Genomic DNA, 219,905 nt, shown 5'->3' with positions numbered 1-219,905 from the left:
ATGTCTTCACCCGCCGCCTTCCAGCACCAGGATAATCTCATCAACGGCTTTGGAAATGCCGCCGGAGAAATCGCCGGCACGGAAGGCCTGCACCATGTCGTTTTCGATGATCCGCTTGCTCTGCAGATTGGTGAGCGTGCCTTCCAGCCCATAGCCGACCTCGATGCGCATCTTGCGATCGTTCAGCACCACCAGCAACAGCACGCCGTTGTTCTCCTTGGCCTGGCCGAGTTTCCATAGATTGAACAGCCGGGTGGCGTAGGGTTCGATCTCCTCGCCGTCGAGGCTGGGAATGGTGGCGACGACGATCTGGTCGGAACCCTTTGTCTCGAAGTCGGCAAGCTTTTGCGTCAGCGCCGCCTCGGTCGCGGCGTCGATAATGCCGGCATTATCGACGACCCGGCCGGTGAGCGCCGGAAGATCGGCGGCGAAGGCGGTTAGGGGCAGGAAAAGGATGCAGGCAAGAAGGCCAAGAAGAGTGAGGTAAACGCGAGGCCCCCCTCTCTGTCCTGCCGGACATCTCCCCCTCAAAGGGGGAGATTGGCGGCGTCGCTGCCGGCTCTTATTTTGAGAGGTTGAAAATTGGCGAAAGCTTGGACCACGACCGATCTCCCCCCTTGAGGGGGAGATGTCCGGCAGGACAGAGGGGGGTGTTTGCACGCCAGCGGTCCGTCTTGTGGTAAAGAGACGCTCAGCCGATTTCCCGGTTCAACCGCCCTGCTTCGTACCGAAATCGACCTTCGGCGGCTGCATCTTGTCTTCGTCGACGGTGAAATTGGCGTAGGGCTCGTTGCTGCGGAACCAGAAGGTCGCCCACAGTACCGACGGGAAGGTCTTCAGCGTCAGATTGTAGTCCCTGACCGCCTGGATGTAGTCGCGCCGCGCCACCGCGATGCGGTTCTCGGTGCCCTCGAGCTGCGCCTGCAGCGCCAGGAAATTCTGGTTGGCCTTGAGATCGGGGTAGGCCTCTGACACCGCGATCAGCCGCGACAGCGCGCTGGTCAGCCCGGCCTGGGCGTCCTGGAACTTCTTGAGGGCTTCGGGATCCTTCAGCGTTTCCGGCGTCACCGTGATCTGCGTCGCCTTGGCGCGCGCCTCGACCACCGCGTCGAGCGTGTCCTTTTCATGCGCGGCATAGCCTTTGACCGTCTCGACCAGGTTGGGAATGAGGTCGGCGCGGCGCTGGTACTGGTTCAGCACCTCGCTCCATGCCGCCTTGGCGTTTTCCTCCGCCGTCGGGATCGTGTTGTAGCCGCAGCCGGCAAGCAGCGGCAACACGATTGCCATCATCAGGAAGGCGGGCAGCGTGCGGAATGTCGATGGTCGAGCAAGGCGCTGGGCAAGCATGATGGGGTCCCTCGGCAGAAGTTGCATGCGAAGCATTACCACAATCGGCGCGCAAGAAAACCGCCACGGGCAGCAACGGCCGGCCCGGAACGCCCCGCGCCTCGCAAGGCCCTGTGATTGGCCGCGCGAAAGCGATAAGGTCCGATCAAAACGGGACATCATCATGGCGGAACGCCAGGACAGCGACAGGGAATCGCGCCGTATCCTCGAGCGCGTCGCGCGCGAAACGGATCCGTCCGGTACCTCGTTTGTGGCGCGGACCACGAAAGGCGTGCGCGACCACGTCGCCGCGGCCGATGCCGACCGCGACGATCCGATCGAAATCTGGGGCACCCGCATTGGCCGAACAATCGGCCTGCTTCTGACGCTGGGCCTGATGGTCTGGCTCGTGCTTTACGTCATCCGGGGCAGTTAGGAATCAAAGAACAATGAGCGCCGAGCAAACCGACGCGCCGCGTGCGGTCATCGTCATTTCCAGCCATGTCGTGCGCGGTTCGGTCGGCAACCGTGCCGCCGTGTTTGCGCTGGAAACGCTGGGCTTTCCGGTCTGGGCCGTGCCCACGGTCACGCTGCCATGGCATCCCGGCCACGGGCGGGCGACACGCATCGTGCCGCCGCTCGACCAGTTCAAGGCGCTGATGGCCGATCTGGAGCGTGCGCCATGGCTGGGCGAGGTCGGCGCCGTACTGTCGGGCTATCTCGGCGAGGCCGGCCAGGCCGAGGCCGTCGCCTCGCTGGTTGCCGCCGTCAAGGCGAGGACGCCGGACGCCGTCTATATCTGCGATCCGGTGATGGGTGACTCCGGCGGTCTCTATGTGCCCGAGCCCACCGCCGCCGCCATGCGCGACCGGCTGATGCCGATTGCCGACATCGCCACCCCCAACCGTTTCGAGCTGGAATGGATGGCCGGCGTCCCCTTGCCGGACCTGAAATCGGTGATCTCGGCGGCACTCCATGCCGGACCATCGACCATGCTGGTCACCTCGGCACAGTCGATGATTTCAGGCGGCACCGGCAATCTGCTGCTCGACGGCACCCAGGCGCTGCTCGCCGAACACCGCCTGATCGACAAGCCGCCGAACGGCCTGGGTGATCTCACGGCCGCCGTCTATCTGGCGCGCATCCTCTCCGGCCAGCCGCCGATCAAGGCGCTGCAGTCGACCACGGCGGCGGTCTACGAGATCCTGGCGCGCACTGCAAAACGCGGCGGCGACGAGTTGCAGCTCGAAACTGATGCGCAGAGCCTGTCGCACCCGATGGCCATGGTGCAGCTGCGCCACCTCACGCATCCGGGGCGGGACCGCCGGGCGTGACTTCGGCCGGGGTCGTGCTGGTCGGCGCCGATGGCTGCAAGGCCGGCTGGATTGCTGTGAGGCGCGCGCCTGGCGCTTCGCCGACCATCGAGGTCTTCGCCAGCTTCGCTGCACTGCTCGCGGCAATTCCCGATGATGCAGTCATCGCCGTCGACATGCCGATCGGCCTGCCGGAATTTTCGAGCAAAGGCGGGCGCGGACCGGAGGCACTGGTGCGGCCGCTGCTTGGCGCACGCCAATCCAGCGTCTTTTCGATCCCGTCCCGCGCCGCGCTCTATGCCGATACGCAGGACTTCACCACAATCGAAGCCTGGTACGCGGCGCATCGCAAAGCAAGCGAGGTGGCCAGGAGCACATCCGATCCGCCGCGCGGCGTTTCCATCCAGGCCTTTGGCATCTTTGCGAAAATCCGCGAGATCGACACATTGCTGATCGCGCGGCGTGATCTGCGCGGCCGGGTCTTCGAATCGCATCCGGAGGTCGCCTTCTGCCGCCTGAACGGCGACCAGGCCATGCAATTGCCGAAGAAGATCAAGGGAGGCGTCAATCCGGCCGGCATGGCGGAGCGCAAGGCGCTGCTGTGCCGGCACGGCTATGCCATGGACTTCCTCGACCAGCCGCCGCCGCGCGGTGCGGCCGCCGATGATTTCCTCGATGCGGCCGTCATGATGCTGATCGCCGGCCGCATCGCCAGCGGCAAGGCCAAGCCGTTTCCGGACCCGCCACTCGCTGACGGTTTTGGCATACCGGTCGCCATCTGGGCATGACAGTGTCGGCGGGCGTCATGCGTTCGAGCGTGGCATTTATGGCGAGCCCCCACAATTCTGCATTGCTCGTGACGCGCTTTTGCCGTTAGAGCCTTTCTTGAACCGCAAAGAGCTGCCGCCTCCAACCTGGAAAGCCGCCCATGCCTCATCTTCCCGACCACCTCCTCGCCGGCTACCGCAATTTCATGAATGGCCGCTACCTCACCGAGAGCGGCCGCTATCGCGAGCTCGCCCGGGAGGGGCAGGCCCCGGAAACCATGATCGTTGCCTGTTGCGATTCGCGCTCGGCCCCCGAAGCGATCTTCGACGCCGGGCCGGGCGAACTCTTCGTGTTGCGCAATGTCGGCAATCTGGTGCCGCCCTACGAGCCGGATGGCGAGTTCCATTCGACCTCGGCCGCGCTCGAATTCGCGGTGCAGAGCCTCAAGGTCAAGAACATCGTCGTCATGGGCCACGGCCGCTGCGGCGGCATCCGCGCCGCGCTCGACCCGAATTCCGCGCCGCTGTCCCCCGGCGATTTCATCGGCAAGTGGATGAGCCTGATCGCGCCGGCGGCCGAAACCGTCTCCTCCAGCACCTTCATGACGGCAACGGAGCGCCAGACAGCCCTTGAGCGCATCTCGATCCGCTATTCCATCGCCAACCTCAGGACCTTTCCCTGTGTCTCGATCCTAGAGGGCAAGGGTCGACTGTCGCTGCACGGGGCCTGGTTTGACATTTCGACCGGCGAACTCTGGGCAATGAACAAGGAGACTGGCGATTTCGAGCGGCCGGTGCTGGAATGAACATAGCAGTGCGCCAGGTGATGAACGTCCGCTCGGTCGTTTTCACGGCGGCCGCACTGCTCATAGCGATCATCGCCGCCCGCGCCGATGACGGCGCCATCATCAGCCGCTGGTACTCGGCGCTGCTGGTCGCCGACCGCACCGAACTTGCCGACCTGCTTGCCGATGATGTGCGCATCAAACTCGATGACCTCGGCATCGTCCAGAGCAAGCAGGAGTTCATCACCTCGCTCGACGAATGGAAAGGTGCTGTTGCCGGTGCCGCGATCCGCCACCGGATCGAGAAGAGCGAGGGCGGCGTCACCACGGTGATCGCCTGCTACGACTTCCCCGACAATGACGTGCTGATGCAGGAAACCTTCGCGGTGGCCGACAACCGAATCACCGCCAGCTCGCAAGCGGCTATCGCGGAAAACTGCGAGGGCTTCTGAAGCGGATCGGCCGACTGCCATATTGCGAGCCTGCGAACCGCGTCCTACATCGGTGACACCCCCTCCTCCTTAATGCCAGCGAAAGACCTCCATGCCCTCCACAAAAGCCGTCGACCTCGCCGCCCATCCGCTGACCGCGTGGCAAGGGCCGCTCGGCCTGCCCGATTTTGCCCATATCGGCGACGGCGATTTTTCCGCGGTCTTCGACGCTGCGCTGAACGCGCATGAGGCCGAGATCGACGCGATCGCCACCAACGCGGACGCGCCGACCATCGAGAACACGCTTGAAGCGCTGGAGCTTGGCGGCGAGGCGCTCGATCATGTGTCGTCGATCTTCTGGTGCCGTGCCGGTGCTTACACCAACGACGCGATCCAGGCGCTGGAGCGCGACATCTCGCCAAAAATGTCGAGGCATTTCTCGGCAATCTCGATGAACGAGAGACTGTTTGCCCGCATCGACGACCTCTATCAACGCCGCGAGAGCCTCGGCCTCGACGCCGAGACCCTGCGGGTGCTGGAAAAGACCTGGAAAGGTTTTGTCCGCTCCGGTGCCAAGCTCGATGCCGAGGGCAAGAAGCGGCTGGCCAAGATCAGCGAGGAGCTGTCCTCGCTCGGCACGACATTCGGCCAGAACGTGCTGGCCGACGAGCGCGACTGGGCGCTGTTCCTCGACGTATCAGACCTTGCCGGCCTGCCGGATTTCGTCAGGAGTTCGATGGCCGAGGCCGCCGAGATGCGTGGCCAGAAGGGCCGCTACGCCGTCACCCTGTCGCGCTCGATCTATGAGCCGTTCACGACCTTCTCTGAACGCCGCGACCTGCGCGAGATCGCCTTCCGCGCCTTCACCATGCGCGGCCAGAATGGCGGCGCCACCGACAACACGTCCGTGGTGCGCGACATGCTGAAGCTGCGAGCCGAAAAGGCAAATCTGCTCGGCTACGCCTCCTTTGCCGCGCTGAAGCTCGACGACACCATGGCCAAGACGCCAAAGGCGGTGCATGCGCTGCTCGATCCCGTCTGGGAAAAGGCGCTGGAGAAGGCCGCCGCCGACCAAAAGGAATTGGAGCGCCTGGCGGCGGAAGCCGGCAGCAACGAGAAATTCGCCGCCTGGGACTGGCGCTTCTACCAGGAGAAGTTGCGCGCCGAAAAATTCGCTTTCGATGAGGCCGAGCTGAAACCCTACCTGCAGCTCGACCGCATCATCGACGCCTGCTTCGACGTGGCGACCAGATTGTTCGGCATCACCTTCGAGGAGAAGAAAGGCATTGCCGCCTGGCACCCCGACGCGCGTGTCTTCGTGGTGAAAAACGCCGACGGCAGCGAGCGCGGCCTGTTCCTTGCCGATTACTTCGCGCGGCCCTCGAAGCGTTCCGGCGCCTGGATGAGCGCGCTGAAGTCCGGCTACAAGCTCGGCCATGGCTCGAAGCCGGTGATCTACAACGTCATGAATTTCGCCAAGCCGCCGGCAGGTGAGCCAGCACTGCTGTCGGTCGATGAGGCGAAAACGCTGTTCCATGAATTTGGCCACGCGCTGCATGGCATGCTGACCGATGTCACCTGGCCGTCGGTCGCCGGCACTGCAGTGAGCCGCGATTTCGTCGAACTGCCCTCGCAGCTCTACGAGCATTGGCTGACGGTGCCGGCGGTGCTCGAGAAGCACGCACTGCACGTCAAGACCGGCAAGCCGATGCCGAAGGCGCTGCTCGACAAGATGCTGGCCACGCGCACGTTCGGCGCCGGCTTCGCCACCGTCGAATTCACGTCCTCCGCCTTGATGGACATGGCCTATCACGCTCGGCCCGACGCCCCGGCAGAGCCGCTTCGTTTCGAAGCCGAAACGTTGGCAAAGCTCGACATGCCCGACACCATCGCGATGCGTCACCGCACACCGCATTTCGGCCACGTCTTTTCGGGCGACGGCTACTCGGCCGGCTACTATTCCTACATGTGGTCGGAAGTGCTCGACGCCGACGCCTTCGCCGCCTTCGAGGAGACCGGCGATCCCTTCAATCCGGCGCTGGCCGAGCGGCTGCGGAATAACATCTACGCCGCCGGCGGCTCGAAGGACCCTGAAGATCTCTACACGGCATTCCGCGGCAAGATGCCGTCGCCGGAAGCGATGATGGTGAAGCGGGGGCTGGTCTGATTAGCCGCCCTCGGCACCCTTCCAAGGATCCGCCACCCGCGGCCACACCGGCCGCGTCAGCTTCCTGTAATCGGTCACAGCCGGATTGCTCGGATAGGAACTCGGCGCCGAGACATAGATGATCTCGGCTGCGATCGGCTCGAAGCCGGCGTAGAAATGATTGGTCGACTTGATCAGCAAGATATCCTTGGCCAGCGGATCGACGCCGATGTTGGAAAAAATATCCGGCTCGAAGGTCTGGGTGCGGTTGGTGTTGAGGATGATGTCGACCTCGGTGCCCTCGATGCGGACCAGCGCGGTCGGCCCAAGCGTCACTCGGCTCGGCCCGAAGCTCTGCCATCCCTCAGCGACGGCGTTCAGCACACGCACGCGCGCGTCGATCGGCTCGCCGGCCTGCGGGCCGGCCTTGCCGCCGAAGCGCAGGTCGATGACGGCGCCTTCGCCGGCCGCCAGGCAGAAGGTCACGGCGATCGGATCCCAGATCGTCGCAACACCGAACCTGTCCAGGCCCCGCGCCAGCATCTGGCGCAGCACGAAAGTGCCGTCACCGGGGACGCCGCCGCCGGGATTGTCCCAGATGTCGGCGATGACCACCGGCTTGCCCGGATTGTCAGCGTGAACGGTCAGCGCCCGGTCGATGCCGTCATCGGTGTTCAGCATCGTCATCGCCGCCTTTTCGCGCAGCGCGTAAAGCTCGCGTCCCAGCCGCTCCGCCAGTGCATCGCCCTTGGCCTTGTTGTTGTCGGTGACGACGAGGATGCGCGTGCCCATTTCTGGCACATCGGCCGCCATGAAGCCGTGGATGACCGAGACCGACAACACGCCGTCCTTGCCGTGCAGCGCCTTGATGCGGTCGACGAAGGAGCGCATCGGCTCACGGCTGGTCGGCAGCACCTGGATCATGCGGCAGTCGAAGGTTGAAATCACAGGCTTGATCTCGCCGCGCGCCGCCGCAAGCCCAAGCTCGACGACATGCTCGCCGCGCTCATAGAAATCGGTGTGCGGGAATTCGAGGAAATAGGCCATGATATCGCATGCCGCCACGCGCTTGGGCGTCAGATGGCTGTGCGGATCGAACTCGGAAGCGATCACCACTCCAGGCCCGACGATTGCCCGCACATTTTCCAGCAGATCGCCTTCGCAATCGTCATAGCCCTGCGCCACCATGGCGCCGTGCAGGCCGAGGATGACCGCATCGACCGGGAGTGCTGCCCTCAACTGGTCGAGGATCTCGTCGCGCAGCGCCTCATAGGTCTGCCGCTGCACCAGACCGCCGGGCTCCGCCCATGTCGCGGTGCCTTCGATCACGGTCAACCCCTCCTTCGCCGCGCGCCGGCGCAAGGCGACGATCGGCGAGGAACACAGCGTCGGTGTCTCCGGATGCCTGCCCGGCGCGGCATAGAACGCCATCTCGAACGAGGCCCGGTCGGTCGGCACCGGCGAGAAGGTGTTGGTTTCCGTCGCCAGCGAGGCGGTGAAGATGCGCATGCACAGTTTTCCTGGAATTGCTATTTGACCGCCCCGAGCGCCAGCCCGCGCACGAGGTAGCGCTGCAGCCAGATGAACAGGATCGCCACCGGCAGCGTCGCCAGCAGCGTCGCCGCCATGACGTGGTGCCATTCGATCGTGTAGCGGCCGGCGACGAGAGAAAAGACCTGGATAGGCAGCGTGTAGCTTTCCTGGCTACGCAGCATGGTCAGCGCCACGACGAACTCGTTCCAGGCGTTGATGAAGGTGAAGATCGCGGTCACCGCGATCGCCGGCAGGCAGAGCGGCAGGAACACCTTGCGCAATGTCAGCCAGCGGCCGGCGCCTTCCATCCAGGCAGCTTCCTCGAGATCGCGCGGAATGGTGTCGAAATAGCTCTGCAGCATCCACACGGTGAAGGCGACGTTGAAGGCCATGTAGATGAAGCCCAGCGCCGTGGTCGATTCCACCAGCCCCCAGGCGGCCATCAGCCGGAACAGGCCGAGCACCAGCACGATCGGCGAGATCATCTGCGAGATCAGCAGGAACTGGCGGAAGGCACCGTAGCCGGCAAAGCGAAAGCGCGACATGGCGTAGGCGGCGGGAACGGAGATGAGGATCGCGCCGACAGTGGCGATGACCGAGACATAGAGCGAATTAGCCAGCGCCCGGCCGAAACCGGTCGCCACCCACATGTCGGAAAAGTTTGACCAGCGGAACTCGCTCGGCCACCATGTCGGCGACAGCACTTCCTGCCTTGGCTTGACCGCCGTGAGGAACATCACGGCGAAGGGAAAGATCGTCACCACGATCAGCGGCGCCAGCAGCAGCCAGGCGACAATGGTGCGTTTCAGCTTAGGCGTCATGCGCGCTGCTCCCGCATTGCCAACCGCACATAGATCATGGTGAAGACCAGCAATATGGCGAACATCACCAGCGACACCGCCGAGGCCTCGCCCAGTTTGCCGATGCGGAAGGCGAGCTTGTAGAGGTGGGTGACCAGGATGTCGGTCGAGTTGGCCGGCCCGCCCTGTGTCATCACCCAGATGATCGGGAACGAGTTGAAGACGTAGATGGTGTTGAGCACGATGGCGATGTTGATGAACGGTTTTAAGAGCGGAAAGGTGATCTCGCGGAACTGCTGCAGCGGCGTCGCCCCTTCGAGCGCCGCCGCCTCATAGAGATCGTCCGGGATCGACGACAGGCCGCCGAGGAAGATCGTCGTGGTGAACGGCACCGTCACCAATATGCCGATCAGCACCTGCATCGGGAAGGCGGTGCTGGCCTGCGCCAGCCACTGGATGTTGTGGTCGATGATGCCGAGGCCAAGCAGCGCCGAATTCAGCATGCCGCTTTCGCCGCTCAGCGCCCAGCGCCAGACCACGGCCGTCATGGTCAGCGACACCGCCCAGGGCAGCATGATGATGACACGGGCAATGCCGCGGCCATAGAAATCGGTGTTGAGGATCATCGCCACCGGCACCGACAGCAGCAGCGCGCCGCCGACCACCAGCACGGTCCAAAGGCCGGTGCGCCAGAGTGCCGCCACGAAGTCAGGATCGGCGGCAAGTGCCGCGAAATTGGCAAGGCCGCTGAACTCGCGCAGCTGGCCAAAGCGGTTGACGTCATGCGTCGCGATCTGGATCAGGTCCCAGACCGGCCAGAAGATGACCACTGCCGCCAGGAACAGGCTGGGCAAGGTCAGGAGATAGGGCAAGAAACGATTTTGCATCGGCTGGCCTGCCTCGGCGCGTGGATCAGAAGTTTCCATGCGAATTTCGGATCCGCCGCACCAGGCGGGAAACCAAGGGAGTGGCGCGCCCCGCCTGAGTCTGGGGCGCGCCACGGGCGCAGGGAGATACGCCCTATTTGTTGAGCTACTTCTTCAGCACTGCATTGGCCTTGGCCGCCGCGTCCTTCAGGCCTGCCTCGGGGTCGCCGCCGAGATAGATCTTCTGCATCGCATCCGACGTGATCTGGGCGACTTCTTCCCAGCCCGGAATGACCGGCGCGAAGCGGGCGTCGGGCAGCAGCGCTGTGAAGGCGGCCAGATCCGCATTGTTGACGTAGTAATCCATCTTGGCCTCTTCCTTGTTCACCGGCAGGAAGCCTTCGCCTTGCGTGAACTTGGCGCGCTGCTCCTTGGTGAACAGGAAGTCCATCAGCTTCCAGGCCTCGTCCTTGTTCTTGGAGTTCTTGAACATGATCATGGAATCGGTGACGCCATAGGTGCCGCGCGCGCCTGTCGGACCGGCCGGGATGGCGGCGACGCCGTATTTCAGGGTCGGTGCCTCATCCTTGATCTGGTTGGACAGGAAAGGCGCGGTGATCATCATGCCGACCTTGCCCTGCTTGAACAGATTCTGCACGTCCTCGCGGTTGTTGGAGGTGACGCCAGGTTCGGTCAGCCCTTCGTCGATCATCGACTTATAGAGTTTGGCGGCTTCGAGCGCGCCCGGCGTGCCGAGGCCCGACGTACCATCCTTGTTGAGGATCTCGGTGCCCTGCGACCACATGGCGTAGTAGTAATAGACGTCGGTCTCGATCTCCTTGCCCTGCAGGCCGAACCCGAAGGTGCCGGAACCCAGCGCCTTGATCTTGCGCGCATCGTCCTGCAACTCGGTCCAGGTCGCCGGTGGCTTGGCGATGCCGGCCTTCTCGAACAGGTCCTTGTTGTAATACATGGCGCGCGCCGAAGCCGCGATCGGCAAGCCGTAGGTCTTGCCGCCCATGATCGATGGCGACAGGAAGGTCTCGATGAAGCGGCCTTTGAATTCGGGCGTGATATAGCCGTCGAGCGGCTCGGCGACATCCTGCTGCACGAAGTCGATCAGCCAGCGTGTGCCGATGATCGACAGGTCCGCATTGGTGCCGGCGGTGATGTCGGTGGTCAGCTTCTGCAGCAGCACATCCCACGGCACGACTTCGAACTTGACGGTGATGCCCGGATTGGCGGCCTCGAATTCCTTCTTGACCGCTTCGAAATACGGGCCGGTCTTGGCGCTGTATTCGGCGACGGTGACGCGCACTTCACCCGCTTCCGCCTGCGCCGCGAAGGCCAGCATGCTCATTCCGGCCATCAGGCCGACAGTCCATTTGGCAAGGTTCATCTGATCTCTCCCATTTTTGGTCCGCGCATATGCGCCCCTTGTGTCGGTAACTGACACAAGATTTATGTGACTTTCCTACATTATCGATGAATTGGCCGCATGCAAGCAGATTATCGTGTTGCTTAATTACATTCCGTTCGATACCCTGCCGGCATCCGCCTGACATGCTGGAGGAGCATCCCTGTGGTTTCGAGAGCCGAATTCGAAGGCAGGACTGCCGTTGTCACCGGCGCCGGCGGCGGCCTTGGCTCGGCCATTGTCGCGCTGCTGGCCGAGAGGGGCGCCCGCGTGGTCGGCTGCGACCAGCCGGAGGAGGCGCTGGCAAGCCCGCAGCTTGCTTCGCGCCATGCCTTCAACCTTCTCGACCGGGCGTCCATCGAGGCAGGGATCGCCGCTGTCCTCGACCGGGACGGCGTGCCCGACATCCTGATCAACAATGCCGGCTGGACACGTGCCGAGACGCTTGCCGCGCTCGACGCCGACAGAATAGAGCACGAGCTCGACCTCAATCTGACCGGGGTGATGACTTTCGCCGACCCACTGGTTAAGGCGATGGCCGCACGCGGTTCAGGCAGCGTCGTCTTCATCTCCTCCGTCAACGCCATCGCGCATTTCGGCAATCCCGCCTACGCCGCGGCCAAGGCCGGCATCAACGCCTATGCCAAATCGATCGCCGTCGAACTAGGCCGCAGCGGCGTGCGCGCCAATGTCGTCTGCCCCGGATCGATCCGCACCGCCGCCTGGGACCATCGCCTTGCCAAGGACCCTGAAATCCTTGGCAAGCTGCAGCGGCTCTATCCGCTCGGCCGCATCGTCAATGCCGCGGAAGTGGCGGAAGCGGTGGCTTTCCTTGCATCGGATCGCGCATCGGGCATAACAGGCGTGGTGATGCCCGTGGACGCCGGGCTGACCGCCGGCTGCCTGCCCTTCATCGACGACATTTTGGGAGCGTAACCATGACCGACGTCGAGTTCCGCGACCTGTCGAAATCGTTCGGGCAGCACAAGATCCTGGAAAACATCAGCCTCGACATCAAGAGCGGCGAGTTCGTGGTGCTGGTCGGCCCGTCCGGCTGCGGCAAGTCGACCTTGCTGCGCATGCTGGCGGGCCTGGAGACGATCACCTCTGGCGATCTCCTGATTGGCGGCATGCGCGCCAACGACCTGCCGCCGCAGCAGCGCAACATCGCCATGGTCTTCCAGTCCTATGCGCTGTTTCCGCATTTGAAGGCATCCGACAATATCGGTTTTGGCCCAAAGATCCGTGGCGAGAACCGCGCGGCCATCGACCAGAAGGTCAAGAAGGCATCCGGCGTCCTCAACCTGTTCTCCTATCTCGACCGTTATCCTCGACAGTTGTCGGGCGGCCAGCGCCAGCGCGTCGCCATGGGCCGCGCCATCGTACGCGAGCCGTCGGTGTTCCTGTTCGATGAACCGCTGTCCAATCTCGACGCACAGTTGCGCGTCCAGATGCGCACCGAGATCAAGGCGCTGCACCAGCGGCTGAAATCGACAATCGTCTACGTCACCCACGACCAGATCGAGGCCATGACCATGGCCGACCGCATTGTCGTCATGGATCGCGGCAGGATCCAGCAGGTCGGAGCGCCGCTGGAGCTCTATGACCGGCCGGCCAACAAGTTCGTCGCCGGCTTCCTCGGCTCGCCATCGATGAGTTTTGTGTCCGGAGCCCTCAAGACCACGCCTGACAAGGTCTGGTTCGAGTCGGCCGGCGGCGGGCGGCTTGCGCTTGCCGGCAAGACGGCGTCGGCGGGCAGCGCGGTGGAAGCGGGCATCCGGCCCGAGCACTTCATCATCGGCGAAGCGGCCGATGCCATGGCGCTCAAGGTGGATGTGGTCGAGCCTACGGGTTCCGAGACCCATGTTTATGGCGCCATCGGCGCCGACACGGTGCGCGCCGTGTTTCGCGACCGGGTGCCGGTCAGGCCGGGCGACCTGCTGCCGGTCTCGGTCGATCCCCGCAACATCCATCTGTTCGACAAAGCGACGGGCCTGCCGCTATAAGGCCTACCCCTGCGAAGGCGATGGCATGAAGACGAAGCGAGCAACATGAAGACGAAAACACGGGCATGAAGACGCCGGCCGACATCATCACGCGGCTGCAGCTGATGTCGCAGGACGGCACCAAATCGGACCGCCGGCTGGCCAGCCTCGTTCTGTCCGACCTCGACTTCGCCTCCAAGGCGGCAATCTCCGAGATTGCCGCGCGCGTCGGGGTCAGCGAACCGACGGTCACTCGCTTCTGCCGCAATCTCGGCTGCGAGGGCCTGCGCGATTTCAAGTTCTACCTGGCGCAGGCCATCGCCATCGGCGGCCAGTATCTCTCGCCCGAGCCGCTGAGCCGCGACGCCCGCGAGCAGCGCATCGCCTCGGCCATCACCGAAGCCGCGATCTCAGCCATCCAGCGCGCCAGCGAGAACCTCGACATGACGACGCTGGTCGCTGTCGCCGAGCGGCTGGCGACGTCGGGCAATGTGCTGTGCATCGGCTCCGGCGGCATCTCCTCGATGATGGCGACCGAAATGCAGAACCGGCTTTTCCGGCTCGGCCTGCCGGTGCTGGCGCAGATCGATGGCCAGTTGCAGCGCATGTATGCCGCCGTTGCCACGCCAGACACCACGCTGGTCGCCTTTTCGGTATCCGGCTATGCGCGCTCGGTCATAGAGGCTGTGCAGGTCGCCCAGCAATATGGCGCCACCACGATCGCCGTCACTGCACCCGATTCAGCGCTGGCAAAGGCCGCTGACACGGTCATCCACCTGCAGCCGCTTGAGGACGGCAACATCTACAAGCCTACATCGTCGCGCTATGCGCTGCTGGCGATCGTCGACATGATCGTGACATCGGTTGCCGAGGCGCGTGGCCCCAAGGTGCTGGAGAATTTGCGCCGCATCAAGCAGAGCGTGAACACGCTGAAGGTCGACGATCCCCGCCTGCCGTTAGGCGATTGAACTTCAGCCGGAAGACTGGCCGCTGAGCGCTTCGACGTCCCGCGCCAGCATCTCGGGATCACCCAATATACGCAACGTCTTGAGCCGTGCGGTGCCGCCGGCGACGACCGAGACGGACGATGCCGGCACTCCCAGTGCCTTGGCGACCAGTTTCTGCAACGCTTGATTGGCGGCGCCGTTTTCCGGCACGGCGCGGACCCGCGCCTTCAAATGGCTTCGCCCGTCCGCCGATATTTCGACACCTTCGAACCTGTCCACGGAAGATTTTGTTGTCAGCCGCACAAACAGGTCGATGCCGTTCTCGCGGATGCGAAACGGCGTGCTCATGCGACCGTCGGGCTCACAGCACCAGCGGCGCTACCGTGGTGAGAATGAACTGCCTGATGAAGAACAGGAGCAAGAGCAGGATGATCGGCGAGATGTCGACGCCGCCAAGATCCGGCATGAAGCGGCGGATCGGCCGCAGCGCCGGTTCGGTCAGCCTGTAGAGCATGTTGCCGATGCTGCCGACGAACTGGTTACGCGAGTTCACGACGTTGAAGGCGTAGAGCCAGGAAAAGATCGCCGAGGCGATGATGATCCACCAGTAGAGGTCAAGCGCCATGACGATGGTTTGAATGAGGGCGAGCATGCCGGTCTCCGATTGTTGCCGACATGTAGCCATTGCGCGCCAAACCGGCAAGGGCCGGCAGCCACCGCGCCAGGCAACAAGGATTTCGGCAAAACGCCGCCTTGACAGAAATCCGCCGCGCCCCATAAATGCGCCATCCGTTGGACGGGGCTGTAGCTCAGCTGGGAGAGCGCGTCGTTCGCAATGACGAGGTCAGGAGTTCGATCCTCCTCAGCTCCACCAGCGGGATAATCGGTTTTCCACTTTTTGACTGACCGCCAAGGCTCGGGCACCGTCCGATACAGCCCGATGCGACGCGGCGCCGATACCCCAAAAAAAGGCCATATGTGATTTCGCACGATTCCGATGCACGGCAATTGTCAATTGGACTTATGGCGATGGCCGTTGCCGGATTGACGCTATTTTTTTTGGAAGCTGTCCCATTAGACTGGGGCTCTCAAATCAGTTTTTCTGTGTGTTGTGACAAGGCGTTTCGGCGGGGGCGACCGAAGGCGCTATATGGATTCTTGAGTCGAAATGAAGAATTCGCCTGCGAAAGCAACGCCGTGTCCATTCGCGAGAACCTCGCCGCAAATCTCCGACGGCTCTGCAAGGACCATGCTTCCGTTAGCGCGGTATGCCGTGAGTTGGGTATCAACCGTACGCAGTTCGAACGCTACCTGCAGGGCCAGACCGTTCCGAACAAGGCGACTGCGAAGCTGATTTGCGACTACTTCCGCATCGACGAAGCGGAACTCTACCGGGACCCTGGCGCTCCCGAGCCCAGGGCTCCCGGTCTGCCGCCGATTTCGGAAAGCCTGTTCAACCAGATGATCCGCCCACCCGCCCCTTCGATCGCGGGCGGCACCTATTTCACCTACTTTTCGATCCCGGCTCGTCCCGATCTCTTGATGCGGTCAGTGACGTTCGTGCGTCGCGAGGCTGAACTGGTCACATTCCGCCGGGTCACCGGATGGTCGGAGCGGCGTGGCTCGACATGGGCGCGGGCGCGCGGCAACCACTATGGCGTGGCGATCTCGCGCCTGAACTGGATCTATTTCAGTGGCGTCAACCGCCGCCAGACCGGTGAACCATCGCTGATCTCGGTGCAATGGGCTCCCATCTCCGAACCGGTGCTGATAGGCAAGGCAATGCTTCTGACCGAGGCCGGGCCGGCATTCGTATCGGTCATCATGCGCCAGGATATGTCCAATATCCGGCCCAGGCATGCGATCCGCATGGCGCATGTCGTCAGGCTTGACGACCCGGGCATCGATCAACTCGTCGCCAGCCTTGCCCGGGACTGGCTGGGCTAAAGCGCTCGTCGCGTCGCAACGAATGCGGCGACGCGCTTCAGTCCTCGTTTCCATCCGCTATGTCCCCCAAAGCCGGAGGGTGCCTTTGCGCGTCATCCGGCAGCCGCTCGCTTACGCTAAATAAGAATAAGAATATCCCGAAAAAGCGTATGCTTTCGATTGCCTACTCCATATCTGAGCAAAATCGATTTTTTAGACTTTATGGTCAAGAAAGATATTTTAGATCACGTTGGCTTTACTACAATTTTAACAGACCATTAACTCTTTCGAACTTACCTTTCTTCTCGCGGATCCCGCTGTGGGGATCTTTCAACAGATCCCATTGCGGGGTCGGGAAAGGGACGAAAATGGCCAAGAAAGTAACCAATGCCCCGAAGCTGACGGTCGCCGCGGGTACGCAGACCGTCTTCTTCTCGCAGGGCATGCACTACAACAAGCGCTGAAGCCGCTCCGCGCCGACAGGCTATCGCCTTGTCGGCGCCTCGCTCTTGCAAAACGGCATTCAGCATCATGAAAATGCGCTCTTCAAAAACGCTTGTCTTCTACCCCGGGACCAACAAGGTCACGGCGTGCAATTTCCTGACCAGAAGCGTCTTCGAATGCAGCCCGGAGGTGATTGGTCTTCTGGCATCCTGGGATGACTGGGCCTCCGCCGCACAGATCGCGCGCGCCCATGGATGGTCGAAGGCCGAGCTGGATGCCGTCGTGCCGCAATTGCTGGATTTTTCCGCGCTGGTCACCGCCGGCTCGCCGCTGGCCGAACGGGAGACACAGTTCTCCGGGCAATGGGGTTGGGGCATCCCGACCGCGCTGATGCATTTCTGCGTCCAGGACTCAGAGTTCATGACCATCGAACAGGCGGAGTCACGCCAGATCGAACGCGCCGGTCACGTCGCGCAACCCGACCTCCTGCTCAAGAACGCCACGGGCGCCATCCGGCTGCCGAATGCACTCGACGACAACGAACTCCTGACCTTGATGGCGCGGCGCCGCACCAACCGCACCGCGGCCGCCCCCACCATCACCGCGCAGCAGCTCTCCGACTGTCTGTTCGCGGGCATGGGCATTACCGGTGAGACCAGCAACTGCGTCGGCGCCCTGCCGCTGGGCATGACCCCTTCGGGCGGCGCCCGGAACCCCTATGAAGCCTATGTGGTAGCACTTGGTGTCGAGGGTCTGGAGCCCGGCGTCTACCACTATTCCGCCGTCGATCATGATCTCGGCAGGATCCAGGCCAACCATCTGCCGAAGATCTCCGAACTTGTCGGCGGCCAGGAATGGGCGGATGCCATGCCTTGCCTGATCCTGCTTTGCGCCAGGCTCGACCGCACCATGTGGAAATATGAGGATGCCAACGCCTACCGCGTCGTGCTGATCGAGGCTGGCCATATCGGCCAGAACGTGATGTTGGCCGCGACCAAGCATGGCTTGTCGGCTTGTCCCACGGCGGCGCTCAGCCATTCGGCGATCAACCGCCTTCTCGGCCTCGACCGCCTCACAGACGCGCCGATCTATGCGTTGACCCTCTCGACCTCGGAACCAAGCCCGCATTCGGCGGGTCAGTCGATCAATTAGCCGTCTTATTATGTCTGTTGTATCCAGTACGCTTTCTCTGAGTTCCACCAGATGACAGGAGCAGACCGTGCCAAATCAGACCCTACGTCAGTCAGAGATCGATAGTCTTCAATACATCGCATCGATGAGCAATGAGCTGGTGCAGATGGCCGAAGCAAGCCGTTTTCCCATGATCTCCTATCTCTTGGGCATGGCCTATGCCGAAGCCTTCGATGTCCTGCGCGGCGCACGGCCGGCGAGGCATGCGCAGCTCAGCGGCAACCCGATGCATTCCAAGGCCAATGCAAAGGAAAGCCACGCTCAGCCAAGGAGAGCGTAGCGGATGCAACCGTCAGCCCTATGCGCGCCGGCCGGCTCGCGGCCGAACCGGTGGGAGACAGTCTGTGCGCTGCAAAGCCTGCTCCCCCTCCTGAACAAGGCCGCCGCCGACCTCGGTCATGCCGAAATGGTCTACTGGTTCGAACAGGCCGACGCTGAGGTCGCCAACATCATCCGGGGCCAGCCATCCGATATGACAGCGATTCCGACCTTGATCGCCGCTAGCCCGCAACATCGACATTAATGCACGCAGATTTGAGGGGGACCCGCCGATGAACATGATCGCAACCATCAGCAGCGCCGACGCCAGCGACAGCATTTTCGGCCAGCTCCGAGCCTTGATCGCCCGCCGTCCGGCATCACCGGATAGCGCGCGCATCGAAGCCCGCCAGCTCGTCTCGATGGCAATGGCCGACACCTGGCAGGCCGACAGCCTGTGGGGCGCGGCGGATGCCTTTCACGCGCATTTCGACTTCATGATGCAGACCATCGAGATCAATGGCGCCGAAGACCCGAACCTCAGGACGCTGCGCACCAAATGCCGCTTCTACCTGGAACAGGTCCAAGCGCTGTGCCAGTCGATGAGCCGCTGATCGGTCACTGTCTGCGCGAGGGCCAATGGCACTACCGTTTCGGTGCCCTCAGGACACGCTAATCGCGCAAGTTGAAGACGAACGGCGCCGTGCGGCTTTGGCGCCCACCAAGCTCAGGCGGGGGTGCTGGAACGGAAGCTCCCTGAAGCACGGAAAGTGCCGCGCGATCCAGGTCCGCATTGCCGGAGGAACGGGTCAATCTGGCAGACAGCACCCGGCCGGACGAGTCGACTGTAAACGTTACGTATGCACTGCCTTCGGCGCGTTGGGCTCTCGCCGCACTCGGATAGCGCGTATGTCGATTGATCCATGAGCGCAGTCTTGAATCCCATTTGCTGGAGTCGCCGGATCGCCCCGTCGCTTCCGCCGATTTCGGCGCTGCTGTCTTGGCCGCGGCCTTGGCATCGGCGCTGGCGGCGGCTACCGTTTTGGGCGGCGCCGCTTTTTCCTTCTTGGGTTTAGGCTTGTCGACAGGCTTTTTAGCCTTGGCCTCAACCGGTTTCTTGTCCTTCGGCACCTCGACCGGCTTCGGCTGAGGCAACGGAACGACCACATCGGGGGCGACGGCCTCGACAATGTCCGGGGTCACCTCATCCAGCGGTAGCTGATCGATCGGCTCGGCCATTTCGGTCTGGGTGGGCTCGGTCTCGTCGGGCGCAACCGCTTCCGGCTGTTCGACAATCGGTTCAGCCTTCTCGACCTGCTCAGGTGTCGGTTCCGTCGTCGGTGTTGGCGTTGGCTCGCTCTGGTCAGGCGTCACCGCATCCAGCGCCGCGACCTGTTCCTCCACAGCCGGCATCACCGTCATCGGCGCCATCTCAATCACCTGGGCTGGTGGCGGGCCGCCATCCGCTTCATTCACCATGCTGAAGTTCTGCACGGCATAAGCAACCGCAACATGCGCTCCGAGGACCAAAGCGGCCGCCCCCACCCACAGACCGAGATCGCGCCAGCGAAGGCGCGACAGCTCTACCGTGGGAGAACCGGCCGATTGCGTCATGGCATCACGGTTCCCGTCGTCGCGGGTGCCGCCTCCAGGCCGACCAGCGCGATCTTCAGGTAACCGGCGCCACGCAAAAGGTTCATCGCCTCCATCAGGTCGCCATAGGCGACCGCTTTGTCGGCACGCAGGAAGATACGCGTCTGCTTGTCGCCCTTTGTCCTGCTGTCCAGCGTGGCGGCGAAGGCCGGGCGCGGCACCGTGTCGTTACCGATCGCCAGCGTAAGGTCGTCCTTCAAGGTCAGGAACAGCGGCGTCTCCGGCCGCGGCGCGGGTGTCGCCGTCGAGCCCGGCAAGTCGACATTGACATCCACCGTTGCCAGCGGTGCCGCGACCATGAAGATGATCAGGAGCACCAGGATGACGTCGATGAAGGGCGTGACGTTGATCTCGTGGCTCTCCTCGAGATCGTCGTCCATGGTCTGTCGGATTCTGCTTCCCATGGCGTCGCTCCCGCTACTCCGCCGCCAGCGCCGTCGCCGGCGCTATCGTGCGGAAATCGAGGTCGCGGCTGACCAGCCGTTCGACGCCGGCCGAGGCATCGGCGAGGATCTGCCGGTAGCCGGCTATCGAGCGGGCAAAGACATTGTAGATCACCACCGCCGGAATTGCCGCGACGAGGCCCATGGCGGTGGCCAGCAGCGCTTCGGCGATGCCCGGCGCGACCACGGCGAGATTGGTGGTCTGCGCCTGCGAAATGCCGATGAAGGCGTTCATGATGCCCCAGACTGTGCCGAACAGGCCGACGAAAGGCGCGGTGGAACCGATCGTCGCCAGCACGCCGGTGCCGCGCGACATGCGCCGCGACGCCGCCGCCTCGATGCGCGACAGGCGCGAGCTCACCCGTTCCTTCAACCCGTCGCCGGACACATGGTCAAGCGCGCCGGCCGAAAGCGCGGTCTCGTCTTGCGCTGCCTTGACCAGAAGCGCGCCGGGGCCGCCGCTGCGGTCGAGCGCGCGGCTGGCCTGCTTCAGCGTGGCGGCATCGCCGATCGCCCGGACGGCGCGGCGGATGCGCAGCTTGCCGCCGAAAATCTCCAGCGATTTTGCCAGCCATATCGTCCAGGTGACGAGCGACGCGAAAGCCAGTCCGATCATGACCGCCTTCACGATGATGTCGGCGGCCATGAACATGCCCCATGGCGACAAATCGTGCGGCAGGTTCAGCTCCATTCTTCCGGCGGCCTCGGCCGGCACTGCTGCGCCCGGCTGGCCGGCCGGCGGCGCCGGCGCCATCGTGGCCGGTGCGGCTGCCGCCGGTGTGGCGGGCGCTGATTCGGCTGGAGCAGCGGGTGCGGCTGCAGTGGGCGCGGCCCGGGCCGCGATCGCAGGGGCAGCGCCGGCCGGTTGCTCCTGGGCGGTCGCGCTGCCGCCCGCCAGGATCGCCGATGCGACCAACGCCGCCAACAAACCATGTCTAGACAACAGCTTCTTCCTTGTTCCCACAGCCGCCTCCGCGGCCGCGATCGTCATTGCACATAGCCGACTGGTTGGCCGGTGACCGGGTGCGCGAACACAGCCATCTCCACGCCGAAAATGCCCTTGAGCACGTCGCCCCGCATGATTTCGCCCGGTGTGCCGCGTGTCAGCAGCTTGCCTTCTTTGAGCGCGATCAACTCATCGCAATAGCGCGCCGCCATGTTGGGATCGTGCAGCACGACGACGACGCACAGGTCACGTTTGCGGCTGAGCTCCCTGACCAGCCCCAGCACCTCAACCTGATGGGCGATATCGAGCGCCGAGATCGGTTCGTCGAGCAGCATGACGCCGGCATTCTGCGCCACCAGCATGGCGAGCCAGGCGCGCTGGCGCTCGCCGCCGGACAATTCATCCACCAGACGGTCGGCAAAACCTTCCATGTCGGTCAGCATAAGCGCCTCCTCGACATGCCGTCGGTCTTCGCCGCTGAAACGGCCGAGCGCGCCATGCCAGGGATAGCGCCCGAGCGTTGCCAATTCGCGCACCGTCAGGCCGGTTGCCGCCGGCGTCGTCTGCGGCAGATAGGCGAGCGCGCGGGCAAGCTCGCGTGCGCCCCATTGCGGCAGCGGCCGTTTGGCGAAGGTGATGGCCCCTGAACTTGCCGGCTGCTGGCGGGCCAGAAGCTTGATCAGCGTCGACTTGCCCGAGCCGTTGTGACCGATCAGCCCATAGACGCGCGAACGCTGCAGCTCGAGCGAGACGGGGCCGAGCAGCGTGCGTTCGCCGACGGCAAAGCGCACCGCATCGATATGGAAAGCGGTCTCGGTTTCAATTCCAGCCACGGTCATGGCTTTTCTCCAGTGCGGCCGCCCGCATGCCCAGAGTCTTTCTGGGTTTGGCAAGCCAATGCCCGGTTGACTATGAAACATGACTTTACTAGTCAACATTGAAGATGACTGCAACAGTCAACAAATCATTGCGACGGGCGCATAGCGAATGGCGCGACAACTGCCGGCAGGCGCCACGGCGCTCGGCAACTTCGCGTTTAGGCCATCACCCGGTAGACGACCGCGCCTTCGCCAGTCACGATGGGGCCTCGCAATCGGCGAGGAGAGAACCGCGGATGATCAAGGCAACACCTTTCGACTATCCCTATGACGGCAGGCTGGTGTCGGAAAACACGGCACTCATCGTCATCGACCTGCAGCAGGATTTCCTGTCGACGACAGGCTATTTCGCCAAACAGGGATATGACCCCACGCCGCTGCGCGCGGTCCTGCCCGCCGTGGACCGGCTGATCTCAGCCGCTCGCAAGGCCGGCGTCACCGTCATCCACACGAGGCAAGGCTATCGCGCCGACATGGCCGACATGACGCCTTACGAGAAATGGCGCCGCAAGCGCTCCGGTCTCGACGGCACCGACATCCTGCTGCGCTCAGGCGCGGGATTCCAGATCGTTCCGGAGATCGACGTCGCACCCGACGACATCATTGTCGACAAGACCTGCAACAGCGCCTTCACCTATACGGATTTTGAACTTGTGCTGCGCGCGCGAGGTATCACGCATCTGATGTTTTCCGGATGCACGACCGATGTCTGCGTCCACACCACGCTGCGCGAGGCCTGCGACCGCAATTTTCAGTGCCTGACGATCTCTGATGCCTGTGCCAGCGGCGACCAAAGGGCGCATGAGGCGGCGCTTCATATGGTGACGGTCGAGGACGGTGTTTTTGGCGCGCTGGCGGATTCTACGGCGGTGATAGACGGCCTGTCGCGGCTCGGCGACAGGCGTTAGACGACAGAAGATCGACAGGCTCAGCCCGCGGCGCGCGTCTCCAACCCGCCACGAGGCGCGTAGGCGCCTGGCTGGAATGCATCATGTTCGCGGCGCGACGGCGAGTTGCGCAGCAGGGCGAGCGTTTCCCGGCCGACTGTCGCGATCTCGCGCGGTGCGTCGACGCCGATGATCATGAATTCATCGATGCCGAGCCCGGCATAGGCAAGCAGCGACAGCGCGACCTGGGCCGGCGGCCCGGACAGGTCGACCGCCTTGTGGCCCGCGGCGGAAGCGCCCCGGTGGATCCGGACCGGAAGCGCGAAGCGCAGCTTGCCCGCCCGGCCATGTTCGGCAGCGGCACCGCGCGCACGCTCCATCAACTGCCGGACCTCATCGATCGAGCCAGGCGCCAGTTCGAAAACGTCGGCATGCCGGCCGGCCACTTTCAGCGCCGTTCCAGACTGTCCGCCCATGCGGATGACGAGGTCGGCGCCATGCGGACCCTTGCGCTCGATATAGCCGCCCTTGATGCTGTAGAAAGCGCCTTCATGGTCGAACGGCCGGTCGTTCGACCACAGCCGCTTGAGCAGCACCAGATATTCGTCGATGCGCTGCCAGATGACCGTGTGCCCGACCGGACGTGTTTCGGCGTCGTCGTCGTTCAGCGGCTCGCTGATCATCCTGAGCGCCAGCCGTCCGCCGCTTTTCGTGTCGATCGATGCCAGCTGGCGGGCCGCCACCGTCGGCTCGACCACGCCTGCCCAGTGGGTCAGCACGACCTCCAGCGATGAGGTACGATCCAGCACCTGGGCGGCAAGATCCATGTTGGTTAGCAGTCCGGCCGGATCGTCTACGACGATCTTCTGGAAGCCGCCGTCCTCGATCAGCCCAAGCTTGGTCGCCGTCTCGGCAAAATCGTAGAAGAAGGGAATGGCGGCAGCGGCGGTCTTGCAGGGGACATGCGTGAATTCGATCGGCATTGTCATCTCCTCCATCTCTGGAATCATGGATGCGGTGAAATTCAAACCACGGCCGCGCACAAACGCTCCGGGGTCCGGTTCATTCAACTCCGATTGCCTGATACAGCGGGGAAACTGGCCCCTGTCGATCCGGTGCCTTAGGGAATAAGGCCCAGAACAACGGCCCCGGTGAACACAAACGCAAGGGCAAAGACGAGATAGGCGAACGCTCCGGCATAGGCGGGGCGAAAGGTCTGAGCATTGGCCAGCCTCTGGCCGCTGCTGTCAGTCTGAGCGTTCTGGATATAGGACATATCGACCTCCGTCTCGCCCGTTAATCTATAAAACTTGTAGACTTTGTCGATTGCTATTTTCTGGCATTTATTGGAACGAATTTCTCTCCGTCGGAACAGAAAGGGTATTTCTTACCGGGATTCGACCCGTCCCGGGCTGTTCAGCTGACGCAAAAAGGCTGACAGATCACCGGCTTGCGGTGGTTTCAGGCCCATCGGCAGGGAATCCGCAGTCGCCGGTTGCTCGCTTGGCCATCCGGAGCGCAAGCGATAGCCTTGAAGAGAAAAAACCACTGAAACGGGACGGGAGTAAAAAATGGGCGAAAGACTGGCTGGCAAGATCGCCATCATCTCGGGCGGCGCGACGGGCATGGGCGGGGCTGCCTCGGAACTGTTCGCGTCCGAAGGCGCAAAGGTGGCGATCATCGACCGCAATGGCGAAGCGGCTGCGGCCACGGCTGCAGCGATCCGAGCGCGGGGACACATAGCCGAACACTGGGTGGCTGACGTGTCCGACGAGGCGCAGGTCGAGGCGGCGGTGAAGGGAGCGACGGCCAAGCTCGGCCCGGCCACGGTGCTGTTCAACCATGCCGGCACCATCGTGATAAAGCCGTTCCTGGAGACGACGGTGCAGGAATGGGACTGGCTGCATGCCGTCAATGTGCGCTCGATGTTCCTGATGACGCGCGCCGTGCTGCCCGGCATGATCGCGGCCGGCGGCGGCTCGATCGTCTGCACCTCGTCGATCTCGGCAGTGGCGGCCACCCCGATGGAAGTGCTCTACGACACCACCAAGGGCGCCTGCCACATGTTCGCCCGCGCCATCGCCGTCGAATTCCGCGACCGCAACATCCGCTGCAACGCTGTCTGCCCCGGCTTTATCAGGACGCCGCACGGCCTGCGAGAGGTTGCCGACCTCGGCAGGCTCGGCGTCGACGTCTCCGACGCGGCTCTTGCCGCGCAACAGGGGCGAATTGGCGAGCCGGAGGAGGTGGCGAAGGCGGCACTTTACCTCGCCAGCGACGAGTCCAGCTTCGTCAACGGCACGCATCTGTTCGTGGACAATGGCTTTACCGCGATGTGACGCGTCCCAAGGCCATCTTGGCGTCCTTCCTCTACCCCGTTGATCGGGGGAGAGGAGAGGACGGAAGGTCCACTCGTCTAACGCTCCTCGCGTCGGAATGGCTTCAACAGCGCCGACGGCGCCACCGCATTGCGCGACATCACAGCCATCGCGACGATGGTGAAGATGAAGGGCAGCATCAGGAACGTTTCGTAGGTGATATGCCCGAGCCCACTCGCCTGCATACGGAGCTGCAAGGCATCGACAAACGCGAACAGCAGCGCGGCCCCCGCCGAGCGCCAGGGATCCCAGCGGCCGAACACGACCAGCGCAATCGCCACCCAGCCACGCCCCGACACCACACCGAAGGTGAAGGCGTTGAACTGCGCCATCGACAGAAAGGCGCCGGCAAGCCCCATCAACGCACCGCCGAGAATGACCGCCTGGAAGCGTGTGGCAATGACGCTGACGCCGGCGGAGTCCGCCGCGCGCGGGTTCTCGCCGACCATGCGCACCGACAGGCCCCAGGGCGTGCGATAAAGCACGAAGGCGGCCAGCGGTATGGCGATGATCGCCATGTAGACCAGGGCGAACTGGTTGAACACCGCCGGCCCCAGCACCGGAATGTCGGACAACACCGGGATCGGCAGCGTCTGGAAACCCTTGATGCTGGGCGGCACCGATTGCTGGCCAAAGATCAGCCGGTAGAGGAAATAGGCGAGGCCCGACGAGAACAGGGTGACGCCAATGCCGCAGACATGCTGGCTGAGGCCAAGCGCCACGGTGAACAGCGCGTGCAGCGCGCCCATCAGCATGCCGGTCAGCACCGCCGCCAGCACGCCGAGCCACAGGCTGCCGCTGAGGCTGGTGGCGGTGAAGCCGGTCATGGCCGACAGCAGCATGATGCCTTCGATGCCGAGATTGAGCACGCCGGCCCGCTCGGAGAACATTTCGCCGAGCGTCGCGAAAGCCAGGGGCGTGGCGATGCGGATGATCGCTGCCAAAAAACCGACCTGAAAAATCTGTTCGAAGACCGCGCTCATTGGGAGGCCCCAACCCGGCGGATGCGGTAGGCTGTGAACAGCAGCGCCACCAGCATGGCAAGCAGCGCCGTGCCCTGAATGACATCACTGAGGAAGGCCGGCACACCGGTCGCCCGCGACATCGCCTCGGCGCCGGTCATCACGGCGGCCAGGAAGATCGCCGCCGGCACGACGCCGAGCGGATTGAGCCGCGCCAGCATGGCGACGACGATGCCCGAATAGCCGTAGCCCGGCGAGATGTCGCTCATCACCTGGAAATGCACGCCGCCCACTTCACCGACGCCGGCAAGCCCGGCGAGAGCACCCGACAGCAAGGCGGTCGAGAGCAGCACGCGCTCAACGTTGATGCCGGCGTAGCGTGCGGCTTCGGGATTCTCACCGGTGACCCTGATCCTGAAGCCGAGTGTGGTCCGCACGATCAGGAACCAGATCAAAGGTGCGGCGATCAGCGCTACCACAACGCCGAGATGCAGCCGCGTGCCTTCGATCAGCACCGGGAAGTTCGCCGAATCCTCGATCGGCGGCGAGATCGGATAACCGCTGAAGGAATCCTTCCATGGCCCTTCGATCAGCGCCATCAGCGCGTAGTAGATGACCGAGTTGAGCAGCAGCGAGCTGACGACATCATCGACCTTGAATTTTACCCGCAGTGTCGCTGGCACCAGCGCGACCGCGGCGCCCGCGGCAGCACCGGCGATTGCCATCAACAGCATGGCGAGCGGCCCCGGCATCGGAATGGCGCCGACAAAGCAGCTCGCCACCGCACCCGCAAGCAACTGCCCCTCGGCGCCGATGTTCCAGAACTTTGCCCGGAACGCGACGGCAACCGCCAGCCCGGTGAAGATCATCGGCGCCGCGCGCACCAGCGTTTCGGTGATCGCATAGCTGTCGCCAAGCGAGGCCGTGAACATCACGCCGTAGGATTCGAGCACGCCGGCACCGGCCAGCGCGATCAGCCCGCTGCACAGGATGAGCGTCGCCGCGATCGCCAGCAGCGGCAGCGCCAGGTTGAACCAGGCGGGCGTCGACGTGCGGACTTCCAGGCGAAACATCAGCTGTGGCCCTCCGCCCCGGTCATCAGCAGGCCGAGCCGCGCGATCGTCGCGTCAGTGCTGTCGAGCGTGCCGACGATGCGGCCCTCATACATCACCGCGATGCGGTCGCAGAGCACCAGCAACTCTTCGAGATCCTCACCGATGACGATGATGCCGCAGCCCTTGGCCCGCATGTCGAGGAATTTTTCATGGATGAAGCGGGCGGCACCGATGTCGAGGCCGCGCGTCGGCTGCGAGACGATCAAAACCCTGGGATCGAAGGCGAGTTCGCGCGCCAAAAGCGCCTTTTGCAAATTGCCGCCGGAGAGCGCGCCGGCGCGGGTCATCGGTCCGGGGCATCTGATATCATAGGCCTTGATCTGTGCCTCGGCAAAGGCGCGGATCGCGTCCGGCTTGAGCAGCCCCTTGCTACTGAAGGCGGCGGTGCCGATGCGGGGCAGCACCATGGAGTCGGCGAGCGGCAGATTGGTGACCAGGCCGGTGGTCATGCGGTCTTCCGGGATGCGGCCAAGGCCGAGCGCCTGCACCTCACGCGGCGAGAATCGTGTCACCTTGCTGCCGGCGATCGTCATCTGGCCGGTGTCGGGCGCGCGAACGCCCGAGATGACCTCCGCCAGTGCCCGTTGGCCATTGCCCGACACGCCGGCAATGCCGAGGATTTCGCCGGCACGAACGGCAAGCGACACATCGCGCAGCGTCGTGCCCGAATGCTTTGAGGTGGAAATGCCGTCGAGTGTCAGCACCGCTCCGCCCGGTGTCGATGGCCCCCTTGCCGGCGGCACGATCTCATGGCCGCACATCAATTGCGCCATTTCAGCCGATGTCGTGTTGGCTGGGTCATCGACACGACCGGCAACGCGACCGAGCCGCAGCACGGTGCAGCGATGCGTCAGCGCCCGCACCTCGTTGAGCTTGTGCGAGATGAAGATGATGCCGAGGCCTTGCGCTGCCATCGAGCGCAGCGCCGAGAACAGCCCGTCGACCTCGCTCGGCGCCAGCACCGCCGTCGGCTCGTCGAGGATCAACAGCTTGGCGCCGCGAAACAGCGCCTTGACGATTTCGAGCCGCTGCTGCTCGCCGACCGACAGCGCCGAGACCGGCAAGTCGGGATCCAGCGTCAGCCCATGCTGGCGGCCGATTTCAGCGAGCCGCGCCAGCCCGCCGGCGCGATCGATCCGCCCTGCCTTGCCGGGAATGCCGATGAGCAGATTTTCGAGCACCGTGAGCCTTGGCGCCAGGTGAAAATGCTGATGCACCATGCCGATGCCGGCAGCCAGCGCGTCGGCCGAACTGGTGATCCGCACCTTCTGGCCCTGGATGAGGATTTCGCCGGCATCCGGCGCATAGGCGCCGAACAGAACATTCATCAGCGTCGTCTTGCCGGCGCCGTTCTCGCCGAGGAGCCCGAGGATTTCGCCAGGCGCCACAGATAGGTCGACAGCCTCGTTCGCCTTGACGGCGCCGAAACTCTTGGTGATGCCGCGCATTTCGATGAGTGGGGCGGGCAAGGGTGCTCCCGAAGGGTTTGGCTTTGGGGGTTGGCTTACTGGGAGGGTCAACGCGGGGCCCCCCTCTCTGTCCTGCCGGACATCTCCCCCTCAAGGGGGGAGATCAGATGTCGTGTCGGCCTTCGCCAATTTTCCACGTCGCAGGAGAAGCGCCAAGACCGACGCTGCCAATCTCCCCCCTTGAGGGGGAGATGTCCGGCAGGACAGAGAGGGGGGCCTCGCGCCTCCCTCAACCAGGTCTCAATCCGAAACCGGCGTGTTCTCGTCGACATCCACCCGGAAATTGCCTTCGAGAATCTCGGCCTTCTTCTTCTCGACCAGGTCCTTGACCTCGGCCGGCAGCGTCTTGTCGAACTTGTGGTAGGGCGCGAGCGACGAGCCGCCCTTGGCCATGCGCGAGAAATCGCCATAGTCCTGCGCGGTGAAGACGCCGGCCTTGACCAGTTTGATCGCCTGCTCGACCGTCGGATACATGTCCCAGACCGGGCCGGTGATAACCGTATCGGGGCCGAGGCTCGACTGGTCGGACATGTTGGAGATGGCAAGGATTTTCTTGTCCACCGCCGCCTCGATGACACCGAAACGCTCGGCATAGATGACATCGACACCGGCGTCGATCTGGGCGACCGCCGCTTCCTTGGCCTTTGGCGGATCGAAGAAGGAGCCGATGAAGGAAACCTTCTTCTTGATGTTCGGATTGACCTCCTTGGCACCGGCAAAGAAGGCGTTGACCAGCCGGTTCACTTCCGGAATGCCCATCGCCGCGACGGCGCCGACCGTGCCCGACTTCGACATCTTGCCGGCAATGATGCCGGAGAGATAGGCGGGCTCGTGGATCCAGTTGTCGAAGACGCCGAAATTGGGTTCCGCCGGGCCGGCGCCTGAGCCGAACAGGAAGGCGGTCTTGGGAAACTGCTTGGCCGTGCGGCGCGACTCGCGCTCGGCCGCGAAGGCATCGCCCAGCACCAGCTGGTAGCCGCCTTGCGCATATTCGCGCATGACGCGGCTGAAATCGGCGGTCTGCACTTTTTCAGACCATTTGTATTCGATGCCGAGTTCCTTTTGCGCCTTCAGCAGCGCGACATGGACCTGATTGTCCCACGGCTCTTCGATCGGCGTGGCGAAGATCGCCGCCACCTTCAGCTTCTTGTCCTTGGCGAAGGCGGCGCCAGGCAGCATCGCCGCGGCGAGACCCAGCGCGCCCAGCTCCAGCACATTGCGCCGCGACAGCCCGTCGCGCTTTATCTGGAATTTGTTGTTCCGGTTTTCCATTGCATTCCCCTCTGTTCGACAGCCGTGTCGAGCCGGCTGTTCTAAAAATCAGACGGGGAACTATGGAACGGGTCCGGACTTTTGTCCACATGGTCAAATTTAGCGACGCGCCGAATCCGGTCCAGATTCTGGCCGGCCAAAAAAGCCTTCGGTCACACCCGTTCGAGCGCGATGGCGATGCCCTGGCCGACGCCGATGCACATGGTGGCCAGCGCATAGCGGCCACCGCGTTCGCGCAGTTCCAGCGCTGCAGTGCCGGAGATGCGCGCGCCGGACATGCCCAGGGGATGGCCGAGCGCGATGGCGCCGCCATTCGGGTTGACGTGCTCGGCATCCTCGGCGATGCCAAGCTGGCGCAGCACGGCGATGCCTTGCGAGGCAAAGGCTTCGTTGAGCTCGATGACATCGAACTGTTGTGGTGTCAGGCCAAGCCGCGCGCAGAGCTTCTGCGTCGCCGGCGCCGGGCCGATACCCATGATGCGCGGCGCGACACCGGCGGCGGCTCCGCCGAGAATGCGAGCGATCGGCGTCAGGCCGTATTTTTTCACTGCTGCTTCGGAAGCAACGACCAGCGCCGCCGCCCCGTCATTGACGCCGGACGCATTGCCGGCCGTCACCGTGCCACCCTGGCGGAACGGCGTCGGCAGTTTGGCCAGCGCCTCGACCGTGGTGCCCGCGCGGGGGTGCTCGTCCTTCGAGACAACAATTGCATCGCCCTTGCGCTGCGGGATCGTCACTTCAGTGATTTCCTTGGCCAGCCTGCCATTGGCCTGCGCGGCGACAGCCTTGTCCTGGCTGCGCACGGCAAAGGCGTCCTGGTCGGCGCGGGACACTGAAAAATCCTCGGCGACATTCTCGCCGGTCTCGGGCATCGAATCGACGCCATACTGCTTCTTCATCAGCGGGTTGACGAAGCGCCAGCCAATGGTGGTGTCGTAGATCTCGGCATTGCGCGAAAACGCCGTGTCGGCCTTGGGCATGACGAAGGGCGCCCGGCTCATCGATTCGACGCCGCCCGCGATCATCAATTCCGCTTCGCCAGCCTTGATGGCTCTGGCTGCGATAGTCAGCGCATCCATGCCCGAGCCGCACAGGCGATTGACGGTCGAGCCCGGAATTTCCTTTGGCAGGCCGGCCAGCAGCAGCGCCATGCGCGCGACGTTGCGGTTGTCCTCACCGGCCTGGTTGGCGCAGCCATAGACGACGTCGTCGATCGCCTGCCAGTCGATGCTGGCGTTACGCTCGGCCAGCGCCTTCAGCGGGATGGCGCCAAGGTCGTCGGCACGCACGGAAGACAGGGAACCGCCAAAGCGCCCGATCGGCGTGCGGACGTAGTCGCAGATATAGGCCTCGGCCATGTCAGGCAGCTTTCCCTTTTCCGGTTCCTTCATGCGCCGCCTTGGTGCGGGCCTGCAGGTCGCGCAATGTCTTGAGTTCGAGTTCGCTTGGCGGCGGTGTTTCGTCAAGTGCTGCGGCGAACTTGACCACCCAGCCACAGGTCTCCTGCACCTGCTGGCGAGTCACGCCCGGATGCAGCGACACGACCGTGAATTCCTTGGTCGCCGGGTCCGGCCTCCAGATGGCGAGATCGGTGATCAGCAAGGTCGGCCCTGATGTGTCGATGCCAAGCCGCTTGCGATGATCGCCGCCCTCGCCGTGGCCGAAGGAGGTGAAGAAATCGATCTTTTCGACCATGCCGCGTTTGGTCTGCGCCATGGTGATGTAGACCTCCTTCGACGAGGTCGCGATCTCCGGCGCGCCGCCGCCACCGGGCAATCGGGTCTTCGGGTGGAAATAATCGCCGATGACCGTGGTGTTGATGTTGCCGAACTTGTCGAGCTGCGCAGCGCCCAGGAAGCCTATGGAAATGCGGCCGCCCTGCAGCCAGTAGCGGAACATCTCCGGCACCGCGACAGTGGTGACCGCGGTCTCGCACAATTCGCCATCGCCGATCGAGAGCGGCAGCACGTCGGGCGCGGTCCCGATCGTGCCACTCTCATAGATCAAGGTGATGCCAGGCGCATGCGTCAGCCGCGCCACATTGCAGGCGGCGGACGGCGCGCCGATGCCGACAAAGCAGACATCGTCATTCCCCAGCGCGCGGCTGGCGGCGATCGTCATCATCTCGTTGGGGGTGAAGCCCAGCTCACTCATGCCGCTTTCCTCAGATGCTCGACTCGATCAGCGAAATCGTCGGCGCTGCTCTCGATGACGTTTGCCTGCATCCAGGCTTGGAACTTTTCCCGGTCGGCGGCGATCTCGTCCCATTCCAGATAGGCGGCATTGTCGCGCGCGTAATAGCCGTGCGCATAGGACGGATGCGAGCCGCCGGGCACGACCGATATCGCCGCGATGGTCCAGCGCGGCAGCACGGTCAGGTTGGGATGCAGACCGTCGAAATTGTCGACCACTTCCTCGACCGTCACCACGGCGCGCCTAGCCGCCAGCACCGCTTCCTTCTGGATGCCGATGATGCCCTCGACCAGCACATTGCCTTTTTTATCGGCCTTCTGCGCATGGATGAAGGTGACATCGGGCCGGATGGAGGGAACGGCCGCCAGCACCTCGCCGGTGAACGGACAGGTGACCGACTTGATGTTCGGATTGACCGCCGCCAAACCGGCGCCACGATAGCCGCGAAACACCGCGCAGGGCAGACCGGCAGCGCCCGCCTCATAGGCGTTGGCCATGCCGGCGTGACTGTGTTCCTCGACCTCGATCGAGCGCGGGAAACCGTTCTCGATTGCATCGCGGGCGCGCCGCAGCAGGCCGACGCCCGGATTGCCGACATAAGAGAACACGATCTTTTTAGCCATGCCCATGCCGATCATCTGGTCGTAGATCAGGTCCGGCGTCATGCGGATCAGGGTTAGGTCGCGAAATCCCTGGCGGATTGCCTCATGCGCCGCAGCTGTCGGGATCAGATGGGTGAAGCCTTCGAAGGCGACGGAATCGCCATTGTTCAGATTCTCGGCCACGGCCTGTTTGAGCGGCAGGAACTTGACCATTGCATCGGCTCCGCATTCAAAATGTTCGTATTGCGAACATATGTATTCTATGCGATACTTTCTACATTGACAGAACGCACAGAGTCAACCCGGCGAAACGGCCAGGAGGAGGTGAGATGGACGAAGAAGCCCCTTCCCGTGACCATGTCGGCTCGCTCGAGCGCGGCCTTGCCGTCATGGAGATCCTCGCCCGCCATCCCTCAGGCATGACGTTGACCGAGATGGCCGAGGAAGCCGGCCTGACCCGCGCCGGCGCCCGCCGCTTCCTGCTGACTCTTGTCGCCACCGGCTATGCCACGCAGGACGGCCGCGTGTTCTCGCTGTCGCCGCGCCTGCTGACCGTCTCTCGTACCTGGCTCGGCGGCGGCTCGCTGTGGAGCTTTGCCGCCCCCATCATGCGTGCTGTTGCAACGCAGTTGAACGAGGCGTGCTCGGCGGCGATCCTGTCGGGCCACGATGTCGTCTATGTCGCCCGCATCCCCGGTCGCCGCATCCTCAGCGTGTCGCTCGATGTCGGCACCAGGCTGCCGGCCTATTGCACGTCGATGGGCCGCATCCTGCTTGCCGGCCTGACGTCCGGGGAATTGGAGGCATTTCTCAACCAGGCGACCATAGAGAGGCGGACGCCGAAGACGATCGTCGACATTGGGCTGCTTGCCGGCGCCATCGGTAGGGCGAAGGCCGATGGCTTTGCCATCGTCGACGAAGAGCTCGAACTCGGCCTGCGTTCCATCGCCGTGCCGATCCGCGACCGAGCGGAACACACGGTCGCGGCCATCAACGTCTCGACCCAGTCGGCGCGGTTTTCGGTCGCGGAGATGGAGCAGGAAATCCTGCCGGCGCTGCTTGAGGCCCGGCAGCGCATCGAGGATTTCTTTGTGGTTTAGGTCGACCTCAATGCTTGATGCGATCCCGCATCGCGTACCACAGCATGCCCAGCACATAGAGCGGACCACGCAGCGCCGTTCCACCGGGAAACGGCATTGGCGTCAGCGTCGAGAACAGATCGAGCCGTGAGGCATCGCCCGTGATCGCTTCCGCCAGCAGCTTGCCCGACAGCGTCGACAGGATGACGCCCTTGCCGGAATAGCCATGCGCGAAATAGACCTCGCCATAGTGCCCGACATGCGGCAGCCGCGACGTCGTCACCGACACCAGCCCGCCCCAGGCATGATCGATGCGGCAACCCTTGAGCTGTGGAAAGGTGGCTTCCATGTGGGGCCGCACGAAGCCGGCAATGTCGGCCGGCGGCGATGGCGTGTAGCGCTCGCCACCGCCGAACAGCAGGCGGCCATCCGCCGACATGCGGTAGTAGTTGACGACGAAGCGTGTGTCCGACACCGCGACATTGGCCGGGATGACGTTGCGTTTACCTTCCAACGGCTCGGTGGCGACGATGTAGTTGCCGACCGGCATGATGCGGCTGTTGACACGCGGCTCCAGCCCATTGAGCAGCGCATCGCCCGCCAGCACGACATGCTTGGCCTTGACCGAACCCTTTGCTGTCGAGACCCGGATCGAAGGCTCGCGCTCCAGCTTCACAGCCACCGAATTCTCGTGGATGACGACGCCGGCGGCCACGGCCGCGCGGGCAAGGCCGAGCGTGTAGTTCAGCGGATGCATGTGGCCGCCCAGCGGCTCATACATCGCGCCATGGTAAGGTGTGTCGACCTTGGTCCGGGCTTCCGGTGCTGACAGGATCTCGACATCACGGAATTTCATCACGCTTTCGAGGCATTTCGCCTCTTCTTCCAGATCCCTGAGATCGGAGCCGTTGACTGCGCCGACCAGATGGCCGGTCAGCCTGACATCGCAATCAATGGCATGGCGCTCGATGAGGCCGAGCACCAGGCCACGCGCTTCGAAGGCAAGGTCGAACAGCACCTTCGCCCGCTCGGGCCCGTAGAGCTTGACCAGGCCCTTGGCGCCCTTGCGCAGGCCGGGGATCATCTGGCCGCCATTGCGGCCCGAGGCGCCCCAGCCGATCTTGCCACCTTCGAGCAGCACCACCTTCAGGCCGCGCTCGGCGGCATGAAGGGCGGCCGACAGGCCGGTGCAGCCGCCGCCGACGACAACCAGGTCGGCCTCGACATCGCCGACAAGTGCTGGATGGTCCGGCGCCGGATTGGCGGTGGCGACATAGTAGGATTTGCCGATATCGAGACCGGAATTGAAACCCGTTGAACTGGAGGCCATGATCACACCTTCAGCAGCAAATGGTCGCGTTCCCAGCTCGTCACCACGCTCTGGAACAGGTCGAGCTCGACGCTCTTGACGCGCAGATAGGTCTGGAAGAAATCCTCGCCGAGCAATGCCCGCGCCGGTTCGCAAGCGGTGAAGCGGTCGAGCGCCTCCTCCAGGGTCTTCGGCAGCGTGCTCTTGATCTTGTAGGCGTTGCCCGTGGCTTCCGCCGAGCGTGCCAGTTTCTGCTCGACGCCGAGATAGCCGGCGAGAAGCGAGCCGGCGATCGCCAGATAGGGATTGCAATCAGCACCCGGCAGGCGGTTCTCCACCCGTCGCGCGGCGCGGCCACCGGCCGGCACGCGCAAACCACAAGAACGATTGTCATGCGACCACTCGATATTGGCCGGCGCGCTGTGGTTCGGCCTTATGCGGCGGAACGAGTTCACGTTGGGCGCAAACAGCGGCATGATCTCGGGGACATATTTCTGCAGGCCGCCAATGAAATGGCCGAACATCTCCGTGTCGGCGTCATCAGCGCTGGCAAACAGCGCATTGCCCGCCTCGTCGACAACAGACATGTGCAGATGCATCGAGCTGCCGGCCTGGGCCGCGATCGGCTTGGCCATGAAGGTGGCATGCATGCCGCATTGCTGCGCGGCCTGGCGCGTCAGCCGCTTGAACAGCAGCACCTGATCGGCCAGCGTCAGCGCGTCGCCATGCAGCAGATTGATCTCCAGCTGCGCCGTGCCCGATTCATGGATCAGCGTGTCGAGCGGCAGCCCGGCAACGGCGGCATAGTCATAGACGCGGCGGATCACCGGCTCGAACTCTTCCAGCGCCGCCATGTCATAGGGATGCTGCACAGTTTCCGCGCGGCCATTGCTACCGACCGGGGCGGTCAATGGTCTGTCCGGATCGGGATTGGGCGCGGTGAGATAGAATTCAAGCTCCGGCGCCACCACGGCCCGCCAGCCGCGCTGGCGGTAGAGATCGAGCACGGCCCGCAGCACATGACGCGGCGAGGTCATCCATGGCCTGCCGTCCATGTGGAAGGCGTCGGCGAAGACGTAGGCCTTGCCAGCGCCGGCACCCGGCGCCAGGCAGAGCGTCGAGACGTCAGGCACCATGCGCATGTCCGGGTCCGAATAGGCAAAACCCTCGTCGATCGAGCCGGTATAGCGGCCATCGATGCTGACCAGGAAAGCGCTGCTCGGCAGATAGAGCGCGCGGTCTTCCAGCGCCTTGAGGAACTTGGCCGTCGGCAGCGCCTTGCCGCGCGGCACGCCGTTCATGTCAGGCACCAGGCACTCGACTTCGTTGATGCCGTGCTGGGCCAGCCAGGCCTTGGGATCGTTGGAGGCGGTATTCGTGTTTTTGTCAGGCATTTCGTTCAAGTCCGTATCAGAGAGAGTATGGCTTGCGCGGCCACGTCCGTTCCGGGTTGCAGCGCCATCCTGGCTGCATTGTCCCTCAGGCGGGCGCGCATGGCGTCATCGGCCAGCAGGCCGAGAATCGCTCTCTCCAATACTCCTTCGGTCCAGGCATCCCGGCCGATATGGTCGCCGACGCCTGTCTCTCCGGCGCGGCGCGCATTGTCGTGTCCGTCCCAGCAATAGGGCATGATCAGCGACGGCACGCCGAAGCGCAGCGCCTCGCAAAAGCTGTTGTTGCCGCCGTGATGGATGAACAGGTCGGACTTCGCCACCACCGAAGGCTGCGGAAACCAGGAGTCGAGATAGACATTGTCCGGCACCGCGCGGTAGGCATCGCGCAGGCCGCCGACATTGACGATGAAGCGTGCCGGCAGCCTGTCGAAGACGGCGAGCATGCGTTCGATCAGGCCGACATCCATGGCACCGAGACTGCCGAAGGCGACATAAACCAGCGGCCCGGCATTTCGCGGAAACACCGGCACCTCGAAGGGCCCTTCCGACCGCACGCAGCCTTCGAGATAGATGAAGCGCTGGGGGTCGAGCGGCTCGGCCCGTTCGCGCCGCACGATCGCCGGCGTCAACAGCAGATTGAGGTCGGGCGAGCTTTCCAGGAACAGGCCCTTGGGCAATGGCGCCAGGCCGGCATCCGCGCGAAAGCGGTTGAAGCGGTCGTGCGCTGGGGCCGACGCTGTGAGATAGCGCGCCTCAAATGCCGCCCGTTGCGGGTCGTCGGCACCCATCCCCGAGAGGTAGGGTGGCACTTCGGCATCGGGCAACTCCGTCTCGGCGCAGGAGACGACGCGCACCCACGGACAGCCAGCCGTCGCAATCGCGGGGAACATGATGACATTGTCGAGCACCACCGCGTCCGGCTTCAGCCGCGCCAGCAATTGGCGCAAAGGCGCCTCGGCATTGACCGCGGTGTCGACAATCGCTTGCCAGGTCGGCGCGACATAGGTCTCCAGTTGGTCGATCGGGCTCAGCCTGAAATGCGGCAGGTGCCGGCGCACGAAGGCCTGCCAGTAGCTCTGGCGCTCGCTGTCGCTCAGCGGCTCGTCGGTCGGCAGCTGGTATTCCTGGAACCCATAGTCGGCAAAAACACCGGAGAAGCCGGCATGGCAGATAAAGACCGGCCGGGCGCCCCTGGCGCGTAGTGCCTGCGCGATGCCGACGCAATTCAACGCCGCACCGAAGCTTGCTTCGGGAAACAGCGCGATGGTCGGGCTGGCTTTACGCGTCAATTAATCCTCTTCATTCCGGCCGGCTGATCATGCCAAACAGTGCGGGAGCTCCACGGCTGGCCGCTTGCGGTCGCTGGTTGCGGGAGAGCCGCAGGTGGATGCGAAGCAGGTCGGCCGCCACCTCATACTGCCGGCTTTCAAGATGGTCGAGTATGTTCAGGTGTTCCAGCAAGGATTGCCGCAGCCGGAAGACGTTGACACCGCCGTAGATGCCCGGCAGCCGGCGCAGCCTGAGATGATCGGACAGTGCATCGGTGATGAAGCGGTTGGCGCAGCCCTCTGCGATCATGCCATGGAAATCGATGTCCAGCCGCTGGAACTCGCGCGCGTCAAAGACAGCATCAGGCAGCGCCGACAACGCGTCCATGCCCTGGCGCAACGCCGCCGCCCGCGCGCCATCCGGCCGGAAGCCAGGCGTCAGGATCGCCGCGGGCTCAAGCAGCAGCCGGAACTCATAGCTCTCACCTTGCGCCTCCGGATCGTCGGGCGCACGGCGGAAAAGCCAGGACTGGCCGGGCGCGCGGTCCAGCAGATTCTCTTCAGTCAGTTTATTGAGAGCTTTTAGTACCGTCTTTCGCTCGGCGCTGTACCGTCGCATCAACCCTGCGGCGGTCACTGTCTGGCCCAATCGCCGCGCTGACCGGTCGCGGAGGATCGCCTCGGCGAGTTCGTCCTCCTCCGCAGCGGGCAATTCGGTGGCAATTGCCGACTGCGCGGCAAGGTCGACAGCCAGATGATAGCCGGTATCGGCCTCCCAGCGCACGACACCCCGTTCGGCGAGCAGGCTGAGCGCCGCCCTGACGGGCGTGCGGGAGACATTGCAGAGCGAGGCAATCTGCTGCTCGGGCAGCCGGGCGCCGGGCTCGAAGCCGCGCTGGCGCGCCACATCGAGGATGCGCTGCGCCAGATCGAGATGATTGGTGCGAGGTCGTCGGGCTGCGGCTTGCATGACTGGTCTCGGGTGGCGGACATGACCTTATTGGTTTGACCGATCGCCGGCGCGGACGCAATCAGCCAGATTCCTCGGTCGATTGGCAGATTATGGATTGACGTACTTTTTTCTGCAATAGTACTGTCTGTGCAATCGGCGAGAAAAGACCGAGGGAACAGGATCGAGAGCTGCGGCATGGGCCGCGCCGGATCCAGCACAGAATTCGACGATCAACCGGAATGGGAGTCTGCCATGACCGCTACCAGCCCGCGGCGCCGTGCGCTCAAGGTTTCTTCAATCGCTCTCGGCCTTGCCCTCGCGCTGTCGGCGCCGACTGATGCCGCCGACCTCGTCATCTCCAACTGGGACGGCTACATGGCCCCCGACGCCATGGCTTCCTTCAAGACCGCGACCGGCGTCTCCGGCGAGGTGGTGGTGCACGCCACCAATGAAGAGATCATGGGCAAGCTGATCGCCGCCGGCGGCAAGGGCTATGACGTGGTCTTCGTTTCCTCGCCCTTTGCCGAAGTCCTGAACAAGCTCGGCCTGACCGAGCCGATCGACCACGCCAAAATCCCCAATCTCGCCAACCTCTACACCGAAGCGACCAAGCTGCCGCACGATGTCGGCAATACTTTCTCCGTGCCCTACACCTGGGGCACGACGGGCCTCTGCTACCGCTCGGACCTGATCAAAACGGCGCCGACGAGCTGGAGCGATCTGCTCGCGCCTTCCGACGAGTTGAAGGGCAAGACCACCATGCTGGCAACCGATCGCTGGCTGCTGGCCGCCGGGCAGCTCGACAAGGGCTTTTCCGTCAACGAGACCGATCCGGCCAAGATGGCCGAGGTCAAGGACCTCTTGATCTCCGCCAAGAAGACCCTGCTCGCCTATGACGACACCACCTTCTATTCGAAGCTGGTTTCCGGCGAGGCGCTGATGGTGCAGGCCTGGGACGGCTGGTGCAATTACGGCATCGCCGAGAAGCCGGAGATCAAATACGTCATCCCCAAGGAAGGTTCGGACCTATGGGTCGACACGATGGTGGTGATGAAGGCATCCGAGCACAAGGACGACGCCTTCAAGTTCATCAACTTCATGCTGGACGCCAAGAACCACGCCTGGGCGGCGCAGAACATCGACTACAAGGTGCCGAACAAGCCGGCCATGGAGAGCCTGCCGGCCGATTTTCTGGCAAAGTTCCCCAACATGGCGATGCCGGTCGCCGACCTCGTCAAGTTCGAGCAGCTGCGCGACGTCGGCGACGCCCAGCGCGACTATTCCAAGATCGTCAGCGAGATCAAGGCCGCGCAGTAAGCGGAAGCTCCAACAGCATCCTGGAAGCAAGCTTGCGTTCCGTGTCGCCCCCCTCTGGCCTGCCGGCCATCTCCCCCTCAAGGGGGGAGATTTGCTGGATCGCGGCCTGTCGCCAATCTTCAGCGCAGCGCCCCCTCATCCGGCCGCTTCGCGGCCACCTTCTCCCCGGCGGGGAGAAGAGGAAAGCGTCGGCGCTGGCCACCTCCTCTCCCCTCGGGGAGAGGTCGGATTGCCTCGAATTGCCCTTCGCAATTCGGATGGCAATCCAGGTGAGGGGGCAACTGCCGAGACACCATTTCGATGCAGTTGAGATCGGCAGGGGTGCGGCATGACGCGAACCTCCCGTTCCTCCCTGTTGATGGCCCCGGCGCTGGTCTGGCTGACCGCGCTGATGGTGGTGCCGTGCGCGCTGGTGCTGGCGCTGGCCTTCTTCCGGCGCGGCATCTATGGCGGCATCGACTACACTTTCACGCTGGAGAATTTCGGGCTGGTCTTCGATCCGCTCTATGCCGGCATTTTCCTCAATTCGGCGCGCATTGCCGGCACCGCCACGCTGATCGCGGTGGTGATCGGCTATGCCGCCGCATACGCTATCGCGGCGGCACCGCGCCGGTGGCAGCCGGTGTTCCTGTTCTTTGCCGTGCTGCCGTTCTGGTCCAACTATCTGATCCGCACCTATGCCTGGATCGTGCTGCTCAACCGCGAGGGCCTGATCACCCAGCTCCTGCGCTGGTTCGGCTACACCGGCGAGCCGCCGTCGATGCTCTATACGGAAGGCGCGGTCATCGCCGGCCTCGTCTATAACTACCTGCCCTTCGTCATCCTCGCCTGTTACGCGCCGCTGTCGCGCCTCAACCCCGAACTCGCCGAGGCCTCGCGCGACCTCGGCGCTTCCGCCGCCACGACATTTCGCCGTGTCATCCTGCCGCTGACCGTGCCCGGCATCGCTGCCGGCGCCGTCTTCGTCTTCGTGCTGTCGATCGGCAATTTCGTCACGCCGGCGCTGCTCGGCGGCGGCCGCTTCCAGATGATCGGCAATCTCGTCTACGACCAGTTCCTGACCGCCAATGACTGGCCGTTCGGAGCCGCTCTCGCCATGGCGCTGATCGCCATCATGCTTCTCGTGCTGATGGCGCAGGCCCTGGCCGCCAACCGCGCATCGGGGCGGGCGCAGGCTGCGGGAGACGCCGATGGCTGAGCGCTCCCCTACGACGCGGCGCACGCTCTGGATCGTGCTCATTCTCGTCTTCGCCTTCCTCTACATCCCGATCGCCGTGCTGGTGGCGCTGTCGTTCAATGAAGGCGGACTGCCGACCGCATGGTCAGGCTTTTCGCTGAAATGGTATGTCTCGCTAGCCCACAATTCCGCGATCCTGTCCGCCGCGCTCAACACGCTGATCGTGGCTGTCGTTTCGACGGCCATCGCCACGCTGCTCGGCACGCTGCTGGCCATCGGCGTCGAGATGCGCCGGCAATATGGCAAGGGGCTCGAAGCCCTGATCTTCGCGCCGATGATCATTCCCGACATCGTGCTGGCCATCGCGCTGCTGTCGTTCTTTTCCATGCTCAATTTGACCATGGGCCTGCACACCATCATCCTCGCCCATGTCGTCTTCAACCTCGCCTTCGTCTGCTCGGTGGTGCGGGCTCGGCTGAAGAGTTTCGACTGGTCGATCGTCGAGGCCTCCGCCGATCTAGGCGCCTCCGCGCTCACCACCTTCCGGCGCGTGACATTGCCGGTCATCGCGCCAGCGGTGATCGCCGGCGCGCTGCTTGCCTTCACGCTGTCGGTCGACGAGTTCATCATCGCCTTCTTCACCGCTGGTGCCGGCCGCGCCTCGACCACGCTGCCGATGCAGATCTACGCCATGATCCGCTTCGGCATCACGCCGGAGATCAACGCGCTGGCGACCATCGTCATGGCGGTCTCGATCACCGCGCTGACGCTGTCGCAGCGGCTTAACAGGGGGATGATTGGCCAATGAGCGAACCGCGCACGCTGCTGGCCATCGATCATGTGTCGAAGAAGTTCGGCCGCGTCACCGCCGTCGACGGCATCTCGCTCGACATCCGCGAGAACGAGTTCTTCGCTTTGCTCGGCCCGTCCGGCTGCGGCAAGACCACACTGCTGCGCATGCTGGCCGGCTTCGAGACACCGAATGACGGGCGCATCCTGCTCGATGGCCGCGACATCGCCAAAACCCCGCCCAACAAGCGGCCGGTCAATCTGATGTTCCAGTCCTACGCGCTGTTCCCGCATATGAGCGTCCGCGCCAATGTCTCCTATGGCCTCGAAATGGAGCGACTGCCGGCGGCCGAAATCCGCTCCCGCGTCGACGCCATTCTGGCAACCACCGAACTCGTCCCCTTCGCCGACCGCAAGCCCGAGCAATTGTCCGGCGGCCAGAAGCAACGTGTCGCGCTTGCCCGCGCGCTGGTCAAGCGGCCCCGGCTGCTGCTGCTCGACGAGCCGCTCGGCGCGCTCGACAAGAAACTGCGCGGCGCCATGCAATTGGAGCTGAAGCGCCTGCAGCATGAGGTTGGTATCACCTTCGTCATCGTCACCCATGACCAGGAAGAATCGCTGGTCATGGCCGACCGGATGGCAGTGCTGAAGGACGGCAAGCTGCTGCAATGCGACACGCCGCACGCGATCTACGAACATCCCGCCGATCGTTTTGTCGCCGACTTCATAGGCGTGATGAATTTCGTGCCGGGCAAGGCGTCAGCCGACGGCGTGATCGCCGCGAATGGCGCAGGCATTACTGGCAAGGTCCCCGCCACACTCACATCGGGTGCATCGGCCGTGGCCTCTGTGCGGCCCGAACGCATCCGGCTGTTCCCGTCGCCCGAGACCGCGAACCGCACCGCCGGCACGGTCGAGGCACTGGCGTACCACGGGCTCGACCTGCAGCTGCATGTCCGCACACCGCTGTCGCCAAAGCCGTTCCTGGTGCGCGTCACATCAGACGCCGCTGACCGCCGGCCGGTCTCGTCGGGCGACCCGGTCGAACTCGGCTGGGACGCCGCCGATGTCAGAATTTTCGCAGAATGAGAGGAGAAGCCTGATGGCGCAGAAGACGATCGCCTTTTTCCCGGAAGCCGCCTACGGCCCGGCGCTCAATTCCGTCGGCATCGCGCAAGCCGTCGAGGCCCGTGGCCACAAGGCCGTGTTCCTGTCCGATCCCGGCTTCGTCGAGGTCTACCGCGGCTATGGCTTCGAGGCGCATCCGGTGAACCTGTCCGAACCGATGCCGCCCGAGCAGATGGCCAAGTTCTGGGAAGACTTCATCAACGGCCACATCCCCAACTTCCGCAAATCGCCCTACGACCAGGTCGACAATTATGTGAAGGATTGCTGGACGGCGATCGTCGACAGCGCCAAATGGGCGCAGAAGGACCTGCCGCGCGTCCTGGCCGCCATCAAGCCGGATGTCATCTGCGTCGACAACGTCATCCTGTTTCCGGCGATCAAGCAGTTCGGCAAGCCGTGGGTGCGTGTCATCTCCTGCTCGGAAAACGAGATCGAGGACGAGGACATCCCACCGCATCTCTCAGGCTGCGGCGAGAACGATCATGCCGGCCACCAGCGCTACCGCGACCGCTTCAACGCGGTGATCAAGCCGATCCATGACGACTTCAATGCGTTTCTCACCGCCAACAACGAGGCGCCCTATCCGGTCGGCCAGTTCTTCGAGGCCTCGCCCTATCTGAACCTGCTGCTCTATCCCGAGGCCGCAAAGTTCAAGCGCCGCCATCCGCTCGATCCGGCAAAGTTCCAGTATCTCGAAGGCTGCGTGCGGCAGGAGAAACCTTACGCGGTGCCGACCTTCGCGAAGAACAATGATGGGCCGCTGCTCTATGTCTCCTTCGGCAGCCTCGGTGCCGGCGATGTCGAGCTGTTGAAGCGCATCATCGCCACGCTGGGCAAGACGCGCTACCGCGCGCTGGTCAATGTCGGCGGCTACAAGGACCAGTACACGGATGTGCCCGGTAACGTCATCGTCGAGAGCTGGTTCCCGCAGCCTTCGGTGATCCCGCAGGTCGACGCCGTGATCCACCATGGCGGCAACAACTCGTTCACCGAGTGCCTCTATTTCGGCAAACCGGCCATCATCATGCCCTATGTCTGGGACGGCCACGACAACGCGACCCGCGTCGAGGAAACCGGCCACGGCTTCGGCATGCCGCGCTACGACTGGAACGATGCCGAGCTGGTCGCCAGGATCGAGACCTCCCTGACTGATCCCCGGATGAAGGCCAAGCTGGCGAAGACCTCGGCGCAGATGCACGCGCAGAACGGGCCGGAAAAGGCGGCGGGTTTGTTAGAGGCGCTGCTGTGACCCCCTCCGCCACGCACCTCTACCAAGCATCCACCCGCACCGATCTCGTCGACTGGGGCGCCCAGCCTGACGCACTGGACGGCGCCTCGCATTCCACCGGCAAACTCGTGCACAAGGGCCCGAACAACCAGCCGGAATCCGGCATATGGGTGTGCACACCGGGCCGCTGGCATCTCTCGATCCCGCGCGATGAACTCTGCCATTTCGTTTCCGGCCGTGCGACCTACCGGTCGGATGTCAGCGAAGTGATAGAAGTGTCGGCCGGCACCGTGGTCATGTTCCCCGCCGGCTGGACGGGCGAATGCACTGTTCACGAGACCATGCGCAACGTCTACATGCTGGCGTGACCTAGCAAATCAGGAGCAAGACATGTCGACACCGCATTGGCCTGGCGCCTCGAACGTGGAACTGGAGGATTGGGGCGCGGGCGCCAACACGCTCGCCGGCGCGCCGCGCGCATCGGGCAGGATCCTCTCGAAAAACCCGGACGGATCGAGCGAATGCGGCCTGTGGTCCTGCACGCCAGGGACCCGCAAGGTGACCTTTGCCGTCGATGAATTTTGCCACTTCCTGTCGGGTCACGGCAGCTATGTCCATGAGAATGGCGAACAGATTCCGGTCGAAGCCGGCACGCTCGTGTTCTTCCCCGCCGGCTGGACCGGTATCTCCATCATCACGCAAACGCTGACCAAGGCCTTCATGTGCCGGTGAGCACTATTTCAAGGAAATCCCTATGACCACCCCCATCATGCAATCCCCGCTCGCCATTACCGACCTCGTCGACTGGGGCGTCATCCCGACCATGATCGAGGGTGAGTCCCACACGTCGGGCAAGCTGCTCTACAAGGGGCCTGAAGGCCGCTCGGAATGCGGGCTGTGGGTCTGCACGCCAGGCAAATGGCACTGCCACGTCACCCGCGACGAGTTCTGCCACTTCCTCGAAGGCCGCTGCACCTATGTCCATGAATCCGGCGAAGTCATCGAGATCGAGCCGGACACGGCGGCCTTCTTTCCGCAGGACTGGAAAGGCGTCTGCACCGTCCATGAGACGATCAAGAAGGTCTACATGATCCGCTGAGCCTTCTCGATCAGTCTTCAAGGAGGACGAAAATGCATTTCTCGCCCGACCGGCCGACTTTCTTCGTCAATCCCGATTACCGCTCGATGGCCGGCACGACAAAACCGGTGATCGATCCGGCGACGCTGGAAACCGTCGGTGCGATCGCGTCCGCCAGCGACGGCGAGATCGACGCCGTGCTGACCGCCGCCACAAGGGCGCAGGCGGCCTGGAAAAAGCTCGACGCCAAGAGCCGGGCAAAACACCTGCACGCCGTCGCCAACGCCATCGAGACGGCGGACTTCACCCGCTGCGCCGAGCTGATGGTGCGCGAGATGGGCAAGCCCTACCCGGAAGCAATCGGCGAGATCGCCAATTGCGCGCCGATCTTCCGCTACTATGCCGAGATGGCGCGCGATGATGCCGGCAAGATCGCCGGCACGACGCAGGCCGGTTCGTTCCAGTATGCGCGCTACGAGCCCTATGGCGTCTCCGTGCACATCATGCCCTACAACTTCCCGATCCTGCTGATGTGCTGGACCGTGGCCGCCTCGCTTGCCGCCGGCAACGCCTGCATCATCAAGCCGGCCGAGGCGACGACGCTGTCGACGCTGGACTACATGCCCGTGTTCCGCGCTCTGCCAGAGGGCCTGGTCTCCTGCCTTCCCGGGGACGCTGCAACAGCGCAGGCGCTGATCGCGTCCGACCGCACCCATGCCATCGCCTTTACCGGCTCGGTCGCCGCTGGCAAGGCTGTGGCTGTCGCCTGCGCCGAACGCATGAAACCTTGCGTCATCGAGGCCGGCGGCAGCGATCCGCTGATCATCAGTGAGCACGCCCCGCTCGAAATCGCCGCGGCCGGCAGCGTCACCGCCGCCTTCCACCTCACCGGCCAGGTCTGCACCTCGGCCGAGCGCTTCTTCGTCGTCGATGCGGTTCATGATCGTTTCGTCGAACTGTTCGCCGAAAGGACGCTGGCGCTGCGCATCGGCAACGGCATGGACAAGACCGAGATCGGCCCGCTGGTCAGCGAAAGCGCTCGGGCCAAAGTCATGCGGCTGGTTGACGATGCCATTGCCCATGGCGCCAAGGCAGTGACCGGCGGCCGCATTCCGCCGGCGCACAACACCGGCTGGTTCTACGAACCGACGATCCTGACCAGCGTCACCCCAGACATGGCGATTGTGCGCGAAGAGTGCTTTGGGCCGGTCGCCGCGATCTGCCGGGTGAAGGATTTCGACGAGGCGATCCGGCTTGCCAATGACAGCCCGTTCGGGCTCGGCGCTTCCGTCTTCACATCAGATCTCGCCGAAGCGCATGAGGCGGCGGAGCGGCTCGAGGCCGGCATGGTCTGGGTCAACAATCCCCTCATCGACAATGACGCCTTGCCATTCGGTGGCTGGAAGGCCTCGGGCCTCGGCCGCGAGCTCGGCCGGCAGGGGTTGGACGCCTTCCGCCGCTCGAAGATGGTGATCATCGACCACAGACCGGCAATTCAGGAATGGTGGTATCCCTATCCCGACAGCTGGTTCCGCGAAACCGGCGGCCGCAAGCACGTGTGAGATGTTGCCGGAGCCCCTTTATGTAGGCAGTTCGACCAAGCCTGCCTTGGGACTTGCGGGGTCGACCGCGGCAAACACGGCGCTGGCCTCGCTGACGATGGAGACATGGTCCTTTGCAGCGATACCCGCGGCAGCACCGTCCCCGCGCAGGATCGCGGTGACAATGGCGTCGTGCTCCTGCCAGGACTTGGCCAGACGACCGGAAAGCCTGAATTGCGCGCGGCGGAAGGGCGCCAACCGGCTGCGCGTCATCACCGTCAGTTCGTAGATGTGGGTGCTGTGGGCGCCGCGATAGAGCCGGGTGTGGAACTCGGTGTTGAAATATTCATAGTCTTCCTCCGCGCCGAGCCGCACGAGACGGGCCGAGGCCTGATGTTCGACCTCCAGTGCACGGCGCTCGCCACCTGTCATGCGTTCTGCGCAGAAGCGCGCGCAAATCCCTTCCAGTTCGGCCATGCTTTCGAACATAGAGGCGAGATGCTCCTGCGTCACCACGGCAACGATGGCACCTCGGTTCGGCCGCCTTTCGACAAGGCCCATGGCGCTAAGCTGCCCGAGCGCCTCACGCACCGGCGTGCGTGACACCTCGAAGCGGGCGGCAAGCGACGCTTCATCGAGCTTTTCGCCGGGCCGCAGCACGCCGGTGACGATGCGGTCGCCGATCGCCCGCACCATCTGATCGACGGTCGTGCCCGACCGGATCAAGCTGCGTTTTCCCGACACGACTGCCTCCCTGCCTTTGACATCCTGCGCCATGAAATCAAGCCGCCGCACAAGCACCACGACTCAGTTGGTACCCTCTATGCCTATGTTTTAATCTGTATGTCAAATTGGCTATTTTCGAGGCAAAAAGTGTATGCAATTGCCTTTGGCTTGTGCACTGCAAAAGGCTTGATCCACTGTTTTCACAACATAAAATCAAGTTTTTAAATTGGCACGGTGATTGCATACACTTTCTTATCGAGGCGTTAACCGGCTTCCTGAGGGGCCTTTAAAAAGGAGCATTAACATGACCGACCGTTTCATGCTTAGCCGCCGCCAGTTGCTCAAGACGTCAGCCGTTGGGGCGGCGCTCGGCCTGGCTTCGGCGTCCTTTCCGCTTTCACGGGCCTTTGCCGCCACGGCGACCGTCGGCTTCATCTATGTCGGCCCGAAGGACGATTACGGTTATAACCAGGCGCATGCCGAGGGCGCGGCGACGTTGAAAGGCATCGAAGGCATTACCGTCGTCGAAGAGGAGAATGTACCGGAAACGGTCGATGTCCAGAAGACGATGGAATCGATGATCAATCTGGACGGCGCCTCGCTGATCTTCCCGACCTCGTTCGGCTATTTCGACCCCCACATGCTGGCCATGTGCAAAAAGTTTCCCGACGTCCAGTTCCGCCATTGCGGCGGCATGTGGGACAAGGCCAAGCATCCGATGAATGCCGGCTCCTATTTCGGCTATATCGGCATGGGCCAGTATCTCAACGGCGTCGTCGCCGGCCACACCTCGAAGACCAAGAAGCTCGGCTTCGTCGCCGCCAAACCGATTCCGCAGGTTTTGCTGAACATAAACTCCTTCCTGCTCGGCGCGCGCTCGGTCGATCCGACCATCACTTGCCAGGTCATCTTCACCGGCGAATGGTCGCTGGCGGTCAAGGAAGCAGAAGCCACCAACGCGCTGGTCGACCAGGGCGCCGACGTCATCACCTGCCATGTCGACAGCCCGAAAGTGGTGGTCGAGACGGCCGCCGGGCGCGGCGCTTTCGTCTGCGGCTATCACGCCAACCAGAGCCCGCTGGCGCCGGAAAAATATCTCACCGGCGCCGAGTTTAACTGGGCCAAGGTCTACAAGATGTTCGTCGACGATCTGACGGCTGGCACGCCGCTGCCGAACTTCACGCGTGGCGGCCTTGCCGATGGCTTCGTCAAGATGAGCCCGCTTGGCCCCGCTGTCGGCGAGCCGGCGCGCAAGCAGTTCGACGCAACATTGGTCGAGATGATGAAAGGCGGCTTCGCCGTCATCAAGGGACCGTTGAAGAGCAACAAGGGCGTCGTCGTCGCCACCGCGGGCCAGGCGTTCGTCGAAACCGCCATCGAACTCGAGAGCATGGACTATCTGGTCGAGGGCGTCGTCGGCTCGACCGCGTGATCTGAGGGGAACCGAGCGATGACGGATACGGTGACAGGAGCCGGCATGCCGGCACTATTCGGCGCAAGGTTCTATCCGGCGGCGCTGGAATGGATCGCGCGGCGGGCGGAGGCCTTCGTCATTCCGCTCGCAGCACTTGTCGTCGGCATGGCGCTGTTCAGCCTGTTCATCTTGGCTGTCGGCAAGTCGCCTATCCTGCTTTACGAAACCATGTGGCGGGGTGGCTTCGGCTCATGGTTCTCGGTGCAGAACTCGCTGTCGCGGGCCGCACCGCTGCTACTGGCGGCGCTGTGCGTGGCGCTGCCGGCGCGACTTGGGCTCGTCGTCATCGGCGGCGAGGGCGCCATCGTGCTCGGCGGCGTCGGCGCCGCGGCCATCGGCGTGGCGCTGAGCGGCGCGCCTTCCCCAATCGTCATTCTTGCCATGGGCGTGGCGGGCATGGCCGCCGGCGGCATCTGGATCGGTGCCGTCGGCGCGCTGCGCCACTACCGGGCCGTCAACGAAACCATTTCCAGCCTGCTGATGGCCTACATCGCAATCGCGCTGATGAACCAGCTGGTGGAAGGGCCGCTGCGTGACCCGGCCTCGCTTAACAAGCCGTCGACGCAGCCGCTGGCGGACATCTACCGCATCGGCAACATTCCGGGCATGGACGTGCATTGGGGGCTGGTCGTCGGCGTCGTCGCTTGCATCCTCTCCTGGGTGCTCATCGAAAAGACCCGCTGGGGTTTCGCCGCGCGCATCGCCGGCGGCAATGTGCGGGCGGCACAGGTGCAGGGGCTGGCTGTCGGGCCACTCATCGTCGGCTTCACTGCGCTGGCCGGCGGCTTTGCCGGGCTGGCCGGCATGCTGGAGGTCGCTGCCGTGCAAGGCAGCGCCAATGCCTCGCTCGCCGCCGGCTATGGTTACACCGGCATCCTCGTCGCCTTCCTGGCCCGCCACAACCCGCTGGCCATCATCCCGGTCGCCATCCTGCTTGGCGGCATCGATGCCTCGGGCGGACTGATCCAGCGCCGCCTGGACCTGCCCGACGCCACCGTGCTGGTGCTGCAGGGCATGATCTTCATCGTCATCCTGTTCAGCGAAACCTTTTACGGCCGCTTCAAGGCCTTCAATCCCGATCTGTGGAAGCGGCCCGATCTCGTGCGGGGGACTGCCTGATGGATGCGACAGAGATTGGCCTCTGGGGCGTGCCGCTGGCGATACTGGGCGGCGCCATCCGCGTGTCGACGCCCTTCATCTTCGTCTCGCTGGGTGAAGCGATCACCGAGCGGTCCGGCCGCATCAATCTGGGGCTCGAAGGCACGCTCGTCTTCGGCGCCATGACCGCCTATGGAGTGGCGGTAATGAGCAACTCGCCCTGGCTCGGCCTGCTCGCCGCGGCCTTCGCCGGCCTGTGCTTCGGCCTGTTCCATGGCTGGATCTGCAAATTCCGTGGGGTCAACGACATCGCCATCGGCATCGCGCTGATGCTGTTCGGCTCGGGCCTTGCCTTCTTCTTCGGCAAGCCGTTCATCAAGCCAAAGGCGCCCAATCTGCCGGCCATCCCATTCGGCGGCTGGTCCGATATCCCGCAGGTGCAGGCGGCACTCGATGTCAACGTGCTGTTCCTGATCGGCGCCGTGCTTTCGGTCATCCTGTGGTGGGCCTTCCGCAACACGCGCGCCGGGCTGATCGTGCGCGTCGTCGGCGACAGTTCGGACGCGGCGCGCGCCATGGGCCTCAACCCCGATACGGTGCGGCTGCTCGCCACCGGCGTCGGCGGCGCGCTGGCCGGCATCGGCGGCGCCTATCTGTCGCTCTACTATCCCGGCAGCTGGACCGAGCGCATCTCGTCGGGCCAGGGCCTGATGGCGGTGGCGCTGGTCATTTTCGCGCGCTGGAACCCGCTGGGATGCTTTGCCGCCGCCCTTCTGTTTGGCGGAGCAGGCGCGCTTGGGCCGGCGCTGCAATCGGTCGGCGTCACGCAAGGCTACTATCTGTTCTACGCAGCGCCCTACATCCTCACCCTCATCATCATGATCGCCACCTCGTCGCCGACACGCTCGCTTGCCGGCGCGCCGGGCGAATTGTCGATCACCAAATGACTGGAGTTTTGCCCGTGAACGCCAGAGCCGAATTCACCCAGCACACGATCGACGCCGAGCCTTATCCGTGGCCCTACAATGGCGATTTGCGGCCCGACAATACGGCGCTGATCATCATCGACATGCAGACCGATTTCTGCGGACCGGGCGGTTATGTGGATCATATGGGCTACGACCTCTCGCTGGTGCGGGCGCCGATCGAACCGATCAAATCGGTGCTCACAGCCATGCGGGCCAAGGGCTACACCATCATCCACACGCGCGAGGGGCATCGGCCCGATCTTGCCGACCTGCCGGCCAACAAACGCTGGCGCTCGCGCCGTATCAATGCCGGCATCGGTGATCCCGGTCCGTGCGGGCGCATCCTGGTGCGCGGCGAGCCGGGATGGGACATCATCCCCGACCTCTACCCGATCGAGGGCGAGCCGATTATCGACAAGCCCGGCAAAGGCTCGTTCTGCGCCACCGATCTGGAGCTGATCCTCAACCAGCGCGGCATACAGAATATCGTGCTGACCGGCATCACCACCGATGTCTGCGTCCACACCACCATGCGCGAGGCCAATGACCGCGGCTATGAATGCATGATGCTGGAGGATTGCTGCGGGGCCACCGATTACGGCAACCATCTGGCGGCGATCAAGATGATCAAGATGCAGGGAGGCGTCTTCGGCACGGTGTCGAATTCGAAGGCGCTCGTCGCGCAGCTGCCGTGAGGAGGCCGCGATGAGTGACAGGAAAGCCGTCGGCGTCGAAACCATCGGCATGACCATGCGCTTCGGCGGCTTCACAGCGCTGGACGCCGTGTCGGTCAAAGTGCCGGCGGGCTCGTTCCACGCGCTGCTCGGCGAGAACGGCGCCGGCAAGTCGACGCTGGTCAAATGCATGATGGGTTTTTATCACCCGACCTCAGGCGACATGCTGGTCGATGGCCGCGAGGTGGCGATCGCCAGTCCGCGCGACGCCTCGGCGCTTGGGCTCGGCATGGTCTACCAACACTTTACCCTGGTCCCCTCTCTGACGGGTGCCGAGAACCTCGTCATCTCGCGCGAGAAGGTTCCCGGCATCATCGACTGGCACAAGGAGCGTGGAGATCTCGGCGTGTTCATGGAGCGCATGCCGTTCAAGCTGCCGCTCGATGTCAAGGTCGCGGAACTCGCCGCCGGTGAGAAGCAGAAGCTCGAAATCATCAAGCAACTCTATCTCGGCCGCTCCTTCCTGGTGCTGGATGAACCGACCTCGGTCCTCACGCCCGGCGAGGCGCAGGAGGTGCTGGGGCTGGTGCGCGACATGACCAAGGCCGGCGACCTGACCGTGTTGATGATCTCGCACAAGTTCCATGAGGTCACGGCCTTCGCCGACGATGTCAGCGTTTTGCGCAAGGGCAAGCTCACCGGAACTGGCCGAGTCGCCGATCTCGACCACAAGGCGATGGCGGCGATGATGATCGGCGACCAGCCGATCGCCGCCCTCGACAGCCGTGCGGCGCCCAAGGCCGACGCCGAGATCGTGCTGAAGGTAAAATCCCTGAAGGCGCCGGACCGCACCGGGCTGAAGTCGATCCGCATCGAGGATCTCGGCGTGCGTTCGGGCGAGATCGTCGGTATCGCCGGCATTTCCGGCAACGGCCAGAAGGAATTCCTCGAAGTTCTGGCCGGACAGCGGCCGCGCGACGGCGGCGAAGTGCTGGTGCGTGGTTCCGCCTACGCCGCGACGCGAGCCGAGGCGCGCGCGCTCAATGTGCGGCTCATTCCTGAGGAGCCGCTGAAGAATGCCTGCGCGCCGAAAATGACGGTGGCCGAGAACATCTCTTTCCGCACCTTTGACATCGACGGCAACGGCAGACCGGTGAGCTGGATCAGCACCAGTGCCATCCGGGCGTTCAGCGCCAGGCTGGTCGAGCAATTCAAGGTCAAGACCGCCTCGCTGTCCTCGCCCATCGCCTCGCTGTCGGGCGGCAATGTGCAGCGCGCGGTGCTGGCACGCGAGCTGACCGGCGAGGTCGATCTGCTGATCGTCTCCAATCCCTGCTTCGGCCTCGATTTCTCGGCGGTGGCCGAAATCCGCGCCCGCATCATGAAGGCGCGCAATGCCGGGGCGGCCGTGCTTTTGATGTCGGAAGACCTCGACGAGCTGCTGGAACTGTCGGACCGCATCTTCGTCATGTCGGACGGCGCGCTGGTCTACGAGACGCCGATCGCCGGGGCGAGCGTGCAGACCATAGGCGAGCACATGGCGGGGCATCACTGATGGCCGAAATCGATGCGCAACCATTCGCCTTTGCGTTCAAGCCGGACACGATGGCGCTGGTCGTCATCGACATGCAGCGCGACTTTGCCGAGCCCGGCGGTTTTGGTGCCAGTCTCGGCAATAATGTCAGCCGGATTACGGCCATCGTGCCGACGGTGAAGAAATTGATCGAGGGTTTCCGCGCCGCCGGCCTGCCGGTGATCCACACCATGGAGTGCCACCGCGCTGATCTCTCCGACCTGCCGCCGGCCAAGCGCAATCGCGGCAATCCATCGATCCGCATCGGCGATGTCGGGCCGATGGGCCGGGTACTGATCGTCGGTGAGCCGGGCACGGCGATCCTCGACGAGCTGGCGCCCCTGCCGGGCGAGATCGTCATCGAGAAGCCCGGCAAGGGTGCCTTCTATGCAACGAGCTTTGGTGATGAGCTCAAGCGGCTCGGCGCACAGCAACTGGTCTTTGCCGGCGTCACCACTGAGGTCTGCGTGCAGACGACGATGCGCGAGGCCAATGATCGCGGCTATGAATGTCTGCTCGCCGAAGACGCGACGGAAAGCTATTTCCCGGAGTTCAAGGCAGCGGCCATCGCCATGATCCGCGCGCAGGGCGCCATTGTCGGCTGGACGGCGACGACCGACCAGGTGCTGCAGGGACTTGCCCATGGCTAATCTGAGTTTTGCCGGCCTTATTGGTGGCGGCTGGCGCGATCTGGCGTTCGAGCCTTTTCGCGAGGGCATCACGGTGCACTGGCTGTTGAAGGGCGGACCGGTCGAGCCGTCGGTGGCGATCCTGAATTACCAACCCAGCGCGGCCGTGCCGCGCCATCGCCATGTCGGGCTGGAAACCATCGTCGTGCTCGAGGGCACGCAGAGCGACGAGAATGGCGATTATCCCTCCGGTAGCGTCATCCTGAACCCGGTCGGGACCGAGCATTCGGTGTGGACGAAGGACGGCTGCGTCGTGCTGATCCAATGGGACCTGCCGGTGATCATTCTGGGAGAGGCCACATGAGCGATATCCGCTTCGACATCGGCAGTTTGCACGCGGCCTATGCCAGCGGTGTCACTGTCGCCGCCATGATCGATGCCGTGCATGAGCGCATCGTGGCGGCCGACGATCCCGGCATCTTCATTCATCTCGCCGGCAAGGCGCAGATGCTGGAGCAGGCGCAACAACTGGGACCGTTCGATCCGGTGGCCAAGCCGTTGTGGGGCGTTCCGTTCGCGGTCAAGGACAACATCGACGTCGCCGGCATGCCGACAACGGCGGCCTGTGGCGAATATGCTTATACGCCCGATGCGGACGCCACCGTAGTGGCCCGGCTGAAGTCGGCCGGCGCGCTGGTGGTGGGCAAGACCAATCTCGACCAGTTCGCCACCGGCCTTGTCGGCGTGCGCACGCCGTACCCGATTCCCAGGAACGCTGTCGATGCCAGCCTGGTGCCGGGCGGCTCCTCCTCGGGGTCGGCGGTGGCAACGGCGCGCGGCATCGTCTCCTTCTCGCTGGGCACCGATACTGCGGGCTCCGGCCGCATCCCCGCTGGCCTCAACAACATCGTCGGGCTGAAACCGACCGTCGGCGCGCTGTCGGCCGCCGGCGTCGTGCCGGCCTGCCGCACGCTCGACTGCATCTCGGTGTTCGCGCTGACCGTCGACGACGCCTATGCGGTGTTCGGTGTCGCGGCGGCCAAGGACACGGCCGACGCCTATTCTCGCGCGGTCAAGGTGCCGGCGCTTGCCGCACGTCCGCCGGTGCTGAGCGTCGGCGTGCCGGCCAAGGCAGATCTCAAATTCTTCGGCGACGCCTCGATGCAGGCCGGCTTCGAGGCGGCTCTTGGCTTGCTGGAAAAACTCGGCTGCCGGCTGGTCGAAATCCCGTTCGGCGATTTCTACGCCACCGCCAACCTCCTCTACGAGGGCGCCTGGGTGGCTGAACGCTACGCCGCGATCCGCGACTTCATGGACGCCAACGAGGCGGCCATGCATCCGGTGACGAGCAAAATCATCGGTGGTGCGCGCGGCCTGTCGGCGGCCGACGCTTTCAAGGGCCTCTATGCACTGCAGGCCTACAAGGCAAAGCTCTCGCCGGTCATCGCTTCGGTCGACCTGTTCTGCGTACCGACCGCGCCGACACATTACGCCCTGGAGGCGGTGCTCGCCGACCCGATCACCACCAACAGCCGGCTTGGCACCTACACCAATTTCGTCAATCTGCTCGACATGTGCGGGATCGCCGTGCCGACCGGCAAGCGCGACGACGGCTTGCCGATGAGCGTGACGTTGCTGGCCATGGCGGGCAAGGATTGGCTTACGGCCGCGCTAGCCCGTGACATCCATGCCGCGTGTGGCCTGCCGCTTGGCGCGACCGGCTGGGCGCAGTCGGGTAGCCCGCCGCTCGGCGAATGCGCGGCAGACGATATGATCGATCTGGTGGTTGTCGGCGCGCATCTTTCGGGCATGCCGCTCAATGGCCAATTGCGGGAGCTCGGAGCCCGGTTCTCGAGGAACGCGAAGACAACGCCTGCCTATCGGCTCTATGCACTTGCCGGGCAAACCGTGCCCAAGCCTGGGCTCGTGCGCGTCGCCGGCAACGGCACGCAGATAGATGTCGAGGTCTGGCGGCTTGACCCGGACGCCTTCGGACGCTTCGTCGCCGCCATCCCGGCTCCGCTCGGCATTGGCACGATTGAACTCGACGACGGCACGTCGGCAAAAGGCTTCCTGGCCGAGACAGCCGGCCTGTTGGCGGCAGCGGACATCTCGATCCATGGCGGCTGGCGCAGCTTTATCGCCAATTCCCGCGAACCGGAGCGCCGTCTGGAGAGCGTCCCGAGCGGCTGATCGGGCTCCCCGGGAGCAGTCGCGTCCTCGACGATGACGCGACAAACTCCGCGCCGATACGACTTACGCCTCGATCGCTTCGACCAAAGCCCGTGAGACCGAGGCTATCACCGCATTGCGCTTGGCGAGGCTCTGTTTTGTGCCCGTCAGATAGACCGACATCAGAATCGGATTGCCCGACGCCGGCCAGATGACGGCCGCGTCATTGGTGCTGCCACGGTCACCCGTGCCGGTCTTGTCGCCGCATTTCCAGCCTTTCGGCAGTCCTGCCCGGATACGGTCGTCGCCGGTCTTGTTGGCCACCAGCCATTCGACAAGCTGCGCCCGGCCCTTTTGCGAGAGGCTGTCGCTGAGAGCGAGGCGCTCATAGTCGTCGATCATGGCCAACGGCGAGGTCGTATCGCGGGAATCGCCCGGCACGGATTCGTTCAGGTCAGGCTCGATGCGGTCGAGCCTGGTCACCTTGTCGCCGATCGAGCGCAGATAGGCGGTCAGTTGCGCCGGTCCGCCAAAGGACGCCAGCAGCAGATTGGCGGCCCCATTGTCGCTGACGGTTACCGCAGCCTCGCAAAGCTGCGCCACCGTCATCTCGCCGCCGGCGTGGTTCTTGGTCGTTGGCGAACTCGCAACAACGGCGTTATGCGGAACCTTGATGCTGCGGTCGAGCTGTTCGATGCCGCCTTCGACGCGGTGCAGGATGAGTGCCGCGGCAAGTGTCTTGAAGGTGCTGCACATCGGAAACAGCTCATTCTCGCGATAGCCGAATTGCGCCGTCGTTCCGGCGATCCGGCAGGCAACGCCAAGCCGGCCGCCGCTTTTCGCCTCAAGCCGCCTTATTTTCGGCGTCAGCCCATCAAATTTTGTCGGGCTTGTTGCCGTCCTCGCCATCGCGCTCAACGTGATGGGGGCCGTCAAAACCACCGCGAGACCACCAATGAAACTGCGTCTGCTTGTCATGTCCACACTCTCTCTTGCCCCGCGCCGCAGGACTGGACCCAATCCTATGCCGCCGCAAACGAGTAAACGTCGCCTCCGTCATAAGAAAAACTAGGGCTGGACCCATGAAGCGATCGCACCTCCCGCTGAATGGCTTGCGCGCCTTCGAGGCTTCGGCGCGGCATCTCTCCTTCACCGGCGCCGGCCTCGAGCTGCGCGTCACCCAGGCCGCCGTCAGCCATCAGGTCAAGGGCCTTGAAGAGGTGCTTGGCGTCCGGCTGTTTCGCCGGCTGCCGCACGGGCTGGCCTTGAGCGAAGAGGGCGAGGCACTGCTGCCCGTACTGAGCGATGCCTTCAACAGGATCGGCGTGACGCTCGACCGCTTCGAAGGCGGCCGCTTCCACGACATCGTCACCGTCGGTGTCGTCGGCACCTTCGCCTCGGGTTGGCTGATCCCACGATTGCCGCTGTTCCACCGGGCCTATCCGGACATCGAATTGCGCATCTCGACCAACAACAACCGGGTCAACCTTGCCGCCGATGGACTCGACTTCGCCATCCGCTTCGGCGACGGCTCCTGGCCGGGGACAGACAACACGCCTCTGCTGTCCGGCGCCTTCTCGCCCGCCTGCGCGCCCGACATCGCCGCGCGTCTGCGTGACCCCTTGGATCTCGGGCGCGAAACGCTGCTCTGCTCCTACCGGGAAGACGAATGGCTGCGCTGGTTCGAGGCGGCCGGGCGCCATTGCCCGCCGATCAAGGGCATCGTCTTCGATTCTTCCGTCACCATGGCCAACGCCGCTGTCCAGGGTGCAGGCGTGGCGCTGCTGCCGGTGTCGATGTTCAGCCGCGAGCTTGGTTCCGGCCAGCTGGTGCAGCCCTTCAGCAGCATGGTCGAAGTCGGCCGCTACTGGCTGTCGGCAAGGCGCAGGCGCCAGAACTCGCAGGCGATGACGACTTTCGCCCAGTGGTTGAAGGTAGAGACGGCTGCCTAGACTACGCGCCCCAGACCACGGCTTGCTCGTGCCGCTTGATCAGGTGTTTGAGGTTGTCGAAACCCTGGCGGATGTGCTTGGCGAAGGCGTCGACCGCTGGCGCCCGCGGTGTGTCGGCGAGCCTGAGCAGACCCAATGCCCGCTCGGGATGCGGGATCGCCAGTGGCAGCGCCGTGATCGCCTTGTCCCGGCGAAAGGCAAAGACCACACTGTGTGGCAGCACGGTGAGCGCGTCGGTTTCCTTCATGTAGTTGATGGCGCTGGTCAGCGAGCCGCCGGAATAACGAATTTTTATCTCCGTGGCGCCGAGCGACAGAAGCAGGCTGCGCAAATCCTCCAGCAGCGGGCTGCCAGGCGGCGGCGCGATCCAGGGATAATCGAGCAGGTCGCCGGTTTTTAGCTTGCGCCGCAGCAACAACGGATGTGTCGACCGGCAAGCGACGACATTGCGGCCAGGCAGGATTTCGCGGAACTCCATGCCTGACCCCTCTTCCAGGATATCGATCGGACAGACGGCGAGGTCGATGCGATCGGCATTGATGGCCGCGCGCAGATCCGGCAGATAGCCATAGCTCTGGTCGATACGCACATCCGGATAGGCGTTCTGGAAATCGGCGATCATGCCGGAGATCAGTGCGTCCATGAAGAACGGCGTGCCGCCGACCCGCACCACGCCGGAGCGGCCCTGGCTGAAATTGTCGACGATGTCGGAAGCCTTGCGTGATGCCGCCAGCATCACCTGGCCATGATCGGCGAGCGCCCGGCCGAGCGGTGTCGGCTGCAAAGGCCGGCGGCCCTTCAGAAACAGCGGCTCGCCCAGCCGCTTCTCCAGCATCGACAATGTGCGCGAAACCGCCGGCTGTGACAGGCCGACAAGCGCGGCGCCCTCAGTGACACCGCCTGCCTGCACGACAGCTGCCAGCTGGATCAAATGCCGCTCATCAAGTTTCATACCAATATGGTATATTAAATCGGCTAGAAATCATCATCTTTGTATCCGGCCTCCAGTATTGTCCCTTGGTGAGATGGAACCGGGGAGGAGCATGTCAGATCCAGGCATACCGTCGTTCAACGAGGCCAACTCCGCCGAGCTGGTCGCCCAACGTCTTTTGAAGGCCAAGGTCGGACCGTTGCCGCGCTTCCTGGCGACTGTTGTCGACCATCTCCACCAGATCGTCCGGGAGACACGTCCGACAGCGACGGACTGGCGGCATGCAATCGCTTTCCTCACCGAAATCGGCCATGCCAGCGACGACAAGCGGCAGGAATGGGTTTTGCTGTCCGATCTCCTCGGCGTCACCGCGCTGGTCGAGGACATCAATTCCCGCCGCCCGAACGGCGCCACCCCCAACACCGGGCGCGGCCCATTCTATCGTACCGACGCACCACGGCTGCCGCTCGGCGCCGACATTTCTCTCGATGGCGTTGGCGCGCCGCTGACCGTGACAGGTCGCGTGGTCGACCTCGACGGCATGCCTGTAGCGGGTGCGACGGTCGAGACCTGGCAAGCCAACGCTCAAGGATTCTATGAGAACCAGCAACCCGATCTGCAGCCAGAATTCAACCTGCGTGGCGTCTTCACCACCGACAGCGATGGCCGTTTCCACTACCGCACGGTGAAGCCGGCCGGGTATGGTGTGCCGGATGACGGCCCGGTCGGCCAGATGCTTGGCCGGCTAAACTACCCACTCAGCCGGCCGGCGCATCTGCATTTCCTCATCCGCGCCGACAATTTCGAGACCCTGACGACGCAAGTGTTCGAGCGCGACGATCCGCGTCTCGGCGAGGACGCATTGTTCGGGGTCAAGCCCGAACTGGTCGGCGATTTCAAACGTTCCGGCAACAGCTGGTCGCTCGATTTCAGTTTCGTCATGGCAATGGCGCGCAAGGGGAGCCGGGCGGCATGACGAGGCAGTTCACCTATTCCGGCAGCCCTGCCCACATCGTCTTCGGCAATGGCGCCTCGTCGGAGGTCGGCTCATGGGTCGAGAAACTCGGCTGCAAGCGTGCGCTGGTGCTGTCGACGCCGCATCAGATAGTCGATGGTGAAGCGCTGGCGAAGCGGCTTGGGCCGCTGGCGGCCGGCACCTTTTCGGGCGCCGCCATGCACACGCCGGTCGATGTGACCGAAGCCGCCATGAACACGGCAAAAGAAGTCAGCGCCGACTGCGTCGTCTCGCTCGGCGGCGGGTCCACCACCGGTCTCGGCAAAGCGATCGCGTATCGCACCGACCTGCCGCAGATCGTCATCCCGACCACCTATGCCGGCTCGGAAGTGACACCGATCCTCGGCCAGACCGAGAACGGCGTGAAGACCACCGTGCGCGATGCAAAAATCCTGCCGGAAGTGGTGATTTACGACCCCGAACTGACCATCGGCCTGCCCATCGCGATGAGCGTCACCTCAGGCCTCAACGCCATGGCGCATGCGGCCGAGGCGCTTTATGCGCAGGACCGCAACCCTGTCTCGACGCTGATGGCGATCGAAGGGCTGCGCGCCCTGAAGCAGGCGCTTCCCGTCCTGATCAAGGAGCCAAGGAATCTCGAGGCGCGCGGTGATGCGCTCTACGGCGCTTGGCTGTGCGGCACCGTGCTCGGCACCGTCGGCATGGCGCTGCATCACAAGATCTGCCACACGCTGGGCGGCTCCTTCGACATGCCGCATGCAGAGACCCATGCGGTGATGCTGCCGCACACGATCGGCTTCAACGCCGTCGCCGTGCCCGAACTGCTCAAGCCTGTTGCCGACATCTTTGGCGGCAGCGCCGGCGGCGGTCTCCACGATTTCGCCGGATCCGTCGGCGCGCCACTGACACTCAGGGAACTCGGCCTCAAGCAGGCAGATCTCGACCGCGCCGCCGAGATCGCGACGAAGAATCCATACTGGAATCCGCGGCCTTTCGACCGCGCCGCAATCCGCGCCCTGTTGCAGGACGCGTGGGAGGGAAGACGACCACAGAACTGACGGCAACACAGGGAGGAACAACAATGATTACCAGACGCGAATTCATCCGGAATACGGCAGCCACCGGCTTGCTTGCCGGCACGTCGGGGCTGGCCATGCCGGCAATCGCCCAGAATGCGCCGATCAAGCTCGGCTATGTCAGCCCGCAATCCGGCCCGCTGGCCGCCTTCGCCGAGGCCGACAAATTCATCATCGACGGGTTTCTCGCCGCCACCAAGGCCGCCGGCCTGAACTATGAGGTGGTCGTCAAGGACAGCCAGTCCAATCCGAACCGGGCGGCGGAAGTCGCCAAGGAGCTGATCGTCACCGACAAGGTCAATCTGATGCTTGTCGCCTCGACGCCGGAGACCACCAACCCGGTCGCAACCACCTGCGAGGCGGAAGAGGTGCCCTGCCTGTCGACCGTGGCGCCCTGGCAGCCCTGGTTCATCGGCCAGCAAGGCAATCCCGGCGACCCCTCCTCGTGGAAGCCGTTCAACTATTCCTACCATTTCTTCTGGGGGCTGGAAGACGTCATTGCCGTCTTCACCAACATGTGGGCACAGGTCGAGACCAACAAGAAGGTTGGCGGCCTGTTCCCCAATGACGGCGACGGCAATGCCTGGGGCGACGGCACGGTCGGCTTCCCGCCGGTATTGGCCAAGGGCGGCTACGGGCTGACCGACACCGGCCGCTACCAGAACCTGACCGATGATTTCTCGGCGCAGATCAACGCCTTCAAGGGCGCGTCCTGCGAAATCATCACCGGCGTGATGATCCCGCCCGATTTCACCACCTTCTGGAACCAGGCCAAGCAGCAGGGTTTCACCCCCAAGGTGGCGTCGATCGGCAAGGCGCTGCTGTTCCCGCAATCGGTCGAGGCGCTCGGCAAGTCCGGCCACAATCTGTCGTCGGAAGTCTGGTGGACGCCGAACCACCCGTTCAAATCGTCGCTGACCGGCGAAAGCTCGGCGCAGGTGGCACAAGGATTCACCAAGGCCACCGGACGGCAGTGGACGCAACCGATCGGCTTCGTCCATGCGCTGTTCGAGATCGCCGTCGATGTCATGAAGCGGGCGGGCGAAGCCGGCGACGGCGACAAGGTGGCGGCGGCGATCGCCGCAACCAAGCTCGACACCCTGGTCGGGCCGATTGCCTGGGATGGCGCCAAGCTGCCGCCCTTCGCCGCCAAGAACATCGCCAAGACGCCGCTGGTCGGCGGCCAGTGGCGGCTCAAGGACGGCGGCGGCTACGATCTCGTCATCACCGACAACAAGACCGCGCCCAACATCCCGACCGGCGGCAAGATGGAAGCCATCGGATGAGCGGCGCCTCGCACCTTTCCTGCCTGCACCTTCTTCCCGTGAACTGGGAGAAGAGAGGCTAGCCATGCCCATCCTGGCCCTCGCCAATGTCTCGAAACGCTTCGGCGCCCTGACCGTCGCCGACGCGGTTTCGTTCGAGCTTGGCGAGGGCGAGGCGTTGGGCATCATCGGCCCGAACGGCGCCGGCAAGTCGACGCTGTTCAATCTGATCACCGGCAACATATCGGCCGATGCCGGCGCCATCACCTTCGATGGCCGCGACGTGACAAGACTGCCGCCGATGCAGCGTTGCTTTGCCGGCGTCGGCCGCTCGTTCCAGATCCCGCAGCCCTTCGAAAAACTGACCGTGTTCGAGAACCTGCTGGTCGCCGGCGCCTTCGGGGCAAGAAAGACCGAATCCGAGGTCAGCGAACGTTGCGCCGAAATTCTGGTCGAGACCGGCCTGATCGATCGCGCCAACCATCCGGCCGGCGGCTTGAGCCTCTTGCAACGCAAGCGGCTGGAACTTGCCCGTGCCCTGGCGACCGAACCAAGGCTGCTGCTGCTGGACGAAATCGCCGGCGGCCTGACCGAAGGCGAATGCGGCCTGCTGGTCGACACGATCAGAGGCATCCACAAAGGCGGCATGTCGATCATCTGGATCGAGCATGTGCTGCATGCGCTGAACTCGGTGGTCGAGCGGCTGCTGGTGCTCAATTTCGGCAAGATCATCGGCATGGGCGTGCCCGACATCGTGATGGCATCGCGCGAGGTCCGCGAAATCTATCTTGGGATCGAGGTCTGATGGCGCTGCTCGAGACCAGAGACCTCATTGCGCGCTACGGCGATTTCCAGGCGCTGTTCGGCGTCGACATCGCGCTGGACCAGGGCGAGACGATTGCGATCATCGGCGCCAACGGTGCCGGCAAAACGACGCTGATGCGCTCGATTTCAGGCATATTGGTGAACCAACCGGACGCGGTCCTGTTCGACGGCGAGAAGATCGGTGCCCTGCCCGCGCCCGACATCGTGGCGCGCGGCATCGCCATGGTGCCGGAGGGACGAAAACTGTTTCCCTCGCTCAGCGTCGAAGAGAACCTTCTCATTGGCCGCTACGGCCGCGCGGTCGAAGGACACTGGAGCCTGGACACCGTCTACGAACTGTTCCCGATCCTCAAGGAGAGACGCGCCAATCCCGGCACCGCTCTGTCCGGCGGCCAGCAGCAGATGGTGGCGATCGGCCGCGCGCTGATGTCCAACCCGCGCGTGCTTCTGTGCGACGAGATCAGCCTTGGTCTGGCGCCGGTCGTCATCAAGGATATCTATGCCGCCTTCCCGCGCATCCGCGAAGCCGGCGCTTCGATCGTCGTGGTCGAGCAGGACATCGGCCAGGCGCTGAAGGTTTCGGACCGTGTCTACTGCATGATGGAAGGCCGCATCACTCTGTCCGGCACGCCGGCTGCACTGACGCGTGAGGCCATTCACGCCGCGTATTTTGGGGTGGCCTGACATGGCGTGGCTCGACACCATCATCCAGGGCATCCTGCTCGGCGGGCTCTACGCTTTGTTCGCGGCAGGCTTGAGCCTCGTCTTCGGCATCATGCGGCTGGTCAATCTGGCGCATGGCGACTTGATCGTGCTCGCCGCCTTCCTGATCCTGGTGCTGGTCTCGGCCCTTGGCCTCAATCCGTTCTTGGCGGCGCTGGTGGCGATGCCTGTGATGTTCGCGATCGGCTGGGCGCTGCAGTTCTTCCTGCTCAACCGGACATTGGGCACAGACATATTGCCGCCGCTGCTGGTCACCTTCGGCCTGTCGATTGTCATCCAGAACGGACTGCTCGAAGGCTTTTCCGCCGACAGCCGCCGCATCCCGGTCGGTGGGCTGGACTCCGCATCCGTCGCGCTGGGGCCGATCAATGTCGGCGTCATGCCGCTGCTGACCCTGGCCTCCGCGATCGCCGTGATCATCGGGCTCAACCAGCTTTTCTATCGCACGTCGCTCGGCCGCGCCTTTCGTGCCACCTCGGACGACCCGGTCACCGCCGGGTTGATGGGCATCCAGCCGAAGCGCATCTTCGCAACCGCCACCGGCATTGCCATGGTGGTGGTGACGATCGCCGCCCTCTATCTCGGCACGCGCGCCAATTTCGATCCGACCATCGGACCGGCGCGGCTGATCTATGCCTTCGAGGCGGTCATCATCGGCGGCCTCGGCTCGCTGTGGGGCACGCTCGCCGGCGGCATTGTCATCGGCATCGCCCAGACCTTTGGCGCCGCGATCAACCCGGAATGGCAGATTCTCGCCGGGCATCTGGCTTTCCTCGTCGTGCTGCTGGTCCGGCCGCGTGGCCTGTTCCCGCGTGCGGTGGATTGAGCGCATGACCGACACCACGCTGACACCCTGGAAAGTCGAAACGCAGACCAAAGCGTCAGCGATATCAGCCATCGTCGCCGCGCTGATCATCCTGCTCGCCTTTGCCGCACCGCTGTTCGCCTCGCGCAGCGTGCTGCAGGACCTGTTCTTCATCCTGACCATGCTGGTGCTGGCGCAGAACTGGAACCTGCTCGCCGGCTATGCCGGGCTGGTCTCGGTTGGACAGCAGGCCTTTGTCGGCTTCGGCGCCTACGCCATGTTCGCCCTTGTCATCCTCGCCGGGCTCGACCCACTGGTCGCCATCTTGCTGGCCGGCATCGCCAGCGCCTTGCTCGCCATCCCGACCGCCTTCTTCCTGTTTCGCTTGCAGGGTGCCTACTTCGCCATCGGCAGTTGGGTCATCGCCGAAGTGGTGCGGCTGGCGCTGGCGCAGTGGAAGATGCTGGGTGGCGGCACCGGCACATCGCTGCCGCGCGAAGCGACCCGCGACATGCCGGCGCTGAAGCTGGTCGGCGAAATGTTCGGCGTCAAATCGTCAGGCGCCGGCGACATCCTGACCTATTGGCTGGCGCTGCTGCTCGCCATTGCCACGATCGGCCTCGTCTACCGCCTGCTGCGTTCGAAGCAGGGGTTGGGGCTGGCCGCCGTGCGCGACAACCAGGAAGCGGCGCGCTCTGTCGGCGTCGATGCGCGCCGCATGAAGACGCTGGTCTATCTCTCAGCGGCCTTCGGCACCGGACTGGCCGGCGCGCTGATCTACGTGCAGAAGGCCCGCATCTCGCCCGACGCCGCCTTCTCCGTCGTCGACTGGACCGCCTATGTCATCTTCATCGTCGTCATCGGCGGCATCGGCACGATCGAGGGCCCGATCGTCGGCGTCATCGTCTTCTATCTTCTGCAAAACCTGCTCGCCGACTACGGCTCCTGGTATCTGCTGATCCTCGGACTGATCGGCATTATCATCATGCTGTTTGCGCCGCGCGGCCTGTGGGGCCTGTTCGCCGAGCGCACCGGCATCCAGCTTTTCCCGGTCCGCCGCCGGCTGACCGGTGGACCTGTACCATTGACCAAAAAGGGAGGGCCGCATGGCTGACATCACCACCGACGTGCTGACCATTGGAACCGGGCCGGCCGGGTCGGCGACCGCGGCGCTGCTTTCGACCTATGGCGTCGAGAACATGGTCATCAACCGCTATCGCTGGCTGGCCGCGACGCCGCGCGCCCACATCACCAACCAGCGCACCATGGAGGTGCTGCGCGACCTCGGCAGGGATGTCGAGGCGGAAGCCTACATGCACGCCACCGAGCAGGATTTGATGGGCGAGAACGTGTTCTGCACCTCGCTTGCCGGCGAGGAGATCGGCCGCATGCGCAGCTGGGGCAAGCATCCGCTCAGCCGTGCTGAGCATCTCTTATCCTCGCCATCGCACATGAACGATTTGCCACAGACCTTCATGGAACCGTTGCTGTTCAAGACCGCCTGTTCGCGCGGCACGCAATCGCGCATGTCGATGGAGTACCTTTCCCACGTCCAGGATGCCGATGGCGTCACCACGACCTGCCGCGACCGGCTGACCGGCAAGGACATCACCATCCGCTCAAAGTATCTGGTCGGTGCCGATGGCGGCAATTCGCTGGTCGCCGAACATGCCGGCCTGCCTTTCGAAGGCAAGATGGGCGTCGGCGGCTCGATGAACATCCTGTTCAAGGCCGACCTTTCGAAATACGTCGCCCACCGTCCCTCGGTGCTCTACTGGGTGGTGCAGCCGGGCGCCGATGTCGGCGGCATCGGCATGGGCCTGGTGCGCATGATCAGGCCATGGAACGAATGGCTGATCGTCTGGGGCTATGACATCAACCAGCCGGCGCCCAAGGTCGACGACGCCTTCGCCAGGAAGGTCGCGCGTGACCTGGTCGGCGATCCCGAACTGGAGATCGAGATCCAGTCGGTGTCGACCTGGACCGTCAACAACATGTACGCCACGCAGACCTCCAAGGGCCGCGTCTTCTGCATGGGTGACGCCATCCATCGCCACCCGCCATCGAACGGCTTGGGCTCCAACACCTCGATCCAGGACGGTTTCAATCTCGCCTGGAAGCTCGCTTATGTCATCAAGGGCAAGGCCGGCCCAAAACTGCTCGACAGCTATTCGCAGGAACGCGCGCCGGTGGCCAAGCAGATCGTCTCTCGCGCCAACAAGTCGATCGAGGAGTTCGGCCCGATCTTCAAGGCGCTTGGCCTGCTCGATTCCATCGACCCGGTGAAGATGCAGTCGAACATGGATGCGCGCTGCGACGACACGCCGGCGGCCGAGGCGCAGCGCGCGAAAATCCGCGAGACCATCGCCTCAAAAGTCTATGAATTCGACGCGCACGGCGTCGAGATGAACCAACGCTACAAATCGAATGCCATCGTCACCGACGGCCAGAAGGAACCGGCTTTCGCCAAGGACGCCGAGCTACACTATCAGCCGACATCCTGGCCCGGCGCACGAGTGCCGCATGTCTGGGTACATTCGGATCGGGGCGACAAGGTTTCCACGTTGGACCTGACTGGTCACGGCAAGTTCACCGTACTGACCGGCATTGGCGGCCAGGTTTGGCTGGACGCTGCGAAGGCGGTTGGCAAGGAACTGGGCATCGACATATCAGGCCATCTCATCGGCCCGCGCCAGCCCTGGCAGGATTTTTCCGGCGACTGGGCGCGCGCCCGCGAAATCCGCGACAGCGGCGTTCTGCTGGTGCGGCCCGACCAGCATGTCGGCTGGCGCAAGGACGCGATCAGCGGCAATCCCGCGGCGGATCTGCGCAAAGCCCTGACGTCAATCCTGGACAGGTGAGAGACATGGAAGCGCACGAAAAAGGCTTCTTCACCGAGGCGAACTCTGTCGAGGTCGTCACCGGCCGCAACAAGAATGCCAGGGATGACCGGCTGAAGGCGGTGATGGAGATCATCACCCGCAAACTGCATGAGGCGGTCAAGGAGATCGAGCCAACGCAGGACGAATGGTTCGAGGCCATTCTGTTCCTGACTAGGACCGGCCAACTCTCCACCGAATGGCGGCAGGAATTCATTCTGTTGTCCGATGTGCTCGGCGTTTCGATGCTGGTCGACGCCATCAACAACCGCAAGCCGTCGGGCGCTTCGGAATCGACGGTGCTCGGTCCCTTCCATCTCGCCGACGCGCCGGAACTGCCGATGGGCGCCAACATCTGCCTCGACCAGAAGGGCGAGGACATGTTCATCCATGGCCGCATCCTCGACACCGAGGGACAGCCGATCGCAGGTGCAGTGCTCGACGTCTGGCAGGCCAACGATGAAGGTTTCTACGATGTCCAGCAGAAGGGCATCCAGCCCGATTTCAACCTGCGCGGCGTCTTCCGCACCGGCGCCGACGGCCGCTACTGGTTCCGCGCGGTAAAGCCGAAATTCTATCCGATCCCGGATGACGGCACGGTGGGCAAACTACTTCATGCGCTCGGCCGCCACCCCTACCGCCCGGCGCATCTGCACTACATCCTCAAGGCTGACGGCTTCGAGACGCTGACCACCCACATCTTCGATCCCGACGATCCCTACATCAATTCGGACGCGGTGTTCGGCGTGAAGGAGAGCCTGCTCGCCAAATTCAAGCGGATCGAGGATCCGGCACGCGCCAAGGGCCTCGAATTCGCCGGCCCGTTCTGGGAGGTTGAGCACGATTTCGTGCTGGCGAGGGACTAGGGATAGGCGAATTCTTGCCGCTGGGATAGTGTGGTCAAGCAGTCGCGTCGGTCTCCCACGAGCCGGTCTCTGCCATCCGCTTCAGCAACGGCGCAGGCTTGAAGACATCCTTGCCGGTCTGCTGATGCCAGTGATCGAGCCGGTCGATAATCCTGGCCGCCCCTTCAAGGCCAGCCCAGAACATCGGACCGCCCTTGCCGATCGGGAAACCGTAACCGTTGACCCAGACCACATCGATATCGGACGCGCGGGCCGCGATCTTCTCTTCCAGTATTTTCGCGCCCTCGTTGACCAGTGGATAAAGCGTGCGCTCGATGATTTCCTCGGCCCCGATCTCCCTCGGTTTGATGCCCTTCTCCGCAGCCTTTTCGCGGATCAGCGTCTCGACCTCGGGATCAGGGACACCCGCGCGCGCACCGGCCTCGTAGAGATAGAACCCCCGGCCGGTCTTCTGGCCGAAGCGCCCCTGTTCGCACAAAGTGTCGGCGATGACGGCCGTCAGGCCGCGCGCCTTGCGGTTGCGCCAGCCAATGTCGAGGCCGGCGAGATCACCCATCTGGAACGGCCCCATCGGCCAACCGAAATCGGTGAAGGCCTTGTCGATCTGGCTGGGTGTCGCGCCCTCCAGCAGTAGCGCCTCGGATTCCGAACCCCGTGCGGCCAGCATGCGGTTGCCGACGAAGCCGTGGCAGACACCGACGACGACAGCCACCTTGCCGATCCTGCGCGCCATATCGACCACGGTCGCCAGCGCATCGGGCGCGGTCTTGTCGGCGCGCACGATCTCCAGCAGCTTCATGACATTGGCCGGCGAGAAGAAATGCAGGCCGAGCAAGTCCTGCGGCCGCGAGATCGAAGCAGCGATTTCATTGATGTCGAGATAGGAGGTGTTGGTGGCAAGGATAGCGCCGGGCTTCGCTATCGTGTCGAGCTTGCCAAAGACGTCCTTCTTGACCGCCATGTCCTCGAAGACCGCCTCGACGATCAGGTCGCAATCGGCGAGATCGGCATAGTCGGTAGAACCTTTGAACTGGGCGAGGCGCTGACGCTTGGCGTCTTCGCTCAACGAGCCACGCGAGACCGAAACAGCATAGTTCTTCTCGATCGTTCCCAGCCCGCGATCCAAGGCCTCCTGGCTGGTTTCCAGCAAGGTGACGGGATAGCCGCCATTGGCGAAGGCCATGGCGATGCCGCCGCCCATCGTGCCGGCACCAATGACGCCGACGCGGCCAATCCTGCGCTTTACGATGTCCTTGCCCGCAATCTTAGCCGCCTCACGTTCGGCGAAGAACAGATGGCGCTGTGCCCGTGACTGGTCACTGGCGACCAGTTTCACAAACAGTGCACGCTCCGCCGCAAGCGCTTCGTCGAAGGGCAGCGTGACGGCGTTGCGTACCGCCTGCGCGCAAGCGATCGGCGCTTCGAGACCACGCGCTTTTTTCGCCAGGTCCGCCGCCTCGGCGTCGAAAGCCGCGAGGTCGGTTTCCCCGTCATTGCGATCACGCACCGGCGTGTAAGGACCACCCTTGCGCGCGATTTCCCGGGCGAAGTTCACGGCATGCGTGGCCAGATCGCCTTCAAAGACGGCATCGACGAGACCCGTGGCATGCGCTTCGGTAGCACCGATCGGTGTGCCCGAAACGATCATCTTCAGCGCCTTCACCGCGCCGACCAGGCGTGGCAGCCGCACCGTGCCGCCGCCGCCCGGCAGCAGGCCGAGCCTCACCTCCGGCAGACCGAGCTTGGCGCCGGCATCGGCAACGCGAAAATGGCAACCGAGCGCCAGTTCCAGGCCACCACCAAGCGCTGTGCCGCGAATGGCGGCGACCGTCGGCTTGATGATGGTCTCGAGCGTCACGATCAGGGCGCGCAGATCCGGCTGCTGTACCGGTTTGCCGAATTCCGTAATGTCGGCGCCGGCAACGAAGGTCCGGCCAGCGCAAGCGATGACGATGGCCGCAACCGAAGCATCGTCGCGCAGCGAGACCAGCGCCTGCATCAGCGGCTCGCGGACATGAAAACTCAGCGCATTGACCGGCGGGTTGTCGATGGTGACGAGGGCGATATCGCCGTCGCGGCTGATCTTCACGAAGTTGGACAAGTAAACCTCCGGCATTGGCAAGCGGCAATGGCCGCGCGAACGGGATTTACAGCGCTTGCACGCGGATGGGAACCGGATGCCTACCTGGCACAATGATTAGCTCTGGCGGGCGGCCTCCGCCGCCAGCGTCTCCGGCATCGTTATGCTGGCGCACGCAATTTGGGGCCGGCTCACCGCACCGCCTTCTCGCCGCCCGCTGCCGTAATCACGCCCACGATAATCAGCCCGGTCAGCAGCAGCCGCACGCCGGCACTGACCCCAAACGTGTTGAGCATGGTCAAAAGCAGCACCAGGAACAGTGCCGCGCCCCAGACACCGGGCACATTGGCCTTGCCGCCGGCAACCGACGTGCCGCCGATGACGACGACGGCGATCGAGGCCAGCAGATATTCATTGCCGATATCGACATTGGCGCCGCGGAAATAGCCGGCGAGCAGGGCTCCGTCGATGCCGCCAAGCGCGCCGGACAGCGTGTAGGTGAGGAAGCGGATGCGGCCGACATTGACGCCGGCGAGCCACGCGGCGCGGATGTTCTGGCCGATCGCCAGCACCGAGCGGCCATAGATCATGCGCTGCAGCGCGATGGCCGCACCGATGGTGAACAGCACTGTGAGGATCGCCAGCACCGGAATGCCCAGGATTTGCCAGTTGGCGAAATCGGCGAAGCCCGGCGGCGGCTTGATCTGCAGCCCGCGCCCATAGCTGATGTCGATCGACTGGATGATGAAACTCGCCGACAGAGTGGCGATGATCGGCGGAATGCGCAGCGCCCAGATCAGCAGGTAGTTGACGGCACCGATCGCGGCACCGCAGGAGAGCGCCGCCAGCAGCCCGACGATGATCATGGAATCGCTGCCACCCATCACCTTCATGGCCACAGCGCTGGCAAGCCCGATATTGGCCGGCAGCGACAAATCGACATTGCCTGGCCCGAGCGTGATGACGAACATCTGACCGACGCCGACAATGACGGTGAACACGGCGAGCGACAGCGCTGCCGTGACCATGCCGCCGGCGCCATAGCCGCCGGTGAAGATGATCGTCGCCAGCCACACGACAAGCGCGCCGATGAACGACCAGACCCAGGGTTTGCCAGCCAGCGATTTCACCAGAACCATCGCTCACCTCTCCCTGCGGCTGATCAGCACCCGCGCCGCCAACACGATGATCAGGATGGCGCCGTTGGCGGCCACCTGCCAGTCGGGCGGGATGTGCATGAAGGTGAGCAGCGGCGAGGCTGCCAGCGCCAGTGTCAGCGCGCCGATCACCGCACCGATCGGCGACACCCGGCCGCCGACGAATTCGCCGCCGCCGAGGATGACGCCGGCGATCGCCAGCAGCGTGTAGCCATTGCCGATATTGGCATCGGCCGAGGTGGTGATGCCGATCAGCACCATGCCCGACAGCACACCGAACAGTCCGGCCAGCGCAAACAGCACGATCTTGGTCTTCAGCAGTGACCAGCCGGCACGCTTGAGCGCCGCCGGATTGCCGCCTGAGCCACGCAGGATGACCCCATAAGAGGTGCGCATCAGGCCGAAATGAACGATGAGCCCGATCAGCAGCGCCGCGATGATCGGGAACGGCACGAAGGGCGGCTTGAACGACATGATCGCCAGCAGCCAGTCCGGCGCCTTGCCGCCCGGCTTGGGCAAAACGAGAATGGCCAGCCCCTGCCAGACGAAGCTCATGCCGAGCGTCACCACGATCGACGGCAGATTGCGCAGATGGATCAACGCGCCGAGCACCGCATAGATGCCGATCGACCCGAGCAGGATGGCAACGCCGATCAGCGGCGCATCCCTCAGCCAGGTCGCGGTGACGCAGCCGACGAAACCGACAAAGGTGCCGATCGACAAATCGAGCTCATTGCCTGCGATGACGAACATCTGCGCGATCGTCGCCAGCGCGATCGGGATCGCCAGGTTCAGCATCAGGCTAAAGCCGAAATAGCTGATGGCGCGCGGATTGAGCCAGGCGATGGCGATCAGCACAATCGCCAGCGAAAGCGCCGGCAACAGGCCGCGCAGCAGGCGCGCACGGGACAGCGCGCCACGCTCGGAAGAACTTTTGCTGGTGTCGACGCTTGCCACCGTCATCTCAGGCCGCATCGCCGAAGGACGACTGGATGATCTTCTCTTCGGTCAATTCGTCGCGGCGCAGATTGGCGACGATGCGGCCGTTCTTGAAGACATAGATGTGGTTGCAATTGTCGAGCTCTTCGGTTTCCGTGGTGTACCAGAGGAAGGTGCGGCCATTGCGAGCCTCCTCGCGCACGAGGTCGTAGACTTCGAGCTTGGTGCCGATGTCGACGCCGCGCATCGGATCGTCCATCAGCACGATTTCAGCGTCCGAGCCAAGCGCACGGGCAAACAGCGCCTTCTGCTGGTTGCCGCCCGACAGCGAGAAGATGTTGTTGTTCATGTCAGGCGTGCGGATGCCGATCTTCTTCTGCCAGAACGCAGCGAGTTCTGCCTCGCGTTGCGGCGAGATCAGCAGTCCGTTGCGCAACCGCGCCAGCGAGCGGATGCCGATGTTTTCGGCGATCGACCATTGCGGGAAGATGCCGTCCGACTGGCGGTCGCCGGCGACCAGCGCCACTGGTGCGGTCACCTCGATGCCGGCCTTGGCGCGCGATGCGGCGGTGAAAATGGCCAGCAGCAGGTCCGTCTGGCCATGCCCGGCCAGCCCTGCCAGGCCGATGATCTCGCCGGCATGGGCGACAAGTTCGGAACCATCCTTCTGCACAGCGGGTCGTGCGCGAACGCGCAACGGGCTGGCTGCCGGCTTGGTGGCGGCAATTTCGGCCGCGATCTTCTGGCGTGCTTCCGCTCCGCCCATTGCCGCCACCAGGCGGTCTCGGTCGAAGGCATTTGCGGCGTCCGTGACAACCACCTTGCCGTCGCGCATCACCACGATGCGGTCGGCATTCCTCAGCACCTCGCCCAGCACGTGCGAGATCAGGATGCAGCTTTTGCCGCTGGCCACGAAACGACGCACGAAAGCCAGCAACTGGCCTGATGTATGCGCGTCGAGCGACGATGTCGGCTCGTCGAGGATGACGAGGTCGAGCCGGTCCTGCGTCACCGTGAAGGCGCGCGCCACCTCGACCATCTGGCGCCGCCCGATCGAGAGATCACCGACAATGTCCAAGGCCGAGATGCCGTGATCCGGGAAGATCTCATCGAGCTTGGCCGTGATCAGCGCTGCCGCCTTGCGCCGCCAGCCGTAGCCGGTGAGCGAGGCATGGTTGATACGCGTGTTCTCGGCGATGCTGAGGTTGGGACACAGTGACAGTTCCTGGAACACGCAGCGTATGCCGAGCTTTTGCGCACGCGACACCGAGTAGTTGTCCTCGACGCCGCCATGCACGCCGATCATGCCGCTGTCGGGCGTGAGTGTTCCCGCCACCATATGCATCAGCGTCGATTTGCCGGCGCCATTGTGGCCGACCAGGCCGACGCATTCGCCCGGCCCGACATGGAAATCCACCCCGCCAAGCGCGCGAACGGCGCCGAAATGTTTTTCGGCGCCGTTCAGTCTGATGATGTCAGCGTTCCCTTCAGGCATACTCAACGATATCCGCGCGATGGTACGAAGGACAACGCCGCCGTGTCGCTCACTTGATGTTGGCTTTGATGGCCGCGAGGGCGTCTTCCTGCGTGTATTCGTGGGTGGCGACGCCGCCTTCCTTGATCTTCGGCAGGGCTGCCTCGAAATCATCCTGGGTGAAGGCCAGATACGGCACCAGCAGATCGTGCGGGATGTCCTTGCGGCCATCGAGCACCTGTTGCGCCACCCAGAAAGCGAGCGACGACACGCCGGGCGCGATCGAAGCCGACCACGTCTTGTAGCCGTCCTTGTCCTTCTGCTCCTTCCACCACTTCAGCTCGTCCTGGCGGTTGCCCATGATGATGGTCGGGCGCGGCTTGCCGGCGGCGGCGAAGGCTTGCGCTGCGCCATAACCGTCACCGCCCTGGTCTACGATGCCGACGACATCGGGCAGCGAGGGCAGGATGGTGGCGACAGCCTTCTGCGCCGTCGTCTGGTCCCAGTCGCCGGTCACCGAGCCGACGATCTTGAATTCGGGATGGGCAGCGACGCCCTCCAGAATGCCGGCATGGATGGCATCGTCGATCGAGGTACCGGCGAGGCCACGGATTTCGAGCAGATTGCCGCCCTTCGGTTGGAACTTGGCCATCTGCTCGACTTCCTGCTTGCCCATATCCTTGAAGTCGACGACGACGCGGTAGGCGCAGGGCTCGGTGACGGTGCCGTCGAAGGAGACGACGGTGATGCCGGCATCGCAGGCCTGCTTGATGGCGCCGTTGAGCGCATCGGGCGAAGCGGCGTTGATGACGATGGCGTCATAGCCCTGCAGGATCAGGTTCTGCACCTGGGCTGCCTGCGTCGGCACTTCTTTGTCGGCGGTGGTGAAGATGTCGGCGGCGCCGACGATCTTGTCGTCGACCGCCTTCTTGGTGACGATACCATAGCTGTCGAGCATCGCCTGGCGCCACGAATTGCCGGCGTAATTGTTGGAGAATGCGATCTTCTTGCCGCTGGTGTCGGCAAATGCCGTGCCCGATGCGAGCATCGCGGCAAGGGTACCCAATACGAACAGTTTCTTCATATCATACTCCTCCCAAGAGTTGCTGGTCATGCTGATTGGTGGATGGTGTTGCGGCTCGCGCTCCTGTTTTTTATCTATTGTCAGACAAATGCAGATGGGCCGCAAACTGTCAACTGCAATCAGCGAAGGCATGCCGATCAACTTGCGGTGCAATGATTGAAATGGCTTCGCTGGATGGGTAAGGCATGCACGCAGGAGGCCAAACAAACATGGCAGTGACGCCGATCGTTCCCCCGGGCGCCCCGGGAATTCCGGCGCGCTGGACGTCGAGCGCCAAGAGTGGCGTCGGCACTTCGCTTTCACCAGCTGGCCAGATCTGGTTCACGATCAGCCACGGCATTCTCAACGAAATCTACTATCCGCGCGTCGACAGCGCCTGCACGCGCGACCTCGGCCTGATCGTCACCGGCCCCGACGGCTATTTCTCGGAAGAGAAACGCGATGCCCAGCACGCGATCGAACCGTTCGAGGCCGGCGTACCCGCCTACAGCTTGGTCAACACCGCCGCCGATGGGACCTACCGTATCGAAAAACGCATCCTTGCCGACCCGGCGCGGCCCGCGCTGCTGCAGGAAATCACTTTCACGGCGCTTAAAGGTGCGGCCAAAGACTACCGCGTCTACGCGCTTCTGGCGCCGCATCTGGTCAATGCCGGCATGGGCAACACCGGCTGGGTCGGCGCCCATAGGGGAAAGCCCGTACTGTTTGCCTCGGGGCGTGGCTCTTGCCTGGCGCTGGCTTCGTCGCTGCCCTGGCGGGACTGTTCAGCCGGCTATGCCGGCTTCTCCGATGGCTGGCAGCAACTCAATCATACCGGCAAGCTTGATACAGCCTGCCAGCGCGCCGAGGACGGCAATGTCGCGCTGACCGGCGAGATCGGTTTTTCGGCGACCAAGACAAAAGCGGTGCTGGCGCTGGGTTTTGGCGCAACACCAGAGGAAGCGGCCGAAAATGCCTTCGCCAGCCTGAAGCGGGGTTTTGAGCCGGCAGCGAAAGCCTACGTCAAGAACTGGCGCAAATGGCAGGCCGGCCTGCTGCCTTTGGACCGGCACGCGGCGTCCGGGATCAACGGCTACCGCGTCTCGACGGCGGTTCTGGCGACGCACCGGTCCATCGCCATGCCGGGCGCGGCGGTCGCCAGCCTGTCGATCCCCTGGGGCTTCAACAAGGGCGACGACGACCTTGGCGGTTATCATCTGGTCTGGCCGCGTGATCTGGTCGAAACGGCGGGCGGCTTCCTCGCCGCCGGCGATGCCGCCTCGGCGCTGCAGATTCTCGAATATCTGCGCTCCATCCAGCAGCCGGACGGACACTGGCCGCAGAATGCCTGGCTCGACGGATCGGCCTATTGGCCCGGCATCCAGATGGATGAATGCGCCTTTCCGCTGCTGCTGGCCGATGCCTTGCATCGCGCCGGCCATCTGCCGCGCGCCAAGCTGGCGTCCTTCCTGCAGATGATCAAGACCGCGGCCTCCTATGTCGTGCGCGACGGACCCGTCACCGGCGAGGACCGTTGGGAAGAAGATGCCGGCTTCAGCCCGTTCACGCTAGCCGTCGAGATCGCGGCACTGCTAGCCGCCGCCGATCTGTTGGACGCCTGCGGCAAACCGGACGACGCCATCTATCTGCGCGAGACTGCGGACGGCTGGAACGACCAGGTCGAGCGTTGGACCTATGTCACCGGCACTGCAATCTGCGAGGCGTCAGGCGTCGAGGGCTATTATGTCCGCATCGCGCCGCCCGACAGCGCCGAGGCCGGCTCGCCGAAGGACGGCTTTGTCCCCATCAAGAACCGGCCGCCCGGCGACACCGACCAACCCGCCGGGGAAATCGTCAGCCCGGACGCGCTGGCGCTGGTCCGCTTCGGCCTCAGGGCAGCGGATGATCCGCGCATCGTCAATACCGTCAAGGTCATCGACGGCCGGCTGCGCTGCGAATTGCCGCAGGGAACGCTCTGGTACCGCTACAATGGCGATGGCTATGGCGAGCACCAGGACGGCTCGCCGTTCGACGGCACCGGCCAGGGCCGGCCCTGGCCGCTGATGGCCGGCGAACGCGCCCATTACGAACTGGCGGCGGGGCGCAAGGACAAGGCGGCCACCCTGCTCAAGGCGCTGGAGGGCTCCGCCGAGCCCGGCGGCCTGTTGCCGGAGCAGGTCTGGGACGGCGCCGACTTGCCGGAACGCGAATTGCTGCTTGGTCGCCCCTCGGGCAGCGCCATGCCGCTGGTCTGGGCACACTCGGAGCATATCAAGCTGCTGCGCTCGCTGCGCGACGGCGCTGTCTTCGACATGCCGCCGCAAGGCGTCAAGCGCTACATCGAGAACAAGACCGTGTCGCCGTTCAGGGCATGGCGGTTCAACAACAAGATCCGCTTGCTGCCGGAAGGCAAGACGCTGCGCGTCGAGCTGCTGGCGCCGGCGATTGTTCGCTGGAGCGCGGATAGCTGGGCGACCGCCATCAACGCCCAGACAGAAGAGAACGCTTTCGGCATCCATCTTGCCGATCTGCCGACCGCCAGCCTCCGCAAGGGAAGCACGCTGATCTTCACTTTTTTCTGGCTCGCAACCGGCGATTGGGAGAATGTCGACTTCACCGTCATATCAGGCGATCAGGACAGCCAGTAAATCCTTCCTCGATAAACCAGCAAATCTCCAGGAAACAGGGACGAAACCATGCAGATCGGAATGATGGGACTGGGCCGGATGGGCGCCAACATGGTCCGCCGCCTGATGCGCGACGGCCATGAATGCGTCGTCTACGACATCAACCCCGCCAGCGTCGCCGCCTTGGTGACCGACGGTGCACTGGGGGCGGCATCCCTGACGGAATTCGTCGGCAAGCTCGCCAAGCCGCGCTGTGTCTGGCTGATGCTGCCGGCGGCGATCACCGGCAAGATTGCCGACCAGGTCGCGGCCCTGATGGAACCAGGCGACATCATCATCGATGGCGGCAATTCCTACTATCACGACGCCGTTGATCAGGCCGCGGAGCTCGCGGCCAAGGGCCTGCACTATGTCGATGTCGGCACCAGCGGCGGTGTCTGGGGCCTGGAGCGCGGCTACTGCCTGATGATCGGGGGCCCCGACGAGGCGGTCAAACATCTCGACCCGATTTTCGCGACGCTGGCGCCCGGCGCCGATGCCGGAGCACCCACCCCCGACAAGGCCGCCGGCACGGCGCCCTTCGGCTACCTGCATTGCGGACCAAGCGGCGCCGGCCACTTCGTCAAGATGGTGCATAACGGCATCGAATACGGCGTCATGGCCGCCTATGCCGAAGGCATGAACATCCTGAAATCGGCCAATGCCGGCAAGCGGCAACGCACGGCCGACGCCGAGACCAGCCCGCTGGAAAACCCGCAATATTACCAGTTCGACGTCGACCTTCCCCAGGTGGCCGAGGTCTGGCGGCATGGCAGCGTCATCGGCTCCTGGTTGCTCGATCTCACCGCCGGCGCGCTGAAGAGCGACCCGGGCCTGGCGAATTTCGGCGGCCGGGTCTCGGATTCCGGCGAAGGCCGCTGGACGCTGAAGGCGGCGATCGACACCGGCGTGCCCGCGCCGGTGCTGTCCTCGGCGCTGTTCGACCGCTTCTCCTCGCAAGGCGAATCCGAATTCGCCGACAAGCTCCTGTCCGCCATGCGCTATGCCTTTGGCGGCCATGTCGAGAAGCCGAAGGATGGCAAGTGAAGGCGACAGGGGAGACGCACGCATGAGCCAGGAACGGTCCGACACGCTGGTGCTCTTCGGAGCCACCGGCGACCTCGCCCACAAGAAGATATTTCCGGCCCTCTACCAGATGGTCGCCAAGGGCACGCTCACCGAGCCGGTGATCGGCGTCGCCTTCGAGGCCTGGGAGCTGAAGCAGTTGCAGGATCGCGCCCGCGACGGCATCGTCAACGCGCTGGGCGCTATCGACGAGACGGTCTTCGCCAAGCTGGCCTCGCTGATGCGCTATGTCAGCGGTGACTATCGCGATGGGGCCACCTTCGAGAAACTGAAAACCGCGCTCGGCAGCGCACAGCGGCCGCTGCACTACATGGCGGTGCCGCCGACCATGTTCGAGACGGTCGTGCAAGGGCTGGAGCAATCGGGCACGGCGCATGGCGCGCGGCTGATGGTGGAAAAGCCTTTCGGCCACGATCTGCAGTCGGCACGCTGGCTGAACCGGGTGCTGCATCTGGTGTTCGACGAACAGTCGATCTTCCGCATCGACCACTATCTCGGCAAGGAAGCGATCCAGAACCTGCTCTATTTCCGCTTCGCCAATTCCTTCCTCGAGCCGATCTGGAACCGCAACTACGTCGAGAGTGTGCAGATCACCATGGCCGAGGATTTTGGCGTCGAGGGCCGCGGTAAATTCTATGACGATGTCGGCGCCATCCGGGACGTCATCGAAAACCATCTGCTCAATATCCTGCTGCTTCTGGCCATGGAGCCGCCGGTCGGCCGCTCGGCCGACGACCTGATCGACGAGAAGGTGCAGGTGCTCCGCGCCATCCGCACCTTGACCAAGGATGATGTGGTGCGCGGCCAGTTCACCGGCTATCTCGCGGAACCGGGTGTGAGGCCGAACTCGCCGGTCGAGACATTCGCGGCGGTGCGCTTCTTCGTCGACACCTGGCGCTGGCAGGACGTCCCGTTCTTCATCCGTGCCGGCAAGAACATGCCCGTGCATGTCACAGAGGTGGTGGTGCGGCTGAAGCGGCCGCCGCTCGATGTCTTCGATCCGATCAAGCCCGCCGACCAGAATTACGTGCGCTTCCGCATCGACCCGCAAGTGATGATCGCCATCGGCGCACAGCGCAAGGCGCCCGGCGACGACATGGTCGGCGAGCAGGTCGAACTCACCGCGCTCGACGACTCAAAGAGCGACATGCCGCCTTACGAAAGGCTGATCGGCGACGCCATGAACGGCAATGGCCAGCTCTTCACCCGCCAGGACGCGGCTGAACTTGCGTGGCGCATCGTCGGCCCGGTGCTCGGCGACACCACGCCGCCGCATCTCTACGAGCCAAAAACGTGGGGACCGGCGGACGCCATGGCCGGCTTCGGGCCGCCCAATGGCTGGATCGATCCGGTGGCATGAGCGGAGGGGAAGTGATGGCCAAGGCGGTAAAGCAAACAGAATCGGACGCCGGGAAGATCGTGCTTTCGATCGATATTGGCGGCTCGCATGTCAAGATCCTGACCAGCGCCGGCGGCACCGAGCGCCGGGCCGACTCGGGCCCGGACCTGACGCCGCAGCAGATGATCGATACGGTGAAGAAGCTCGCCGAAGGCCTGCCCTATGACATCATCTCGATGGGCTATCCCGGCCCGGTACGTCACGACAAGCCGGTGCTCGATCCCATGAATCTCGGCAAGGGTTGGGCCGGCTTCGATTTCGCCGCGCAGTTCGGCAAGCCGGTCAAGGTGGTCAACGACGCGCTGATGCAAGCCATCGGCAGCTACGAAGGCGGGCGCATGCTGTTCCTGGGCCTTGGGACGGGTCTGGGTGCAGCGATGATCGCCGACCATGTCTGCCTGCCTATGGAGCTCGCCCACCTTCCCTACAAGAAGACCAGGAGTTTCGAGGACTATGTCGGCGAGCGCGGCCTGGAAAGGCGCGGCAAGAAGAAGTGGCGCGAATCCGTCTTTGACGTCGTCAACCGGCTGCGCGCCGCCCTGCAGCCAGACTATGTCGTCATTGGCGGCGGCAATGTCGACAAGCTCGACGAATTGCCCGTCGACTCCAGGCGCGGTGACAACACACGCGCCTTCGAAGGCGGATTTCGTCTGTGGCGAGACAAGGCGTTGATCGTCTGATAGTATTACAGTTTAGTATAGTTGTTCAAAATAACGTGTGACGATGGCTTAAATCGTTGCGTTATGCAGATTTGCCGACTAGGAATTTTGCCGTACTGCCTGGCGTGCTCCACGCGATACGCTTAGGGACGCTTCAGAATTTTTTGACTTTACGCTTGGTCCTTTCGAAAACGACCCCGATTTTCGAGGCCATGCGCCATAGACGGAGGAAACATTGACCGACGACAGCAACGACGCTCGCATCGATCTTCTCGAGCTGACCGCCCACATCGTATCCGCTTACGTCGAGAAGAACCGCCTGCCCGTCTCCGGTCTGGCCGACCTCATCGCCAGCGTCGCCACCTCGATCGAAGGGCTCGGCAAGCCGACTGTGCCGGTGGCAGCACCCCTGGTTCCCGCGGTCAACCCGAAGAAGTCGGTGACGCCGGATTTCATCATCTGCCTCGAGGACGGCAAGAAGTTCAAATCGCTGAAGCGCCATCTCGGCGTGCATTTCAACCTGACGCCGGACGCCTACCGCGCCAAATGGGGTTTGCCGGCGGACTACCCGATGGTTGCCCCCAACTATGCCGCGTCGCGCTCGCTGCTGGCGAAGTCGATCGGCCTCGGCCGCAAGGCCGTCGAGGTGGTGCCCGTCAAGGCCAAGGGCCGGAAGGCCAAGGTTTCGGCCTGAACAATTCAGTTCTGAGCCACAGTTAGGATAACTGGAACAGAAGCCTGCCGGCGAATTCGCCTTGGCAGGCTTCGTGCTTTTGTGGCTTGGATGAACTGGGCAGGTTCTTTCGAGGGGGAAGCCATGAACTACACCAGGATGGTGATCGAGAAAGAGGCGCCGGAGGAATACGGCTACGACCGCATCCGCTACAATCTCTCCGAAAGCTCGATCGCCGACCAGAAACTCTCCGACATCGGCCTGTCGCTGCCTGATCTGACGCTCTTCTACGGCGAGCATCGCGGCGACAAGGACTTGCGCGCGCTGATCGCGGCTCAGGATGCCGGCGTTTCGCCTGACGATGTGCTGGTCACCGCTGGCGCCGCCGGCGCGCTGTTCATCATCTCGACGTCGCTTCTGTCGGCCAGCGACCATCTCGTCGTCATCAGGCCTAACTACGCCACCAACATCGAAACGCCAAGGGCGATCGGCTGCGCCATCAGCTTTGTCGACCTCGCCTTCGAGGACGGCTTTGCCATCGATGTCGAGGCCGTCAAGGCGGCGATCCGGCCGAACACGAAACTGATCAGCGTCACCTGCCCGCACAACCCGACCGGCACGATGATGGACCGGGCTGATCTCGACGCGCTGGTGACGCTTGCCGAGGCCAGCAACTGCCATTTGCTGGTCGACGAGACCTATCGCGATCTTTCCTATGGCAGGCGCCTGCCGTCGGCGGCCTCGCTCAGCCCTAAGGCAATCAGCGTCTCGTCACTATCAAAAGCCTTCGGCATTCCCGGAATCCGCATCGGCTGGCTGATCACCAGGGATGCCGCCCTGCAGGACACATTCCTGGCCGCCAAGGAGCAGATCGGCATCTGCGGCAGCGTCATCGACGAAGGCATCGCGCGCGGCATGCTCGAGCGCCGGGACGCCTTCCTGGGAACGCTGCTGCCCGAGATGGCCAAGCGCCGCGACATCGTCCAGGCCTGGATTGACCGCGAGCCGCTGGTCGACTGGATCAGGCCGCAAGGCGGTGTCGTTGGCTTCCCGCGCCTCAATGTCGAGCCCGGTTTCGACCTCGACCGCTTCTATGGAAACCTGCTGGAGAATCACGGCACCTATGTCGGGCCCGGCCACTGGTTCGAAATGGAAAAACGCTTCTTCCGCGTCGGTTTTGGCTGGCCGGCGGAAGCCGAATTGAGAGGTGGCCTCGACGCCATTTCCGCGGCGCTGCGGCAGTAACTTCCTTGTGCGATCGACGGAACAGGCTGAAAATCCCTTGATCCAGGCCAGATTTTAACGCACATCCCGCTGCGAACTTTGTTAGACTTTCCATTGGTCGGACCAGCGCCCATTCGGGAAGTGCCCCGCCGATCAATGCCATCGCAGCGGGGCCTCTCTCCATGACACCAGGACAAACCTCACCGGAACAGCGCTATGCTGCCTTCCGGCACAAGGCCTTCCTCAGCTACTGGACGGCGCGCTTCCTCACCACCTTCGCCACCATGATCGTCTCCGTCGCCGTCGGCTGGCAGATCTATGATCTGACGCGCGATCCCTTCGACCTCGGCATTGTCGGCATCGTCCAGTTCCTGCCATCCCTGCTCTTGGTGCTGGTCACCGGCGTCGTGGCCGACCGCTTCGGCCGCCGCCTGATCATGGCGCTGGCAACCGTGGTCGAGGCAGCCTGTGCGCTCGTTCTCCTCTATTTCACGCTGCGCGGCCTCGTCAGTCCGCTGCCGATCTTCGTCGTTCTGGCCCTGTTCGGCATGGCGCGTGCCTTTTACGGACCGGCCTCGTCGTCGCTGTTCGCCAATCTGGTGCCGCCGGAGGATTTCGGCAACGCGATTGCGTGGAACTCGTCGGCCTGGCAGACGGCGACGATCATCGGCCCGGTCGCAGGCGGCCTGCTCTATGGCGTCTCGCCCGAAGCTGCCTACGCCGTCGCCTCCGTGCTGATGCTGGTGGCCGGCCTGCTGATCTTCACCATTCCCAAGCCCGTACAGCAGACCGCTACCGACAAGCCGACGATGGAGACGCTGTTTGCCGGCTTCCGCTACATCTGGAGCGAGAAGATCGTGCTAGGCGCCATCTCGCTCGACCTTTTCGCCGTGCTCCTGTCCGGCGCCTCGGCGCTGCTTCCGGTCTATGCGCGAGACATCCTGCAGCTCGGCCCCTGGGGCCTCGGCCTGCTGCGCTCGGCGCCCGGCATCGGCGCCATCTGCGTCGCGGTGTGGCTCGCCGGGCACCCGCTTCGCGACAATGCCGGCAAGATCATGCTCGGCTTCGTCGCGGCATTCGGCGCCTGCACCGTGCTGTTCGGCCTGTCGACCATCACCTGGCTGTCGATCGTCGCCCTTGCCTTCCTCGGCGCCACCGACATGTTCAGCGTCTACATCAGGGAGACGCTGATCCAGTTGTGGACCCCGGACGAGGTGCGCGGCCGCGTCAACGCCGTCAACCAGGTCTTCGTCGGCGCTTCCAATGAAGTCGGTGAGTTCCGCGCCGGCACTATGGCGGCGCTGATCGGCACCGTGCCAGCCGTGGTGATCGGCGGCGTCGGCGCCATCGCGGTTGCTGGCCTGTGGGCCTATCTGTTCCCGCAATTGCGCAAGGTGCGCCACCTCAACGGGCGCAACTGACGCTCCGCATGATCCATCACACTGTCACAGGGAGCTCCCATGATCACCTGTTATCTGAAATATGTCATTGACCCTTACAAGCTTGCCGAGTTTGAAGAGTATGGCCGCCGCTGGATTGGTCTGGTCAATCGCCTCGGCGGAAACCATCATGGCTATTTCCTTCCGAGCGAAGGAGCCAACAATATCGCCTATGCCATGTTCAGCTTTCCGAGCCTTGCCGACTACGAGGACTATCGCAAGCGGATGGCGGCCGACCCGGAATGCCAGGAAGTGTATGAAACGGAAAAGCGCAATCGCAGCATTCTCAGCTATGAGCGCAGCTTCATGAGGCCGGTGCTCGAACCCTAGAGAGTTGCCGGAAGAGAGGGGGCTACCGCGCCGGTCTGCCAAAGATCATGCGCAGGAACTCGTCGAGCCAGCGCTTGAGGTGCATGTCCCAGATCAGCCGGCCGCCGAGATGATCGCGGCCGGGCTGTGCGCCCGGCAACTCGAAGCGATGCGCGCCGCGCACCACCCAGCGATGCATCATCACCCTTGTCAGTTCGCCATGGAACTGGATGCCCCAGGCATTGTCGCCATAGCGGAAGGCCTGGTTGGGATAGGTATCGGCCGTGGCCAGAAGTGTGGCGTCCTTCGGCAGTGAGAAGCCTTCGCGATGGAACTGGTAGACCATGTCGGGCCAGTGCATCAGTTTCTTGCCGGCTTCGGTCGCCTTCAGCGGATACCAGCCGATCTCGACCAGACCTTCGCCGTGACCCTCGACCTTGCCGCCGAGATGATTGACCAGCATCTGCGCGCCGAGGCAGATGCCAAGGCATGGCCGGTTCTCCCGCAGCGGAATGTCCAGCCAGTTGGTCTCGCGGCGGACGAACTCGTCCTCGTCATTGGCGCTCATCGGGCCGCCGAACACAACCGTACCGGCGTGGCCGTCCAGCGTCTCCGGCAAAGCATCGCCCAGCGGCGGGCGGCGGATGTCGAGTTCAAAGCCCTCTTCGATGAGCATGTGGCCGACGCGTCCGGGGCTCGAATTCTCCTGATGCAGCACGATCAGGATCTTTGGCTTCGAACTCGTTCTGCGTGGCATCGTTGCGCGAGATCCCGCCTATTCGTCGCTCGAAATTCCGCGCGCACCCGGGGCTTGCGCCGCCGCCTTGCGGCGCGCCTCGACCCGGTCGTGGCGCTCGACGCCGATCAGCTCGGCGACGCGCCACACTGTGTTGTCCTCGAGCTCGTGCAGCTCGCCATCGGCATAGACGATCTCCCACATCAGGCCGATGAAGGCCTTGCGCCCGTCCGCGTCGAGGTGCCGCTTGAGCACGCTGGTGAAGGCATAGAGGTCGATCGCCTCATTGTCGGCCCGCTCGCCGGCGGCGGCCAGCGCTTCGAGTTCGGCACCGCTGATCGAATAGCTTTCGGCCAGCACCGCCTTGAACCGCTCCCACTCGACATCCTGGCGCACGCCGTCGGCATTCATCACATGGTAGAGCAGTGCCGACGCCGCGACGCGCGGATCGTCCGTGCTGGCATGCGCGCTGGCGCCAGCTGGCAAATCCCTGAGAAACGACAGAACGCGTTCGAACATCAATCCATTCCTAAACGGCGCAATGGCCAAATCAAAACAGCCGGAACCGGCGCGGCGACTTTTCCGCTTCCTCGTCCGGATCGACGCCCGGATCATCCGGCAGGCGCGTCAGTTCTTCCGCCGGCTCGACCGCCTCGGCATCGGCCGGTATGGCGGCAAAGGCCGCAGCCGTGACCGGCGTGACGTGGTCTTCGTGGCTCTCGGCTCGCTTGCCCTCGCTGCCCGGGGCGGAATGATCAATCACATCGATCGGCTTTTCCGGCCTGGCCGGCGCTTCGATAGCCGCAACGGCCGCTTCCGGCGCGTCCTCGCGGCTGTCGATCAACTGGCCAAGCCGCTCCATCGGCGCCCGCCATTCGAAAGCGTCGAGCCGTCCGGTGACCGGCGATACCGGCGCCCAACGCTCCGACGCGACGCCGTCGGCAACCCAGGCCGGATCGCGCGGCGCCCGCACCGCCTTGGACAGCAGCTGCCGCACCTTGCCCTGGTCGCCGGTCTCGGCTTCCTCGATATCGGCCAGCAGCAGATAGGCACCTTCGCGGCGGTCCATCCGGATCGCCGCCTCGGCCTCACGTCGCGCGGTTGAAAAATCCTGGGCGTCGAGCGCGGCACGCGCCACCGTCATCGACGATTCGGCGTGGTTCTTCTTCATCTCCTGCAGCTTCTTCGCCCGGTTGAGCCGGTCGAGCACGGCGTCACCCGGACGGGCATGCGTATAGAGCTCCGCGATCTCGGGATGCGGCTCGGCCTTCCAGGCGGCTTCGAGGATCTTCGAGCCCTTGCGCACGTCGTTCTGTTTGAACAGTGCGGCAGCCGCGGCAACGGCGGCCGGCGCAAAGTCCGGTTGCAGCTTGTTGGCCTCGATCGCCGCTGTCCTGGCAGCCGTGGGATCGCTGTCGGCCAGCGATTGCGCCTTGGCGGTCAGCAGTACGGCGCGGCGGCGGTTGGCGGCATCGCGTTCGATCTGCCGGGTCGACTTCTGCGCATCGACCAGCTTCAGTGCGCCGTCCCAGTCGCCGCGAGCGGCCAGTTCCTCCAGCGTCGATTCGGCCGCCCAGGCCAGCTGCGGCGCCACGGCGGCGGCGCGGCCGGCATAGTGCCGGGCCGCGTTGCGGTCACCGAGCCGTTCGGCTTCGAGGTACAGACCACGCAGGCCAAGCAGCCGCATTTCGGGATCGTCGAGCATGCTTTCGAACTTCTGGCGCGCACCTTCGTGGTCGCCTTCGAGCAGCGATGCCTGCGCCTCCAGCAGATGGATCAGCGGCTCCTGGTCGGAACGGATCAGCTTGGCTGCTTCCTTGGTCTTCTTGCGCGCCAGCGCGCCATCGCCGGCGCCGGCGGCGATCATGCCCGTCGACAGCGCCTGATAGCCACGGTCGCGGCGCCGTACGCGGAAATAGCGCGAGATGGTGTAGGGGCTGTTCCACAGCGACTTGACCAGCCACCACAGGATCATCACCCCGGCAACCACGGCAACGACGGCCACCGCCGCGACCATCAGGCTGACCTGGTACTGGTAGCCGTTGAAGGTAACGACCATGTCGCCCGGCCGATCAGCCAGCCAAGCAAAGCCCAGCCCGAGCGCGAAGACGACGATGAGGAAGACGAGCAGGCGGATCATCGTGTTGCCCTCATGCCTTCATCGCGCTGGAGATCAGCGCGTCGACTTGGGTTTCGACTTCGATGCGCGCCCTCAGTTTGCCGGCAAAATCAGCCCCTGCGGCCTTCACAGCCTCGGGCAGCGAATTATACTCGCTGAGCGCCTTGGCATAGTCGCCCTGAGTGACCGCCACTTCCATGCGTGCCACGGTTTCCGGGGCACCAGCGCCTTCGACGGCGCCGATCGGCCGGACCTTGACCAGCGATTCGGCACTCGACATCAGATTCTGCAGGAAGCCGGCATTCTGATCGACCGGCGTAGCGGCCGCGACCATGGCATTTGCGGCGGCATCCATCTGCGCGGCGATCTCGGTACGGGTGGGCACACCCTTTTCGGCGTAGGGGCGCAAGGTCGCAAGCTGCGGCGCGTTGGGTGAAATCGCGGCCAGCGTATCGAGTTCGGCCGAGAATGGCGCGCCGCGTTCGAGCGCCGACTTCAAGGCCGAAGCGGCGATGGCGAGCGCGATCTTCGGCTGTCCCGCCGCCGCCTCGACCTTGCCGGAGAGCTGCGACACCGACTGTTCGAGCGCGGTGAGCCGGCCATCTTGGGCCTTCGCCGCCTCACCGGTCGATTTCACCAGTGCATCGAGACCCCCCAGCTTTTCGTTGAGCGGGCCGAGATCAACCGGGGTTGCACTACCGCTCTTGCCAAGGGCGGCGACCGCGGTTTCGATCTGCTTGACCTTGTCACCCAGCGCGGCAAGCCCGGCATTGTCGCCCGCGCCGCCGGATTCGACCGCCGATTTCAGCGCCGCGACATCGGCCTTTACCTGCTCCAGGCCCGAGGAAAGCCCGACTAGCTTGGCCGTTGCATCGCTGCTGCCGCCGGTTTCCTTCAGCCCGGCGATTTTGCTCTTCAGCGAAGCGATCTCGCCGTTGACGCCGTCGAGCGAGACACCAGTGCCGGAACCCGGTGCGCCGAGCAGGCCGGCAAACTGCAGGCCGCCGGCGCCGACCAGCGCGATGACACCGCCGATGATGCCGGCGGCGATCCCGTTGACGCCGCCACGCTTTGCCGAAGGAGGTGTCGGCGCCATCTTGTCCTCCCGTGTCTCGGTTCTTGCCTTGCTGTCGTCGACGCGCTTGGCCGACGCATCCTCGAAATTGTAGTCGGAAGTAGCCTTGGTGCGGCTGGGCGCCGCATCCGAACCGGGATAGGGCAGCTCCGCCTCGGCGGCTTTGGCCTCAGCCTCTGCCGGCGTTTCCGCCTCGGCCGGCCCAGCCGTCGCGGCATCGGAATGCTCCCAGGGTTCAAGGTCGACCTGGTCTGCATGCACCGGCTCTTCGGGAACCTCGGCTTGGGAAGCTTCCGCCACCGCGTCCACCGGGGCTTCTTCGGTTGCCGCCGGCGACGTCACGGCATTCTCGTCGACGACGCGGGAGACAGCGCCCGGCTCGAGGTCGATGGTCACCGGCTCGCGGCGGCTTTTCGAGTGTCGCATCTTCGGCGTCTTGACCATGCCGGGGCTCCGCAAATTCGCTTCGTCTCAACGCCTGGCGGCGCATGATGGTTCAGAAAGGGTCTAGCACATCACCAAGCGGTGAAAAGGGGCGGTGTGATGACGCGGGTCAGCGGAGCGGCGGCAAAAGTGCCAGCAGCGCCTCCTCGTCGGGCTGCGCCGCGATGCGGATTGCTTTCCCGGCGCTATCGTCGAAAGCAGCGGCGATGCGTGCGGAAAGAGCGAAAACCAAAGTCTTTTCAAATACCTCTCGCAGAGCCGGCCGTTTGGCCAGGACTTGCAGCGCGGCAGCCGCCTTGGCTGAATAGAGCAGCACCGCATCGACCGGTTGGCCGGACAGACAGGCAATGATGGTCTCGTCCGAATACGGCACCGGAAGCGTGTCATACGTCTCCACGGCGCGGACCCGGACCCCAGCCGCTTCCAGCCTCTGCTCGAACAGCGGAAACCGCACGCGACCGCAGAGATAGGCGATTGTCTTGCCAGGGAACGCCGAAGCAATGCTGTCGGCCAGCGCCTCGGCGTCGCCGGAGCCTTCAATGACGGACGAGAACCCCATCTTGCGCGCTACTTCCGCGGTCCTGGTCCCCACGGCATGGCACGGCAGGGCAGCAAGTGCGGCGATGGCCGCCTTTGGGGCATGGCGCACGGCATTGGCGCTGGTGACAGCGACGGCGACGGCGTCATCTGGAATCAGCCCGGCATCGACAGACAACGCCACAGTTTCGGTCAGCGGCAGAACGACCGGCTGGAATCCCATCTCCTGAAGCCGCCGCGCCGTGCGCGATGCACCTGGTTCCGGTCTGGTCACCAGGACGCGAGGCATGTTCAGAGCCAGCCGTCGAAGAATTTTTCACCGGCCCTGGCCCGCACCGTCCGCGCGGCCTCATCGCCGATGCGCGCGGCATCCTGCGCCGCCCCCTGCAGTTCGATCGTGTGCGACTGCGTGCCGTCGGGCGAGATGATCAGGCCGGCGAAGGAGAGCTTTCCCGCCTCGATCGTCGCATAGCCGGCGATCGGCGTGCGGCAGGAACCGTCGAGCGCCGCCAGGAAGGCCCTTTCGCAGGCCAAGGCTTGCCCGGTCGGCACATCGTGGATTTCCACCAGCATCTTTTCGACAGCGCGATCGCCGATACGGGTCTCTATGCCGATCGCACCCTGGCCGGGCGCGGGCGGAAAGATGTCCAGCGGTATCAGGTCGGTAACGACATGCTCCAGGCCCAGCCGCTTCAGCCCGGCATAGGCGAGGATCGTGCCAGCGGCGACCCCTTCGTCGAGCTTGCGCAGCCGCGTCTGCACATTGCCACGGAACATCACCACGTCGAGATCCGGCCGCATGCGGCGGATCAGCGCCTGCCGCCTGAGCGACGACGAGCCGACCTTGGCCCCGCGCGGCAGTTCGGCGATGGTCTTCGCCGCCTTGCCGACAAAGGCGTCACGCGCATCCTCACGCGGCAGGAAAGCGCTGAGTTCAAGACCGTCGGGCAATCGCGTCGGCATGTCCTTTGAGGAATGCACGGCGATGTCGATCGCGCCGGCGAGCAGCGCTTCCTCGATTTCCTTGGTGAACAGGCCCTTGCCGCCGGCTTCCGACAGCGGCCGGTCCTGGATGCGGTCGCCGCTGGTCGAGATGACGACGACCTCGAAGGCTTCCGCCGGCAGGCCATGCGCGGCCATCAGCCGCGCCTGCGTTTCATGCGCCTGTGCCAGCGCCAGCGGGCTGCCGCGTGTTCCGATTTTCAAGGTTGTTTGCATGACGCGCGGTCCGTGATAACCCCCCGGCCGTAGCATTTTGCAGCCAAGTGGAGCCACTTGGCGTCGCAGAAATGCGACTAAGATAAGCCAGACCTTTCGGGCTTTCTCCTAAAGGGGAAAGCTTCACGATACAATCTTCGGGAATAGCGACGAATTGATCCGCGTTCTGGGCATTGAGACGAGTTGTGACGAAACCGCCGCCAGCGTCGTGGCGCTGGAGGGCGACGCCGCGCCGAAAATCCTGTCCAACGTCGTGCTTTCCCAGATCGAGGAGCATGCCGCCTTCGGTGGTGTCGTGCCGGAGATCGCCGCGCGCGCGCATGTCGAGGCGTTGGACGGTATCATCGAGGCCGCACTTGCCGATTCGGGCACAGACCTTGACGATATCGATGCGATCGCCGCCACCGCCGGCCCCGGCCTGGTCGGCGGCCTGATCGTCGGGCTGATGACGGCCAAGGCGATCGCCGCGGCATCGAACAAGCCGCTTATCGCCATCAACCACCTCGAAGGCCATGCCTTGACGGCGCGGCTGACCGACGGGCTCGAGTTCCCCTATCTGCTGCTGCTGGTCTCCGGCGGCCACACGCAGATCCTGGCGGTGCGCGGCGTCGGTGACTATCAGCGTTGGGCGACCACCATCGACGACGCGCTCGGCGAAGCCTTCGACAAGACCGCCAAGATGCTCGGCCTGCCCTATCCCGGCGGACCGAATGTCGAGAAGGCGGCACAGACGGGCAATGCCTCACGCTTTGCCTTTCCCCGCCCCATGAAGGGCTCGGCGCAGCCTGACTTCTCCTTCTCCGGTTTGAAGACCGCCGTGCGTCAGGCGGCGACGGCGATCGCGCCCTTGAGCGACCAGGACGTCGCCGACATCTGCGCATCGTTCCAGGCGACGGTCGCCGATGCGCTGGCCGACCGCGTTTCCCGCGCCCTGGCACGATTCAGCCAAACATTTCCTGGCACGAAGAAGCCCGCGCTGGTGGTTGCCGGCGGCGTCGCCGCCAACCGCACCATCAAGGCAACGCTGGAACGGCTCTGCACTGACGCCGGTTTCACCTTCGTCGCGCCGCCATTGAAGCTTTGCACCGACAATGCGGCGATGATCGCCTGGGCCGGCATCGAACGCCTGCGTGAAGGCCTGGCGCAGGAGAACGGCTTCGATTTCGTGCCGCGCTCGCGCTGGCCGCTGGACAGCATCTCGGCACCAATGGTCGGCTCCGGCCGGCGTGGAGCCAAGGCATGACGGCTGAAGCCACGAACCGTCCAATCAAGAGCAGCTGGCGCGTCACCGTGCTTGGCGGCGGCGCCTGGGGTACGGCGCTGGCGCTGGCCATGCTGCGCGCCGGCCACTCGGTGCGGCTGTTCGCGCGCGACCCGGAAACCGTTGCCGCGATCGGCCAAGGCCAGAATCCGCGCTACCTGCCCGGCATTGCGATTGCGCCCGGCATCGAGGCGACATCGGACATCAAGGCGGCACTCACAGGCGCCGATTGCGTGCTCGCGGTGACGCCGGCGCAATCGCTGCGAGCGACGCTGGCGGCCGCGAAGGACCATATGCCTTCAGGCATCCCGCTTGTCCTTTGCGCCAAGGGCATCGAGCGCGACACCGGCGCCTTGCTGTCGGCAATCGCGGGGGAAATCCTGCCGGGAAATCCGGTCGCCGCACTGTCAGGCCCGAGCTTCGCCACGGACGTTGCCCGCGGCTTGCCGACGGCGGTAGTGGTCGCCGCCGGCGACGAGGCCCTGGCGGCCGATCTTGCCGCCCGCTTTTCGGCCGAAAACCTGCGCTGCTATTCCAGCGACGACCTGATCGGCGTCGAGATCGGCGGCGCCTTGAAGAATGTCTTTGCCATCGCCGCGGGCGCCGTCACTGGCGCCGGGCTCGGCGCAAGCGCCCAGGCCGCCATGGTCACGCGCGGCTTCGTCGAACTGCGCCGCATCGGCGCTGCCTTCGGCGCCAGGCCCGAAACACTGATGGGGCTTTCCGGTCTCGGCGATCTGCTGCTGACCTGTTCGTCGGCGCAATCACGCAACTTTGCTTATGGGCTGGCACTCGGTCAGGGTAGACCGCTCGCCGGCCTGCCGCTGGCAGAGGGTGTGCCGACGGCGGCCATCGCCGCTCGCATCGCCGCCGAGCGCGGCATCGACGCGCCGATCATCGCCGCTGTCGCGGCCATACTGGACGGCACCATCACCATCCGCCAGGCCGTGACCGCCTTGATGACCCGGCCGCTGAAAACCGAAACCGACGATTGATCCCCCAACCCAAATCCCAAGACCAGGAGAAAGACCATGCTGTTTGCTTTTGTTTGCAAGGATAAGCCCGGAAGCCTGCAGGTACGCATTGATACGCGGCCGGTGCATGTTGCTTTTCTCGAAGGGCTGAATGCGGAAAAGAAACTGGCCTTTGCCGGTCCATTCCTCGATGCTGACGGCAAGCCCAATGGCAGCCTGGTGGTCGTCGAGGCGCCCGATCTGGCCGCAGCACAGGCCTTGTCGGCGGCCGACCCTTATGCCAAGGCCGGCCTGTTCGAAAGCGTCGAGATCCGCCAGTGGAACTGGACGTTCAACAAGCCGGCCGCTAGTTAATTCCAGCCGCAGGCAAAGGTGCGTCGCAAGGAGGAGCACAGGCATGAACTACTGGTTGTTCAAATCGGAGCCGTTCAAGTTCTCCTTCGAGATGTTGAAGGCCAAGGGCAAGGCCGGCACGCAGTGGGACGGCGTGCGCAACTACGCCGCCCGCAACAACATGAAGGCCATGCAGATCGGCGATCTCGGCTTCTTTTACCATTCCAACGAAGGGCTGAACGTGGTCGGCATCGCCGAGGTCTGCGCTTTGGCGCACCCCGACACGACTTCGGACGATCCGCGCTGGGAATGCGTCGATATCCGCGCCGTCAAGGACATGCCGAACCCGCCGACGCTGGAACAGGTCAAGGCCAATCCCAAGCTTGCCGAAATGGCACTGGTGCGGCTTGGCCGGCTTTCCGTGCAGCCGGTCACCCCGGCCGAATGGAAGGAAGTCTGCCGCATGGGCGGCCTGATACCTGCTCCGTGACGGCCCTGACGCCAAACAGCGCGCAAAAATTCATTCTCGACAACACGGCGCTGATCGCGCCGCCGCATGTACCTGAGATTGTTCTGCGCCTCGCCGATGAAGCGCACGATCTTTGGCAACGGACCGAGGACGAACTGGTCGAGATCGGCCTGCCACCACCCTTCTGGGCGTTTGCCTGGGCCGGCGGCCAGGGCCTCGCCCGCTATGTCCTCGACAATCCCGACAAGGTGCGGGGCAAGCGCGTGCTCGACTTCGCCTCCGGTTCCGGCCTCGTCGCCATCGCCGCCGCCAAGGCGGGCGCTGTTGAGGTCACCGCCACCGACATCGACCCGTTCTGCGCCACCGCGATCCGGCTCAACGGCGAGGCCAATGATGTCCAGGTCAAATTCCTCGGCACCGACTGCATCGGCGCCGATGCGGGCTGGGACGTGATCCTGGCCGGTGACGTTTTCTACGACAAATCCTTCGCCGATCTGTTGATGCCGTGGTTCGCGACGCTCAAGACGCGCGGCGCCGAAATCTTCGTCGGCGATCCCGGCCGGTCATACATGCCTAAGGCCGGGCTGGAACCGCTTGCCGTCTATGAAGTCGCCGTCACCCGGGCATTGGAGGACGCGCTGGTCAAGCGCACCACCGTCTGGCGCTTTGCTTGACGCCATCGCCGAAGCGCTTGATACAAAGAAAACAGGCATACGCACGGCCTGCGTCTGGAGGGGGAAGCTCATGGATTTTTCAGCAGTGAACTGGCTGGCGGTAATCGCCGCCGCGATCGTTGCCTGGCTGTTCGGCGCCGCCTGGTACATGGCGTTGAGCAAGCCTTGGCTGAAGGCCGCCAGGCTCGATGCCACGACCATGAAGAAATCGCCGCTGCCTTTCATCATCAGCTTCATCGCCGAACTGATCATGGCCACCATCATGGCCCTGGTCGTCGGCGCCATGACCGGTGGCGAGCCGACATGGCTCGCAGGCTTGATTTTTGGCTTCGTGCTTTGGCTGGGTTTCGTCGCCACGACGCTCTCGGTCAACCATCGCTATGAGAATTTCGGCTGGGACCTCACCCTCATCGACGGCGGCCACTGGTTGGGTGTCTTGCTGATCATCGGCGCGGTGATCGGCTGGTTCGGCGCAGCGGCAAGCTAAACGGTGCGTTGACGATGGCAGAAAAATCCGGATTTCCACGCGACCTGGTGTTCACCCGGATCTGTCACGTCAAGCAAGGTTACGACGACCGGCGCCGCCACATTGTCCGCGAGTTCGAGCGGCGCGGCGTGCCGGTCTATTTTTACACGGACTGGGATCGGCCGGATATCACCCCGGAGATCCGCAACGAGCTCGTCGCCCCTGCCTTTACCCACCCACCGGCCGTTTCGCTGGCGCTGAAGCATGTCGGCATCTGGCGCGATTTCCTCGAGACCGACCTGCCCTATTGCCTGGTGTTCGAGGACGACGTCTTCCTCGCCCGCGACTTCGTCGCCAAGTTCCGGCAGGCGCTGGCCGAACTCGGCAGCCCCGCACGCAAGGCCGTCATCTATCTCGGCAATGGCAGCAACTACTACACGCCGAGCTGGAAATTGCGCAGGGGTCAAAGGCTCTACCCGGCACTGCACGCCAGATGCACCGATTCCTACCTCATCACCCGACCCGTCGCCGAAGCCCGCTGCGCCTGGATCGATCAGAACAAGATATACACCTCGATCGACCACCAGGTCGAACAGATGGATGAGAAGCTCGGCATTGAAATGCTGTGGTTCGAACGGCCGATTGTCGAGCAGGGAAGCGAAAACGGAGCGTTTGAGACCTCCATCTCGGCGAAAAGATACCCGCGTTTGTACAAGAGCCTGAAATGGAAGTGGAAGAAGTACACAAGGATGGTCTTCGGTCACAACGCTCGGTCGTGAACCAAGGGCCGAGCGCGGCGGAACCGACTATGCCTTGTCCGTGCTGGGCGTCTTTGCCGCTTCCTCAAGAAGCCATTCGCGAAACGCGACGATGCGCGCATCGTCCTTCACGGTTTGCGGATAGACCAGGAAATAGGCGAACTCCGGCGCGACCTTGATGCCGAGCTGGAAGGGGCGGACAAGACGCCCTTGCGACAGGTCGTTGGCCACCATGGCGAAGTCGGCCAGCGCCACCGCATTGCCGTCGAGTGCCGCCTGCGTGGCATCGGTCGAGGAGCCGAAGACGAGGGTGCGGCTGTCGTCGAAATCGTCGACGCCGGCCGCCTGCATCCACATGCTCCAGTTCGGCCAGGTGACGCCTTGCCGCGACCATTCGATATGCGCGAGCGTGTGCTGGAACAGATCGCGCGGCTCATTGAGCGGCGGGCCTGAAGCAAGCAGCGCCGGGCTGCACACCGGGATGATGATGTTTTCGAACAGCCGGTGCGCGCAAAGCCCAGGATATTTGCCGGTGCCGAAGCGGATGCCGATATCGACGTCGTCCCGCTCGAAGTCCCTGACGTCGTAGGTGATGTCGAAGCGCAACTCGATGCCCGGCCTTTGGCGGCGGAAATCATCGACACGCCGCATCAGCCATTTTGTCGCGAACTGCGCGTCGAGCGTCACCTTCAGCAACGCCGTGCCGCGCGTCATCTTGCGGGCCCGGGACACCGCCCGGTTGAGCAGGTCGAGCGCGTCGATCGACGCCTCGAACAGCACGTTTCCCGCTTCCGTCAGCCGCATGGTGCGGCTGGTGCGCGTGAACAGCACCAGGTCGAGTTGGTCCTCGATTTCCTTAACTTGGTGGCTGACCGCGGCCGGCGTCAGCCCAAGCTCGTCGGCGGCGCGGGTGAAATTGAGGTGCCGTGCCGCCGCCTCGAAGGTCCTCAGCGCGCGCGTCCCGGGCAGCAGGCGGGCCATCAGCGCTTGACCTCGAAAGAGCGGAGCATGGCGTCTCGATCCTCAAATTAAACTTGATGATTGAGCAAAAACTACTCGTTTCCTCCCAAGATTTCAATCAGGCATGATGTGAGCATCGAAGTACCATTAAACCGGATTTGAAGTCCGGAGAGAACGGATCAGACCATGTCTCACATCGCTCTACACCCCGCATACACCGCCCGCCAGGCCTGGCTGTCGGCAGTCCGTGACTGGCTGCGTCAGGCCAGGGTCGCGGTCAATCTTCCGCACCAGAACGTCGAGGATCTGTCGGATCGCCAACTGCGCGATATCGGCGCCGGCCGCAAGGACATCGCCCGGGCCATGGACCGCGAGGTCGGCCGCCTGGGCCTGCTCGACATCGGCTGGCAGCAGCCAAGACGGAAGTTAGGGGAATAAGGCAGTAGCGGAAAAGCAAGGCAGCACCGGAAGACACACCTACTGCCCTACTGCCCTACTGCCCTACTGCCCTACTGCCCTACTGCCCTACTGCCCTACTTGCCCTACCTCACCACCCTCACCACCGTCCGATCCGACAGCAATGGCAGCAGCCGCGCCATGGTCCGCGCGGTCACCGCGACGCAGCCTTGCGTCGGCGTGAAACCGGGGCGCGCCAGGTGGAAGAAGATGGCGCTGCCACGCCCACGGCGGCGCGGCGAAATGTTCCAGTCGAGCACCAGGCATGCATCATAGAGCCGGTCGTCGCGCCGCATGCGTTCGTGGCTGGCGCCATAGGGGATCTTGACCGGCCGGTTGTAGTTGCGGTCGTCCGGCACCTCGCACCAGCCGAGATCGGGTCCGATCGGCGTCATCGCCAGCCGCGTCCGGCGGCCACCGGCAAACTGATCTCCCCGGAAATAACCCGACAGGATCCGCATCGAGCCGAGCGGCGTGGCGCCATCGCCCTCGCGCTTGTCGGCGGAGATGCCACCCCGCCCCAGCGCGCAGGCAAACACTGTTTTCCCGGCCTGCAGCAGGCCCTGGGTTGGATGGCCGGGCCTTGCCCGCACGGTCAGCAAACGCAGCCCTTTTACCAAAATTGCGCCGGCTGCATTGCGATCGCGTTTTTTCTTGTATGATCGTGCCACTGAACAAATCACTGTGATCGGCTATTGTGTACGCCAGCTTCCGCATAAATACGCAGCGGTCAAATGAATTTCATTTTCAAAACAACGGATTGATCCATGACTTCACGCACCATTCTGATCGTCGACGACGATGACGACCTGCGCGGCACACTGGTCGAGCAACTTGCCCTCTACGAGGAATTCGACGTGCTGCAGGAAGCGACCGCGGCAAAAGGCGTCACCGCGGCGCGCGGCGGCCTCATCGACCTGCTCATCATGGATGTCGGCCTGCCCGACATGGATGGCCGCGAGGCGGTGAAGATCCTGCGCAAGGGCGGCTACAAGGCGCCCATCATCATGCTGACCGGCCACGACACCGATTCGGACACGATTCTGGGTCTCGAGGCCGGCGCCAACGACTATGTGACGAAACCGTTCCGCTTCGCGGTGCTGCTTGCACGCATCCGTGCGCAGCTGCGCCAGCACGAGCAGAGCGAGGATGCCACCTTCTCGGTCGGTCCGTACACCTTCAAGCCCAGCCAGAAGCTGCTCATCGACCCGCGTGGCGGCAAGGTGCGGCTGACGGAGAAGGAAGCCTCGATCATCAAATATCTCTACCGCGCCGACCAGAAAGTGGTGACCCGCGACGTGCTGCTCGAGGAGGTCTGGGGCTACAATTCAGGCGTCACCACGCACACGCTGGAAACCCATGTCTACCGGCTGCGCCAGAAGATCGAGCGCGATCCTTCCAATGCGGAAATTCTTGTGACAGAAAGCGGCGGCTACAAGCTGGTTCCTTAAACATTTCATTATCCAATGAGCAATTCTAGGAAAAGTGTGGGCGGTTTTCCGTCCGGAATTGCGAAAAACTAGAGGGATAGAGCGGTCTGGGCGGGACCGCTTTCGGGTGTGGTCCTGTGGAGAGGGATTCGGGATCTACTCGTGAAGGAGGGATTGGACTGACCGTTCGGGGACGCAGCTAGAGATGGCGCTGGATGACGATATCCGCATCCTGTCCGCCGTGAGGCTCTTCCAGGGTTTCACGCAGGAACAACTGCGCCTGCTCGCCTTCGGTGCCGAGACCACCTTCCTGCAAACCGACCGCAAGCTCTACCGCGAGGACGACGAGGCCGATTCGGCCTATGTCGTGGTCAGTGGCAAGATCGCGCTCTATCGCGAGCAGGACGGTGAGCGCATCCCGATCGGCACCGCCGGACCCGGCACCATGCTGAGCGAACTGGCGCTGATTGCCGACACGAAGCGGCTGACGAGCGCCTCCGCCGCCACCGATGCGGAAGTGATCCGGCTGAGCCGCAAGATGTTTCGCCGAATCCTGGAGGAATATCCTGAGTTGGCGATGAAGCTGCACCAGCGCATTTCCGAGGAATTCCAGGCCATGATCCGCCGCATCGAGGAACTGGCGCCACGGTTTTCGGGGTGAGGTCAGGCCCATCTCACCAGAGACGCTGGGTATGTCGAGATTCGGGTCAGGCCGAGTCGAAAATGGCTGATACCGAGAACCGGAGCGGAGCGTACTTTGGGTACGTGAGATCAGTTCTACTGCGACGCAGTAGAACGGGGAAGCGGAGGTATCGGCCATTTGCAGGCCGGCCTCACCTGAATATCGGCATACCTAATCCAGGTCGAAGCGCGCGATGACCGGCACATGGTCCGACGGCCGTTCCCAGCCGCGCGCCGCCCTCAGGATCTCGTAGCCGGCGAAATCGGGCACCAGGTTGGGCGATGACCAGACATGGTCGAGCCGCCGGCCGCGATTGGAGGCTTCCCAATCCTGCGCGCGATAACTCCACCAGGTGTAGAGCTTCTGCTCCAGGGGCACGTTAAGCCGCATCAGGTCGACCCAGTCGCCGCCGAGCCGCATCGCCTCGAAGTTTTCGGTCTCGACCGGCGTGTGGCTGACCACGTTGAGCAATTGCTTGTGCGACCAGACATCATGTTCGAGCGGCGCGATGTTGAGATCGCCGACCAGCACCGAGGCCGACACTTCGCTGTGGTCGGCGCGGATGGCGTTCATCTCGGCAACGAAATCGAGCTTGTGCCTGAACTTCTTGTTGATCTCGGGATTCGGCTCGTCACCGCCCGCCGGAACGTAGAAATTGTGGACGAGGATCGTCTTGCCGCCGGCCTGCACCGTCACCGACAGATGCCGGCTGTCCTCGATCTCGCAGAAGCGGCGCTTTTCGACCAGCTCGATCGGCCGCCGCGCAACCGTCGCCACGCCGTGATAGCCCTTCTGGCCATGAAAGGCGAAGTGCTGGTAGCCGAGCCTGCGGAACGCCTTTTCGGGAAACAGCTCGTCAGGAACTTTCGTTTCCTGCAGGCAGAGCACATCGGGAGCGTACTCATCGAGCAGGCGCTCGACGATCGGCATGCGCAGGCGGACGGAGTTGATGTTCCAGGTGGCGATGGAGAAAGGCATGCGGCGGTCCGGGACAGCGTGCTTCCAGCCAGGATCGATGGACCCTGACGGAGAAGACGCCTTTTGAGGGAGTCAGTCCGGAAAGTGCCAGCCGGGCGCCGCAAAGACAAGCCGGGCTATGTTCGCAAACCTGTTCAGGCGCGACCTAAGGTGCGGTGAGATTCAGGTCAGGCCTAGTCGAAAATGGTGGCTTCCGAGAACCGCAGCGGAGCGTGCTTAAGGTACGTGAGCTCAGTTCTACTGCGACGCAGTAGAACGGGGAAGCGCAGGAAACCGCCATTTGCAGGCCGGCCTCACCTGAATCTAGCGCGTCTTGGTGTTCAGCTCGCGGTTGGCCGTATAGTCGATGGCAAAAGTGTCGGCGGCGAAGCTGACGCCTTCCTTGGTGTTGAAGATCATCACCGTGGTGTCCTTGCCCTGGGCGTCGGTGATCGTCCACTGGCGCAGGTCATAGGTTTTCGGGTCGAACATCATGGTGATCATGGCATTGCCGAACACCGACTTGTCGGAGAGCTTGATGGTGGTGAGGTCGTCCTCTTCCTTGACGCTCTTGACGCGGTCGCCGGAGAGGTCGATGCGGTCGTCGAGCAGCAGCTTCAGCGGCGTCTTCGACAGCGGATAGAGATCCGACGTTTTCATTTTCTTGTTGAGGATGACCACCGACTTGCCGTCGGAAATCACCTTGAAATTCGAGGCGCCATCGTAGTTGAAGCGGATCTTGCCCGGCCGCTCGAGGAAGAACTTGCCGCCGGTCTGCTCGCCCTTGGGGCCGAACTGCACGAATTCGCCACTCATCGATTTGACCGACGAAAAATGGTCGGCGATTTTCTGCGCGGCGGCAGGCACGGCCGCCTGCGCCGAGGCCAGCAATTCGAAGCCGGGCACCACATTGAGTGCCGCGGCACCCACCGCGACAAGGCCGAGGCCAAGCAGCTGGCGGCGGGTTGGGGAAAAATTGCCGAGTGCGGAAAGATCGTTTTTCATGGCGGTCACTCTCGTGATGATTCCTGTATCTGTCGTTGTTCTGAGCCCCCAGTTGGGCTGAAGTTTGGCGGATACCCGCTTCAACGCGCCGCAAGGTTCAAGGTTGCGGCCGGCTCCCCATCAGAATTTATCGTCTTCGGTCGGCACCAGGATCTCGCGTTTGCCGGCATGGTTGGCGGCGCCGACAATGCCCTCCTTCTCCATCTTCTCGATGATTGAGGCGGCCCTGTTATAGCCGATGCCGAGCCGGCGCTGGATGTAGCTGGTGGAGGCCTTGCCGTCACGCAAAACCACGGCCACCGCCTGGTCATACGGGTCGTCGGAATCGTCCAGATTGCTGTTGCCGCCACCGCCACTGGTCCCGCCCTTGCCGGACGGCTCGTCATCGTCCTCGTCGTCATCCTCGGTGATGGCATCGAGATATTCCGGCACGCCCTGCAGCTTCAGGTGCGCGACGATCTTTTCGACCTCCTCGTCGGCGACGAAGGGGCCGTGCACGCGCTGGATACGGCCGCCGCCGGCCATGTAGAGCATGTCGCCCATGCCGAGCAGCTGCTCGGCGCCCTGCTCGCCCAGGATGGTGCGGCTGTCGATCTTCGACGTCACCTGGAAGGAGATACGGGTCGGGAAGTTGGCCTTGATGGTGCCGGTGATGACGTCGACCGATGGACGTTGCGTGGCCATGATGACATGGATGCCGGCGGCACGCGCCATCTGCGCCAGGCGCTGCACCGCGCCTTCAATGTCCTTGCCAGCGACCATCATCAGGTCGGCCATTTCGTCGATGATGACGACGATGTAGGGCATCGGCTCAAGATCGAGATCCTCGGTCTCGTAAATCGCCTCGCCGGTCTGGCGGTCGAAGCCGGTCTGTACGGTGCGTGAGATTTTTTCGCCTTTTTTCTCGGCTTGCTGAACCCGGGCGTTGAAGCCGTCGATGTTGCGCACGCCGACCTTGGACATCTTGCGGTAGCGGTCCTCCATCTCGCGCACGGTCCATTTCAGCGCCACCACCGCCTTCTTGGGATCGGTGACGACGGGCGTCAGAAGATGCGGGATGCCGTCATAGACGGAAAGTTCCAGCATCTTCGGGTCGATCATGATCAGCCGGCATTCCTGTGGCGTCAGCTTGTAGAGCAGCGACAGGATCATGGTGTTGATGGCGACCGACTTGCCCGAGCCGGTGGTGCCGGCGACCAGCACATGCGGCATCTTGGCGATGTCGACGATAACGGCCTCGCCATTGATGGTCTTGCCCAGCGCCAGCGCCAGCTTGGCCTTGGTGGTTTCGAAGTCGCGGCTGGCCAGGATCTCCCTGAGATAGACGGTTTCGCGCTTGGCGTTCGGCAGTTCGATGCCGATGGCGTTGCGGCCGGGCACCACGGCGACGCGGCAGGCGATCGCGCTCATCGAGCGCGCAATGTCGTCGGACAGGCCGATGACGCGCGACGATTTGATGCCGGGCGCCGGCTCAAGCTCATAGAGCGTGACGACAGGGCCGGGACGCACGGCAATGATTTCGCCCTTGACGCCGAAATCCTCCAGCACGCCTTCGAGCAGCCGCGCGTTCTGCTCCAGTGCGTCCTTCGACAGGCTGGCATCGCGCACCACATTCTTGGGCTCCGACAGGAAATGCAGTGACGGCATCTCGAACGTTTCCGAGCCGATCAGCGAGGTCTGCGCCTCGCGCTGGACACGCGCGCCCGGAGCCGGGCGCGGTGCCGGCGCCGCGACGCGGGTCGCGGCATCGGAACGGAACTGCTGCACCTTGGCCGTCGGGGCCGTACGGCGCTGGGTGACGGGCTCGTCGTCGAGATCGATATCCTCGTCGTCGCGGTCGAAGACATCGTCATCGTCCGGATCGACGGAAACACTGCGGTCACTGACCATGGCGGCGAAGAATTCCGGTTCGACGCGGGCGCGACCGTCCGGGCTCATCCGCGATTCAGCGTACTCGGCGGATTCGACCCGTTCAGCGGCGCGCCGCCAGGCGGTGGAGCGCTGCTCCATCTCCGGTTCATACTCGTCCCGCTCCTGCCTGCGGCGCACGGCACGGCGATGCATCCATGCGCGCAACGAGAGCCACCAATGCGTGATGGCACCAAGCGCCAATATGCCCTCGTCGCCCTCATCCTCGTCATTGTCGAACAGAAGATCATCCTCGCGCGGTTCCGCCGCAGCCGGCTCTTCCATCACGGCAAAGCCGTTCTTGCGCCCGATCAGCGCCGCGCCATAGGCGAACAGCCACAGCGTCGGCGCGGCCAGCAGCACGGCGAGCACACTGGCAATCAACCCGGTCGGGTAGCCGCCGACAAGGACGCCGGGGATCTTGAGCACCATGTCGCCAAACACGCCGCCAAGGCCGGTGGGCAACGGCCAGGTCTTGGGCGGAACGATGCAGCCGGCGATGGCGGCGGCGAGCAGCGCGAAGCCGAACCAGAACAGCCCGCGCTTGGGCAGCCTGTCGACGCCGCGCGCCGAAAACAGGAGATAGCCCCAGATCACGGCCGGAACCAGCGCGGCGACCGCGGCAAGCCCGAAGAACTGCATGGCAAGGTCGGAGAACACCGCGCCGGCATAGCCCATGGCATTGGTAACGGTGTTGTTGGTGGCGTGCGAGAAGCTTGGATCCGCAACGTTCCAGGTAGCGAGGCTGGCAACCCCGAAGGCAACCGACAGGAACAGGCCGGCGCCGACCAGCCGGCCGACCTGCCGCCGCGCAAAAGCCTGGATGCCGTGCCCCGTATCGGCCAGCGCGAGCGGTGCTGAAGCCCCTGAACGCATGCTCTTCCCCGTCAGTGATTGCCTGGCCGCAGCGCATGACGCACTCCGGCAGATTCGAGGGCCAGACTAGCTGTGGGAAGGTTAAGGCTGCATTAACTATAAGGCCGCCGGTGACGATCCCTTTGGTATGGAGATCTCCAGGCCACCGTGCACCGCATGAAAACGGCGGGCCCCTGGCCCGCCATCCGTTTGTCCTGGTCAGGCGGCGTGTTACTTGTTGGCGCCGCCGAGCATCTTCACATTGGCGCAGAACTCGGCATGAGGCTTGCTCATCGCCGCGTCCTGGCACTCCTTCATCATGGCGTCCTGCTTGTCCTTCGGCATTGCCATGAAGGCCGCGTTGAACTCTTCCATCGGCTTCATGGTTTTCATGCCCGAATCGGTGAAGAACGGAGACATGTCGTTCGGATCATCGAGGGCGCCCGCCAATGCAATGCCGCTGACCATGGAAAGCGCGAGTGCTCCGAGGCAGATATTCTTGAAGTTCATGAGAAAATTCCTTCCCTGTGTTGTGCACACGAGCGCCTGAACGACGATCGCCTTCACAGTTCGGGGCGAGGACAGTCAATGTTTCCTCGAAAATCTTCTTCACAAGAACGTGATTGCGCACAGTCAGGCATAGTCAGAATGAATTGCCAAAAAAGAGGCCCGGATGCGACCCGGGCCTCAATGCGTGAACTCCTTGCGGGAGTGTCACGACGGGATTCTTTTCGACGCCAGGAAATCGTGCAGCGTTTCGGTCTGGCATCGGGAAGGCAAGCAAGGGGCCGGCGGGAGGAGGGTTCCGCCGGCCCTGTAGGCTAAGCTGGCCTTACGGCACCACTTCGCCATGCTGGGAGATGTCGAGGCCCTCGACCTCTTCCTGGGTCGTCGGACGCAGGCCGACCAGCGCCTTGACGATGTAGAGGATCACGAAGGTGGCAACCGCGGTCCACAGGATGGTGAAGGTGATGCCATAGAGCTGCTTGCCAATCGAAGCGTCTTTGCCGAGCGCATTGATCGCCGGATCGGCGAGCACGCCGGTCAGCAACGCACCGACCACACCGCCGACGCCGTGGACGCCAAAGGCGTCGAGCGAGTCGTCATAGCCGAACATATGCTTCACTTTGACCGCCGAGAGGTAGCAGACCACGCCGGCGACGATGCCGACAATGAAGGCGCCGGTCGGGTTGACGAAGCCGGAAGCCGGGGTCACCGCCACCAGGCCAGCGACAGCACCCGAGATGATGCCGAGCACGGAAGGCTTCTTGGCGACGATCCATTCGGCGAACATCCATGCCAGTGCCGCAGCGGCAGTGGCGACCTGAGTGTTGAGCATGGCAGCGCCGGCGAGGCCGTCAGCCGCCAGTTCCGAACCGGCGTTGAAGCCGAACCAGCCGACCCACAGCAGCGAAGCGCCGATGACCGAATAGACCAGGTTGTGCGGCGCCATGTTGGTGGTGCCGTAGCCTTCGCGCTTGCCGAGAACGAGCGCGCAGACGAGACCGGCCACACCGGCGTTGATATGGACGACCGTGCCGCCGGCAAAGTCGAGCACGCCAGCCGCGCCAAGGAAGCCGCCGCCCCAGACCCAATGCGCGATCGGCGCGTAGACGATGAGCAGCCACAGCGCCATGAAGATCAGCAGAGCCGAGAATTTCATGCGCTCGGCAAAGGCGCCGGCAATCAGCGCCGGAGTGATGATGGCGAAGGTCATCTGGAACATCGAGAAGACGAATTCAGGAATGTTCGCCACGCCCGGCAGCCACAGGGTCGAGACGGTGATGCCGTGATGGAAGAACCTTGAAGCGCCGCCGATGTAGTTGTTCAGGCTGGCGGAGTCATTGGTGGAAAAGGCGAGTGAATAGCCGAACATGAACCACAGCACCGTCACCAGGCAGGTGATGGCAAAGCTCTGCATGATGGTGGCGAGCACGTTCTTCTTGCGCACCATGCCGCCGTAGAACAGCGCCAGGCCGGGGATGGTCATCATCAGCACGAGTGCCGTCGAGGTCAGCATCCAGGCGGTATTGCCGGTATCGAGCACCGGAGTGGGGGCAGCAGCCGGCGTTGCCGCGGCTGCGGCGGGAGCTACGGTCTGCGCGAATGCAGAGACCGTGCCCAATGCAGCGAGAGCGAGCGAGCTCAGCGCCGCCACGCGTCCCGTCGTCTTCATGGTGGAAGGTATGTTCATTGAACTCTCCATTGGAATACGTGTTCGCCGCTTACAATGCGTCGGAGTTTGTTTCGCCGGTGCGGATGCGCACCGCCTGCTCGATACCGAAAACAAAGATCTTGCCGTCGCCGATCTGGCCGGTTTTGGCCGCCGCGGTGATGGCTTCGACGGCCTTGTCGACAACGTCTGCAGCGACCGCGACCTCGATCTTGATCTTCGGCAGGAAACTGACCGCGTATTCCGCCCCGCGATAGATTTCCGTATGCCCCTTCTGACGCCCGTAGCCTTTGACTTCGGTGACGGTCAGGCCCTGGATGCCGACGGCGGTAAGCGCTTCGCGTACCTCGTCCAGCTTGAACGGCTTGATGATTGCCATCACGATTTTCATAAGGTTTCACCCTTTGCTGTTGCGGTCCCCCGCGTTTGCACGACTTCACCGATCCCAAAGAGCCGGAGAGTGCTCATCAGGATTCAAGCTCCGTGCCAAGTGCCGAAGCAGGGTGTTAACCGGTTGTAAACAAAGGGATTGAGAGCTACGCCGGCGCAGTCCGCCCGCAGTTGCGGCAAGGCATCTGATTAAATATTAGGCAATTTTCTCAAAATGCCTATTCTGCGGGCGAACGCTTAAGCCGGATCAGACCTTCCTGGGCAACCGAGGCGATCAGCGTGCCGTCGCGGGCAAACAGCGAGCCGCGTGTAAAGCCGCGCGACCCTTGCGTCGACGGGCTGTCTTGCGTGTAGAGCATCCAGTCGTCGAGCGGGTGGCTGCGGTGGAACCACATGGCATGGTCCAGGCTCGCCGCCTGGATATCGCGGTCGAAGATGGCGCGGCCATGCGCGAAGGTCGAGGTGTCGAGCAGCGTCATGTCGGAGAGATAGGCGAGCACCGCCGCCTGGGTGGCGCGATCGGCCGGCACAGGACCGGTGGTGCGGATCCAGATGTTCTGCTTCGGCTCCAGCTTTTCCCGGCTGGTGTAATGCTTCAGCATCACCGGCTTCATCTCGATCGGCCGGTCGCGCTCCCAATAGCGTTTGATGCCGTCAGGCACAGCCTCGCCGAACTTGCCCAGCAGTTCGCGCTGCGACAGCAATGTTTCCGGTCCAGGCACGTCATGGGGCATCGGCACCTGGTGTTCGAGCCCGACCTCATCCTGCTGGAACGAGGCCTCCAGCGAAAAGATCGCCTGGCCATGCTGGATCGCCACCACGCGCCGCGTGGTGAAGGACCCGCCGTCGCGAATGCGGTCGACCTCGTAGACGATCGGCACCTTGGTGTCGCCCGGTCGCATGAAATAGCCATGCAGCGAATGGACATGGCGATCGGGGTCGACGGTTCGCTGCGCCGCGACCAGCGCCTGAGCGATGGTCTGGCCGCCGAAGACGCGCTGCCAGTCGAGCAAGGGGCTGCGACCACGATACAGATTGTGTTCCAGCTTCTCGAGGTCGAGAATGCCGAGAAGCTCGTCCATGGCTGCCGTCATCTTTCGCGCCCTCGCCGCAGAAGTGTTATGGCGGTTTCCGACAGGACGGACAGGCAGTCAAGGCCGCAATGGCTTGAGATGGCCAGGCGAAAGGAATTCGGAATGATGGAACGCAAGGCGGAAGCGAAGGCAAGGCTCGATGTCCTCGTCGCCGGCGCCGGCTATGTCGGACTGGCCACCGCCGTCTCGCTGAAGCAGGCGCGGCCGGGCCTTGCCGTGGCGCTGGTCGATGCCGCGCCCGCCGGCGCCTGGCAAAGGGATGGCCGTGCCTCTGCCATTGCCGCCGCCGCCTGCCGCATGCTCGACCAGCTCGGCGTCTGGGCCGAGATCGCGCCGCAGGCGCAGGCGATCACCGAGATGATCATCACCGATTCGCGCAGCGCCGATCCGGTGCGCCCGGTCTTCCTGACTTTCGGCGGCGAAGTGGCACCGGGCGAGCCCTTCGCGCATATGGTCGCCAACAGGGCGTTGAACGGCGCTTTGCGCGCCAGGGCCGAAAAGCTCGGCATCGACATCATCGAAGGTGTCGCGGTGCAAGGTTTTGAGACCAATGGCGCCGGCATATCGGTGCATCTGGCCGACGGTGACATGCTGACGGCGCGGCTGCTGGTCGCCGCCGACGGCGTCAATTCGAAGCTGCGCGACATGGCTGGCATCAAGACGGTGAAGTGGGACTATGGCCAATCCGGCATCGTCTGCACCGTGGCGCATGAACGCCCGCACAATGGCCGCGCCGAAGAGCATTTTTTGCCGGCCGGCCCCTTTGCCACGCTGCCGCTCAAACCGGACGCGGACGGCACCAACCGCTCGTCGATCGTCTGGGTCGAACGCGCGGAAGATGCCAAGGCGCTCGTGGAAGGCGACGATCTCGCCTTCGAGCAGGAACTCGAGCAGCGTTTCAGCCTGAAGCTCGGCGAAATTCATGTTGCCGACAAGCCGCGTGCCTGGCCGCTTGGCCTGACCATCGCGCGCGCCTTCGTCGCACAGCGGATCGCGCTCGCCGGCGACGCCGCGCACGGTATCCACCCGATCGCCGGCCAGGGCCTCAATCTCGGCTTCAAGGATGTCGCGGCGCTTGCCGAGGTGATTGTCGAGGCGGACCGGCTCGGCCAGGACATCGGCGCGCTCGACGTGCTCGAGCGCTACCAGCAATGGCGCCGTTTCGACACGGTGCAGATGGGCATCACCACGGATGTCTTGAACCGGCTGTTTTCCAACGACATCACCCCGCTGCGCGCTGTCCGCGACATCGGCCTGGGCCTGGTCGAACGGATGCCGCGCCTGAAGGAATTTTTCATCCGCCAGGCATCGGGGCTGTCCGCTGGTACGCCGCGTCTATTGAAGGGTGAGGCGATCTAGGCGCCCAGGCGATTTCAGTTGACCTCAAAACCGAGCTTCTGCCGCAGCCGCAGCATGCGCTGATCGGCGATCTCAAGGCGCTTCTCGCCGCCCTGGGCAGCGCGGTTGACCATCTGCAGCAGATCGTTTCGCTCGGCCACATCGAGACGCTGGCGCAGGAACGGCGCCAGCTTGTCGATGACGACGGTGGTGTCGTCGACCTGCGCCGCCGCCCATTTGGCGTAGATCACCGCCTCGTCGGTCTTCTTCTTGTCGGCGATCTCGGAAATGACAGCGCGGATGACGGCCTCGCGCTGCGGCAGGACAGGCCCATTCTCGGAGACGATCGATGTAATCAGCGTCGCGGCGGCCACCACCGGATCGTCGATCGCCGTCAGCGGCGACAGGGCCGCCTGGTTGCGCAGCTTCTTGCGGCGCACGGAGCCCTGGACCCGGCCTATGACGTCGGCAACGTCCCGCGCGGCCTCGTTCATGGCCTTCATCCGGTACCACCAGAAACCTGCCGCTCCCAGCACGCCAAGGATCGCAATCAGGAAAGGCATGTCGAGAATCCCCCGGGAAATCCGCCTGACGATAGAAGAACACTTGCGTTGCTTCAACACGCAAGAGTTGCGCCTGGTGAACAAAACCCGGGCCGCTCGTGCAATCCGAGCGTCCCGGGACCCGTCACCCCTGGCCGATCATGACGCGGTCTTCATGACCCCGGCCCGCCTATGACCCTGGTATGTCGTAGATCGCCCGAACCTCGATGGTGCCGATTTCGGCCAGCGGAATGCCGGCGGCGATGTCCAGCGCTTCGTCGAGAGTTTCGGCCTCGACCATAATGAAGCCGAGCAGCTGCTCCTTGGTTTCGGCGAAGGGACCATCGATGATCAGCCGCTTGCCCTGGCGCCGGCGCACGGTCTTGGCTGTCTTCACCGACTGCAGCGCCTCGGCGACGATCAGCTTGCCCTGCTGATCCAACACCCTGTCATAGGCCAGCGAATCGGCGTCGAGCTTGGCCCCCCTCTCGGCGGTGAGCGCGTAAAGGTCTTTTTCCTCCCCATAGACCAGGCACATATATTTCATTTCCAGCTCCCTTGCTGTGACAAACCATAGGATGCGGTGACGAGCGTGTCAGCCTGGCCCGCGACCACCGCCGCATGGTCGAGAAGGCATGCCGCCAAGCCGATGATGGCAGCCGCCGCCAACAGCCTGCCGAAGCCGAGCGGCGGCGGGTCCAGCCAGAAGTCTTGCCGTCGCTCAGGCCCTCGGCCCGGGCTTTTCCACAGCGCGAAAAACAGATTGTCCATATGAACCTCCATCCAGCCACAAATCCCATGGCCGCCCGCAGGACGGCCGGGCCGGATGGAAGTCGACATTTTTGCCCGAACATTTTTCCGGAAAGCCCGATTATTTTTCTGGAACGCCCAAACGTTCTTCCGGAACGAATGAGCCGTCATCGTGCCGTGGTCCAAACAGCGCAGTGGTCTTCGCACACGCCCGCGCTATAGTTGACCTGACGCCACGCTTACCCACAACCAAGGAGGACTTCATGGACCGCACCGCAACCGCCGTCTGGAAAGGCAATCTTACGGAAGGCAAGGGCACGCTCGACACCCAGAGCGGCGCTCTGAAGGCCGCTCCCTATTCGTTCAAGGCGCGCTTCCAGGATGAAAGCGGCAAATCCGGCACCAATCCCGAAGAGCTGATCGCCGCCGCCCACGCCGGCTGCTACGCCATGCAGCTGTCGCATTTCCTGGCCGAGAATGGCACGCCCGCGACCGAACTCGACGCCAAGGCCGTGGTGACGCTGGTTCCCGGCACCGGCATCACCGGCAGCGCGATCACGCTGGTCGGCAAGGTGCCCGGCATCGATGCGGCGAAGTTCAAGGAATTGGCCGAGAAGGCCAAGGCTGAATGCCCGGTCTCGAAGGCGCTAGGCGCCATCAAGGTATCGCTCGACGTCAAGCTCGGCTGAGACCGCCGCATTTCCTGTGGAAATCCGGCGCGCTTGGTCGCGCCGGGTATCATGGAAAGAGAACTAGGCGCCCAGCGCGTCAAGCCGGGAGCGAAGTGCGGCGACTTCCTGCTCCAGAGCCTCGAACCTTGCTTCCAGGTCTGAATGAGGCAGGGCCGGCGCACTGCGCTGCGCCGATAGCGCCGCGACATCCACCGGGCCGGCGAGGAGATGCACGTAGCGGTCCTCGCGCTGGCCAGGCCCGCGCGGGATTTCCTGGATCAGCGGCGGCCGGCGGCCGATCAGCATGTCGAGTTCAGCGCGCAGGTCGTCGATCGACGCAAACCGCGCCATGCGCTCGGCGCGCGCCAGGAGCTCATGCGCCGTCTGCGGTCCGCGCAACAGGAGCAGGCCGAGCAAGGCGGTCTGCGGCGTGGTCAGCGAGAAGCGCTGCGCCATCTGGTGTTCATAGCGCTCGACGCGTGAGCCGAACATCTGCCGCACCAGCCCCTTCTGCTCTAGCAGCTTCAGCCCCCGGTGCACTTCTGTCTGCTCCAGCGCCATGACAGGCTCGCGCGCCGTCTTCTGGTTGGCGGCGGCAAGTGCTGCATTCAGCGTCAGCGGATAGACGTCCGGCGTCAGCTCCTTCTTCTCGATCAGGCAGCCGAGCACACGCGCTTCGATAGGGGAAAGAATGGGGAGGTCTTCGCTCATGGCTCTCTCATAGCCGAAGCCCCCATCCCGATTCAACCGGGATGGAACAGTCTGCTAGAGCGCGTTAGTCCCAGGCGCCCCGGCCTTCCGCGCCGGCTTCGGCTGCCAGAATGTCCTGACGAGCACATCCTCCGCATGAATCGCGTCGTCGAACCTGACCTGTCCAAGTTGCTGGGCCAGAGTCGGTCGATCCCCGAGCAGCGAGACGCCAAAGGCAGCCTGGTTATTGGGGAGCGGCACATCCAGCGCGTCGAGGATGGTGGGAAATATGTCAATCGTGCCCGCAAGTCCGGTATGCATTTTGGACGGAATGCCATCCCCCGACAGCGAGAAAAAGTTGCGTCGTTCATGTCTGTTCAGGCGATCCGTCACCGTGCTCGGCGCACTGAGATGATCGCTTTGCAACGCCAGAACGGTGTTTGCCATCAGACCCTCAGCCTCGGCTTTGTGGACGAAGTCGGCAATGAGCATGTTGGTGCATTTCACGGCGTGGAGAATATTGGGAGCTTGCGGCGAAAGCCCTGTCTTGCCGATGCATTTGTCCGAGAGATAGCCATCCATCGCATGCCCGCCGCTGACGGCGATCGTCAACGAGAACGGTTTGCCGTCGCGCTGCGCGCGCCGCAAAATGTCCAGACTCAGATCCAGGACCTCGGCGTCGTCGGCACCAAAAGAGTTGCCGCGCCCATTGACGGCGGTCACCACTTCTGGCCCTCCGAAAAGCGATGAGTAGCCATGGGTGGAATAGAATGTCCCCTGGCCGGTGAAGCTGAGCGGCCAACCGGTAACGAAGTTCTGCTGATAACCCCGCGCCTTCAAGACATCGCCCAGGCAGGTCAGGCCTGGCAGGAATTGCGAATTCTCCTCCAGATACTGGCGCGTTGTGAAGAACGTTATCAGCAGCGGCGTTCCACAGTTCGCGGCGACCATCCCTGAGATGGAATTGTTGGTGTAGGCAAGCTGCACCATGTTGGTCGCCGAAACGCCACGCCTGTAGAATTCGAGCAGCGGATCCATGACGTCGCCAAACTCGGCCCTGTCCATGTAAGTGCGCTCGGCGCTCTCGATGAAGACGTGGACAAGGTTCTTTGGCGTGTCGGTCACGGACATGGTTCCAGCCTCCGGCTCTGTCAACGGAGTGATATCGACGAACTGCGTGGACAGGAAATCATGCAGCGGGTTGGGATGGATCGCCGCCGAGATCGGGCGCGTCAGCATCGGGTTTGCCACCAGGAAGAACGCCATCAGGGCGACATCCAATCCTCTGGTCAACGTGCCGCGCGCCTTCAGGGCGCCAAGGCCGAAAAGAACGACCACAATGACCAGTATCGTACTGCCGGTGTGCAGCAGATATCCAAAGACGACACCGGGCGTAACCATCCCAGCGTCGGCATGCATGCGCATCGCACCCCAGTCAAAATAGCCGAAGACACTTTCGAGATAGACATAGACAAGGAATAAAAGGCAGGGGAAGAGCGAGAAATAGAGCCTGAACCACCCGCCTTTTTGCTGACCCGCCTTCTTGTCTTGGAAGCCCTCAAGCAAGAGAAGCGCGATCAAAACCCCCAGGCCGAGAGCCGCAAGCAGCCCCTTTTCCTGAAGATAGATCAGCGACAAAAGCCAGGTGAGCGATCCCACTGTTGTGGCGCTGATCAATAGCCCGGATACTGAATACCCATTCCCGATGAAGCCGCGCATCACTTCGCACTCGAACGACGATTACGAAAGTGAATAGCGAAGATCACTTAAGACTATACTAAGACAATACTGGTCGCTTCGTAAATCCGGCAATCGTCTACTTGCGCTATCGCTAATATAGTCACACGGTTGGAAAATGACTGGGCGTGGCCGGCGGCCCAACTGGAGCGTTTCACCGCTTCATGGAAACGGCGATCCGCTCTGGCAAGAGAAGATCTTCGCTCATGAAAGCCGTTCAGCTTCCCGGCGGTAGAACGCGGTTGCAAGGGCATGTTTGCGCGCCTGCCGGGCGTCATCCCTGACGGTGACGGCAAGGTTCATTTCGTGGTGCCCATAGCGGGCCTCAGGATAGCGCGCGATTGCGCTCGGGATGAGACCGGATCCCATCTCCCGCGTCTGGCTTTTCCGCTCGATCAGGCGGCGGATTTCCTCTGCTGCAGGCGCCGGCACGTCCGTCTGGTCGAGGCATTCGCCAAGGTTCATCGGCGGCAGGCTGGCAAATGCGCGCTGTTCCATCCAGTCCAGCGCGACCAGCGGGCGGATCAGATAAAACAGCTTCTTCAGCCTCACCTCACCGGAAAAACTGCCGATCTTGGCGACATGTGAACGCGCCAGGCCGAGATAGTGGTGCGAGACCTTTGCCGGATCGACGATCTCGGCCAGCAGGTCGAGAAGGCGCGGGCGAAATCCCGCGACTTGCTCATAGACGATGGGCGATTTTGCCCATTCGACGATGACCGCATTGCCGCCGAGCGCCAGCAGCCAGGCCTTGCGCAGATCCCAGCCGCCGGCATCGATCTCACCTTCGATCGGGAACTCGATCACGTCGCGCGGCCGCTGCAGGACGAGGTGATCCGACACCGGCCTGATATAGACAAAGCGGCAGTCATAATCGCTGTCGGGCGACGGAAACCCCCATGCGCGACTGCCGCTTCGATCGCGAACAGGATTTTTACACCCTGTGTTCGCACCAGATCGAGTCGTTCCCGAAGTGCCGCGACGGCGTCCGGCGAAAAATCAGCGGGTAACGGCCCCACGAAAGGCCTAAACCCGTCTCTCCACCATCATCTTCTTGATTTCCGCGATCGCCTTGGCCGGGTTGAGGCCTTTGGGACAGGTCTGCGCACAGTTCATGATGGTGTGGCAGCGGTAGAGCCGGAACGGGTCTTCGAGATTGTCGAGCCGCTCGCCCTTGGCCTCGTCGCGGCTGTCGATCAGCCAGCGATAGGCCTGCAAGAGGGTTGCCGGGCCGAGATAGCGGTCGCCGTTCCACCAGTAGCTCGGGCAAGAGGTCGAGCAGCAGGCGCACAGGATGCACTCGTAGAGCCCGTCGAGCTTCTCGCGGTCCTCGTGGCTCTGCAGCCATTCCTTGGCCGGCTCCGGCGACACCGTCTTCAGCCATGGCTGGATCGAGGCGTGCTGGGCGTAGAAATTGGTGAGGTCGGGCACCAGGTCCTTGACCACCTGCATATGCGGCAGCGGATAGACTTTCACCGCGCCGGAAATGTCGTCGCAGCCCTTGGTGCAGGCCAGCGTGTTGGAGCCGTCGATGTTCATGGCGCAGGAGCCGCAAATGCCTTCGCGGCAGGAGCGGCGCAAGGTCAGCGTCGCGTCGATCTTGTTCTTGATCCACAGCAGCGCGTCGAGCACCATCGGCCCGCAATCGTCCATGTCGACGAAATAGGTGTCGATGCGCGGGTTCTCGTCATCGTCCGGCGACCAGCGGTAGATGCGGTATTCCCGCAGATTGGTGGCGCCTTCCGGCTTCGGCCAGGTCTTGCCTTGCTGGATCTTCGAGTTCTTGGGAAGCGTCAGTTCGACCATTACCTCAGGTCCTTTCGGATGACGAGCTTCAGCCCGGACCAGATTTCATTGACGGCGGCGACCTTGACGTCGACAAGGTCGAGCTTCAGCGCTTCAGTGCGGACAACGCCCTCGGTGACATCTGTCGGCACTTTCGATGCCTTTTTCGGCCACGACACCCAGACCATGCCGTCGCGCTTGATCGCCGACTGGACATCGCCGAGGCGATCCTCGATCTCAGCACGCTGCATCGCGAAAGCATGGACGGCATCGTATTTGAGCGTCGTCCCCGAAATATCGGACCAGTCGCCCAACCGATCGACTTGAGCAAAGTCGACAGCTTCCGCGAGATCACTGAGATCATCAGGCAGCGCAATGAACGCCGCTACCATGCCGGCCTTCAGGCCAAGCTTGGCCGGAAGCGGCGTGCCGGAATATCCCGAGGCCGCCAGCGCCGTCATCAATACACCCTGGCCTTGGGCGCGATCTTGGCGAGGCTGATGCCCCCGTCTTTTTCCGCCAGCAGCGGCTCGGTGTGCACCGGCCGGTAGCTCAGTGTTACCTTGCCGTCCTCGCTCAGCTTAGCCAGCGTATGCTTGCGCCAGACCTTGTCGTCGCGCGACGCAAAATCTTCGCGCGCATGCGCGCCACGGCTCTCCTTGCGGGCCTCGGCGCTGTAGACGGTGGTGATGGCGTTGGCCATCAGGTTTTCCAGCTCCAGCGTTTCGACCAGGTCGGAATTCCAGATCATCGAGCGGTCGGAAACCTTGATGTCCTTGAGCTCGCTCCAGATTTCCGAAATGCGCTTGCAGCCGTTTTCCAACGATTCCTGGGTGCGGAACACGGCCGCGTCTTCCTGCATCGCCTTCTGCATCTTCTCGCGCAGCACCGCGGTCGGCGTCGAGCCATTGGCGTGGCGCAGTCCGTCGAAACGATCCATGATCTTTTCGACCGAGGGCTCGTTGGGCGACGGGATGGCCGACTTGCGGTCGATGACCTGGCCGGCGCGGATCGCCGCGGCGCGGCCGAACACGACCAGATCGATCAGTGAGTTCGAGCCCAGCCGGTTGGCGCCGTGCACCGAGGCGCAGCCGGCCTCGCCGACCGCCATCAGCCCGGGCGATACCTTGTCCGGGTTCTCCGACGTCGGGCTCAGCACTTCACCCCAGTAATTGGTCGGCACGCCGCCCATATTGTAGTGCACCGTCGGCAGCACCGGGATCGGCTCCTTGGTCAGGTCGACGCCGGCGAAGATTTTTGCTGATTCCGAAATGCCCGGGAGCCTTTCGTGCAAGACCGCTGGGTCAAGATGGTCGAGATGCAGGAAGATGTGGTCCTTCTTCTTGCCGACGCCGCGGCCTTCGCGGATCTCCAGCGTCATGCAGCGCGACACGACGTCGCGCGAGGCAAGGTCCTTGGCCGACGGCGCATAGCGCTCCATGAAGCGCTCGCCCTCGGAATTGACGAGATAGCCGCCCTCGCCGCGCGCGCCCTCGGTGATCAGGCAGCCGGCGCCATAGATGCCGGTCGGGTGGAACTGCACGAATTCCATGTCCTGGAGCGGGAAACCGGCTCTGGCGGCCATGCCGCCACCGTCGCCGGTGCAGGTGTGCGCGGATGTCGCCGAGAAATAGGCGCGGCCATAGCCGCCGGTCGCCAGCACCACCATCTTGGCCGAGAAGCGGTGGATGGTGCCGTCATCGAGATTCCAGGCGACGACGCCGGTGCAGGTGCCGTCCGGCTCCATGATCAGGTCGAGCGCGAAATACTCGATGAAGAACTGCGCGTTGTTCTTCAGCGACTGGCCGTAGAGCGTATGAAGGATGGCGTGGCCGGTGCGGTCGGCGGCGGCACAGGTGCGCTGCACCGGCGGGCCTTCGCCGTAATTCATCATGTGGCCGCCGAACGGCCGCTGGTAGATCTTGCCCTCTTCGGTGCGCGAGAACGGCACGCCGTAATGCTCGAGCTCATAGACGGCGGCCGGCGCTTCGCGCACCAGATATTCCATGGCGTCGACATCGCCCAGCCAATCCGATCCCTTGACGGTGTCGTACATGTGCCACTGCCACGAATCCGGGCCCATATTGGACAGCGACGCGGCGATGCCGCCTTGCGCGGCCACGGTATGCGAGCGGGTCGGGAACACCTTGGTGATGCAGGCGGTGCGCAGGCCCTGCTCGGCCATGCCGAGCGTGGCGCGCAGGCCGGCACCACCGGCGCCGACGACGACCACGTCGAATTTGTGGTCGACAAACGAGTAGCCTGCCGTGTTGGCTGATTTCGCGTCCTTGGCCAAATCAGCCTCCGAATGCAAGTTTGAGCAGGGCGAAGATCGAGGCAACGCCAACCGCTATGGTGAAAAATGTGTTGAGGGCGATCAGCGCCAGCTTCATGCCTTCGCCATGGATGTAATCCTCGATGATGACCTGCATTCCGAGCCGCATATGGATAAGCCCGGAGATGAGCACCAGGGCCATCACCAGCGCCACGAACGGATTGGCGAGTGCTGCCCGCACCTCCGCATAGCCGGCGCCGTTGAGCGCGATCAGGAACCCGACGAAGAACAGCGTCAGTGGGATGTTGGCGATAGCGGTGAGGCGCTGGCGCCAGAAATGCCCGGTGCCTTCGCGGGCCGAACCCAGGCCGCGGACCTTGGCCAGAGGCGTACGCATGTCGCTCTTTCCAGTGCTCATGATCAGGCTCCCCGCGCCATATAGCCGGCAACCCAGATCAGCAGCGTGAGCAGGATCGAGCCCGCCAGCGTCGCCCAGGCGATCTTCGAAGCCGTGTGCTTCTCCAGCCCCGCGCCCGTATCCCAGACCAGATGGCGCACCCCGCCCAGCATGTGATGCATCAGCGCCCAGGTGTAACCGAACAGGATGAGCCGGCCGAGCCAGGTGCCGAAAGCCCAGTTGACCCAGTCGAAGGTCGCCTGCGAGCTTGCCGCTGCCATCAGCCAGACGGCGACCAGCAGCGTGCCGAAATAGAGCGCTCCGCCGGTGATGCGATGGATGATCGACATCGTCATGGTGATCGGCGGCCGGTAGATCGACAGATGCGGCGAGAGCGGCCGTTCACGTCTGGCGAATTCGCGGGTGGCTGGTGATTTGCTCATGGCTCCCCCAGTTCGATGTTCGGAGCCGCTATGGGGAAGCGGCATTTGCCGCCTTCATGTATGACTTCGGACAGCCGGTTTCTAATGCTCTTTTTGCACCGCGTCAAAGCCGGAAAATCGTTTTGGAAACGTCATTTAGTCTGACAAAAGGCAGGCTCCGGCTTCAATCGATTAGGGGCCGATGGGCCGAAGCCGGCTCGATATCGCTGCAGTGCAGCATGTCTGGTGCAGAGCCCGGCTGCGTTGAGATTCGCACTATCGCTTGCAGGTCTGCGGCGTCGAGCCCCTCTTCATCACCAGCGCCTCACGCCCGTCGATCACGATTGCGTTATGCGTAGCGGTCTCCTGGTAGCGGCTGGACTGGTTGGCGGGAGACGCCACAAACTCCTCGGTCGCGCCATTCGGCTCGATCACACGCAACGACGAGCCGAGATTCTGAATGGTGATCGCGCTGCCATTGCCGCATCCATAGGTTGCTGTACCCACGGTGGAGCGCGGCGCGGTGAGATCGGTGGTGATCTTGGTTGCTGGTGCTGGAGGCGCGGATGGCGGTGCCGTCACGGTCGCGCCGGACTGCTGGGCGGGTGCATGCGGGACGGTATTGGCCGCCTTCGGCGCGCCATCTTGCGGCACACAGGCAGCAACGACAATCATCAACGGGAAAACGGACACCCAAACCGTCCGGCCTAACGCCATGTGCTGTCCTCCCGTGGCGGCAAACTAGCCGCGATACCGCGCCAAGATCAAGGTTGCTCCGACGTCACCTTTGGATCCACTCGGCGCCGGCTGCGATGGAGCGGGCAAGCATGGCCGAATGATGGCGATCGGGTTTTCCCTCCAGTCGGAAATTAACCATGTTTGACGAGACGTCGCCGCGCATCGCGTCAGCCCCTTAACAAAGGTTAATAAAAGGTTAATTTCTGATTCGCGGTGACTTTCATGGAGGACGCCATGCGTTCGAATTCTGGCAGATCGCGCCTTTCGGCGCTCATCCTGGCGGCTGCGATCGCCGGCATGGCGGCACCCGCACTCGCCGGTGCCCGTCATCAGGATCGCGTCTACGCCGATTCCTTCGGCAATCTCGTCATCGACAGCGCCGCCGGCTACAAGCGCATCATCGTCGGCGAAGGCAAGCTGGCCAAGCAACTGTCCGACTACACCAGTGCCGGCCAGCCCAAGGTGATCTACGAGAACGAAGCCGACGAGATATCAGGCTACAGCGATTGCTACCGGCCACCGGTGTTCGTGAAGGGCCGCAGCTACATGTACGGGCTTTCCGACGGCGAGATGCCCGAACTCAGCCCCTGCCGCTGAAGTTAATGGCGATCGCGTTGGACGGCCACTCGCCTTCCGGCCCGGCTGAGGCGCGCACGCAGTCGCGCCCGGCATTCTTCGCCAGATAAAGCGCCTCGTCCGCGCGCCGCATGAGATCGGCAATGGTTTCACCGGGATGAAGTTCGGCGACGCCGAAGCTCGCCGTGCAGCTGATATCCGCCGGCAGTCCGTCGATGGGCAGGGCGCCGAATGCGCCGCGCGTGCCTTCGGCGAACAGCCGGGCTGCCGCCAGGTTGGTTCGCGGCAGGATAATGGCGAATTCCTCGCCACCAATGCGGCCGGCGACATGGTGCCCGGCGGCCGCCTCGCGCAGGAACCCGGCAAAGGTCTCGATCACGCGGTCGCCGGAGGCATGGCCGAAACTGTCGTTGATGCGCTTGAAATGATCGAGATCGGCGATGACCAGCGCGACCGGCACGCCTTGCCGCATGGCGCCAAGCAATGCAAGCTCGGCCTGCCGCGTGAAAGCACCGCGATTGAGCAGTCCCGAGAGCGTGTCCGTCTCCGACTTCGACGTCACTTCGGCAAGCACCTCACGAACCAGGATGGCGAGCATCAGCAGCGCGAGCGCCAGCGCAAAGACAGTGCCGAGCGATTGCGAGACCAGCGCGTAGCTGCTTTGCAGATAGGCCTGCGGATTGGCACCCCAACCGCCAAGCGCATGCGCAATGAACGGTTTTGAGGCGAATTGCACAGCGCTGGCGGCCAGCACGGCCATCAGGATGCGATCGAGCCGGCCACGCCTTTGCCTCGACGACCAGACGATGGCCAGGCCGACGAATTGCATGACGGCATAGGGAAGCTGGTAGGCCATTATGCGGGTCAGCGACTGGCGCGGCAGGTCCTGCACGAAATAGACGGCGATGGTGGCTGCGACCAGGAAGAACAGCATCGGCGGCCATGGCGGCGCGACGCCGTATTTGCGGGCCAGTCCGGCGTTGAAGGCCATGGTGGCGCCAAGGAAGACCGCGAAGGCAGTGACCACCGGGATCCGGGCATCGGTGAAGGCGGGAATGCTGAATTCGATCGCTGAATACGCCATGCCCAGGAAATAACCGAAGGCGAACCAGCGCGCCGGGGCGCGGCCGACATCATGGAACGCGACCGCCATGAAGGATGCCGCCAGCAGGCCAGCAACCGACAGGTTGATCAACAGGATGAAGTTGGCGCCGCTCATCTCTCTTTCGCACCCGGTGGCTCACCTAAACACCGACGGGCGAAAAAGACGTTAACGCTGGCTTGGGAGACGGATCAGCCGGTCTTTGGAATCTCCGGGACCAAACTCGCTTCTGGCCGTTCGTAGGAGAGGCGCACGCTGTCGCGGCCGTTCTTCTTGGCCTTGTAGAGCGCCTCGTCGGCACGGCGCATCAAGGGCTCCAGCGCTTCGTCGCCGCTGCGGGCCGCCACGCCAAAGCTGGCGGTGACCCTTGTGCCGGCGGGAAGCCCGTCGACGCGGCCGGCCGAATAGAGCGTGCGCACCGCCTCTGCGAACAATCGCGCTGCTCCGAGATCGCTCAACGGCAGGAGCACCGCGAACTCCTCGCCGCCGATGCGCCCTGCAGCACCCCGCGCACCGGTCGCAGACCGAAGCTTGGCGGCGAAGTCGGCGATCACGCGATCGCCGGCGGCGTGCCCGTGCACATCGTTGAGCGCCTTGAAATGATCGAGGTCGGCCAGCACCAGCGCCACCGGGAACTTGGCCGCCGCACAGTGTTGCAGGAGCAGGGCCGCGCGCTCCTCGAAACCACGGCGGTTGAGAAGACCCGAAAGCGGATCCGTGTGCGTCTCGGCCTTCAGCGCCTTCATCACATCGAGCGCCGCGGCGCTGAACAGGCAAAGCGCGATCAGCAGCGAAAGCAGCGCATGCGACAGCAGTGCTGTCGTCCAGTAGGACGAACCGTAGAACCCGTCATAGCTGGTGAACGGCCCATGCGCGATAACGACGACAAGGGTGCGCACGAAGAAGTTCACGCCCGACAGCAGCGACAGCACGAACAGGATTTTCTCGGTCGGGCCGTTGTTGCGCACCGGCCGCAATTCGGCGGCGACAAGAAGGCTGATGCCTCCGAAGGCGAAATTCATCGCCAGGATACGCCAGGTGAGATCCGGCGCGACGAACAGGAACCAGCACAGCGACGCCAACCCGCCACCACCCAGTATGGCGATCGCCACATAGGGCACCTTGCGGCCGTAGCGAGCGACAATGGCGGCGGACAGGCTGCAGCCGGCGATGGTGAAGCAGATGTTGGACACCAGCTTGGTCAGCGCCATGCCGACCGGCAAGGTGAAATACTGGAACAGAAAGCCGGGTGCCGAAATGCCGTAGCTGAGCGCCAGCACGGCGAGATAGGGGCGGTGGCGCTGATAGGTCCATAGCACGAGGAAGGCCGCGCCGAGTGCCAGCGCGATCGTTGGATTGAGCAGTGCTATGAACAGACCTGTGTCCAAAGGACGGTGACTTCCCCCTCACTGACGTCGGGGAAGAGCTTAGCGCTCAAGCCCAAACAAGGGGTTAAGCGCAAGCGAATATGTGAGAACGCGCGAATGAAAAAGACCCCGGAACCGCAATGCGATCCGGGGTCTGGCAACCATCAAACGTGTGGACCGGAAGCTATTTCCAGTCGCGGATGTCGACGAAGTGGCCGGCGATCGCCGCCGCCGCCGCCATCGCCGGCGACACCAGATGGGTGCGGCCCTTGAAGCCTTGCCGGCCCTCGAAATTGCGGTTCGAAGTCGAGGCGCAGCGTTCATGCGGCTTCAGCCGGTCGTCGTTCATGGCCAGGCACATCGAACAGCCCGGCTCACGCCAATCGAAACCGGCGGCAATGAAGATCTTGTCGAGACCCTCGGCCTCCGCCTGTTCCTTGACCAGGCCGGAGCCCGGCACGATCATCGCATCGACATGCGCACTCACCGTCTTGCCTTCGACCACCTTGGCCACGGCGCGCAGATCCTCGATGCGGCCATTGGTGCAGGAGCCGATGAAGACGCGGTCGAGCGAGATGTCGGTTATCTTGGTTCCCGGCGTCAGGCCCATATAGTCGAGCGCGCGGATCTTTGAGGTGCGCTTGTTTTCATCTGTGATCTCTTCCGGATTGGGCACGACACCCTGCACCGAAACGACGTCCTCGGGCGAGGAGCCCCAGGAGACGATCGGCGGCAGCTTGGCCGCGTCGAGCACGATCACCTTGTCGAAATGCGCGCCCTCGTCGGACTGCAGCGTCTTCCAGTATTCGAGCGCCGCATCCCAGGCAGCGCCCTTCGGCGCGCGCGGCTTGTCCTTGACATAGGCGAAGGTGGTCTCGTCGGCGGCGATCAGGCCGGCGCGCGCGCCACCCTCGATCGACATGTTGCAGATCGTCATGCGGCCTTCCATCGACAGCGCGCGGATCGCCTCGCCGGCATATTCGATGACATAGCCGGTGCCACCGGCGGTGCCGATCTCACCGATGATGGCCAGGATGATGTCCTTGGCGGTGACACCTTCCGGCAACTGGCCGTCGACACGCACCAGCATGTTCTTGGCCTTGCGCTGGATCAGCGTCTGCGTGGCCAGCACATGCTCGACTTCCGAAGTGCCGATACCATGCGCCAATGCTCCAAAAGCACCGTGCGTGGAGGTGTGGCTGTCGCCGCAGACGATGGTCATGCCGGGCAAGGTAAAGCCCTGCTCCGGGCCGATGATGTGGACGATGCCCTGGCGGATATCGTTCTCGGAATAATATTCGACGCCGAAATCCTTGGCGTTCTTGGCCAGCGCCTCGACCTGGATGCGGCTTTCCTCGTTCTTGATGCCGAACTTGCGCTCGGGCGAGGTCGAGACATTGTGATCGACCACGGCCAGCGTCTTTTCAGGATGCCGGACTTTTCGGCCGCTCATGCGCAGGCCTTCAAAGGCCTGCGGGCTGGTCACTTCATGGACCAGGTGGCGGTCGATGTAGAGCAGGCAGGTGCCATCGTCCTGGCGGTCGACGATATGGTCGTCGAATATCTTGTCGTAGAGGGTGCGCGGTGCGCTCATGTGCGTAAATCCGTCGATATGAGAATGGGAAAGAGCAGACGCCGGTAGGCTCGGTCCGGCGCAACGACCTGGACAGGTCGGCCTAGCTAAGTCGGCTGGTCAAAGCACCGCTGACGCGCGCGGAAAAGCGCGACGGCAGGCGTTTTCTGTCCTGCAGCACGAACCCCTTGTAAGCCGGATCGCCAAAAAGCTCTTCCATGGCGTGGCTCATACCAATGTTTTGGCTTTTCGGCAATTGCCGCGTGTTTTGGCAGAACGTGGATCTCGCCTTCACTTCCACACCGGGGGAGGAAGGGCGCCAATGTCGGGAACGCGCCGCTCAAATCACCTCAAACACAAAAGTCTTCACCAGCGCATCCGGCTCTGCGATGGCATAGCAGCGGAACCAAGGACTTTGTTCGATCAGCCGCCATTTCCTTGTCTGCGTGAGTTCGTCGAACACGGCCTGGAAGCCGCCGCTTTCAAACACCTGGTCGCGTACGGTGAAGATGGCATGGCCGCCCTTTTTGGTGATGCGCACGAGATCGTGCAGGCCTGACGCCGGCGCATGGCTGATGGTGAACACGCCGGTTGAGAAGAAGGCGCGAAAATGGCCGTCCGGCCACGGGAGCGGCCCGCCCAGCATCGCCTGCTTCAGCTCGCTGTAGGCGTTCCGGCTGCCGGCGATCTTGAGCATGTCGTCCGAGAGGTCCAGCCCTGCGATGTCGCCATAGCCGAGCGCCTTGAGCGACGGCCCCGACAGGCCGGTGCCGCAGCCGGCATCGAGCAATGGGCCTTCACCCGCCGGCACATGGCGTGCCACCCAGGCCGTGATCAGGAACGGCAGGAGATAGCCGAGCGAGGCGGTCTCGCTGTCATAGGTCGCGGCCCATGCGGCATAGGCCTCTTCAAGCGCTTCCGGCGAGCCAGCGGTATAGACGGAATCCAGCGCCGCATTGGCTTTGTCGACGATCATGAGGCCTCCTCAGCGAAATATGTCGGTGATGGTAACCTTGTCTTCGCTCAAAAACTATTCCTCGTGCTGGCGGCGCAGGCGCCGTTCCAGCGCCCTGAGCGCCAGCGACAGGCTGACGGTCAGGATGAGATAGATATAGGCCGTTATCGAATAGGTCTCGAAGAAGCGAAACGAGCCGGCGGCATAGACTTTGCCCATCTGGGTAATGTCGGCGACGCCGAGCACGGAGACCAGCGAGGAATCCTTGACTAGGGCGACGAAATCATTGCCGAGCGGCGGCAGGATGGTGCGGATAGCCTGCGGAAACACGACCAGCCGGAAGCGTTGCGTCCGGCTCAGCCCAAGCGCCTTGGCCGCCTCGATCTGGCCCTTCTCGACAGACTGGATGCCGGCGCGAAAGACCTCGGATATGAAGGCTGAGTAGCCGATGGTCAGCGCCATGACGGCGCGCCACAAAAGCGACACGTCGCGCACCAGCAGCTCACCAAAAAGGCCCGCGCTTTGCAGCGGCGCGGTCAGCGCGTTCCAGGCGGCGACGAAGGCCGGCGCGCCGGCAAAAGCGATCCAGAACAACAGCACCAGTATCGGCACGCCGCGAATGATCTCGACATAGAAACGGGCGACCTGCCGCAGCCAGGGGGAACCCGACAGGCCCATCAACGCGATGCCGAGACCGATAGCGGACGCCAGCGCGAAGGCGATCACGGTGACGAAGATGGTGGTCCAGATGCCCTTGGCGACGGTGGCGAAGACCTGGGCGTAGAGATTGCTGGTGGCGATAAACAGCGCCGCCGCCAATGCGAGAAGGATGGCGACGGCAAGCCACCAGGGGAAGTCGGGTTTGGTGGAGGAGGCAGGCGGTGCCATCAGGCGAGCACGGCAGCGCAGGGATTGTCGGAGGATAGCGCCAAGCCACCCCCCTCTGCCCTGCCGGGCATCTCCCCCTCAAAGGGGGAGATTGGATATTGTCTCGGCTTTCGCCAATCCCCGACGTCGCAGAACTGGCGGTGCCACTGAAGCCGCTGATCTCCCCCCTTGAGGGGGAGATGTCCGGCAGGACAGAGAGGGGTGCCCTGGCGCAGGGTCAGCACGATTTGCGGCGCACCATCGTCATCAAGCACGCGCGCCAATGAAACTACTGCCCCATCTTGTAATCAAGAAACCACTTCTTGTTCAGCGCATCGAGCGTACCGTCCGCCTTCAGCGCCGCGATCGCGGCGTTGACCGGCTTCACCAGGTCCGACCCCTTCGGGAAGATGAATCCAAAATCCTCGCTACCGAGCGGTCCGCCGATCAGCTTCAGCTTGCCCGCGGAAGCGTCGACATAGCCCTTGCCGGCGGTGCCGTCGGTGAGCACGACATCCACGTCACCCGACTTCAATGCCTGCACCGTGGCGCCGAAGGTCTCGAACAGCTTGATGCGCGGATTCTGCTCATTGCCGTCGAGCACGCTGTAGACCGCGGTGTAGAACGGCGTCGTACCGGCCTGCGCGCCGATCAGCCCGTCCTTGAAGGCGCCGAAGGTCTTGGCGTCGGTGAAGCGGCTTTCGTCGCCGCGCACCAGCATGAACTGCTCCGAGCGCATATAGGGGTCGGAGAAATCCACCTTCTGCTTGCGGTCGTCCTTTATGGTGATGCCGGTCATGCCGATGTTGTACTGGTTGTCGGAAACCGCCTGGATCATCGCGTCCCAGGAGGTGTTCTGGTACTCGACCTTGAAATTCAGCCGCTTGGCGATCTCGTTCATCGCATCATATTCCCAGCCGATCTGTTTGCCCGACTTGGCATCGATGAACTGCAACGGCGGATAGGCGTTCTCCGTCACCACCACCACCTTCTTGCCGCCGAGATCGGGCAGCGCATCGGCCGCCCAGGCGGCGACGGGCGCCAGGACAAGCGCAAGCAGGCCGGCCAGCAGCAGTTTCGTTTTGGTCATGATACACTCCCGAAAATTGAAAGCGCCCAGATGGGATTACAGGAAAATCCGGCGCCGACTTTAGCCGTCCGCAGACGCCTTGCAAGCCGGTCCGATGCTCTACGTCAGGCGAAAGCGGATTCCAATGCCTTCAGCCGGCGAGGTTTTAGAAACCGTCGCGGCCGGCATTCATTCCGTGATCCCGCTAAGGCCAAATAGGCCTCTCCCCGACACCGGGGAAACCGTCAAACAACGGGTCAGGATGTTGACGCAGCGCTACGCAACTTCGCGACGAACCCGGTCAAGGTGCGGTGCAGCGACTTCAGCTCTTCAGCTTCGAGCGGCATGGCGCAGGCAAGGCCCGCGGATACGTCCTTGATATGGGCGCGCAGGGCCTGCCCTTTGGCCGTCGGCTCGACCAGCACCCGGCGCTCATCGGCGGCGTCGCGCCGGCGGCTGACGAGGCCGCCCGCCTCCATCCGCTTGAGCAGCGGCGTCAGTGTCGCGGAATCCAGGCCCAGCGCCTCGCCAAGCGCACCGATCGTGCTCGGCGCGCGCTCCCACAGCGCCAGCATCACCAGATATTGCGGATAGGTCAGGCCAAGCGGCTCGAGCAGCGGGCGGTAAACCTTGGTCATCAGCCCGCTCGCCGAATAAAGCGCGAAGCACAGCTGCTGATCGAGCCGCGGCATGGGGAAAGTCCCGGCGGCCTCCGCCGGGACATCCTTGGCTTTCGTTTCGACTTTTGTCGTCATGCCGCCTTTACCGAAAGCGCCACGTCGATATTGCCCTTGATCGCGTTGGAATAGGGGCAAACCTGATGCGCCGCCGATACAAGCGCGTCGGCAGCTGCCTGATCAAGGCCTTTTGTTTCCACCGCGAGCGCAACACCGAGCTTGAAGCCCTCGCCATTGGGGAGCAGGCTGACGGTAGAGGTCACCCCGGCGTCCGTGAGCGGCAGTTTCTGTTTGCGCGCGATGAAGCGGACAGCGCTTTCAAAGCAAGCGGCATAGCCGATGGCGAAAAGCTGCTCGGGATTGGTGGCGCCACCCGGCCCGCCGAGTTCCTTGGGCATAGCCAGGTCGACCTTGAGCAGGCCGTCGCTGGTCTCGCCATGGCCGGCGCGGCCGCCGGTGACGTGAGCCTGTGTCGTGTAGAGTGCCATATCAAATCTCCAATTATCTTGTGCACGATTATTTAGTACACAAGATAATATGCCGTCAACACCCGGATTCTGTTTCCGGGGCTGAAAGCGTTCACAGTCCGGTGAACCGAAAAAAGGCGGCCGAAGCCGCCTTTTTGAATGGAATTTCCGAAATCTTATTCGGCGGGAGTTGCTTCGGCAGCAGCCTTGGCAGCTGCTTCGGCCTCGGCGGCGGCCTTCTTCTCGGCGGCTTCCTTGGCGGCCGTCTCGGCGGCCAGCGCCTGGACAGCAGCGACCTTCTCAGCCTCGATGCGGGCCTTCTCGGCGTTCAGCGCATCGCGCTCCTCATCGTTTAGCTTGCGGGCGCGCACGCCGGTGTTTTCCGAAATGCGGGCCGACTTGCCGCGACGATCGCGCAGATAATAGAGCTTGGCGCGACGCACCTTGCCGCGACGCACGATCTCGACGCCCTCGACCATCGGCGAGTAGACCGGGAACACGCGCTCGACGCCTTCGCCGTAGGAGATCTTGCGGACGGTGAAATTTTCCTGGAAGCCGGAACCGGCGCGGGCGATGACGACGCCCTCATAGGCCTGGACGCGGGTGCGGGTGCCTTCGGTCACGCGGACCTGGACGCGCACGGTGTCGCCGGGCTGGAATTCGGGAAGCTTGCGCTTGGCTTCGATCTTGGCGGCCTGTTCGGCCTCGAGCTGACGGATGATATCCATCTGATAGTCCACTTCTTGTTCTTCGACAGTCAGAGCGCCCTACGCTCGCCTTGCAGTTCCAATGACCGCTCGGTTATGCCGTTAGTCGAGAAGACATCGGGCAGGGGCGACTACACCGTCATTGTTGACGGGTCCGGGCAGATTCTTCTGGCCGGTACGGGCGGGCACATACAGCTATTTCACCGCTTTGTCACGCCCGAGCCGGAGTCTTTTTTGCCGGCATGGCATCATCGCAACCTTCCGGTGCCGGGTTGCGCGCGTGGTCAGGGCTCCCTAAGCCTGACATAGCACAGTTTTCCGCGGCGGCATTCCATGTCTGTCTTCGACGCCATCCTGCTTTTCCTGGCAGGCTTCCTGTCAGGCGCCGCCAATGCGGTCGCCGGCGGCGGCACCTTCATCACCTTCGGCGCCATGACATTGGTCGGCGTACCGCCGATCGTCGCCAACGCCACCTCCTCGGTCACGCAATTTCCAGGTTACATCACCTCGACGCTCGCCTATTGGGGGGACATCCGCCATTTCTGGCGCGGCGCCGTACTGCTCTGCCTGATCTCGGCGATAGGCGCATTGGCAGGCGCGCTCATCCTGCTGGCGCTCGACAATCCGTCCTTCCGCGTCCTGGTGCCATGGCTGTTGCTGGCCGCAACCGCCCTGTTTGCCGCCGGGCCGTGGCTGAAACCGGTGCCAAGGCCCGGACAGGACGTGGCTGTCGGCTCGTTGGCCGGTTCGCTGGCGCAGTTCGTCACCGCCATCTATGGCGGTTTCTTCGGCGCCGGCATGGGCGTAATGATGCTGGCGACGCTCGGCCTCACCCAAGCCGGCGACTACCACCGGCTGAATGCGCTGAAGAACATGCTGGCCGTGGTCATCGCGGCTGTCGCCATCATCGTCTTCGTCTCGGGCGGCGTCGTCGCCTGGCCGCAAGCGATCATCATGATCCCGGGCGGAGCGCTGGGCGGCTATGCCGGTGTGTGGATCGCCAAGCGCGTGCCGCAGAACGTGGTGCGCGGCTTCGTCATTGCGGTCGGCCTGTTTCTGGCTTTTTATTATTTCGGCAAGGGCTGAACCCCGAGCAGATCCGGCCGTCGCTCTCTCGTCAGCGCTTCCGACTCTGCTCGCCGCCATGCCGCGATCTTCTTGTGATTGCCCGAGATCAGCACTTCGGGAATCTCCCGGCCCTCGAATTCCTGCGGACGAGTGTAGTGCGGATGTTCGAGCAGGCCGTTCTCGAAGCTCTCTTCCTCACCGGACACGGCATTGCCCATCACGCCGGGCAGCAGCCGCACCACCGCGTCGAGCAACACCAGCGCCGCCGGCTCGCCACCCGAGAGGATGTAATCGCCGATCGAGACTTCCTCTAATCCTCGCGCGTCGATCACCCGCTGGTCGACGCCCTCGAAGCGTCCGCAAAGGATAACGGCGCCCGGCCCGGCCGCCAGTTCGCGCACGCGGGCCTGCGTCAGCGGGTTGCCACGCGGGCTCATCAGCAAGCGCGGCCGCACGTCGCCTTCAGGCGAAGCGTGGTCGATCGCCTTGGCCAGCACATCGGCGCGCATCACCATGCCGGCGCCGCCGCCGGCCGGCGTGTCGTCGACGGTGCGGTGCTTGTCGGTGGCGAAGTCGCGGATCTGGATTGCTTCCAGCGACCATGTGCCGGCCTCAAGCGCGCGGCCCGCCAGCGACACACCGAGCGCACCCGGAAACATCTCGGGATAGAGCGTCAGCACCGAAGCCTTGAACGTCACCGGTTGCCCCCGGCGTCGCGTGGTCCGCGCGGCCTGCCCTTCGGGTCGAAATCTTCGTCGCGCGGTGCGTCGCCATCCTCGTCCTCGACAAGTCCGGCCGCCGCCGGGTCGACGCAGACGAAACCCTCGGCGATGGACACCTGCGGCACGGCGGCCTGGGTGAACGGGATCAGCACGCCCTTGCGGCCGGCAAGCGTCACATCGAGAATATCGCCGCCGCCGAAATTGTGCACCGCCACCACCTTGCCGATGGCAGTGCCCGTCTCGTCGCGGATTTCCAGTCCGATCAGATCGGCATGGTAGAATTCATCTTCCTCGCCATCGTCGGGCAGCATCGACCGGTCGACGAACAGCTCGGTGCCGGCGAGCGCTTCGGCGGCATTGCGGTCAGCAACACCCTTGAAGCGCACCACAACGACCGTGTTGGCGGGCCTGATGTCTGTTATCTGGAAGGCGCGGCCATCCCTGGCATAAAGCGGCCCATAGTCGGCCAGCGCCATCGGCTCGCCGGTGAAGGTTTTCACCCTGAGCTCGCCCTTGATGCCATGGGCTGCGCCGATCACGGCCATCTGGACGGGGTTTTGCGGCTTGCTCATGGGGCTCGATATCCTTTGGCCCTGCTCTAACCCCAGCCCGGCGTCATTTCAATGATTGCTCGTTGTCATTTCAATGACGGGCTCTTCACCGCTTCCTAACCCGAATACAAGAAAATGCCGCCATGCAGGAATTCCTCATCCCGGCAAAGCCCGATCTCCAGGCGGCGCGCGAAAGCTGGCTGAAGATGCTCGCGCGCGAGCGCCGGCTGTCGCCCGCAACCGTCGAGGCCTATGAGCGCGACACGCGTCAGTTCCTGCATTTCCTCACCGGCCATTGCGGCGGCTCGCCCGGCATTTCGGATATCGCCAATCTGCGCCCGGCCGATCTGCGCGGCTTTCTGGCCGCGCGCCGCAACGGTGGTGCCGGTGCGCGCACGCTTGGCAGGGGTCTCGCCGGCATCCGCTCGTTACTGCGCTTCCTTGAACGGCGCGGTCTCGCCAATGCGGCGGGTGCCGCAGCACTTCGCGCGCCGCGCCAGCCCAAATCCCTGCCCAAACCGCTGACGGCAAGTGATGCCAAACATGTTGTGTCAGTGGAAGGCCAACTGGCGGAAGAACCCTGGATCGCCGCCCGCAACGCCGCCGTGCTGACGCTGCTCTATGGCTCCGGCCTGCGCATTTCGGAAGCGCTTGGCCTCGCCGGCGCCGACCTGGCATCGGAGGCCGATACGGTGCTGCGCGTCACCGGCAAGGGCGGCAAGACGCGGCTGGTGCCGGTGCTGCCGGTGGCGCTGAGGGCCATCGCCGAATACCGCCGGCTCTGTCCCTATCATCTCGATCCGAAAGGCCTGTTGTTTCGCGGCGCCCGCGGCGGCCCACTCAACCCGGCCATCATCCAGCGCGACATGGCAAAACTGCGCTCGGCCCTCAACCTGCCCGACACCGCGACGCCGCACGCGCTGCGCCACTCCTTCGCCACGCATCTGCTCGGACGTGGCGGCGATCTGCGCACCATCCAGGAACTCTTGGGTCACGCCAGCCTGTCGACGACGCAGATCTATACCGGCGTCGACACCGCAAGGCTGCTCGAAATCTATGAATCGGCCCATCCAAGGGCGTAAATCCTTCAATTTCGTGGTGCCAATTAACCGTTTTGCCGCTTTTCACCGTTAGAAAACGCCTATGAAACGCGTCATTGCCATCGCCGACCGTGCAGCTTCCCTGTCGCTGAAGCTGCTTATCGCGCTCAACGTGCTGTTTTTCCTGTCCTTCCTCGCCGTGCTGCTGTTCGCGGCCGGCAAGGCGCATGCGGAAATCCCGAGCTGCACCGGTGCCGACATGCTGTCGGCCCTGCAGAAGAGCGACCCTGCCACCTACAGCAAGATCGAAGCCGAAGCCGCCGCCACGCTCAACGGCAAGGGCCTGCTCTGGAAGCTGGAAAAGTCCGGTGAAAAACCATCCTACCTGTTCGGCACCATGCATATGACCGACCCGCGCGTCACCACGCTGCCGCCGGTCGCGCAGAAGGCTTTTGACGCCGCCGGCACCATCATCATCGAAACCACCGACGTGCTCGACAAGCAGAAGATGATGGCGGCGATGCTGAAGGAGCCGGATCTGATGATGTTCACCGACTCCACCACGCTGTCGTCCTTGCTGACGCCGGACGAGGCGGCGGCCATGAATGCAGCGCTCGATGCGCGCGGCATCCCGCCGGCAACCGTTGCCAAGATGAAGCCCTGGATGCTGTCGGCGATGATGGCGCTGCCGGCCTGCGAACTCGCCCGCCAGTCGGGCGGCGCGCCGGTGCTCGACGTCAAGCTGGCTGAGGGCGCCAAGGCCGCCGGCAAGCCGGTGGAGGGTTTGGAAACCGCCGAGAGCCAGTTGCGCGCCATGGCCTCGCTGCCGCTTGCCTTCCACATGAAGGGCCTGGTCGACACGCTGAAGCTGGGCGACAAGGTCAACGACATCAACGAGACCATGATCCTGCTCTACCAGCGCGGCGACACCGGCATGTTCTGGCCATTGTTTCGCGCCGCCATGCCGGAAGAGCAGAACGATCCCGCGGGCTACGCGGCCTTCGAGGAAACCATGATCACCAGCCGCAACAAGGTGATGGTCGATCATGCCGAGCCGATCCTGGCGAAGGGCAATGCCTTCATGGCGGTCGGCGCGCTGCACCTTCCCGGTCCGCAGGGACTGGTCGAGGATTTTCGCAAAGCCGGCTATACTGTCACCGCCGTCAATTGAGTCGGCGACGGCGGAAGGGGTCAACGCCGCGTTTTCGGCGTTTTCCTTCCCTAGCGTGAAACCCATTCAATGCTTGCGCGTTGATGGCTGTTGATTGATCATTTTTATCCACGGAGGGAACTTTTATGGCAAATCCATCGAACGACAGGCCAACAAGCGGCGGCGGCGGTAGCCCCTGGCTGATTGCCCTGGTCGTCGTGATCCTGGCAATTGTCGCGTACTATGTTTTCGGAAGAAGCGGCGAGCATCCGGCACCTGCCGAACCGCCGGCGGCCAGCACACCGGCCCCAGCGCCAGCACCGGCTGAACCGATGAAGCCCGCTACGCCGGCCCCAGCTCCGGCACCCGCTCCGGCGCCTGCACCAGCCCCGGCTCCTGCCCCGGCACCGGCGCCAGCTCCGGCACCCGCGCCTGCACCGGCCAACTGATCGGCTCGACATCAAATACAAACGGCCCGCTGAAAGGCGGGCCGTTTTGTTTTCGGGGCAACCAGGCGAAAGGCCCTTTAGAAACTCGCTCCGGTGAGTCAGCTGTCGTGGCTTTCGAGAACCGGAGCGGAGCGGACATTCAAGTCCGTGAGCAGCGCATGACCCCAAAAATCGATCCTGATTTTCGGAAAGGGATCATGCGCAATCAAAGAAGTGCCACAGCGTCCTTTGCGCGTCCAAAAGGACGCGCGGCGCTGTGGGAAGCGCAGAAAACCGCGCCAGATGGCCTCCGGAGTAGAGTTTATAATGGGCCTTTCAGATGTGGATCGGCTTGAAGAATGTGGCCAGCGCCGCTTCCTTGACCGCTTCCGACATCGTCGGATGCGCGTGGGTGGTGCGGGCGAGGTCTTCCGACGAGCCGCCGAACTCCATCAGCACCGCCGCCTCGTGGATCATCTCGCCGGCGCCGAAGCCGACAATGTGGACGCCGAGCACGCGATCGCTCGCCTTGTCGGCGAGGATCTTGACGAAGCCGTCGGTGTGCAGCATGGCGCGCGCGCGGCCATTGGCGCTGAACGGGAATTTGCCGACCTTGTAGTCGATGCCGGCTTTCTTCAGCTCTTCCTCGGTCTTGCCGACAGAGGCGATTTCCGGGCTGGTGTAGACGACGCTCGGAATGACATCGTAATTCACATGGCCGGCCTGGCCGGCAATGGTTTCGGCGACAGCCACGCCCTCGTCCTCGGCCTTGTGCGCCAGCATCGGTCCGGCGATGACATCGCCGATGGCGTAGATGCCGGGCACGTTGGTCCGCAGATGGGCGTCGGTCTTGACCCGGCCGCGCTCGTCGACCTCGACGCCCGCTTCCTTCAAGCCGAGACCGTCGGAGAAAGCGCGACGGCCGGTCGAAATCAACACGACGTCGGCATCGATGGTCTCGGCCGCGCCGCCCTTGACCGGCTCGAAGGTGACAGTCGCGCCCTTCTTGGCCTTGGCGACGCCGGTGACCTTGGCGCCGAGCTTGAACTCAAAACCCTGCTTGGAGAGCAGGCGCTGGAACTGTTTGGAGACCTCGCCGTCCATGCCGCCCAAAATGGTGTCGAGGAACTCGACCACGGTGACCTTGGCGCCGAGCCGCGCCCACACCGAGCCGAGCTCCAGACCGATGACGCCGCCGCCGACCACCACCAGATGACCGGGCACCTTCTCCAGCGACAGCGCGCCGGTTGACGAGACAATCACCTTCTCATCGATGTCGACCTTGACGCCGGGAATGCCGGCGACATCGGACCCGGTGGCAATGACGATGTTCTTGGTTTCGATCTCCTCGACCTTGCCGTCTTCTGAGGTGACCGAGACCTTGCCCGCCGCCACCACCTTGCCGGTGCCGCGGAAGGGGTCGATCTTGTTCTTCTTGAACAGGAAGGCGACGCCGTTGACATTGGACGACACCGTCGCGTCCTTGTGCGCCATCATCTTCTTGAGGTTGAGCTTGGGTGCCGCGATCTCGACGCCGAGCGTATCGAAGGAATGGCCGGCCTCGGCGAACATTTCGGAGGCGTAAAGCAGTGCCTTGGACGGGATGCAGCCGATGTTGAGGCAGGTGCCGCCGAAGGTCGCGTTCTTCTCGACCACCGCGACCTTCAAACCAAGCTGTGCCGCCTTGATGGCACAGACATAGCCGCCGGGTCCCGATCCGATGATAACGACGTCATAAGCCATGTTTGTTTCCCTTTGCTTGGCGCTCAGCGGCCGCCGCTGACATTCAGGATCGCGCCTGTCGTATAGGATGCGGCGTCGGATAGAAGATAGAGAATCGCGCCAGCGACTTCATCAGCGGTGCCGGCTCTTTTCATCGGCAGCGAGTCCTGGATCAGCGCCACCCGGTCCGGCTGCCCGCCGGAAGCATGGATGTCGGTGTCGATGATGCCCGGCCGCACCGCGTTGACGCGGATGCCTTCGGCGGCGACCTCGCGGGCAAGCCCGATGGTGAACGTGTCGATGGCACCCTTGGAGGCGGCATAGTCGACATAATTGTCCGGCGCGCCCAGCACCGCTGCTGCCGAAGAGAGGTTGACGATCGATCCGCCCGAACCCCCGTGACGCGTCGACATGCGCTTGACCGCTTCGCGGGCGCTCAGGATGGAGCCTACGACATTGATGCGCATCATGCGTTCGAGCCGTGCCGCGCTCATCTCGTCGACCCGCGCCTTGGCGTCGACGATGCCGGCATTGTTGACGAAGGCGTCGAGCCGGCCCCAGGTGCGGTCCACCGCCTCGAAAATGGCCAGGATGTCGGCCTCGCTGCCGACATCGCCCTTGACCGCGAAAGCGTCGCCGCCGTCAGCCTTGATCTCGGCGACCAGCGCGTCGGCGGCTGCCTGGTTCGAGGCAAAATTGATTGCCAGGCGATAGCCCGCCTTGGACCCCTGCCGGCAGACAGCGGCGCCGATGCCGCGGCTGCCGCCAGTGACCAGCAGCACCTTTTGCGCTTCGCTCATTCCTGGCATCCCTTCAGCGTAAACACATCCGACGGCACCTTCGAGAATCCGCTGCCGCCATAGGCCAGCGAATGCCGCAATGACGGCCCAAGGTCGGGAAGGATCAGTGTCTTCGGCGCATCGACGCCCTGCGCCGGCAAGAGCCCGATCGCGCCCTTGTCATTCGATGTATAGATTACACCGTTCCATAGGGTGCAGGCGGCAAGCTCGCCGCCGGTGACGTCGCCCTCCGGGCATTTGTACATCAAGGAACCGTTCGGCCGCGCTTCACCCGAGCTCCACATCACAATGCCGTTCAGCACCACATTGTTGTCGAGGATCATGCGGAAACTGTTGGTGACAACAGCCGACGTGCCGGTCGGCGTAAAATCGATCTCGCTGCCGCTTTGCGCGTCGCCATAGACGGCGAGTTCGATCGGGCAGGCGGCATGGGCATTTGCGGTGGCCAACACCATTGCGGCCACCAGCACAACCGGTTTGGCCCCAAGCAAACGGGCCATCATTGGCCGACCCTGCCGCGAGCAGCCATTCGACCAGCCTCAGAGATCAAGCACCAGCCGTTCCGGATCCTCCAGGCTTTCCTTGACGCGCACCAGGAAGGTCACGGCTTCCTTGCCGTCGACGATGCGGTGGTCATAGCTGAGCGCCAGATACATCATCGGCCGGATCACGATCTGGCCGCCGACCACGACAGGCCGGTCCTGGATCTTGTGCATGCCCAGAATGCCCGACTGCGGCGCGTTGAGGATCGGCGTCGACATTAGCGAGCCATAGACGCCGCCATTGGATATCGTGAACGTGCCGCCCTGCATGTCCGCCACCGACAGTTTGCCGTCACGCGCGGCGATGCCCAGCCGGCCGATGTCCTTCTCGATCTCGGCGATCGACATCTGGTCGGCATCGCGCACGACCGGCACGACGAGGCCCTTCTCGGTGCCGACGGCGACGCCGATATGGGCGTAGTTCTTGAAGATGATGTCGGTGCCGTCGATCTCGGCATTGACCGAGGGTATTTCCTTCAAGGCGTGGGTGACAGCCTTGGTGAAGAAGCCCATGAAGCCCAGCTTCACGCCGTGCTTCTTCTCGAACACGTCCTTGTATTTGGACCTCAGCGCCATCACCGCTGACATGTCGACCTCGTTGAAGGTGGTCAGCATGGCGGCGGTCGACTGCGCTTCCTTGAGACGGCGCGCGATGGTCTGGCGCAGCTTGGTCATGCGCACCCGCTCTTCGCGCGAGGCGTCGTCGCCCGAGGACGGCGCCCGCACAGAAACCGGTGCGGGTGCCGGAGCGGCCCTCGGCGTTTCGGCCGGCTGCGACGGCGCGCCCTTGGAGATGGCGTCGAGCACGTCGCCCTTCAGCACTTGGCCGCGCTTGCCCGAGCCGGAGACCTGGTCGACCGACAGATTGTTCTCGGCGATCAGTTTGGCGGCGGCGGGTGCCGGCGGCATGCCGCGCGGCTCGACCGCGCCGGCATCACCGGCGATCTTGGCGGTCTCGGCCGCGGCCTGCTTGGTCGTGTGCGCCGCGTCGGGGCTCGATGCCTGCGACACCGCCTGTGGCTTGGTTGCCGGAGCAGCGGCGCCACCGGCCGAGATCGACCCGAGAAGCGCGCCGACACCGACCGTCTCGCCTTCCTTGACGGTGATTTCGCCCAGCGTGCCGGCGGCGGCGGCGGGCACCTCCACCGTCACCTTGTCGGTTTCGAGTTCGACCAAAGGCTCGTCGACTGCAATGGCGTCGCCAACCTTCTTGAACCATTTGCCGACGGTCGCCTCGGTGACGGATTCGCCGAGAGTGGGGACGCGGATTTCGGTAGCCATTGTGCCTGTCCGTTTTTGGTCGGGTTCTGTTATTCGCCGAGCGCGTCTTCGAGCAAGGCGGCGAGCTGGGCAAGGTGCTTGGACATCAACCCCGTCGCCGGCGACGCGGCCGCCGGCCGGCCGGTGTAGCGAACGCGCTGATGCTTGGCGTCGATATGCGCAAGCACCCATTCGAGATAGGGGTCGATGAACGACCAGGCGCCCATGTTCTTGGGCTCCTCCTGGCACCACACCATCTCGGCGTTGCGGAAACGCGACAATTCGGTGATCAGCGCCTTGGCCGGGAACGGATAGAGCTGTTCGACGCGCAGCAGATAGATGTCGTTGATGCCACGCTTCTCGCGCTCCTCGTAGAGGTCGTAATAGACCTTGCCCGAGCACAGCACGACGCGGCGGATCTTGCTGTCCTTGACCAGCTTGATCGCCTGTCCGGAAAGCAGTTGCGCGTCATCCCACAGCAGCCGGTGGAAAGAGCTTTCGCCCGACATTTCCGGCAGCGTCGACACCGCCCGCTTGTGGCGCAGCAGCGACTTCGGCGTCATCAGGATTAGCGGCTTGCGGAAGTCACGCTTCAGCTGCCGGCGCAATATATGGAAGTAGTTGGCCGGCGTGGTGCAGTTGGCCACTTGCATGTTGTCTTCGGCGCAAAGCTGCAGGAAGCGCTCCAGCCGGGCCGAGGAATGTTCGGGACCCTGACCCTCATAGCCATGCGGCAACAGGCAGACGAGGCCCGACATTCTGAGCCACTTGCGCTCACCGCTAGAGATGAACTGGTCGAACACCACCTGGGCGCCGTTGGCGAAGTCACCGAACTGCGCTTCCCACAAGGTCAGCGCCTTCGGTTCGGCGAGGCTGTAGCCATATTCGAAGCCCAGCACCGCCTCTTCCGACAGCATCGAGTTGATGACTTCGTAGCCTGCCTGCGCCGCCGACAGATTGTTGAGCGGGATGTAGCGGGTTTCGTCGCGCTGGTCGTAGAGCACGGAATGGCGTTGCGAGAAGGTGCCGCGCTCGGAATCCTGCCCTGACAGGCGGATCGGATTGCCGTCGAGCAGGATGGCGCCGAAGGCCAGCGCCTCGGCTGTCGACCAGTCGATGCCCTCGCCGGAGTCGATGGCCTCGCGGCGGTTCTCGAGGAAGCGGATGATCGTCTTGTGCGCCTCGAAGCCCTTCGGCACCTCGGTCAGCTTCTTGCCGATTTCCTTCAGCACCTTGACCGGCACGGCGGTCTTGCCGCGCCGTTGTTCGTCCTGGTTGTCGGCCGTGCGCAGGCCCGACCAGGCGCCGTCCAGCCAGTCGGCCTTGTTGGGCTTGTAATGCTGGCCGACTTCCCATTCGGATTCCAGATGCGCGCGCCAGTCGGCCTTGAGCTTGTCGAGCTCGGCCTGGGTGATGTGACCCTCGGCGATCAGCCGCTCACCATAGATCTGCACCGTCGTCTTGTGGGTGCGGATGTTGCGATACATGAGCGGCTGGGTGAAGGCCGGTTCGTCACCCTCATTGTGGCCGAAGCGGCGGTAGCAGAACATGTCCACGACCACCGGCTTGTGGAACTTCATGCGGAACTCGATCGCCACCTTGGTGGCGTGGACCACGGCTTCCGGATCGTCGCCATTGACGTGGAAGATCGGTGCCTCGATCATCTTGGCGACGTCGGACGGATAGGGCGACGAGCGCGAGAAGCGCGGATTGGTGGTGAAGCCGATCTGATTGTTGATGATGAAGTGCAGCGTGCCGGCGACACGGTGGCCGCGCAGCCCGGACAGGCCGAGGATTTCGGCAATCACGCCCTGGCCGGCGAAGGCGGCGTCACCGTGCAGCAGCAGCGGCAGCACCTTGGCGCGTTCCTCCAGCGGTACGATCTCCTCGCGGCCGCGGCCGAACAGATAGTCCTGCTTGGCCCGCGCCTTGCCCATCACCACCGGATCGACGATTTCCAGATGCGAAGGATTGGCGGTCAGCGACAAATGCACCTTGTTGCCGTCGAACTCGCGGTCCGACGAGGCGCCGAGATGGTACTTGACGTCGCCTGAGCCTTCGACCTCGTCGGGGGCGGCCGAGCCACCCTTGAACTCGTGGAAGATGGCGCGGTGCGGCTTGGCCATCACCTGGGAAAGCACGTTCAGCCGGCCACGATGCGCCATGCCGAGCACGATTTCCTTCATGCCGAGCTGGCCGCCGCGCTTGACGATCTGCTCCAGCGCCGGGATCAGCGCTTCACTGCCGTCGAGGCCGAAACGCTTGGTGCCCTTGTACTTGACGTCGATGAACTGCTCGAAGCCTTCGGCCTCGATCAGCTTCTGCAGGATCGCCTTCTTGCCGGTGGCGGTGAAAGAGATTTCCTTGTCGGCGCCCTCGATGCGCGCCTGGATCCAAGCCTTCTCCTCAGGATCGGAGATGTGCATGAACTCGACGCCCAGCGTCGAGCAATAGGTGCGGGTCAGGATCTCCAGCATCTGCCGGATGGAGCCGAATTCGAGCCCGAGCACATTGTCGAGGAAGATCGGTCGGTCGTAGTCGGCTTCGGTGAAGCCGTAATTCTCGGGCGACAGTTCATTGTAGTCCTCGAGCGGCTTGGCGATGCCCAGCGGATCGAGATTGGCGTGCAGATGGCCGCGCATGCGGTAGGCGCGGATCATCATGATAGCGCGAACCGAATCGCGCGTCGCCTGGTGCACGTCGGCATCGGACAGGACGACGCCGTTGGTGACCGCCTTGTCCTTGACCTTCTTTTCAACCGTCTTCTCGACCAGGCCCCAATTGCCGTCGAGCGCCGACACCAACTCGCCATTGGCCTGCAGCGGCCAGGAGGGCTTCGCCCACGAGGCGCCCTTGGCGTTCTTTCGCACATCACCGGCATCGTCCTTCAGCCCGGCGAAGAACTCCTGCCAGTCCGGATTGACCGAGGCGGGATCGTCCTCATAGGCGGCATAGAGCGCGTCGATGTAATCGGCGTTGCCGCCATAGAGGAACGAGGTGAGCGAAAATTGGTCGTTGGCCTGATCTTGTCTTGCCATGTCGTTTCAGCGGAGCCTGGCTCCGTCTCCTTGCGTTTGCGGCAGGGCCGCGATAGCGGGCGGTTCACCCGCCCTTCTTGTCCCCTCAAAGCCAACGAACCGCCGTTGGCTCTCATTCCAACAATCAGCGCGCGGTTCAGCCCTTGATGGCTTCAACCAGCGTCGTGCCGAGCCGTGCAGGTGACGGCGAGACCTTGATCCCGGCCGATTCCATGGCCGCGATCTTGTCTTCCGCGCCGCCCTTGCCGCCCGAGATGACCGCGCCCGCATGGCCCATCGTGCGGCCCGCCGGCGCGGTGCGCCCGGCGATGAAGCCGGCCATCGGCTTCTTGCGGCCACGCTTGGCTTCGTCCTTGAGGAACTGCGCGGCGTCTTCCTCGGCCGAGCCGCCGATCTCGCCGATCATGATGATCGACTTGGTCTCGTCGTCGGCGAGGAACATCTCTAGCACGTCGATGAACTCGGTGCCTTTGACGGGGTCGCCGCCGATGCCGACCGCGGTGGTCTGGCCGAGGCCGACATTGGTGGTCTGGAACACTGCCTCATAGGTAAGTGTTCCCGAGCGCGAAACAACGCCGACCGAGCCCTTGCGGAAGATGTTTCCGGGCATGATGCCGATCTTGCATTCATTGGGGGTGAGCACGCCCGGGCAGTTCGGCCCGATCAGCCGCGAGGTCGAGCGGTCGAGCCGCCCCTTGACCTTGATCATGTCCATCACCGGAATGCCTTCGGTGATGCAGATGATCAGCGGAATTTCCGCCTCGATCGCTTCCAGGATGGCTTCGGCGGCACCCGCCGGCGGCACATAGACCACGGACGCATTGGCGCCGGTCTTTTCCTTGCCCTCGGCGACGGTGGCGAAGATCGGCAGGCTCTCGCCCTTCGACCCGGTCCAGGTCTCGCCGCCCTTCTTGGGATGGATGCCACCCACCATCTTGGTGCCGTGATAGGCCAGCGCCTGTTCGGTGTGGAACGTGCCGGTCTTGCCGGTCAGGCCCTGCACCAGCACCTTGGTGTTCTTGTCGACGAGAATAGACATGGGTGATTACGCCTCTGAATTCAGCGATTACAAGAAAGGATTAACGGCTCGGACCGAGCCATAAACCTGGTTGTGGTTGAGATCTTCAGTGTAGAAAATCGGCGCGCCGAGATACCCGGCCGCGGCGAGAAGCGCGGCGTCGTAGTAGTGAATTCCGTAGCGGCGCGCGAGGTCCAGTCCCGCGCGAACGTAGCTTTCATCGACAGGTACCAACGGGCAAGTCCCGAGGAGGACCAGCCACTGGTCGAGCAGATCATCGCCAAGTAGGGATTTCCCCCGCGCCACCGCGATGAATTCGGCCAAAGTCTGCCCCGACACGCCAAAGACAGTGCTCGATACCAGGTCTTCGGCGATTGGCGCGCGGCGCGGATCACGATTCTTCTCCGAAGCCGCGTAGATCAGGACGTTCGTGTCGAGAAAGCAATCGATCTTCCCGGTCGGCATAGGCGTCCCTTCGATCCCACTTGTAAGGGGTGTCTGCGCTGTCACTCCGTTTCGCGGCCTCGTCCATGAGCCGCTTCATTCCCGCCTTGGCCCAGGCAATCCGGTCTTCCTGTTCGACTTCATGCGCAAGCAGGGAACGAATGAGGGCGTTGAGCGTCGTCTTGCGACGTTCGGCCAGGCCTCGCGCTTGTTCAAGCAGAGCCTCGTCCATGGCCAGGGTGACGTTCTTCATCGTGTGTCTCCACATAAATACACAGTAGTAATATGTGTGATTATGTGTAATTCTGCAACCGTCCTGACCACGATCTCCATTGCTCAGCCTTCCCTCAACTCGGAAGGCAGAACGCGCCGGTAAAGGCCGCTCACCATCTCTTGCCAGGTACCGCTGCCGGGTGGCTGGAATTCCAGCCGCATGCGATAGCTGTCGTCTGTGGCGAAGTCGTAGGTGACGCGTGCGGCTCCGCGCGGCGATGAGCGCAACAGCATCAGTGTGTTGCCGTCCCACGTGCCCGTGGCCGGCGACATCGGCACGAAACCCATCGAATCGAACTGGTGCATGGTGACGACGCTGTTTTGCTGGTCGAAGCCGAACACGCTGTGCGCGCCGAACGAGATCGTGCCGTCGCGGCGCTGGCGATAGCGCTGCACCACGAACAGGCCGCCGAACTGTGCCTCTGCCAGCACGTCCGACGTCGCCGTGCCGCCATCGGCCCATTGCGTGTCCGCTACCTCTTCCTCGCCGCGCCACGCGCCGACCAGGGCCTGCAGGCGCTGGTGATCGGCCGAGAGCGAGGAGAAGGATGCAGCGTTCATCGGTCAGAGCCGCTTCAAATCGGAGACGGTGAGATTGCTCTTGGCGTTGCCGGTGTTGAGCGTCGTCGCCGGCTCGAACATCAGTACCACGGGCTCGGCGGTCAGCGAGCGCGGCCGGTGCTCGACGCCGCGCGGCACGACGATGAAATCGCCCTCGCTAAGCTCGACCGGACCATCGCGGAAATCGATGGCGATGCGGCCGCGCAGCACGAGGAAGGCCTCGTCCTCATGCTCATGCGCGTGCCAATCGAAAGCCGCGCCGAACTTGGCGACCTTCGCTTGGGCATCGTTGACATCGCCGGCGATATGCGGATCGAACACCTTGGTGATCTTCGCGTCCGCCGCCTCGACGAGGTTTATCTTGCGCGGAGGCATCCGCTCAGCCCTTCACCGCCGCCACGATCTTCTTGGCCGCGTCGTCGAGATCATCGGCCGACACCACGTTGAGGCCGCTGTCGTTGATGATCGTCTTGCCGAGCTCGGCATTGGTGCCTTCCAGGCGCACGACCAGCGGAACCTTGAGGCCGACTTCCTTGACCGCGGCGATGACGCCCTCGGCGATGATGTCGCACTTCATGATGCCGCCGAAGATGTTGATCAGGATGCCTTTGACCGCCGGATCCTTGGTGATGATCTTGAACGCCGCCGTCACCTTCTCCTTGGACGCGCCGCCGCCGACGTCGAGGAAGTTGGCGGGCTCGGCGCCATAGAGCTTGATGATGTCCATCGTCGCCATGGCAAGGCCGGCGCCGTTGACCATGCAGCCGATATTGCCGTCGAGCGCGACATAGGCGAGGTCGTATTTCGACGCCTCGATCTCCTTCTCGTCCTCTTCGGTGGTGTCGCGCAGTTCGAGCACGTCCGGGTGACGGAACAGCGCGTTGTTGTCGAACGACACCTTCGCGTCGAGCACGCGCAGCCGGCCGCTCTTCATGACGATCAGCGGGTTGACCTCGAGCAGGCTCATGTCCTTCTCGACGAAGGCCTTGTAGAGGATCGGGAACAGCGTATCGCCGTCCTTGGCCGCATCGCCGTCGAGCTTCAGCGCGCCATTGAGCGCCTTCAGATCGGCAGATGTGACGCCCTTTTCCGGGTCGATGGCGACGGTGATGATCTTTTCGGGCGTATCATGCGCGACCGCCTCGATGTCCATGCCGCCTTCGGTCGAAACGACGAAGGCAACGCGGCCGACCGTGCGGTCGACCAGGATCGAGAGATAGAGTTCGCGGTCAATGTCGGCGCCGTCCTCGATGTAGAGGCGGTTGACCTGCTTGCCGGCCGGGCCTGTCTGCTTGGTCACCAGCGTGTGGCCGAGCATCTCGTTGGCGTTGGCAACGACCTCGGCGACCGACTTCGCCAGCCGCACACCGCCCTTGGCGTCGGGGCCCAGCTCCTTGAATTTGCCCTTGCCGCGGCCGCCAGCATGGATCTGGCTCTTCACCACGTAGAGCGGACCGGGAAGTGCCTTGGCGGCGGCTTCCGCCTCGCTTGCCTTGAACACCGGCACGCCTTCGGCCACCGGCGCGCCAAAGCTCTTCAGCAGCGCCTTGCCCTGATATTCATGGATGTTCATGGGATTGTCTCCAGATCAACGGCCGGGGTTTACTTCGAGGCGAGCTGCGGCGCGATCTTGACGCAGGCCTCGGTCAGGCCCTGCACCGTCGCCACCGAACTGTCGAACATTTTCTGCTCGCTCTTGTTGAGGTCGATCTCGATGATGCGCTCGACGCCGCCGGCGCCGATCACCACGGGAACGCCGACATAGGTGTTCTTGACCCCATACTGGCCCGAGAGGAACGCCGCGCAAGGCAGCACGCGCTTCTTGTCCTTGAGGTAGGCTTCGGCCATCTGGATCGCCGAAGCCGCCGGCGCGTAATAGGCCGAGCCGGTCTTGAGCAGGCCGACGATCTCGGCGCCGCCGTCACGGGTGCGCTGCACGATCTGGTCGAGCTTCTCCTTCGAGGTCCAGCCCATCTTGATCAGGTCGGGCAGCGGAATGCCCGAGACCGTCGAATAGCGGATCATCGGCACCATGGAATCGCCGTGGCCGCCGAGCACGAAAGCGGTGACGTCCTCAACCGAGACCTTGAACTCCTCGGCCAGGAAATAGCGGAAACGCGCGCTGTCGAGCACGCCGGCCATGCCGACGACATGGCTCTTGGGCAGGCCGGAAAACTTCTGCAGCGCCCACACCATCGCATCGAGCGGGTTGGTGATGCAGATGACGAAAGCTTTTGGCGCGTACTTCTTCAGCCCGGCGCCGACCTGTTCCATGACCTTGAGGTTGATACCCAGCAGGTCGTCGCGGCTCATGCCCGGCTTGCGCGGCACGCCGGCGGTGACGATGCAGACGTCGGCACCCTCGATCCCGGCATAGTCATTGACGCCGGTCAGCCGGGAATCGAAACCATCGACCGGCGAAGACTGCGCGATATCGAGCCCCTTGCCCTGCGGCGTGCCCTCGGCAATATCGAACAGCACCACGTCGCCGAGGTCCTTGAGGCCGATCATGTGGGCGAGCGTGCCGCCGATCATGCCCGAGCCGATGAGCGCTATCTTGTTGCGTGCCATGAGAGGATGTTTTCCCTTTGTGTTTGACGGTGTCTCAAGTCTTTAGCGGCTTGATGACGGTGTCGAGCAAGAGGCCGGAATGCTGCGGGGAAACCGCGAGATTTCGCCGCACCCAATAGCCCCGGTGAGCGATAAATTCAAACGATTATTTTGGGGTGAGCATTTTCAATCGGTTAGATGGTTTGGGATTTACGTAAACGTCAAAGTTTGTAAGCCGACTTGGCTGACAATACACATTTAGGGTGGCGATCAGAAGGCTTGAAGAGCCGATGACGCCCTTGTGATGCGAGTGGCCGAGGATGTGTTCGACGAGCCGGTCAGGCCACACCGACTGGGAGCCTATCTCAGTCAGGCAAGCTATTTCATGATCGCGGCTCGCGCGCTTTATGAGTCGCGCGATTCGGTGGCCGAGCCGTTCGTGATGTATGTTTAATGCCCTGGATCATTGCTGTTGGTTTTGCGGCCACGACAACAAGGAGTTAGCCATGGCCGAAACGGAACCGCTCATTCTGCGTCGCTGGTCGTCCGTCATCCGCACGGCAGGATCGCGCTGCCTATGCCGCCTATGTCGGAAGGACAGGGGGGCTTGATTACGCGGCCACGGCAGGCAATCGCGGCTTCCAGATGCTTATGCGTGATCGCGACAACGGCACGACGGAGATCGTCACATTGAGCTGGTGGTCATCAATGGACGCGGTGCGAGGCTTTGCCGGCGATGCACCGGAACTGGCCCGCTACTACCCGGAAGATGATCGCTATCTCCTGGAGAAATCCGAATTTGTCGATCACTACACAGTCGTTGCCGGCAGTTTGCCAGCCGCCTGAAAGGCTCAAGCCGTAGCGACAGGAGGCTCATCCTGCTGGCTTTCGAGCCTGTTCGCCGAATCCTTCGCCTTCCGCCGCTCGGCCCAGTCCTCCAGCCAATCGCGGCTCTGCATCTCGATCAGGCGTGACGCCGTGCGCTCGAACTCGAACACCTCGACGCCGCGCTTGGCGACGTAAAGCTGCGGCGGCGGCGCCTCGGCGCTCACCACCAGCCGGACGTGATGGTCGTAGAGCGTGTCGATCAACAGGATGAAGCGCTTGGCCTCGTTGCGCTTGCCTTCGCCCAGCACCGGGATGTGATCGATGAAGACAGTCGAAAAGCGCCCGGCGATGGCCAGGAAATCACGCGCGCCGAGCGGTTTTTCGCAAAGGTCGGCGAAAGCGAACCGCGCCGCGTCGCCGGCGGCAGCCGGCACCACCACTTGCCGGCCCTTGAGCGCCAGCGACGTCGCCGCCGTCGGCGCGCCGCGCGTCATCGTTCGCCAGGCCTCGTCGAGCATCCGGTCGGCCGCCGCATCGGCCGGCGTGACATAGACCGGCGTACGGGCGAGCTTTTCCAGCCGGTAATCCTTGTCGCTGTCGAGCGACAGCACCTGCGCGTGCCGTTCCAGAATGGCGATGAATGGCAGGAACAACTGGCGGTTCAGCCCGTCACTGTAGAGATTTTCCGGTGCCACGTTCGAGGTGGCGACCAGCACGACGCCGCTGGCAAACAGCGCCGAAAACAGCCTGGACAGGATCATCGCGTCGGCAATGTCGGTGACCGAGAACTCGTCGAAGCACAGCACCCAGGCCTGTTCGGCCAGCGCCTTGGCCACCGGCGGGATCGGATCGTCCTCCTTGACCGTACCGTCCTTGCGCGCCTGCCGGTGCTTCTGGATGCGGTCCTGCACATCGGCCATGAAGTCGTTGAAATGGACGCGGCGCTTGCGCCGCACCGGCAGCAGCTCGAAGAACATGTCCATCAGCATGGTCTTGCCGCGGCCGACGCCGCCATGGATGTAGAGGCCCTTGACGACCTCGCGCGTCTCGCGCTTGCGGGCAAACAGCCAGCCCAGCGCACTCGATTTGTGCGCCAGCCGTTTTGCCGAGATTTCCGCTGTCAGCCGGTCGAGTGCAGCGGCGATGCGTTCCTGCGCGGGGTCGCGCTCGATCGCGCCGGTTGCCACCAGATGGTCGTAGCGCTGCCTGACGGTCGCATGGGTCTGGAGGCCGTCACGCAGATGCATCGGTCACGTCGTCGTGGAGCAATTCCAGGAAAAGTGTGTAGCGGTTTTCCGTCCGGAATTGCGTAAAAACAAAAATTATCGACTATCTTGTAAGCGAGATCGGCTGGCCGTTGGAAGTCTGGCCATCGAATTTCGAGCCGCCCGAGGAATAGAGCCGCGCCAGCGAGCCGCCATTCTCGTCGTAAAGCGTCAGCTGCTTGCCGGCGACATTCCACGACTTGATGCCGTCGATCGGTGCTGGGCAATGCAGCGGCCCGGCACGGAAGCCGGCGCCGAACTTGGTCTGCGGCGTCGCGATCTTGCAGCTCTGGCCGGAAACGCTGGCGTTCCAGACGCCGGCGACGCTTGCCGCGCTGAGATCCGAGGCACCGGCGGGTGCCGTGCCATCCGGCGGCAAGGAAGCCACCTGCGTGTTTGCCGGTGCGGTCGGGAATTTTGACGGATCGGTAGTGCCCGGTGAGGCCGGCGGCGGCAGCTGATTCGAACTCACCTGGCCGGCGGGTGCCGGCTGCAAGGGCGCCGGCTGTTGGTCGTCCATTGACGAAAACCGCGAGGTCGAGCAGCCGCTCGCAACGAGCGCAGCCAGCGATACGGCCACCAGGCCGCTTTTCGAAAAATTCATTCCAACCTCCGTCGGATCCGGCTGGGGGGACGCCGTCCGCGCAATCTCACCTCCACCAAGATGGAGAAGGTGGCGAAATTTCAACCTGATATGGTTAAAATAGGGTTTGCGGCAAGAATTGTTGCAAATTTATCGCAATCAGGGTGAGCCGGCGCCCTCATCGCCCGGTCCCCGCCATCCGTAACTGGGAAAGGCCGGTTCCCACGTCGTTCGCCCGCAAAAGCTTGCGCCGGCCTGCGCAGGACTTATGTCTAGGGGCCGAAACCCGCTGGAGCGCAGAGCTTGGCCGCAGGAAAGAAAGCCGCCAACCGCTATTACAGCGGTCCGCCCAGCGACCATTTCGATGGCAGCCTGTTCTTCAATCCCGGCGGCCAGCTGCCAGGTCGCTTCACCGATCTGCTGAAATGGCAGTTTAGCGGCCAACGTTCGAAATGGCCGGCCACCAACCCAAGCCCTTTTCCGCAGGCCAAGCCGACGGCGAGAGTCGAAGGTTCCGGGCTGACCGTGACCATGGTTGGCCACTCGACGCTGCTGATCCAGACGGCGGGCCTGAACATCCTCACCGATCCGGTCTGGTCGCAGCGCACCTCGCCATTTTCCTTTGCCGGACCCAAACGCATCAATCCGCCGGGCATCGCTTTTGCCGACCTGCCGCCGATCGACCTCGTGCTGGTCAGCCACAATCATTACGACCATCTCGACCTTGCGACGCTGACGCAGCTCAAGGCCAGCCACGAACCGACCGTGATCACGCCGCTCGGCAACGATGTCCTCATTGGTGGCGCGGTTCCCGGCATGCGGCTGGCCGCGCATGATTGGGGTGACCGGGTCGATATCGGCAACGGCGTTTTCGTCCATGTCGAGCCGGCGCATCATTGGTCGGCGCGGGGCGCCCGCGACCGGCGCATGGCACTGTGGGCTGGCTTCGTCGTCGAGACGCCTGGGGGAAAAATCTATTTCGCCGGCGACACCGGCTTCCACGACGGCATCAACTACCGGCTGATGGCGCACAAGCATGGCGGCTTCCGCTTCGCCATCCTGCCGATCGGCGCCTATGAGCCGCGCTGGTTCATGGCGCCGCAGCACCAGAACCCGGAGGAGGCCGTGCAAGGCATGAAGCTGTGCAATGCCGCCTTCGCCGCCGGTTGTCACTGGGGCACGTTTCAACTCACCGACGAGCCGATCGACGAGCCGGTCCGGAAACTGGCCGAGGCGCTTGACGCCGAGGGCCTGCCGCAGGAGCGCTTTCGCGCCATGCGCCCGGGAGAGGTGTGGGACGTTGCCGAACATCACATCGCGATAAACGAGCAGTTTACCCGGCGGTCTTTTTAGAAGACGATGCTAATGGATCGTCCTTGGGAGGAAGCCTATGAAGTTCCTTGCGGCAGCCTTGGCTGCGCTGGTCATCTCGACATCGACCGCCGCTTTTGCCGGCGAGATCGCCGACAAAGCCGCCGAAGCGGAGAAGGCGCTCCAGTCAAATGACGGCGTGGGGGCGCTGACGAAGTTCCGCGACGCCGAGGAGGCGCTGTGGAAAGCAATGCCGCTCGAAGTGATGAACGTGAAGCACATTACCGGGGCCACCGGCTTCGGCATCTACAACGAGCGCGCCAATCACATTTACAAGTCGGGCGAAGAGATTGTGCTTTACATGGAGCCGGTCGGCTATGGCTATGGCTCGGACGGGCTCGGCAACAACCAGATCGCGCTCTATGTCGACCTCACCGTGCTCAGCGCGGCCGGCGAGAAGCTGGGCACTTTCGAGAAGCTCGGCCGCATCCAGCTTGCCTCGCGCTCGCATAACCGCGAAATGTTCTTCAAGCTCAACGTCTCCCTGGATGGCGTGCCGCCCGGCAAATACCGTGCGGATTTCCTCATGCATGACGAGAACTCGCAAAAGACCGCACCCTTCACCACCGATTTCGAGATCGCCGGATAGGCACTTCGAGCACCAGCCTCGCAACGACGGAACCAGAGTGCGCGGACGGCGTTCCTAAGCCGCTGCAAACAAAGTCGATTTGCGAGGTTTTTCATGATCAAATGGATCATCATTCTTCTCATTGTCGCCGCCGCCGCCAGCCTGCTCGGCATGCCGGCTCTGGCCGGTGCCGCCGCCACGGGCGCGCGCGTCCTCATCGGTATCGTGCTGGTCATCTTCCTGCTGGTCGTGCTGGGCATCTTCGCGGTGACGTGAGCGCAGCGTCTTCGCTGTCGCAAAGCCGCGTCTAGATTGTCGCCTTGGGGCCGCGTTGCACTGGTAATTCCTGTCCGTTTCCGCCATATAGCGGCAAAACGGACAGGAATTTGCGAGAGCCATGGCAGGCACCGCCCCCTTCGCCAAGATGAACGGCATCGGCAACGAGATCATCGTTGCCGACATGCGCGGCCGTGCCGATCAGGTGACGGCGGCTGCCGCCGTTGCGCTGAACGCCGATGCCGCGACACGTTTCGACCAGATCATGGCGATCCATGATGCGCGCACAGCGGGTACCGCTTACTATGTCGACATCCTGAATTCGGACGGCTCCAGTGCGCAGGCCTGCGGCAACGGCATGCGCTGCGTCGTGCAGGCGCTCGCCGCCGAGAGCGGCCAGAAGACTTTCACCTTCGAGACCCGCGCCGGCATCCTCAACGCCAGGGAACATGCCGATGGCTCGATCTCGGTCGACATGGGCACACCGCGTTTCGGTTGGCAGGACATTCCGCTCGCCGAAGAATTCCACGACACAAGCAGGATCGAGCTGCAGATCGGCCCGATCGACGCGCCTGTGCTGCATTCGCCCTCCGCCGTCTCGATGGGCAATCCGCACGCCATCTTCTGGGTCGACCGCGACGTCTGGTCCTATGAGCTCGAACGCTTCGGCCCGCTGCTCGAAAACCACCCGATCTTCCCCGAGCGCGCCAACATCACCATCGCCCAGGTGACTTCACCCGAGAGCATGATCATCCGCACCTGGGAACGCGGTGCCGGCCTGACCAAGGCCTGCGGCTCCGCCGCTTGTGCCTCCGTTGTGGCAGCGGCCCGCACCAGGCGGACCGGCCGCAGCGTCAACCTGCTGACGCCGGGCGGCGGCACATTGCATGTCGAATGGCGCGACGACGATCATGTCATCCTGACAGGCGCCGCCGAATGGGAATTTTCCGGCAGTTTTGATCCCTCGGCTGGCACGTGGGCGCGCGACACCGAAAGCGCGGCCTGATGTCGGCTCTGTCGAAGAGCCCCGAGTTCGAGGGCTCCCTCTCCGAGGCTCCCAGCCGCATTGACGTGGTGACGTTCGGCTGTCGGCTGAACACCTATGAATCCGAAGTCATGCGGCGCGAGGCCGAAAGCGCCGGTCTCGGCGCGCTGGACGGCGGCGCCGTCATCTTCAACACCTGCGCCGTCACCAGCGAGGCGGTGCGCCAGGCCAGGCAGGCGATCCGCAAGGCGCGCCGCGACAACCCGCAGGCGCGCATCATCGTCACCGGCTGCGCTGCCCAGACCGAGCCTGAGAGATTCGCCGCCATGGACGAGGTCGATCTCGTGCTCGGTAATGAGGAGAAGCTGAAGGCGCATTCTTACCGCGCAATGCCGGATTTCGGCGTCAACGACACCGAGAAGGCCCGCGTCAACGACATCTTTTCGGTGCGCGAGACCGCCGGCCATATGGTCGACGCCATCGAGGGCCGCGCGCGTGCCTTCGTCCAGGTGCAGAATGGCTGCGACCATCGCTGCACCTTCTGCATCATTCCCTATGGCCGCGGCAATTCGCGCTCGGTGCCGATGGGCGCCGTGGTTGAACAGGTCAAGCGGCTGGCCGGCCACGGCTATGCCGAGATCGTGCTGACCGGCGTCGACATGACTTCTTTCGGCGCCGATCTGCCCGGCGCGCCCAAGCTCGGCAAACTGGTCAAGACGATCCTGCGCCAAGTGCCCGACGTCAAACGCCTGCGGCTGTCCTCGATCGATTCGATCGAGGCCGACGATGATCTGCTCGACGCCATCGCCACCGAACCCAGGCTGATGCCGCATCTGCATCTGTCGCTGCAGTCCGGCGACGACATGATCCTGAAGCGCATGAAACGCCGCCATCTGCGCGACCAGTCGATCCGCTTCTGCGAAGATGTGCGCAAATTGCGCAGAGATATCGTCTTCGGCGCCGACATCATCGCCGGCTTCCCGACCGAGACCGACGCCATGTTCGAAAACTCGGAAAAGATCGTTGGGGAATGTGGGCTGACCCATCTCCACGTCTTCCCGTTCAGCCCACGCGAGGGCACGCCCGCCGCGCGCATGCCACAGCTGCGCCGCGAAGTGGTCAAGCAGCGCGCAGCGCGCTTGCGTGCCGCCGGCGAAGCCGCGTATCGGCGTCATCTCACCTCGCTGCCTGGAACGCGCCAGTCGATCCTGATCGAGCGCGACGGCGTTGGCCGCACCGAAGGGTTCACGCTGGCAGCGCTCGGCACTGGCATGCCGGGCGAGATCGTCGAAGCGACAATTACTGGCCACGATGGCATCCGGCTGATCGCGGCCCCGCTTGCCGCACGCGCCGCCTGAGAAACGCAAAGCATGGCTGGTTTTTTCAAGAAGATATTTTCGTTCGGCAAGAAAGAGGTTGTCGAGGAGCGGATCGACGAGACCGCGCCGCTGCCGCCGATCAAATGGGACCAGCTGGATGCGCTGAAGCCGGCGGCCGAGCAGGTCGTTCCGGAGTTTTTGAAACGCGACGAGCCGGAGCCCGAAGCGAAGGTCGCGCTTGCACCCGCCGAGCCGAAGATAGCTCGCCCACCGGAACCGGCTCCCGAGCCGGCTCCGTCCATCCCGCCAGCGCCGGAGCCGACTGTTCCGTCCGAGCCGGAAATCCAGCCTGAGCCAGCGCCGGTCGAGGCACCGCAGCCGGCCGCGCCGGAAGCGCCTATCGAGCCGCCGGAGGAAATCCCGGCACCCCCGACCGCTCCGGAGCCTGCTCCCGAACCGCTGCCGCAAGAGGTGCCCGCACCCGCCCAGCCGGAGGTTGCGCCGCCGCTTCCGGAGAAGTTGCCGGAGCCAGCGCCGGTCGAAGTGCCGGCTCCGCCTGCCGAAGTTCCGGCGGAGACGCCGGCACCGGTCGAGGTACCGCCACCGGACGCACCTTCCGCGCAGCCAACTTCTGCGGCCAGCGCCACCCCTTATCCGCCTGCCGGCACCTTCTCCCCGTATAGGGACGGGGAGAAGGAAGAAGCTCCAACGCCGCCCTCGCCCCACTTACGAGAAGAGGGACACCGCGAAGTTGCGAAATATCCCGCGCCAACCGCAGAGGCTGTGCCCGAAGCCCCAGTGGCGGAAATCGCCGCCCCAATTCGTCAATCGACGCCGGTGGAGACGCAGCCCGTCATTGCCGAGATCGCGCCAGAGCCGCTGTCCGTCCCTCAACCACTGCCAGAGCCGAAACCCGCTGCTGGCAAGGTGACCGTCACCAAGAAAGTCGAGCAGAAGGCCGAGCCAGTAAAAACACCCGAACCGGCGCCAAGGCGCTCCTGGTTCCAGCGCATGCGGGACGGGCTAGCCCGCTCGTCGCGCGAACTCACCGGCAACATCGCCGGCGTCTTCACCAAGCGCAAGCTGGACGAGGAGACGCTGCAGGACCTGGAGGATGTGCTGATCCGCGCCGATCTCGGCATGGAGACAGCACTTCGCATCACCGACGCGCTGGCCGCCAGCCGCTACGGCAAGGACGTCTCCGACACAGACGTGCGCACTGTCATGGCGGCCGAGGTGGAGAAGGTGCTGACCCCCGTCGCCCGGCCGCTGGAGCTCGATCTCTCGCACAAGCCGCATGTCATCCTGGTGGTCGGCGTCAACGGTACCGGCAAGACCACCACCATCGGCAAGCTGGCGGCAAAACTGACCGATGGCGGCCTTTCGGTGATGCTCGCCGCCGGCGACACCTTTCGCGCCGCCGCGATCGAGCAATTGAAGATCTGGGGCGAGCGGACGAAATCGCCTGTCATCGCCTCCAAGATCGGCGCCGATGCCGCCGGCCTCGCCTATGACGCCTTCGAAAAGGCCAAGGAGGCAGGCTCCGACGTGCTGATCATCGACACCGCTGGCCGCCTGCAGAACAAGACCGAGCTGATGGCGGAGCTGGAAAAGATCGTCCGCGTGCTGGGCAAGCTCGATCCGGAAGCGCCGCACACCGTGCTGCAGACGGTCGACGCCACCACCGGCCAGAACGCGCTCAACCAGGTCGAGATCTTCCGCAACATCGCCGGCGTCAGCGGCCTGGTGATGACCAAGCTGGACGGCACGGCGCGCGGCGGTATTCTTGTAGCCATCGCGGCAAAGCACAAATTGCCGGTCTATTTCATCGGCGTCGGCGAACAGGTCGACGACCTCGAACCTTTCTCGGCCAGCGAATTCGCCAGGGCGATCGCTGGCGTGGCGTAACGGCATGATCCCTTGAAACGGGATCGTGTGTAAGAAGGAAGATCATGAACCCACCCATTCTCGAACGCGATCCGTCCGACCCGCAGAAAGAGAAGAAGGAAGGCGTCAATCCCGTGCTCAAGCTGGTGCTGGAGCTCGGACCGCTGCTCGTCTTCTTCTTCGCTAATGCGCGTGGCGAATGGCTGGTGCAGAAATTCCCTGTTCTCGGTGAGTTCGGCGGTCCGATCTTTGTTGCCACCGGCCTGTTCATGGCGGCGACGGCAATAGCGCTGATCGCCTCCTGGCTGCTGACGCGCACCTTGCCGATCATGCCGATGGTCTCGGGCGTCGTCGTCTTCATCTTCGGCGCGCTGACGCTCTATCTCCAGGACGACGTCTTCATCAAGATGAAGCCGACCATCGTCAACACGCTGTTCGGCGGCGTGCTGCTCGGCGGCCTGTTCTTCGGCAGATCGCTGCTCGGCTATGTCTTCGAGTCCGCCTTCAAGCTCGATGCCGAAGGCTGGAGAAAACTCACCTTCCGCTGGGGCCTGTTCTTTATCTTCCTGGCCGTCGTCAACGAAGTGGTGTGGCGCAATTTTTCCACCGACGCCTGGGTTACCTTCAAGGTCTGGGGCATCATGCCGATCACGCTTCTGTTCACCTTCAGCCAGATGCCGCTGATCCTGCATCATTCGCTGGACGACAAGGCAAGCGGGGAAGAAAAGTCCGGGAAGTAGGGCGTGCAAGTAGAGCAATTCCAGGAAAAGTGTGAAGCGGTTTTCCGTCCGGAATTGCGTCAAACAAGAGGGGGAGAGCCATGGATTTCGTCACCACGCGCGAAGAGTTGCGGACGATCTACAAAACGCCGCGCCCGACCGACGGCTCGATCCGCAAGGAATTGAAGGCGCTCGACGGCCATTGCCGCTCCTTCATCGGCAAGAGCCCGTTCGTGCTGATCGGTTCCTCCGACGGCGAAGGCAATGCCGATGTGACGCCCAAGGGTGACAAGCCCGGCTTCGCCGCCATTCTCGACGACCGGACCATCGCCATCCCCGACCGGCCCGGCAACAACCGGTTGGACACGCTGGAAAACATCCTGCGCAATCCCTCGGTCGGGCTGCTCTTCCTCATCCCCGGCATGAACGAGACGTTGCGCGTCAATGGCGATGCCCGCATCACGGTCGACGCCACCTTACGCGAGCGCCTGGCCGTCGACGGGAAGGAGCCGCAAAGCGTCATCCTCGTCGCCGTCAAGGCTGCCTACATGCACTGCGCCAAGGCCTTCATGCGCTCCGATCTGTGGAAGCCTGACACCTGGTACGACCGCGCCACGTTGCCGACGCTCGGCCAGATCCTGCGCGACCAGCTGGTGGTTGCCGATTCGGCCGAGGCGACCGATCGCTGGCTCGACGACGAATACAAGCAGACCATGTGGTAGGCTTTTGCGGACGCGATTCGTCCTGATTGGCCTTACCCATTGTGCTGAACATCCTCGCCATCTCCGGCAGCCTGCGGGCGGCCTCCACCAATTCAGCCCTGGTCGCGGCACTGGCGCGCAACGTGCCGCCCGCCTGCCGCGTCACCGTCTATGACGGGCTCGGCCGCTTGCCGATCTTCAATCCCGATGACGAGGGCGAGCGGACACCGCGCGAAGCGGCCCATCTGATCGACGCCGTCACCAGTGCCGATGGCATCATCGTTTCCTGTCCAGAATATGCCCATGGCGTGCCCGGCGGGCTGAAGAACGCGCTCGACTGGCTGGTGTCGCGCGACGCCGCCGTCGGCAAGCCGGCCATGCTGGCCCACGCCTCGCCGCGCTCACTCTATGCCCGCGCCGCTTTGGCCGAGATCATGCGGACGATGTCGTTCGCGCTTTGTGAGGGCGAGCTGGAGATTGCGCTGCTGGGGAAGAAGCCGCCGGAGGTGGAGGGCATCCTGGCGGAGTCGGGAAATATGAAGGCGATGCACGATGCGCTCACAGCCTTCGCCGATTTCATCCGCTCGCGTTGAGGGGCGCCCTACCCCTTCCTTAGCGTCTCGACATCGGTCTTGCCGACATACCAGTCGCGGGCGTTGACCTCTTCGAAAACCACCCAGACATCGTCATTGCCGAGCCCGGTGGCGTCCATGATGGCCGCTGTGACTTTCTTGGCGATGTCAGCCTTCTTGCCTGCCGGATCGGCGGCGATCACTTCCTTGACGATGCGGATGTTGACGAATGGCATGATTTTCTCCCCTTCAAATACCTACGCCGCTGAGAGACCGTTTCGAAATTCACTCTGGCGAGTCATATGATGGTGGTTTCGAGAACCGGAGCGCAGCGGACATTTGGGTCCGTGAGCACCGGAAGCGCAGAAAACGCCTTCAGATGGCCGCCAGAGTAGAATTTCGAAACGGTCTCACTCAAAAAGTCTTGGCCCCATTCACCATCAGCCGCACCATGTAAAGCGAGGTGGTGCCGGCGATGTAGAGGCAGTTCAGCTTGTTGCCGCCAAACACACAGTTCGCCGTCACCTCCGGCACCTTGACCTTGCCGATCAGCGTTCCGTCCGGATCGTAGCAATGGATACCGTCGGCGGCACTGGTCCAGATCCGCCCGGCCGCATCGAGCCGGAAGCCGTCGAACAGGCCGGCCGTGCAGTCGGCGAACACCTTGTCGCCGGAAACCTTCTTGCCATGCTTGCCGACATTGAACACCCGCATATGCGCCGGATTCTGCGCGCCATGCGTGCGGCCGGTGTCGACGACATAGAGCAGGCTCTCGTCGAGCGAGAAGGCAAGCCCGTTGGGTCTCACCATGTCGGTGATGACGGCCTCGACATCCCCGCTGTCGGGATCGACCCGGTAGACGTTGCAGGCGCCGATCTCGCTTTCGGCCTTGTCGCCCTCATAGTCGGTGTCGATGCCGTAGCTGGGGTCGGTGAACCAGATCGAGCCGTCGGATTTCACCACCGCGTCGTTGGGCGAGTTCAGCCGCTTGCCCTTCCATTTGGCGGCGATGGTGGTGACCGAACCGTCATGCTCGGTGCGGCTGACGCGGCGGCCCGAATGCTCGCAAGTGACCAGCCGGCCCTGCCGGTCGACGGTGTTGCCGTTGGAATTGCCCGATGGCTGCCGGAAAACGCTGACGCTGCCGTCGGTTTCATCGAAGCGCAGCATGCGGTTGTTGGGGATGTCGGACCAGACGACGTAGCGGCCGGCGGCGAACCAGGCCGGCCCTTCCGCCCAGCGGCACCCGGTGAACAGCTTCTCCACCTGCGCGCTGCCGTTGAACAGGCGCGCGAAGCGCGGATCGAGAACTTCGTAATAATCTGCGGCCGCCATGCATTTCCTCCCGGCATCAGGTGACGCCGGATCAAGCCAGCCCGCGATCGATCTGGCAAGACGGGGCCGTCGCAATTTGTATGACAAAACGGCGAGGAAACAGCCGTCCGACCAGAGCTGGATCGCGACCGGCCAACCAAGGCGCAGCTTAGGACTCGATTAACCGGCTATGCGCTGCGCGCAATGGTGCATTGCAACATCTTCTTTTTGCAATGCACCATTCCTATGTCATGTTCCGTATTGACCAAGGGAGGAAGAACCGGCCGCGAGAATGCGGCACAAAAGGAACCCTTGCTATGATCTTCGATCTCATGAACCGCGCTCGCAGCAGCATCGCCAAGCGCAAGCACTACAACCGCCTCGTCGCCGAAATCGACAGCTTCTCCAGCCGCGATCTGGCCGACATGCGCGCCGACCGCAGCGAGATGCTGTACCAGGTCCACAAGCAGATCTACGGCTGAGTCTGGCTGAGGGGAACCCCCTCACCCGGATTGCCAAAACCGAATTGCAAGGCGATTCGGGGCAATCCGACCTCTCCCCGAGGGGAGGGGAGCTAGTCAGCGCCGGCGTCATCTCTTCTCCCCTCGGGGAGAAGGTGGCCGCGTAGCGGCCGGATGAGGCGGCGTGGCGCTACCGCCTAACCAGGCACCGCCAGCGCCTTTTCTATCTGTGGCAGCAAGAGACCCCTGGCCGTCTCCGACGTCAGCGGCCCAACAAACTTGTAGGCGATCTTGCCGTCCTTGCCGATGACGAAGGTTTCCGGCACGCCGTAGACGCCCCAGTCGATCGCCGTGCGGCCGGCTTCGTCGACGCCGATCGCCTGGAACGGATTGCCGAGGTCGCCAAGGAACCGGCGGGCGTTTTCCGGCTGGTCCTTGTAGTTCAGCGCCGTCATCACGAACCGCTTGTCCTGCGACAGCGCCAGCAACACCGGGTGCTCTTCCCGGCACGGCGCGCACCATGACGCAAACACGTTGACCAGCGTGACCTTGCCGGCGAAGGCTCTGGAATCAAGCCCCGGCAGGTTTGACCCCTCCAGTGCCGGCAGATTGGTCCGTGGGGCCGGCAGGCCGATCAGCGCCGACGGCACTTCCGAGACATCGCGGCCGGAAAGCAGCTGCGACAGGAACAGGCCGGCAAGGCCGAGGAAAATCAACAGCGGCAACAGCACGAACAGGCGGCGGCCCCGCGTCGGGGTTTCGGTTTCGCTGCTCACGGCTTCTCAGCCTCCGCCTTGTCGGAACGTCGCCGCACGCCTGCTGCTTCCAGTTCGGCAAGATCCCGCTTGCGCCCCCTTTGGTCGAGCAGGATCCAGCCGATCAGCCCGGCCAGAACGACCGCCGTGATGCCATAGGCGGCAGTGACATAGAGTGCATGCATGCTCATGCCTGCCGCTCCATCGACGCGCCTCTTTCCAACCTTCCGCCTCGTTCGATCATTCTTTCCCTTAACGGCCTGCCTACGGCTGCGCAACGCACCTTGGTCTCAAACATACGTGGCCCCCGTGCCGCGGCCCTTGATGTCGCGCAAACCATGGCCAACCTCGCTCAGTCGGTTCCGTGGCGCAGCGCCAGCGCGGCCGACACCGGCCCCAGCACCGCAAGAAACAGCGTCAGCGCGGCAAGAATGAGGAAGGGCTGCAGGAACGGATCGGGATTGGCCGTCGCGCCATAGCTCGCCGAAACGCCGAAGATCAGCACCGGAATGGTCAGCGGCAGCACCAGCACCGAGATCAACAGCCCGCCGCGCGGCAGTGCCACCGCCACCGCAGCGCCGGCGGCGCCGATGAAGGTGATGGCCGGTGTGCCGACCAAAAGGGTGAGCGCCGTGGCGCCGGTTGCCAGCGGCTCCATGTTCATGAACAGGCCGAGCAGGGGCGCGGCGACCACCAGCGGCAGCACGCTGCCCGCCCAATGCGCCAGGCATTTCACCAGCACGGTCAAGGCCAGCATGTGCCGGTCATTGCCGAGCACCAGGAGATCGAGCGAGCCGTCCTCGCGGTCGGCCTGGAACAGCCGGTCGAGCCCGAGCAGGCAGGACAGCAGCGCGCCGATCCACAGGATCGCCGGACCGATGCGGGCCAGCAGGTTCAGGTCGGGTCCGACGCCGAACGGGATGGTGGCGATAACCGCGAGGAAGAAGATGACGCCGGTCAGCGCCCCGCCACCGGCGCGGATGTTGAGGCGGATGTCGCGCAGGAAGAGGGACCACATTACGATTTGCGTCCTGTCGCGCCGTAGAGAACCGACATCAACCGGCTTCCCCCATTGCCAACGTCTTCGCCCCATCCAACCCCAGCGGCAGATGCGTCGCCGCGACAATCATCCCGCCCCCAGCGCAATGCTTCCCCATCAACCCCGCAAACCGCGCCTCCGAAGCCTGGTCCAGCCCCGCAGTCGGCTCATCCAGCAGCCACAACGGCCGGTGGCTGACCAAAAGCTTGGCGATCGCCGCACGCCGCCTTTGCCCGGTCGAGAGATAGCCGAACGGCAGATGACCGATGCCATCAAGCCCGACCGTTTCCAGCGCCTCCTTGACGCCGACATCTCCATCGCCATTGAAATCACGCCAGAAGCGCAGATTTTCCGCCACGCTCAGCGCCGGCTTCATCGCATTCTGGTGACCAAGGTAATGACACGCCGAGGCAACAGACGGAAACGTCTCGCCGTCGCCTTCGATTCTTACACTTCCTTCCGCCACCGGCAGCAGCCCGGCGATGATCCTCAGCAAGGTTGATTTGCCCGATCCATTCGGTCCAGTGACGACCAGCGCCTGGCCTTCCCCTAGGTCAAAGCCAACCCCGGAAAACACGCTTTCGCCGCCACGTTCGCCGCCCAGATTTTCGGCGATAAGCCGCATCCGTCGCCTGCCCTGAAATCAATGTTTCGCGAGCGCTGCCGCATCGCACAAATTTGCTCCGCAACTGTCTAGAACTATTCCAGAAAATTCTCTATATGCGGTGCATCCGTGCCAGCGGTCGGCGCGGGAACAGAATTAGCGCCGAACCAGCGCACGCGCCGCCTTGAACGGCTCGGGTTGGCTGGGAACGGACAGCGGAAATGGCCGTACCCGCACCTTTGCGCGTGATTGCATGCCATCGGCGTCCGTTCCCTTTCAGGCTGAACAGACAAGGACGGATCGCACGTGTCAAAATCCCTCGATAGTTTCAATTGCCGCCGCACGCTGACCGCTGGTGGCACCGAATATGCCTATTTCGACCTCATCGAGGCCGAGAAGAACGGCCTGACCGGTATTTCCCAGCTGCCCTATTCGATGAAGGTGCTGCTGGAGAACCTGCTTCGCAACGAAGACGGCCGCTCCGTCACCAAGGAATCGATCCAGGCGGTTGCCGGCTGGCTGACCGACAAGGGCACCGCCGGCGTCGAGATCGCCTATCGCCCTGCCCGCGTGCTGATGCAGGATTTCACTGGCGTTCCGGCCGTGGTCGACCTTGCCGCCATGCGCGACGCCATGGCTTCGCTCGGCGGCGATCCGCAGAAGATCAACCCGCTGGTGCCGGTCGACCTTGTCATCGACCACTCCGTCATCGTCGACGAGTTCGGCACGCCGATGGCCTTTGCTCGCAATGTCGAGCTCGAATATGAGCGCAACGAAGAGCGCTACAAGTTCCTGAAATGGGGCCAGCAGGCGTTCCGCAATTTCCGCGTCGTGCCGCCCGGCACCGGCATCTGCCACCAGGTCAACCTCGAATATCTCGGCCAGGTCGTCTGGACCAACACCGAGGATGGTGAAACCACCGCCTACCCCGACACCTGCGTCGGCACCGATTCGCACACCACCATGATCAACGGTCTCGGCGTGCTCGGCTGGGGCGTCGGCGGCATCGAGGCCGAAGCGGCCATGCTCGGCCAGCCGGTTTCCATGCTGCTGCCGGAAGTCATCGGCTTCCGCCTCACCGGCAGGCTGAAGGAAGGCATCACCGCCACCGACCTCGTGCTCACCGTCACCCAGATGCTGCGCAAGAAGGGCGTCGTCGGCAAATTCGTCGAGTTCTTCGGCCCGGGCCTTTCCAACATGACGTTGGCCGACCGCGCAACCATCGGCAACATGGCGCCCGAATATGGTGCCACCTGCGGCTTCTTCCCGGTCGATTCCGAAACCATCCGCTACCTGACGATGTCGGGCCGCGAGGAAAGCCGCATCGCACTGGTCGAGGCCTATTCCAAGGCGCAAGGCATGTGGCGCGAGGCGGGCTCCGCCGACCCGGTCTTCACCGACCTGCTCGAACTGGAACTCGGCAGCGTCGTGCCGTCGATGGCCGGCCCCAAGCGTCCCGAAGGCCGCGTTCCGCTCGAAGGCATTCCGGCCGGCTTCGCCAAGGCAATGGAGACCGAGTACAAGAAGGCGGCTGAAATCCACAAGCGCTACGCCGTCGAAGGCACCGATCATGATCTCGGCCATGGCGATGTCGTCATCGCCGCCATCACGTCCTGCACCAACACCTCGAACCCGAGCGTGCTGATCGGCGCCGGCCTGCTGGCGCGCAACGCCAACCGCCTTGGCCTGAAGCAGAAGCCGTGGGTGAAAACCTCTTTGGCCCCCGGCAGCCAGGTGGTCGCCGAATATCTGGAAAAGTCCGGCCTGCAGAAGGAGCTCGACCAGATCGGCTTCAATCTGGTCGGCTTCGGCTGCACCACTTGCATCGGCAATTCCGGCCCGCTGCCGGCGCCGATCTCCAAGACCATCAACGACAAGGGCCTGATTGCCGCTGCCGTGCTTTCCGGCAACCGCAATTTCGAAGGCCGCGTCTCGCCCGACGTGCAGGCGAACTACCTGGCCTCACCGCCGCTGGTGGTGGCGCATGCGCTGGCCGGCACCGTCACCAAGGACCTCACGACCGAGCCGCTCGGCGAGGACAAGAACGGCAATCCGGTCTACCTCAGGGATATCTGGCCGAGCTCGGCGGAGATCCAGGAGTTCATCGAGAAGAACGTCACCCGCGAGCTGTTCGCCCGCAAATATGCCGACGTCTTCAAGGGCGACGAGCACTGGCAGAAGGTGCAGGCGCCGGAAGGCCAGACCTATGCCTGGGACGACAACTCGACCTATGTGCAGAACCCGCCCTATTTCGCTGGCATGACTGCTGGTTTCGGCAAGATCGGCGATATCAAGGGCGCCCGCGTGCTCGGCCTGTTCGGCGACAAGATCACCACCGACCACATCTCACCGGCGGGTTCGATCAAGGCGGCTTCCCCGGCTGGCAAGTATCTCACCGACCACGGCGTCGGCGTTGCCGACTTCAACCAGTACGGCACGCGGCGCGGCAACCATGAGGTGATGATGCGCGGCACCTTCGCCAACATCCGCATCCGCAACCACATGCTGGGCGAGAACGGCCGCGAGGGCGGCTACACCATCCATTATCCGTCGAAGGAAGAGGAATCGATCTACGACGCGGCGATGGAGTACAAGAAGGAAGGCGTGCCGCTGGTCATCTTCGCCGGCGTCGAATACGGCAACGGCTCGTCGCGCGACTGGGCGGCCAAGGGCACCAATCTGCTCGGCGTCCGCGCCGTCATCGCCCAGTCCTTCGAGCGCATCCATCGCTCGAACCTGGTCGGCATGGGCGTCATCCCCTTCGTCTTCGAGGAAGGCACCTCCTGGGCCTCGCTCAACCTCAAGGGCGATGAGCTGGTCGAGATCGACGGCCTGAGCGCCATCAAGCCGCGCCAGACGATGACCGCCAAGATCACCTATGGCGACGGCACGGTGAAGAACGTGCCGATCATCTGCCGGATCGATACGCTGGACGAGCTCGACTACTTCAAGAACGGCGGCATCCTGCAGTACGTGCTGCGCGATCTGGCTGCATAACTTAAGGGAATAAGGCAGTAGGGCAGTAAGGCAATAAGGGGTAGGGAACGAAGAGCCCTACTGCCCTACTGCCCTACTGCCCTACTGCCCTACTGCCCTACTGCCCTACTGCCCTACTGCCCTACTGCCCTACTGCCCTAACCTTCGGCGCCCCAAACCGCGCCGTCGCCGCCAGCAGCACACCCAGCATCAGCCCGTTGAAGATGTGCCACAGGAAATGCGTGCCGAGCGGAAAGCTGGCGCAGACCCGCGGGTCGATCATGCGGCAGATGACGGAGACGACGAAGATCGCCGACCCTGCCAGATTGTACCAGCCGGCCCGGTTGCCGCTGACTGTTATCCAGGCCCCGAAGAAAGCGAGCGCCAGGAACGGAGGCAGATAGCCTGTCGTGCCGTTCGACGCCTGCCGCAGCCAGTCCGGCACGGCGAAAGTGATTGCCCCGGCCACCACATAGAAGACAACGAAGATCGCGATCGCCTTGCCCCATTCCATGCCGAGGAGGCGGCGCAGGTTGAACAGCGTATAAGCGAGCGTGAAGCCGGCAATCGGCAGCACGTCGATCCAGACCGTGCCCTTGGTGGCGAAGGTATGGAAGATCGTCGAACCGATGCCGATCGCCACCACCCACCAGGCCAGCACCTCGGCGAAGGTGCCGGTTTTATGCCGCCGTACTTCCCGCACCCCCCACAATCCCGCGGCAATGAAAGCAAGGTTTGTCAAAGCATTAGCCGGCTCGGCCCAAAGTCCAGGGCCGGTCCGCTCGCAATAGAGATCGACAGGGGTCAAGAGAGTTTGCCACATGGTGATGATCCTATCCCGAATCGAACCGCGCCGTGAAATGCAGTACCTCTGCTATTGCGGCCTTACCTGCGACTGCAATGGCAAAAATTTCACCGCAACGTGACTTCCCGTTGACTTCCGCTTCTGCCACATATTTCAGCCAATCAGAACAAAGCCGGCGCCACCGGCGGGAATTGGAATGATCATGGCCTGGCGAAAATCATTGTGGCTGGCAGCCTTAGCGCTGGCCTTTTCGGCCTTTGCCGGGGCTGGCCATGCAGGCGAGGCCGAGCGTATCCAGGCCGACAAGCCGCAGCAGGACAAGCCGCTCGGCGTGGTCGAACTGTTCACCAGCCAGGGCTGCAGTTCCTGCCCGCCGGCCGATGCGTTCTTTGCCGAACTGGCCACCAAGGAAGACATCGTCGCGCTCTCCTATCACGTCGACTATTGGGACTATCTCGGCTGGAAAGACACGCTGAGCCGCAAGGAAAACACCGAGCGGCAATATGACTATATGCGCGCCTTCGGCAGCCGCTCCGTCTATACGCCGCAGGCGGTCCTCAACGGCCGCGTGCATGTCAACGGCGCCAATCGCGGCGAGGTCGACGGCGCGCTTGCCCGCATGGCCAAGGGTGGCGAAGGCATTCGCGTCCCTATCAAGGTCAGCCGCACCAGCGACCGCGTGATCATCGATGCCGGCGATGCCGAAACCGGCCCCAGCGACGCCCATGTCGTCATCGTCTATTTCGAGCAGCCGCAGACGGTCAAGATCGCCCAGGGCGAGAACTCCGGCCGCAAGATGACCTACTGGAATGCCGTCACCGGCATCCAGACCGCCGGCATGTGGCACGGCAAGGCGCAACGCTATGAACTGCCGATGAGCGAGATCAACAAAAAGGGCGGCTGCGCCGTGCTTTTGCAGTCGGTCGGCAAGGACGGCATGCCCGGCCCCATCCTCGGTGCCGCCTTCATCCACAAGCCCTGATTTAGACGGCCTGAAAAGGCTTCAATGCCCGGTCAGCCGGTCGGCGAAAGCGGCCAGCCGGGACGTCCGCCCGAGGCCGTTTGCCTCGCGCTGGTCGGCAATCCGGTAGAGCTGGTACATGGCATGGACGCCGAGCCAGCGCAGCGGTTCCGGTTCCCATTTCTTGACCGTGCGGTTGACCCAGGGTAGCCGGGTCAGCTCGGTATCATGGCCGAGCACGAGGTCACGCAAGGTGCGGCCGGACAGGTTCGAGCTGGAAACGCCGAGCCCGACATAGCCGCCGGCCCAGCCAATGCCGGTCTCGCGATCGAAGCCTGAGGTGGTGCACCAGTCGCGCGGCACGCCGAGCGTACCGCACCAGGCATGGTCGAGACGCAAGCCCTTGGTCTGCGGCAGCAACCTGGTCAGCACTTCGTGCAATTGGTCGATGGTCGCCTGCTGGGTCTGGCCACGCACATCGGTGCGCGAGCCGAAGCGGTAGGGCACGCCACGGCCGCCCATGGCGATCCGGCCTTCCCGCGTGCGCTGGGCATAGCAATAGGTGTGCGCGGCATCGCCCAGCACCTCGTAGCCGCTCCAGCCGATCGTGTCCCAGAGCTTTTGCGGTAGCGGCTCGGTCACCACGATGGCGCTGTTGAGCGGCAGCCAGAGGCGTTTCAGGCCGGGAATGCCGGCTGTGAACCCTTCCGTGGCGCGCACGATCTTTTCGGCCCGCACGATGCCCCTGCTGGTGGTGACCTTGCCTTTCTCGATCGCCAGAACCTGCGTCTGCTCGTAGATCGGAATGCCAAGCCGCACGACCGCGGCCGCCAGCCCCTGCACCAGTTTGGCCGGCTGCACCCGCGCGACATTGCGGACAACGAAGCCACCCAGCACCTTGTCGATGGCGATGCGCTCGCGCGCCTCGCGCGCGTCGAGAAAAGCCAGCCGCTCTTGCGGCATGTCCCAGCGCAGCAGTTCATCATATTCAGCCTTGGCGCGCTGCAGCTGCGCTTCGTTGGTGGCCACGGTGATGTTGTCGACGCGGCGGATATCGGCGTCGAAGCCCTCGGCTTGCGTCACCGAGATCACTTCGTCGACGGTGCCGAACATGGCGCGCTGCATGTCGATGACAGCGCCGCGCGACGACGTCTTTGCGTATTTCTCGCGCGACCAACTGAAGCCGCCCGACAGCCAGCCGCCATTGCGGCCCGAAGCGCCGTAGCCGGCGAATTCCTTTTCGACGATGGCGATACGCAGCGAAGGTTGCGCTTTCTTCAGATAGTAGGCGGTCCACAGACCGGTATAGCCGGCGCCGACAATACAGACATCGGCCTCGATGTCGCCGGGCAAGGCAGGGCGATAGGCTGGAACACCGCCAATATCGGCATACCAGAACGACACGTCGCCATTGTGTTTGGCTTGCATTTTTTACTGCCTTCCAGAGCAATTCCAGGAGAAGTGTGAAGCGGTTTTCCGGGAAAGCGCACAGCGCTTTCCCTTGGGAATTGCATTAATCAAAGAGTTAGAGCGTTCGCCGTTTCCGTGAAAGGGTGAACCGCTCTAACTGGAAGGCAGGCATGAAAAAACCGACGTCAGCTTGCTTCTGACGTCGGTCATTTAGTTTTGGGATCGTCGCACCCGATTCTTCCAAGGAAAAACCGAGGTTGGTTCGATCCGACGCAGACCCGTGGGCGGGGGGCTTGGGGTTTACGAGCCGGTGCCGGACCGAACCGTCTCAGGCAACGCCGGTAAATTCGTCGGACATTGGGGCATGAGCGCGGATAAAAAATGGCGAGAATGTGGCGAAGCATCACCAATTCCAACACGCCGCGTTACAAAAGTGACTGGACGCCACAAAAACGGCGCGGCGCCGCCACCGCTTCGCCGGCTCTTGCAATTGCAGCGCGAAGGGGCCAACTTTGGTTGGCAAAGATTCATTTTGAGGGATCGAGGCATGACTGACGACAGCGGCGGGATGGGGGATGGGGACGCATCCGCAATATTAATCCCGCTGCACGAGGCCCGACGCGAGCGCCTCGACCAGCCGGTGCGCTTCGACCGGCGCGAACTGGACCAGATCCTCAGACTCTACGGGCGCATGGTCGCCGCCAATGAATGGCGCGACTACGCCATCGATCATCTGACCGACAGGGCCGTGTTTTCCGTCTTCCGCCGCGCCAGCGAAGTGCCGCTGTTCCAGATCGTCAAGGATCCGAAGCTGGCGCGCAAGCAGGGCGCCTTCGCCGTCATCGCCGCCGGCGGCCGCATCCTCAAGCGTGGCCAGGAGCTTGGCCGCGTGCTTGGCGTGTTCGACAACAAGCTGAAGCTGGTGTAGTCTCAAGCTATTATTTTTGCTCGAGAAATTTTCTTTCTGGCAATGAGTCTGGATCGGGCGGCAGCAACGCCCCACCGTTCAGCGACAGTTGCATGAACACTGTATCCAGCCAGCGCCCGTGCTTGTAGCCGGAACCTTCGAGCCGGCCCGAATGGCGAAAGCCGAGCTTTTCGTGCAGCTTGACCGAGGCGCTGTCGGGATGGCCATCGCCGATCACCGCGACGATCTGGCGAAAGCCCGCCGCCTCGGCGGCTGCGATCAAGGCCTGCATCAGCTTGAGGCCAACACCCTGGCCCTTGGCCTGAGGCGCGACATAGACCGAATCCTCGACAATGAAGCGATAGGCCGGACGCGGCCGGAACGCACCGGCATAGGCATAGCCGAGCACGGTACTGTCCTTTGCCGCCACCAGATAGGGAAAGTCGCCAGCCGTCAGCGTCTCGAATCGCGTGCCCATCTCCGCGCGGTTTGGCGGCTCCAGTTCGTAGCTCGCCGTGCCGTGTGTCACCGCTTCGGCGTAGATTTCGGTGATGGTGTCGAGGTCGGCCGAACTGGCCGTCCGAATCACGATATTGCTCATTCTTTACGCAAATCCTCTGTCTGCCTGCGATAACAGCAAAGGCCGGCACAAAAGAAAAGGGCGGCCGTTGGGCCGCCCTTCCGGAAGTCGATGGTCCAGTCAGACCATGATGCGAGCCAGGCCTTAGCGGCGGTCGCCCATGAACTGGAGCAGGAACATGAACAGGTTGATAAAGTCGAGGTAGAGCCTCAGCGCGCCCATGATGGCCTTGCGGCCGGCGACATCGGAAGCGTCACCATCGAAATACATCTCCTTGATCTTCTGCGTGTCGTAGGCGGTGAGGCCGGCGAAGACCAGCACGCCGATCGCCGACACGGCAAAGGACAGCGCCGACGACTGCAGGAAGATGTTGATCACCGACGCGATGATGATGCCGAACACGCCCATGATCAGGAACGAGCCCATCGCCGTCAGGTCGCGCTTGGTCGTGTAACCGAACAGCGACAGCGCGCCGAAGGCGGCGGCCGTGGCGAAGAAGGTCTGCGAAATGCTGGCGGTGGTGTAGACCAGGAAGATCGACGACAGCGACAGGCCGACGAGACCGGCATAGACCCAGAACGTGGTCTGCGCGGCAGCGACACTCATCGACTGGATCCTGAACGACAGGAAGAACACGGCGGCCAGCGGCGCCAGCATCACCACCCAGCGCAGCGGCGAGCCGAAGATCGCGTAGCCGAAGGACGTCAGCATCTCGCCGCTGGGCAGCGTTGCGACAGCCGAAGCCGGATCGGTGGTGGTGGCCAGCATGATCGTGCCGACAGCGGCAAGACCGGTGATGAGGAGGCCAAGCCCCATCAGATTGTAGACCTTGATCATATAGGCGCGCAGACCCTGATCGATGTCGGCGCGGACGCCGGGCACCGCCGACGTCTGATAATTGCGAATGGGATCAGCCATTGGAATCCTCTATTGCTTCTGCCCCGTCCGGTGTCGGGCCTCTTGCGGACCCAGGCGCCGCTGGCGGGACTCCAGCATGCCTGTGGCGAAATATGATGGTTATTCGCGTCAAGAACAAGACCGTAACCGGATGTAACGGTTCGTGAGAGGCCTAAATGCCGATTCCCCGGCTTTCCGAGCGGCATTCTTACCAAGATTTAATCCGGGACCGACGCTCCAGGCTGGTGATTACAGCTCGCGCAGCACCGGTGCCGCCTTTTGACCGAGCACCCGCCAGGTACCGGCAAGGCCGATGCCGACAGTGATGACCAGCGAAAACACGATGGTCGCGACCGCCACTTCGGGCATGAAATGCGATGGCAGCGTCATGATGCGGGCGACAATGTACCAGGCCGCGATGCCACCCGCGGCCAGCGCGAAGAGTGCGGTGGCCAATCCGATCAGCATGTACTCCAGGGAGAATGCCGTGATCAGCGTTCGCCTGGTGGCGCCCAGCGTCTTCAGCACCACGGCGTCGTGGATGCGCGCCCGATTTCCCGCGGCGAGCGCGCCGGCCAGCACCAGCACCGAAGCGATCAGCGCCACACCGGCCGCGGCCCGGATCGCCGTGCCGAGCTGACCGACCAGCCGGTTGACGACATCGAGCGCATCCTTGACCCGCACCGTCGTCACCGCCGGGAAGGCGCGGGTAACGGCGTTGAGGATCCGGGCGTCGTCCGCCGTGGTGGCAGTCTTCTCGGTCAGTGTCGCCATCCAGCCATGCGGCGCGCCCGCGAATGTGTTGGGCGAGAACACCATGACGAAATTGATGCCCATCGTCTCCCACTGGACCTCGCGGAAATTGGCGATCCTGGCCGTCACGTTGCGGCCAAGCACGTTGACGGTGACGGTGTCGCCAAGCTTCAGCCCGATCTGCTTGCCTTCTTGGGCCGAGAACGAGACCAGCGGTTCGCCGCTATAATCGGCCGGCCACCAGCTGCCTTCGGTCAGCGTCGCATTTGCCGGTTGCCTGGCATCATAGGTCAGGCCGCGATCGCCTTTCAGCACCCAGGCGCCTTCGGCCGGCACCTTGACCTTGTCGACATCGACGCCGTTCAGCGCCATCACCCGGCCGCGCAGCATCGGCACCTTGGCAAGGGTTCCCTGTGGCGCCTCCTTGCCGACCAGCGCGGTGAAGGCATCGACATCGCTGCTCTGGATGTCGACGAAGAAGAAGTTCGGCGCCCGCTCCGGCAGGCTGCCGGAGATCTGCTGCCTGAGATTCCCGTCGATCAGCGCCAGCGTCACCAGCAGCGTCAGCCCGAGCCCCAACGACAGCACCACCGATGGCGTCAGGGCGCCCGGCCGGTGGATGTTGCCGACGGCGAGCCTGAGCGCCACGAAGCGCACGCGCGGGCTCTTTTTCGCGACCCACTGCACCAGCGCACCGACCAGGCGCAGCACCAGGAAGGCAAAGATGGTGGCGCCGACGAAGATCGAGGCGATGCGCTGGTCTCCGGAAAACAGGATCGCCAGCGCCGCCAGCAGCAGCGCGATGCCGAGCGCCGAAGCGACATAGACGAGGCGCGGCTGGCCACGGCCTTCCAGCCCCATCTCGCGAAACAGCGCGGTGGCCGGCACGTCGCGGGCGCGGCCGAGCGGCAAAAGCGCGAAGGAAAGCGTCACCAGCAGGCCAAACAGTGCCGCCATGCCGAGCGCGCCGGGATAGAAGCCACCTTGCGCCGGCACCGGGATGACGGACTGGAGGGCGGCACTCGCCACGAACGGCATCAGTGCCCCGAGCACGAGGCCAAGCAGGATGCCCAACGCGGCAATGATCAGGATCTGCACGAGATAGACGGTAAAGACGAAGCCGCCGGAAGCCCCTAAGCTCTTGAAGGTGGCGATGACGCCGCGCTTGCCGTCGAGATAGGCGCGCACCGCATTGGCGACGCCGACACCGCCGACCACCAGTGCCGTCAGCCCGACCAGCGTCAGGAATTGCGAGAAGCGTTCGATGTTGGAGGACAGCGCCGGTGCCGCATTGTCACGCGTGCGGATCGACCAGCCGGCCTCCGGAAAATCTTTCGCGGCCTGGTCCTGGATAGCCTTCAACCGCGCCTCGTCCGCATCGGCGGGCAGCCGGACCTTATAGGCATTTTCGACGAGGCTGCCCGGCTGGATCAGCCCGGTCGCGGCCAGGCCCTCGGTCGAGATCATCAGCCTCGGCGCGAAACCGAAACCGTCGGACACGGCATCCGGCTCGGTGACCAGCGTGGCGCGCAGTTCGAATGTGGCGGTGCCGAGTTTCAGCCGGTCGCCGAGCTTGAGATGCAGCCGTTCGAACAGCAGATCGGGCGCCGCCGCGCCGAAAACACCGGATTGCTCGCCAAACAGGTCCTGCTTCGACAGTTTCGGCTCGGTCTCCAGCGCGCCATAAAGCGGATAGGCATCGTCGACCGCCTTGGCCTCGACCAATGCCTGGTCCGACCCGTCGGCAAGACGCGCCATCGAGCGCATGCTGGCGGTGCGCGAAACCTCGCCCAGCCCGTCGAGGAAACCACGCTCGGTCTGGCTGGCGTCGCGCTGGTTGATCTCGAAGCGAAGATCGCCGCCAAGCAGCGTCTGGCCCTGGTCGGCGACACCGGCGCTGATCGAGCGCGCCACCGAATTGACGCCGCCGATCGCCGCGACGCCAAGCGCGATGCAGGCGAGGAAGATCAAGAAGCCGGACAGGCCGCCGCGCATCTCGCGCAGCGAGAAGCGGACGGCAAGCTTCAACGTCTGTGCCAGCGGCATCAGGCCGTGACCTTCAACGGCACTGGTGCCTCGATCTGTCCCGAGCGCATCGAAACCTGGCGCGAGCAGCGGGCCGCGAGCGCGGGATCATGGGTGACCAGCACCAGCGTCATGCCGCGTTCGGTCGCCTTGGCGAACAGGAGGTCGGCGACCTGCCGCCCCGTCGCTTGGTCGAGATTGCCGGTCGGCTCGTCGGCGATCAGAATGCGCGGCGACGGCGCCAGCGCCCGAGCGATCGCCACGCGCTGCTGTTCGCCGCCCGAGAGTTCGCCGGGATAGTGGGTGATGCGGTCGCTCAGGCCGACAGCCGCCAATTCGCGCGCCGCCACCGAAAACGGATCGGCGTGGCCGGCCAGTTCCAGCGGCACCGCGACATTTTCGAGCGCCGTCATGTTGGGGATGAGGTGGAAGGACTGGAACACAATGCCAATGTTTCGGCCACGAAACGAAGCAATCTGGTCCTCGCTTTTGCCATTAAGCAGCTCGCCGGCGATTCGTACCGTACCCGAATCGACCCTTTCCAGGCCTGCCAGCACCATCAGCAGTGTCGACTTGCCAGACCCCGAAGGGCCGACGATGCCGGCCGCCTCGCCGCGCGCCACTTCGAGGCTGACGCCCTTCAGCACATGGACTGAAGACGCGCCTTCGCCGAGCGTCAGGGATACGTCTTTCAGCGCGATGACGGCTTCTGTCAAAATCAAAGTGTCCTATATCAAGGGATGGAGGCTCTGCTTGCCGGAAGCCGAAGAGAATTTTCTGTCATATGGGGCCTGCCGCATGTCTTTCAAACGCCAGATAGCCGCAGGTTTGATCCTTTTCCTCGCCGTTTGCGGCGCCATTTCGTCGGCGCGGGCCGAGCCCTTCAAGATCGTCGGCTTCGGTGACAGCCTGATGGCGGGCTTCGGCCTCGGACCCGGCGATGGGTTTACCGACAAATTGCAAGCCGCACTTCGCGCCAAGGGGCATGATGTGACCGTCGCCAATGCCGGCGTTTCCGGCGACACCACCAGCGGCGGCCTGGCGCGGCTCGAGTGGTCGGTGCCGGACGGAACCCAGCTGGTCATCCTCGAACTCGGCGCCAACGACATGCTGCGCGGCGTCGCACCGGAAATCACCCGCAAGAACCTGGACGAGATGCTGGGCAGGCTGAAACAGCGCAAGATCGCCGTGCTCCTGGCCGGCATGCGCGCCGCGCCCAATCTCGGCGCCGACTACCAGACCGCCTTCGACGCCATCTTTCCGGACCTGGCGAAGAGATACGACATCACGCTCTATCCGTTCTTCCTCGACGGCGTCGCCGGGCAGCCCCGCCTGCAGCTCGAGGATGGTTTGCATCCGAATGCCGGAGGCGTCGATGTGATGGTCGAGCGCATCCTGCCCACCGTCGAGAAGGCCATCGCGGCGGTGCCCGGAGGCAAATAAGGCCGATCTGGGCCTGTTTCCGTTAGGGAAACTTATTTGCGAGACCTGTGACCAACAAACCTCTTGCCCCGTTTGACTATCGATGATTCGCTAGGGATGACATTTCGATTCGAGGAAGGGAGGCTCTTCATGCCGCGTCTTTTCACCGCCCTCGAAATTCCGCGTGACGCCGCCCTTTCGCTGTCCCTGCTCCGGGGCGGCCTACCAGGGGCCCGTTGGATCGACGTCGAAAACTACCATCTGACGCTGCGCTTCATCGGCGATGTGCCCGGTCACGTAGCCGATGAGATTGCCAACGCGCTCGACCGTGTCCACCGCCCCTCCTTCTCGCTGACCCTGTCGGGCGTCGGCGCTTTTGGTCAGAAAAAGCCACACGCGGTATGGGCCGGCGCTTCCCCCTCGCCCGATCTGGCCGCGCTTCAGGGCGAGATCGACCGCATCTGCCAGCGGCTCGGCATTCCCGCCGATCCACGCAAATTCATGCCACATGTCACACTTGCGAGACTGCGCAATTCGAGCCCGCTGGACGTTGCGCAATATCTGTCGGCGCGCGGCAATTTCTCGACGCTGCCGTTCCGTATCGGCCGCTTCGTCTTGATGTCGTCGCGCGATTCGGTCGGCGGCGGGCCTTACATTGTCGAGGAAGCCTGGTCACTGTCGGGCAAGGACGCCCGCGCCACCAGCCTTGTCGCCAGCGCCTCCGACGCCTCACGGATCATGCGGTAGACCTCGGCAAAGGCTTCCGGCCCGTCATAGTAGGGATCGGGCACGTCGCGCGCCTGCCCGTGCGCGAATTCCAGGAAGAGTTGCACCCGGTCCCGCGCAGGCGCCAGCGCCCTGAGATCAGCGACATTCGAGCGATCCATGCCGAGGATCAGGTCGAAGCGGGAGAAATCCTGCGGCGTGACCTTGCGTGCCCGCTGCCCGGAAATGTCGATGCCGTGATGCAAGGCGATCGCGATCGAACGAGGATCGGGAGCCGAGCCGACCTCCCAGCCGCTGGTAGCCGCCGAATCGAGGAGGATGCCCGGCGCCAGTCCACGCTCTGACCAGACAGCGCGAAAGACGCCCTTGGCCAGCGGCGACCGGCAGATGTTGCCGAGGCAGACGAAAAGAATGGAGTTTATGGGCTTTATGCTCATTCGATATGCGCCGTTTGTGCATTTGGAACCCCAAAACCGCAACGCACGTTTGGCCGACATGCACTATGATGAGGGTCATTTCGGGGAAATAGCACGGGAAGCTGACATGACGAGAGAGAAACTGGACAAGCAAGCGGCCGAAGCAGCGCTGGTCGGGCTCGACGGCTGGGTACTGGCAAAGGACGCCAGCTCCATCCACCGCACTTTCACCTTCAAGAATTTCTCAGAAGCCTTCGCCTTCATGACACGCGTCGCCATGGCCGCGGAAAAGATGGACCATCACCCGGAATGGTCGAACGTCTACAAGACCGTCGACGTCACGCTGAACACCCATGATGTCGGTGGCCTGAGCGTGCTTGATATCGAGATGGCCAAGAAGATGAACCGCTATTTCGGCGACTGAATATACGCCTCGCCGTGAGCGGCGAGCCCAAATCGGCACCGGCATCTTGCAGCCGGGTTCACCTTTCACCACATTTTCCCTCGCGGGCGTGCGCCAGGATGCGCATGAGACCCGCAAGGAGAACTTGATGGCGCAACAACCCGGTTTTGATTTCTTCGGCTTTGCTGACAAGCTCGGCGGCGAAGGCGAGGTGCGCGAGAAATTCTGGCGCACGGCCAAGAAGGCCGCGCGGCAGATTCCGTTCATGGAAGAAGTCGTCGCTGCCTACTACTGCGCCATGGACAAGAACACGCCGCTGCGCGCCAAGGCCATATTGGTGGCCGCGCTCGGCTATTTTGTCCTGCCCTTCGACCTCATCCCCGACTTCATCTTCGGGATCGGCTTCACCGACGACATCGCCGTGCTGACCGCCGCGATCACCGCCGTCAGCGCCCATATCACGCCGGCGCATCGCCAGGCCGCCAAGGACGCCATCGCCGACAAGGGCTGAGCGTCTCGATCCGGCACATGCGCTCTGGATACCGGCGTTCTGAGGCGCAACTAAAAAGTCAAACTCTTGCCGCTTTCGTGGCCTCCAAGTCGCCGAAGGGACGTCGCGCCGGCCGCTGACAAGGCGGCGGAGCGGGAATGGTGGCGGTTTCCTGCGGTGAGCGTCCTTTTGTTGAGGGAAATTCACCGTTTGGTAACCCAGATTAAATCAAAATGAAGCGAAGGCAGGACGCCACGCCGGCCGGCCTCCGCACCATTTGGAATACGGGAAAAACGATGCGCGGATTGATAGCACTAGTCTCGAGCCTGGCCTTGGTGACCTTCGCGGCGCCGGCGCTGGCGCAGCAGGCGACCAAGATCGGCCAGCACAATGCCTGGGGCACCTACAGCTACCAGGCATCGGGCGGCAAGGTCTGCTACGTGCTCACCGTGCCGACCGACAAGCAGCCGCCGACGCTCGACCATGGCGACATGTTCTTCTTCGTCAGCCAGCGCCCCGGCCAGCAAGTGTCCTACGAGCCGCAGTTCATTGCCGGCTATAATTTTCAGGAAGGCTCCAAGGCCACCGTCACCATCGACAAGAAGTCCTTCTCGATGTTCACGCGCGGCAAGTCGGCCTGGGTCGAGAACGCCGCCGAGGAACCGGTGCTGATCGCCGCTATGAAGACCGGCACCGACATGAAGGTGTCGGCCAAGTCCGGCCGCGGCAACCCCACGAACTATGTCTTCTCGCTGAAGGGCATTTCCGCGGCGCTGACATCAATCGCCAAGTGCAAATAGGCAGAGCCTCGTTCTGAAACGAAAAGGCCGGGCCGCAAAGCCTGGCCTTTTGCTTTTCAGCCATGGCCTGGTTCTGGCGCGGCTTCCGCCCGCCGCCGCCGGATCGCCTCGGCGATGAACACCCGCGACAGCGCGTGATAGAGCGGCTCGTGCGAGATCATGCGTGCCGTGCCATAGCCCAGCATCGAGGCCAGCATCAGCGCAATGACATTGTCGTGATTGCCGGTCATCTCCAGGATGATGACGAAAGCCGTCATCGGCGCCTGCACGACACCGGCGAAATAGCCGGCCATGCCAAGCAGCGCCGCTGCGCCGGTGCTGGCGCCGAACAACAGGCCGAGCGAACTGCCGATGCCGGCGCCGACCGCCAGCGAGGGCGCGAAGATGCCGCCGGGAATGCCCGAAACCATCGATAGCAGCCCGGCCAGGAATTTTTCCCCGAAGAAGAACCACGGCAGCGGCGTGCCCTCGACGGCACCACGCGCCTGCACGTAGCCGGTGCCGAAGGTCAGCCCGCCCGAGGCGATGCCGATCACCGCCACGCCGAGCCCGCAGACAGCGGCCACCAGCAAGGCACGCCGCAAAGGCTGCTGCGTGTGCCAGCGCCGGATCCGCCGCGTTGTCTTCAGCGCCAGCAGCGAGAACAGCGCACCGAAACCGCCGCCGATGACGCCGCAGGCGATCACCAGTGGCCACTCGGCGGCAAACGAGATCGTGTCCTTCGAGATGCCGAAATAGGTGTAGTTGCCGAGCAGGCCGAGCGAGGCGAGCCCGGCCAGGATCACCGCCGTCAGCACCAGACCGTTGGTGCGCGCCTCATAGGTGCGGCCCATCTCCTCGATGGCGAAGACGATGCCGGCAAGTGGCGTGTTGAAGGCCGCGGCGATGCCGGCCGCCGAGCCGGCCAGGATCAGACCGCGCGCCTGCGCCATGCCGCCCCAGCGCGCCGCCTGCAGCATCAGCGAGGCGCCGACCTGCACCGTCGGGCCTTCGCGGCCAATGGAAGCGCCGCAGAACAGGCCGATGATGGTGAGCGCGATCTTGCCCGCCGCCAGCCGCAGCGACAGAAGGTGATTGCGATCCTCCTCGTCACGCAAATGGCGCGCGGCGATCGCCTGCGGAATACCGCTGCCTTGCGAGCCCGGAAAGAAGGCATGGGCGAGCCAGGCGCACAACACGAAACCGAGCGGGGTGATGCCAAGCGGCAGGTAGACGCGCCAGCCGCTGCCATCGCCTGTCATCATATGGAACAGCGCCTGCGCCTTGTCGGCCAGCACCGCGAACAGCACGCTGATGACGCCGATCGAGACCGCACCGGCCCAGAACACCAGCCGCGGCTGCCACACCCGCCGCGAGCCGAGCATCGCGCGCGAGCGCCGCAGCATGGGATATTTTCGCGATGTGCCGGCCATGACTGTCCTCGCAATGGAGGCCCAGCCCTAGCATAGACATGACCTCGATCAAGCCTGTCGGATCAAGTCGCTGTCACGCCATCATTTGAAAAAGGGCCTCGGCCGCGATAGCGGCTGTTGGCATACGCCGAAGTTTTAGAGGCTAGTCCTGAAACGTCGGCCGAGGCTCGGCGCAGCGTCGGTGTTCGTCGAGAAGGATGCTCCCGCCAGCTCCTGCCGGCGGGGGCGGTTCCTGTGGATCCAGGTCTCACATGGCCATTTTTTCACATTCGGCCTGGGCCTTCTTGGTCGATGTATCGATCATGTAGGCTTTGCCCTTGGCATCGGTGATCATCATCATGCAGTGCTTGATCGGCTTGGCCATCTTCATCATCTCGGCGCCCATCTTTGCATCTGGCATCATGGTGCCCATATGCCCGTCCGGCATGATCGCCGTCACCTCCCCGCCTTTCATCATGGTCATCGTGCCCATTGCGTCTTCGGCAAAAGCCTGCGGGGTGGCAAGGCCGACGAAGGCGGCAATTACGGCGAGCTTGATCGAGTTCATTCAGCATACTCCCATTTTGCAAGGGCATGGTTGCCCCCCTCAGGCTTCGAAGGCAGGACGGGGATCGTTACTGCAACACGACTATGTGATCGGGTCCGGCATGCGGCGGGAATATGGAAAGAAGGCTGCCAGTCATTTGAAGCGGCTGGTCCGTGTGTCGACCAGATTATTCTTGGCTGAAATATTGCCCGCACGCTCGGGTTGCGTCCGCCCCGCATGACTCCGCCCTCAACCTGTGCTATGCGCCGCGCTCTATGTCAGGCACGATGGATGAAATCGGCCGCAAAACGCTTATATCTGTGCAACCATGACCCTTTCCTTCGACCTCACCACCGAGGGTGCCCGTGACGCGTTGCGCGCCCACGCGGCTCCCGAGAAGCCGTCGCTGATCGGCCTGACACGCGCCGAGCTCGGCGAGGCACTCGTCGCGTCCGGCATCGTGCCGGAGCGCCAGGCAAAAATGCGCGCCCAGCAGCTCTGGCACTGGATGTATGTGCGCGGCGTTTCCGACTTCCCCGGCATGCTCAACATCTCGAAGGGCCTGCGCGCCGAACTCGACAAGCATTTTACCGTCGCGCGGCCCGAAATCGTCGAGGAACAGATCTCTTCCGACGGCACCCGCAAATGGCTGTTCCGCTTTCCGCCGCGCGGCGCCGGCCGCCCGGTCGAGATCGAGACCGTCTACATCCCCGAGGAAGGCCGCGGCACGCTTTGCATCTCCTCGCAGGTCGGCTGCACGCTGACCTGCTCCTTCTGCCACACCGGCACGCAGAAGCTGGTGCGCAATCTGACGGCGGAAGAGATCCTGGCGCAACTGCTGACCGCGCGTGATCGGCTCGGCGACTTCCCCGATCGCAACACGCCGGACGGCGCCATCGTGCCGGCCGAAGGCCGCAAAGTGTCCAACATCGTCATGATGGGCATGGGCGAGCCGCTCTACAATTTCGAGGCGGTGAAGAAGGCGCTGCTGATCGCCTCCGACGGCGACGGCTTGTCCTTGTCCAAGCGCCGCATCACGCTTTCGACCTCCGGCGTCGTGCCCGAGATCTTCCGCACCGGCGAGGAGATCGGCGTCATGCTGGCGATCTCGCTGCACGCCACCAATGACGATCTGCGCGACTTGCTGGTGCCGATCAACAAGAAGTATCCGCTGAGCGAGCTGATCGCCGCCTGCCGCGCCTATCCCGGCCTGTCGAATGCCAAGCGCATCACCTTCGAATATGTGATGCTGAAGGACGTCAACGATTCCATCGAGGACGCCAAGGGCTTGATCAAGCTGCTCAAGGGCATTCCGGCCAAGATCAACCTGATCCCGTTCAACCCGTGGCCGGGCACCAACTACCAGTGCTCGGACTGGGAGACGATCGAGAAGTTCGCCGACTACATCAACAATGCCGGCTATGCCTCGCCGATCCGCACCCCGCGCGGCCGCGACATCCTCGCCGCCTGCGGCCAGCTGAAATCGGACTCGGAGCGTATGCGCAAGGTCGACCGGCTGGCGCTGGAAGCCATGATGATCGCGGGGCACGGCGAGGCGTGAGCCGTCTCGTCGTCGGGCTCAAGCGCCTCGCCGCGATAGCAGTCGGTTATGTCGCCGCTGTGGTGACCTCGATCCTGGTACCCGTGCTGCTGATCACCCTTCTGGAAGGGATCGAGTACGGCAACTGGTCCCTGGTTTTCACCTTCGACTGGCTGGGCTCCTTCCCCCTCGCCGTGTTGACCGTGGCGGTCTGCGCCCTGCTGATCGTCGGCCCCGCGATCTTCATCGCCGAACGGTTGTCGCTGCGGGGCTGGTTCTATTTCGCGGTCACCGGTGCGATCACCTCTATCGCCTTTGGCGTTTTCGTCCCGGGCTCGGCCGGAGGGTTTGTGTTCAATCCGGGCTTTCTCGGCTTTCTGGCCACCGCCGGCAGCGCCGCCGGCTCGGTCTACTGGCTTCTGGCTGGGCGCAAGTCCGGCCAGCTCATGAACCGGAATCCGGGATGAACCGTCTCGTCGCCTACATCGTGCGCCTTGCCATCATCCTGTTCGGCTATGCCGTCGCATCGCTGGCGGCGAGCGCTTTCCTCAACATCCTGTTCCTGGCTTCACTCGGCTTTAGACCGCAAGTCGCGCAGCCGGTCGCCACGGCTTCGCTGTATTTTTCAATTCCCTTCGTCGCCCTGTTCGTCGCCTATTTCGCCTTCATGCCGGCGGCGATCGTCATCCTGATTGCCGAAATCCTCGGCCGGCGGGACTGGCTGTTCTATGCGCTGGGGGGTGCCGTGGTCGCCGGCGTTTTCCTCGGCATGGTCGATCATGCCCGCGACTCCACCTTCGCGGTGACCGACACCAGCGCCATCATGGCGGTGATCGGCGGTGGCATGGTCGGCGGCATCTTCTACTGGCTGAGCGCCGGGCGCTGGGCCGGAAGCTGGTGGCAGGACGCGAACGCGCCTACTTCGCCTGGGCCGTCAGGATCTTGAGCGCGAAGGCCGAGAACACGCCGGCGAAGAGATAATCGACCACCCGCGTGACGCGCGGGCTGGCCTTCATCGCCGCCGAGAATTTCTCCGCCGCCAGCACCATCGGCGCGGTCACCGGGATCGACAGCACGATGAACATCGAACCCAGGAAGAACAGCTTTCCCGGTGCGTGCGGATCATGCGCGGAAACGAACTGCGGCAGGAAGGTCATGAAGAACAGGATGATCTTCGGGTTGAGCAAATTGACGCCAAGCCCCGCGGCCCAGCTGCGCAGCAGCGAGATCTGCGGTCCCGTCTTCTTCTCCGGTGAAAAGGCCGAGCCCTTGGTGATCGCCTGCCAGGCCAGGAAGACGAGATAGCCGGCGCCAAATATCTTCAGCGCGAAGAAGGCCATCGGCGAGGCGACGATCAGCGCCGAGACGCCGACCACCACCAGCGTGGTGTGGATCAGCGTGCCGCACAGCGCGCCGGCCATCGAGGCAAAGCCGGCGGCGCGCCCCTGGCTCAGCGTGCGCGAGACGAACAGGGTCATATCAGGCCCAGGCGTGATCGCCAGGATCACGGTGGCGATGGCGAACTGGATCAGCGTGGCGGTGTCGGGAATGAAGGACATGGGCGGCCTCGGAGGATTGCCCGGGCCTATACAGGATGCGCGGAAGCGCCGCCAGATATGGGGATGGTGCAAGCATGCAGGCGAAGGTCAGGCCGCCGACTGATCGAGTTCGGCCAGCACGACAGCCGCCACTCCGGTCAACAAAATCTGGTCGATCGGCTTGGGCCGGCCAAGGAAATAGCCTTGCGCCTCGTTGCAGCCTTCGACCTGCAGGATGGTGAGCTGGACATAGGTCTCGACGCCTTCGGCGAGCACCGGAATATCGAGGCTGCGCCCCAGTGTCAGCACGGCGCGGATGATCGCCTTGGCCTGCGGGCTGCGCTCGACATCGGCCATGAAGGAGCGGTCGAGCTTGATCTTGTCGAACGGAAACGAGCGCAGCGTGTCGAGCGATGAATAGCCGGTGCCGAAGTCATCGATGGCGATTGTTACGCCCAGCGCCTTGATCTGGCGCAGCACATGCAGCGTGCGCACCTTGTCGGCGACGATCGTCGATTCGGTGAGCTCGAGTTCGAGACGCTTCGGCGACAGGCCGGTTTCGATCAGGATCTGGTGGACGAGCTTGGCGAGATCGGCATGGGCAAGTTGCACCGGCGACAGATTGACAGCGATCTTGTGCTCATTGTTCCAGGAAGCGGCCTGGCGGCAGGCGGTGCGCAGCACCCATTCGCCGATCGCCAGGATCGAGCCATTCTCCTCGGCGATCGGAATGAATTCGACGGGCGGCACCATGCCGCGCACGGGATGGGTCCAGCGCAGCAGCGCCTCGTAGCCACAAGTGGCACCGGTCGCAACCGAGGTCTGCACCTGATAGTGCAGCGAGAGCTCGCCGCGCTCGATCGCCAGGCGAAGGTCCGTGGCCAGCGCGCGGCGCGCCCGCGCCGTCTCGTCCATGGCCGATTCGTAGAAGCAGACGGCCCGCGTCACGTCGTTCTTGGCTCGGTACATGGCCAGATCCGCATTGCTGACCAGCCTCTCGCGGTCGGCGCCGTCACGCGGATAGACGGCGACGCCGATGCTGGCGCCGGTGATTGTCTCGAAATCGTCGATCCGCAAGGGCTGGAACAATGATTTTTCCAGGCGCGACACCAGGCCGAGCAGGTCGTTCTGGTCCTTGAAGCGCTTGATGGCGGCAAATTCGTCACCGCCTAGCCGGGCGACGAACTCGCCGTCGCCGGCCAGCTTCGCCAGCCTGCGGGCAACGATCTTGAGCGCCTGGTCGCCGGCGGCGTGTCCCCTGAGGTCGTTGATTTCCTTGAAGCGGTCGAGATCGATGACGATGACCGCGGTCATCGTCTCGTCACCCTCGCGCACTTGCTCGATCTCATGGTCGAGGCGGTCGTTGAAGGCGACGCGGTTGGCAAGCCCGGTGAGCGCGTCATTGAGGGCAAGATGCTGCAGCCGCTCGAAGCTCTCGAGCCGGCCGCGCTCGTCGATCAGGTAACTGGCGAAGCCGGTCGCCGCGACGATCATGCCGACCACGGCGACCGCGACGGCCATCGCTTCGAGGATATCGGGATTGGTTCCCGTGGTGATGAAGGAGAGCGGCGTTACCGCCACCGCCGCCATCGCCGTGAAATGAAGGCCGACGATCGCAAGCACCAAAAGCCCGATGCCGAGATGGTGCGACCAGCGGTGCGGCCGGCGCACCGCCTGGCCGATCGCCACGGCGGAGAACCCCATCGCGATCACCAGCGACGCGACGACATAGACGGCGTCCCACTCGACGATGCCGGCCACATGATAGGCCATCATACCGGTATAGTGCATGGCCGAGATCGCCAGCCCGACAAGGCATCCGCCCCATTCCGGCGCCAGCCCGCGGCCTTTGTCCAGGGCAAGGCCGAAGCCCGCCCCGGTTCCGGCCATGGCGATGACCAGGGATATCATGGTGAGCGCCGGATCGAAGGTGATCGGCGCGCCGGGCTGATAGGCCAGCATGGCGATGAAATGCGTGCACCAGATCGAGGAACCGGCCGCGACCGCGGTCAGGAACAACCATCCGCGCATCTGCACGCCGACGGTTTTCCTGGCGCGGTCCAGGAGACCGATCGTTACCCAGCAGCCTGTGACGCACATCAGCGCCGCCAGCAGGACAAGCCACAGATTATGCTCCGTGACGATGCATGATATAACGCGCATCAAGAATGGCCCAAGCCCGAGGACACCCGCGTTGAGCGGGCAAAAGCCGCTTCGGCACTCGCGTGGCCAACGCAGCTCTGTCTTGCTCGTTTAGCGACAGGGCATGAAAACTTGCTTAAATCCTCCAGTCGAATGCAGCCGTTGATTGCAGCAGGTTGTTCTCCAGCTCGCATCGCCATCTGCCGCCCTGGATCAGCAGTCTGGCGCCGCGCGCGCTTGCTCGCTTTGCCGTTCCTGCTAAAAGGCGCTCCGACAATCCGTGACGCCCGGCTTCAAGCGTCCGCCATCGACGGAGCAGAAATGTCCAAGACCAAAGACGTCAAGAAGGTCGTGCTCGCCTATTCCGGCGGCCTCGACACATCCATCATCCTGAAATGGCTGCAGACCGAACTCGGCGCTGAAGTCGTCACCTTCACCGCCGACCTCGGCCAGGGCGGCGAACTGGAGCCGGCGCGTCAGAAAGCCGAGATGATGGGCATCAAGGACATCCGCATCGTCGATGTGCGCGAGGAATTCGTCTCCGACTTCGTCTTCCCGATGTTTCGCGCCAACACCGTCTATGAAGGCACCTACCTGCTCGGCACCTCGATCGCACGGCCGCTGATTTCCAAGCACCTCGTCGAGATCGCCAAGGAGACCGGCGCCGATGCGATCGCGCACGGCGCCACCGGCAAAGGCAATGACCAGGTGCGTTTCGAGCTTTCGGCTTACGCGCTCAACCCCGACATCAAGGTCATCGCGCCATGGCGCGACTGGTCGTTCAAGTCGCGCACCGACCTGATCAATTTCGCCGAGCAGCACCAGATCCCGGTGGCCAAGGACAAAAGGGGCGAGGCACCGTTCTCGGTCGACGCCAATCTTCTGCATTCCTCCTCGGAGGGCAAGGTGCTGGAAGATCCGTGGGTCGAGCCGCCGGAATTCGTTCACCAACGCACCATTTCGCCGATGGATGCGCCCGACACCGTCACCGAGATCGAGATCAAATTTTTGAAGGGCGATCCGATCGCGCTCAACGGCAAGAAGCTGTCGCCGGCGACCATGCTGGCAGCCCTCAACGATCTCGGCCGCGACAATGGCATCGGCCGGCTCGACCTGGTCGAGAACCGCTTCGTCGGCATGAAATCGCGCGGCGTCTACGAGACGCCCGGCGGCACCATCCTGATCGTTGCCCACCGCGCCATCGAATCGATTACGCTCGACCGGGGTGCCGGCCACCTCAAGGACGAGTTCATGCCGCGCTATGCGGAACTCATCTACAACGGCTTCTGGTTCTCGCCCGAGCGGCTGATGCTGCAGGCGATGATCGACAAGAGCCAAGAAGACGTCGAAGGCACGGTGCGGCTCAAGCTCTACAAGGGCAATGTCATCGTCACCGGCCGCAAGTCGAAGAAGACGCTCTATTCCGACGCACTCGTCACCTTCGAGGACGACCGCGGCGCCTACGACCAGAAGGACGCTTCCGGCTTCATCCGCCTCAACGCGCTCAGGCTGCGCACGCTCGCCGCACGCAACCGCGCGAAGTAGCAAGGATGCATGGCCTTGGCCGCCACCTGGCGTTGCTGGTTTTTCTAGCGACGCCGGCCATGGCCGAGGATTTCGATCCCGCCTCGCTTGACCTTGCCGCGCTGATCGAATGCAGGGCGGATGTGCCGACCTACAATGAATTTGCCATTTGGCTGTCCAGCGCACCTGGTGCCGTCGAGGCGCTTGGCTGGAAGAAGATTAACTCGCTCAATCCGTTTCTCAGCCAATACGAGCTGCCGGCCAAAATTCAGGTCTTCGATCGCGAGACGGAATCAATCGTCTTTACCGCTTCCGGGCCGATGGCCTTGCTCGATGGTGTTGGCGCGCCAGACCTTGCCAAAGAGCTCAATGTCATAGCCGTCATTTCGACGCCGGAAAAATTCCTTGGCGAGAAGGTTGTTGTCAAAAGCACCGAGAAAACAGAGGGATTGACCTTCTCCACGAACATTACGCTCAACGTCTCGACCGTCGGGTCGCACCCCGGCAAGACGCTGGCTGGCTGCTCCTATACCTTCGCAATTGAATGAAGAATCCGGCGTCGAGCCGTTTTCCGGTCAGGCCTTCGACCCTTCCGGGCATCTCAAGTGCCGATCCCAACAAAAAAGCCCGGCGCATGGCCGGGCTTCCTGTCGAACAGAGCTTTCAATCAGTCGCCATCGATCGCCGTGGCGATCTGCACGATAGCCTGCTGGTAGACGTTTGCGTCATTCCAGCCGGCAATGGCGCCGATATTGGACGCGGCGCTCGCACCCCGCCGCCAACCATGGCCCTTGAGGAAGTTGGCCGTCGAAGCCAGGGCAGTTGCCTTGTCGCGCAGGTTTCCGCTGCCCACGCCATACTTCAAGACGTTCCCGGGCAGGAACTGCGTATGGCCGATCTCGCCATGCGCGGCGCCGACCGACGAGGCGCTCAAGGCGCCGCGATCAACCAGCTTCAGGGCCGCGATGGCATGCGGATGAAAGAACTCCGGCCGGCGGCAGTCATAGGCAAGCGTCACAATGGCGGAGACCGTATTCTGGTTGCCCATGGAGGAACCAAAGCCCGTCTCCATGCCCCAGATGGCCAGCAACACACCGGGCGACACGCCGTAGGTGCTTTCGATCTGGCTGAACAGCGCCGCGTTCGACTTCTTCAGCACACGGCCCTTGGAAATGATCGCCGCCCCGCCACGGCGTTTCATGAAGGCGTCCACCGAACCGCTGAAAGCCTTGTGAATGCCGCGGTCGACGGAGATTGTCTTTGTCGCGTAAGTGGCGCCAGCCAAAGCGGCCAGGCCCCTGGCACCCACACCCTCAGACTTGGCCTGTGCGGCGAAGCCCGGCTTCCAGGCCTCGAAGCCTGCACCGGTGCTGCCGCAACTGGCCGCCGCCTGTGCACCCGTCGCCAGCCCAAGCACAGCCACCACCGCTGCCGCTAAAATCCTACCCTTGGCAAGAAATGCCATGTTGTTCTCCTGGTTGCCTGATTCACGTCCCATCTGCGAATTTGCCAGCGAAACGCACGTTTGTCACCGTCCGCAGTACAATGCTGGCGAATGCCGGGGAATTTGCCTACGATCAAGTGATTATTGTGGCGGGGTCGAAATAGCCATGGAAGACGTTGACGTCGTCGGCGCCGGCGAGGGACACGCCGGTCCACGGCTACCGACCTGTGGCGGTGCGTGCCTCTCGGGCGAAGCGGTGGCCAGCCAGGTCGCCGCCCAACTTGCGGCGAAATAGTCTCGATGCGATGCGGAACGCTGGCCGGCGGCTCGCGTTTGGGCACGGGCCGCATGCACGCTGTGCCTCTTCTGGTGAATTGAGACCGACATGAAACTCTTCGACTGCCCGCATTGCGGCCATCGTCTCTACTTCGAGAACGCCCAGTGCCTGAGCTGCTCCAGCCTTGTGCTCTACGATCCCGAGCGTGCCCGCTTTACCTTGTCTGGCGTTGACGGGGCTATCCAATGTACCAATGCCGATGAATGCGCCTGCAACTGGATGGCCGAGCCCGGACACGCCTTTTGCCGCGCCTGCGTGCTGAACCAGCTGATCCCCGATCTCTCCGTCGACGGCAACCGCCGCCGCTGGATCCGTGTCGAGGCGGCGAAGAAGCGCGCCATCTATTCGCTGCTTGCTTTCGGCCTGCCGGTGGCGCCCAAGCAGAACCCGACGGACGAGGTCGGCCTCGCCTTCGACTTCCTCGCCGATCCGATCGGCGGCGGGCCTGGCGGCGAGCGCATCCTCACCGGCCATGACAATGGCCTGATCACGCTCAACGTTGCCGAAGCTGACTCGGCCGAGCGCGAGAAGCGCCGCGTCGAGATGGGCGAGAACTATCGCACGCTGCTCGGCCATTTCCGCCACGAGCTTGGCCATTATTACTGGGACCGCCTGATCCGTGACAATCCGGACAGGCTTGCAGCCTTCCGCGCCCTGTTCGGCGACGATCGCGCCGATTACGAACAGGCGCTGAAAGACTATTACGCCAACGGCGCGCCGCCGGACTGGCAGCAAGGCCATATCTCGGCCTACGCCACCTCGCACCCATGGGAGGACTGGGCCGAAACCTGGGCCCACCACCTGCACATCACCGACACGCTGGAGATGGTTTATGCCTTGAACTTCCCGCTCGGCCGGCTGGAGACGGTGGACGCGAAGGATTTGCCGCAAGGCGACACCGGCGGCGGGCTGCAGGCGGCCCCTTCGGAGCCGGCGAACACGCCTGAGCCCTTCGACAAGATCCTTGCCCGCTGGCTGGTGCTGTCGGAAGCTTCCAATTCGATCAACCGCTGCATGGGTCTGCCCGACCTCTACCCTTTCGTCATTTCGGATATCACCGCGGGCAAGCTCGCCTTCGTGCACGATCTGTTGACCAGACCGGGATAAGCCTGCCGGCAGCGCCGATCCCAGGCGCGCTGATGGAGAGCAATTCCAGGAAAAGTGCGAGCGGTTTTCCGTCCGGAATTGCGTCAGAACAGAGGGCAAAGGGAACCAGCGTGACGATCGACGACACTGCCTTCGAGCGCTACCGGCGGTCGCCGAACGCCAAAACGACCTTGCTGCGCCTGTTCCTGGGAACGCTGATCGTCGTCGTGTTGTGGGGCGCCACCACCGCGGCCGTGCTGTTCGGCGGCACATATGTTTACTTCGCCTGGCAAGCAGCGGCGGTTCCTCCGGCCGATGGCGTGGCACAGGGTTTCCTCGCCTCGCCGATCGGCGTCCTCAGCGCGCTCGCCTCCTTCGCCGGCATCTGGATCGGCCTGTGGATGGCCATGCGCTGGGTGCATGGCGAACCGCTATCGGTACTGGTCGGCGCCGGCCGCCGTGTGTCGTGGCCAGACTTCCTCAAGGGCCTGGTCGCGGTGCTGATCACCTCCGCTCTGTCCGAAATCCTGCTCTATCTGCTGCAGCCCGGGATTTCGCGTGGCACGATCAGCCTGTCGTCCTGGGTGCTGTTCGCGGTCCCGATCGTAGCGCTCACTCTGCTGCAGACGTCGTCGGAAGAGGTGCTGTTTCGCGGGTACCTGTTGCGCGGTCTGGCCAACCGGTTCAGGAGCCCGCTGATCTGGGCGCTGCTGCCCGGCCTGCTGTTCACCTCGCTGCACTGGAGCAGCGCATCGTCGTCAGCCATCAACGCCTGCGTGCTGGTCTCGATCGCCGCTTTCGCGCTGCTGCTGACGCTCGTGATCTATGCCACCGGCAATCTCGGTGCCGCACTTGGCGCCCATCTCGGCAACAATCTGACCGGCTTCCTGCTGATCTCGCACCAGGAGAGCTATAATTCCTTCGCCCTGTTCACCGCGAGGCCGCTCGAAGGGCCGGGGTGGATGATGTCGGATGCCATTCTCATAGCCCTGATCGGCATCGCCTGCAGCTTGCTGACGGTCGTGCTGCTGCTGCATCCCCGCTCGCCGCTGAAGGTCTCGGCCGAGCTCCCGTAAGCGTGCCGGGCAGATAGATAGAGGATGGCTGTCTGTGAACTATTTTTCACACATAGCTTGACATATCGCCCATGTGAACTATAGTTCACAAGTGATCGAGGTTCGCCAAACAACCGCCTTTCGCGACTGGCTGAACAGCCTCAAGGACAAGCGGGCCGTCGAAAAGATCGCGATCCGCATTGCCCGTATCCAGTCCGGCCTCATGGGCGACGTGAAGTACTTCGACGGCATCGGCGAACTTCGGCTGGATTTTGGGCCCGGATACCGGCTCTATTTCGTCAAGCGCGGCAACGAAGTCATCATCCTGCTTTGCGGCGGCGACAAGTCCGGCCAGGGTCGCGAGATCAAGAAGGCCCTCCAGATGGCCAAGGAGCTGTGATCATGGCAATCGAAACCGTTCCCTTTGATCCCGCCGAACATCTTGGCAGCGCCGAGGGGCAGGCCGAGCTGCTGGCCGACGCTTTTGCGACCGGCGACCCCAGCTATATCGCCAACGCGCTTGGCATTGTTGCCCGGGCGCGCGGCATGACCGCAGTTGCAAAGGAAGCGGGCGTCACGCGTGAAGCTCTCTACAAAGCACTGAGGCCCGACGGCGACCCACGCCTTTCGACATTACTGGGGGTCACCAAGGCGCTCGGGGTGAAGATCACAGCCGAGCCGGCCAGCTGATATCGGGAGCCGGAGACGACCTTCCAGGGGAAATTTGTCTGATAGACGTCAAACCACTGCTAAAAGGCCGTGCGCCTTGTCGCCCGGCCTTGTCTTGACTCCGCGGCCGATTTCCTGTCTACACGCCCCGAATTCCGCGACGAGTATCCCTCCGAGCAAGCCGACCAGGACGCCGAAGCCTCTTTGAGGCCAAGTGCTGTAAATCGATCCTGGAGGCCAACACCCGGCAGCGCTGAGCGCCCCCGGGTGCTTTTTGGTTTTGGCTTTTGCTTGGACACTTGGCGCGAACGCATTACCTCTCGGGCACCATCCGGCGCCAGGGAAAAGGAAACAGAATGTTTGAATCGCTACAGGAACGTCTTGGTTCGATCCTGAACGGCCTCACCGGTCGCGGCGCGCTGTCGGAGGCTGATGTCTCGGCGGCGTTGCGCGAGGTGCGCCGTGCGCTGCTCGAGGCCGACGTGGCGCTCGAAGTGGTGCGTTCCTTCACTGACAAGGTGCGCGAAAAGGCCGTCGGCGCCGCGGTGCTGAAGTCGATCAAGCCCGGACAGATGGTCGTCAAGATCGTCCATGACGAGCTGGTCGACATGCTGGGCGCCGAGGGCGTCGCCATCGACCTCAATGCGCCGGCGCCGGTCGTCATCATGATGGTCGGCCTGCAGGGCTCCGGCAAGACGACGACCTCGGCCAAGATCGCCAAGCGGCTGACCGAGCGTCAGAACAAGAAAGTCCTGATGGCCTCGCTCGACACGCGGCGTCCCGCCGCGCAGGAGCAGCTGCGCCAGCTCGGCGAGCAGGTCAAGGTCGCCACTCTGCCGATCATTGCTGGGCAGAATCCGGTCGATATCGCCAAACGCGCCGTGCAGGCGGCCAAGCTCGGCGGCCATGACGTCGTCATCCTCGACACCGCCGGCCGCACCCATATCGACGAGCCGCTGATGGTCGAGATGGCCGACATCAAGAAGGTGTCGTCGCCGCACGAGATTCTGCTGGTCGCGGATTCGCTGACCGGCCAGGATGCCGTCAACCTGGCCAAAAGCTTCGACGAACGCGTCGGCATCACCGGCCTGGTGCTGACCCGCATGGACGGCGACGGTCGTGGCGGTGCGGCGCTTTCGATGCGTGCCGTCACCGGCAAGCCGATCAAGCTGATCGGCACCGGCGAAAAGATGGACGGGCTGGAGGAATTCCACCCCAAGCGCATCGCCGACCGCATTCTTGGCATGGGCGACATCGTCAGCCTCGTCGAAAAGGCCGCCGAAAACATCGACGCCGAGCAAGCGGCGGCGATGGCCAAGAAGATGCAGTCGGGCAAGTTCGACCTGAACGACCTCGCCCAGCAGCTTCAGCAGATGTCGAAAATGGGCGGCATGGGCGGCATCATGGGCATGATGCCCGGCATGGGCAAGATGAAGGACCAGATGGCCGCCGCCGGTCTCGACGACAAGATGTTCGGCCGCCAGCTCGCCATCATCTCGTCGATGACCAAGGCCGAGCGCGCCAATCCAGACGTGCTCAAGCATTCGCGCAAGAAGCGCATCGCCGCCGGCTCCGGCACCGATGCCGCCGAGATCAACAAGCTGTTGAAGATGCATCGCGGCATGGCCGACATGATGAAGGCGATGGGCGGCAAGGGCAAAGGCGGCGGCCTCATGCGCGGCATGATGGGCGGCCTTGCCTCCAAGATGGGCCTCGGAGGCATGATGCCTGGCGGCATGGGTGGCGGGATGCCTGACCTCTCCAAGATGGATCCCAAGCAACTCGAAGCCTTGCAGAAGCAGGCGCAGGCCGCCGGCCTCGGCGGCATGAAGGGCCTGCCCGGTGGACTTCCTGGTGGTGGCGGTTTGCCCGGCCTGCCTGGCGGCATGAAACTTCCGGGGCTTCCCGGTCTCGGTGGTGGCGGACTGCCAGGCCTTGGCAAGAAGAAGTGAGGACGCGATGAACGAAGAAAAAGACATGGCCGACGCACGCACCATCCTGGCCGGTTACCGCGCCTCGATCGACAACATCGACGCCGCCCTCATCCATATGCTGGCCGAGCGCTTCCGCTGCACCAAGGCGGTCGGCGTCCTGAAGGCCGAGCATGGCTTGCCGCCGGCCGACCCGGCGCGCGAGCAGCAGCAGATCACCCGTCTTCGCCAGCTGGCGAATGACGCCCATCTCGACCCGGATTTCGCGGAGAAATTCCTCAACTTCGTCGTCCGCGAAGTGATCCGGCACCACGAACAGATCGCCGCTGCCAACGGCGTGACGAAAATCGGCTGAGAAATCTCAGCTACAATCAAACGAAATCAGAGTTTTTAGGAGAAAAGAAATGGCACTGAAGATCAGACTGGCCCGCGCGGGCTCGAAGAAGCGTCCTTACTATCACGTCGTCGTTGCCGACGCCCGTTCGCCCCGCGACGGCCGTTTCATCGAGTCGCTCGGCTCGTGGAACCCGCTGCTGCCCAAGGACGGCGAGCGCGTCAAGGTTGACGCCGACCGCGTCAAGCATTGGCTGTCGCACGGCGCCCAGCCGACCGACCGCGTGCTGCGCTTCCTCGACGAGGCCGGCATTGCCAAGCGCGACGCCCGTTCCAACCCGAAGAAGGCCGAGCCGGGCAAGAAGGCGCAGGAACGCGCCTCGCTTCTGAAGAAGGCGCAGGAAGATGCCGCCGCCGCCGTTGCGGCCGCTACTGCCGCCCCGGCCGAGGCGGAAGCCGCCACCGCCGAATAAAGGGTGCTTCATCGCATCGACGAAACGGCGGGCCTGTGCCCGCCGTTTTGCTATTGTGCGGCATGGTGGCATTCGAGCGGATGAGGATGGCCGAGCGGGCAATCACACAAGAAATCCTGTCCGGCAGCGTTGCCGGAACGCTTCTGCGATGCCCTGGCGCCACGACGGGTGTCGTGGTGCTGAGCGGATCCAGCGGCCGCATCGACGTCGCCCGCGCCAGACTGTTTGCCGGGGAAGGGGCGTCCGCGCTCGCGCTCCAGTGGTTCGGCGGCGACGGCCAAATCCCCGGCATATGCGAAATCCCTATCGAGACGTTTTTCGCCGCAACCGACTACCTTGTCGGACTGGGCTGCCGGCGCATCGTCTATGTCGGGACATCGAAAGGCGCCGAGGCGTCACTGCTCGCGGCGGCTCACGACCCGCGCATCGATGCCGTGGTCGCGATCAGCCCGACATCGGTGGTTTGGGGCAATATCGGGCCAGGACGCGATGGCATAAGCTGGCCCGAGCGATCGTCATGGACGCTGAAGGGGGTTCCGCTCCCGTTCGTTCCGACCGACCCGAATTGGCAGGCAAGCCGTGTCGATGGCCTTGTATCCTACAGGGGACTTTTCGAGCACTGCCTGGCAAGCTTCAAGCAGGAAGCGTACCGAGCCGCCATTCCCGTCGAGGCAATCTCGGCGGAGATTGTACTGGTCGCGGGTGGCGGTGACGCGCTGTGGCCATCCCTCGATTTTGCGCAATCGATCGTTCGGCGTCGAAAAGATGCCGGAAAGGCAACGCACCTCGTTTCAACTCCCGACGCGGGCCACCGCATTCTCCTGCCGGGGGAAACCACGCCACGGTCGGTATCGCACGCCCATGGCGGCGACGACCGCGCCGATGCAGATCTCGGCCAGGAAGCTTGGGGATGCATCCGCAAGTTGCTGTAGCCTATTCATCATGTTCATCCCTATATTCGGGCCTCGCCTGCGCCCCACTTGACGGGAGACTCCGACGTTGATCTCCTGCCGATACAGTTTGGGGAGTGTGCGTCTTGAAATCAGTTCTGGCTTTAGCTATCGCGGCCTTTTTGGCCTTCGCCCTTGGCATGCCGGCCCAGGCGGCCAGTTTCGCCAATATCGTCCTTTCCGCGACGAAGGGCGGCGAATCCCAGAACGCATTCCCCGCGGACACGCCGGTCATCTATTTGTCGGCCGACCTGGTGGACATTCCGGCCACGTCGACGATCACATTCTCGTGGGTTTCGATCGATTCTCATGGCGTTGCGCCAGCCAACTATACGATCGACAAGGTTGACCTCCATGTCGGAGAGAACACCCAGGCGGATTCGCAGCTCAGCAAACCCACGGCCGGGTGGCCGGTTGGCACCTATCGTGTCGATCTGATCATCGACGGAACGGTTTCGGACTCGGCGCCCTTCACCATCCCATGATTTGACGGGCCATTAAGGCGCTCGGCGGACAGGTCCTGGCCGGTCATGCTTCGGTGCTGCGCTTGAGATTGGCGAGGCCGACCTCGAAATCCCGACCGATCAGCGTGTCGAAATTCATGAACAGGCCCATCAGCTTGGCGATGAAGGGCCGGCTGCCGCGCATCGCCCAGGAGACGGCAGTTGTGCCGCCTGAGGGCGTCAAGGTGAAGTCGACGCTGTTGTTGGCTCGAAACGGCCTCTCGAAATCGAGCTTGAGCGACACCAGCGAAGATGGCACCGAATTGACGATCTCCATGCGTCCCTTGCCGGCCTTGCCGTTGCCTTCCCAGGCATAGGCGGCGCCCTTGCCGCTTGCCGCGCCGGAGAGGGTGCGCTTCATATCAGGGTCGAGTTTTTCGTAAGGCGACCACTCGGGCCAGCGGCTGAAATCGTTGATCAGCGGGAAGATCGCTTCCGGCGGCGCCTTGATGCTGGCCGTGCGGGTGGTGACGAAGTCATTCGGTCGTGTCGCCGCATAGATGAGCACGGCGGCGATGATGACGACGAGGATAATAAGGATGGTGCTGAACATTTTTCTCTCTTTCGTGCTTATCGGCCGAACGGGATCAATGCGCGCACCCTGGGATCGCGCAGATACAGGCCGGCCCACAGGATGACACCGAGATAGACACCGAACAGCGTGTGCGACAATAGCGGGCTGTCGAGGCGCACCTTGGTCGCGATGGCGCCGCCCATATAGGCGGTGAGCAGGATGGCGCCGAGCACCGAGGTGCGTGGCCATGCGTAGAGTGCCGTCGAGATCAGGCCGATGATGCCGAGCATGCGCGCGACATTCGGATCGGCCGGCCAGCCGAGCTGCACCATGGTTTGCGTGACGATGTCGAGCGGCGGCAGCTTGATGGCGCCGTCGAAGATCATGAACAGGATGATGACGCCGCTGAGCACGCGGCCGGTCCACAGAGCGCCGGACGAGACGGTCGTGGTTTCAGAAATGGTCATTGCTCTTCCCTCAGTGTTTCAGTGGGCGCCGACCTTCTTCGTGAAGGTCGATCCAAGGACGCGCGGCGAGGCAATGATCCGACACGCCGCGGATACTTTTTTGATATCTGGACGGCTTGGCTCGCCAGGACGACGCTCAAGCCGCTAGCCGAGACCGGGCATAGCGTTCAGGTCGAACTTGGGATGCGCCGAAGCTTCGGACTGACCCTCAGCACTTCGGCCAGCCAGACAACAGATTTCTCCGCCGCGGTATAAGCGAGCTCCACCGTATCGTAACGCGCACCGGAATAGTATTCCGTTGGCGTCCAGGCGCCGCCATCCTCGACGTCCCTGCGGAATTCCTCGTAGCCGAACGATCTGTCGGGCCTGGAGAAGATATCGACACAGCGGTCGTGTTCGTCGTTCTCGACGCTGGCAAACACGACCCATGATCTGTCAATTCGTTTCGACATCCAGCTTCTTATAGACTCGCGGCTGTCCTCTATTGACCAGAGCGCCTGCAAATTTCCGACGATCATCGTCAGGAGAAATAAAACTTCTCGGCTGGAATCATCTTGGGCGGTGTTTCGCCCAGCGCCTCGAACACCGAGATTTCGCAGACGCGGCAGAGACCGTCGAGCGCCAGGTCGTTGGCCTCGGTGCCGAACGGATCCTCGAGCTCTTCCGAAAGCGCGTCGAGGCCGAAGAAGGTGTAGGCGATCAGCGCCGTGAACAGTGGCGTCGCCCAGCCGGTTGTCGAGATCAGCCCGATCGGCAGCAGCAGGCAAACGATGTAGGCCGTGCGATGCACCAGCAGCGTGTAGGCGAAAGGCAGCGGCGTGCCGGCGATCCGCTCGCAGCCGGCCTGGATGGCGGTGATCGATGCCAGCCTCTCATCCAGGATGCGAAAGCCGATCGAATCGACCTCGCCGACGCGGCGCTGCGCATTGGCGCGCCGGCCCATGCGCCTGACCATCTCGTCGGCCGGATTGGCGAAACCTGCCGCCGTGTCCGCCTCGGCCTCGATGAAGGCGCGGGCGTCGTTGATGCTGTCGGTCTTGCGCAATTGGCCGCGCAGGAAATGGCAGAAGGCAAGCGCATCCATGAGCAAAGCGCGCTGTTCGGTCCGCTCTGGGATCAGGCTGGTCGTGGCCCGCGCCAGATTGCGGATCTCAAAAACCAGCGTGCCCCACAATTTGCGCGCCTCCCACCAGCGGTCGTAGGCGGCGTTGTTGCGGAAGGAGAGGTAGATGGACAGGGTCACGCCTACCAGCCCGAACGGCGTGATGTTGAAGACGCCAAGATCCAGCTGAAACCTGCGTGCGAGGGCGACGATGATCGCCGAATAGAGCGCAAAACCAAAAATCTGCGGCAGGATACGTGGCACCACGGAACCGCGCATGATGAAGAACAGCTGCAGGAACCCCGGACGCGGGCGAACGATCATCGAAGAGCCTTTCACGGACCGGCGCGGGTCCTCAGCTTCTCTATTGTGCGATGCGATAGCTTCGCAAGCCCATCGGCAAGCGACATCGCCATGTCGTGCGTGCAGCGTGCGGACTATCGGCTTCGTTCAGTCACGGATATTGAAAGGCGTGCAGACCGGCCAGTCCCCACATCAGGCATGAGAAAACAAATGACCGGCGAGACCGATCTGAAGACTTTGTTGGCATCGATGACACCGGAATTGCTTCCTGGCGTCCATGTCTTCGTCACCCTTGCACATGGGGTTGCCCAACCGGAAGGCCTGGAGCCGGTGTTGGTGTTTCGCGAGCGTGAAGGCCAGACGCTGATCGTGACCGAGGAGACGGCAAAGGCAGCCGGACTCACTGCCTCATTCCGCTGCCGGATGATCACGCTGAACATCCACTCATCGCTGGAAGCAGTCGGCTTCCTCGCCGCCATCACCACGCGGCTGGCAAGCGCCCGCATGGGCGTCAATCCGGTCTCGGCCTTTTATCACGATCATCTGTTCGTGCCAGCGGAGCGAGCGGAGGAGGCTTTGGCACTCTTGCATGATGCGATCTTGGAAAACCAAAGCTGAGGCCGGCGCTGCCCCTCATCCGCCTGCCGGCATGCCGGCCCTTCGCTATCGCTCCGGGCGTTCGTCGTTCGGAAGGCCAAGCAATTGGCTTTCCGTCCGCTTCGCGGACCACTTCTCACCCCCGTAAACGGGGAGAAGGGAGCTAACGGCCAAAGGCCGAGCCCGCGACTGCGGGCCGCCGGTCGTCCGGCGCGCCCGCGCAGGGCCAGCCGCGCAAGCGGCGATACGGCCCGTGAGCGAAAACAAACAGCCGTCAGGCCGCCTTCTTCTTCGGCTGGATCAGGCCGCGCTCGACCAGAAGCTCGGCGATCTGCACCGCATTGAGGGCCGCGCCCTTGCGCAGATTGTCGGAGACGATCCACATCGACAGGCCGTTGTCGATGGTCGAATCCTCGCGGATGCGCGAGATGAAGGTGGCGTCCTCGCCAGCCGATTCCAGCGGCGTGATGTAGCCGCCGTCCTCGCGCTTGTCCAAGACCTGGCAGCCTGGAGCCTCGCGCAGGATATCGCGCGCTTCGTCGGCGGTGATCGGCTTCTCGAATTCGATGTTGACCGCTTCAGAATGGCCGATGAACACCGGCACGCGCACGCAGGTCGCCGTCAGCTTGATCTTGGGATCGAGCATCTTCTTGGTCTCGGCGACCATCTTCCACTCTTCCTTGGTCGAGCCGTCGTCGAGGAAGACGTCAATATGCGGGATGACGTTGAAGGCAATGCGCTTGGTGAACTTCTTGACCTCGACGCCGTCGGCAACGAAGACCGCGCGGGTCTGGGTGAAGAGCTCGTCCATGCCTTCCTTGCCGGCGCCTGACACCGACTGGTAGGTGGCAACGACGACGCGCTTGATGGTGGCGAAATCATGCAGCGGCTTCAGCGCCACGACCAGCTGCGCCGTCGAGCAGTTCGGGTTGGCGATGATGTTCTTGCGCGTGAACAGCGAGATCGCGTCCGGGTTCACTTCCGGCACGATCAGCGGCACGTCCTGGTCATAGCGGAAGGCCGACGAATTATCGATGACGACGCAGCCCTGCTTGCCGATCTTGGGCGACCATTCCTTGGAGACGTTGCCACCGGCCGACATGATGCAGATGTCGGTGTCGGAAAAATCATATTGATCGAGCGTCCTGACCTTCAGCGTGCGGTCGCCGAACGACACTTCCGTGCCCTGGCTGCGCCGCGAGGCGAGCGCCACGACTTCGCTTACCGGAAAGCCGCGCTCTTCCAGTATGTTAAGCATTTCCCGGCCCACATTGCCCGTGGCGCCGACGACTGCAACCTTGAAACTCATCGAAAAATCTCCTGTCCCTCTCCGCTTGGTTTTTGGAGAAAACCCGCTGGCCGATGCGGGTTCCGTCCCCCGGGCCGGACCCGGGAGAGGGTGGTTAGGCCAAGGGAATCACACCGTTTTGGTGGTGGTTTTTTTGGCCATGGTTTTGCTGGAACGAGGGGACGCGCCAAAACGCCCGGCCCAATGATGTGCATTGAGGCTGGGGGCGTCGAATGCAAGAAGAGCCATCAAAAGGCCGCGCATCGAAAACGATCCCGTTCGAAGCGGGCTTTTACGCGGTTTGCGGCAGGAGTCAATTGGCGACGCACCGCCTGGCTTTCAAGGCGCGCCCTGTACAAGAGCGGCGCCAGGAAGTACGAACGGCCAAGATTGTTTGGCTGGCGTGACGCCGGTCCCGGCTCGTGCTCCATGATGAGCGCAGAACCCTGAATTCCGAAAGAGCGAGATGTCCAACTTCGAAGCTATTGTCCCAGCGCTTGCACAGGCGCTGGAAAAACGCGGTTATTCCGAACTGACGCCCGTGCAGAAGGCGGTTCTGGAGCTCGGCCAGGCCGATGCGCTGGTGTCGGCGCAGACCGGCTCCGGCAAGACCGTCGCTTTCGGCCTGGCGCTGGCGCCGACCCTTCTGGGCGACGCCGAGCGCTTTGGCCATGCAGCAGCCCCGCTGGCACTGGCCGTCGCGCCGACGCGCGAACTGGCGCTGCAGGTGACACGCGAACTGGAATGGCTCTATGAACTGACCGGCGCGACGGTGGCGTCCTGCGTCGGCGGCATGGACATGCGCACCGAGCGGCGCGTGCTGGACCGCGGCGCCCATATCGTCGTCGGCACCCCCGGTCGCCTGCGCGACCACATCACCCGCAACTCGCTCGACATGTCGGCGCTGAAGGCGGTGGTGCTGGACGAGGCCGACGAGATGCTCGATCTCGGGTTTCGCGAGGATCTCGAATTCATCCTCGACGCCGCCCCGGCCGACCGCCGCACGCTGATGTTCTCGGCCACCGTGCCGCGCTCCATCGCAACGCTCGCCCAAGGTTATCAACGCGATGCCGTGCGCATCTCGGCGGCCGGCGAGGAAAAGCAGCATCTCGACATCGAATACCGGGCGCTGAGCGTCGCCCAGGCCGACCGCGAGAACGCCATCATCAACGTGCTGCGGTTCTATGAGGCCAAGAACGCGCTGGTGTTCTGCAACACCCGCGCCGCCGTCAACCACCTGACCGCACGCTTCAACAACCGCAACTTTTCCGTTGTCGCGCTGTCGGGCGAGCTCAGCCAGAACGAGCGCAGCCACGCGCTGCAGGCGATGCGCGATGGTCGCGCCAAAGTCTGCATCGCCACGGATGTCGCGGCGCGCGGCATCGACTTGCCCAATCTCGAACTGGTGATCCACGCCGACCTGCCGACCAACCCGGAAACGCTGCTGCATCGCAGCGGCCGCACCGGGCGCGCCGGGCGCAAGGGTGTCAGCGCGCTGATCGTGCCGGGCAGCGCCCGCAAGCGCACCGAGCGGCTGCTGCAGAACGCCGGCCTCAAGGCGACCTGGGCAAGCCCACCCTCGGCCGACGACGTGATGCGGCGTGATGACGAGCGCATCCTGGCCGACCCGGTTTTCGACGAGCCGGTGAAGGAGGATGAGCGCGAGTTTATCGACGCACTGCTCGCCAAGCATGGCGCCGAACAGGTGGCCGCCGCCTTCGTGCGCCAGTGCCGCGCCAGCCGCTCCGCCCCCGAAGACCTGATGGACGTAGCACCCTTCACGCCATCGCGTGAAAGACCGGCGGGCGAAAACTTTGCGCGCCGCGACGAGGCGCCCAGCCGCCGCGACGATTTCGGCGCCAGCGTCTGGTTCTCGCTGTCGATCGGACGCCGGCAGAATGCCGAGCCACGCTGGCTGATCCCGATGCTGTGCCGCACCGGCAGCATCTCGAAGCGCGAGATCGGCGCCATCAAGATGCAGCCGGAAGAGACCTTCGTGCAGATCGCGGCGGACTGGGCCGACCGTTTTCTGGCCGCGATCGGACCTGACCGCAAATTACAGGGCAACATCCTGGTGAAGCGGCTGGAGGGCACGCCGGACCTGTCACGCGCCGGCTACCAGCCGCCAAGCCCGGACAAGAAACCGCATCGCGGCAAGGCGCCGTTCGACCCCAACGCGCCGAAGCGCAAATTCGAGAAGCGTGCCCCGGCCTCATCCGACCAACGCCCGGCAGCCGCGCATGAGGCGAAGCCATGGGCGAAAAAGCCAGGCAAGCCGAAATTCGACAATGCCGGCCCGCCGAAGCACAAGAAGCCGAAGCGGCCGTCCTAACGCAATTCCAGGAAAAGTGTGTAGCGGTTTTCCGTTCGGAATTGCGTCCGACAAAGAGCTAAAATCTAAAAACGGCGAGATGCGCTCTCTTTCAGGCCGGCCTTGATGGCGGCCCAGCTGGCCGATGCCGGTGTCGGCCGATGCTGCTCGGCGATGCGCTGGGCAAGCGACGATCGCCAGGCGTGATCGTCCGCCATCTTGCGGATGGCGGCATACCAGCCGGCCTGATCGTTGGAATCGATCGCCGGCATCAGCCCGCCGGTCGCCTCGATCAACGACGGCGTCGTCGAGACGATGACCGGAACACCGAAATCGAGGCATTCCGAGGCGCCGTAGCCCCAGCCTTCAATATGCGAGGGAAAGACGCCAAACGTGGCGCTGCGATAATATTGGATGAGCTGCTCGTCGCTGACCAGCCCGGTGAACGTCACCGACGCGGCAAGCTCGGGATGGGCTTTGAGAAAAGCCTTCAACTCGTCGATCATCCAGCCCCAGCGCCCGGCGCAGACAAGCCGCGGCAGCTTGACGCCGTCTTCCAGCGCCTGCTGCCAGATCCGCGCCAAGAGGATGTGGTTCTTGCGCACTTCGATGGTCGAGCAGTAGAGCACGAACGGCTCGCCGCCTTCGATGCGCGAGGTCGTGCCGGCGCGCGATGCGTTTGCGTGCAGGATGGAGGGCATAGGGAACCGGTACACCACCGGCGCGGCGATGCCGGCCTTGCGCATGTGCTCGGTCAGTGTCGCGCCGACCTCATCGGAGGCGCAGAATGCCGGAGCGCCGGAGCGCACGAGGTGTTCGAGATAGGGTCCGAAGCGGCGCTCGCCGGTGCCCGCGCCCAGCAGGTCGGGGCGCAAGGCCGGGATGATGTCATGGCACAGGAAAGCCAGCTTGCCGGCGGCGCCCGAAACGGCGGATCGGTCTTCCTGGGTCAGGATGTGATGGCTGATCAGCACAAGGGCGCCTTTGGTCTCGACCGGCTGGGGTGGAGCCTCCTGACGGAAGTGGACCCTGGCCCGCTGGCAGAGGCGATAGGCGCGGATCAGCAGCCGCGTCGCCTGGTAGGCGATCCCCTTGCGGCCGTTGGTCACCGTCTTGGCGAGATGACGGTCCGTCTCGCGCTTGGCCCAAGGCTGCTGCCGCACCGCTTCGAAGGCCTGCGACAGCGCCACGCTTTGCCCCGGCCATCGTTTCACACGATGCGGCGAAATCTCGCCCGCCGCGACATGGTCCTGTTCATAAGGTGCAAGCGGCCGAAACCGGCATTCCCCGGACCTGAACGCCACCACCTCGACGCAAGGATCGGGATCCGCCAGCGCCGCGTTGGCGAGAAAGCTTTCCACACGCGGAATACCCGCCAAGCCCTTACCGGGCGGCCAGAACATCAGGCCGGTGGCGTCGATGGCCAATGTCGGGGAGGGCGTTGCGATGTTCCCGTCCTCGATCACAGCGCCGGCATCGGGACGTTCGACTGTCATTGTCTGCTTTGGCGAAACGGTTGCACTCGATGTCTTATGCTTTATTTGCCGCGATGGCGGTAGCCTGGGAACACGGCTTGCCCCCAAGCTCGGCCCTGTGCCACATCTTGGCAGGGACGCGGCGACAAGGGGTGGGTTATGCGCGGGGAAGTGCTTCACTACGACGAGAGCCAGGGCTTCGGCTTTATCACCGGAGCCGACGGCAACCGCTACACCTTCACCCGCGAGAACCTGCGTCGCCAGGCAGCAATGCCCAACGGCACGGCGGTCGAGTTCCAGCCAGGCGGCGGCCAGGCGCGCGACGTCTTTCCGGTCGCCGCCCAGACCGCAAGCCCGGCCGCCGGCACAAGCGCCGCGCCGGTTCAAGCCAACCCTGCACCTGCGCCCGCCGTATCGCAGACGCAGCCATTCGGCCGGACGGCCGAGCCCACCGATCTCTGGGGCTATTTCTGGCGTAGTGTGACCCAGAACTACTTCAATTTTGCCGGCCGCGCCCGGCGCAAGGAATATTGGAGCTATTGCCTGTTCTGGACGGTTTGCCTGCTGATCATCGGCGGCATCGGCATCTTCACCGACATCGAAATGGGCAATTTCGACACCAGCTTCTCAGCGGCGGTCACTGTTGGCCTGTGCGGCACCTTCCTGCTGGCCACCTTCCTGCCCAGCCTCGGCATGATCGTGCGCCGCCTGCACGACATCGGGCTGACCGGCTGGCTCTGCCTGGTGATCCTGATCCCCACCATCGGCAGTCTGATCATCCTGGTCTTTGCGTTCATCCCGACGCAGGCCCGCGAAAACCAGTGGGGACCGGTGCCGGCCGGCATCAGGGTATAACGACCCCGGCGGCATACCGTCCGAAACTGCATAAGAAACAAGGAGTTGGCACCATCCAGGCGTAGCAGCAAAATTCCCTTGCAATTTACTCTGTGCACAGATAGTCTGTGCACAGATCGAATGGTCGATCGGACAGGAGCCAAGACAATGTGGACCAATGAATACACCGCGATTTCCTCCCTTCCCGCGCAAGCCATCTGGAACGCGCTGAAGGCGTTGCATGAAGGCCGCCTCACCTATGAAGGGTCGGACAATTTCGTGCTGCACGGGCCGTTCGCCAAGGGCACCCGCGTCTCGGTGACGCCGGTCGGGCAGGACACGTTTGAATCTGTTATCGTCGATCTCGTCGATAACGTCACCTATGCCGACGAGACCTCGTTTGGTGACACCAGGCTCTTGTTCCGCCATACGCTGTATTACAGGTCGAAGGCGGCACGCAAGTGACCCATCGGCTCGAAATATCAGGCCCCTCGGCCGCCGAGGTCGGACCCGAACTCGGCCCGCAGATCAGCGGCGATTTCGACGTCTCGATGGCCAAATTGTTCGAGCAGGCGGAGGCGTTGGCGAAAAATGGCTGATGGGCAGGATTTGAACACGCGCTTCAGCGGACCTTCGGAGAGCCCCGGCTTGTTGCTCTGGCGAACCACCATGCGCTGGCAGCGCGTCATGACGGCGGCGCTCGCCCCTCTCGACCTGACCCATGTCCAGTTCGTGCTGCTGGCCTCGGCGATGTGGCTCGGCCGCGATGGTGAGCCGCCCAACCAGGTGCAGCTCGCCGCCCAGGCCGGCACCGAGGTGAAGATGACATCGGATGTCGTTGCCCGGCTTGAGGCAAAAGGATTGATTGCGCGGGAGACAGACCCCAGGGATTCCCGCGCCAAGGTGATCCGCATCACCCCAGCCGGAGCGGCGGCCGCGCAGAGCGCCATCGTCGCCGTCGAAGCCGCCGACGCTGCCTTTTTCGGGCCGGTGGACGAGGCGCGGCTCGTCGGCCTACTGCGTCAGCTTGCCGGCGATATTCGCTAGAGCATGATGCCGAAAAGTGTGAAGCGGTTTTCGGACGACATCATGCTCCATCCCCTAAGGCCGAGCTGCGCTGCGGCTTAAGCCAGGAATTTGGCGATGATCGCGTCGCCCATTTCGACGGTGCCGACCTCGGTCATCCCGGCCGAGAAAATATCCTTGGTGCGAAGGCCCTGGTCGAGCACGGCGGCGATCGCGCTTTCGACGCGGTCGGCTTCCTCGACCATGCCGAAGGAATACCGCAGGCACATGGCGAAGGAGGCGATCATGGCGATCGGGTTGGCGATGCCCTTGCCGGCAATGTCTGGCGCCGAGCCGTGCACCGGCTCGTAGAGCGCCTTGCGCTTCTTGGTCTTGGCATCAGGCGCGCCGAGCGAGGCCGACGGCAGCATGCCGATCGAGCCGGTCAGCATGGCGGCGATGTCGGACAGCATGTCGCCGAACAGATTGTCGGTGACGATGACGTCGAACTGTTTTGGCCAGCGCACCAGCTGCATGCCGCCGGCGTCAGCCAGCATGTGGTCGAGCTTGACGTCTGAGTAGCGCGCCTTATGGGTCTGGGTGACGACCTCGTTCCACAGCACGCCCGACTTCATGACGTTGCGCTTTTCCATCGAGGTGACGTGGTTCTTGCGCGTCCGCGCCAGCTCGAAGGCGACGCCCGAAATGCGCTCGATCTCGAACGTGTCGTAGACCTGGGTATCGATGCCGCGCTTCTGGCCGTTGCCGAGATCGATGATCTGCTTGGGTTCGCCGAAATAGACGCCGCCTGTGAGCTCACGCACGATGAGGATGTCGAGGCCTTCGACGACTTCCTGCTTGAGCGAGGAGGATGCGGCGAGCGCCGGGTAGCAGATGGCCGGGCGCAGATTGGCGAACAGCTCCATGTCCTTACGCAGCCGCAGGAGGCCGGCCTCGGGACGCACCTCGTAGGGCACCGCATCCCATTTCGGACCGCCGACGGCGCCGAACAGCACCGCGTCGGCCGCCATCGCCTTTGCCATGTCGGCATCGGAAATCGCCGCACCATGCGCATCGTAGGCGCAGCCGCCGACCAGGCCCTCATCGGTGACGAAGCCGCTGGCGAACTTGTCGTTCATGGCCGCAATCAGTTTCTTGACCTCGGCCATGGCCTCGGGGCCGATGCCGTCGCCGGGGAGCAGGAAAAGATGCTTCGTTGCCATGGAGAAAACCGTCCCAGAAAAGATTTGAACCGGCGCTTTGCTAAACGCCAAGCGCTTGCGGCGCAAGCCTAGCGTTGAGAAGCACCCTTCACCGATGCGAGAGAATGTTGACCAGCCGGCCGAAGGGATCGCGCACATAGAAGCGCCGCACGCCCCAGGGCTCGTCGGCCGGTCCGTATTCGATGACGAAGCCGGCGGCCTTCATGCCTTCGAGTGCGGCATCGACATCATCGACCTCGATCGACAGATCCGGCACCGGCGTGCCCGAGCCGCCCTGCTCGGCAAAGCTGATCTGCACATCCATTTTTTCTTGCGAGCCATAGGTGGCGATCCAACCGTGATCCATGAGCAGATCGAGGCCGAGCACATCCTGATAGAAGCGCTTGGCCGCCGCGATATCTGATGTCGCGATGTTGGCGATGATGCGCCGGACCTTCATGCCGTCCGCCGCAGCGCCGTGACCTCGATCTCGATCTTCATTTCCGGCTTGTTGAGCTGGCAGACGATCATCGTCGCCGCCGGCCTGTTATCGCCGAATGTTTCGCCCAGGATCGGGAAGACCACGTCCACAAAGGCCTGGTCAGTGATGTAGTAATGCGCCCGCACCACATCGGCCATGTCAAAGCCGCCGTCGGCAAGCGCCTTGCCGATCGTCGCCAGGCAATTGCGCGTCTGCGCCTCGACGGTCTCCGGCATCGTCATCGTCGCATAGTCGTAGCCGGTCGTCCCCGACACGAAGCACCAGTCGCCCTGCACCACCGCGCGCGAATAACCGGCGGTCTTTTCGAACGGTGAACCGGTGGAGATGAGTTTTCGCATGATTGCCCCTTGCAGGATGTTCGATCGCTTTGGATGGTCAGGCTCGCAGTTGCGCCAGGACGCCTGCGATGTCGCCCATGCCCCAATGCTCCACAATGCGATCGTCTTGCACCCGAAAAATGTCGCAGTAGGTGAAGCGCGGTGTCCGACCGGTCGGTGCGACACCGAAATAGCTACGCTTGTGTGTGCCGCTGTAGACGAAGCTCGCCGCCACATGGTCCTTGTCGGCGACCACGACTTCGGTGGCGACTTTGAGGTCTGGCATTGCCACCAGCCGAGCCTTGAAGAAGGCCACGGTTCCCTGCTTCGGCGTGATGTTCGCGGGCGGCGGTGCCGCAGCGCTTTTTTGATGATTCACATAGGTGTCGGCGAACAATCCGGAGAAGCCGTCAATATCGCCTGCGCTCAATGTCGCCGCGAACCGTTCCGCCAGTGATTGAGGCGAGGTCGCTGCCCGAGCCAGCGTCGGTGCGAGCAGGCCGCCGCCGAGAAGCAGCCCGGCCGTCGTTACTTGTCGCCGATTCTGCATCGTAACCTCCGTCCGGAAATGGCAACAGGAACACCCGTTGCTTGGCGATGCCCGCTAATTCGCCGCGCCCTGTGCCTTGTCCAGCGCTGCCTTGATATCGGCCGGCCATGTCGCCAGCGATGGCCAGCCTTTCGGCTGGCCATCGTCGCCGCGACGGGCGAAGTAGAGCTCGTGTTTGGCCGGATCGACCGCCATGAAGCCGTCATTGCCGCCGCAATCATGCGGCACGCAGCCTGTGGCATAGAAGGCGCCGGACGCCATCTTTTCCGTGCCGCCGCCGACCAGCAGGCTGGTCGCCATGTCGGTCATGTCCTTGCCGAGCAGCTTTTCCGCTTCCTTGTAGACCGCCTCATTGTGGAAGGCATCGATGATGTTCTGATATTTTTCCGGATCGATGTCTTTCCAGTCGGTGCCAGGTTCCGGCATGTAGGTCAGGTTACCCGAAATCGTCAGCCCGTCGGTCGGCGACCACTGCAAAGCCGGCTTCTCATCGCCCGGCAGCAGATAGGGCACGAAATAGATGGCGCTGTCGGATACCGCCGTGGGCGGCGCGCCGCATTCGTCCTGCTCGACCTTGGTGCTCTGGATGGTGCCGCCTTCCGGCTTCCAAACGATCACGGTTGCCGGGCCACATTGGTTGCCGCCATCGCCGACATCGAACAGTGCCACCTTGACGCCGCCGACCTCGACAATCTTGTCGAAGAAGACGTCATAATTGCTCGCCAGTTGCTGGCCGTCATAGGCCAGCACCTTCTCACCGTCCTGCTGCGGCTGGGTGATGGTGAGCTGGCCGCCCTCGAATGGCACGGGCGCCTGCTTGTCGTCATCGGCAGCATTTGCGGCGTTCGTTCCGGGGTCAGCGGCCGGCTGATCCGTTGCGGGCGCCGGCTGCGCGGCGGGCGTCTGCGTCTGCGCGAACGCGGCGGGCACCAGCAACAAGGCCAGCCCGCAAACGCCGGCAAGAAGCGAACGTGTCATGGCCGTGCCTCCCCATTCAGTCACCGCGAACCCGGCCTGAAACCGGGCCGGGTCTATCGTCAGGCGATATCGCTCAGGCCCAGGGGCGCTGTTCGGCGTTGCGCTTCTCGAACGAGGCGATGGCGCCGGCCTTCTCCATGGTCAGGCCAATGTCGTCGAGCCCGTTGAGCATGCAGTGCCGCCTGAATTCGTCGAGGTCGAATTTGACCACGCCGCCATCGGGACCACGGATTTCCTTGGCTTCGAGATCGACCGACAAAGTGGCGTTGGAGCCGCGCGAGGCGTCATCCATCAGCTTTTCCAGATCCTCGGGGCTGACGGTGATCGGCAGCACGCCGTTCTTGAAGCAGTTGTTGTAGAAGATGTCGGCAAACGACGTCGAGATGACGCAGCGTATGCCGAAATCGAGCAGCGCCCACGGCGCGTGTTCGCGCGACGAGCCGCAGCCGAAATTGTCGCCGGCGACAAGGATCTGCGCCTTGCGGTAGGCCGGCTTGTTGAGCACGAAATCCAGGTTTTCCGAACCATCGTCCTTGTAGCGCATTTCGGCAAACAGGCCGGTGCCAAGCCCGGTGCGCTTGATCGTCTTGAGATAATCCTTCGGGATGATCATGTCGGTGTCGACATTGACGATCGGCATGGGAGCGGCGACGCCGGTGAGCTTGGTGAATTTTTCCATGGCTTTGGCCCGTGTTTTCGTTGCGGGGGGATTTGCTGAGGCACGGTTTACACAAAGCCGGGGGCAAATAAAAGGCAACTGTTTGTGCGCGCTGGCCTAAGAGTGCCACATAAGAACGGCTTCGAATTCGCCACCCGTTGGTGCAGTCTGGCTGCCATGGCTGAAAACTCTCATGTCCTCTACAACAGCGAACCCGCGCTGGACATCGCCGAATTCCGCCGCGTGCTGGTGGAATCCGGCCTCGGCGAGACACGGCCTGTCGATGATCCCGCCAGGCTGCAGGCGATGCTGTCGGGCGCCAATCTGGTGCTGACGGCGCGCCTCGACATCGAAGGCAAGCCGCTGATCGGCCTCCTCCGCGCCGTCACCGACTTCTCCTGGGTGTGTTATGTCTCGGAGCTCGCCGTTTCCCAATCGGCGCAGGGACTTGGCATTGGCAAGGGCCTGCTGAAGGAGGCGCGGCGGCAGCTCGGACCCTCCGTCGCCATTAGCCTCCTCTCCGTGCCCGACGCGGTCGGCTTCTACGAGCGCATCGGCATGAAGCGCATGCCCGACGCCTTCTGGTTCGACCGCAAGGGCTGATTTTTCGCCTGTGACTGCAGCCGGTAAATGACAAGCACTCTTGCCGCTTGACATGCAACCAAATGGTTGCATATTAAGGCCATGAGCATGGATGCAGTTTTTCGCGCCTTGGCCGACCCGACACGCCGGCAATTGCTGGACAGCCTCCATGCCAGGAACGGGCAGACGCTGAACGCTCTGTGCGAGGAGATGGCCATGACGCGCCAGGCGGTGACCAAGCATCTGGCGATCCTGGAGGAAGCAAGCCTCCTCACCACGCTCCGCCGGGGCCGTGAGAAGGAGCACTACCTCAACCCAGTTCCCATCAACGAGATCGCCGAACGCTGGATCGGCAAATTCGAGCGAGGGCGGCTGACAGCCCTCAGCGAACTGAAGAAACGCCTCGAAAGGGAAGACTGATGACCAACAGCTTCGTTTATGTGACCTACATCCGCACCACGCCCGAGAAGCTCTGGGAGGCGCTGACCGACCCGGAGTTCAACCGGCAGTTCTTCCTCTGCTCCTATCAGGAGAGCGATTGGAAAGTGGGCTCCAGCTGGAAACTGATATTCCCCGATGGCCGCGTCGCCGACAGCGGCGAGATCCTCGAGATTGATCCGCCGCGACGCCTGGTCATCAAGTGGCGCAATGAATGGATGCCCGAGGTCAGGGAAGACGGCTACACGCGCTGCACCTTCACCATCGAACAGGATGGCGAGTTGATGAAGCTTGCCGTCACCCATGAAGCAGACGGGCCACACAGCCTGATCGGTAACGTCGCCAAGGGATGGCCGCTGGTGCTGGCCAGCCTGAAGAGCCTGCTTGAGACCGGCAAGGGTTTTGAGCGCCCGCCATCGAAGGGATGAAAGGCTCGTTCCGATACCGAAACAAATACCGCTGGAAGCGCCCATGATGCACAGCCCTTTCGCGCAGAGCATGACCAATGGCGAAACCGTCATGGCATCGGCCGACATCGAAGCACCTCCGGAACACATTTTCAGGGCACTGGTCGGCAAGGAAGTCGAGCAATGGTGGGGGTCCGCCCACACCAACCGGGTGCTCGATTGGTCAGCCGACCTTCGCGTCGGTGGCCACTGGACGGTTGTCGTCCGCACGGCTGACGGAAGGGACCTGCCGGCGGGCGGTGAATTCCTCGAGATCGAAGCGCCGCGCCGCATCGTGCAGACGCGGGCCTATGCATGGGATCACCCCACACTTGGCAGGCGGCAGACGACGGTTGCCTGGCTGCTGGAACCCATCGCCAAGGGCACGCGCCTCACCATCTGCCATGGCGGTTTTGCCGGGCTGCGTGCAGCGGCCACCGAGCATGCCGAGGGTTGGGGCCGGGCGCTGGCCTGGCTGCAGGACTATGTCGCGGCTGGGAAGCTGGCGGCGGCTTGAGCAGCGGGCGCACCCCGCCTTGACCAGCACCTCATCTGGTCCACATCCCATGCATGGAAAAGCAGCGATGTTTCATAGGTACGGCCGGCTGGGGAATTCCAACCCGATACAAGCAATATTTCCCGCAGCCCGGCTCGCATCTCGAACGTTATTCCCAGCGCTTCCCGATCGTCGAGATCGACACATCCTTCTACAAGCCGCATCGCCGCGAGACCTATGAACGATGGGCAGGTTCCGTGCCGGAGCACTTCCGCTTCGCCGTCAAGACGCCGAAGGCAATGACCCACGAGCATCGTCTCGTGGATTGCGACGTGCTTGCCGATGCGTTTCTGCAGCAGGTCGAAGGTCTTGGCGAAAAACTGAGCGTGCTTCTGGTGCAGCTGCCGCCGAGCTTGCCGTTCGAAGCGAATGTTGCCGGCAATTTCTTCGACATGTTGAGCAAGCGAACAAAGGCCAGGCTCGTTTGCGAACCGCGCCACCCCGGCTGGTTCGAAGCAGAAGCGGAGACGCTTCTGGCTGGCCGCCAGATCGCGCGCGTTGCCGCCGACCCCGCCCCGGTGCCGGCTGCTGCGGTGCCGGGCGGCTGGTCCGGCCTCGCCTATTTCCGCTGGCACGGCGTGCCACGAGTCTATTACTCGGATTACGACGCCGAAAGCCTCGACCGCATCCGCCGGCAGGTGCAAGCAACGGCCGCTTCTGGCGCCGAGGTCTGGGGGATTTTCGACAACACGGCATCAGGCCATGCGCTTGGCAACGCACTCAAGGTTGGCGAGATGATTGCCTAGACGCCTTCAAATAACATTCAATTCCCGAAACGCCCGCCCCTCAGCCACGCGCCCATAGCCAAACGCTGAGCAATCGATCGTCCGATACCCCCCGTGCACGATCAGTTCCGCCAGCGCCTTACCCACCGCCGGCGCCTGCTGCAGGCCGTGGCCGGAGAATCCGTTGGCGAACAGGAAATTGCCAACCTCGGGATGCGGGCCGATCACCGCGTTCTGGTCCAGGGTGTTGTAATCATAGTGCCCGGCCCAGGCGCGGGTCGCCTTGATCGCTTCGAAGGCCGGAATGCGGGTTGCCAGCACCGGCCAGATCACCTCTTCGAACAGCGGCCAGTCGACGTCAAAATCGCTGGGGTCAGCCGGCCCATCACCCTCCTCAGGCTCGGCGCCGCCGGTGAGGTAGACCGAGCCTTCCGGCCTGACATAGATGCCGGAAGGATCGACCAGCAGCGGCATGTCGGCATATTTCTCGCGCGCCTCGAAGACGAAGACGTTGCGCTTGCGCGGCTCGACCGGCAGCGCCAGCCCGGCGAGAGCAGCCACCTTGCCGGCGTTCGGCCCGGCGGCGTTGACGACGATGCTGGCTTCCAGGGTCTGGCCATTGTCGAGGGAGACACCGGTGACGCGGTTGCCGTCGCGCGCAATGCCGGTGACCGAAGCGGTGATGAAATCGATCTTCTTGTCGCGCAGTGCCTTGCGGAACAGCGTCAGCATCGCATGTGCGTCGAACCAGCCTTCGCCGCTCCGGCCATAGGCGCCGGCGGAAATGCCTTCGGTCGACAGCCAGGCAAAGCGCCGCGTCAGCTGCTCGGCGTCCTCCAGCACGATGTCGGCGCCCTCGGCGATCTGCGCGTCATGATTGGCCTTGAGGATCGGCAGCCCCGCTTCTCCGGCAAGGATGAGATAGCCGCCCTCGCGGAAACCGATATCGGCGTCCGTGCCGAATTCTTCCTTCAGCCGCCGGAACAGTTTTAGCGTGAACTGCGACAGGCGGATGTTTTCGGGAATCGAAAATTGCTGGCGGATCGAGGCCATCGACAGCGTCGTTGCCGCATGCGCGAATTGCGGATCGCGCTCGATCAGCGCGATCGAGCCGGAAAACCCTTCCTCGCGCAGATAATAGGCAATGGAGGACCCGACGATAGCCCCGCCGATGATGACGATGTCGTAGCGCATTTTTTCTCCGATCCGGGCAGCGGCCTGTCTATGCCGCCGGCAGAATGATCTCGAAGCGCGTGCCGGGCTCGCTGTCAACCAGCCGGATCATACCATCATGCGCTTTCAGGAGGGCCAGAACGATGCCGAGACCCATGCCGGTGCCGCCGGTAGAGCGCCGGGTGGTGAAGAACGGCTCGAAGATGCGCGCCCGGTTGCTCGGCGAAATGCCGTCGCCATCGTCGCCAACCAGAACCGTCGCCTTGCCGCCGGCGCTTGCGGCGGTGATCGAAACCTGCGTCGCGCCGTGCCTGGCAGAATTGTCGATCAGATTGGCAAGCACGATGGCAGCGTTTTCGGCTGATATCCGCAGGCTCAGATCACCGCCGACCTCGACGCTAACCGCCAGCCTGGTGTCGACGGGCAGCAGTGCCAACGCAGCATTGATCGAAGTGCTTTCGCCGCTCGGCGCAAGGTTTTCGGCCTTCGCCAGGTCGAGCAGGCGGCGGACCAGCAAATTGAGTCGCCCGGCATCGGTGACGATATTGTTGGAGAAGCGCCGCCGCTCGTCATCGTCCATCGTCGAGCCGGCATCACGCAGCAGTTCGGCCGCCCCCTGGATCGCCGTCAGCGGCGATTTGAGCTCGTGCGAGACATGGGTGGCAAAGGTCTGGATCGAGTCCGAGCGCGCCTGCAGCTTTTCCGCCATGTCGAGGAAGGCGGCGGACAGCTCGGCCATTTCATAGGTACCGTGATGGTCGAGCGGCCGGATCGCGTCGCGCTCGCCGGCGGCGATGCGCTGCGTGCGGTCGATCAGCGCATAGATCGGCCGGCTGACGGTGCGCAGGAAGACGAGGCCTATGAGCAGCGTGCCGCCAAGGATGGCGATCGCCGCCAGGGTCACCTTGCCGCGCTCGCCATAGAGATGTTTGACGATGTTGTTGGGCGTCCGCGAGACATAGACCACGCCGGCGACGTGACCATCGACAGCCACCGGCAAGGCGACGAAAACGCGCACCTTGGTGCCGCGGCTGACCGAATAGAGCGGTGGCGTCGGCTGGTCAGGAATGCGCAGGCGCAGCGCGCTGGCATAGCGGCCGGCAAGTGCCTCGCGCACCTCATCGACCTCGGCAAGCGACTGCCCGACTTCACCACGCCCGGCGATGACGACGCCCCTGGGGTCGAGCAGCCGAAACCCGGCCAGCGTGGTTTTCTGCGTTGCGTCGAGAATGCCGGACAGGCGCGTGCCGACCGCTGCGAAGGCCGGATCGGTGACGCCGGGCATCGCCGCCGGCCGGGTCGGAAGTACATAATCGGAGGCGAGATCGAGACGCGGCTCGATCGGCCGGTAGGGGCCATCAGGATTAACGCTTCGGCTGGCACTTCCATTGGCCTGCGGCATCGGCGCGCCAAGTTTGTCCGGCGCAATGCCGGCGTCGCGCACATCCTGCGCATAGATGGCTGATATGGCCGCCCCTTGCGCGATCAGCTCGGCCTCTGTCTGGCGGATCAACTGGTTCTCGTAAAGGCGGAAGAAGAACAGGCCGACCAGCGGCAAGGCCATGACCAGGATCAGGATGGCGACGACGACCGTGGCAAGCCGGGGCCGCCATTTGCGGCCGATCCATTTGCGCGAAGCCCTCAGCCGCATCGGCCAAGCCGGAAGCCGACGCCATGCACGGTCTCGATGGCATCCAGGCAGCCCACCGCCGCCAGCTTGGCGCGGATGTTGCGGATGTGGCTGTCGACGGTGCGGTCAGCGACATGGATTTTTCCCGCATAGGCATTGGCCATCACCGCGTCGCGGCCGAGCACATGCATGGGCCGCGCCAGAAACCCTTTCAGGATCGAGAACTCGATCCCCGTCAGGGCAAGCGGCTTGCCGTCGAAGCTGACGGCATGGCTGGCCGGCACCAAGGCGAGCTTGCCATGCGCGAACTGCCTGTCGTCGGCCGGTTCGGCCGGCACCGGGCGCGCGCGGCGCAGGATGACGTTGACACGGGCCACCAGCTCGCGCGGGGAAAACGGTTTCGTCACATAGTCGTCGCCGCCCATTTCGAGCCCGAGAATGCGGTCGATCTCCTCGTCGCGCGCGGACAGGAACAGCACCGGCACATCGGAGGTGTGCCGAAGCCGCCGGCAGACCTCCAGCCCGTCCATCTCCGGCATGCCGATGTCGAGCACGACAAGGTCGGGGGTGCGGCGTCCGATTTCCTGCAGGGCGGCCGCACCGTCGGCCACTGCATGCGTCTTCATGCCCGCCTTTTCCAAGGCAAAGCAGATCACTTCGCGGATATGCGGGTCATCGTCGGCGACGAGGATGTGATGCGGCATCGGTCAGCGGCCCGGCAAGGAAGGTTGCTGAGGCTGAGGAAGCACAAGCGCCCCCTTGCTGTCGAGATATCGAAGCAGGCGCCAGTCGCGAAAGCTCCAGGCCCGCCAGTTCAGCTGCACGGCGCGATACCAGTCTTCGTCGCTGGCCCGCAATCCTTCCAGCTCGCGCACAGCGCCGGCGGCAGGCGTGTTGTCCTGATGATCGAAGAAACGATCGAGCGCCGGAAACGCACCCGGGCCGAGCGAGCGCAGATACCAGGCGTCGAGGGGGATGCCCTGGCCGGTCATCTCGAGGGAATGGTCGACATTGTAATTGGCGATCGTTGCTGCGAAATTGATGAAACAGCATGCATAAAGCGTCAGCGATAACGTCAGAAGATTGGCGGAGGAGAGCCATTCGTTGGATTTTCCAAGCGCGATGCGGGCGATGATCAGCGCAAGCCCTGCCGTCACCAGCCCCATCCAGACGAAAGCGGCGACACGCCAGTAGGTCAGCGCATAGATGCCGATATAGAGGTCGAGCCGCAGGATCGACGAGACGACCAGCATGATGTTCTGCGCCACCCAGGCATAGACCAGCCGGCGGATGAGCGGATCGCCTGATGTCTCGCTGCCGGGCCTGAGCGCCGCCAGCACGAAACCGGCGGCAAGCAGCGCGGTGGCAACCAGCGGATAGGCGCCGCGATGCGCATAGGCGGCGTAGCTCAACCCGTCTGGGAGTGCTGCCCCGCCCCACAGATAGGTGGCGTCGAGCCCGGTCTGCAGCGCAAACAGGATGTTGAAGACGACAAGTGCGCGCAGGATGGCGGCCTTGCCAAACAGGACGTCCTCAACGACGTGCCTTTGCGCACTGGCCGGTTGCGCACTGGCCGGTTGAGCATTGGCAAGGGCATGATTTGGCCGAGGGATGCGTCGCTGAAAACGCGGCAGGCGTGGCCGCAAAAAACCCCAGACGCCGGCAAGCACGAACAGCCAGAAGAAAATCCGCGCCAGCTGGATGAGATCGAGCAGTTTCATCAGGTCGATCAGCGACAGCCAGTAATCGATGACCGGATTGGCGGCGCCGAACAGCGCCAGGAAGACGGCGCCCAGCGTCAGCGGCATCACCCAGACGGCGACCGCCGCCAGCCGGACGCGGCGCCCGCCAAACCGGCGCGCTGTCTTGCGCCAGCGGATGAAATCTCTGATGAAGCGGAACGGCGCCGCCAACAGGAACAGCGCGATCTGGCCGGCAATACGTGCCATGCTGTGCCGCAGGCGCCCGCTCAGCGAAAGCGCGAAGACGACCAGGGCCGCAAGCGCGATCGAGACAGACAGAGCGCTGACATTTTCGGCAAGCGGCAGCAGCGCGACCAGCAAAGCGGCGGGTTTGAACCAGACCCTGATGTCGTTGAAGGCTGTGGGATGCACGGCCACCACCGCGGCGGCGATCAGGATGGCAAACAGGAAAACCGTGATGCCGGCAGGTTGGCCATAAAACAAAAAATCCGCCAGCACGACCAGCAGCGCGGCGACACCAAAGCGGCTGCAATAGCTTGGCGCGGCGGTGAAAAACGCTGTCATGAGCTGACTTTCCTGATTGTGTCTGGCCTGATGGCATCTGGCCCGATGGCCTCCGGCCGCATTGGCGGCGGGCTCTTGCGGACAAAGGGAATGAGGATCGCTTCGGGGTTGGCGCGCGGCGTATCGACCAGCCACCAGCCTTCGCTGCGCAGCCGGTAGGGCAGGGGCCAACGGGGTTTTGCTCGCTTGTGCATGCCGCCTGTTTCGCAGGCGGGCGGGGAGACGGCGGGGCGGATCCGAGGAGGTTTTCCGCAGGCCTGTGCAGTTTTTGTGCAGGGCGGGAGACAGCTTGCCTCCACCAGCCACACGCGGCATAGATCAGGCATGACCGAACCCTACCGCCCGCGCCGCTCGGTGCTCTACGTCCCGGCCTCCAACGACAAGGCGCTTGCCAAGATTGCGCAATTATCCTGCGATGCCGTCATCATCGACCTGGAGGATGCCGTCGCCCCCGCCGACAAGATCGCCGCCCGCGAGAAGCTGGCCGGCATTTTCGCCAATCGCCCCGCTAGGCGCTGCGAGATGGTGGTGCGCGTCAATGCGCTGGCCAGCGAATGGGGCGCCGACGATTTGCTGGCCGCGGCAAAATTCGAGCCCGACGGCATCCTGTTGTCCAAGGTCGGCACACCGCGCGACATTCTCGAAGTCGGTGACGTGCTGGACGACAATTTTGCCCCCGACAGCGTGAAACTCTGGGCGATGATCGAGACACCAAAGGCGCTGCTCAACATCGGCGCCATTGCCGAACTGGGCCGCGACCCGGCGTCAAGGCTCGATTGTTTCGTTGCCGGAACGAATGATCTGGTCAAGGACACCGGTGTGCTGGCGACGCCTGACCGGCGCTACCTCGTGCCCTGGCTGATGCAGATGGTGCTGGCCGCGCGCGCCGGTGGCCTCGACATGCTCGACGGCGTCTCCAACGATTTTCGCGACCTCGATGCCTTTGCCCGGGAGTGCGCGGAGGGGGCCGCCATGGGCTTCGACGGCAAGACCCTGATCCATCCGGCCCAGATCGAAGCGGCGAACCTGGCTTTCGCGCCGTCCCCGGCAGCGCTGACCGAGGCGCGGTTGATAAAGGACGCCTTTTCACTTGCCGAGAATGCCGACAAAGGCGTGATTTCGCTGAACGGCAAGATGGTCGAGCGGCTGCATTTGGCGCAGGCGGAAAAACTGCTGGCGAAGGCGGCCGCCATCGGCGCATGATATCACCCCATGCTTGCGAGCCATGGGCACTCACGACAGGAACTAACCCGATGAAACTCTACCGCTTTCTGACCGGCCCGGACGATGCCAGCTTCTGCCACAAGGTGACGGCCGCATTGAACAAGGGCTGGCACCTGTTCGGCTCGCCGACCTATGCCTATGACAAGAAAGCCAAAACCATGCGCTGCGGCCAGGCCGTGGTGAAGGATATTGACGGCCAGGAATACGGGCCGGATACCAAGCTCAGCGACTGGTAGGAGGACAGCGCTGAAGCCCTTCCCTCTCTTCGTCATCCTAGGGCGGAGCAAGGAGCGAAGCGACGCGGCGCAGACCCTAGGATCCATGCCGTGACGTTGGTCGTAGTATACAGCGGATCAGAATGCCGCTTGTGCGTGCATCCGACGAGGATGGTTCGTACTCTTTCGCGGAACTGGGCGGTGAGTGTTTTGCACCGTTGCAACGCGCCTAGGTCACGGCATGGATCCTAGGGTCTGCGCGTGTCGCTTCGCTCCTTGCTCCGCCCTAGGATGACGAAGTGTGGGCCTATTCGGCAGCCTCTTCGAGCTTCTCCATATCGTCATCCGACAGGCCGAAATGGTGGCCGATCTCGTGGATCAGGACGTGGGTGACGATGTCGCCCAGCGTCTCCTCATTTTCGGCCCAGTAGTCAAGCATGGCGCGGCGGTAGAGCGTGATGCGGTTCGGGCCTTCGCCGGTCTGCGGGTTCCAGCGTTCGGCGATGCCGCGGCCCTCGAACAGGCCGAGCAGGTCGAACGGCGTCTCCAGCGACAGATCGTCCATGATCTCGTCGGTTGGGAATTCGGCGATCTGGATGACGATCTCGCCGGTCAGCTTGCGAAAGTCCTCCGGAAGGTGAGCGTAAGCCTCCAAAGCGAGGAACTCCATCTCCTCCATCGAGGGCGCAAGTTCACCATGCCAGGTGCGGGATTTGTAGATGCGGGCCATGCTTTGTCCTTTGCCCGGCATATAGGCTTTCGCATCGATCGAGGCAAATGGAGCGTCGATTCCTGGCTCAACTGCTTTTGCTTTGCCACTGCCGGGGAATCGCGTAGGGGTCGGTTCCGGCCATCTCTCAGGAGTTCTCATGCCGGACCTTTCCACCATCGGACTTTTCGCCATTGCCTGCCTCGCGCTGACCGCGACACCGGGGCCGGACATGCTGCTGATCGCTTCGCGCAGCGCCAGCCAGGGGCGCGCCTCGGGCCTCGCTACCTATGCCGGCATTGCCGCCGGCACCTATTGCCACGCGCTGGCCGCCGCCTTCGGCCTGTCGCAACTGTTCCTGGCAGCACCCATCGCCTACGACATCGTGCGCTATGCCGGCGCAGCCTACCTCGCCTGGCTCGCCTGGAAGGCGTTCCGTTCCGATGGAACGGCATTTGCCCCGATCGCCGGCCTGCCGCGCTATTCGCAAGGCCGCATCTTCCGGCAAGGCCTGCTGACCAATCTGCTCAACCCGAAAATGGCGCTGTTCGTGCTGGCGCTGTTCCCGCAATTCGTACGCCCCGAGACCGGTTCCGTCGCCGGCCAGATCCTGCTGCTGGCCACCGTGCTCAACCTGATCGGGCTGGTGGTCAACGGCCTGGTCATCCTGACCGCGAGCCGGATCGGAGCGGCGTTGTCGAAGCGCACGCGGTTCCGTCGGGCGCCACAAATCCTGCTCGGAACCGTATTCGCGGGTCTGGCCGCACGGCTGGCTCTTGGCGGCCAGCGCTAAAGCACACGCGCTTGCAGGAATAAATTCCTTGTGACTCTGCTTGACTCTTCGGGCAGCCTCTGGAATCTATAGGAACATAACAGGAACAATTGTGAGTGGATACTGACCGTCATGGCGATATCAGCCGTGGCGCGGGAGACTGTTTTTTCCCTGCGCCGCCAGATCGCGAAGATCGAGGGAACGCTGCCCGAGCGCCTGCAGGCGCCGGCTGGCGCAGCCCTTGATGCTGACGGCCTCACCGATGTCGATCTCACAATCGTCCGGCGCGGCCTTGTCGCGGCCTTGCCGGATGCCTTCCTGCCCATTGGCGTCGAACGGTTCGATGCCGCCCTGAGCGGCGGTCTGCCGAAAGCCGCGCTCAGCGAAATCCATGGCCTGGAAACCCGCGATGCCGGGGCCGTCGCCGGCTTTGCCTTGTCGCTCATCAGCCTGATCCTCAAGCAGGCGCAAGGGCTGCCCATCCTGTGGATCGGCACGTCGGAAATCTTCCGCGAGGCCGGCTTTCCCTATGCCAGGGGGTTGCAGGCCTCGTTCGGCATCAAGCCGGAGCAATTGCTGTTTTCCGAGGCGCCAAAACTCGTCGATGCGCTGTGGATCGCCGAGGAGGCCGCCAGGATGACAGCGCTCGCCGCAATCATCCTCGAAATCCGCGGCAACCCGCAACGGCTGGACCTGACCGCCACGCGCCGGCTGCATGCCAGGGCGCAGGCTGCCGGCCGGCCGGTGTTCCTGCTGCGGCAGGCGGCCGAGCCCGAGCCGACGGCAGCACCCATCCGCTTCATCGTCGCGTCGGCGCCGGCCGTGTCGCGCGCCACTGTCGCCGGGCCGCTCGCCGGTTCGATCGGCCGCCCCGCCTTCACCATCACCATTGGCAAGAGCCGCACGGCCCTGCCTGGACAATTCACACTGGAGTGGAACCCCGATGAACGCGCATTTGACGAAAG

The 219,905-nt window shown here is 63.6% G+C and carries 238 protein-coding genes, 1 tRNA gene and 2 pseudogenes (1 of these 241 running past the window's edge); 119 read left to right on the top strand and 122 right to left on the bottom strand.

Annotation, left to right across the window (positions count from 1 at the left end; all coding sequences use genetic code 11):
* Positions 1–15: 15 nt before the first annotated feature.
* Together ACZYHG_RS08725 and ACZYHG_RS08720 are read right to left on the bottom strand one after the other, a co-directional pair.
* A pseudogene (locus ACZYHG_RS08725) lies at positions 16–531 on the bottom strand (TPM domain-containing protein); the annotation flags it as partial.
* A gap of 177 nt (positions 532–708) precedes the next feature.
* A complete protein-coding gene (locus ACZYHG_RS08720) occupies positions 709–1,347 on the bottom strand; it encodes a LemA family protein (protein ID WP_027031770.1) in 639 nt (212 codons plus the stop codon).
* 163 nt (positions 1,348–1,510) lie between these two features.
* Between ACZYHG_RS08720 and ACZYHG_RS08715 the strand changes: the two genes are divergently transcribed.
* From ACZYHG_RS08715 to ACZYHG_RS08690, 6 genes are all read left to right on the top strand, one after another.
* The gene (locus ACZYHG_RS08715; RefSeq protein WP_464613440.1) at positions 1,511–1,762 is read left to right on the top strand and encodes a hypothetical protein; all 252 of its coding nucleotides are present in this window, start codon (positions 1,511–1,513) and stop codon (positions 1,760–1,762) included.
* Between the two features lie 13 nt (positions 1,763–1,775).
* On the top strand, positions 1,776–2,660 hold the full coding sequence (gene pdxY / locus ACZYHG_RS08710) for a pyridoxal kinase PdxY (RefSeq protein ID WP_027031772.1): 885 nt from the start codon (positions 1,776–1,778) through the stop codon (positions 2,658–2,660).
* Complete coding sequence (locus tag ACZYHG_RS08705; protein WP_464613439.1) at positions 2,657–3,427, top strand: DUF429 domain-containing protein; 771 nt, start codon at positions 2,657–2,659, stop codon at positions 3,425–3,427. The genes pdxY and ACZYHG_RS08705 overlap by 4 nt, the downstream gene beginning before the upstream one ends.
* Positions 3,428–3,567: 140 nt before the next feature.
* Positions 3,568–4,212 carry a carbonic anhydrase gene (locus ACZYHG_RS08700; protein ID WP_464613438.1) on the top strand — a complete coding sequence of 215 codons (645 nt, stop codon included), beginning with the start codon at positions 3,568–3,570 and terminating at the stop codon, positions 4,210–4,212.
* Entirely contained in the window at positions 4,209–4,643 is a 435-nt protein-coding gene (locus ACZYHG_RS08695) for a nuclear transport factor 2 family protein (protein ID WP_464613437.1), read from the top strand. The genes ACZYHG_RS08700 and ACZYHG_RS08695 overlap by 4 nt, the downstream gene beginning before the upstream one ends.
* A gap of 91 nt (positions 4,644–4,734) precedes the next feature.
* Complete coding sequence (locus ACZYHG_RS08690) at positions 4,735–6,789, top strand: M3 family metallopeptidase (RefSeq protein WP_464613436.1); 2,055 nt, start codon at positions 4,735–4,737, stop codon at positions 6,787–6,789.
* Here the strand turns inward: ACZYHG_RS08690 and ACZYHG_RS08685 are convergent, their stop codons facing one another.
* The 4 genes from ACZYHG_RS08685 to ACZYHG_RS08670 form a co-directional block, all read right to left on the bottom strand.
* Positions 6,790–8,277 carry a M81 family metallopeptidase gene (locus ACZYHG_RS08685; RefSeq protein ID WP_464613435.1) on the bottom strand — a complete coding sequence of 496 codons (1,488 nt, stop codon included), beginning with the start codon at positions 8,275–8,277 and terminating at the stop codon, positions 6,790–6,792.
* A 20-nt stretch (positions 8,278–8,297) separates the two neighbouring features.
* Complete coding sequence (locus ACZYHG_RS08680) at positions 8,298–9,122, bottom strand: carbohydrate ABC transporter permease (protein WP_464613434.1); 825 nt, start codon at positions 9,120–9,122, stop codon at positions 8,298–8,300.
* Entirely contained in the window at positions 9,119–9,988 is an 870-nt protein-coding gene (locus tag ACZYHG_RS08675) for a carbohydrate ABC transporter permease (protein ID WP_464613433.1), read from the bottom strand. Before ACZYHG_RS08675 ends, ACZYHG_RS08680 begins: the two co-directional genes overlap by 4 nt.
* 145 nt (positions 9,989–10,133) lie before the next feature.
* Positions 10,134–11,366: an ABC transporter substrate-binding protein gene (locus tag ACZYHG_RS08670; RefSeq protein WP_464613432.1), complete on the bottom strand. Its 1,233-nt coding sequence runs from the start codon at positions 11,364–11,366 to the stop codon at positions 10,134–10,136.
* Positions 11,367–11,549: 183 nt separating this feature from the next.
* On the opposite strand from ACZYHG_RS08670, the gene ACZYHG_RS08665 reads away from it, so the two are divergent.
* From ACZYHG_RS08665 to ACZYHG_RS08655, 3 genes are all read left to right on the top strand, one after another.
* Positions 11,550–12,320, top strand: a complete 771-nt coding sequence (locus ACZYHG_RS08665; RefSeq protein WP_464613431.1) for an SDR family oxidoreductase — start codon at positions 11,550–11,552, stop codon at positions 12,318–12,320.
* A gap of 2 nt (positions 12,321–12,322) precedes the next feature.
* Positions 12,323–13,390 carry an ABC transporter ATP-binding protein gene (locus ACZYHG_RS08660; RefSeq protein ID WP_464613430.1) on the top strand — a complete coding sequence of 356 codons (1,068 nt, stop codon included), beginning with the start codon at positions 12,323–12,325 and terminating at the stop codon, positions 13,388–13,390.
* Positions 13,391–13,455: 65 nt separating this feature from the next.
* Positions 13,456–14,337, top strand: a complete 882-nt coding sequence (locus tag ACZYHG_RS08655) for a MurR/RpiR family transcriptional regulator (protein ID WP_027031783.1) — start codon at positions 13,456–13,458, stop codon at positions 14,335–14,337.
* Positions 14,338–14,340: 3 nt separating this feature from the next.
* On the opposite strand, the gene ACZYHG_RS08650 is transcribed toward ACZYHG_RS08655, so the two are convergent.
* Positions 14,341–14,664: a DUF167 family protein gene (locus tag ACZYHG_RS08650; protein WP_464613429.1), complete on the bottom strand. Its 324-nt coding sequence runs from the start codon at positions 14,662–14,664 to the stop codon at positions 14,341–14,343.
* A gap of 13 nt (positions 14,665–14,677) precedes the next feature.
* Positions 14,678–14,968: a YggT family protein gene (locus ACZYHG_RS08645; protein WP_464613428.1), complete on the bottom strand. Its 291-nt coding sequence runs from the start codon at positions 14,966–14,968 to the stop codon at positions 14,678–14,680.
* A gap of 146 nt (positions 14,969–15,114) precedes the next feature.
* On the opposite strand from ACZYHG_RS08645, the gene ACZYHG_RS08640 reads away from it, so the two are divergent.
* From ACZYHG_RS08640 to ACZYHG_RS08615, 6 genes are all read left to right on the top strand, one after another.
* Positions 15,115–15,190 (top strand) — tRNA-Ala (locus ACZYHG_RS08640).
* A 323-nt stretch (positions 15,191–15,513) separates the two neighbouring features.
* Positions 15,514–16,263, top strand: a complete 750-nt coding sequence (locus tag ACZYHG_RS08635) for a helix-turn-helix domain-containing protein (protein ID WP_464613427.1) — start codon at positions 15,514–15,516, stop codon at positions 16,261–16,263.
* 516 nt (positions 16,264–16,779) lie between these two features.
* Entirely contained in the window at positions 16,780–17,838 is a 1,059-nt protein-coding gene (locus ACZYHG_RS08630; protein WP_464613426.1) for a SagB/ThcOx family dehydrogenase, read from the top strand.
* A gap of 67 nt (positions 17,839–17,905) precedes the next feature.
* Positions 17,906–18,157 carry a hypothetical protein gene (locus tag ACZYHG_RS08625; RefSeq protein WP_464613425.1) on the top strand — a complete coding sequence of 84 codons (252 nt, stop codon included), beginning with the start codon at positions 17,906–17,908 and terminating at the stop codon, positions 18,155–18,157.
* A gap of 3 nt (positions 18,158–18,160) precedes the next feature.
* Positions 18,161–18,400 carry a hypothetical protein gene (locus tag ACZYHG_RS08620; protein WP_464613424.1) on the top strand — a complete coding sequence of 80 codons (240 nt, stop codon included), beginning with the start codon at positions 18,161–18,163 and terminating at the stop codon, positions 18,398–18,400.
* A gap of 28 nt (positions 18,401–18,428) precedes the next feature.
* Positions 18,429–18,749 carry a hypothetical protein gene (locus tag ACZYHG_RS08615; RefSeq protein ID WP_464613423.1) on the top strand — a complete coding sequence of 107 codons (321 nt, stop codon included), beginning with the start codon at positions 18,429–18,431 and terminating at the stop codon, positions 18,747–18,749.
* Positions 18,750–18,807: 58 nt separating this feature from the next.
* On the opposite strand, the gene ACZYHG_RS08610 is transcribed toward ACZYHG_RS08615, so the two are convergent.
* The 4 genes from ACZYHG_RS08610 to ACZYHG_RS08595 are packed head-to-tail and all read right to left on the bottom strand — an operon-like array spanning position 18,808 to position 22,016.
* Positions 18,808–19,749 (bottom strand): TonB family protein, encoded by a 942-nt coding sequence (locus tag ACZYHG_RS08610; protein WP_464613422.1) that lies wholly within the window; start codon positions 19,747–19,749, stop codon positions 18,808–18,810.
* Positions 19,746–20,192, bottom strand: coding sequence for a TonB system transport protein ExbD (gene exbD, locus ACZYHG_RS08605; protein WP_464613421.1), 447 nt, complete (start codon positions 20,190–20,192; stop codon positions 19,746–19,748). Before exbD ends, ACZYHG_RS08610 begins: the two co-directional genes overlap by 4 nt.
* 13 nt (positions 20,193–20,205) lie before the next feature.
* Positions 20,206–21,174 (bottom strand): tonB-system energizer ExbB, encoded by a 969-nt coding sequence (exbB, locus tag ACZYHG_RS08600; protein WP_464613420.1) that lies wholly within the window; start codon positions 21,172–21,174, stop codon positions 20,206–20,208.
* Between the two features lie 44 nt (positions 21,175–21,218).
* On the bottom strand, positions 21,219–22,016 hold the full coding sequence (locus ACZYHG_RS08595; RefSeq protein WP_464613419.1) for an ATP-binding cassette domain-containing protein: 798 nt from the start codon (positions 22,014–22,016) through the stop codon (positions 21,219–21,221).
* A gap of 275 nt (positions 22,017–22,291) precedes the next feature.
* On the opposite strand from ACZYHG_RS08595, the gene ACZYHG_RS08590 reads away from it, so the two are divergent.
* Positions 22,292–22,963 (top strand): cysteine hydrolase family protein, encoded by a 672-nt coding sequence (locus ACZYHG_RS08590; RefSeq protein ID WP_464613418.1) that lies wholly within the window; start codon positions 22,292–22,294, stop codon positions 22,961–22,963.
* Between the two features lie 20 nt (positions 22,964–22,983).
* On the opposite strand, the gene ACZYHG_RS08585 is transcribed toward ACZYHG_RS08590, so the two are convergent.
* Together ACZYHG_RS08585 and ACZYHG_RS08580 are read right to left on the bottom strand one after the other, a co-directional pair.
* Complete coding sequence (locus tag ACZYHG_RS08585) at positions 22,984–23,925, bottom strand: LLM class flavin-dependent oxidoreductase (RefSeq protein ID WP_464613417.1); 942 nt, start codon at positions 23,923–23,925, stop codon at positions 22,984–22,986.
* A 137-nt stretch (positions 23,926–24,062) separates the two neighbouring features.
* Positions 24,063–24,218 (bottom strand): hypothetical protein, encoded by a 156-nt coding sequence (locus ACZYHG_RS08580; protein WP_010912229.1) that lies wholly within the window; start codon positions 24,216–24,218, stop codon positions 24,063–24,065.
* A gap of 295 nt (positions 24,219–24,513) precedes the next feature.
* Here ACZYHG_RS08580 and ACZYHG_RS08575 point away from each other — a divergent pair, with 295 nt between their 5' ends.
* Entirely contained in the window at positions 24,514–25,281 is a 768-nt protein-coding gene (locus ACZYHG_RS08575) for an SDR family NAD(P)-dependent oxidoreductase (RefSeq protein ID WP_464613416.1), read from the top strand.
* A 77-nt stretch (positions 25,282–25,358) separates the two neighbouring features.
* On the opposite strand, the gene ACZYHG_RS08570 is transcribed toward ACZYHG_RS08575, so the two are convergent.
* The 7 genes from ACZYHG_RS08570 to ACZYHG_RS08540 all read right to left on the bottom strand — a co-directional run bounded on the left by ACZYHG_RS08570 (position 25,359) and on the right by ACZYHG_RS08540 (position 33,146).
* A complete protein-coding gene (locus ACZYHG_RS08570; RefSeq protein ID WP_464613415.1) occupies positions 25,359–26,303 on the bottom strand; it encodes an ABC transporter permease in 945 nt (314 codons plus the stop codon).
* Entirely contained in the window at positions 26,300–27,355 is a 1,056-nt protein-coding gene (locus ACZYHG_RS08565; protein WP_464613414.1) for an ABC transporter permease, read from the bottom strand. The genes ACZYHG_RS08570 and ACZYHG_RS08565 overlap by 4 nt, the downstream gene beginning before the upstream one ends.
* Entirely contained in the window at positions 27,355–28,866 is a 1,512-nt protein-coding gene (locus ACZYHG_RS08560; protein ID WP_464613413.1) for an ABC transporter ATP-binding protein, read from the bottom strand. The genes ACZYHG_RS08565 and ACZYHG_RS08560 overlap by 1 nt, the downstream gene beginning before the upstream one ends.
* Positions 28,867–29,106: 240 nt before the next feature.
* Positions 29,107–30,138: a BMP family protein gene (locus ACZYHG_RS08555; RefSeq protein ID WP_464613412.1), complete on the bottom strand. Its 1,032-nt coding sequence runs from the start codon at positions 30,136–30,138 to the stop codon at positions 29,107–29,109.
* Positions 30,139–30,290: 152 nt separating this feature from the next.
* Complete coding sequence (gene pcaF, locus ACZYHG_RS08550) at positions 30,291–31,496, bottom strand: 3-oxoadipyl-CoA thiolase (protein ID WP_464614649.1); 1,206 nt, start codon at positions 31,494–31,496, stop codon at positions 30,291–30,293.
* 1 nt (position 31,497) lies between these two features.
* Complete coding sequence (locus ACZYHG_RS08545) at positions 31,498–32,292, bottom strand: CoA-transferase subunit beta (protein ID WP_464613411.1); 795 nt, start codon at positions 32,290–32,292, stop codon at positions 31,498–31,500.
* Complete coding sequence (locus tag ACZYHG_RS08540) at positions 32,289–33,146, bottom strand: CoA transferase subunit A (protein ID WP_464613410.1); 858 nt, start codon at positions 33,144–33,146, stop codon at positions 32,289–32,291. The genes ACZYHG_RS08545 and ACZYHG_RS08540 overlap by 4 nt, the downstream gene beginning before the upstream one ends.
* Before the next feature lie 116 nt (positions 33,147–33,262).
* Between ACZYHG_RS08540 and ACZYHG_RS08535 the strand changes: the two genes are divergently transcribed.
* A complete protein-coding gene (locus ACZYHG_RS08535; RefSeq protein WP_464613409.1) occupies positions 33,263–34,033 on the top strand; it encodes an IclR family transcriptional regulator in 771 nt (256 codons plus the stop codon).
* A gap of 7 nt (positions 34,034–34,040) precedes the next feature.
* Here the strand turns inward: ACZYHG_RS08535 and ACZYHG_RS08530 are convergent, their stop codons facing one another.
* The 4 genes from ACZYHG_RS08530 to ACZYHG_RS08515 are packed head-to-tail and all read right to left on the bottom strand — an operon-like array spanning position 34,041 to position 38,953.
* Positions 34,041–35,342, bottom strand: coding sequence for an NAD(P)/FAD-dependent oxidoreductase (locus ACZYHG_RS08530; RefSeq protein ID WP_464613408.1), 1,302 nt, complete (start codon positions 35,340–35,342; stop codon positions 34,041–34,043).
* Positions 35,343–35,344: 2 nt separating this feature from the next.
* Positions 35,345–36,715, bottom strand: a complete 1,371-nt coding sequence (locus tag ACZYHG_RS08525; RefSeq protein ID WP_464613407.1) for a glutamine synthetase family protein — start codon at positions 36,713–36,715, stop codon at positions 35,345–35,347.
* Between the two features lie 5 nt (positions 36,716–36,720).
* Positions 36,721–38,004 carry a glycosyltransferase gene (locus tag ACZYHG_RS08520; RefSeq protein ID WP_464613406.1) on the bottom strand — a complete coding sequence of 428 codons (1,284 nt, stop codon included), beginning with the start codon at positions 38,002–38,004 and terminating at the stop codon, positions 36,721–36,723.
* Between the two features lie 10 nt (positions 38,005–38,014).
* Complete coding sequence (locus tag ACZYHG_RS08515; protein WP_464613405.1) at positions 38,015–38,953, bottom strand: GntR family transcriptional regulator; 939 nt, start codon at positions 38,951–38,953, stop codon at positions 38,015–38,017.
* 234 nt (positions 38,954–39,187) lie between these two features.
* On the opposite strand from ACZYHG_RS08515, the gene ACZYHG_RS08510 reads away from it, so the two are divergent.
* The 9 genes from ACZYHG_RS08510 (at position 39,188) to ACZYHG_RS08470 (ending at position 47,214) form a co-directional block, all read left to right on the top strand.
* Positions 39,188–40,252, top strand: a complete 1,065-nt coding sequence (locus ACZYHG_RS08510) for a polyamine ABC transporter substrate-binding protein (RefSeq protein ID WP_464613404.1) — start codon at positions 39,188–39,190, stop codon at positions 40,250–40,252.
* Between the two features lie 358 nt (positions 40,253–40,610).
* Positions 40,611–41,450, top strand: a complete 840-nt coding sequence (locus ACZYHG_RS08505) for an ABC transporter permease (RefSeq protein WP_464614648.1) — start codon at positions 40,611–40,613, stop codon at positions 41,448–41,450.
* Positions 41,443–42,237 (top strand): ABC transporter permease, encoded by a 795-nt coding sequence (locus ACZYHG_RS08500; protein ID WP_464613403.1) that lies wholly within the window; start codon positions 41,443–41,445, stop codon positions 42,235–42,237. The genes ACZYHG_RS08505 and ACZYHG_RS08500 overlap by 8 nt, the downstream gene beginning before the upstream one ends.
* The gene (locus ACZYHG_RS08495; protein ID WP_464613402.1) at positions 42,234–43,307 is read left to right on the top strand and encodes an ABC transporter ATP-binding protein; all 1,074 of its coding nucleotides are present in this window, start codon (positions 42,234–42,236) and stop codon (positions 43,305–43,307) included. Before ACZYHG_RS08500 ends, ACZYHG_RS08495 begins: the two co-directional genes overlap by 4 nt.
* A gap of 13 nt (positions 43,308–43,320) precedes the next feature.
* Positions 43,321–44,595 carry a glycosyltransferase gene (locus tag ACZYHG_RS08490; protein ID WP_464613401.1) on the top strand — a complete coding sequence of 425 codons (1,275 nt, stop codon included), beginning with the start codon at positions 43,321–43,323 and terminating at the stop codon, positions 44,593–44,595.
* On the top strand, positions 44,592–44,942 hold the full coding sequence (locus tag ACZYHG_RS08485; protein WP_464613400.1) for a cupin domain-containing protein: 351 nt from the start codon (positions 44,592–44,594) through the stop codon (positions 44,940–44,942). Before ACZYHG_RS08490 ends, ACZYHG_RS08485 begins: the two co-directional genes overlap by 4 nt.
* A gap of 22 nt (positions 44,943–44,964) precedes the next feature.
* Entirely contained in the window at positions 44,965–45,306 is a 342-nt protein-coding gene (locus ACZYHG_RS08480) for a cupin domain-containing protein (protein WP_464613399.1), read from the top strand.
* 22 nt (positions 45,307–45,328) lie between these two features.
* Complete coding sequence (locus ACZYHG_RS08475) at positions 45,329–45,673, top strand: cupin domain-containing protein (RefSeq protein WP_027059488.1); 345 nt, start codon at positions 45,329–45,331, stop codon at positions 45,671–45,673.
* Positions 45,674–45,705: 32 nt separating this feature from the next.
* Entirely contained in the window at positions 45,706–47,214 is a 1,509-nt protein-coding gene (locus ACZYHG_RS08470; RefSeq protein ID WP_464613398.1) for an aldehyde dehydrogenase family protein, read from the top strand.
* A gap of 18 nt (positions 47,215–47,232) precedes the next feature.
* Here the strand turns inward: ACZYHG_RS08470 and ACZYHG_RS08465 are convergent, their stop codons facing one another.
* Positions 47,233–47,889 (bottom strand): GntR family transcriptional regulator, encoded by a 657-nt coding sequence (locus ACZYHG_RS08465; protein WP_464614647.1) that lies wholly within the window; start codon positions 47,887–47,889, stop codon positions 47,233–47,235.
* Positions 47,890–48,223: 334 nt separating this feature from the next.
* On the opposite strand from ACZYHG_RS08465, the gene ACZYHG_RS08460 reads away from it, so the two are divergent.
* The 8 genes from ACZYHG_RS08460 to atzF are packed head-to-tail and all read left to right on the top strand — an operon-like array spanning position 48,224 to position 56,528.
* Positions 48,224–49,351: a BMP family ABC transporter substrate-binding protein gene (locus ACZYHG_RS08460; RefSeq protein ID WP_464613397.1), complete on the top strand. Its 1,128-nt coding sequence runs from the start codon at positions 48,224–48,226 to the stop codon at positions 49,349–49,351.
* 45 nt (positions 49,352–49,396) lie between these two features.
* Entirely contained in the window at positions 49,397–50,512 is a 1,116-nt protein-coding gene (locus ACZYHG_RS08455; RefSeq protein ID WP_464614646.1) for an ABC transporter permease, read from the top strand.
* The gene (locus tag ACZYHG_RS08450) at positions 50,512–51,438 is read left to right on the top strand and encodes an ABC transporter permease (RefSeq protein ID WP_464613396.1); all 927 of its coding nucleotides are present in this window, start codon (positions 50,512–50,514) and stop codon (positions 51,436–51,438) included. Before ACZYHG_RS08455 ends, ACZYHG_RS08450 begins: the two co-directional genes overlap by 1 nt.
* A 14-nt stretch (positions 51,439–51,452) precedes the next feature.
* A complete protein-coding gene (gene biuH / locus ACZYHG_RS08445; RefSeq protein WP_464613395.1) occupies positions 51,453–52,154 on the top strand; it encodes a biuret amidohydrolase in 702 nt (233 codons plus the stop codon).
* Positions 52,155–52,164: 10 nt separating this feature from the next.
* A complete protein-coding gene (locus ACZYHG_RS08440; RefSeq protein WP_464613394.1) occupies positions 52,165–53,688 on the top strand; it encodes an ABC transporter ATP-binding protein in 1,524 nt (507 codons plus the stop codon).
* On the top strand, positions 53,688–54,356 hold the full coding sequence (locus tag ACZYHG_RS08435) for a cysteine hydrolase family protein (RefSeq protein ID WP_464613393.1): 669 nt from the start codon (positions 53,688–53,690) through the stop codon (positions 54,354–54,356). The genes ACZYHG_RS08440 and ACZYHG_RS08435 overlap by 1 nt, the downstream gene beginning before the upstream one ends.
* Positions 54,349–54,699 (top strand): cupin domain-containing protein, encoded by a 351-nt coding sequence (locus tag ACZYHG_RS08430; protein ID WP_464613392.1) that lies wholly within the window; start codon positions 54,349–54,351, stop codon positions 54,697–54,699. The genes ACZYHG_RS08435 and ACZYHG_RS08430 overlap by 8 nt, the downstream gene beginning before the upstream one ends.
* Complete coding sequence (gene atzF / locus ACZYHG_RS08425) at positions 54,696–56,528, top strand: allophanate hydrolase (RefSeq protein WP_464613391.1); 1,833 nt, start codon at positions 54,696–54,698, stop codon at positions 56,526–56,528. Before ACZYHG_RS08430 ends, atzF begins: the two co-directional genes overlap by 4 nt.
* A 63-nt stretch (positions 56,529–56,591) precedes the next feature.
* Here atzF and bla read toward each other — a convergent pair whose 3' ends face one another.
* Positions 56,592–57,485 carry a class A beta-lactamase gene (bla, locus tag ACZYHG_RS08420; RefSeq protein ID WP_464613390.1) on the bottom strand — a complete coding sequence of 298 codons (894 nt, stop codon included), beginning with the start codon at positions 57,483–57,485 and terminating at the stop codon, positions 56,592–56,594.
* Between the two features lie 104 nt (positions 57,486–57,589).
* Between bla and ACZYHG_RS08415 the strand changes: the two genes are divergently transcribed.
* The gene (locus tag ACZYHG_RS08415) at positions 57,590–58,459 is read left to right on the top strand and encodes a LysR family transcriptional regulator (RefSeq protein WP_464613389.1); all 870 of its coding nucleotides are present in this window, start codon (positions 57,590–57,592) and stop codon (positions 58,457–58,459) included.
* A gap of 1 nt (position 58,460) precedes the next feature.
* Here the strand turns inward: ACZYHG_RS08415 and ACZYHG_RS08410 are convergent, their stop codons facing one another.
* Positions 58,461–59,411, bottom strand: a complete 951-nt coding sequence (locus tag ACZYHG_RS08410; RefSeq protein WP_464613388.1) for a LysR family transcriptional regulator — start codon at positions 59,409–59,411, stop codon at positions 58,461–58,463.
* A gap of 91 nt (positions 59,412–59,502) precedes the next feature.
* On the opposite strand from ACZYHG_RS08410, the gene ACZYHG_RS08405 reads away from it, so the two are divergent.
* The 9 genes from ACZYHG_RS08405 to ACZYHG_RS08365 all read left to right on the top strand — a co-directional run bounded on the left by ACZYHG_RS08405 (position 59,503) and on the right by ACZYHG_RS08365 (position 68,805).
* On the top strand, positions 59,503–60,366 hold the full coding sequence (locus ACZYHG_RS08405; protein ID WP_464613387.1) for a dioxygenase family protein: 864 nt from the start codon (positions 59,503–59,505) through the stop codon (positions 60,364–60,366).
* On the top strand, positions 60,363–61,424 hold the full coding sequence (locus ACZYHG_RS08400) for a maleylacetate reductase (RefSeq protein WP_464613386.1): 1,062 nt from the start codon (positions 60,363–60,365) through the stop codon (positions 61,422–61,424). Before ACZYHG_RS08405 ends, ACZYHG_RS08400 begins: the two co-directional genes overlap by 4 nt.
* A gap of 23 nt (positions 61,425–61,447) precedes the next feature.
* The gene (locus ACZYHG_RS08395) at positions 61,448–62,728 is read left to right on the top strand and encodes an ABC transporter substrate-binding protein (protein WP_464613385.1); all 1,281 of its coding nucleotides are present in this window, start codon (positions 61,448–61,450) and stop codon (positions 62,726–62,728) included.
* A gap of 64 nt (positions 62,729–62,792) precedes the next feature.
* Entirely contained in the window at positions 62,793–63,512 is a 720-nt protein-coding gene (locus ACZYHG_RS08390) for an ABC transporter ATP-binding protein (RefSeq protein ID WP_464613384.1), read from the top strand.
* Entirely contained in the window at positions 63,512–64,216 is a 705-nt protein-coding gene (locus ACZYHG_RS08385; protein ID WP_464613383.1) for an ABC transporter ATP-binding protein, read from the top strand. The genes ACZYHG_RS08390 and ACZYHG_RS08385 overlap by 1 nt, the downstream gene beginning before the upstream one ends.
* A 1-nt stretch (position 64,217) precedes the next feature.
* Complete coding sequence (locus ACZYHG_RS08380; protein WP_464613382.1) at positions 64,218–65,081, top strand: branched-chain amino acid ABC transporter permease; 864 nt, start codon at positions 64,218–64,220, stop codon at positions 65,079–65,081.
* A 4-nt stretch (positions 65,082–65,085) separates the two neighbouring features.
* Entirely contained in the window at positions 65,086–66,174 is a 1,089-nt protein-coding gene (locus ACZYHG_RS08375; protein ID WP_464613381.1) for a branched-chain amino acid ABC transporter permease, read from the top strand.
* Positions 66,167–67,921: an FAD-dependent oxidoreductase gene (locus ACZYHG_RS08370; protein WP_464613380.1), complete on the top strand. Its 1,755-nt coding sequence runs from the start codon at positions 66,167–66,169 to the stop codon at positions 67,919–67,921. Before ACZYHG_RS08375 ends, ACZYHG_RS08370 begins: the two co-directional genes overlap by 8 nt.
* Positions 67,922–67,926: 5 nt before the next feature.
* Complete coding sequence (locus ACZYHG_RS08365) at positions 67,927–68,805, top strand: intradiol ring-cleavage dioxygenase (RefSeq protein WP_464613379.1); 879 nt, start codon at positions 67,927–67,929, stop codon at positions 68,803–68,805.
* A 34-nt stretch (positions 68,806–68,839) separates the two neighbouring features.
* On the opposite strand, the gene ACZYHG_RS08360 is transcribed toward ACZYHG_RS08365, so the two are convergent.
* The 5 genes from ACZYHG_RS08360 to ACZYHG_RS08340 all read right to left on the bottom strand — a co-directional run bounded on the left by ACZYHG_RS08360 (position 68,840) and on the right by ACZYHG_RS08340 (position 75,539).
* Positions 68,840–70,906, bottom strand: a complete 2,067-nt coding sequence (locus ACZYHG_RS08360; RefSeq protein ID WP_464613378.1) for a 3-hydroxyacyl-CoA dehydrogenase NAD-binding domain-containing protein — start codon at positions 70,904–70,906, stop codon at positions 68,840–68,842.
* Positions 70,907–71,076: 170 nt separating this feature from the next.
* A complete protein-coding gene (locus tag ACZYHG_RS08355) occupies positions 71,077–72,024 on the bottom strand; it encodes an ABC transporter permease (RefSeq protein WP_464613377.1) in 948 nt (315 codons plus the stop codon).
* Between the two features lie 3 nt (positions 72,025–72,027).
* Complete coding sequence (locus ACZYHG_RS08350; RefSeq protein ID WP_464613376.1) at positions 72,028–73,005, bottom strand: ABC transporter permease; 978 nt, start codon at positions 73,003–73,005, stop codon at positions 72,028–72,030.
* A 1-nt stretch (position 73,006) separates the two neighbouring features.
* Positions 73,007–74,476 (bottom strand): sugar ABC transporter ATP-binding protein, encoded by a 1,470-nt coding sequence (locus ACZYHG_RS08345; protein ID WP_464613375.1) that lies wholly within the window; start codon positions 74,474–74,476, stop codon positions 73,007–73,009.
* Positions 74,477–74,525: 49 nt separating this feature from the next.
* Positions 74,526–75,539 (bottom strand): ABC transporter substrate-binding protein, encoded by a 1,014-nt coding sequence (locus tag ACZYHG_RS08340; RefSeq protein WP_027031843.1) that lies wholly within the window; start codon positions 75,537–75,539, stop codon positions 74,526–74,528.
* A gap of 209 nt (positions 75,540–75,748) precedes the next feature.
* On the opposite strand from ACZYHG_RS08340, the gene ACZYHG_RS08335 reads away from it, so the two are divergent.
* The 8 genes from ACZYHG_RS08335 to ACZYHG_RS08300 all read left to right on the top strand — a co-directional run bounded on the left by ACZYHG_RS08335 (position 75,749) and on the right by ACZYHG_RS08300 (position 84,994).
* The gene (locus ACZYHG_RS08335) at positions 75,749–78,166 is read left to right on the top strand and encodes a glucan 1,4-alpha-glucosidase (protein ID WP_464613374.1); all 2,418 of its coding nucleotides are present in this window, start codon (positions 75,749–75,751) and stop codon (positions 78,164–78,166) included.
* A gap of 48 nt (positions 78,167–78,214) precedes the next feature.
* Positions 78,215–79,231 carry a phosphogluconate dehydrogenase (NAD(+)-dependent, decarboxylating) gene (gnd, locus tag ACZYHG_RS08330; RefSeq protein ID WP_027031845.1) on the top strand — a complete coding sequence of 339 codons (1,017 nt, stop codon included), beginning with the start codon at positions 78,215–78,217 and terminating at the stop codon, positions 79,229–79,231.
* Positions 79,232–79,253: 22 nt separating this feature from the next.
* A complete protein-coding gene (gene zwf, locus ACZYHG_RS08325) occupies positions 79,254–80,630 on the top strand; it encodes a glucose-6-phosphate dehydrogenase (protein WP_464613373.1) in 1,377 nt (458 codons plus the stop codon).
* Between the two features lie 14 nt (positions 80,631–80,644).
* Positions 80,645–81,349, top strand: coding sequence for an ROK family protein (locus tag ACZYHG_RS08320; protein ID WP_464614645.1), 705 nt, complete (start codon positions 80,645–80,647; stop codon positions 81,347–81,349).
* Positions 81,350–81,563: 214 nt separating this feature from the next.
* The gene (locus tag ACZYHG_RS08315) at positions 81,564–82,022 is read left to right on the top strand and encodes a Ros/MucR family transcriptional regulator (RefSeq protein ID WP_027059458.1); all 459 of its coding nucleotides are present in this window, start codon (positions 81,564–81,566) and stop codon (positions 82,020–82,022) included.
* A 123-nt stretch (positions 82,023–82,145) separates the two neighbouring features.
* The gene (locus ACZYHG_RS08310) at positions 82,146–83,246 is read left to right on the top strand and encodes an aminotransferase class I/II-fold pyridoxal phosphate-dependent enzyme (RefSeq protein WP_464613372.1); all 1,101 of its coding nucleotides are present in this window, start codon (positions 82,146–82,148) and stop codon (positions 83,244–83,246) included.
* A 161-nt stretch (positions 83,247–83,407) separates the two neighbouring features.
* A complete protein-coding gene (locus ACZYHG_RS08305) occupies positions 83,408–84,646 on the top strand; it encodes an MFS transporter (RefSeq protein WP_464613371.1) in 1,239 nt (412 codons plus the stop codon).
* Positions 84,647–84,685: 39 nt separating this feature from the next.
* Positions 84,686–84,994 carry an NIPSNAP family protein gene (locus tag ACZYHG_RS08300; RefSeq protein ID WP_464613370.1) on the top strand — a complete coding sequence of 103 codons (309 nt, stop codon included), beginning with the start codon at positions 84,686–84,688 and terminating at the stop codon, positions 84,992–84,994.
* 22 nt (positions 84,995–85,016) lie between these two features.
* Here ACZYHG_RS08300 and ACZYHG_RS08295 read toward each other — a convergent pair whose 3' ends face one another.
* The 6 genes from ACZYHG_RS08295 to hemC all read right to left on the bottom strand — a co-directional run bounded on the left by ACZYHG_RS08295 (position 85,017) and on the right by hemC (position 91,102).
* Positions 85,017–85,730, bottom strand: a complete 714-nt coding sequence (locus ACZYHG_RS08295; protein WP_464613369.1) for a glutamine amidotransferase — start codon at positions 85,728–85,730, stop codon at positions 85,017–85,019.
* An 18-nt stretch (positions 85,731–85,748) separates the two neighbouring features.
* The gene (locus ACZYHG_RS08290) at positions 85,749–86,228 is read right to left on the bottom strand and encodes a tellurite resistance TerB family protein (RefSeq protein ID WP_464613368.1); all 480 of its coding nucleotides are present in this window, start codon (positions 86,226–86,228) and stop codon (positions 85,749–85,751) included.
* Between the two features lie 31 nt (positions 86,229–86,259).
* On the bottom strand, positions 86,260–87,849 hold the full coding sequence (locus ACZYHG_RS08285; protein ID WP_464613367.1) for a heme biosynthesis HemY N-terminal domain-containing protein: 1,590 nt from the start codon (positions 87,847–87,849) through the stop codon (positions 86,260–86,262).
* Positions 87,850–87,859: 10 nt separating this feature from the next.
* The gene (locus tag ACZYHG_RS08280; protein WP_464613366.1) at positions 87,860–89,347 is read right to left on the bottom strand and encodes a COG4223 family protein; all 1,488 of its coding nucleotides are present in this window, start codon (positions 89,345–89,347) and stop codon (positions 87,860–87,862) included.
* A 109-nt stretch (positions 89,348–89,456) separates the two neighbouring features.
* Complete coding sequence (locus tag ACZYHG_RS08275; protein ID WP_464613365.1) at positions 89,457–90,173, bottom strand: uroporphyrinogen-III synthase; 717 nt, start codon at positions 90,171–90,173, stop codon at positions 89,457–89,459.
* Between the two features lie 2 nt (positions 90,174–90,175).
* The gene (gene hemC / locus ACZYHG_RS08270) at positions 90,176–91,102 is read right to left on the bottom strand and encodes a hydroxymethylbilane synthase (protein ID WP_464613364.1); all 927 of its coding nucleotides are present in this window, start codon (positions 91,100–91,102) and stop codon (positions 90,176–90,178) included.
* 154 nt (positions 91,103–91,256) lie between these two features.
* Between hemC and tsaD the strand changes: the two genes are divergently transcribed.
* The 7 genes from tsaD (at position 91,257) to ACZYHG_RS08235 (ending at position 96,058) form a co-directional block, all read left to right on the top strand.
* Positions 91,257–92,345: a tRNA (adenosine(37)-N6)-threonylcarbamoyltransferase complex transferase subunit TsaD gene (gene tsaD / locus ACZYHG_RS08265; protein ID WP_464613363.1), complete on the top strand. Its 1,089-nt coding sequence runs from the start codon at positions 91,257–91,259 to the stop codon at positions 92,343–92,345.
* The gene (locus tag ACZYHG_RS08260; protein WP_464613362.1) at positions 92,342–93,358 is read left to right on the top strand and encodes an NAD(P)H-dependent glycerol-3-phosphate dehydrogenase; all 1,017 of its coding nucleotides are present in this window, start codon (positions 92,342–92,344) and stop codon (positions 93,356–93,358) included. Before tsaD ends, ACZYHG_RS08260 begins: the two co-directional genes overlap by 4 nt.
* A 36-nt stretch (positions 93,359–93,394) precedes the next feature.
* Positions 93,395–93,691: a YciI-like protein gene (locus ACZYHG_RS08255; protein ID WP_464613361.1), complete on the top strand. Its 297-nt coding sequence runs from the start codon at positions 93,395–93,397 to the stop codon at positions 93,689–93,691.
* A 43-nt stretch (positions 93,692–93,734) separates the two neighbouring features.
* Positions 93,735–94,160, top strand: coding sequence for an EVE domain-containing protein (locus ACZYHG_RS08250; RefSeq protein ID WP_464613360.1), 426 nt, complete (start codon positions 93,735–93,737; stop codon positions 94,158–94,160).
* A complete protein-coding gene (locus ACZYHG_RS08245; protein WP_464613359.1) occupies positions 94,115–94,813 on the top strand; it encodes a class I SAM-dependent methyltransferase in 699 nt (232 codons plus the stop codon). The genes ACZYHG_RS08250 and ACZYHG_RS08245 overlap by 46 nt, the downstream gene beginning before the upstream one ends.
* 70 nt (positions 94,814–94,883) lie before the next feature.
* Positions 94,884–95,300, top strand: a complete 417-nt coding sequence (locus ACZYHG_RS08240) for a DUF1761 domain-containing protein (RefSeq protein ID WP_464613358.1) — start codon at positions 94,884–94,886, stop codon at positions 95,298–95,300.
* A 14-nt stretch (positions 95,301–95,314) separates the two neighbouring features.
* On the top strand, positions 95,315–96,058 hold the full coding sequence (locus tag ACZYHG_RS08235) for a glycosyltransferase family 25 protein (RefSeq protein ID WP_464613357.1): 744 nt from the start codon (positions 95,315–95,317) through the stop codon (positions 96,056–96,058).
* Between the two features lie 27 nt (positions 96,059–96,085).
* On the opposite strand, the gene gcvA is transcribed toward ACZYHG_RS08235, so the two are convergent.
* Positions 96,086–97,018: a transcriptional regulator GcvA gene (gene gcvA / locus ACZYHG_RS08230; protein ID WP_027059441.1), complete on the bottom strand. Its 933-nt coding sequence runs from the start codon at positions 97,016–97,018 to the stop codon at positions 96,086–96,088.
* 165 nt (positions 97,019–97,183) lie between these two features.
* Here gcvA and ACZYHG_RS08225 point away from each other — a divergent pair, with 165 nt between their 5' ends.
* Positions 97,184–97,435 carry a hypothetical protein gene (locus ACZYHG_RS08225; protein WP_464613356.1) on the top strand — a complete coding sequence of 84 codons (252 nt, stop codon included), beginning with the start codon at positions 97,184–97,186 and terminating at the stop codon, positions 97,433–97,435.
* 104 nt (positions 97,436–97,539) lie between these two features.
* Here ACZYHG_RS08225 and ACZYHG_RS08220 read toward each other — a convergent pair whose 3' ends face one another.
* On the bottom strand, positions 97,540–98,076 hold the full coding sequence (locus ACZYHG_RS08220) for a L,D-transpeptidase family protein (protein WP_464614644.1): 537 nt from the start codon (positions 98,074–98,076) through the stop codon (positions 97,540–97,542).
* A 144-nt stretch (positions 98,077–98,220) separates the two neighbouring features.
* Between ACZYHG_RS08220 and ACZYHG_RS08215 the strand changes: the two genes are divergently transcribed.
* Together ACZYHG_RS08215 and ACZYHG_RS08210 are read left to right on the top strand one after the other, a co-directional pair.
* A complete protein-coding gene (locus ACZYHG_RS08215; protein WP_010912284.1) occupies positions 98,221–98,904 on the top strand; it encodes a response regulator transcription factor in 684 nt (227 codons plus the stop codon).
* A gap of 184 nt (positions 98,905–99,088) precedes the next feature.
* Positions 99,089–99,544 (top strand): Crp/Fnr family transcriptional regulator, encoded by a 456-nt coding sequence (locus ACZYHG_RS08210; protein WP_464613355.1) that lies wholly within the window; start codon positions 99,089–99,091, stop codon positions 99,542–99,544.
* Positions 99,545–99,736: 192 nt separating this feature from the next.
* On the opposite strand, the gene ACZYHG_RS08205 is transcribed toward ACZYHG_RS08210, so the two are convergent.
* From ACZYHG_RS08205 to tesB, 7 genes are all read right to left on the bottom strand, one after another.
* On the bottom strand, positions 99,737–100,543 hold the full coding sequence (locus tag ACZYHG_RS08205) for an exodeoxyribonuclease III (RefSeq protein WP_464613354.1): 807 nt from the start codon (positions 100,541–100,543) through the stop codon (positions 99,737–99,739).
* A 303-nt stretch (positions 100,544–100,846) separates the two neighbouring features.
* The gene (locus ACZYHG_RS08200; RefSeq protein WP_464613353.1) at positions 100,847–101,527 is read right to left on the bottom strand and encodes an outer membrane lipoprotein carrier protein LolA; all 681 of its coding nucleotides are present in this window, start codon (positions 101,525–101,527) and stop codon (positions 100,847–100,849) included.
* A gap of 120 nt (positions 101,528–101,647) precedes the next feature.
* Positions 101,648–104,311, bottom strand: coding sequence for a DNA translocase FtsK (locus ACZYHG_RS08195; protein ID WP_464613352.1), 2,664 nt, complete (start codon positions 104,309–104,311; stop codon positions 101,648–101,650).
* Positions 104,312–104,521: 210 nt separating this feature from the next.
* Complete coding sequence (locus ACZYHG_RS08190; protein WP_464613351.1) at positions 104,522–104,800, bottom strand: hypothetical protein; 279 nt, start codon at positions 104,798–104,800, stop codon at positions 104,522–104,524.
* Positions 104,801–105,122: 322 nt separating this feature from the next.
* Positions 105,123–106,466, bottom strand: coding sequence for an ammonium transporter (locus ACZYHG_RS08185; protein WP_464614643.1), 1,344 nt, complete (start codon positions 106,464–106,466; stop codon positions 105,123–105,125).
* A gap of 49 nt (positions 106,467–106,515) precedes the next feature.
* Positions 106,516–106,854, bottom strand: coding sequence for a P-II family nitrogen regulator (locus ACZYHG_RS08180; RefSeq protein WP_464613350.1), 339 nt, complete (start codon positions 106,852–106,854; stop codon positions 106,516–106,518).
* A gap of 217 nt (positions 106,855–107,071) precedes the next feature.
* Complete coding sequence (tesB, locus tag ACZYHG_RS08175; RefSeq protein WP_464613349.1) at positions 107,072–107,947, bottom strand: acyl-CoA thioesterase II; 876 nt, start codon at positions 107,945–107,947, stop codon at positions 107,072–107,074.
* A 105-nt stretch (positions 107,948–108,052) separates the two neighbouring features.
* Here tesB and ACZYHG_RS08170 point away from each other — a divergent pair, with 105 nt between their 5' ends.
* Complete coding sequence (locus ACZYHG_RS08170; RefSeq protein ID WP_464614642.1) at positions 108,053–109,306, top strand: ubiquinone biosynthesis hydroxylase; 1,254 nt, start codon at positions 108,053–108,055, stop codon at positions 109,304–109,306.
* A 14-nt stretch (positions 109,307–109,320) separates the two neighbouring features.
* On the opposite strand, the gene ACZYHG_RS08165 is transcribed toward ACZYHG_RS08170, so the two are convergent.
* The 3 genes from ACZYHG_RS08165 to ACZYHG_RS08155 form a co-directional block, all read right to left on the bottom strand.
* A complete protein-coding gene (locus ACZYHG_RS08165) occupies positions 109,321–109,848 on the bottom strand; it encodes a hypothetical protein (protein WP_464613348.1) in 528 nt (175 codons plus the stop codon).
* Between the two features lie 169 nt (positions 109,849–110,017).
* The gene (locus ACZYHG_RS08160) at positions 110,018–110,374 is read right to left on the bottom strand and encodes a YciI family protein (RefSeq protein WP_464613347.1); all 357 of its coding nucleotides are present in this window, start codon (positions 110,372–110,374) and stop codon (positions 110,018–110,020) included.
* Complete coding sequence (locus tag ACZYHG_RS08155; protein WP_464613346.1) at positions 110,371–110,598, bottom strand: hypothetical protein; 228 nt, start codon at positions 110,596–110,598, stop codon at positions 110,371–110,373. The genes ACZYHG_RS08160 and ACZYHG_RS08155 overlap by 4 nt, the downstream gene beginning before the upstream one ends.
* Before the next feature lie 242 nt (positions 110,599–110,840).
* Here ACZYHG_RS08155 and ACZYHG_RS08150 point away from each other — a divergent pair, with 242 nt between their 5' ends.
* The gene (locus ACZYHG_RS08150; RefSeq protein WP_027059426.1) at positions 110,841–111,266 is read left to right on the top strand and encodes an OsmC family protein; all 426 of its coding nucleotides are present in this window, start codon (positions 110,841–110,843) and stop codon (positions 111,264–111,266) included.
* Positions 111,267–111,329: 63 nt separating this feature from the next.
* On the opposite strand, the gene ACZYHG_RS08145 is transcribed toward ACZYHG_RS08150, so the two are convergent.
* The 9 genes and pseudogenes from ACZYHG_RS08145 to ACZYHG_RS08105 all read right to left on the bottom strand — a co-directional run bounded on the left by ACZYHG_RS08145 (position 111,330) and on the right by ACZYHG_RS08105 (position 119,271).
* Positions 111,330–111,959, bottom strand: coding sequence for a YceH family protein (locus ACZYHG_RS08145; protein ID WP_464613345.1), 630 nt, complete (start codon positions 111,957–111,959; stop codon positions 111,330–111,332).
* Positions 111,960–112,013: 54 nt separating this feature from the next.
* A complete protein-coding gene (locus tag ACZYHG_RS08140; protein ID WP_464613344.1) occupies positions 112,014–113,657 on the bottom strand; it encodes a sulfatase-like hydrolase/transferase in 1,644 nt (547 codons plus the stop codon).
* Between the two features lie 222 nt (positions 113,658–113,879).
* Positions 113,880–114,533, bottom strand: a pseudogene (locus ACZYHG_RS08135) (nucleotidyltransferase domain-containing protein); the annotation flags it as partial.
* 168 nt (positions 114,534–114,701) lie between these two features.
* Positions 114,702–115,481: a succinate dehydrogenase iron-sulfur subunit gene (locus ACZYHG_RS08130; protein ID WP_464613343.1), complete on the bottom strand. Its 780-nt coding sequence runs from the start codon at positions 115,479–115,481 to the stop codon at positions 114,702–114,704.
* Positions 115,481–115,921 (bottom strand): DUF3052 domain-containing protein, encoded by a 441-nt coding sequence (locus tag ACZYHG_RS08125; RefSeq protein WP_464613342.1) that lies wholly within the window; start codon positions 115,919–115,921, stop codon positions 115,481–115,483. The genes ACZYHG_RS08130 and ACZYHG_RS08125 overlap by 1 nt, the downstream gene beginning before the upstream one ends.
* Positions 115,921–117,756: a succinate dehydrogenase flavoprotein subunit gene (sdhA, locus tag ACZYHG_RS08120; protein WP_464613341.1), complete on the bottom strand. Its 1,836-nt coding sequence runs from the start codon at positions 117,754–117,756 to the stop codon at positions 115,921–115,923. Before sdhA ends, ACZYHG_RS08125 begins: the two co-directional genes overlap by 1 nt.
* A 1-nt stretch (position 117,757) precedes the next feature.
* Entirely contained in the window at positions 117,758–118,153 is a 396-nt protein-coding gene (gene sdhD / locus ACZYHG_RS08115; protein WP_464613340.1) for a succinate dehydrogenase, hydrophobic membrane anchor protein, read from the bottom strand.
* A gap of 2 nt (positions 118,154–118,155) precedes the next feature.
* Positions 118,156–118,575 carry a succinate dehydrogenase, cytochrome b556 subunit gene (gene sdhC, locus ACZYHG_RS08110; RefSeq protein WP_464613339.1) on the bottom strand — a complete coding sequence of 140 codons (420 nt, stop codon included), beginning with the start codon at positions 118,573–118,575 and terminating at the stop codon, positions 118,156–118,158.
* 255 nt (positions 118,576–118,830) lie between these two features.
* On the bottom strand, positions 118,831–119,271 hold the full coding sequence (locus ACZYHG_RS08105; RefSeq protein WP_464613338.1) for a hypothetical protein: 441 nt from the start codon (positions 119,269–119,271) through the stop codon (positions 118,831–118,833).
* 255 nt (positions 119,272–119,526) lie between these two features.
* On the opposite strand from ACZYHG_RS08105, the gene ACZYHG_RS08100 reads away from it, so the two are divergent.
* Positions 119,527–119,889, top strand: a complete 363-nt coding sequence (locus ACZYHG_RS08100) for a hypothetical protein (protein WP_464613337.1) — start codon at positions 119,527–119,529, stop codon at positions 119,887–119,889.
* Here the strand turns inward: ACZYHG_RS08100 and ACZYHG_RS08095 are convergent.
* From ACZYHG_RS08095 to rplS, 9 genes are all read right to left on the bottom strand, one after another.
* Positions 119,873–121,087, bottom strand: coding sequence for a GGDEF domain-containing protein (locus ACZYHG_RS08095; RefSeq protein ID WP_464613336.1), 1,215 nt, complete (start codon positions 121,085–121,087; stop codon positions 119,873–119,875). The two genes, ACZYHG_RS08100 and ACZYHG_RS08095, sit on opposite strands and share 17 nt — an antisense overlap.
* A 74-nt stretch (positions 121,088–121,161) precedes the next feature.
* Positions 121,162–122,358, bottom strand: coding sequence for a GGDEF domain-containing protein (locus tag ACZYHG_RS08090; RefSeq protein WP_464613335.1), 1,197 nt, complete (start codon positions 122,356–122,358; stop codon positions 121,162–121,164).
* A gap of 163 nt (positions 122,359–122,521) precedes the next feature.
* Positions 122,522–123,931, bottom strand: a complete 1,410-nt coding sequence (gene leuC / locus ACZYHG_RS08085; RefSeq protein ID WP_464613334.1) for a 3-isopropylmalate dehydratase large subunit — start codon at positions 123,929–123,931, stop codon at positions 122,522–122,524.
* Between the two features lie 319 nt (positions 123,932–124,250).
* Complete coding sequence (locus ACZYHG_RS08080) at positions 124,251–124,886, bottom strand: class I SAM-dependent DNA methyltransferase (RefSeq protein ID WP_464613333.1); 636 nt, start codon at positions 124,884–124,886, stop codon at positions 124,251–124,253.
* 54 nt (positions 124,887–124,940) lie between these two features.
* A complete protein-coding gene (locus ACZYHG_RS08075; RefSeq protein ID WP_464613332.1) occupies positions 124,941–125,753 on the bottom strand; it encodes an amino acid ABC transporter permease in 813 nt (270 codons plus the stop codon).
* A 268-nt stretch (positions 125,754–126,021) separates the two neighbouring features.
* A complete protein-coding gene (locus ACZYHG_RS08070; protein WP_464613331.1) occupies positions 126,022–126,822 on the bottom strand; it encodes a transporter substrate-binding domain-containing protein in 801 nt (266 codons plus the stop codon).
* A gap of 236 nt (positions 126,823–127,058) precedes the next feature.
* Complete coding sequence (locus ACZYHG_RS08065; RefSeq protein ID WP_464613330.1) at positions 127,059–127,556, bottom strand: MarR family winged helix-turn-helix transcriptional regulator; 498 nt, start codon at positions 127,554–127,556, stop codon at positions 127,059–127,061.
* Positions 127,553–127,966: an organic hydroperoxide resistance protein gene (locus ACZYHG_RS08060; protein WP_027031899.1), complete on the bottom strand. Its 414-nt coding sequence runs from the start codon at positions 127,964–127,966 to the stop codon at positions 127,553–127,555. Before ACZYHG_RS08060 ends, ACZYHG_RS08065 begins: the two co-directional genes overlap by 4 nt.
* 155 nt (positions 127,967–128,121) lie before the next feature.
* Positions 128,122–128,673 (bottom strand): 50S ribosomal protein L19, encoded by a 552-nt coding sequence (rplS, locus tag ACZYHG_RS08055; RefSeq protein ID WP_027031900.1) that lies wholly within the window; start codon positions 128,671–128,673, stop codon positions 128,122–128,124.
* Positions 128,674–128,985: 312 nt separating this feature from the next.
* Here rplS and ACZYHG_RS08050 point away from each other — a divergent pair, with 312 nt between their 5' ends.
* Positions 128,986–129,738, top strand: coding sequence for a sulfite exporter TauE/SafE family protein (locus ACZYHG_RS08050; RefSeq protein ID WP_464613329.1), 753 nt, complete (start codon positions 128,986–128,988; stop codon positions 129,736–129,738).
* On the opposite strand, the gene trmD is transcribed toward ACZYHG_RS08050, so the two are convergent.
* Entirely contained in the window at positions 129,720–130,418 is a 699-nt protein-coding gene (trmD, locus tag ACZYHG_RS08045; protein ID WP_464613328.1) for a tRNA (guanosine(37)-N1)-methyltransferase TrmD, read from the bottom strand. The genes ACZYHG_RS08050 and trmD overlap by 19 nt on opposite strands.
* On the bottom strand, positions 130,415–131,014 hold the full coding sequence (gene rimM / locus ACZYHG_RS08040; RefSeq protein ID WP_464613327.1) for a ribosome maturation factor RimM: 600 nt from the start codon (positions 131,012–131,014) through the stop codon (positions 130,415–130,417). Before rimM ends, trmD begins: the two co-directional genes overlap by 4 nt.
* Before the next feature lie 122 nt (positions 131,015–131,136).
* Between rimM and ACZYHG_RS08035 the strand changes: the two genes are divergently transcribed.
* Together ACZYHG_RS08035 and ACZYHG_RS08030 are read left to right on the top strand one after the other, a co-directional pair.
* Entirely contained in the window at positions 131,137–132,075 is a 939-nt protein-coding gene (locus ACZYHG_RS08035) for a tyrosine recombinase XerC (protein ID WP_464613326.1), read from the top strand.
* Positions 132,076–132,136: 61 nt separating this feature from the next.
* Positions 132,137–133,204: a TraB/GumN family protein gene (locus tag ACZYHG_RS08030; RefSeq protein ID WP_464613325.1), complete on the top strand. Its 1,068-nt coding sequence runs from the start codon at positions 132,137–132,139 to the stop codon at positions 133,202–133,204.
* 743 nt (positions 133,205–133,947) lie between these two features.
* Here ACZYHG_RS08030 and lpdA read toward each other — a convergent pair.
* From lpdA to mdh, 12 genes are all read right to left on the bottom strand, one after another.
* The gene (gene lpdA, locus ACZYHG_RS08025) at positions 133,948–135,354 is read right to left on the bottom strand and encodes a dihydrolipoyl dehydrogenase (protein WP_464613324.1); all 1,407 of its coding nucleotides are present in this window, start codon (positions 135,352–135,354) and stop codon (positions 133,948–133,950) included.
* A gap of 23 nt (positions 135,355–135,377) precedes the next feature.
* The gene (locus ACZYHG_RS08020) at positions 135,378–136,133 is read right to left on the bottom strand and encodes an SDR family oxidoreductase (RefSeq protein WP_464613323.1); all 756 of its coding nucleotides are present in this window, start codon (positions 136,131–136,133) and stop codon (positions 135,378–135,380) included.
* Entirely contained in the window at positions 136,130–136,633 is a 504-nt protein-coding gene (locus ACZYHG_RS08015) for a hypothetical protein (protein WP_464614641.1), read from the bottom strand. The genes ACZYHG_RS08020 and ACZYHG_RS08015 overlap by 4 nt, the downstream gene beginning before the upstream one ends.
* Positions 136,634–136,672: 39 nt before the next feature.
* Positions 136,673–137,956 carry a 2-oxoglutarate dehydrogenase complex dihydrolipoyllysine-residue succinyltransferase gene (gene odhB, locus ACZYHG_RS08010; RefSeq protein ID WP_464613322.1) on the bottom strand — a complete coding sequence of 428 codons (1,284 nt, stop codon included), beginning with the start codon at positions 137,954–137,956 and terminating at the stop codon, positions 136,673–136,675.
* A 29-nt stretch (positions 137,957–137,985) separates the two neighbouring features.
* The gene (locus ACZYHG_RS08005) at positions 137,986–140,973 is read right to left on the bottom strand and encodes a 2-oxoglutarate dehydrogenase E1 component (RefSeq protein ID WP_464613321.1); all 2,988 of its coding nucleotides are present in this window, start codon (positions 140,971–140,973) and stop codon (positions 137,986–137,988) included.
* 136 nt (positions 140,974–141,109) lie between these two features.
* Entirely contained in the window at positions 141,110–142,012 is a 903-nt protein-coding gene (gene sucD, locus ACZYHG_RS08000) for a succinate--CoA ligase subunit alpha (protein ID WP_464613320.1), read from the bottom strand.
* 27 nt (positions 142,013–142,039) lie between these two features.
* A complete protein-coding gene (locus ACZYHG_RS07995) occupies positions 142,040–142,456 on the bottom strand; it encodes a PIN domain-containing protein (protein ID WP_464613319.1) in 417 nt (138 codons plus the stop codon).
* Positions 142,383–142,688 carry a hypothetical protein gene (locus tag ACZYHG_RS07990; protein WP_023784120.1) on the bottom strand — a complete coding sequence of 102 codons (306 nt, stop codon included), beginning with the start codon at positions 142,686–142,688 and terminating at the stop codon, positions 142,383–142,385. Before ACZYHG_RS07990 ends, ACZYHG_RS07995 begins: the two co-directional genes overlap by 74 nt.
* Positions 142,689–142,771: 83 nt before the next feature.
* Positions 142,772–143,269, bottom strand: a complete 498-nt coding sequence (locus tag ACZYHG_RS07985; protein WP_464613318.1) for a DUF1579 family protein — start codon at positions 143,267–143,269, stop codon at positions 142,772–142,774.
* Positions 143,270–143,272: 3 nt separating this feature from the next.
* Entirely contained in the window at positions 143,273–143,644 is a 372-nt protein-coding gene (locus tag ACZYHG_RS07980) for a cupin domain-containing protein (RefSeq protein WP_464613317.1), read from the bottom strand.
* Between the two features lie 4 nt (positions 143,645–143,648).
* Entirely contained in the window at positions 143,649–144,842 is a 1,194-nt protein-coding gene (gene sucC, locus ACZYHG_RS07975) for an ADP-forming succinate--CoA ligase subunit beta (protein WP_464613316.1), read from the bottom strand.
* 29 nt (positions 144,843–144,871) lie between these two features.
* On the bottom strand, positions 144,872–145,840 hold the full coding sequence (gene mdh / locus ACZYHG_RS07970) for a malate dehydrogenase (RefSeq protein ID WP_027031916.1): 969 nt from the start codon (positions 145,838–145,840) through the stop codon (positions 144,872–144,874).
* Between the two features lie 289 nt (positions 145,841–146,129).
* Here mdh and ACZYHG_RS07965 point away from each other — a divergent pair, with 289 nt between their 5' ends.
* Positions 146,130–146,273, top strand: a complete 144-nt coding sequence (locus tag ACZYHG_RS07965) for a hypothetical protein (protein WP_464613315.1) — start codon at positions 146,130–146,132, stop codon at positions 146,271–146,273.
* A gap of 191 nt (positions 146,274–146,464) precedes the next feature.
* Entirely contained in the window at positions 146,465–146,665 is a 201-nt protein-coding gene (locus ACZYHG_RS07960) for a hypothetical protein (RefSeq protein ID WP_464613314.1), read from the top strand.
* 5 nt (positions 146,666–146,670) lie between these two features.
* Here ACZYHG_RS07960 and zapE read toward each other — a convergent pair whose 3' ends face one another.
* Both zapE and ACZYHG_RS07950 read right to left on the bottom strand, forming a co-directional pair.
* Positions 146,671–147,894 carry a cell division protein ZapE gene (zapE, locus tag ACZYHG_RS07955; protein ID WP_464613313.1) on the bottom strand — a complete coding sequence of 408 codons (1,224 nt, stop codon included), beginning with the start codon at positions 147,892–147,894 and terminating at the stop codon, positions 146,671–146,673.
* Between the two features lie 82 nt (positions 147,895–147,976).
* A complete protein-coding gene (locus ACZYHG_RS07950) occupies positions 147,977–148,516 on the bottom strand; it encodes a protease inhibitor Inh/omp19 family protein (protein ID WP_027059390.1) in 540 nt (179 codons plus the stop codon).
* A 282-nt stretch (positions 148,517–148,798) separates the two neighbouring features.
* On the opposite strand from ACZYHG_RS07950, the gene ACZYHG_RS07945 reads away from it, so the two are divergent.
* The 9 genes from ACZYHG_RS07945 (at position 148,799) to ACZYHG_RS07905 (ending at position 156,914) form a co-directional block, all read left to right on the top strand.
* Positions 148,799–149,848 carry an MBL fold metallo-hydrolase gene (locus ACZYHG_RS07945; protein ID WP_464613312.1) on the top strand — a complete coding sequence of 350 codons (1,050 nt, stop codon included), beginning with the start codon at positions 148,799–148,801 and terminating at the stop codon, positions 149,846–149,848.
* A gap of 37 nt (positions 149,849–149,885) precedes the next feature.
* Positions 149,886–150,455 carry a hypothetical protein gene (locus ACZYHG_RS07940; protein WP_464613311.1) on the top strand — a complete coding sequence of 190 codons (570 nt, stop codon included), beginning with the start codon at positions 149,886–149,888 and terminating at the stop codon, positions 150,453–150,455.
* 93 nt (positions 150,456–150,548) lie between these two features.
* A complete protein-coding gene (locus ACZYHG_RS07935; protein ID WP_027059387.1) occupies positions 150,549–150,710 on the top strand; it encodes a DUF1328 family protein in 162 nt (53 codons plus the stop codon).
* A 121-nt stretch (positions 150,711–150,831) separates the two neighbouring features.
* A complete protein-coding gene (dapF, locus tag ACZYHG_RS07930; RefSeq protein WP_027031922.1) occupies positions 150,832–151,716 on the top strand; it encodes a diaminopimelate epimerase in 885 nt (294 codons plus the stop codon).
* Positions 151,716–153,053 (top strand): tRNA (N(6)-L-threonylcarbamoyladenosine(37)-C(2))-methylthiotransferase MtaB, encoded by a 1,338-nt coding sequence (gene mtaB, locus ACZYHG_RS07925; RefSeq protein ID WP_464613310.1) that lies wholly within the window; start codon positions 151,716–151,718, stop codon positions 153,051–153,053. Before dapF ends, mtaB begins: the two co-directional genes overlap by 1 nt.
* Before the next feature lie 12 nt (positions 153,054–153,065).
* Entirely contained in the window at positions 153,066–154,922 is a 1,857-nt protein-coding gene (ftsY, locus tag ACZYHG_RS07920; RefSeq protein WP_464613309.1) for a signal recognition particle-docking protein FtsY, read from the top strand.
* A gap of 44 nt (positions 154,923–154,966) precedes the next feature.
* On the top strand, positions 154,967–155,641 hold the full coding sequence (locus ACZYHG_RS07915; protein WP_464613308.1) for a septation protein A: 675 nt from the start codon (positions 154,967–154,969) through the stop codon (positions 155,639–155,641).
* An 80-nt stretch (positions 155,642–155,721) separates the two neighbouring features.
* Positions 155,722–156,342 carry a pyridoxamine 5'-phosphate oxidase family protein gene (locus ACZYHG_RS07910; RefSeq protein ID WP_464613307.1) on the top strand — a complete coding sequence of 207 codons (621 nt, stop codon included), beginning with the start codon at positions 155,722–155,724 and terminating at the stop codon, positions 156,340–156,342.
* A 41-nt stretch (positions 156,343–156,383) separates the two neighbouring features.
* A complete protein-coding gene (locus tag ACZYHG_RS07905) occupies positions 156,384–156,914 on the top strand; it encodes an NADPH-dependent FMN reductase (protein WP_464614640.1) in 531 nt (176 codons plus the stop codon).
* Positions 156,915–156,922: 8 nt separating this feature from the next.
* On the opposite strand, the gene ACZYHG_RS07900 is transcribed toward ACZYHG_RS07905, so the two are convergent.
* Together ACZYHG_RS07900 and ACZYHG_RS07895 are read right to left on the bottom strand one after the other, a co-directional pair.
* Positions 156,923–157,129: a tautomerase family protein gene (locus ACZYHG_RS07900; protein WP_013892236.1), complete on the bottom strand. Its 207-nt coding sequence runs from the start codon at positions 157,127–157,129 to the stop codon at positions 156,923–156,925.
* A 178-nt stretch (positions 157,130–157,307) separates the two neighbouring features.
* Positions 157,308–158,228 (bottom strand): SMP-30/gluconolactonase/LRE family protein, encoded by a 921-nt coding sequence (locus ACZYHG_RS07895; RefSeq protein WP_464613306.1) that lies wholly within the window; start codon positions 158,226–158,228, stop codon positions 157,308–157,310.
* Positions 158,229–158,524: 296 nt separating this feature from the next.
* Between ACZYHG_RS07895 and ACZYHG_RS07890 the strand changes: the two genes are divergently transcribed.
* Positions 158,525–158,689, top strand: a complete 165-nt coding sequence (locus ACZYHG_RS07890) for a hypothetical protein (RefSeq protein ID WP_080680864.1) — start codon at positions 158,525–158,527, stop codon at positions 158,687–158,689.
* A 176-nt stretch (positions 158,690–158,865) separates the two neighbouring features.
* Here the strand turns inward: ACZYHG_RS07890 and ACZYHG_RS07885 are convergent, their stop codons facing one another.
* From ACZYHG_RS07885 to ccmA, 4 genes are all read right to left on the bottom strand, one after another.
* Entirely contained in the window at positions 158,866–159,444 is a 579-nt protein-coding gene (locus ACZYHG_RS07885) for a DsbE family thiol:disulfide interchange protein (RefSeq protein WP_464613305.1), read from the bottom strand.
* Complete coding sequence (gene ccmD, locus ACZYHG_RS07880; protein ID WP_464613304.1) at positions 159,441–159,614, bottom strand: heme exporter protein CcmD; 174 nt, start codon at positions 159,612–159,614, stop codon at positions 159,441–159,443. The genes ACZYHG_RS07885 and ccmD overlap by 4 nt, the downstream gene beginning before the upstream one ends.
* A 161-nt stretch (positions 159,615–159,775) precedes the next feature.
* Positions 159,776–160,441 (bottom strand): heme exporter protein CcmB, encoded by a 666-nt coding sequence (ccmB, locus tag ACZYHG_RS07875; RefSeq protein ID WP_464613303.1) that lies wholly within the window; start codon positions 160,439–160,441, stop codon positions 159,776–159,778.
* Positions 160,442–160,478: 37 nt separating this feature from the next.
* Entirely contained in the window at positions 160,479–161,087 is a 609-nt protein-coding gene (gene ccmA / locus ACZYHG_RS07870; protein WP_464613302.1) for a heme ABC exporter ATP-binding protein CcmA, read from the bottom strand.
* 285 nt (positions 161,088–161,372) lie between these two features.
* On the opposite strand from ccmA, the gene acnA reads away from it, so the two are divergent.
* Positions 161,373–164,063, top strand: a complete 2,691-nt coding sequence (gene acnA / locus ACZYHG_RS07865; RefSeq protein WP_464613301.1) for an aconitate hydratase AcnA — start codon at positions 161,373–161,375, stop codon at positions 164,061–164,063.
* A gap of 121 nt (positions 164,064–164,184) precedes the next feature.
* On the opposite strand, the gene ACZYHG_RS07860 is transcribed toward acnA, so the two are convergent.
* Positions 164,185–164,865, bottom strand: coding sequence for a ceramidase domain-containing protein (locus ACZYHG_RS07860; RefSeq protein WP_464613300.1), 681 nt, complete (start codon positions 164,863–164,865; stop codon positions 164,185–164,187).
* 178 nt (positions 164,866–165,043) lie between these two features.
* On the opposite strand from ACZYHG_RS07860, the gene ACZYHG_RS07855 reads away from it, so the two are divergent.
* The gene (locus ACZYHG_RS07855) at positions 165,044–165,829 is read left to right on the top strand and encodes a DUF1223 domain-containing protein (protein ID WP_464613299.1); all 786 of its coding nucleotides are present in this window, start codon (positions 165,044–165,046) and stop codon (positions 165,827–165,829) included.
* Between the two features lie 21 nt (positions 165,830–165,850).
* Here the strand turns inward: ACZYHG_RS07855 and ACZYHG_RS07850 are convergent, their stop codons facing one another.
* Positions 165,851–167,236 carry an NAD(P)/FAD-dependent oxidoreductase gene (locus ACZYHG_RS07850; protein ID WP_464613298.1) on the bottom strand — a complete coding sequence of 462 codons (1,386 nt, stop codon included), beginning with the start codon at positions 167,234–167,236 and terminating at the stop codon, positions 165,851–165,853.
* 529 nt (positions 167,237–167,765) lie between these two features.
* On the opposite strand from ACZYHG_RS07850, the gene ACZYHG_RS07845 reads away from it, so the two are divergent.
* Positions 167,766–168,146 (top strand): DUF2794 domain-containing protein, encoded by a 381-nt coding sequence (locus ACZYHG_RS07845; protein WP_464613297.1) that lies wholly within the window; start codon positions 167,766–167,768, stop codon positions 168,144–168,146.
* A 10-nt stretch (positions 168,147–168,156) separates the two neighbouring features.
* Here ACZYHG_RS07845 and ACZYHG_RS07840 read toward each other — a convergent pair whose 3' ends face one another.
* The 4 genes from ACZYHG_RS07840 to ACZYHG_RS07825 form a co-directional block, all read right to left on the bottom strand.
* Positions 168,157–168,726 carry an N-acetyltransferase family protein gene (locus ACZYHG_RS07840; RefSeq protein ID WP_464613296.1) on the bottom strand — a complete coding sequence of 190 codons (570 nt, stop codon included), beginning with the start codon at positions 168,724–168,726 and terminating at the stop codon, positions 168,157–168,159.
* A 123-nt stretch (positions 168,727–168,849) separates the two neighbouring features.
* Positions 168,850–169,623, bottom strand: coding sequence for a Bax inhibitor-1/YccA family protein (locus ACZYHG_RS07835; RefSeq protein WP_027059369.1), 774 nt, complete (start codon positions 169,621–169,623; stop codon positions 168,850–168,852).
* Between the two features lie 228 nt (positions 169,624–169,851).
* Positions 169,852–172,401 (bottom strand): ABC transporter permease, encoded by a 2,550-nt coding sequence (locus ACZYHG_RS07830; RefSeq protein WP_464613295.1) that lies wholly within the window; start codon positions 172,399–172,401, stop codon positions 169,852–169,854.
* Entirely contained in the window at positions 172,401–173,096 is a 696-nt protein-coding gene (locus ACZYHG_RS07825; RefSeq protein WP_464613294.1) for an ABC transporter ATP-binding protein, read from the bottom strand. The genes ACZYHG_RS07830 and ACZYHG_RS07825 overlap by 1 nt, the downstream gene beginning before the upstream one ends.
* 82 nt (positions 173,097–173,178) lie before the next feature.
* On the opposite strand from ACZYHG_RS07825, the gene ACZYHG_RS07820 reads away from it, so the two are divergent.
* Together ACZYHG_RS07820 and thpR are read left to right on the top strand one after the other, a co-directional pair.
* On the top strand, positions 173,179–173,823 hold the full coding sequence (locus tag ACZYHG_RS07820; RefSeq protein ID WP_464613293.1) for an arylesterase: 645 nt from the start codon (positions 173,179–173,181) through the stop codon (positions 173,821–173,823).
* 129 nt (positions 173,824–173,952) lie between these two features.
* Entirely contained in the window at positions 173,953–174,549 is a 597-nt protein-coding gene (gene thpR, locus ACZYHG_RS07815) for an RNA 2',3'-cyclic phosphodiesterase (RefSeq protein WP_464613292.1), read from the top strand.
* On the opposite strand, the gene ACZYHG_RS07810 is transcribed toward thpR, so the two are convergent.
* Complete coding sequence (locus ACZYHG_RS07810) at positions 174,453–174,965, bottom strand: low molecular weight protein-tyrosine-phosphatase (protein ID WP_464613291.1); 513 nt, start codon at positions 174,963–174,965, stop codon at positions 174,453–174,455. The genes thpR and ACZYHG_RS07810 overlap by 97 nt on opposite strands.
* A gap of 106 nt (positions 174,966–175,071) precedes the next feature.
* Between ACZYHG_RS07810 and ACZYHG_RS07805 the strand changes: the two genes are divergently transcribed.
* From ACZYHG_RS07805 to ACZYHG_RS07795, 3 genes are all read left to right on the top strand, one after another.
* Complete coding sequence (locus ACZYHG_RS07805) at positions 175,072–175,368, top strand: 4a-hydroxytetrahydrobiopterin dehydratase (protein WP_464613290.1); 297 nt, start codon at positions 175,072–175,074, stop codon at positions 175,366–175,368.
* A 127-nt stretch (positions 175,369–175,495) separates the two neighbouring features.
* Positions 175,496–175,858 (top strand): YkvA family protein, encoded by a 363-nt coding sequence (locus ACZYHG_RS07800; protein WP_464613289.1) that lies wholly within the window; start codon positions 175,496–175,498, stop codon positions 175,856–175,858.
* Positions 175,859–176,133: 275 nt separating this feature from the next.
* Positions 176,134–176,637 carry an invasion associated locus B family protein gene (locus tag ACZYHG_RS07795; protein WP_464613288.1) on the top strand — a complete coding sequence of 168 codons (504 nt, stop codon included), beginning with the start codon at positions 176,134–176,136 and terminating at the stop codon, positions 176,635–176,637.
* Between the two features lie 56 nt (positions 176,638–176,693).
* Here the strand turns inward: ACZYHG_RS07795 and ACZYHG_RS07790 are convergent, their stop codons facing one another.
* Both ACZYHG_RS07790 and ACZYHG_RS07785 read right to left on the bottom strand, forming a co-directional pair.
* Positions 176,694–178,049 (bottom strand): chloride channel protein, encoded by a 1,356-nt coding sequence (locus tag ACZYHG_RS07790; protein ID WP_464613287.1) that lies wholly within the window; start codon positions 178,047–178,049, stop codon positions 176,694–176,696.
* 247 nt (positions 178,050–178,296) lie between these two features.
* A complete protein-coding gene (locus tag ACZYHG_RS07785; protein WP_464613286.1) occupies positions 178,297–178,596 on the bottom strand; it encodes a hypothetical protein in 300 nt (99 codons plus the stop codon).
* 307 nt (positions 178,597–178,903) lie between these two features.
* On the opposite strand from ACZYHG_RS07785, the gene rlmN reads away from it, so the two are divergent.
* Genes rlmN through ACZYHG_RS07770 form a run of 3 tightly spaced genes read left to right on the top strand, consistent with a single transcriptional unit; the run spans position 178,904 to position 181,061 of the window.
* Positions 178,904–180,136: a dual-specificity RNA methyltransferase RlmN gene (gene rlmN / locus ACZYHG_RS07780; protein WP_464613285.1), complete on the top strand. Its 1,233-nt coding sequence runs from the start codon at positions 178,904–178,906 to the stop codon at positions 180,134–180,136.
* Positions 180,133–180,582, top strand: a complete 450-nt coding sequence (locus ACZYHG_RS07775) for a hypothetical protein (protein ID WP_464613284.1) — start codon at positions 180,133–180,135, stop codon at positions 180,580–180,582. Before rlmN ends, ACZYHG_RS07775 begins: the two co-directional genes overlap by 4 nt.
* Positions 180,579–181,061, top strand: a complete 483-nt coding sequence (locus ACZYHG_RS07770; protein ID WP_464613283.1) for a hypothetical protein — start codon at positions 180,579–180,581, stop codon at positions 181,059–181,061. Before ACZYHG_RS07775 ends, ACZYHG_RS07770 begins: the two co-directional genes overlap by 4 nt.
* On the opposite strand, the gene ACZYHG_RS07765 is transcribed toward ACZYHG_RS07770, so the two are convergent.
* Positions 181,033–181,674: a LysE family translocator gene (locus ACZYHG_RS07765; protein WP_464613282.1), complete on the bottom strand. Its 642-nt coding sequence runs from the start codon at positions 181,672–181,674 to the stop codon at positions 181,033–181,035. The two genes, ACZYHG_RS07770 and ACZYHG_RS07765, sit on opposite strands and share 29 nt — an antisense overlap.
* Positions 181,675–181,761: 87 nt before the next feature.
* On the bottom strand, positions 181,762–183,816 hold the full coding sequence (locus ACZYHG_RS07760) for a putative bifunctional diguanylate cyclase/phosphodiesterase (protein WP_464613281.1): 2,055 nt from the start codon (positions 183,814–183,816) through the stop codon (positions 181,762–181,764).
* Positions 183,817–184,116: 300 nt separating this feature from the next.
* Between ACZYHG_RS07760 and ACZYHG_RS07755 the strand changes: the two genes are divergently transcribed.
* Positions 184,117–185,340: an argininosuccinate synthase gene (locus ACZYHG_RS07755; protein WP_464613280.1), complete on the top strand. Its 1,224-nt coding sequence runs from the start codon at positions 184,117–184,119 to the stop codon at positions 185,338–185,340.
* Between the two features lie 59 nt (positions 185,341–185,399).
* Positions 185,400–185,867 (top strand): hypothetical protein, encoded by a 468-nt coding sequence (locus ACZYHG_RS07750; protein ID WP_464613279.1) that lies wholly within the window; start codon positions 185,400–185,402, stop codon positions 185,865–185,867.
* 119 nt (positions 185,868–185,986) lie between these two features.
* On the opposite strand, the gene ACZYHG_RS07745 is transcribed toward ACZYHG_RS07750, so the two are convergent.
* On the bottom strand, positions 185,987–186,784 hold the full coding sequence (locus tag ACZYHG_RS07745) for a lytic murein transglycosylase (protein ID WP_464613278.1): 798 nt from the start codon (positions 186,782–186,784) through the stop codon (positions 185,987–185,989).
* A gap of 145 nt (positions 186,785–186,929) precedes the next feature.
* Here ACZYHG_RS07745 and ACZYHG_RS07740 point away from each other — a divergent pair, with 145 nt between their 5' ends.
* The 10 genes from ACZYHG_RS07740 to ACZYHG_RS07695 all read left to right on the top strand — a co-directional run bounded on the left by ACZYHG_RS07740 (position 186,930) and on the right by ACZYHG_RS07695 (position 194,082).
* Entirely contained in the window at positions 186,930–187,058 is a 129-nt protein-coding gene (locus ACZYHG_RS07740) for a hypothetical protein (RefSeq protein WP_464613277.1), read from the top strand.
* Positions 187,059–187,148: 90 nt separating this feature from the next.
* A complete protein-coding gene (locus ACZYHG_RS07735; RefSeq protein WP_464613276.1) occupies positions 187,149–188,207 on the top strand; it encodes a zinc-binding metallopeptidase family protein in 1,059 nt (352 codons plus the stop codon).
* 110 nt (positions 188,208–188,317) lie between these two features.
* Positions 188,318–189,262, top strand: a complete 945-nt coding sequence (locus ACZYHG_RS07730; RefSeq protein ID WP_464613275.1) for a lysostaphin resistance A-like protein — start codon at positions 188,318–188,320, stop codon at positions 189,260–189,262.
* Positions 189,263–189,335: 73 nt separating this feature from the next.
* A complete protein-coding gene (locus ACZYHG_RS07725; RefSeq protein WP_464613274.1) occupies positions 189,336–189,641 on the top strand; it encodes a type II toxin-antitoxin system RelE/ParE family toxin in 306 nt (101 codons plus the stop codon).
* Between the two features lie 2 nt (positions 189,642–189,643).
* Entirely contained in the window at positions 189,644–189,931 is a 288-nt protein-coding gene (locus ACZYHG_RS07720) for an addiction module antidote protein (protein ID WP_464613273.1), read from the top strand.
* 335 nt (positions 189,932–190,266) lie between these two features.
* The gene (gene ffh / locus ACZYHG_RS07715) at positions 190,267–191,862 is read left to right on the top strand and encodes a signal recognition particle protein (protein WP_464613272.1); all 1,596 of its coding nucleotides are present in this window, start codon (positions 190,267–190,269) and stop codon (positions 191,860–191,862) included.
* 7 nt (positions 191,863–191,869) lie between these two features.
* Entirely contained in the window at positions 191,870–192,196 is a 327-nt protein-coding gene (locus ACZYHG_RS07710) for a chorismate mutase (protein ID WP_464613271.1), read from the top strand.
* A 49-nt stretch (positions 192,197–192,245) separates the two neighbouring features.
* Positions 192,246–192,647 carry a 30S ribosomal protein S16 gene (gene rpsP / locus ACZYHG_RS07705; protein ID WP_027031966.1) on the top strand — a complete coding sequence of 134 codons (402 nt, stop codon included), beginning with the start codon at positions 192,246–192,248 and terminating at the stop codon, positions 192,645–192,647.
* Positions 192,648–192,733: 86 nt separating this feature from the next.
* Positions 192,734–193,579 carry an acyl-CoA thioester hydrolase/BAAT C-terminal domain-containing protein gene (locus tag ACZYHG_RS07700; protein WP_464613270.1) on the top strand — a complete coding sequence of 282 codons (846 nt, stop codon included), beginning with the start codon at positions 192,734–192,736 and terminating at the stop codon, positions 193,577–193,579.
* A 158-nt stretch (positions 193,580–193,737) separates the two neighbouring features.
* Positions 193,738–194,082 carry a hypothetical protein gene (locus tag ACZYHG_RS07695; protein ID WP_464613269.1) on the top strand — a complete coding sequence of 115 codons (345 nt, stop codon included), beginning with the start codon at positions 193,738–193,740 and terminating at the stop codon, positions 194,080–194,082.
* Positions 194,083–194,125: 43 nt separating this feature from the next.
* Here the strand turns inward: ACZYHG_RS07695 and ACZYHG_RS07690 are convergent, their stop codons facing one another.
* The 4 genes from ACZYHG_RS07690 to ACZYHG_RS07675 form a co-directional block, all read right to left on the bottom strand.
* Positions 194,126–194,653, bottom strand: a complete 528-nt coding sequence (locus tag ACZYHG_RS07690) for an SRPBCC family protein (RefSeq protein WP_464613268.1) — start codon at positions 194,651–194,653, stop codon at positions 194,126–194,128.
* 17 nt (positions 194,654–194,670) lie between these two features.
* Complete coding sequence (locus ACZYHG_RS07685) at positions 194,671–195,081, bottom strand: DoxX family protein (protein WP_464613267.1); 411 nt, start codon at positions 195,079–195,081, stop codon at positions 194,671–194,673.
* A 167-nt stretch (positions 195,082–195,248) separates the two neighbouring features.
* Positions 195,249–195,533, bottom strand: coding sequence for a hypothetical protein (locus ACZYHG_RS07680; protein WP_464613266.1), 285 nt, complete (start codon positions 195,531–195,533; stop codon positions 195,249–195,251).
* A 68-nt stretch (positions 195,534–195,601) separates the two neighbouring features.
* Complete coding sequence (locus tag ACZYHG_RS07675; RefSeq protein ID WP_464613265.1) at positions 195,602–196,507, bottom strand: bestrophin family protein; 906 nt, start codon at positions 196,505–196,507, stop codon at positions 195,602–195,604.
* A 189-nt stretch (positions 196,508–196,696) separates the two neighbouring features.
* On the opposite strand from ACZYHG_RS07675, the gene ACZYHG_RS07670 reads away from it, so the two are divergent.
* Positions 196,697–197,104 carry an ACT domain-containing protein gene (locus ACZYHG_RS07670; protein WP_464613264.1) on the top strand — a complete coding sequence of 136 codons (408 nt, stop codon included), beginning with the start codon at positions 196,697–196,699 and terminating at the stop codon, positions 197,102–197,104.
* Between the two features lie 253 nt (positions 197,105–197,357).
* Here the strand turns inward: ACZYHG_RS07670 and ACZYHG_RS07665 are convergent, their stop codons facing one another.
* Together ACZYHG_RS07665 and ACZYHG_RS07660 are read right to left on the bottom strand one after the other, a co-directional pair.
* Entirely contained in the window at positions 197,358–198,392 is a 1,035-nt protein-coding gene (locus tag ACZYHG_RS07665; RefSeq protein WP_027059343.1) for an aspartate-semialdehyde dehydrogenase, read from the bottom strand.
* Positions 198,393–198,500: 108 nt separating this feature from the next.
* A complete protein-coding gene (locus ACZYHG_RS07660) occupies positions 198,501–198,635 on the bottom strand; it encodes a hypothetical protein (RefSeq protein ID WP_275451169.1) in 135 nt (44 codons plus the stop codon).
* A gap of 202 nt (positions 198,636–198,837) precedes the next feature.
* On the opposite strand from ACZYHG_RS07660, the gene ACZYHG_RS07655 reads away from it, so the two are divergent.
* Positions 198,838–200,703 carry a DEAD/DEAH box helicase gene (locus ACZYHG_RS07655; RefSeq protein WP_464613263.1) on the top strand — a complete coding sequence of 622 codons (1,866 nt, stop codon included), beginning with the start codon at positions 198,838–198,840 and terminating at the stop codon, positions 200,701–200,703.
* Positions 200,704–200,768: 65 nt separating this feature from the next.
* Here the strand turns inward: ACZYHG_RS07655 and ACZYHG_RS07650 are convergent, their stop codons facing one another.
* Positions 200,769–202,178, bottom strand: coding sequence for a glycosyltransferase (locus ACZYHG_RS07650; RefSeq protein WP_464613262.1), 1,410 nt, complete (start codon positions 202,176–202,178; stop codon positions 200,769–200,771).
* A 138-nt stretch (positions 202,179–202,316) separates the two neighbouring features.
* On the opposite strand from ACZYHG_RS07650, the gene ACZYHG_RS07645 reads away from it, so the two are divergent.
* The 4 genes from ACZYHG_RS07645 to ACZYHG_RS07630 all read left to right on the top strand — a co-directional run bounded on the left by ACZYHG_RS07645 (position 202,317) and on the right by ACZYHG_RS07630 (position 204,038).
* Positions 202,317–203,012 (top strand): DUF805 domain-containing protein, encoded by a 696-nt coding sequence (locus ACZYHG_RS07645; protein ID WP_464613261.1) that lies wholly within the window; start codon positions 202,317–202,319, stop codon positions 203,010–203,012.
* A gap of 147 nt (positions 203,013–203,159) precedes the next feature.
* Positions 203,160–203,456, top strand: coding sequence for a hypothetical protein (locus ACZYHG_RS07640; protein ID WP_464613260.1), 297 nt, complete (start codon positions 203,160–203,162; stop codon positions 203,454–203,456).
* Positions 203,453–203,590 carry a hypothetical protein gene (locus ACZYHG_RS07635; RefSeq protein ID WP_464613259.1) on the top strand — a complete coding sequence of 46 codons (138 nt, stop codon included), beginning with the start codon at positions 203,453–203,455 and terminating at the stop codon, positions 203,588–203,590. The genes ACZYHG_RS07640 and ACZYHG_RS07635 overlap by 4 nt, the downstream gene beginning before the upstream one ends.
* 49 nt (positions 203,591–203,639) lie before the next feature.
* A complete protein-coding gene (locus ACZYHG_RS07630) occupies positions 203,640–204,038 on the top strand; it encodes a MarR family winged helix-turn-helix transcriptional regulator (protein ID WP_464613258.1) in 399 nt (132 codons plus the stop codon).
* Between the two features lie 77 nt (positions 204,039–204,115).
* Here ACZYHG_RS07630 and leuB read toward each other — a convergent pair whose 3' ends face one another.
* The 6 genes from leuB to leuD all read right to left on the bottom strand — a co-directional run bounded on the left by leuB (position 204,116) and on the right by leuD (position 208,224).
* A complete protein-coding gene (leuB, locus tag ACZYHG_RS07625) occupies positions 204,116–205,219 on the bottom strand; it encodes a 3-isopropylmalate dehydrogenase (RefSeq protein WP_464613257.1) in 1,104 nt (367 codons plus the stop codon).
* An 88-nt stretch (positions 205,220–205,307) separates the two neighbouring features.
* Positions 205,308–205,658, bottom strand: coding sequence for a VOC family protein (locus ACZYHG_RS07620; RefSeq protein ID WP_464613256.1), 351 nt, complete (start codon positions 205,656–205,658; stop codon positions 205,308–205,310).
* On the bottom strand, positions 205,655–206,038 hold the full coding sequence (locus tag ACZYHG_RS07615; protein WP_464613255.1) for a RidA family protein: 384 nt from the start codon (positions 206,036–206,038) through the stop codon (positions 205,655–205,657). The genes ACZYHG_RS07620 and ACZYHG_RS07615 overlap by 4 nt, the downstream gene beginning before the upstream one ends.
* 37 nt (positions 206,039–206,075) lie before the next feature.
* Positions 206,076–206,567, bottom strand: coding sequence for an ester cyclase (locus ACZYHG_RS07610; protein WP_464613254.1), 492 nt, complete (start codon positions 206,565–206,567; stop codon positions 206,076–206,078).
* A gap of 54 nt (positions 206,568–206,621) precedes the next feature.
* On the bottom strand, positions 206,622–207,545 hold the full coding sequence (locus ACZYHG_RS07605) for a hypothetical protein (RefSeq protein WP_464613253.1): 924 nt from the start codon (positions 207,543–207,545) through the stop codon (positions 206,622–206,624).
* Positions 207,546–207,618: 73 nt separating this feature from the next.
* Positions 207,619–208,224: a 3-isopropylmalate dehydratase small subunit gene (gene leuD / locus ACZYHG_RS07600; protein ID WP_464613252.1), complete on the bottom strand. Its 606-nt coding sequence runs from the start codon at positions 208,222–208,224 to the stop codon at positions 207,619–207,621.
* A 156-nt stretch (positions 208,225–208,380) separates the two neighbouring features.
* Between leuD and ACZYHG_RS07595 the strand changes: the two genes are divergently transcribed.
* The 5 genes from ACZYHG_RS07595 to ACZYHG_RS07575 all read left to right on the top strand — a co-directional run bounded on the left by ACZYHG_RS07595 (position 208,381) and on the right by ACZYHG_RS07575 (position 210,971).
* Complete coding sequence (locus ACZYHG_RS07595) at positions 208,381–208,806, top strand: GNAT family N-acetyltransferase (RefSeq protein WP_464613251.1); 426 nt, start codon at positions 208,381–208,383, stop codon at positions 208,804–208,806.
* 81 nt (positions 208,807–208,887) lie between these two features.
* Entirely contained in the window at positions 208,888–209,205 is a 318-nt protein-coding gene (locus ACZYHG_RS07590; protein ID WP_464613250.1) for an ArsR/SmtB family transcription factor, read from the top strand.
* Positions 209,205–209,651 (top strand): SRPBCC family protein, encoded by a 447-nt coding sequence (locus ACZYHG_RS07585; protein WP_027031992.1) that lies wholly within the window; start codon positions 209,205–209,207, stop codon positions 209,649–209,651. The genes ACZYHG_RS07590 and ACZYHG_RS07585 overlap by 1 nt, the downstream gene beginning before the upstream one ends.
* Before the next feature lie 43 nt (positions 209,652–209,694).
* The gene (locus ACZYHG_RS07580) at positions 209,695–210,186 is read left to right on the top strand and encodes an SRPBCC family protein (RefSeq protein ID WP_464613249.1); all 492 of its coding nucleotides are present in this window, start codon (positions 209,695–209,697) and stop codon (positions 210,184–210,186) included.
* A gap of 53 nt (positions 210,187–210,239) precedes the next feature.
* A complete protein-coding gene (locus tag ACZYHG_RS07575) occupies positions 210,240–210,971 on the top strand; it encodes a DUF72 domain-containing protein (RefSeq protein WP_464613248.1) in 732 nt (243 codons plus the stop codon).
* 6 nt (positions 210,972–210,977) lie between these two features.
* Here the strand turns inward: ACZYHG_RS07575 and ACZYHG_RS07570 are convergent, their stop codons facing one another.
* Genes ACZYHG_RS07570 through ACZYHG_RS07550 form a run of 5 tightly spaced genes read right to left on the bottom strand, consistent with a single transcriptional unit; the run spans position 210,978 to position 216,214 of the window.
* The gene (locus tag ACZYHG_RS07570) at positions 210,978–212,144 is read right to left on the bottom strand and encodes an NAD(P)/FAD-dependent oxidoreductase (RefSeq protein ID WP_464613247.1); all 1,167 of its coding nucleotides are present in this window, start codon (positions 212,142–212,144) and stop codon (positions 210,978–210,980) included.
* A 28-nt stretch (positions 212,145–212,172) separates the two neighbouring features.
* Positions 212,173–213,774: an ATP-binding protein gene (locus ACZYHG_RS07565; protein ID WP_464613246.1), complete on the bottom strand. Its 1,602-nt coding sequence runs from the start codon at positions 213,772–213,774 to the stop codon at positions 212,173–212,175.
* Positions 213,765–214,457 carry a response regulator gene (locus tag ACZYHG_RS07560; protein WP_464613245.1) on the bottom strand — a complete coding sequence of 231 codons (693 nt, stop codon included), beginning with the start codon at positions 214,455–214,457 and terminating at the stop codon, positions 213,765–213,767. Before ACZYHG_RS07560 ends, ACZYHG_RS07565 begins: the two co-directional genes overlap by 10 nt.
* A gap of 3 nt (positions 214,458–214,460) precedes the next feature.
* Complete coding sequence (locus ACZYHG_RS07555; RefSeq protein WP_464613244.1) at positions 214,461–216,020, bottom strand: DUF4153 domain-containing protein; 1,560 nt, start codon at positions 216,018–216,020, stop codon at positions 214,461–214,463.
* Entirely contained in the window at positions 216,017–216,214 is a 198-nt protein-coding gene (locus tag ACZYHG_RS07550; RefSeq protein ID WP_464613243.1) for a hypothetical protein, read from the bottom strand. The genes ACZYHG_RS07555 and ACZYHG_RS07550 overlap by 4 nt, the downstream gene beginning before the upstream one ends.
* A 130-nt stretch (positions 216,215–216,344) precedes the next feature.
* Here ACZYHG_RS07550 and ACZYHG_RS07545 point away from each other — a divergent pair, with 130 nt between their 5' ends.
* Positions 216,345–217,223, top strand: coding sequence for an HpcH/HpaI aldolase/citrate lyase family protein (locus ACZYHG_RS07545; RefSeq protein WP_464613242.1), 879 nt, complete (start codon positions 216,345–216,347; stop codon positions 217,221–217,223).
* Positions 217,224–217,273: 50 nt separating this feature from the next.
* A complete protein-coding gene (locus ACZYHG_RS07540; RefSeq protein ID WP_027032001.1) occupies positions 217,274–217,480 on the top strand; it encodes a DUF1737 domain-containing protein in 207 nt (68 codons plus the stop codon).
* Between the two features lie 286 nt (positions 217,481–217,766).
* Here the strand turns inward: ACZYHG_RS07540 and ACZYHG_RS07535 are convergent, their stop codons facing one another.
* On the bottom strand, positions 217,767–218,189 hold the full coding sequence (locus ACZYHG_RS07535; RefSeq protein WP_027032002.1) for a metallopeptidase family protein: 423 nt from the start codon (positions 218,187–218,189) through the stop codon (positions 217,767–217,769).
* 139 nt (positions 218,190–218,328) lie between these two features.
* Between ACZYHG_RS07535 and ACZYHG_RS07530 the strand changes: the two genes are divergently transcribed.
* Both ACZYHG_RS07530 and ACZYHG_RS07525 read left to right on the top strand, forming a co-directional pair.
* Complete coding sequence (locus tag ACZYHG_RS07530) at positions 218,329–218,961, top strand: LysE family translocator (RefSeq protein WP_464613241.1); 633 nt, start codon at positions 218,329–218,331, stop codon at positions 218,959–218,961.
* 111 nt (positions 218,962–219,072) lie between these two features.
* On the top strand, positions 219,073–219,905 hold the 5' portion of the coding sequence (locus tag ACZYHG_RS07525) for an ImuA family protein (RefSeq protein WP_464613240.1). Its footprint extends 199 nt past the window's final position; 833 of the gene's 1,032 nt are visible here — the first part of the coding sequence; its start codon is at positions 219,073–219,075; the stop codon falls past the right edge of the window.

The sequence above is a fragment of the Mesorhizobium subarcticum genome, from assembly GCF_055456085.1.
Note: the sequence above shows the minus strand (reverse complement) of the source record. Positions and strands in the feature narration are given on the sequence as shown.

Coding starts and splice junctions, on each gene's coding strand:
- ACZYHG_RS08495 (WP_464613402.1), top strand. CDS start 42,234: ATGAGCGAACCGCGCACGCTGCTGGCCATCGATCATGTGTCGAAGAAG.
- ACZYHG_RS08715 (WP_464613440.1), top strand. CDS start 1,511: ATGGCGGAACGCCAGGACAGCGACAGGGAATCGCGCCGTATCCTCGAG.
- ffh (WP_464613272.1), top strand. CDS start 190,267: ATGTTTGAATCGCTACAGGAACGTCTTGGTTCGATCCTGAACGGCCTC.
- ACZYHG_RS08510 (WP_464613404.1), top strand. CDS start 39,188: ATGACCGCTACCAGCCCGCGGCGCCGTGCGCTCAAGGTTTCTTCAATC.
- ACZYHG_RS08680 (WP_464613434.1), bottom strand. CDS start 9,122: ATGACGCCTAAGCTGAAACGCACCATTGTCGCCTGGCTGCTGCTGGCG.
- zwf (WP_464613373.1), top strand. CDS start 79,254: ATGAGCCAGGAACGGTCCGACACGCTGGTGCTCTTCGGAGCCACCGGC.
- ACZYHG_RS08185 (WP_464614643.1), bottom strand. CDS start 106,466: ATGAAGACGACGGGACGCGTGGCGGCGCTGAGCTCGCTCGCTCTCGCT.
- ACZYHG_RS08505 (WP_464614648.1), top strand. CDS start 40,611: ATGGCCCCGGCGCTGGTCTGGCTGACCGCGCTGATGGTGGTGCCGTGC.
- ACZYHG_RS08355 (WP_464613377.1), bottom strand. CDS start 72,024: ATGGTTCTGGTGAAATCGCTGGCTGGCAAACCCTGGGTCTGGTCGTTC.
- ACZYHG_RS08180 (WP_464613350.1), bottom strand. CDS start 106,854: ATGAAAATCGTGATGGCAATCATCAAGCCGTTCAAGCTGGACGAGGTA.
- mtaB (WP_464613310.1), top strand. CDS start 151,716: ATGTCGGCTCTGTCGAAGAGCCCCGAGTTCGAGGGCTCCCTCTCCGAG.
- ACZYHG_RS08685 (WP_464613435.1), bottom strand. CDS start 8,277: ATGCGCATCTTCACCGCCTCGCTGGCGACGGAAACCAACACCTTCTCG.
- ACZYHG_RS07660 (WP_275451169.1), bottom strand. CDS start 198,635: ATGCGCGGCCTTTTGATGGCTCTTCTTGCATTCGACGCCCCCAGCCTC.
- ACZYHG_RS08450 (WP_464613396.1), top strand. CDS start 50,512: ATGGATGCGACAGAGATTGGCCTCTGGGGCGTGCCGCTGGCGATACTG.
- sucC (WP_464613316.1), bottom strand. CDS start 144,842: ATGAACATCCATGAATATCAGGGCAAGGCGCTGCTGAAGAGCTTTGGC.
- ACZYHG_RS08455 (WP_464614646.1), top strand. CDS start 49,397: ATGCCGGCACTATTCGGCGCAAGGTTCTATCCGGCGGCGCTGGAATGG.
- ACZYHG_RS08595 (WP_464613419.1), bottom strand. CDS start 22,016: ATGACCGTGGCTGGAATTGAAACCGAGACCGCTTTCCATATCGATGCG.
- sdhC (WP_464613339.1), bottom strand. CDS start 118,575: ATGAGCAAATCACCAGCCACCCGCGAATTCGCCAGACGTGAACGGCCG.
- ACZYHG_RS08655 (WP_027031783.1), top strand. CDS start 13,456: ATGAAGACGCCGGCCGACATCATCACGCGGCTGCAGCTGATGTCGCAG.
- ACZYHG_RS08200 (WP_464613353.1), bottom strand. CDS start 101,527: ATGAAAAACGATCTTTCCGCACTCGGCAATTTTTCCCCAACCCGCCGC.
- ACZYHG_RS08155 (WP_464613346.1), bottom strand. CDS start 110,598: ATGGACAATCTGTTTTTCGCGCTGTGGAAAAGCCCGGGCCGAGGGCCT.
- ACZYHG_RS08345 (WP_464613375.1), bottom strand. CDS start 74,476: ATGCCTGAAGGGAACGCTGACATCATCAGACTGAACGGCGCCGAAAAA.
- ACZYHG_RS07990 (WP_023784120.1), bottom strand. CDS start 142,688: ATGAAGAACGTCACCCTGGCCATGGACGAGGCTCTGCTTGAACAAGCG.
- ACZYHG_RS07830 (WP_464613295.1), bottom strand. CDS start 172,401: ATGCCGCTGGCACAGACGTTGAAGCTTGCCGTCCGCTTCTCGCTGCGC.
- ACZYHG_RS08405 (WP_464613387.1), top strand. CDS start 59,503: ATGTCAGATCCAGGCATACCGTCGTTCAACGAGGCCAACTCCGCCGAG.
- zapE (WP_464613313.1), bottom strand. CDS start 147,894: ATGCATCTGCGTGACGGCCTCCAGACCCATGCGACCGTCAGGCAGCGC.
- ACZYHG_RS08410 (WP_464613388.1), bottom strand. CDS start 59,411: ATGAAACTTGATGAGCGGCATTTGATCCAGCTGGCAGCTGTCGTGCAG.
- ACZYHG_RS08440 (WP_464613394.1), top strand. CDS start 52,165: ATGAGTGACAGGAAAGCCGTCGGCGTCGAAACCATCGGCATGACCATG.
- ccmA (WP_464613302.1), bottom strand. CDS start 161,087: ATGCGGCTTATCGCCGAAAATCTGGGCGGCGAACGTGGCGGCGAAAGC.
- ACZYHG_RS08630 (WP_464613426.1), top strand. CDS start 16,780: ATGCGCTCTTCAAAAACGCTTGTCTTCTACCCCGGGACCAACAAGGTC.
- ACZYHG_RS08250 (WP_464613360.1), top strand. CDS start 93,735: ATGAACTACTGGTTGTTCAAATCGGAGCCGTTCAAGTTCTCCTTCGAG.
- ACZYHG_RS08015 (WP_464614641.1), bottom strand. CDS start 136,633: ATGGCCCGTTTGCTTGGGGCCAAACCGGTTGTGCTGGTGGCCGCAATG.
- ACZYHG_RS07750 (WP_464613279.1), top strand. CDS start 185,400: ATGGCCGAGGATTTCGATCCCGCCTCGCTTGACCTTGCCGCGCTGATC.
- ACZYHG_RS08150 (WP_027059426.1), top strand. CDS start 110,841: ATGGACCGCACCGCAACCGCCGTCTGGAAAGGCAATCTTACGGAAGGC.
- ACZYHG_RS08285 (WP_464613367.1), bottom strand. CDS start 87,849: ATGATCCGCCTGCTCGTCTTCCTCATCGTCGTCTTCGCGCTCGGGCTG.
- ACZYHG_RS07530 (WP_464613241.1), top strand. CDS start 218,329: ATGCCGGACCTTTCCACCATCGGACTTTTCGCCATTGCCTGCCTCGCG.
- ACZYHG_RS07910 (WP_464613307.1), top strand. CDS start 155,722: ATGGATTTCGTCACCACGCGCGAAGAGTTGCGGACGATCTACAAAACG.
- rlmN (WP_464613285.1), top strand. CDS start 178,904: ATGACCCTTTCCTTCGACCTCACCACCGAGGGTGCCCGTGACGCGTTG.
- gcvA (WP_027059441.1), bottom strand. CDS start 97,018: ATGGCCCGCCTGCTGCCCGGGACGCGCGCGCTGAGGACCTTCGAGGCG.
- ACZYHG_RS08145 (WP_464613345.1), bottom strand. CDS start 111,959: ATGAGCGAAGACCTCCCCATTCTTTCCCCTATCGAAGCGCGTGTGCTC.
- ACZYHG_RS07770 (WP_464613283.1), top strand. CDS start 180,579: ATGAACCGTCTCGTCGCCTACATCGTGCGCCTTGCCATCATCCTGTTC.
- ACZYHG_RS08400 (WP_464613386.1), top strand. CDS start 60,363: ATGACGAGGCAGTTCACCTATTCCGGCAGCCCTGCCCACATCGTCTTC.
- ccmD (WP_464613304.1), bottom strand. CDS start 159,614: ATGAGCATGCATGCACTCTATGTCACTGCCGCCTATGGCATCACGGCG.
- ACZYHG_RS08235 (WP_464613357.1), top strand. CDS start 95,315: ATGGCAGAAAAATCCGGATTTCCACGCGACCTGGTGTTCACCCGGATC.
- ACZYHG_RS08615 (WP_464613423.1), top strand. CDS start 18,429: ATGAACATGATCGCAACCATCAGCAGCGCCGACGCCAGCGACAGCATT.
- ACZYHG_RS08030 (WP_464613325.1), top strand. CDS start 132,137: ATGAAACGCGTCATTGCCATCGCCGACCGTGCAGCTTCCCTGTCGCTG.
- ACZYHG_RS08385 (WP_464613383.1), top strand. CDS start 63,512: ATGGCGCTGCTCGAGACCAGAGACCTCATTGCGCGCTACGGCGATTTC.
- ACZYHG_RS07840 (WP_464613296.1), bottom strand. CDS start 168,726: ATGAGCAATATCGTGATTCGGACGGCCAGTTCGGCCGACCTCGACACC.
- ACZYHG_RS07615 (WP_464613255.1), bottom strand. CDS start 206,038: ATGCGAAAACTCATCTCCACCGGTTCACCGTTCGAAAAGACCGCCGGT.
- ACZYHG_RS07935 (WP_027059387.1), top strand. CDS start 150,549: ATGATCAAATGGATCATCATTCTTCTCATTGTCGCCGCCGCCGCCAGC.
- ACZYHG_RS08070 (WP_464613331.1), bottom strand. CDS start 126,822: ATGACCAAAACGAAACTGCTGCTGGCCGGCCTGCTTGCGCTTGTCCTG.
- lpdA (WP_464613324.1), bottom strand. CDS start 135,354: ATGGCTTATGACGTCGTTATCATCGGATCGGGACCCGGCGGCTATGTC.
- ACZYHG_RS07570 (WP_464613247.1), bottom strand. CDS start 212,144: ATGCGCTACGACATCGTCATCATCGGCGGGGCTATCGTCGGGTCCTCC.
- ACZYHG_RS07595 (WP_464613251.1), top strand. CDS start 208,381: ATGGCTGAAAACTCTCATGTCCTCTACAACAGCGAACCCGCGCTGGAC.
- ACZYHG_RS08095 (WP_464613336.1), bottom strand. CDS start 121,087: ATGAGCGGCGCCAACTTCATCCTGTTGATCAACCTGTCGGTTGCTGGC.
- odhB (WP_464613322.1), bottom strand. CDS start 137,956: ATGGCTACCGAAATCCGCGTCCCCACTCTCGGCGAATCCGTCACCGAG.
- ACZYHG_RS08350 (WP_464613376.1), bottom strand. CDS start 73,005: ATGACGGTGGCAAGCGTCGACACCAGCAAAAGTTCTTCCGAGCGTGGC.
- ACZYHG_RS07605 (WP_464613253.1), bottom strand. CDS start 207,545: ATGACACGTTCGCTTCTTGCCGGCGTTTGCGGGCTGGCCTTGTTGCTG.
- ACZYHG_RS08435 (WP_464613393.1), top strand. CDS start 53,688: ATGGCCGAAATCGATGCGCAACCATTCGCCTTTGCGTTCAAGCCGGAC.
- ACZYHG_RS07755 (WP_464613280.1), top strand. CDS start 184,117: ATGTCCAAGACCAAAGACGTCAAGAAGGTCGTGCTCGCCTATTCCGGC.
- ACZYHG_RS08240 (WP_464613358.1), top strand. CDS start 94,884: ATGGATTTTTCAGCAGTGAACTGGCTGGCGGTAATCGCCGCCGCGATC.
- ACZYHG_RS08225 (WP_464613356.1), top strand. CDS start 97,184: ATGTCTCACATCGCTCTACACCCCGCATACACCGCCCGCCAGGCCTGG.
- atzF (WP_464613391.1), top strand. CDS start 54,696: ATGAGCGATATCCGCTTCGACATCGGCAGTTTGCACGCGGCCTATGCC.
- ACZYHG_RS07695 (WP_464613269.1), top strand. CDS start 193,738: ATGCCGGCCCAGGCGGCCAGTTTCGCCAATATCGTCCTTTCCGCGACG.
- ACZYHG_RS08465 (WP_464614647.1), bottom strand. CDS start 47,889: ATGGTGCGGGCGATCGGCGACCGCATCGTCACCGGCGTGCTGCGGCCC.
- ACZYHG_RS07890 (WP_080680864.1), top strand. CDS start 158,525: ATGATCTTCGATCTCATGAACCGCGCTCGCAGCAGCATCGCCAAGCGC.
- ACZYHG_RS08610 (WP_464613422.1), bottom strand. CDS start 19,749: ATGACGCAATCGGCCGGTTCTCCCACGGTAGAGCTGTCGCGCCTTCGC.
- ACZYHG_RS07565 (WP_464613246.1), bottom strand. CDS start 213,774: ATGCGGCTGAGGGCTTCGCGCAAATGGATCGGCCGCAAATGGCGGCCC.
- ACZYHG_RS08395 (WP_464613385.1), top strand. CDS start 61,448: ATGATTACCAGACGCGAATTCATCCGGAATACGGCAGCCACCGGCTTG.
- ACZYHG_RS08295 (WP_464613369.1), bottom strand. CDS start 85,730: ATGCCACGCAGAACGAGTTCGAAGCCAAAGATCCTGATCGTGCTGCAT.
- ACZYHG_RS07800 (WP_464613289.1), top strand. CDS start 175,496: ATGGCGCAACAACCCGGTTTTGATTTCTTCGGCTTTGCTGACAAGCTC.
- ACZYHG_RS07620 (WP_464613256.1), bottom strand. CDS start 205,658: ATGAAGGTCCGGCGCATCATCGCCAACATCGCGACATCAGATATCGCG.
- ACZYHG_RS08700 (WP_464613438.1), top strand. CDS start 3,568: ATGCCTCATCTTCCCGACCACCTCCTCGCCGGCTACCGCAATTTCATG.
- thpR (WP_464613292.1), top strand. CDS start 173,953: ATGCCGCGTCTTTTCACCGCCCTCGAAATTCCGCGTGACGCCGCCCTT.
- ACZYHG_RS07710 (WP_464613271.1), top strand. CDS start 191,870: ATGAACGAAGAAAAAGACATGGCCGACGCACGCACCATCCTGGCCGGT.
- ACZYHG_RS08370 (WP_464613380.1), top strand. CDS start 66,167: ATGGCTGACATCACCACCGACGTGCTGACCATTGGAACCGGGCCGGCC.
- ACZYHG_RS08390 (WP_464613384.1), top strand. CDS start 62,793: ATGCCCATCCTGGCCCTCGCCAATGTCTCGAAACGCTTCGGCGCCCTG.
- hemC (WP_464613364.1), bottom strand. CDS start 91,102: ATGCAAACAACCTTGAAAATCGGAACACGCGGCAGCCCGCTGGCGCTG.
- ACZYHG_RS08620 (WP_464613424.1), top strand. CDS start 18,161: ATGCAACCGTCAGCCCTATGCGCGCCGGCCGGCTCGCGGCCGAACCGG.
- ACZYHG_RS08130 (WP_464613343.1), bottom strand. CDS start 115,481: ATGGTCGAACTGACGCTTCCCAAGAACTCGAAGATCCAGCAAGGCAAG.
- ACZYHG_RS08065 (WP_464613330.1), bottom strand. CDS start 127,556: ATGACGACAAAAGTCGAAACGAAAGCCAAGGATGTCCCGGCGGAGGCC.
- ACZYHG_RS08100 (WP_464613337.1), top strand. CDS start 119,527: ATGCGTTCGAATTCTGGCAGATCGCGCCTTTCGGCGCTCATCCTGGCG.
- ACZYHG_RS07760 (WP_464613281.1), bottom strand. CDS start 183,816: ATGCGCGTTATATCATGCATCGTCACGGAGCATAATCTGTGGCTTGTC.
- ACZYHG_RS08255 (WP_464613361.1), top strand. CDS start 93,395: ATGCTGTTTGCTTTTGTTTGCAAGGATAAGCCCGGAAGCCTGCAGGTA.
- ACZYHG_RS08695 (WP_464613437.1), top strand. CDS start 4,209: ATGAACATAGCAGTGCGCCAGGTGATGAACGTCCGCTCGGTCGTTTTC.
- ACZYHG_RS08525 (WP_464613407.1), bottom strand. CDS start 36,715: ATGCCTGACAAAAACACGAATACCGCCTCCAACGATCCCAAGGCCTGG.
- pdxY (WP_027031772.1), top strand. CDS start 1,776: ATGAGCGCCGAGCAAACCGACGCGCCGCGTGCGGTCATCGTCATTTCC.
- ACZYHG_RS08160 (WP_464613347.1), bottom strand. CDS start 110,374: ATGAAATATATGTGCCTGGTCTATGGGGAGGAAAAAGACCTTTACGCG.
- ACZYHG_RS07700 (WP_464613270.1), top strand. CDS start 192,734: ATGGCCGAGCGGGCAATCACACAAGAAATCCTGTCCGGCAGCGTTGCC.
- ACZYHG_RS08260 (WP_464613362.1), top strand. CDS start 92,342: ATGACGGCTGAAGCCACGAACCGTCCAATCAAGAGCAGCTGGCGCGTC.
- ACZYHG_RS08675 (WP_464613433.1), bottom strand. CDS start 9,988: ATGCAAAATCGTTTCTTGCCCTATCTCCTGACCTTGCCCAGCCTGTTC.
- ACZYHG_RS07895 (WP_464613306.1), bottom strand. CDS start 158,228: ATGGCGGCCGCAGATTATTACGAAGTTCTCGATCCGCGCTTCGCGCGC.
- ACZYHG_RS08020 (WP_464613323.1), bottom strand. CDS start 136,133: ATGAGCGAAGCGCAAAAGGTGCTGCTGGTCACTGGCGGCAGCCGCGGC.
- ACZYHG_RS08530 (WP_464613408.1), bottom strand. CDS start 35,342: ATGGCCTCCAGTTCAACGGGTTTCAATTCCGGTCTCGATATCGGCAAA.
- ACZYHG_RS07855 (WP_464613299.1), top strand. CDS start 165,044: ATGATCATGGCCTGGCGAAAATCATTGTGGCTGGCAGCCTTAGCGCTG.
- ACZYHG_RS08080 (WP_464613333.1), bottom strand. CDS start 124,886: ATGATCGTCGACAAAGCCAATGCGGCGCTGGATTCCGTCTATACCGCT.
- ACZYHG_RS07790 (WP_464613287.1), bottom strand. CDS start 178,049: ATGGCCGGCACATCGCGAAAATATCCCATGCTGCGGCGCTCGCGCGCG.
- ACZYHG_RS07580 (WP_464613249.1), top strand. CDS start 209,695: ATGATGCACAGCCCTTTCGCGCAGAGCATGACCAATGGCGAAACCGTC.
- ACZYHG_RS08515 (WP_464613405.1), bottom strand. CDS start 38,953: ATGCAAGCCGCAGCCCGACGACCTCGCACCAATCATCTCGATCTGGCG.
- ACZYHG_RS07640 (WP_464613260.1), top strand. CDS start 203,160: ATGTGGACCAATGAATACACCGCGATTTCCTCCCTTCCCGCGCAAGCC.
- ACZYHG_RS08475 (WP_027059488.1), top strand. CDS start 45,329: ATGACCACCCCCATCATGCAATCCCCGCTCGCCATTACCGACCTCGTC.
- ACZYHG_RS07680 (WP_464613266.1), bottom strand. CDS start 195,533: ATGTCGAAACGAATTGACAGATCATGGGTCGTGTTTGCCAGCGTCGAG.
- ACZYHG_RS07675 (WP_464613265.1), bottom strand. CDS start 196,507: ATGATCGTTCGCCCGCGTCCGGGGTTCCTGCAGCTGTTCTTCATCATG.
- ACZYHG_RS07940 (WP_464613311.1), top strand. CDS start 149,886: ATGAAGTTCCTTGCGGCAGCCTTGGCTGCGCTGGTCATCTCGACATCG.
- ACZYHG_RS08555 (WP_464613412.1), bottom strand. CDS start 30,138: ATGGAAAACCGGAACAACAAATTCCAGATAAAGCGCGACGGGCTGTCG.
- ACZYHG_RS07795 (WP_464613288.1), top strand. CDS start 176,134: ATGCGCGGATTGATAGCACTAGTCTCGAGCCTGGCCTTGGTGACCTTC.
- ACZYHG_RS07610 (WP_464613254.1), bottom strand. CDS start 206,567: ATGCAGAATCGGCGACAAGTAACGACGGCCGGGCTGCTTCTCGGCGGC.
- ACZYHG_RS08490 (WP_464613401.1), top strand. CDS start 43,321: ATGGCGCAGAAGACGATCGCCTTTTTCCCGGAAGCCGCCTACGGCCCG.
- ACZYHG_RS08300 (WP_464613370.1), top strand. CDS start 84,686: ATGATCACCTGTTATCTGAAATATGTCATTGACCCTTACAAGCTTGCC.
- ACZYHG_RS07740 (WP_464613277.1), top strand. CDS start 186,930: ATGGAAGACGTTGACGTCGTCGGCGCCGGCGAGGGACACGCCGGTCCA.
- ACZYHG_RS07950 (WP_027059390.1), bottom strand. CDS start 148,516: ATGAATTTTTCGAAAAGCGGCCTGGTGGCCGTATCGCTGGCTGCGCTC.
- ACZYHG_RS08165 (WP_464613348.1), bottom strand. CDS start 109,848: ATGCCTTTCCTGATTGCGATCCTTGGCGTGCTGGGAGCGGCAGGTTTC.
- ACZYHG_RS07960 (WP_464613314.1), top strand. CDS start 146,465: ATGCTTATGCGTGATCGCGACAACGGCACGACGGAGATCGTCACATTG.
- ACZYHG_RS08320 (WP_464614645.1), top strand. CDS start 80,645: ATGGCCAAGGCGGTAAAGCAAACAGAATCGGACGCCGGGAAGATCGTG.
- ACZYHG_RS07535 (WP_027032002.1), bottom strand. CDS start 218,189: ATGGCCCGCATCTACAAATCCCGCACCTGGCATGGTGAACTTGCGCCC.
- ACZYHG_RS08690 (WP_464613436.1), top strand. CDS start 4,735: ATGCCCTCCACAAAAGCCGTCGACCTCGCCGCCCATCCGCTGACCGCG.
- ACZYHG_RS08290 (WP_464613368.1), bottom strand. CDS start 86,228: ATGTTCGAACGCGTTCTGTCGTTTCTCAGGGATTTGCCAGCTGGCGCC.
- ACZYHG_RS08125 (WP_464613342.1), bottom strand. CDS start 115,921: ATGACGGCGCTGGCGGCCTCGGGATATTCCGGCACGCCGCTTCCGGCC.
- ACZYHG_RS08365 (WP_464613379.1), top strand. CDS start 67,927: ATGGAAGCGCACGAAAAAGGCTTCTTCACCGAGGCGAACTCTGTCGAG.
- ACZYHG_RS07555 (WP_464613244.1), bottom strand. CDS start 216,020: ATGACAGCGTTTTTCACCGCCGCGCCAAGCTATTGCAGCCGCTTTGGT.
- ACZYHG_RS08415 (WP_464613389.1), top strand. CDS start 57,590: ATGAAGCGATCGCACCTCCCGCTGAATGGCTTGCGCGCCTTCGAGGCT.
- ACZYHG_RS08380 (WP_464613382.1), top strand. CDS start 64,218: ATGGCGTGGCTCGACACCATCATCCAGGGCATCCTGCTCGGCGGGCTC.
- ACZYHG_RS07650 (WP_464613262.1), bottom strand. CDS start 202,178: ATGACAGTCGAACGTCCCGATGCCGGCGCTGTGATCGAGGACGGGAAC.
- pcaF (WP_464614649.1), bottom strand. CDS start 31,496: ATGGCCGAGGCCTATATCTGCGACTACGTCCGCACGCCGATCGGGCGC.
- ACZYHG_RS07805 (WP_464613290.1), top strand. CDS start 175,072: ATGACGAGAGAGAAACTGGACAAGCAAGCGGCCGAAGCAGCGCTGGTC.
- ACZYHG_RS08580 (WP_010912229.1), bottom strand. CDS start 24,218: ATGTCCTATATCCAGAACGCTCAGACTGACAGCAGCGGCCAGAGGCTG.
- ACZYHG_RS07995 (WP_464613319.1), bottom strand. CDS start 142,456: ATGCCGACCGGGAAGATCGATTGCTTTCTCGACACGAACGTCCTGATC.
- rpsP (WP_027031966.1), top strand. CDS start 192,246: ATGGCACTGAAGATCAGACTGGCCCGCGCGGGCTCGAAGAAGCGTCCT.
- ACZYHG_RS07560 (WP_464613245.1), bottom strand. CDS start 214,457: ATGCCGCATCACATCCTCGTCGCCGACGATGACCCGCATATCCGCGAA.
- ACZYHG_RS08585 (WP_464613417.1), bottom strand. CDS start 23,925: ATGCCGATCGAATTCACGCATGTCCCCTGCAAGACCGCCGCTGCCGCC.
- ACZYHG_RS08245 (WP_464613359.1), top strand. CDS start 94,115: ATGGAAGGAAGTCTGCCGCATGGGCGGCCTGATACCTGCTCCGTGACG.
- ACZYHG_RS08645 (WP_464613428.1), bottom strand. CDS start 14,968: ATGCTCGCCCTCATTCAAACCATCGTCATGGCGCTTGACCTCTACTGG.
- ACZYHG_RS07720 (WP_464613273.1), top strand. CDS start 189,644: ATGGCAATCGAAACCGTTCCCTTTGATCCCGCCGAACATCTTGGCAGC.
- sdhD (WP_464613340.1), bottom strand. CDS start 118,153: ATGAGCACTGGAAAGAGCGACATGCGTACGCCTCTGGCCAAGGTCCGC.
- ACZYHG_RS08670 (WP_464613432.1), bottom strand. CDS start 11,366: ATGAACCTTGCCAAATGGACTGTCGGCCTGATGGCCGGAATGAGCATG.
- ACZYHG_RS07785 (WP_464613286.1), bottom strand. CDS start 178,596: ATGAACTCGATCAAGCTCGCCGTAATTGCCGCCTTCGTCGGCCTTGCC.
- ACZYHG_RS08650 (WP_464613429.1), bottom strand. CDS start 14,664: ATGAGCACGCCGTTTCGCATCCGCGAGAACGGCATCGACCTGTTTGTG.
- ACZYHG_RS07915 (WP_464613308.1), top strand. CDS start 154,967: ATGAACCCACCCATTCTCGAACGCGATCCGTCCGACCCGCAGAAAGAG.
- ccmB (WP_464613303.1), bottom strand. CDS start 160,441: ATGTGGTCCCTCTTCCTGCGCGACATCCGCCTCAACATCCGCGCCGGT.
- ACZYHG_RS08590 (WP_464613418.1), top strand. CDS start 22,292: ATGATCAAGGCAACACCTTTCGACTATCCCTATGACGGCAGGCTGGTG.
- ACZYHG_RS07585 (WP_027031992.1), top strand. CDS start 209,205: ATGACCAACAGCTTCGTTTATGTGACCTACATCCGCACCACGCCCGAG.
- ACZYHG_RS07540 (WP_027032001.1), top strand. CDS start 217,274: ATGAAACTCTACCGCTTTCTGACCGGCCCGGACGATGCCAGCTTCTGC.
- ACZYHG_RS08540 (WP_464613410.1), bottom strand. CDS start 33,146: ATGGTCAAGTTCCTGCCGCTCAAACAGGCCGTGGCCGAGAATCTGAAC.
- ACZYHG_RS07820 (WP_464613293.1), top strand. CDS start 173,179: ATGTCTTTCAAACGCCAGATAGCCGCAGGTTTGATCCTTTTCCTCGCC.
- ACZYHG_RS07685 (WP_464613267.1), bottom strand. CDS start 195,081: ATGACCATTTCTGAAACCACGACCGTCTCGTCCGGCGCTCTGTGGACC.
- ACZYHG_RS08060 (WP_027031899.1), bottom strand. CDS start 127,966: ATGGCACTCTACACGACACAGGCTCACGTCACCGGCGGCCGCGCCGGC.
- rplS (WP_027031900.1), bottom strand. CDS start 128,673: ATGGATATCATCCGTCAGCTCGAGGCCGAACAGGCCGCCAAGATCGAA.
- ACZYHG_RS07655 (WP_464613263.1), top strand. CDS start 198,838: ATGTCCAACTTCGAAGCTATTGTCCCAGCGCTTGCACAGGCGCTGGAA.
- ACZYHG_RS07670 (WP_464613264.1), top strand. CDS start 196,697: ATGACCGGCGAGACCGATCTGAAGACTTTGTTGGCATCGATGACACCG.
- ACZYHG_RS08205 (WP_464613354.1), bottom strand. CDS start 100,543: ATGCCTTTCTCCATCGCCACCTGGAACATCAACTCCGTCCGCCTGCGC.
- ACZYHG_RS08720 (WP_027031770.1), bottom strand. CDS start 1,347: ATGCTTGCCCAGCGCCTTGCTCGACCATCGACATTCCGCACGCTGCCC.
- ACZYHG_RS08005 (WP_464613321.1), bottom strand. CDS start 140,973: ATGGCAAGACAAGATCAGGCCAACGACCAATTTTCGCTCACCTCGTTC.
- ACZYHG_RS07550 (WP_464613243.1), bottom strand. CDS start 216,214: ATGCACAAGCGAGCAAAACCCCGTTGGCCCCTGCCCTACCGGCTGCGC.
- mdh (WP_027031916.1), bottom strand. CDS start 145,840: ATGGCACGCAACAAGATAGCGCTCATCGGCTCGGGCATGATCGGCGGC.
- ACZYHG_RS07980 (WP_464613317.1), bottom strand. CDS start 143,644: ATGCCTCCGCGCAAGATAAACCTCGTCGAGGCGGCGGACGCGAAGATC.
- bla (WP_464613390.1), bottom strand. CDS start 57,485: ATGACAAGCAGACGCAGTTTCATTGGTGGTCTCGCGGTGGTTTTGACG.
- ACZYHG_RS08035 (WP_464613326.1), top strand. CDS start 131,137: ATGCAGGAATTCCTCATCCCGGCAAAGCCCGATCTCCAGGCGGCGCGC.
- ACZYHG_RS07665 (WP_027059343.1), bottom strand. CDS start 198,392: ATGAGTTTCAAGGTTGCAGTCGTCGGCGCCACGGGCAATGTGGGCCGG.
- ACZYHG_RS07745 (WP_464613278.1), bottom strand. CDS start 186,784: ATGGCATTTCTTGCCAAGGGTAGGATTTTAGCGGCAGCGGTGGTGGCT.
- ACZYHG_RS08660 (WP_464613430.1), top strand. CDS start 12,323: ATGACCGACGTCGAGTTCCGCGACCTGTCGAAATCGTTCGGGCAGCAC.
- ACZYHG_RS08310 (WP_464613372.1), top strand. CDS start 82,146: ATGAACTACACCAGGATGGTGATCGAGAAAGAGGCGCCGGAGGAATAC.
- ACZYHG_RS07900 (WP_013892236.1), bottom strand. CDS start 157,129: ATGCCATTCGTCAACATCCGCATCGTCAAGGAAGTGATCGCCGCCGAT.
- ACZYHG_RS08570 (WP_464613415.1), bottom strand. CDS start 26,303: ATGAGCGCGGTCTTCGAACAGATTTTTCAGGTCGGTTTTTTGGCAGCG.
- ACZYHG_RS08565 (WP_464613414.1), bottom strand. CDS start 27,355: ATGTTTCGCCTGGAAGTCCGCACGTCGACGCCCGCCTGGTTCAACCTG.
- ACZYHG_RS07545 (WP_464613242.1), top strand. CDS start 216,345: ATGACCGAACCCTACCGCCCGCGCCGCTCGGTGCTCTACGTCCCGGCC.
- ACZYHG_RS07690 (WP_464613268.1), bottom strand. CDS start 194,653: ATGTTCAGCACCATCCTTATTATCCTCGTCGTCATCATCGCCGCCGTG.
- sucD (WP_464613320.1), bottom strand. CDS start 142,012: ATGTCTATTCTCGTCGACAAGAACACCAAGGTGCTGGTGCAGGGCCTG.
- ACZYHG_RS07835 (WP_027059369.1), bottom strand. CDS start 169,623: ATGGCTGATCCCATTCGCAATTATCAGACGTCGGCGGTGCCCGGCGTC.
- ACZYHG_RS08460 (WP_464613397.1), top strand. CDS start 48,224: ATGACCGACCGTTTCATGCTTAGCCGCCGCCAGTTGCTCAAGACGTCA.
- ACZYHG_RS07645 (WP_464613261.1), top strand. CDS start 202,317: ATGCGCGGGGAAGTGCTTCACTACGACGAGAGCCAGGGCTTCGGCTTT.
- ACZYHG_RS08105 (WP_464613338.1), bottom strand. CDS start 119,271: ATGGCGTTAGGCCGGACGGTTTGGGTGTCCGTTTTCCCGTTGATGATT.
- ACZYHG_RS08305 (WP_464613371.1), top strand. CDS start 83,408: ATGACACCAGGACAAACCTCACCGGAACAGCGCTATGCTGCCTTCCGG.
- ACZYHG_RS08480 (WP_464613399.1), top strand. CDS start 44,965: ATGTCGACACCGCATTGGCCTGGCGCCTCGAACGTGGAACTGGAGGAT.
- ACZYHG_RS07810 (WP_464613291.1), bottom strand. CDS start 174,965: ATGAGCATAAAGCCCATAAACTCCATTCTTTTCGTCTGCCTCGGCAAC.
- leuC (WP_464613334.1), bottom strand. CDS start 123,931: ATGAGCGCACCGCGCACCCTCTACGACAAGATATTCGACGACCATATC.
- ACZYHG_RS07985 (WP_464613318.1), bottom strand. CDS start 143,269: ATGAACGCTGCATCCTTCTCCTCGCTCTCGGCCGATCACCAGCGCCTG.
- ACZYHG_RS07590 (WP_464613250.1), top strand. CDS start 208,888: ATGAGCATGGATGCAGTTTTTCGCGCCTTGGCCGACCCGACACGCCGG.
- ACZYHG_RS08280 (WP_464613366.1), bottom strand. CDS start 89,347: ATGGTCAAGACGCCGAAGATGCGACACTCGAAAAGCCGCCGCGAGCCG.
- dapF (WP_027031922.1), top strand. CDS start 150,832: ATGGCAGGCACCGCCCCCTTCGCCAAGATGAACGGCATCGGCAACGAG.
- ACZYHG_RS08275 (WP_464613365.1), bottom strand. CDS start 90,173: ATGCCTCGCGTCCTGGTGACCAGACCGGAACCAGGTGCATCGCGCACG.
- ACZYHG_RS07860 (WP_464613300.1), bottom strand. CDS start 164,865: ATGTGGCAAACTCTCTTGACCCCTGTCGATCTCTATTGCGAGCGGACC.
- ACZYHG_RS07850 (WP_464613298.1), bottom strand. CDS start 167,236: ATGCAAGCCAAACACAATGGCGACGTGTCGTTCTGGTATGCCGATATT.
- ACZYHG_RS08215 (WP_010912284.1), top strand. CDS start 98,221: ATGACTTCACGCACCATTCTGATCGTCGACGACGATGACGACCTGCGC.
- tesB (WP_464613349.1), bottom strand. CDS start 107,947: ATGACGGCAGCCATGGACGAGCTTCTCGGCATTCTCGACCTCGAGAAG.
- ftsY (WP_464613309.1), top strand. CDS start 153,066: ATGGCTGGTTTTTTCAAGAAGATATTTTCGTTCGGCAAGAAAGAGGTT.
- ACZYHG_RS08210 (WP_464613355.1), top strand. CDS start 99,089: ATGGCGCTGGATGACGATATCCGCATCCTGTCCGCCGTGAGGCTCTTC.
- ACZYHG_RS08075 (WP_464613332.1), bottom strand. CDS start 125,753: ATGGCACCGCCTGCCTCCTCCACCAAACCCGACTTCCCCTGGTGGCTT.
- gnd (WP_027031845.1), top strand. CDS start 78,215: ATGCAGATCGGAATGATGGGACTGGGCCGGATGGGCGCCAACATGGTC.
- ACZYHG_RS07575 (WP_464613248.1), top strand. CDS start 210,240: ATGGAAAAGCAGCGATGTTTCATAGGTACGGCCGGCTGGGGAATTCCA.
- ACZYHG_RS08050 (WP_464613329.1), top strand. CDS start 128,986: ATGTCTGTCTTCGACGCCATCCTGCTTTTCCTGGCAGGCTTCCTGTCA.
- ACZYHG_RS08190 (WP_464613351.1), bottom strand. CDS start 104,800: ATGAACTTCAAGAATATCTGCCTCGGAGCACTCGCGCTTTCCATGGTC.
- ACZYHG_RS08340 (WP_027031843.1), bottom strand. CDS start 75,539: ATGAAGAAACTGTTCGTATTGGGTACCCTTGCCGCGATGCTCGCATCG.
- ACZYHG_RS07845 (WP_464613297.1), top strand. CDS start 167,766: ATGACTGACGACAGCGGCGGGATGGGGGATGGGGACGCATCCGCAATA.
- ACZYHG_RS08545 (WP_464613411.1), bottom strand. CDS start 32,292: ATGAGTGAGCTGGGCTTCACCCCCAACGAGATGATGACGATCGCCGCC.
- ACZYHG_RS08470 (WP_464613398.1), top strand. CDS start 45,706: ATGCATTTCTCGCCCGACCGGCCGACTTTCTTCGTCAATCCCGATTAC.
- ACZYHG_RS08140 (WP_464613344.1), bottom strand. CDS start 113,657: ATGCGCGGCTTCATCGGGAATGGGTATTCAGTATCCGGGCTATTGATC.
- leuD (WP_464613252.1), bottom strand. CDS start 208,224: ATGGAAAAATTCACCAAGCTCACCGGCGTCGCCGCTCCCATGCCGATC.
- ACZYHG_RS08375 (WP_464613381.1), top strand. CDS start 65,086: ATGACCGACACCACGCTGACACCCTGGAAAGTCGAAACGCAGACCAAA.
- ACZYHG_RS08430 (WP_464613392.1), top strand. CDS start 54,349: ATGGCTAATCTGAGTTTTGCCGGCCTTATTGGTGGCGGCTGGCGCGAT.
- ACZYHG_RS08500 (WP_464613403.1), top strand. CDS start 41,443: ATGGCTGAGCGCTCCCCTACGACGCGGCGCACGCTCTGGATCGTGCTC.
- exbD (WP_464613421.1), bottom strand. CDS start 20,192: ATGGGAAGCAGAATCCGACAGACCATGGACGACGATCTCGAGGAGAGC.
- ACZYHG_RS07765 (WP_464613282.1), bottom strand. CDS start 181,674: ATGTCCTTCATTCCCGACACCGCCACGCTGATCCAGTTCGCCATCGCC.
- ACZYHG_RS08335 (WP_464613374.1), top strand. CDS start 75,749: ATGGCAGTGACGCCGATCGTTCCCCCGGGCGCCCCGGGAATTCCGGCG.
- ACZYHG_RS08535 (WP_464613409.1), top strand. CDS start 33,263: ATGGACGAAGAAGCCCCTTCCCGTGACCATGTCGGCTCGCTCGAGCGC.
- rimM (WP_464613327.1), bottom strand. CDS start 131,014: ATGAGCAAGCCGCAAAACCCCGTCCAGATGGCCGTGATCGGCGCAGCC.
- leuB (WP_464613257.1), bottom strand. CDS start 205,219: ATGGCAACGAAGCATCTTTTCCTGCTCCCCGGCGACGGCATCGGCCCC.
- ACZYHG_RS08170 (WP_464614642.1), top strand. CDS start 108,053: ATGGAACGCAAGGCGGAAGCGAAGGCAAGGCTCGATGTCCTCGTCGCC.
- ACZYHG_RS07735 (WP_464613276.1), top strand. CDS start 187,149: ATGAAACTCTTCGACTGCCCGCATTGCGGCCATCGTCTCTACTTCGAG.
- ACZYHG_RS08195 (WP_464613352.1), bottom strand. CDS start 104,311: ATGCGTTCAGGGGCTTCAGCACCGCTCGCGCTGGCCGATACGGGGCAC.
- ACZYHG_RS08575 (WP_464613416.1), top strand. CDS start 24,514: ATGGGCGAAAGACTGGCTGGCAAGATCGCCATCATCTCGGGCGGCGCG.